This is a genomic window from Pseudomonas sp. GW821-FHT07G10, from assembly GCF_059418545.1.
In genome coordinates, this window is record NZ_JBWKQB010000002.1 from 56,717 (window position 1) to 283,916 (window position 227,200).

216 protein-coding genes and 8 pseudogenes (2 of these 224 cut by a window edge) are annotated in these 227,200 nt (G+C 58.7%); 120 read left to right on the forward strand and 104 right to left on the reverse strand.

Annotated features, from left to right (window positions below; all coding sequences use genetic code 11):
* The 3 genes in view from AC07O1_RS03455 to AC07O1_RS03465 are tightly spaced (at most 12 nt apart) and all read right to left on the reverse strand, a layout consistent with a single transcriptional unit that may run on beyond the window.
* Positions 1-537 carry the 5' portion of a c-type cytochrome gene (locus AC07O1_RS03455; RefSeq protein WP_495087922.1) on the reverse strand. It extends 771 nt beyond the left edge of the window, so 537 of the gene's 1,308 nt are visible here — the first part of the coding sequence; the start codon lies at positions 535-537; its stop codon lies off the left edge, out of view.
* 12 nt (positions 538-549) lie between these two features.
* Complete coding sequence (locus tag AC07O1_RS03460) at positions 550-2,334, reverse strand: GMC family oxidoreductase (protein WP_494991111.1); 1,785 nt, start codon at positions 2,332-2,334, stop codon at positions 550-552.
* 2 nt (positions 2,335-2,336) lie between these two features.
* Positions 2,337-3,077, reverse strand: coding sequence for a gluconate 2-dehydrogenase subunit 3 family protein (locus tag AC07O1_RS03465; RefSeq protein ID WP_494991110.1), 741 nt, complete (start codon positions 3,075-3,077; stop codon positions 2,337-2,339).
* Between the two features lie 306 nt (positions 3,078-3,383).
* On the opposite strand from AC07O1_RS03465, the gene AC07O1_RS03470 reads away from it, so the two are divergent.
* Entirely contained in the window at positions 3,384-4,028 is a 645-nt protein-coding gene (locus AC07O1_RS03470) for a dual specificity protein phosphatase family protein (protein ID WP_494991109.1), read from the forward strand.
* A gap of 57 nt (positions 4,029-4,085) precedes the next feature.
* Here the strand turns inward: AC07O1_RS03470 and AC07O1_RS03475 are convergent, their stop codons facing one another.
* Positions 4,086-4,361 (reverse strand): YheV family putative zinc ribbon protein, encoded by a 276-nt coding sequence (locus AC07O1_RS03475; protein ID WP_494991108.1) that lies wholly within the window; start codon positions 4,359-4,361, stop codon positions 4,086-4,088.
* A complete protein-coding gene (gene prlC / locus AC07O1_RS03480) occupies positions 4,358-6,409 on the reverse strand; it encodes an oligopeptidase A (RefSeq protein WP_495087923.1) in 2,052 nt (683 codons plus the stop codon). Before prlC ends, AC07O1_RS03475 begins: the two co-directional genes overlap by 4 nt.
* 103 nt (positions 6,410-6,512) lie before the next feature.
* On the opposite strand from prlC, the gene AC07O1_RS03485 reads away from it, so the two are divergent.
* Together AC07O1_RS03485 and AC07O1_RS03490 are read left to right on the forward strand one after the other, a co-directional pair.
* Positions 6,513-7,058 carry a gamma carbonic anhydrase family protein gene (locus AC07O1_RS03485; protein ID WP_494991106.1) on the forward strand — a complete coding sequence of 182 codons (546 nt, stop codon included), beginning with the start codon at positions 6,513-6,515 and terminating at the stop codon, positions 7,056-7,058.
* Positions 7,059-7,101: 43 nt separating this feature from the next.
* On the forward strand, positions 7,102-7,752 hold the full coding sequence (locus AC07O1_RS03490; RefSeq protein ID WP_495087924.1) for an HAD family hydrolase: 651 nt from the start codon (positions 7,102-7,104) through the stop codon (positions 7,750-7,752).
* A 39-nt stretch (positions 7,753-7,791) separates the two neighbouring features.
* Here the strand turns inward: AC07O1_RS03490 and AC07O1_RS03495 are convergent, their stop codons facing one another.
* Complete coding sequence (locus tag AC07O1_RS03495) at positions 7,792-8,937, reverse strand: aminopeptidase (RefSeq protein WP_495087925.1); 1,146 nt, start codon at positions 8,935-8,937, stop codon at positions 7,792-7,794.
* A gap of 76 nt (positions 8,938-9,013) precedes the next feature.
* On the opposite strand from AC07O1_RS03495, the gene AC07O1_RS03500 reads away from it, so the two are divergent.
* A complete protein-coding gene (locus AC07O1_RS03500; protein WP_495087926.1) occupies positions 9,014-9,427 on the forward strand; it encodes a PA0061/PA0062 family lipoprotein in 414 nt (137 codons plus the stop codon).
* A 43-nt stretch (positions 9,428-9,470) separates the two neighbouring features.
* Positions 9,471-9,890, forward strand: a complete 420-nt coding sequence (locus tag AC07O1_RS03505; RefSeq protein ID WP_495087927.1) for a PA0061/PA0062 family lipoprotein — start codon at positions 9,471-9,473, stop codon at positions 9,888-9,890.
* Positions 9,891-9,896: 6 nt separating this feature from the next.
* On the opposite strand, the gene AC07O1_RS03510 is transcribed toward AC07O1_RS03505, so the two are convergent.
* Positions 9,897-10,130 (reverse strand): DUF1161 domain-containing protein, encoded by a 234-nt coding sequence (locus AC07O1_RS03510; protein WP_495022598.1) that lies wholly within the window; start codon positions 10,128-10,130, stop codon positions 9,897-9,899.
* A gap of 193 nt (positions 10,131-10,323) precedes the next feature.
* Complete coding sequence (locus AC07O1_RS03515) at positions 10,324-10,755, reverse strand: OsmC family protein (RefSeq protein WP_495087928.1); 432 nt, start codon at positions 10,753-10,755, stop codon at positions 10,324-10,326.
* A gap of 241 nt (positions 10,756-10,996) precedes the next feature.
* On the opposite strand from AC07O1_RS03515, the gene AC07O1_RS03520 reads away from it, so the two are divergent.
* Positions 10,997-11,998, forward strand: a complete 1,002-nt coding sequence (locus tag AC07O1_RS03520) for an LLM class flavin-dependent oxidoreductase (RefSeq protein WP_495087929.1) — start codon at positions 10,997-10,999, stop codon at positions 11,996-11,998.
* A gap of 101 nt (positions 11,999-12,099) precedes the next feature.
* Here the strand turns inward: AC07O1_RS03520 and AC07O1_RS03525 are convergent, their stop codons facing one another.
* The 3 genes from AC07O1_RS03525 to AC07O1_RS03535 all read right to left on the reverse strand — a co-directional run bounded on the left by AC07O1_RS03525 (position 12,100) and on the right by AC07O1_RS03535 (position 13,776).
* Positions 12,100-12,321: a DUF1161 domain-containing protein gene (locus AC07O1_RS03525; RefSeq protein WP_494991097.1), complete on the reverse strand. Its 222-nt coding sequence runs from the start codon at positions 12,319-12,321 to the stop codon at positions 12,100-12,102.
* 127 nt (positions 12,322-12,448) lie between these two features.
* A complete protein-coding gene (locus AC07O1_RS03530; protein WP_495022599.1) occupies positions 12,449-12,664 on the reverse strand; it encodes a dodecin in 216 nt (71 codons plus the stop codon).
* 218 nt (positions 12,665-12,882) lie between these two features.
* Positions 12,883-13,776: a LysR family transcriptional regulator gene (locus AC07O1_RS03535; protein ID WP_494991095.1), complete on the reverse strand. Its 894-nt coding sequence runs from the start codon at positions 13,774-13,776 to the stop codon at positions 12,883-12,885.
* A 111-nt stretch (positions 13,777-13,887) separates the two neighbouring features.
* Here AC07O1_RS03535 and trpB point away from each other — a divergent pair, with 111 nt between their 5' ends.
* From trpB to AC07O1_RS03550, 3 genes are all read left to right on the forward strand, one after another.
* Entirely contained in the window at positions 13,888-15,120 is a 1,233-nt protein-coding gene (gene trpB, locus AC07O1_RS03540) for a tryptophan synthase subunit beta (RefSeq protein ID WP_494991094.1), read from the forward strand.
* A complete protein-coding gene (gene trpA / locus AC07O1_RS03545; RefSeq protein ID WP_495087930.1) occupies positions 15,120-15,932 on the forward strand; it encodes a tryptophan synthase subunit alpha in 813 nt (270 codons plus the stop codon). Before trpB ends, trpA begins: the two co-directional genes overlap by 1 nt.
* 120 nt (positions 15,933-16,052) lie before the next feature.
* Positions 16,053-16,493 carry an anti-virulence regulator CigR family protein gene (locus AC07O1_RS03550; RefSeq protein ID WP_494991092.1) on the forward strand — a complete coding sequence of 147 codons (441 nt, stop codon included), beginning with the start codon at positions 16,053-16,055 and terminating at the stop codon, positions 16,491-16,493.
* Between the two features lie 132 nt (positions 16,494-16,625).
* Here AC07O1_RS03550 and AC07O1_RS03555 read toward each other — a convergent pair whose 3' ends face one another.
* Both AC07O1_RS03555 and AC07O1_RS03560 read right to left on the reverse strand, forming a co-directional pair.
* Complete coding sequence (locus tag AC07O1_RS03555; RefSeq protein ID WP_495087931.1) at positions 16,626-16,991, reverse strand: DUF6124 family protein; 366 nt, start codon at positions 16,989-16,991, stop codon at positions 16,626-16,628.
* Positions 16,992-17,421: 430 nt separating this feature from the next.
* On the reverse strand, positions 17,422-17,748 hold the full coding sequence (locus AC07O1_RS03560) for a DOPA 4,5-dioxygenase family protein (protein WP_495010526.1): 327 nt from the start codon (positions 17,746-17,748) through the stop codon (positions 17,422-17,424).
* Between the two features lie 83 nt (positions 17,749-17,831).
* Between AC07O1_RS03560 and AC07O1_RS03565 the strand changes: the two genes are divergently transcribed.
* Positions 17,832-18,503 carry an NAD(P)-dependent oxidoreductase gene (locus tag AC07O1_RS03565; RefSeq protein ID WP_495087932.1) on the forward strand — a complete coding sequence of 224 codons (672 nt, stop codon included), beginning with the start codon at positions 17,832-17,834 and terminating at the stop codon, positions 18,501-18,503.
* Here the strand turns inward: AC07O1_RS03565 and AC07O1_RS03570 are convergent.
* Entirely contained in the window at positions 18,490-19,440 is a 951-nt protein-coding gene (locus tag AC07O1_RS03570) for a choline sulfate utilization transcriptional regulator (protein ID WP_495087933.1), read from the reverse strand. The genes AC07O1_RS03565 and AC07O1_RS03570 overlap by 14 nt on opposite strands.
* Positions 19,441-19,554: 114 nt before the next feature.
* On the opposite strand from AC07O1_RS03570, the gene betC reads away from it, so the two are divergent.
* From betC to AC07O1_RS03585, 3 genes are all read left to right on the forward strand, one after another.
* Entirely contained in the window at positions 19,555-21,069 is a 1,515-nt protein-coding gene (gene betC, locus AC07O1_RS03575) for a choline-sulfatase (RefSeq protein ID WP_495022603.1), read from the forward strand.
* Positions 21,070-21,084: 15 nt separating this feature from the next.
* Positions 21,085-22,017 (forward strand): choline ABC transporter substrate-binding protein, encoded by a 933-nt coding sequence (gene choX, locus AC07O1_RS03580; protein WP_495010523.1) that lies wholly within the window; start codon positions 21,085-21,087, stop codon positions 22,015-22,017.
* 195 nt (positions 22,018-22,212) lie between these two features.
* Entirely contained in the window at positions 22,213-23,781 is a 1,569-nt protein-coding gene (locus AC07O1_RS03585; RefSeq protein WP_495087934.1) for a SulP family inorganic anion transporter, read from the forward strand.
* A 22-nt stretch (positions 23,782-23,803) separates the two neighbouring features.
* On the opposite strand, the gene aroE is transcribed toward AC07O1_RS03585, so the two are convergent.
* Both aroE and hemF read right to left on the reverse strand, forming a co-directional pair.
* Positions 23,804-24,625 carry a shikimate dehydrogenase gene (gene aroE / locus AC07O1_RS03590; RefSeq protein ID WP_495087935.1) on the reverse strand — a complete coding sequence of 274 codons (822 nt, stop codon included), beginning with the start codon at positions 24,623-24,625 and terminating at the stop codon, positions 23,804-23,806.
* Between the two features lie 72 nt (positions 24,626-24,697).
* Positions 24,698-25,612 (reverse strand): oxygen-dependent coproporphyrinogen oxidase, encoded by a 915-nt coding sequence (hemF, locus tag AC07O1_RS03595; RefSeq protein WP_495087936.1) that lies wholly within the window; start codon positions 25,610-25,612, stop codon positions 24,698-24,700.
* Between the two features lie 167 nt (positions 25,613-25,779).
* Between hemF and AC07O1_RS03600 the strand changes: the two genes are divergently transcribed.
* A complete protein-coding gene (locus AC07O1_RS03600; RefSeq protein ID WP_495087937.1) occupies positions 25,780-26,757 on the forward strand; it encodes an NADPH:quinone reductase in 978 nt (325 codons plus the stop codon).
* Between the two features lie 154 nt (positions 26,758-26,911).
* On the opposite strand, the gene tsaC is transcribed toward AC07O1_RS03600, so the two are convergent.
* From tsaC to AC07O1_RS03615, 3 genes are all read right to left on the reverse strand, one after another.
* Entirely contained in the window at positions 26,912-27,469 is a 558-nt protein-coding gene (gene tsaC / locus AC07O1_RS03605) for an L-threonylcarbamoyladenylate synthase type 1 TsaC (protein WP_494991081.1), read from the reverse strand.
* Between the two features lie 54 nt (positions 27,470-27,523).
* Entirely contained in the window at positions 27,524-28,627 is a 1,104-nt protein-coding gene (gene dprA / locus AC07O1_RS03610) for a DNA-processing protein DprA (protein WP_495087938.1), read from the reverse strand.
* Positions 28,628-28,715: 88 nt separating this feature from the next.
* Positions 28,716-29,741 carry a LysM peptidoglycan-binding domain-containing protein gene (locus tag AC07O1_RS03615; protein ID WP_495087939.1) on the reverse strand — a complete coding sequence of 342 codons (1,026 nt, stop codon included), beginning with the start codon at positions 29,739-29,741 and terminating at the stop codon, positions 28,716-28,718.
* A 154-nt stretch (positions 29,742-29,895) separates the two neighbouring features.
* Here AC07O1_RS03615 and def point away from each other — a divergent pair, with 154 nt between their 5' ends.
* The 5 genes from def to AC07O1_RS03640 all read left to right on the forward strand — a co-directional run bounded on the left by def (position 29,896) and on the right by AC07O1_RS03640 (position 34,596).
* On the forward strand, positions 29,896-30,402 hold the full coding sequence (gene def / locus AC07O1_RS03620) for a peptide deformylase (RefSeq protein ID WP_495087940.1): 507 nt from the start codon (positions 29,896-29,898) through the stop codon (positions 30,400-30,402).
* 57 nt (positions 30,403-30,459) lie between these two features.
* Entirely contained in the window at positions 30,460-31,419 is a 960-nt protein-coding gene (fmt, locus tag AC07O1_RS03625) for a methionyl-tRNA formyltransferase (RefSeq protein WP_495087941.1), read from the forward strand.
* The gene (gene rsmB, locus AC07O1_RS03630) at positions 31,416-32,741 is read left to right on the forward strand and encodes a 16S rRNA (cytosine(967)-C(5))-methyltransferase RsmB (RefSeq protein ID WP_495087942.1); all 1,326 of its coding nucleotides are present in this window, start codon (positions 31,416-31,418) and stop codon (positions 32,739-32,741) included. The genes fmt and rsmB overlap by 4 nt, the downstream gene beginning before the upstream one ends.
* Before the next feature lie 22 nt (positions 32,742-32,763).
* Positions 32,764-34,137 (forward strand): Trk system potassium transporter TrkA, encoded by a 1,374-nt coding sequence (trkA, locus tag AC07O1_RS03635; protein ID WP_495087943.1) that lies wholly within the window; start codon positions 32,764-32,766, stop codon positions 34,135-34,137.
* Positions 34,138-34,281: 144 nt separating this feature from the next.
* Positions 34,282-34,596: a tetratricopeptide repeat protein gene (locus AC07O1_RS03640; protein WP_495087944.1), complete on the forward strand. Its 315-nt coding sequence runs from the start codon at positions 34,282-34,284 to the stop codon at positions 34,594-34,596.
* Positions 34,597-34,612: 16 nt separating this feature from the next.
* On the opposite strand, the gene AC07O1_RS03645 is transcribed toward AC07O1_RS03640, so the two are convergent.
* The 3 genes from AC07O1_RS03645 to AC07O1_RS03655 form a co-directional block, all read right to left on the reverse strand.
* The gene (locus AC07O1_RS03645; protein ID WP_495087945.1) at positions 34,613-34,852 is read right to left on the reverse strand and encodes a PilZ domain-containing protein; all 240 of its coding nucleotides are present in this window, start codon (positions 34,850-34,852) and stop codon (positions 34,613-34,615) included.
* A 102-nt stretch (positions 34,853-34,954) separates the two neighbouring features.
* Positions 34,955-35,842 carry a lysophospholipid acyltransferase gene (locus AC07O1_RS03650; RefSeq protein ID WP_495087946.1) on the reverse strand — a complete coding sequence of 296 codons (888 nt, stop codon included), beginning with the start codon at positions 35,840-35,842 and terminating at the stop codon, positions 34,955-34,957.
* Between the two features lie 51 nt (positions 35,843-35,893).
* A complete protein-coding gene (locus AC07O1_RS03655) occupies positions 35,894-36,457 on the reverse strand; it encodes a DNA-3-methyladenine glycosylase I (RefSeq protein WP_493062793.1) in 564 nt (187 codons plus the stop codon).
* An 81-nt stretch (positions 36,458-36,538) separates the two neighbouring features.
* On the opposite strand from AC07O1_RS03655, the gene glyQ reads away from it, so the two are divergent.
* From glyQ to AC07O1_RS03675, 4 genes are all read left to right on the forward strand, one after another.
* Entirely contained in the window at positions 36,539-37,492 is a 954-nt protein-coding gene (glyQ, locus tag AC07O1_RS03660; protein WP_495087947.1) for a glycine--tRNA ligase subunit alpha, read from the forward strand.
* A complete protein-coding gene (glyS, locus tag AC07O1_RS03665) occupies positions 37,489-39,543 on the forward strand; it encodes a glycine--tRNA ligase subunit beta (RefSeq protein WP_495022608.1) in 2,055 nt (684 codons plus the stop codon). Before glyQ ends, glyS begins: the two co-directional genes overlap by 4 nt.
* Before the next feature lie 18 nt (positions 39,544-39,561).
* The gene (gene gmhB, locus AC07O1_RS03670) at positions 39,562-40,095 is read left to right on the forward strand and encodes a D-glycero-beta-D-manno-heptose 1,7-bisphosphate 7-phosphatase (RefSeq protein WP_495087948.1); all 534 of its coding nucleotides are present in this window, start codon (positions 39,562-39,564) and stop codon (positions 40,093-40,095) included.
* 79 nt (positions 40,096-40,174) lie between these two features.
* Positions 40,175-40,945, forward strand: a complete 771-nt coding sequence (locus tag AC07O1_RS03675; protein ID WP_494991069.1) for a lysophospholipid acyltransferase family protein — start codon at positions 40,175-40,177, stop codon at positions 40,943-40,945.
* Between the two features lie 173 nt (positions 40,946-41,118).
* Here the strand turns inward: AC07O1_RS03675 and AC07O1_RS03680 are convergent, their stop codons facing one another.
* The 3 genes from AC07O1_RS03680 to AC07O1_RS03690 all read right to left on the reverse strand — a co-directional run bounded on the left by AC07O1_RS03680 (position 41,119) and on the right by AC07O1_RS03690 (position 45,205).
* Positions 41,119-43,425 (reverse strand): CHASE2 domain-containing protein, encoded by a 2,307-nt coding sequence (locus AC07O1_RS03680; RefSeq protein WP_495087949.1) that lies wholly within the window; start codon positions 43,423-43,425, stop codon positions 41,119-41,121.
* Between the two features lie 18 nt (positions 43,426-43,443).
* Positions 43,444-44,379, reverse strand: a complete 936-nt coding sequence (locus tag AC07O1_RS03685; protein WP_495088185.1) for a FecR family protein — start codon at positions 44,377-44,379, stop codon at positions 43,444-43,446.
* A gap of 493 nt (positions 44,380-44,872) precedes the next feature.
* On the reverse strand, positions 44,873-45,205 hold the full coding sequence (locus tag AC07O1_RS03690; protein ID WP_495087950.1) for a hypothetical protein: 333 nt from the start codon (positions 45,203-45,205) through the stop codon (positions 44,873-44,875).
* 168 nt (positions 45,206-45,373) lie between these two features.
* Between AC07O1_RS03690 and AC07O1_RS03695 the strand changes: the two genes are divergently transcribed.
* On the forward strand, positions 45,374-46,093 hold the full coding sequence (locus AC07O1_RS03695) for a response regulator transcription factor (protein ID WP_495087951.1): 720 nt from the start codon (positions 45,374-45,376) through the stop codon (positions 46,091-46,093).
* 87 nt (positions 46,094-46,180) lie between these two features.
* Here AC07O1_RS03695 and gyrB read toward each other — a convergent pair whose 3' ends face one another.
* From gyrB to dnaA, 4 genes are read right to left on the reverse strand one after another with little or no spacing between them, the layout of a single operon-like run.
* Positions 46,181-48,598, reverse strand: a complete 2,418-nt coding sequence (gyrB, locus tag AC07O1_RS03700) for a DNA topoisomerase (ATP-hydrolyzing) subunit B (RefSeq protein ID WP_495087952.1) — start codon at positions 48,596-48,598, stop codon at positions 46,181-46,183.
* 4 nt (positions 48,599-48,602) lie between these two features.
* The gene (recF, locus tag AC07O1_RS03705) at positions 48,603-49,706 is read right to left on the reverse strand and encodes a DNA replication/repair protein RecF (protein WP_494991051.1); all 1,104 of its coding nucleotides are present in this window, start codon (positions 49,704-49,706) and stop codon (positions 48,603-48,605) included.
* Positions 49,707-49,726: 20 nt separating this feature from the next.
* The gene (gene dnaN / locus AC07O1_RS03710; protein WP_495010509.1) at positions 49,727-50,830 is read right to left on the reverse strand and encodes a DNA polymerase III subunit beta; all 1,104 of its coding nucleotides are present in this window, start codon (positions 50,828-50,830) and stop codon (positions 49,727-49,729) included.
* 39 nt (positions 50,831-50,869) lie between these two features.
* Entirely contained in the window at positions 50,870-52,384 is a 1,515-nt protein-coding gene (dnaA, locus tag AC07O1_RS03715) for a chromosomal replication initiator protein DnaA (RefSeq protein ID WP_495087953.1), read from the reverse strand.
* Between the two features lie 565 nt (positions 52,385-52,949).
* On the opposite strand from dnaA, the gene rpmH reads away from it, so the two are divergent.
* The 21 genes from rpmH (at position 52,950) to glmS (ending at position 73,255) form a co-directional block, all read left to right on the forward strand.
* Positions 52,950-53,084, forward strand: a complete 135-nt coding sequence (gene rpmH, locus AC07O1_RS03720; RefSeq protein ID WP_003213577.1) for a 50S ribosomal protein L34 — start codon at positions 52,950-52,952, stop codon at positions 53,082-53,084.
* Between the two features lie 16 nt (positions 53,085-53,100).
* A complete protein-coding gene (gene rnpA / locus AC07O1_RS03725) occupies positions 53,101-53,502 on the forward strand; it encodes a ribonuclease P protein component (RefSeq protein ID WP_495088186.1) in 402 nt (133 codons plus the stop codon).
* On the forward strand, positions 53,495-53,740 hold the full coding sequence (yidD, locus tag AC07O1_RS03730; RefSeq protein WP_074872215.1) for a membrane protein insertion efficiency factor YidD: 246 nt from the start codon (positions 53,495-53,497) through the stop codon (positions 53,738-53,740). Before rnpA ends, yidD begins: the two co-directional genes overlap by 8 nt.
* A 2-nt stretch (positions 53,741-53,742) precedes the next feature.
* The gene (gene yidC / locus AC07O1_RS03735; protein ID WP_494991048.1) at positions 53,743-55,425 is read left to right on the forward strand and encodes a membrane protein insertase YidC; all 1,683 of its coding nucleotides are present in this window, start codon (positions 53,743-53,745) and stop codon (positions 55,423-55,425) included.
* Positions 55,426-55,504: 79 nt separating this feature from the next.
* Positions 55,505-56,875, forward strand: a complete 1,371-nt coding sequence (mnmE, locus tag AC07O1_RS03740; RefSeq protein WP_494991047.1) for a tRNA uridine-5-carboxymethylaminomethyl(34) synthesis GTPase MnmE — start codon at positions 55,505-55,507, stop codon at positions 56,873-56,875.
* Between the two features lie 577 nt (positions 56,876-57,452).
* A complete protein-coding gene (gene mnmG, locus AC07O1_RS03745) occupies positions 57,453-59,345 on the forward strand; it encodes a tRNA uridine-5-carboxymethylaminomethyl(34) synthesis enzyme MnmG (protein WP_495087954.1) in 1,893 nt (630 codons plus the stop codon).
* Complete coding sequence (rsmG, locus tag AC07O1_RS03750) at positions 59,342-59,986, forward strand: 16S rRNA (guanine(527)-N(7))-methyltransferase RsmG (RefSeq protein WP_494991045.1); 645 nt, start codon at positions 59,342-59,344, stop codon at positions 59,984-59,986. Before mnmG ends, rsmG begins: the two co-directional genes overlap by 4 nt.
* Before the next feature lie 18 nt (positions 59,987-60,004).
* Positions 60,005-60,802 (forward strand): ParA family protein, encoded by a 798-nt coding sequence (locus tag AC07O1_RS03755; RefSeq protein ID WP_494991044.1) that lies wholly within the window; start codon positions 60,005-60,007, stop codon positions 60,800-60,802.
* Positions 60,803-60,811: 9 nt separating this feature from the next.
* On the forward strand, positions 60,812-61,684 hold the full coding sequence (locus AC07O1_RS03760) for a ParB/RepB/Spo0J family partition protein (protein WP_495087955.1): 873 nt from the start codon (positions 60,812-60,814) through the stop codon (positions 61,682-61,684).
* 148 nt (positions 61,685-61,832) lie between these two features.
* The gene (locus AC07O1_RS03765; protein ID WP_494991042.1) at positions 61,833-62,240 is read left to right on the forward strand and encodes a F0F1 ATP synthase subunit I; all 408 of its coding nucleotides are present in this window, start codon (positions 61,833-61,835) and stop codon (positions 62,238-62,240) included.
* 16 nt (positions 62,241-62,256) lie between these two features.
* On the forward strand, positions 62,257-63,126 hold the full coding sequence (gene atpB / locus AC07O1_RS03770) for a F0F1 ATP synthase subunit A (RefSeq protein ID WP_494991041.1): 870 nt from the start codon (positions 62,257-62,259) through the stop codon (positions 63,124-63,126).
* A 135-nt stretch (positions 63,127-63,261) separates the two neighbouring features.
* Positions 63,262-63,519 carry a F0F1 ATP synthase subunit C gene (gene atpE, locus AC07O1_RS03775; RefSeq protein WP_019694395.1) on the forward strand — a complete coding sequence of 86 codons (258 nt, stop codon included), beginning with the start codon at positions 63,262-63,264 and terminating at the stop codon, positions 63,517-63,519.
* 58 nt (positions 63,520-63,577) lie between these two features.
* A complete protein-coding gene (locus AC07O1_RS03780) occupies positions 63,578-64,048 on the forward strand; it encodes a F0F1 ATP synthase subunit B (RefSeq protein ID WP_494991040.1) in 471 nt (156 codons plus the stop codon).
* Between the two features lie 12 nt (positions 64,049-64,060).
* Positions 64,061-64,597 (forward strand): F0F1 ATP synthase subunit delta, encoded by a 537-nt coding sequence (locus tag AC07O1_RS03785; protein ID WP_495010506.1) that lies wholly within the window; start codon positions 64,061-64,063, stop codon positions 64,595-64,597.
* A 21-nt stretch (positions 64,598-64,618) separates the two neighbouring features.
* The gene (gene atpA, locus AC07O1_RS03790) at positions 64,619-66,163 is read left to right on the forward strand and encodes a F0F1 ATP synthase subunit alpha (RefSeq protein WP_494991038.1); all 1,545 of its coding nucleotides are present in this window, start codon (positions 64,619-64,621) and stop codon (positions 66,161-66,163) included.
* A 50-nt stretch (positions 66,164-66,213) separates the two neighbouring features.
* Positions 66,214-67,074, forward strand: coding sequence for a F0F1 ATP synthase subunit gamma (atpG, locus tag AC07O1_RS03795; RefSeq protein ID WP_494991037.1), 861 nt, complete (start codon positions 66,214-66,216; stop codon positions 67,072-67,074).
* A 27-nt stretch (positions 67,075-67,101) separates the two neighbouring features.
* A complete protein-coding gene (gene atpD, locus AC07O1_RS03800) occupies positions 67,102-68,478 on the forward strand; it encodes a F0F1 ATP synthase subunit beta (RefSeq protein ID WP_494991036.1) in 1,377 nt (458 codons plus the stop codon).
* A gap of 44 nt (positions 68,479-68,522) precedes the next feature.
* Positions 68,523-68,948: a F0F1 ATP synthase subunit epsilon gene (locus tag AC07O1_RS03805; RefSeq protein WP_494991035.1), complete on the forward strand. Its 426-nt coding sequence runs from the start codon at positions 68,523-68,525 to the stop codon at positions 68,946-68,948.
* 114 nt (positions 68,949-69,062) lie between these two features.
* Complete coding sequence (gene glmU, locus AC07O1_RS03810; RefSeq protein WP_495087956.1) at positions 69,063-70,430, forward strand: bifunctional UDP-N-acetylglucosamine diphosphorylase/glucosamine-1-phosphate N-acetyltransferase GlmU; 1,368 nt, start codon at positions 69,063-69,065, stop codon at positions 70,428-70,430.
* Between the two features lie 214 nt (positions 70,431-70,644).
* Positions 70,645-71,421 (forward strand): DeoR/GlpR family DNA-binding transcription regulator, encoded by a 777-nt coding sequence (locus AC07O1_RS03815; RefSeq protein ID WP_495087957.1) that lies wholly within the window; start codon positions 70,645-70,647, stop codon positions 71,419-71,421.
* Position 71,422: 1 nt separating this feature from the next.
* Positions 71,423-73,255 carry a glutamine--fructose-6-phosphate transaminase (isomerizing) gene (gene glmS / locus AC07O1_RS03820; RefSeq protein WP_495087958.1) on the forward strand — a complete coding sequence of 611 codons (1,833 nt, stop codon included), beginning with the start codon at positions 71,423-71,425 and terminating at the stop codon, positions 73,253-73,255.
* Positions 73,256-73,556: 301 nt separating this feature from the next.
* Here glmS and AC07O1_RS03825 read toward each other — a convergent pair whose 3' ends face one another.
* The 11 genes and pseudogenes from AC07O1_RS03825 to AC07O1_RS03875 all read right to left on the reverse strand — a co-directional run bounded on the left by AC07O1_RS03825 (position 73,557) and on the right by AC07O1_RS03875 (position 82,743).
* On the reverse strand, positions 73,557-74,363 hold the full coding sequence (locus AC07O1_RS03825; protein ID WP_495087959.1) for a sulfite exporter TauE/SafE family protein: 807 nt from the start codon (positions 74,361-74,363) through the stop codon (positions 73,557-73,559).
* Between the two features lie 9 nt (positions 74,364-74,372).
* Positions 74,373-75,590, reverse strand: coding sequence for an NAD(P)/FAD-dependent oxidoreductase (locus tag AC07O1_RS03830; protein WP_495088187.1), 1,218 nt, complete (start codon positions 75,588-75,590; stop codon positions 74,373-74,375).
* Between the two features lie 42 nt (positions 75,591-75,632).
* Positions 75,633-75,989, reverse strand: a pseudogene (locus tag AC07O1_RS03835) (protein tyrosine phosphatase family protein); the annotation flags it as partial.
* A gap of 29 nt (positions 75,990-76,018) precedes the next feature.
* Complete coding sequence (locus tag AC07O1_RS03840) at positions 76,019-76,882, reverse strand: MBL fold metallo-hydrolase (RefSeq protein ID WP_495087960.1); 864 nt, start codon at positions 76,880-76,882, stop codon at positions 76,019-76,021.
* Between the two features lie 88 nt (positions 76,883-76,970).
* Positions 76,971-77,729 carry an amino acid ABC transporter ATP-binding protein gene (locus AC07O1_RS03845; RefSeq protein WP_494991028.1) on the reverse strand — a complete coding sequence of 253 codons (759 nt, stop codon included), beginning with the start codon at positions 77,727-77,729 and terminating at the stop codon, positions 76,971-76,973.
* A 4-nt stretch (positions 77,730-77,733) separates the two neighbouring features.
* On the reverse strand, positions 77,734-78,423 hold the full coding sequence (locus AC07O1_RS03850) for an amino acid ABC transporter permease (RefSeq protein ID WP_494991027.1): 690 nt from the start codon (positions 78,421-78,423) through the stop codon (positions 77,734-77,736).
* Positions 78,424-78,425: 2 nt separating this feature from the next.
* Positions 78,426-79,121 (reverse strand): amino acid ABC transporter permease, encoded by a 696-nt coding sequence (locus AC07O1_RS03855; RefSeq protein WP_489074761.1) that lies wholly within the window; start codon positions 79,119-79,121, stop codon positions 78,426-78,428.
* A 42-nt stretch (positions 79,122-79,163) separates the two neighbouring features.
* The gene (locus tag AC07O1_RS03860; RefSeq protein ID WP_494991025.1) at positions 79,164-80,009 is read right to left on the reverse strand and encodes an ABC transporter substrate-binding protein; all 846 of its coding nucleotides are present in this window, start codon (positions 80,007-80,009) and stop codon (positions 79,164-79,166) included.
* Positions 80,010-80,103: 94 nt separating this feature from the next.
* Complete coding sequence (locus AC07O1_RS03865; protein WP_495087961.1) at positions 80,104-81,282, reverse strand: trans-sulfuration enzyme family protein; 1,179 nt, start codon at positions 81,280-81,282, stop codon at positions 80,104-80,106.
* A gap of 22 nt (positions 81,283-81,304) precedes the next feature.
* On the reverse strand, positions 81,305-82,348 hold the full coding sequence (locus AC07O1_RS03870; RefSeq protein ID WP_494991023.1) for a PLP-dependent cysteine synthase family protein: 1,044 nt from the start codon (positions 82,346-82,348) through the stop codon (positions 81,305-81,307).
* Between the two features lie 14 nt (positions 82,349-82,362).
* On the reverse strand, positions 82,363-82,743 hold the full coding sequence (locus AC07O1_RS03875; RefSeq protein WP_495087962.1) for a Rid family detoxifying hydrolase: 381 nt from the start codon (positions 82,741-82,743) through the stop codon (positions 82,363-82,365).
* A gap of 162 nt (positions 82,744-82,905) precedes the next feature.
* On the opposite strand from AC07O1_RS03875, the gene AC07O1_RS03880 reads away from it, so the two are divergent.
* Entirely contained in the window at positions 82,906-82,965 is a 60-nt protein-coding gene (locus tag AC07O1_RS03880; protein WP_495010568.1) for a hypothetical protein, read from the forward strand.
* Positions 82,947-83,060, forward strand: a pseudogene (locus tag AC07O1_RS03885) (D-cysteine desulfhydrase); the annotation flags it as partial. The gene AC07O1_RS03880 and the pseudogene AC07O1_RS03885, both read left to right, overlap by 19 nt.
* Positions 83,061-83,121: 61 nt before the next feature.
* Here AC07O1_RS03885 and AC07O1_RS03890 read toward each other — a convergent pair.
* Positions 83,122-83,589, reverse strand: a complete 468-nt coding sequence (locus AC07O1_RS03890) for an Lrp/AsnC family transcriptional regulator (protein ID WP_494991021.1) — start codon at positions 83,587-83,589, stop codon at positions 83,122-83,124.
* A 167-nt stretch (positions 83,590-83,756) separates the two neighbouring features.
* On the opposite strand from AC07O1_RS03890, the gene metC reads away from it, so the two are divergent.
* From metC to AC07O1_RS03915, 5 genes and pseudogenes are all read left to right on the forward strand, one after another.
* Entirely contained in the window at positions 83,757-84,944 is a 1,188-nt protein-coding gene (gene metC, locus AC07O1_RS03895) for a cystathionine beta-lyase (RefSeq protein ID WP_495087963.1), read from the forward strand.
* Positions 84,945-85,063: 119 nt separating this feature from the next.
* Positions 85,064-85,408, forward strand: coding sequence for a DUF3088 domain-containing protein (locus AC07O1_RS03900; protein WP_495022617.1), 345 nt, complete (start codon positions 85,064-85,066; stop codon positions 85,406-85,408).
* A gap of 360 nt (positions 85,409-85,768) precedes the next feature.
* Positions 85,769-86,671: a LysR family transcriptional regulator gene (locus tag AC07O1_RS03905; protein WP_495087964.1), complete on the forward strand. Its 903-nt coding sequence runs from the start codon at positions 85,769-85,771 to the stop codon at positions 86,669-86,671.
* 130 nt (positions 86,672-86,801) lie between these two features.
* A complete protein-coding gene (locus AC07O1_RS03910; protein ID WP_495087965.1) occupies positions 86,802-87,431 on the forward strand; it encodes a glutathione S-transferase family protein in 630 nt (209 codons plus the stop codon).
* A gap of 68 nt (positions 87,432-87,499) precedes the next feature.
* Positions 87,500-88,450, forward strand: a pseudogene (locus AC07O1_RS03915) (FAD-binding oxidoreductase); the annotation flags it as partial.
* Between the two features lie 33 nt (positions 88,451-88,483).
* On the opposite strand, the gene AC07O1_RS03920 reads toward AC07O1_RS03915, so the two are convergent.
* The 8 genes from AC07O1_RS03920 to AC07O1_RS03955 are packed head-to-tail and all read right to left on the reverse strand — an operon-like array spanning position 88,484 to position 97,484.
* Entirely contained in the window at positions 88,484-89,614 is a 1,131-nt protein-coding gene (locus tag AC07O1_RS03920) for a glycosyltransferase family 4 protein (RefSeq protein WP_495087966.1), read from the reverse strand.
* Positions 89,615-90,745 (reverse strand): glycosyltransferase family 4 protein, encoded by a 1,131-nt coding sequence (locus AC07O1_RS03925; RefSeq protein ID WP_495087967.1) that lies wholly within the window; start codon positions 90,743-90,745, stop codon positions 89,615-89,617. It lies immediately after the preceding gene.
* A complete protein-coding gene (locus AC07O1_RS03930) occupies positions 90,729-92,096 on the reverse strand; it encodes a glycosyltransferase family 4 protein (protein ID WP_495087968.1) in 1,368 nt (455 codons plus the stop codon). Before AC07O1_RS03930 ends, AC07O1_RS03925 begins: the two co-directional genes overlap by 17 nt.
* Entirely contained in the window at positions 92,093-93,358 is a 1,266-nt protein-coding gene (locus AC07O1_RS03935) for an ABC transporter ATP-binding protein (protein WP_495087969.1), read from the reverse strand. Before AC07O1_RS03935 ends, AC07O1_RS03930 begins: the two co-directional genes overlap by 4 nt.
* On the reverse strand, positions 93,358-94,155 hold the full coding sequence (locus AC07O1_RS03940) for an ABC transporter permease (protein WP_494991012.1): 798 nt from the start codon (positions 94,153-94,155) through the stop codon (positions 93,358-93,360). The genes AC07O1_RS03935 and AC07O1_RS03940 overlap by 1 nt, the downstream gene beginning before the upstream one ends.
* Positions 94,156-95,598: a mannose-1-phosphate guanylyltransferase/mannose-6-phosphate isomerase gene (locus AC07O1_RS03945; RefSeq protein ID WP_495087970.1), complete on the reverse strand. Its 1,443-nt coding sequence runs from the start codon at positions 95,596-95,598 to the stop codon at positions 94,156-94,158.
* A 3-nt stretch (positions 95,599-95,601) separates the two neighbouring features.
* Positions 95,602-96,573 (reverse strand): GDP-mannose 4,6-dehydratase, encoded by a 972-nt coding sequence (gene gmd / locus AC07O1_RS03950; RefSeq protein ID WP_494991010.1) that lies wholly within the window; start codon positions 96,571-96,573, stop codon positions 95,602-95,604.
* Positions 96,570-97,484, reverse strand: a complete 915-nt coding sequence (locus tag AC07O1_RS03955; RefSeq protein ID WP_495087971.1) for a GDP-mannose 4,6-dehydratase — start codon at positions 97,482-97,484, stop codon at positions 96,570-96,572. The genes gmd and AC07O1_RS03955 overlap by 4 nt, the downstream gene beginning before the upstream one ends.
* 431 nt (positions 97,485-97,915) lie before the next feature.
* Here AC07O1_RS03955 and AC07O1_RS03960 point away from each other — a divergent pair, with 431 nt between their 5' ends.
* From AC07O1_RS03960 to AC07O1_RS03980, 5 genes are read left to right on the forward strand one after another with little or no spacing between them, the layout of a single operon-like run.
* Positions 97,916-99,499 (forward strand): glycosyltransferase, encoded by a 1,584-nt coding sequence (locus AC07O1_RS03960; protein ID WP_495087972.1) that lies wholly within the window; start codon positions 97,916-97,918, stop codon positions 99,497-99,499.
* On the forward strand, positions 99,493-100,797 hold the full coding sequence (locus AC07O1_RS03965) for a glycosyltransferase (protein ID WP_495087973.1): 1,305 nt from the start codon (positions 99,493-99,495) through the stop codon (positions 100,795-100,797). The genes AC07O1_RS03960 and AC07O1_RS03965 overlap by 7 nt, the downstream gene beginning before the upstream one ends.
* Positions 100,794-101,681, forward strand: a complete 888-nt coding sequence (locus tag AC07O1_RS03970) for a class I SAM-dependent methyltransferase (protein ID WP_495087974.1) — start codon at positions 100,794-100,796, stop codon at positions 101,679-101,681. Before AC07O1_RS03965 ends, AC07O1_RS03970 begins: the two co-directional genes overlap by 4 nt.
* Positions 101,681-102,835, forward strand: coding sequence for an acyltransferase family protein (locus AC07O1_RS03975; RefSeq protein ID WP_495087975.1), 1,155 nt, complete (start codon positions 101,681-101,683; stop codon positions 102,833-102,835). Before AC07O1_RS03970 ends, AC07O1_RS03975 begins: the two co-directional genes overlap by 1 nt.
* Positions 102,829-103,653: a class I SAM-dependent methyltransferase gene (locus AC07O1_RS03980; protein ID WP_495087976.1), complete on the forward strand. Its 825-nt coding sequence runs from the start codon at positions 102,829-102,831 to the stop codon at positions 103,651-103,653. The genes AC07O1_RS03975 and AC07O1_RS03980 overlap by 7 nt, the downstream gene beginning before the upstream one ends.
* A gap of 105 nt (positions 103,654-103,758) precedes the next feature.
* Here the strand turns inward: AC07O1_RS03980 and AC07O1_RS03985 are convergent, their stop codons facing one another.
* Positions 103,759-104,388, reverse strand: coding sequence for a LysE family translocator (locus AC07O1_RS03985; RefSeq protein ID WP_495087977.1), 630 nt, complete (start codon positions 104,386-104,388; stop codon positions 103,759-103,761).
* 144 nt (positions 104,389-104,532) lie between these two features.
* On the opposite strand from AC07O1_RS03985, the gene AC07O1_RS03990 reads away from it, so the two are divergent.
* Positions 104,533-105,006 (forward strand): Lrp/AsnC family transcriptional regulator, encoded by a 474-nt coding sequence (locus tag AC07O1_RS03990; protein WP_494991002.1) that lies wholly within the window; start codon positions 104,533-104,535, stop codon positions 105,004-105,006.
* A 147-nt stretch (positions 105,007-105,153) separates the two neighbouring features.
* Here the strand turns inward: AC07O1_RS03990 and AC07O1_RS03995 are convergent.
* A pseudogene (locus AC07O1_RS03995) lies at positions 105,154-105,225 on the reverse strand (hypothetical protein); the annotation flags it as partial.
* Positions 105,226-105,449: 224 nt separating this feature from the next.
* Here AC07O1_RS03995 and hflK (AC07O1_RS04000) point away from each other — a divergent pair.
* The 6 genes and pseudogenes from hflK (AC07O1_RS04000) (at position 105,450) to cfaB (ending at position 112,868) form a co-directional block, all read left to right on the forward strand.
* Positions 105,450-107,414, forward strand: a complete 1,965-nt coding sequence (hflK, locus tag AC07O1_RS04000) for a protease modulator HflK (protein ID WP_495087978.1) — start codon at positions 105,450-105,452, stop codon at positions 107,412-107,414.
* A complete protein-coding gene (hflC, locus tag AC07O1_RS04005; protein WP_495087979.1) occupies positions 107,411-108,448 on the forward strand; it encodes a protease modulator HflC in 1,038 nt (345 codons plus the stop codon). Before hflK (AC07O1_RS04000) ends, hflC begins: the two co-directional genes overlap by 4 nt.
* Positions 108,445-109,503, forward strand: a complete 1,059-nt coding sequence (hflK, locus tag AC07O1_RS04010) for a protease modulator HflK (RefSeq protein ID WP_495087980.1) — start codon at positions 108,445-108,447, stop codon at positions 109,501-109,503. Before hflC ends, hflK (AC07O1_RS04010) begins: the two co-directional genes overlap by 4 nt.
* Positions 109,500-111,419, forward strand: a complete 1,920-nt coding sequence (locus tag AC07O1_RS04015) for a cation-translocating P-type ATPase (protein ID WP_495087981.1) — start codon at positions 109,500-109,502, stop codon at positions 111,417-111,419. Before hflK (AC07O1_RS04010) ends, AC07O1_RS04015 begins: the two co-directional genes overlap by 4 nt.
* Before the next feature lie 40 nt (positions 111,420-111,459).
* Positions 111,460-111,609 (forward strand): annotated as a pseudogene (locus AC07O1_RS04020) (HvfC/BufC N-terminal domain-containing protein); the annotation flags it as partial.
* Between the two features lie 71 nt (positions 111,610-111,680).
* Positions 111,681-112,868: a C17 cyclopropane fatty acid synthase CfaB gene (gene cfaB, locus AC07O1_RS04025; RefSeq protein WP_495087982.1), complete on the forward strand. Its 1,188-nt coding sequence runs from the start codon at positions 111,681-111,683 to the stop codon at positions 112,866-112,868.
* Here cfaB and cls read toward each other — a convergent pair.
* Complete coding sequence (cls, locus tag AC07O1_RS04030) at positions 112,865-114,304, reverse strand: cardiolipin synthase (RefSeq protein ID WP_495087983.1); 1,440 nt, start codon at positions 114,302-114,304, stop codon at positions 112,865-112,867. The genes cfaB and cls overlap by 4 nt on opposite strands.
* Before the next feature lie 131 nt (positions 114,305-114,435).
* Here cls and AC07O1_RS04035 point away from each other — a divergent pair, with 131 nt between their 5' ends.
* On the forward strand, positions 114,436-114,957 hold the full coding sequence (locus AC07O1_RS04035) for a DUF3617 domain-containing protein (RefSeq protein WP_494990995.1): 522 nt from the start codon (positions 114,436-114,438) through the stop codon (positions 114,955-114,957).
* Positions 114,958-115,071: 114 nt separating this feature from the next.
* Here the strand turns inward: AC07O1_RS04035 and AC07O1_RS04040 are convergent, their stop codons facing one another.
* The 6 genes from AC07O1_RS04040 to folE2 are packed head-to-tail and all read right to left on the reverse strand — an operon-like array spanning position 115,072 to position 119,143.
* On the reverse strand, positions 115,072-115,260 hold the full coding sequence (locus AC07O1_RS04040; protein ID WP_495088195.1) for a hypothetical protein: 189 nt from the start codon (positions 115,258-115,260) through the stop codon (positions 115,072-115,074).
* 2 nt (positions 115,261-115,262) lie between these two features.
* Positions 115,263-115,823 carry a gamma carbonic anhydrase family protein gene (locus AC07O1_RS04045; RefSeq protein WP_495010486.1) on the reverse strand — a complete coding sequence of 187 codons (561 nt, stop codon included), beginning with the start codon at positions 115,821-115,823 and terminating at the stop codon, positions 115,263-115,265.
* Positions 115,820-116,704 (reverse strand): metal ABC transporter substrate-binding protein, encoded by an 885-nt coding sequence (locus AC07O1_RS04050; protein WP_495087984.1) that lies wholly within the window; start codon positions 116,702-116,704, stop codon positions 115,820-115,822. The genes AC07O1_RS04045 and AC07O1_RS04050 overlap by 4 nt, the downstream gene beginning before the upstream one ends.
* A gap of 11 nt (positions 116,705-116,715) precedes the next feature.
* The gene (locus AC07O1_RS04055; RefSeq protein ID WP_495087985.1) at positions 116,716-117,582 is read right to left on the reverse strand and encodes a metal ABC transporter permease; all 867 of its coding nucleotides are present in this window, start codon (positions 117,580-117,582) and stop codon (positions 116,716-116,718) included.
* Positions 117,582-118,250, reverse strand: a complete 669-nt coding sequence (locus tag AC07O1_RS04060) for a metal ABC transporter ATP-binding protein (protein WP_495087986.1) — start codon at positions 118,248-118,250, stop codon at positions 117,582-117,584. The genes AC07O1_RS04055 and AC07O1_RS04060 overlap by 1 nt, the downstream gene beginning before the upstream one ends.
* The gene (gene folE2 / locus AC07O1_RS04065) at positions 118,247-119,143 is read right to left on the reverse strand and encodes a GTP cyclohydrolase FolE2 (RefSeq protein ID WP_495087987.1); all 897 of its coding nucleotides are present in this window, start codon (positions 119,141-119,143) and stop codon (positions 118,247-118,249) included. Before folE2 ends, AC07O1_RS04060 begins: the two co-directional genes overlap by 4 nt.
* 122 nt (positions 119,144-119,265) lie before the next feature.
* On the opposite strand from folE2, the gene AC07O1_RS04070 reads away from it, so the two are divergent.
* Positions 119,266-120,480: an N-acetylmuramoyl-L-alanine amidase gene (locus tag AC07O1_RS04070; RefSeq protein WP_495087988.1), complete on the forward strand. Its 1,215-nt coding sequence runs from the start codon at positions 119,266-119,268 to the stop codon at positions 120,478-120,480.
* Here AC07O1_RS04070 and AC07O1_RS04075 read toward each other — a convergent pair.
* Positions 120,477-120,857 carry a glutamine synthetase gene (locus tag AC07O1_RS04075; protein WP_494990987.1) on the reverse strand — a complete coding sequence of 127 codons (381 nt, stop codon included), beginning with the start codon at positions 120,855-120,857 and terminating at the stop codon, positions 120,477-120,479. The genes AC07O1_RS04070 and AC07O1_RS04075 overlap by 4 nt on opposite strands.
* A 127-nt stretch (positions 120,858-120,984) precedes the next feature.
* Here AC07O1_RS04075 and zigA point away from each other — a divergent pair, with 127 nt between their 5' ends.
* Both zigA and AC07O1_RS04085 read left to right on the forward strand, forming a co-directional pair.
* The gene (gene zigA, locus AC07O1_RS04080; protein ID WP_495087989.1) at positions 120,985-122,193 is read left to right on the forward strand and encodes a zinc metallochaperone GTPase ZigA; all 1,209 of its coding nucleotides are present in this window, start codon (positions 120,985-120,987) and stop codon (positions 122,191-122,193) included.
* Complete coding sequence (locus AC07O1_RS04085) at positions 122,193-122,843, forward strand: DUF1826 domain-containing protein (RefSeq protein WP_495087990.1); 651 nt, start codon at positions 122,193-122,195, stop codon at positions 122,841-122,843. The genes zigA and AC07O1_RS04085 overlap by 1 nt, the downstream gene beginning before the upstream one ends.
* A 6-nt stretch (positions 122,844-122,849) precedes the next feature.
* Here the strand turns inward: AC07O1_RS04085 and AC07O1_RS04090 are convergent.
* Positions 122,850-123,154, reverse strand: a pseudogene (locus AC07O1_RS04090) (NADH:ubiquinone oxidoreductase).
* 62 nt (positions 123,155-123,216) lie between these two features.
* Between AC07O1_RS04090 and AC07O1_RS04095 the strand changes: the two are divergent.
* A complete protein-coding gene (locus tag AC07O1_RS04095; RefSeq protein ID WP_495087991.1) occupies positions 123,217-124,188 on the forward strand; it encodes a CobW family GTP-binding protein in 972 nt (323 codons plus the stop codon).
* Positions 124,189-124,242: 54 nt separating this feature from the next.
* Here the strand turns inward: AC07O1_RS04095 and AC07O1_RS04100 are convergent, their stop codons facing one another.
* Positions 124,243-124,635 carry a DUF3301 domain-containing protein gene (locus tag AC07O1_RS04100; protein WP_494990983.1) on the reverse strand — a complete coding sequence of 131 codons (393 nt, stop codon included), beginning with the start codon at positions 124,633-124,635 and terminating at the stop codon, positions 124,243-124,245.
* A 116-nt stretch (positions 124,636-124,751) separates the two neighbouring features.
* Between AC07O1_RS04100 and pdxY the strand changes: the two genes are divergently transcribed.
* Positions 124,752-125,624, forward strand: a complete 873-nt coding sequence (pdxY, locus tag AC07O1_RS04105) for a pyridoxal kinase PdxY (protein WP_495010479.1) — start codon at positions 124,752-124,754, stop codon at positions 125,622-125,624.
* Positions 125,625-125,727: 103 nt separating this feature from the next.
* On the opposite strand, the gene AC07O1_RS04110 is transcribed toward pdxY, so the two are convergent.
* Positions 125,728-126,210 (reverse strand): acyl-CoA thioesterase, encoded by a 483-nt coding sequence (locus AC07O1_RS04110; protein WP_494990981.1) that lies wholly within the window; start codon positions 126,208-126,210, stop codon positions 125,728-125,730.
* Positions 126,211-126,508: 298 nt separating this feature from the next.
* Between AC07O1_RS04110 and AC07O1_RS04115 the strand changes: the two genes are divergently transcribed.
* The gene (locus tag AC07O1_RS04115; RefSeq protein WP_495087992.1) at positions 126,509-128,272 is read left to right on the forward strand and encodes a cation:proton antiporter; all 1,764 of its coding nucleotides are present in this window, start codon (positions 126,509-126,511) and stop codon (positions 128,270-128,272) included.
* Between the two features lie 45 nt (positions 128,273-128,317).
* Here the strand turns inward: AC07O1_RS04115 and AC07O1_RS04120 are convergent, their stop codons facing one another.
* From AC07O1_RS04120 to uvrD, 4 genes are all read right to left on the reverse strand, one after another.
* Positions 128,318-128,725, reverse strand: a complete 408-nt coding sequence (locus AC07O1_RS04120) for an SMI1/KNR4 family protein (protein WP_494990979.1) — start codon at positions 128,723-128,725, stop codon at positions 128,318-128,320.
* 139 nt (positions 128,726-128,864) lie between these two features.
* Positions 128,865-129,740, reverse strand: a complete 876-nt coding sequence (locus AC07O1_RS04125) for a Tim44 domain-containing protein (RefSeq protein ID WP_495087993.1) — start codon at positions 129,738-129,740, stop codon at positions 128,865-128,867.
* A gap of 182 nt (positions 129,741-129,922) precedes the next feature.
* Positions 129,923-130,363 carry an EamA family transporter gene (locus AC07O1_RS04130; RefSeq protein ID WP_495087994.1) on the reverse strand — a complete coding sequence of 147 codons (441 nt, stop codon included), beginning with the start codon at positions 130,361-130,363 and terminating at the stop codon, positions 129,923-129,925.
* A gap of 21 nt (positions 130,364-130,384) precedes the next feature.
* The gene (uvrD, locus tag AC07O1_RS04135; protein ID WP_494990976.1) at positions 130,385-132,568 is read right to left on the reverse strand and encodes a DNA helicase II; all 2,184 of its coding nucleotides are present in this window, start codon (positions 132,566-132,568) and stop codon (positions 130,385-130,387) included.
* Positions 132,569-132,812: 244 nt separating this feature from the next.
* Here uvrD and AC07O1_RS04140 point away from each other — a divergent pair, with 244 nt between their 5' ends.
* The 3 genes from AC07O1_RS04140 to AC07O1_RS04150 all read left to right on the forward strand — a co-directional run bounded on the left by AC07O1_RS04140 (position 132,813) and on the right by AC07O1_RS04150 (position 137,216).
* Entirely contained in the window at positions 132,813-135,683 is a 2,871-nt protein-coding gene (locus AC07O1_RS04140) for a putative bifunctional diguanylate cyclase/phosphodiesterase (RefSeq protein ID WP_495087995.1), read from the forward strand.
* Positions 135,684-135,946: 263 nt separating this feature from the next.
* On the forward strand, positions 135,947-136,813 hold the full coding sequence (gene hexR / locus AC07O1_RS04145; protein ID WP_494990974.1) for a transcriptional regulator HexR: 867 nt from the start codon (positions 135,947-135,949) through the stop codon (positions 136,811-136,813).
* A 190-nt stretch (positions 136,814-137,003) separates the two neighbouring features.
* Positions 137,004-137,216: a PA3496 family putative envelope integrity protein gene (locus AC07O1_RS04150; protein WP_494990973.1), complete on the forward strand. Its 213-nt coding sequence runs from the start codon at positions 137,004-137,006 to the stop codon at positions 137,214-137,216.
* Here AC07O1_RS04150 and AC07O1_RS04155 read toward each other — a convergent pair.
* Positions 137,158-138,120 carry a LysR family transcriptional regulator gene (locus AC07O1_RS04155; protein WP_495022636.1) on the reverse strand — a complete coding sequence of 321 codons (963 nt, stop codon included), beginning with the start codon at positions 138,118-138,120 and terminating at the stop codon, positions 137,158-137,160. The two genes, AC07O1_RS04150 and AC07O1_RS04155, sit on opposite strands and share 59 nt — an antisense overlap.
* A 189-nt stretch (positions 138,121-138,309) precedes the next feature.
* Between AC07O1_RS04155 and AC07O1_RS04160 the strand changes: the two genes are divergently transcribed.
* The 3 genes from AC07O1_RS04160 (at position 138,310) to AC07O1_RS04170 (ending at position 142,674) form a co-directional block, all read left to right on the forward strand.
* Positions 138,310-139,725, forward strand: a complete 1,416-nt coding sequence (locus AC07O1_RS04160) for an acetyl-CoA carboxylase biotin carboxylase subunit (RefSeq protein WP_494990971.1) — start codon at positions 138,310-138,312, stop codon at positions 139,723-139,725.
* A 9-nt stretch (positions 139,726-139,734) separates the two neighbouring features.
* Positions 139,735-141,543 (forward strand): sodium-extruding oxaloacetate decarboxylase subunit alpha, encoded by a 1,809-nt coding sequence (gene oadA, locus AC07O1_RS04165; RefSeq protein ID WP_495087996.1) that lies wholly within the window; start codon positions 139,735-139,737, stop codon positions 141,541-141,543.
* 780 nt (positions 141,544-142,323) lie between these two features.
* Complete coding sequence (locus tag AC07O1_RS04170; RefSeq protein WP_495087997.1) at positions 142,324-142,674, forward strand: hypothetical protein; 351 nt, start codon at positions 142,324-142,326, stop codon at positions 142,672-142,674.
* On the opposite strand, the gene AC07O1_RS04175 is transcribed toward AC07O1_RS04170, so the two are convergent.
* Together AC07O1_RS04175 and AC07O1_RS04180 are read right to left on the reverse strand one after the other, a co-directional pair.
* Positions 142,574-143,422 carry an amino acid ABC transporter permease gene (locus tag AC07O1_RS04175; protein ID WP_495087998.1) on the reverse strand — a complete coding sequence of 283 codons (849 nt, stop codon included), beginning with the start codon at positions 143,420-143,422 and terminating at the stop codon, positions 142,574-142,576. The genes AC07O1_RS04170 and AC07O1_RS04175 overlap by 101 nt on opposite strands.
* Complete coding sequence (locus AC07O1_RS04180) at positions 143,419-144,240, reverse strand: ABC transporter substrate-binding protein (RefSeq protein WP_495010473.1); 822 nt, start codon at positions 144,238-144,240, stop codon at positions 143,419-143,421. Before AC07O1_RS04180 ends, AC07O1_RS04175 begins: the two co-directional genes overlap by 4 nt.
* A 113-nt stretch (positions 144,241-144,353) precedes the next feature.
* Between AC07O1_RS04180 and AC07O1_RS04185 the strand changes: the two genes are divergently transcribed.
* Complete coding sequence (locus AC07O1_RS04185; protein WP_495088188.1) at positions 144,354-145,253, forward strand: homocysteine S-methyltransferase family protein; 900 nt, start codon at positions 144,354-144,356, stop codon at positions 145,251-145,253.
* A 116-nt stretch (positions 145,254-145,369) separates the two neighbouring features.
* Here the strand turns inward: AC07O1_RS04185 and AC07O1_RS04190 are convergent, their stop codons facing one another.
* Genes AC07O1_RS04190 through AC07O1_RS04200 form a run of 3 tightly spaced genes read right to left on the reverse strand, consistent with a single transcriptional unit; the run spans position 145,370 to position 147,144 of the window.
* The gene (locus AC07O1_RS04190; protein ID WP_495087999.1) at positions 145,370-146,047 is read right to left on the reverse strand and encodes a GNAT family N-acetyltransferase; all 678 of its coding nucleotides are present in this window, start codon (positions 146,045-146,047) and stop codon (positions 145,370-145,372) included.
* Positions 146,048-146,064: 17 nt separating this feature from the next.
* Positions 146,065-146,511 (reverse strand): GNAT family N-acetyltransferase, encoded by a 447-nt coding sequence (locus AC07O1_RS04195; protein ID WP_494990962.1) that lies wholly within the window; start codon positions 146,509-146,511, stop codon positions 146,065-146,067.
* A gap of 9 nt (positions 146,512-146,520) precedes the next feature.
* Positions 146,521-147,144, reverse strand: a complete 624-nt coding sequence (locus AC07O1_RS04200) for an FMN-binding negative transcriptional regulator (protein ID WP_495088000.1) — start codon at positions 147,142-147,144, stop codon at positions 146,521-146,523.
* Between the two features lie 104 nt (positions 147,145-147,248).
* Here AC07O1_RS04200 and pdxR point away from each other — a divergent pair, with 104 nt between their 5' ends.
* Positions 147,249-148,796, forward strand: coding sequence for a MocR-like pyridoxine biosynthesis transcription factor PdxR (gene pdxR, locus AC07O1_RS04205; RefSeq protein WP_495088001.1), 1,548 nt, complete (start codon positions 147,249-147,251; stop codon positions 148,794-148,796).
* Between the two features lie 86 nt (positions 148,797-148,882).
* Here pdxR and AC07O1_RS04210 read toward each other — a convergent pair whose 3' ends face one another.
* The 6 genes from AC07O1_RS04210 to aspA form a co-directional block, all read right to left on the reverse strand.
* A complete protein-coding gene (locus AC07O1_RS04210; protein WP_494990959.1) occupies positions 148,883-149,980 on the reverse strand; it encodes a polyamine ABC transporter substrate-binding protein in 1,098 nt (365 codons plus the stop codon).
* Between the two features lie 12 nt (positions 149,981-149,992).
* Positions 149,993-151,024, reverse strand: a complete 1,032-nt coding sequence (locus tag AC07O1_RS04215; RefSeq protein ID WP_494990958.1) for a histone deacetylase family protein — start codon at positions 151,022-151,024, stop codon at positions 149,993-149,995.
* Positions 151,025-151,317: 293 nt separating this feature from the next.
* The gene (locus tag AC07O1_RS04220; protein ID WP_495088002.1) at positions 151,318-152,310 is read right to left on the reverse strand and encodes an AraC family transcriptional regulator; all 993 of its coding nucleotides are present in this window, start codon (positions 152,308-152,310) and stop codon (positions 151,318-151,320) included.
* Positions 152,311-152,492: 182 nt separating this feature from the next.
* Positions 152,493-153,497, reverse strand: coding sequence for an asparaginase (locus tag AC07O1_RS04225; RefSeq protein ID WP_495088003.1), 1,005 nt, complete (start codon positions 153,495-153,497; stop codon positions 152,493-152,495).
* 97 nt (positions 153,498-153,594) lie between these two features.
* Positions 153,595-155,046: an alanine/glycine:cation symporter family protein gene (locus tag AC07O1_RS04230; RefSeq protein ID WP_495088004.1), complete on the reverse strand. Its 1,452-nt coding sequence runs from the start codon at positions 155,044-155,046 to the stop codon at positions 153,595-153,597.
* Positions 155,047-155,547: 501 nt separating this feature from the next.
* The gene (aspA, locus tag AC07O1_RS04235; RefSeq protein ID WP_494990954.1) at positions 155,548-156,972 is read right to left on the reverse strand and encodes an aspartate ammonia-lyase; all 1,425 of its coding nucleotides are present in this window, start codon (positions 156,970-156,972) and stop codon (positions 155,548-155,550) included.
* A 180-nt stretch (positions 156,973-157,152) separates the two neighbouring features.
* Between aspA and AC07O1_RS04240 the strand changes: the two genes are divergently transcribed.
* From AC07O1_RS04240 to AC07O1_RS04260, 5 genes are all read left to right on the forward strand, one after another.
* The gene (locus tag AC07O1_RS04240; protein WP_494990953.1) at positions 157,153-158,070 is read left to right on the forward strand and encodes a LysR substrate-binding domain-containing protein; all 918 of its coding nucleotides are present in this window, start codon (positions 157,153-157,155) and stop codon (positions 158,068-158,070) included.
* 334 nt (positions 158,071-158,404) lie between these two features.
* Positions 158,405-158,896: a 5-(carboxyamino)imidazole ribonucleotide mutase gene (purE, locus tag AC07O1_RS04245; protein ID WP_494990952.1), complete on the forward strand. Its 492-nt coding sequence runs from the start codon at positions 158,405-158,407 to the stop codon at positions 158,894-158,896.
* Between the two features lie 11 nt (positions 158,897-158,907).
* Positions 158,908-159,990, forward strand: a complete 1,083-nt coding sequence (locus tag AC07O1_RS04250) for a 5-(carboxyamino)imidazole ribonucleotide synthase (RefSeq protein WP_495088005.1) — start codon at positions 158,908-158,910, stop codon at positions 159,988-159,990.
* A gap of 108 nt (positions 159,991-160,098) precedes the next feature.
* Positions 160,099-160,344 carry a GlsB/YeaQ/YmgE family stress response membrane protein gene (locus tag AC07O1_RS04255; protein WP_494990950.1) on the forward strand — a complete coding sequence of 82 codons (246 nt, stop codon included), beginning with the start codon at positions 160,099-160,101 and terminating at the stop codon, positions 160,342-160,344.
* Between the two features lie 222 nt (positions 160,345-160,566).
* Complete coding sequence (locus AC07O1_RS04260) at positions 160,567-161,103, forward strand: DUF3299 domain-containing protein (protein WP_494990949.1); 537 nt, start codon at positions 160,567-160,569, stop codon at positions 161,101-161,103.
* A gap of 73 nt (positions 161,104-161,176) precedes the next feature.
* Here the strand turns inward: AC07O1_RS04260 and AC07O1_RS04265 are convergent, their stop codons facing one another.
* Positions 161,177-162,076: a D-hexose-6-phosphate mutarotase gene (locus AC07O1_RS04265; protein WP_495088006.1), complete on the reverse strand. Its 900-nt coding sequence runs from the start codon at positions 162,074-162,076 to the stop codon at positions 161,177-161,179.
* Between the two features lie 57 nt (positions 162,077-162,133).
* On the reverse strand, positions 162,134-162,535 hold the full coding sequence (locus AC07O1_RS04270) for an acyl-CoA thioesterase (protein ID WP_150640794.1): 402 nt from the start codon (positions 162,533-162,535) through the stop codon (positions 162,134-162,136).
* A 372-nt stretch (positions 162,536-162,907) separates the two neighbouring features.
* Here AC07O1_RS04270 and AC07O1_RS04275 point away from each other — a divergent pair, with 372 nt between their 5' ends.
* The 8 genes from AC07O1_RS04275 (at position 162,908) to AC07O1_RS04310 (ending at position 173,373) form a co-directional block, all read left to right on the forward strand.
* A complete protein-coding gene (locus AC07O1_RS04275; protein ID WP_495010465.1) occupies positions 162,908-164,206 on the forward strand; it encodes an MFS transporter in 1,299 nt (432 codons plus the stop codon).
* Between the two features lie 164 nt (positions 164,207-164,370).
* A complete protein-coding gene (locus AC07O1_RS04280; protein WP_494990946.1) occupies positions 164,371-165,372 on the forward strand; it encodes a phosphate ABC transporter substrate-binding protein PstS in 1,002 nt (333 codons plus the stop codon).
* Between the two features lie 468 nt (positions 165,373-165,840).
* Positions 165,841-167,874 (forward strand): ABC transporter permease subunit, encoded by a 2,034-nt coding sequence (locus AC07O1_RS04285; protein WP_495088189.1) that lies wholly within the window; start codon positions 165,841-165,843, stop codon positions 167,872-167,874.
* A gap of 15 nt (positions 167,875-167,889) precedes the next feature.
* Entirely contained in the window at positions 167,890-169,560 is a 1,671-nt protein-coding gene (gene pstA / locus AC07O1_RS04290; protein ID WP_495088007.1) for a phosphate ABC transporter permease PstA, read from the forward strand.
* A 193-nt stretch (positions 169,561-169,753) separates the two neighbouring features.
* On the forward strand, positions 169,754-170,587 hold the full coding sequence (gene pstB, locus AC07O1_RS04295) for a phosphate ABC transporter ATP-binding protein PstB (RefSeq protein ID WP_494990944.1): 834 nt from the start codon (positions 169,754-169,756) through the stop codon (positions 170,585-170,587).
* A 72-nt stretch (positions 170,588-170,659) separates the two neighbouring features.
* Positions 170,660-171,421, forward strand: a complete 762-nt coding sequence (phoU, locus tag AC07O1_RS04300; protein WP_494990943.1) for a phosphate signaling complex protein PhoU — start codon at positions 170,660-170,662, stop codon at positions 171,419-171,421.
* A gap of 165 nt (positions 171,422-171,586) precedes the next feature.
* Positions 171,587-172,519 carry a response regulator gene (locus AC07O1_RS04305; protein ID WP_495088008.1) on the forward strand — a complete coding sequence of 311 codons (933 nt, stop codon included), beginning with the start codon at positions 171,587-171,589 and terminating at the stop codon, positions 172,517-172,519.
* A 200-nt stretch (positions 172,520-172,719) separates the two neighbouring features.
* Positions 172,720-173,373: a peptidoglycan DD-metalloendopeptidase family protein gene (locus AC07O1_RS04310; protein ID WP_495088009.1), complete on the forward strand. Its 654-nt coding sequence runs from the start codon at positions 172,720-172,722 to the stop codon at positions 173,371-173,373.
* A 43-nt stretch (positions 173,374-173,416) separates the two neighbouring features.
* On the opposite strand, the gene AC07O1_RS04315 is transcribed toward AC07O1_RS04310, so the two are convergent.
* The 3 genes from AC07O1_RS04315 to phoB form a co-directional block, all read right to left on the reverse strand.
* Positions 173,417-174,757, reverse strand: a complete 1,341-nt coding sequence (locus tag AC07O1_RS04315; protein WP_495010461.1) for a hemolysin family protein — start codon at positions 174,755-174,757, stop codon at positions 173,417-173,419.
* 123 nt (positions 174,758-174,880) lie between these two features.
* Positions 174,881-176,167 carry a phosphate regulon sensor histidine kinase PhoR gene (gene phoR, locus AC07O1_RS04320; RefSeq protein ID WP_495088010.1) on the reverse strand — a complete coding sequence of 429 codons (1,287 nt, stop codon included), beginning with the start codon at positions 176,165-176,167 and terminating at the stop codon, positions 174,881-174,883.
* A gap of 80 nt (positions 176,168-176,247) precedes the next feature.
* Positions 176,248-176,937: a phosphate regulon transcriptional regulator PhoB gene (phoB, locus tag AC07O1_RS04325; protein WP_003176964.1), complete on the reverse strand. Its 690-nt coding sequence runs from the start codon at positions 176,935-176,937 to the stop codon at positions 176,248-176,250.
* Positions 176,938-177,088: 151 nt separating this feature from the next.
* Here phoB and AC07O1_RS04330 point away from each other — a divergent pair, with 151 nt between their 5' ends.
* Both AC07O1_RS04330 and AC07O1_RS04335 read left to right on the forward strand, forming a co-directional pair.
* Positions 177,089-177,472 carry a COG4315 family predicted lipoprotein gene (locus AC07O1_RS04330; RefSeq protein WP_495088011.1) on the forward strand — a complete coding sequence of 128 codons (384 nt, stop codon included), beginning with the start codon at positions 177,089-177,091 and terminating at the stop codon, positions 177,470-177,472.
* Positions 177,473-177,899: 427 nt separating this feature from the next.
* Positions 177,900-178,277 (forward strand): COG4315 family predicted lipoprotein, encoded by a 378-nt coding sequence (locus AC07O1_RS04335; RefSeq protein WP_495088012.1) that lies wholly within the window; start codon positions 177,900-177,902, stop codon positions 178,275-178,277.
* Between the two features lie 91 nt (positions 178,278-178,368).
* Here the strand turns inward: AC07O1_RS04335 and ubiA are convergent, their stop codons facing one another.
* Both ubiA and AC07O1_RS04345 read right to left on the reverse strand, forming a co-directional pair.
* Positions 178,369-179,259, reverse strand: a complete 891-nt coding sequence (ubiA, locus tag AC07O1_RS04340; RefSeq protein WP_494990936.1) for a 4-hydroxybenzoate octaprenyltransferase — start codon at positions 179,257-179,259, stop codon at positions 178,369-178,371.
* Positions 179,259-179,822: a chorismate--pyruvate lyase family protein gene (locus AC07O1_RS04345; protein ID WP_495088013.1), complete on the reverse strand. Its 564-nt coding sequence runs from the start codon at positions 179,820-179,822 to the stop codon at positions 179,259-179,261. Before AC07O1_RS04345 ends, ubiA begins: the two co-directional genes overlap by 1 nt.
* Positions 179,823-180,022: 200 nt before the next feature.
* On the opposite strand from AC07O1_RS04345, the gene AC07O1_RS04350 reads away from it, so the two are divergent.
* From AC07O1_RS04350 to AC07O1_RS04445, 20 genes are all read left to right on the forward strand, one after another.
* Complete coding sequence (locus AC07O1_RS04350) at positions 180,023-180,190, forward strand: rubredoxin (protein ID WP_495088014.1); 168 nt, start codon at positions 180,023-180,025, stop codon at positions 180,188-180,190.
* A 41-nt stretch (positions 180,191-180,231) separates the two neighbouring features.
* Positions 180,232-181,380: an NAD(P)/FAD-dependent oxidoreductase gene (locus AC07O1_RS04355; protein WP_495088015.1), complete on the forward strand. Its 1,149-nt coding sequence runs from the start codon at positions 180,232-180,234 to the stop codon at positions 181,378-181,380.
* A 188-nt stretch (positions 181,381-181,568) separates the two neighbouring features.
* Positions 181,569-181,844, forward strand: a complete 276-nt coding sequence (locus AC07O1_RS04360; RefSeq protein WP_154860881.1) for an HU family DNA-binding protein — start codon at positions 181,569-181,571, stop codon at positions 181,842-181,844.
* Between the two features lie 610 nt (positions 181,845-182,454).
* Entirely contained in the window at positions 182,455-184,011 is a 1,557-nt protein-coding gene (gene tssA, locus AC07O1_RS04365) for a type VI secretion system protein TssA (protein WP_495088016.1), read from the forward strand.
* Positions 184,012-184,043: 32 nt separating this feature from the next.
* Positions 184,044-184,550: a type VI secretion system contractile sheath small subunit gene (gene tssB, locus AC07O1_RS04370; RefSeq protein WP_495088017.1), complete on the forward strand. Its 507-nt coding sequence runs from the start codon at positions 184,044-184,046 to the stop codon at positions 184,548-184,550.
* 28 nt (positions 184,551-184,578) lie between these two features.
* Positions 184,579-186,054: a type VI secretion system contractile sheath large subunit gene (tssC, locus tag AC07O1_RS04375; RefSeq protein WP_495088018.1), complete on the forward strand. Its 1,476-nt coding sequence runs from the start codon at positions 184,579-184,581 to the stop codon at positions 186,052-186,054.
* Between the two features lie 14 nt (positions 186,055-186,068).
* Entirely contained in the window at positions 186,069-186,476 is a 408-nt protein-coding gene (gene tssE / locus AC07O1_RS04380; protein WP_495022650.1) for a type VI secretion system baseplate subunit TssE, read from the forward strand.
* Positions 186,477-186,613: 137 nt separating this feature from the next.
* Positions 186,614-188,401, forward strand: a complete 1,788-nt coding sequence (gene tssF / locus AC07O1_RS04385; protein WP_495088019.1) for a type VI secretion system baseplate subunit TssF — start codon at positions 186,614-186,616, stop codon at positions 188,399-188,401.
* On the forward strand, positions 188,365-189,372 hold the full coding sequence (gene tssG, locus AC07O1_RS04390) for a type VI secretion system baseplate subunit TssG (protein ID WP_495088020.1): 1,008 nt from the start codon (positions 188,365-188,367) through the stop codon (positions 189,370-189,372). The genes tssF and tssG overlap by 37 nt, the downstream gene beginning before the upstream one ends.
* A gap of 6 nt (positions 189,373-189,378) precedes the next feature.
* Positions 189,379-191,982, forward strand: coding sequence for a type VI secretion system ATPase TssH (gene tssH / locus AC07O1_RS04395; protein WP_495088021.1), 2,604 nt, complete (start codon positions 189,379-189,381; stop codon positions 191,980-191,982).
* A 10-nt stretch (positions 191,983-191,992) separates the two neighbouring features.
* A complete protein-coding gene (locus AC07O1_RS04400; RefSeq protein ID WP_495088022.1) occupies positions 191,993-193,510 on the forward strand; it encodes a sigma-54 interaction domain-containing protein in 1,518 nt (505 codons plus the stop codon).
* Between the two features lie 93 nt (positions 193,511-193,603).
* The gene (locus AC07O1_RS04405; RefSeq protein ID WP_494990923.1) at positions 193,604-193,744 is read left to right on the forward strand and encodes a type VI secretion protein; all 141 of its coding nucleotides are present in this window, start codon (positions 193,604-193,606) and stop codon (positions 193,742-193,744) included.
* Between the two features lie 19 nt (positions 193,745-193,763).
* Complete coding sequence (tagH, locus tag AC07O1_RS04410) at positions 193,764-194,963, forward strand: type VI secretion system-associated FHA domain protein TagH (protein WP_495088023.1); 1,200 nt, start codon at positions 193,764-193,766, stop codon at positions 194,961-194,963.
* A 5-nt stretch (positions 194,964-194,968) separates the two neighbouring features.
* Positions 194,969-195,469: a type VI secretion system lipoprotein TssJ gene (gene tssJ / locus AC07O1_RS04415; RefSeq protein WP_495088024.1), complete on the forward strand. Its 501-nt coding sequence runs from the start codon at positions 194,969-194,971 to the stop codon at positions 195,467-195,469.
* A gap of 2 nt (positions 195,470-195,471) precedes the next feature.
* Positions 195,472-196,803, forward strand: a complete 1,332-nt coding sequence (tssK, locus tag AC07O1_RS04420; RefSeq protein WP_495088025.1) for a type VI secretion system baseplate subunit TssK — start codon at positions 195,472-195,474, stop codon at positions 196,801-196,803.
* Between the two features lie 5 nt (positions 196,804-196,808).
* Complete coding sequence (gene icmH / locus AC07O1_RS04425; RefSeq protein ID WP_495088026.1) at positions 196,809-197,675, forward strand: type IVB secretion system protein IcmH/DotU; 867 nt, start codon at positions 196,809-196,811, stop codon at positions 197,673-197,675.
* A gap of 14 nt (positions 197,676-197,689) precedes the next feature.
* Complete coding sequence (gene tssM / locus AC07O1_RS04430; protein ID WP_495088027.1) at positions 197,690-201,223, forward strand: type VI secretion system membrane subunit TssM; 3,534 nt, start codon at positions 197,690-197,692, stop codon at positions 201,221-201,223.
* A complete protein-coding gene (locus AC07O1_RS04435) occupies positions 201,223-201,951 on the forward strand; it encodes a PP2C family protein-serine/threonine phosphatase (protein WP_495088028.1) in 729 nt (242 codons plus the stop codon). The genes tssM and AC07O1_RS04435 overlap by 1 nt, the downstream gene beginning before the upstream one ends.
* Positions 201,948-202,958, forward strand: coding sequence for a serine/threonine-protein kinase (locus AC07O1_RS04440; RefSeq protein ID WP_495088029.1), 1,011 nt, complete (start codon positions 201,948-201,950; stop codon positions 202,956-202,958). Before AC07O1_RS04435 ends, AC07O1_RS04440 begins: the two co-directional genes overlap by 4 nt.
* 129 nt (positions 202,959-203,087) lie before the next feature.
* A complete protein-coding gene (locus AC07O1_RS04445) occupies positions 203,088-203,468 on the forward strand; it encodes a helicase (protein WP_495088030.1) in 381 nt (126 codons plus the stop codon).
* Between the two features lie 134 nt (positions 203,469-203,602).
* On the opposite strand, the pseudogene AC07O1_RS04450 reads toward AC07O1_RS04445, so the two are convergent.
* Both AC07O1_RS04450 and AC07O1_RS04455 read right to left on the reverse strand, forming a co-directional pair.
* Positions 203,603-203,808 (reverse strand): annotated as a pseudogene (locus tag AC07O1_RS04450) (DUF3859 domain-containing protein); the annotation flags it as partial.
* Between the two features lie 129 nt (positions 203,809-203,937).
* Entirely contained in the window at positions 203,938-204,432 is a 495-nt protein-coding gene (locus tag AC07O1_RS04455) for a hypothetical protein (RefSeq protein ID WP_495088031.1), read from the reverse strand.
* Positions 204,433-204,974: 542 nt separating this feature from the next.
* Here AC07O1_RS04455 and AC07O1_RS04460 point away from each other — a divergent pair.
* Positions 204,975-205,424, forward strand: a complete 450-nt coding sequence (locus tag AC07O1_RS04460) for a hypothetical protein (protein WP_494990913.1) — start codon at positions 204,975-204,977, stop codon at positions 205,422-205,424.
* Between the two features lie 157 nt (positions 205,425-205,581).
* Positions 205,582-206,394: a hypothetical protein gene (locus tag AC07O1_RS04465; RefSeq protein WP_495088032.1), complete on the forward strand. Its 813-nt coding sequence runs from the start codon at positions 205,582-205,584 to the stop codon at positions 206,392-206,394.
* Between the two features lie 135 nt (positions 206,395-206,529).
* On the opposite strand, the gene AC07O1_RS04470 is transcribed toward AC07O1_RS04465, so the two are convergent.
* The 6 genes from AC07O1_RS04470 to exbB all read right to left on the reverse strand — a co-directional run bounded on the left by AC07O1_RS04470 (position 206,530) and on the right by exbB (position 213,417).
* The gene (locus tag AC07O1_RS04470; protein ID WP_495088033.1) at positions 206,530-207,930 is read right to left on the reverse strand and encodes an aminoacyl-tRNA deacylase and HDOD domain-containing protein; all 1,401 of its coding nucleotides are present in this window, start codon (positions 207,928-207,930) and stop codon (positions 206,530-206,532) included.
* A gap of 78 nt (positions 207,931-208,008) precedes the next feature.
* Positions 208,009-210,084 (reverse strand): ATP-dependent DNA helicase RecG, encoded by a 2,076-nt coding sequence (gene recG / locus AC07O1_RS04475; protein ID WP_495088034.1) that lies wholly within the window; start codon positions 210,082-210,084, stop codon positions 208,009-208,011.
* Positions 210,085-210,093: 9 nt separating this feature from the next.
* The gene (locus AC07O1_RS04480) at positions 210,094-211,014 is read right to left on the reverse strand and encodes a hydrogen peroxide-inducible genes activator (RefSeq protein WP_495088035.1); all 921 of its coding nucleotides are present in this window, start codon (positions 211,012-211,014) and stop codon (positions 210,094-210,096) included.
* A 247-nt stretch (positions 211,015-211,261) separates the two neighbouring features.
* Entirely contained in the window at positions 211,262-212,008 is a 747-nt protein-coding gene (locus tag AC07O1_RS04485; protein ID WP_495010438.1) for an energy transducer TonB family protein, read from the reverse strand.
* Positions 212,005-212,433 carry a TonB system transport protein ExbD gene (exbD, locus tag AC07O1_RS04490; protein ID WP_494990907.1) on the reverse strand — a complete coding sequence of 143 codons (429 nt, stop codon included), beginning with the start codon at positions 212,431-212,433 and terminating at the stop codon, positions 212,005-212,007. Before exbD ends, AC07O1_RS04485 begins: the two co-directional genes overlap by 4 nt.
* 6 nt (positions 212,434-212,439) lie before the next feature.
* Positions 212,440-213,417, reverse strand: coding sequence for a tonB-system energizer ExbB (gene exbB, locus AC07O1_RS04495; RefSeq protein WP_495088036.1), 978 nt, complete (start codon positions 213,415-213,417; stop codon positions 212,440-212,442).
* 188 nt (positions 213,418-213,605) lie between these two features.
* Between exbB and AC07O1_RS04500 the strand changes: the two genes are divergently transcribed.
* Complete coding sequence (locus tag AC07O1_RS04500) at positions 213,606-214,463, forward strand: SDR family oxidoreductase (protein WP_495088037.1); 858 nt, start codon at positions 213,606-213,608, stop codon at positions 214,461-214,463.
* A gap of 52 nt (positions 214,464-214,515) precedes the next feature.
* Here the strand turns inward: AC07O1_RS04500 and AC07O1_RS04505 are convergent, their stop codons facing one another.
* The 6 genes from AC07O1_RS04505 to AC07O1_RS04530 form a co-directional block, all read right to left on the reverse strand.
* Positions 214,516-215,256, reverse strand: coding sequence for a putative periplasmic lipoprotein (locus AC07O1_RS04505; protein ID WP_495088038.1), 741 nt, complete (start codon positions 215,254-215,256; stop codon positions 214,516-214,518).
* Between the two features lie 64 nt (positions 215,257-215,320).
* Positions 215,321-215,701 (reverse strand): RidA family protein, encoded by a 381-nt coding sequence (locus AC07O1_RS04510; RefSeq protein ID WP_003229509.1) that lies wholly within the window; start codon positions 215,699-215,701, stop codon positions 215,321-215,323.
* A 38-nt stretch (positions 215,702-215,739) separates the two neighbouring features.
* Positions 215,740-217,845 (reverse strand): bifunctional GTP diphosphokinase/guanosine-3',5'-bis pyrophosphate 3'-pyrophosphohydrolase, encoded by a 2,106-nt coding sequence (gene spoT / locus AC07O1_RS04515; protein ID WP_495022661.1) that lies wholly within the window; start codon positions 217,843-217,845, stop codon positions 215,740-215,742.
* Between the two features lie 57 nt (positions 217,846-217,902).
* Positions 217,903-218,166, reverse strand: coding sequence for a DNA-directed RNA polymerase subunit omega (gene rpoZ, locus AC07O1_RS04520; RefSeq protein WP_150640823.1), 264 nt, complete (start codon positions 218,164-218,166; stop codon positions 217,903-217,905).
* 166 nt (positions 218,167-218,332) lie between these two features.
* Entirely contained in the window at positions 218,333-218,953 is a 621-nt protein-coding gene (gmk, locus tag AC07O1_RS04525) for a guanylate kinase (RefSeq protein WP_495088039.1), read from the reverse strand.
* A 12-nt stretch (positions 218,954-218,965) separates the two neighbouring features.
* Positions 218,966-219,829, reverse strand: coding sequence for a YicC/YloC family endoribonuclease (locus AC07O1_RS04530; RefSeq protein ID WP_494990901.1), 864 nt, complete (start codon positions 219,827-219,829; stop codon positions 218,966-218,968).
* 280 nt (positions 219,830-220,109) lie between these two features.
* Between AC07O1_RS04530 and rph the strand changes: the two genes are divergently transcribed.
* Together rph and AC07O1_RS04540 are read left to right on the forward strand one after the other, a co-directional pair.
* The gene (gene rph, locus AC07O1_RS04535) at positions 220,110-220,832 is read left to right on the forward strand and encodes a ribonuclease PH (RefSeq protein WP_494990900.1); all 723 of its coding nucleotides are present in this window, start codon (positions 220,110-220,112) and stop codon (positions 220,830-220,832) included.
* Between the two features lie 29 nt (positions 220,833-220,861).
* Positions 220,862-221,230: a DUF4870 domain-containing protein gene (locus AC07O1_RS04540; RefSeq protein ID WP_494990899.1), complete on the forward strand. Its 369-nt coding sequence runs from the start codon at positions 220,862-220,864 to the stop codon at positions 221,228-221,230.
* Positions 221,231-221,291: 61 nt separating this feature from the next.
* Here AC07O1_RS04540 and crc read toward each other — a convergent pair whose 3' ends face one another.
* Complete coding sequence (crc, locus tag AC07O1_RS04545) at positions 221,292-222,071, reverse strand: catabolite repression control protein Crc (RefSeq protein ID WP_003176915.1); 780 nt, start codon at positions 222,069-222,071, stop codon at positions 221,292-221,294.
* An 81-nt stretch (positions 222,072-222,152) separates the two neighbouring features.
* Between crc and pyrE the strand changes: the two genes are divergently transcribed.
* A complete protein-coding gene (gene pyrE / locus AC07O1_RS04550; RefSeq protein WP_494990898.1) occupies positions 222,153-222,794 on the forward strand; it encodes an orotate phosphoribosyltransferase in 642 nt (213 codons plus the stop codon).
* 74 nt (positions 222,795-222,868) lie between these two features.
* On the opposite strand, the gene argB is transcribed toward pyrE, so the two are convergent.
* The 4 genes and pseudogenes from argB to coaBC form a co-directional block, all read right to left on the reverse strand.
* Positions 222,869-223,774, reverse strand: a complete 906-nt coding sequence (argB, locus tag AC07O1_RS04555; RefSeq protein WP_494990897.1) for an acetylglutamate kinase — start codon at positions 223,772-223,774, stop codon at positions 222,869-222,871.
* A 29-nt stretch (positions 223,775-223,803) separates the two neighbouring features.
* Positions 223,804-225,284 (reverse strand): annotated as a pseudogene (locus tag AC07O1_RS04560) (phosphomannomutase/phosphoglucomutase); the annotation flags it as partial.
* Between the two features lie 311 nt (positions 225,285-225,595).
* Positions 225,596-226,051: a dUTP diphosphatase gene (gene dut, locus AC07O1_RS04565; RefSeq protein ID WP_494990896.1), complete on the reverse strand. Its 456-nt coding sequence runs from the start codon at positions 226,049-226,051 to the stop codon at positions 225,596-225,598.
* Positions 226,052-226,056: 5 nt separating this feature from the next.
* On the reverse strand, positions 226,057-227,200 hold the 3' portion of the coding sequence (gene coaBC / locus AC07O1_RS04570) for a bifunctional phosphopantothenoylcysteine decarboxylase/phosphopantothenate--cysteine ligase CoaBC (protein WP_495088040.1). Its footprint extends 65 nt past the window's final position; the window shows 1,144 of its 1,209 coding nt (coding positions 66-1,209); the start codon falls outside the window, past its right edge; the stop codon is at positions 226,057-226,059.

Below are 227,200 nucleotides of genomic sequence, written 5' to 3' on the forward strand. Positions count from 1 at the left end.
GTACGCACCACGGCTGACCACAGGGTCTTCACCTGCGACGGCCTGATAGTCCTTGACGCTCGGCGCGAACATCCCGCGCCACATCGCCAATGGCCAACGCATGCTCAACGGCCAGGGGATGTCGCTGTCTTTATTGTCCCGAACCACTGGTGCAACGCCCTTCATGAAGTAGGCATATAGCGCCTGCATATCCGCTTCGCTGACGCGCGCATAGGACGGGTATGGCATGGCCGGGTAAAGCGTACTACCGCTTTTCGCGACGCCGTGGCGCACGGCCTTGTCGAAGTCTTCGAAGCTGTATTCGCCAATGCCGGTTTTGTCCGGCGTGATGTTAGTGGAGTAAATGGTGCCGATCGGCGTTTCCATCGCCAGCCCGCCCGCAAAGGGTTTGCCACCCTTGGCGGTGTGGCAGGCCACACAGTCTCCGGCGCGAGCCAGGTATTGGCCCTGACTGATCAGCGCTTGTTGATCAACTTCAGCAGCCAATGCCGACAGGCTGCTCAACAGCGTAAAGGTCGCGATAACGAGTGCTTTCATGGTCATCGCTCCTTAAGCCTGAACCAGCGGGCCGGGGTTCTTCAGGTATTGCTCACGGATCGCTCGGGCCGACCAGTAAGTCAACGCAGCCACCAGACCGGTGGGGTTGTAACCCAAACCTTGCGGGAAAGCCGATGCGCCGGGAACAAAGACGTTATGCACGTCCCAGCTCTGGAGGTAGCGATTGAGCGCACTGGTTTTCGGATTGGTGCCCATGATCGCGCCACCATTGAGATGAGTGGTCTGGTAGGCCGCGGTGTTGAAGTGTTCGCCGACTTTCTTGCCAAGCAGGGCGATGGCCTTGGGATTCATCGCTTCGGCGATCTTGCTCATCTTCCCGACCATGAAGCGGTTCATCTTGATGTCGTTTTCTTGCCAGTCGAAGGTCATCCGCAGCAGCGGTAGGCCGTAGGCATCGCGGTACACCGGATCGAGATCGAGGTAGTTGCCACGGTAGGACTGATGCGCACCGTGGGCATCCATCGACACCTGATGGGTGTAGTAATCGGCTGTCGCGCGTTTCCAGGCACTGCCCCAGGCCGGAGTGCCCGGCGGGTTGGAGGTCCCGGCAATCGGCCGACTACCGGCCTGGTTGACCCACATCGGCGAACCGCCGACGAAACCGTGGGGGCCATGGTCGAAATTGTCGGCATTGAAATCATCCACCGCCACACCATTGCCGCCAGCGCCAATGAAGTTGTTGGTGTGCACATCCTTGTCGAAGTAGGCCTTGATGGTGGCCAGGTTCTGATACGCGAAATTCTTGCCCACCACGCCTTCGCCGCTGATCGGGTCATAAGGCTTGCCAATGCCGGAAAGCAGCATCAACCGTACGTTGTGGAGCTGGAACGCACCCAGGATTACCAGATCCGCTGGCTGCTCAATCTCCCGGCCCTGGGCGTCGATATAGGTGACGCCGGTAGCCTTGGTCCTGGTGCTGTCGAGATTGACCTTGAGCACGTGGGAGTTAGGCCGCAACTCGAAGTTCGGCAGCGGCTTGAGCGCTGGCAGGATGTTCACGTTCGGCGAGGCTTTGGAATACATGTAGCAGACGTAGCCGCTGCAAAAACCACAGAAGTTGCAGGGGCCCATCTGCGCACCGTAAGGGTTGGTGTATGGCCCCGAGGTATTGGCGGATGGCAAGTTGTAGGGTTTGTAACCCACGGCATTGGCGGCTTTCTGGAACAACTGCGCGGAGTAGGTGTTCTTCTGCGATTGCAGTGGGAAATGATTCGAACGATCTGGCGCGTAAGGGTTGCCGCCTTTGCCTTCGCCCACCACCTGACCGTTCACGGTCCAGGCCTGGCCCGAAGTGCCAAAGACTTTTTCGGCATAGTCGAAAAACGGCTCCAGTTCTTCGTAGCTGACACCGAAGTCCTGAATGGTCATGTCCTTGGGGATGAAGCTTTTGCCATAGCGCTCTTCGTAATGACTGCGCATGCGCAACTCGATCGGGTCGACCCGAAAGTGCACGCCGGACCAGTGCAAACCAGCGCCACCGACGCCATTACCCGGCAGAAAGGCGCCGAGTTGGCGATTCGGCAGGGCAACGTCATTCACGCTATGGCGAATGGTGACGGTCTCTTTCGATATGTCCTGAAAGAGTTTTTTACGCACGCTGTAGGTGAGTTCGTCGATGACCTGCGGATAGTTGCCGTCGGGGTAGGTGTCCTGCATCGGCCCGCGCTCCAGCGCCAGCACATTGAGGCCTGCTTCCGTCAGCTCCTTGGCCATGATCGCGCCGGTCCAGCCGAAACCAACGATCACCGCGTCGACCTTCTTCATTACAGTTGCCATGCTCAAGCCCTCTCGCCGCGAATCGACACTGCCGGGAAGGGGTATTGCTCGTTGCGTTCCACCCAATCCATGAAATCGGCGCGAGCGCCGGGGAAACCGATCATGGTCCAGCCGACCATGCCTTTATTGCCACCGTGGATCGGGTCGCAGAAGAACCCTTCCTTGGTGTTTTGCAGCAGGATGTTGAAGAAAATCTTCGACGGTACGCTGTCGAATTGCGCTTGGCCGGCCTCAAGTTGCTTGAGCAAATCGTCCTGGGTAGCGCTGTCTTGCGCAGCAAATAGCTTACCGTTGAGCGTTTTTGACCACGCATCCGTCGCTGCAATACCCAGGCGATAGATCTCTTTGGGCACCAACTTGCTCTGCCAGCCCATTTCCGGTGCCGCGTCGGCATTGAATGGCCCTTGCATGTACCACAAGGCTCCGGCGGCGTAAGGCGTGTTCATTTGCCGGTCGATGTATTCAGGCACACCCGCCTGGAGGGCTCCCGGGCCTTGTTCGTCGGCGGGAATCAGACGCGCGACCGCAGCCTGGATAAAGGCCCACTCTTGGGCGGTAAAAAAAACCGGCTCATAGGCAGCGCTGCTGACAGGCGTCTTGCCCGGGTTGGCAGGAGCCGCCTCAGGTGCCGCCAGCAGCACGGAGCTGCCCAGCGCAGTGCTGGCAACGGTGACCACAGGGATCAAGGTCAGGGATTTGCGTAAAAACTCACGCCGCGGGTTGTCTCGATCTTGATCGGACATGGGTGCACCTCATCAGGCATTCACGGATTTATCAGCCGCATCTAAAGAGCAGCTTGTCGTTTTTTTGGCAGCGATGTGGGTCGAGCTCAACCCGAAGGAAAAGAGCACATCAGCAAATTTTAGTTACAAATGGTAGCAGGCTAAGCATAAAGATGAATCGATTCAGCTTAAAATTGCAGAGTTTTCGATAATCCCGCCGTCCCAACAGACTTCACGATTCTTTGACAAGCCACTCACGGGCCTTTGACCCATTCGGCCCCACGCTAGATTCCACTCGCCCATTTCTCATTCACGGCCCCCTCACGCATGTCGAAAACCCGCGTCTTACCCGCACTGTGCTTTTCTTTCATGGCGCTCTTTGCGATAGCTCAGGTTCAGGCTGACGAAACCCAGTCGACCCGCCCCGCCGAATGGGCTCAGCCGGTCGACGCGCAGTACAACCTCTACCAGATGTCCCCGACGCTCTACCGCAGCACGCTACCCGATCGCGCAGCGGTGCCGTCGCTGGAAAAACTCAAGGTCGGGACGGTCATCAACTTCCTGCCGGAGTCCGACTCCAACTGGTTGTCGGCACCGGGCATCACCCAGGTACACCTGTCGTATAAAACCAACCATGTCGATGACGCCGAGGTACTGAGGGCCTTGCGGGCAATCAAGTCCGCTGAAAGCAAAGGTCCGGTACTGATTCACTGCAAACATGGCTCGGACCGCACCGGTCTGATGGCCGCGATGTACCGGGTGGTGGTGCAGGGCTGGAGCAAAGAGGACGCCTTGAACGAAATGACCCAAGGCGGCTTTGGCGACAGCACCCACTTCAAGGACGGGATTCGCTACATGATGAAGGCTGACATCGAAAAGCTGCGCGCTGCGCTGGTCAGCGGTGCGTGCAGTACCAGTGTGTTCGCCACCTGCTCGGTCAAAAGCTGGTTCAAAGCCGCCGACACGCAATAAGCACTCTGCGAGAAAACCTGCCAAGCCCCGTGGGAGACTGGCAGGTTGAGGGGATCGTCAGTCTTTTTTCAACTTCGGATTGGGGAAAAACTGCACGGTCTGCACCTTGGCATCCGGCACTTTCAACGCTGAAGTATTGACCCGCGTACCCAACTCCTTGGGTACCGACAGACCTTGCTCGTTGAGCGTGTCGCTATAACCGCAGGCCACGCATTCGCGGTGCGGCACGTCGTCTTCGCTCCACATCATCAATTTGTCCGGCTCGCTGCACGCCGGGCAGACTGCCCCGGCGATGAAGCGTTTTTTGGTTTTACTCACAGGCCTGTCACTCATGCTGCCGCGTCCTCACTCAGGCCGCTGTGGCGCAAGAGTGCGTCAATTGACGGCGCACGTCCGCGGAAATCGACGAACAGCACCATCGGCTCCTGAGAACCGCCGCGCGCCAGAATCGCTTCGCGGAACGCGCGACCGGTGTCGGCGTTGAACACACCTTCTTCCTCGAACCTCGAGAATGCATCAGCCGATAGCACTTCAGCCCATTTGTAGCTGTAGTAACCCGCCGCGTAACCGCCAGCGAAGATGTGCGCAAAGCTGTTAGGGAAGCGGTTATAGGCCGGCGGACGCATGACCGAAACTTCGTCGCGCACGCGTTCGAGCACTTGCAGCACGCTGCGGCCGTCGCCATGAGTGGAGTGGAGTTCGAAGTCGAACATCGAGAATTCCAACTGACGAACCATCATCAGCCCGGACTGGAAGTTTTTCGCTGCGAGCATTTTTTGCAGCAAGTCCTGCGGCAGCGGCTCGCCGGTTTCGTAATGACCGGAAATCAGCGCCAGGCCTTCCGGCTCCCAGCACCAGTTTTCCATGAACTGACTTGGCAACTCGACCGCATCCCACGCCACGCCGTTGATACCGGACACACCGGTGTATTCGACGCGGGTCAGCAGGTGATGCAGACCGTGACCGAATTCGTGGAACAGAGTGGTGACTTCATCGTGGGTCAGCAGCGCAGGCTTGCCGCCGACCGCCGGGGTGAAGTTGCAGACCAGATTCGCCACCGGGTTTTGCAGCACGCCTTCAGCAGTGCGGCGACGGTCGCGAGCGCCGTCCATCCAGGCACCGCCACGCTTATTGGCGCGGGCATACAGATCGAAGAAGAAGCGCCCGACGTGCTCGCCGTTTTCCTTGATTTCGAACAGGCGAACGTCCGGGTGCCACGTGTCGAACTCTTTCAACTCGGCGATTTCGATGCCATACAGACGCTGGACGATGGCAAACAGGCCGCTCAGTACTTTATCGATCGGGAAGTACGCACGCAGGGCTTCCTGGGCGACGCTGTAACGTTGTTCACGGAGTTTTTCGCCGTAGAAACCGCTGTCCCAGCTTTGTAGATCCGGGCAGCCCTGTTCAGCGGCGTAAGCCTTCAGTTGCTCCAGATCCCGCGCGGCGAACGGTTTGCTGCGCTTGGCCAGATCGCGCAGGAAGCTCAGCACCTGATCGCTGGACTCGGCCATTTTGGTCGCCAGGCTCAGCTCCGAGAAACTGGTGAACCCCAATAGTTTCGCAAGCTCCTGACGAAGGTCGAGGATCTCTTCCATCACCGGGCTGTTATCGTTCTGACCGGCGTTCGGGCCTTGGTCCGACGCACGGGTGCAGTAAGCGGCGTAGACTTCTTCGCGCAATGCGCGGTCATGCGCGTAGGTCATCACCGCGAAGTAGCTTGGGAATTCCAGGCTGATCAGCCAGCCTTCCAGGTCTTTGGCCTGGGCGGCGGCGGCCATTTGCGCCTTGGCCGAATCGGTCAGGCCGGCAAGGGCTGCTTCGTCAGTGATGTGTTTGGTCCAGGCTTGGGTGGCATCGAGCAATTGGTTAGAGAAACGGCTGGCCAGCTCGGACAGTTTGCTCTGGACCTCGGCGTAACGCTTTTGCTCAGGCGCAGGCAAATCGATACCCGACAGACGGAAGTCACGCAGCGCGTGTTCTAGAATGGTTTTTTGCGCGACGTCGAAACCGGCCGCTTCCGGGCTGTTTACCAGCGCTTCATAGGCCTCAAACAATTCGCGGTTCTGGCCCAATTCGGTGGCGTAGGCGCTCAGTGCTGGCAGGCAGGACTCGTAAGCCTCGCGCAGTTCAGCACTATTGCATACGGCATTCAGATGGCTGACCGGACTCCAGGCAGAGCCCAGGCGATCGTTGAGTTCATCCATGGCCAGCACCAGACCGGCCCAGGTAGGCTGTTTGCCCTGACTTACGAGGATGCCAGCGATAGCGGCGCGGTTGTCAGCGAGGATCTGTTCAATGGCCGGTTGCACATGCTCGGCGCGGATCGCCGAGAACGGCGGCAGGTCGTAGGGCTGCAGAAGAGGGTTGTTCACGCTCACGGTTTGGCACCTTGGCTGGAAGAAACATTGGGCCATCTTAATTACAATCGACGCTCACCGCAGCTATCAACCCCATTAATAAATGTCACAGAGGGAATGCAACTTGGCCATTCGCACCTACCAGAACCACACGCCTACACTGGGCGAGCGGGCTTTTGTCGACTGCTCGGCGGTGGTCATCGGCGACGTTGAAATCGGTGCTGACAGCTCGATCTGGCCGTTGACGGTGATCCGCGGCGACATGCACCGCATCCGCATCGGGGAGCGCACCAGCGTGCAGGACGGCTGCGTGCTGCACATCACTCACGCAGGTCCCTTCAATCCGGACGGTTTCCCTCTGCTGATCGGTGATGATGTGACCATCGCCCACAAAGTGATGCTCCACGGCTGCACTGTTGGCAGCCGAATCCTGATTGGCATGGGCAGCATTGTCATGGACGGCGCGGTGGTGGAAGACGACGTAATCATCGGTGCCGGCAGTCTGGTACCACCAGGCAAGTGCCTGGAGAGCGGTTTTCTCTATGTGGGCAGCCCGGTCAAACAGGTCCGGCCGCTGACTGACAAAGAGCGCGCCTTTTTCACCTACAGCGCGGCCAATTACGTGAAGCTCAAGGATCTCCATCTGGCCGAAGGCTACGACCAGGCTTGACCCTAGTGGCCTGTGTGGCTAGCGCTATTACTCAGGAATCACCATGCATTACCAAACTGTTTTGTTCGACCTCGATGGCACCCTGACCGACCCTCGCGAAGGCATTACACGTTCAATCCAGTTCGCGCTGAGCAAACTGGGCATTGATGAGCCGGACCTGACCAGGCTTGAACACTTTATCGGCCCGCCGCTACTGCAGGCTTTCATGCAGTTCTACGACTTCGACGAGGCCAGGGCCTGGGAGGCGGTGAATTTCTATCGTGAGCGCTTCAAGGTCACCGGGCTGTATGAAAACCGCGTGTTCGACGGTGTCACGCCACTGCTTGAAACCCTGAGCGGGCAAGGGCGGCAGCTGTATATTGCGACCTCGAAACCTTGGGTGTTTGCGCGGGAAATTGCCCGACACTTTGATTTCGCCAGGCACTTCAAAGTGATCTACGGCAGCGAACTGGACGGCACCCGTACCGATAAAGTCGAGCTGATCTGCCATCTGCTGGCCGAAGAAGGTCTGGACCCAAGCGACACACTGATGATCGGCGACCGCAAACACGACCTTATCGGCGCCAGGCGCAACGGGCTGGATGCGGCAGCAGTGGGCTACGGCTTTGGTAGCCGTGAAGAATTAAGCGCTGAGCAGCCGGCTTATCACTTCGAGACGCTGGCTGAGTTGCATCAGGCGTTTTTGCAGCGCTAATCAAATCGAATCGCGAGCAAGCTCGCTCCTACAGGATGTCTAACCGGCGCCGATTGCCCCCGAAGGAGCGAGCGGTGCGGCGATCCGACTTGCCCGCGATGATTTTTGTACTGCCAGTGGCATTTTGGAGCCGGCCAACGATTTCAGCGCCGCCCTGCGCTGCTCAACCGGCAAGGCCCCCAGCTTTTCTACCTCGCCATAGAACCTCACCCAATCCCCACCCGACTGCCTTAACAACACCGCAAACGCCGGCACCCACTGATCGTAGAGTCCGAAGGGCAGCAACCGAGCGTTATTCATTGGTGCGTTGATCCAGGCGTCGTAGCGATTCGCACCGGCCCATTGGCTGTCACGCAGTTGTCGATAGTCGCGGCGCAACCGCTCGAACTCCTCAGCTTTGCGCTGGCGCATCTGCGCGGTCGGCAGCGGTGATGCATACAGCCGCTCAAGCCGTGTGCGGGTGTCCAGAAGCAGCTGGATAAACTGATTCCGCTGCCGCACATCAGCCTCGCTGGCTGGCGGCAACCCGCGGGCCGCACGCCACTGGCGAGTGCCTTCCTGCTCGACGAAGTTGGCGAAAGACTCGTTGAACTCGGTGTCGTCCTTCACATAAAAACGCTGGTGCGCCAACTCATGAAAGATCAGCGTCGCCAGTCGCTCATCACCCCACCCCATCATCGAATTGATAATCGGATCATTGAACCAGCCCAGGGTCGAATAAGCCTCGACGCCGCTGATCGACACATCCATGCCTTGCTGGCGTTGCAACGCCGCCTCACCTCGCGCCGCGCCCTGGCTGTAATAACCGCGATAGGCGACACAACCGGCAATCGGGAAACAATGATGTTGCGGCGTCAGGGAAAACTCGGCCGTGACGAACACGTTCCACACCACATAAGGCCGGCCGATATCGGCGTACAGGCGATAACTTTTGTTATTGGGCAGGTGCAAGTGCTCACTGGCGAAGTCGCGGGCCTTCTGCGATTGGGCCAGATGCTCGCGCAGTTTCGGGTCACGAGCAGGGTCGGCAATCACCTTGGCCACAGGCTCGCGGGCCTGCAGTAGCTGCCACTGACCGCTGGCCAATTGGCTGTAATAACTGACGCTCGAACAACCGTTCAGCAGCAAAAGCAACAACCCTGGAAACAAAAGCCATAAAAGACGGTCGAGTACCCCATGGCTCATACGCTGCTGCCTATCCAAATCGAACCATCCCGTGAATGTCTGCTGCAAGACTATCTCGCCTTCCTGGAGCTTCGCTATGCGCGTGTTAATGCTGATGGGTGGCCTGCTGATGTTAGCTGGCTGTGCTGGTCTGCCCACCCCTGATCCGGCGCAAGCCTGGATCGATCTGAATGCTCATCAGGGCACGACGCTTCAAGCACTGAAAGTCGACGAAAAAACCTGGACCGACAAGCGCTATTTTGAAGTTCAGCCCGGTAGCCATGAGTTGACTGTTCGTTATCAATTCACGGTAGAGCCGACCAATATTGGCCCGGACACCGAACGGCTTTGGCGCGACTGTCAGTTGAGTGTGAAATTCAAGGACTTCAACGCCGGTCAACGTTATCAACTGCACGCCGGGAACATCGGCTTCCGGCCATGGGCCAAGCTCTATGACCAGCAGATGAGGGTAGTAGGTCAAGGACACCCCAGAGGCTGTCAGCGAAGCTGATCGGAGCTATGCTAAATGTATCTTGATCTCAATCGCCGACATCATGCGCCAGTCTTTGCTTTTACTCGCCCTGACCACCCTCAGTGCCTGCACCAGCCCTTTACCGAGTGTCGATCCGCAACAAGCCTGGATCGACCTCGCCACCCCGACCCCCGGCGCCAGGGTGATATTGGCCGAGCGTCTGGATCACCAGCGGTTGAGCGACGGGCGTTTTTTTCAGGTCACACCTGGCAGCCATGAACTGGTAGTGCGCTTCGATTTCGAAACATTTGCAGGTAAATTAGGCATGATAATAGAACCGCGGGTGCGCCTCTGTTACCTGACAGTGCGCTACGACCACTTCGAGGCGGGCCAGCGTTACCGACTGGAAGCCCGCTCGCTGTCCTTCGACGCCAGCGCCCGGCTGTATAACGCCAAAGGCGAGATCGTGGCAGAAGATCGGCAGGTCAATTGCGTACCTTAACGGGGCTTAACGGTCGTTCTTCTGATAGATGATTTTCCTGGTGCCGTTTTCGCAGGTGCCGACCACCATATTCTGATCATGCACCTCGTCATTACTCACGATCTCCAACGTGTAGGACGCCACGTTGTTGGCCTGAATCTTTGCTTCGATCTCGGCCTTGAGCTCTTCACAAGACTTCGTTGCCGCCAGGGCCGAGGTGGTCAGCGCGCAACAGATAATCGCCAAAGCAAAACGTTTCATGGTCAAAACTCCCTTGATGCGGCGCGCACTGTCATACGCAGAAGCCGCACGCACTCATTCGACCACAGTTTCGCAAACCGAGTTCTGATTTGGCTCAAATCCGGGGGACACCCAAAAAGATCGCAGCCTCAGGGCTGCACCTACAGGAGCGGCCCAGAGGCTGCGATCTTTTACGTCACACCAGACTTCTGAATCAGTCCAGCAATGTCCCATCAAGCGTGATCCTGGCATTCAACACCTTCGACACCGGGCAACCTTCTTTGGCTTTTTTGCTCAGCTCGGCGAATTGCTGCTGACTGGCGCCAGGGATTTTCGCCTTGAGCGTCAGATGCACGGCGGTAATTGCAAAGCCACCGTCCACCTGATCCAGCGTCACCTCGGCATTGGTATCAATGCTGGTGGCTTTGAGGTTGGCCTCGCCGAGAATCATCGAAAAGGCCATGGAGAAACAACCCGCATGAGCTGCACCGATCAGCTCTTCCGGGTTGGTGCCCGGACCACCTTCGAAGCGTGCCTTGAAGCCATAAGGTGCATTTCTCAGAGCCCCGGTTTCGGTCGAGATGGAGCCAAGCCCAGTCTTCAGATCACCGACCCAATGAGCCGATGCTTTCTTTTTGATACTCATCTGTGCCTCCTCAAGATCTGGCGCGAAGGATCGCGCCTTCATGGTTTTCCGTTACTAGGGTTCTGAGAATAGAAGGTCTGGCAGAGTTCACCTTGTCGGATCAAACCGCTTATCTGGCAGGCAAAATCAGCTCTGCTATTGAATCTCGGGTATATGCCCACATTGCATAGAACACGCTTATAGAAATCGGCAGGTTTTGGCTCGTGACAAAAGCCTGCACACCCAACGGAGAAGCAGGCTTATGAAACGACTGTCTGACATCAAGTTCTCGACCCTCGACCTGGTTCCGGTCCGCGCGGATGGCAGCCCGGCGCAATCGCTGCGCAACTCGCTGGACCTGGCGCAACACGTCGAGAAATTCGGCTACAACCGTTTCTGGGTCGCCGAACACCACAATATGGACGGCATCGCCAGCTCCGCGACTTCAGTGCTGCTCGGTTATCTGGCCGGCGGTACCTCGACCATTCGCGTGGGCTCCGGCGGTGTGATGCTGCCCAACCACGCCCCATTGGTCATCGCCGAGCAGTTCGGAACCCTGGAAAGCCTGTATCCGGGCCGGATCGACCTCGGCTTGGGCCGCGCACCCGGTTCTGACCAGATGACCGCCCGTGCCCTGCGCCGTGAACGTTCCGGCAGCGCCGACGACTTCCCCGAAGATGTGGCCGAACTGATGAGATACCTCGGCCCGCGCACACCTGATCAAAAAGTGATCGCCGTTCCGGGCACCGGCACCCACGTGCCGGTCTGGCTGCTGGGTTCAAGTCTGTTCAGTGCGCAACTGGCCGGGGAGCGCGGTTTGCCCTACGCCTTCGCCTCGCATTTCGCACCGCGCTATATGCACGAAGCCATTCGCGTCTACCGTAATCACTTCAAGCCTTCGGCAGTGCTCGACAAGCCTTACGTGATGCTCGGCGTGCCGCTGGTGGCCGCGGATACCGACGAGCAGGCCGATTACCTGGCGACCTCGGTCTATCAACGGATTCTGGCCCTGATGCGCGGCCAAAGTCTGGTGCAGCGCGCCCCCGTGAAAACCATGGACGGCCTGTGGTTGCCCCATGAGAAAGAAGCGGTGGCGAGCTTCCTTGGTCTGGCGATGGTCGGTAGCTCGGAGAAAATCCGCGCGAAACTGGAAGTGCTGATCGAACAGACAGGTGCCGATGAGCTGATTTTCACCTGTGATTTGTACGAGCATGCCGATCGACTGCATTCCTACGAATTGTTGGCGCAGGTCATGAAAGGCTGAACCGGATCAAATGGAGCGCCGAGAACAGGATTCGGGGCGAATCAATAAAAAAAGCCGACGCAACCGCGTCGGCTTTTCCATCTACAAGGGGGGGAACAATCCTACTTCTTGTAGACGATGACCTTGCTGCCGCTTTCGCACTTACCGACCACTTTCCCACCAGCCGCAGCACCTTTATCAACGATGTCCAGCGAATAGCCAGAAACGTGCCTGGCATCGAGTTTCGCCGCAATCTCGCCTTTCAGTGTTTCGCACGATTTGCCTGCAGCAAGGGCTGTCCCCGCAATGCTCAGCAGACCTATCGCCAAAATAAATTTCTTCATCGGTCACATTCCCTGGTCGGATCAAAAAGAGGCGTCAACGTTCGACGCTGACGCGCTCACGTCTGTGGCGCTTTGCCATTCACTATGGCAATCGGCCAGCGCACAGGCTCAGAAGCCTAGCTCAATCTCAGCTACTGGCAATCCGGAATCCGACTTTGAGAGTGACCTGGAAGTGTGCTGCCTTGCCGTCCTTGATATGCCCACGGGTTTCGATCACTTCGAACCATTCCATGAATTTGATGCTTTTACTGGCCTGAGCCAGAGCGTTGTTGATGGCGTCTTCAATGCTGTTGAGGGAAGAGCCAACCAGTTCGACTTTCTTGTAGGTGTGATGGTCACTCATGGCGTTCTCCTTAGGGTGTGAAATACAGCCTAGCAGTGATTTTTCTTATTTCTTCTGCAGGCCGTTCCCACGAGAACGTTCAGATTTACTGCTCTTCCCCCCCCTGAAGTCCCAAACAACACACGCCACTGATCATCAATGCAGGAGCGTCATCATGACCACCACCTTATTACGTAAAGCCTCATTGCACAGCATCGAAGCCGAGATCGAGAGCCTGCTCAAGTCGGTTGGCGCAGCTCATGCTTGAGCCATTGCGCCAACTGCCGAGCGCGCCCGTCCGCGGCGCGCTTGGGTAACCACAACGCCAGTTGTGCCTGGGTTTCACAAAAGCCCCACGGCGCAACCAGGCGACCGGCTCGTACGTCCTCGGCCACTAACGGTTCAGGGGCAATCGCCACCCCAAGGCCTGCCACCGCGGCTTCCAGCAAATAATACAAATGCTCGAACCCCTGACCGAACTTCAACGCTTTTACGTCAATGCCGCTTTGTCGTGCCCAATTGGGCCAGGCTTGCGGGCGGGAAGTGGTGTGCAGTAACGCCTCACGCTGCAACGCTTCGGCGGGTGCTTGACGTAACTGCTCATAACCGGCGAAAAGCGGGCTCATGACTGGGCCGATGCGTTCGCTCGCAAGCGTATACACCTGCATATCCGCCGGCCACGGCGGCTCGGCGAACACCAGCAAGGCGTCCAGCCCCGGCCGTCGTGGATCGAGATCGCCTTCACCGGCCGACAGATGCAAACGCAGGTCCGGCAAATCGGCATTCAATCGCCCCAGACGCGGAATGAACCAGCGCGCCAGCAAACTACCCGAACAACCAAGTACGAACGGCGCGTCAGCACCGCCTTGAGTCAACTCGGCACAAACCGTGCGCAGGCGCTCAAAGGCATCGCTGCTGGCGTCACGCAATCGCATACCGGCATCTGTGAGTTTCAGGCCGCGCCCATCCTTGATAAAAAGGCTCACGCCGAGATGCTCTTCGAGCACCTTCAATTGCCGGCTAACGGCGCCGTGGGTAACGTGCAGCTGGTCGGCAGCCTGACTAACGCTGTTCAATCGGGCAGTCGCTTCGAAGGCGCGCAGGGCGTTCAACGGGGGGAGGTCATGGCTCATGTGATCTGTGAGTTTTCCTGACAGGTTTCGGCGATCTTATCGGTTTTCAGCCCGGATCGTCAGGGGTAGAGTGAACGCCATTGTTCTTCCACCCATTCGATGGAGCGCCCCATGACCCAGACTACGACCCCATCCAATCTGCGCAGCGGCCCCGATGCCAACGGCCTGTTTGGCGCGTTCGGCGGCCGCTACGTGGCCGAAACCCTGATGCCGTTGATCCTCGACCTGGCCCGCGAATACGAAGCAGCCAAGGAAGATCCAGCATTTATCGAAGAACTGGCCTACTTCCAGCGCGATTACGTCGGCCGTCCAAGCCCACTGTATTACGCCGAGCGCCTGACCGAATTCTGCGGCGGCGCCAAGATCTACCTCAAGCGTGAAGAGCTCAACCACACCGGCGCGCACAAGATCAACAACTGCATCGGCCAGATCCTCCTGGCCCGGCGCATGGGCAAGAAACGCATCATTGCCGAAACCGGCGCCGGCATGCACGGCGTGGCCACTGCCACCGTGGCCGCACGCTTCGGCCTCGATTGCGTGATCTACATGGGCACCACCGACATCGAACGCCAGCAAGCCAACGTATTCCGCATGAAATTACTGGGTGCCGAAGTGATCCCGGTGGTCGCCGGCACCGGTACCCTCAAAGACGCGATGAACGAAGCTCTGCGTGACTGGGTGACTAACGTCGACAGTACGTTCTACCTGATCGGAACTGTGGCCGGTCCGCACCCATACCCAGCGATGGTTCGCGACTTCCAGGCCGTCATAGGCAAGGAAACCCGCGACCAGCTCCAGGCACAAGAAGGCCGTCTGCCCGATAGCCTGGTGGCCTGCATCGGCGGCGGTTCCAACGCCATGGGCCTGTTCCACCCGTTCCTCGATGACACCAGTGTGAAAATCATCGGTGTCGAAGCTGCCGGTCACGGCATCGAAACCGGCAAACACGCCGCCAGCCTGAACGGTGGTCTGCCGGGCGTGCTGCACGGCAACCGGACCTTCCTGCTGCAGGACGACGACGGCCAGATCATCGACGCCCACTCGATTTCCGCCGGCCTGGACTACCCTGGTATCGGCCCTGAACACGCCTGGTTACATGACATCGGCCGCGTCGAATACACCTCGATCACCGATCACGAAGCTCTCGACGCATTCCACAAATGCTGCCGTCTGGAAGGCATCATCCCGGCGCTGGAAAGCGCCCACGCCCTGGCTGAAGTGTTCAAACGCGCGCCAACCCTGCCCAAAGATCACCTGATGGTGGTCAACCTGTCCGGCCGTGGCGACAAAGACATGCAAACCGTGATGCACCACATGGAACAGTCCCAGCAGGAGAAACACTAATGAGCCGCCTGCAAACACGCTTTGCCGAACTCAAAGAACAGAACCGCGCCGCCCTGGTGACCTTCATCACCGCCGGCGATCCGGGCTATGGCACGTCCCTGGCGATCCTCAAAGGCTTGCCGGGCGCCGGCGCCGACGTGATCGAGCTGGGCATGCCCTTCACCGATCCAATGGCCGATGGCCCGGCGATTCAACTGGCCAACATCCGTGCGCTGGCGGCCCATCAGAACCTGGCCAAAACCCTGCAAATGGTCCGCGAGTTCCGCGCCGGCAACAGCGACACTCCGCTGGTGCTGATGGGTTACTTCAACCCGATCCACCACTACGGCGTGCCGCGCTTTATCGCTGAGGCGAAAGAGGCGGGTGTCGATGGCTTGATCGTCGTCGACCTGCCACCGGAACATAACGGCGAACTCTGCGACCCGGCCCAGGCCGCCGGTCTGGACTTTATCCGCCTGACCACGCCGACCACCGACGATGCGCGTCTGCCGACTGTTCTCAACGGCAGTTCCGGCTTCGTTTACTACGTTTCGGTGGCCGGTGTGACCGGTGCAGGATCCGCGACTCTGGAGCACGTCGAAGAAGCCGTTGCGCGGTTGCGCCGTCATACCGATCTGCCGATCAGCATCGGTTTCGGCATCCGCACGCCAGAACAGGCTGCAGCCATCGCTCGCTTGGCTGACGGTGTTGTGGTGGGTTCGGCGCTGATCGACCAGATCGCCAATGCCACAACTTCCGAGCAGGCCGTCAGCGGTGTCCTCAGCCTGTGTTCAGCACTGTCCGAAGGCGTGCGTAAAGCCCGCGTCAGCTGAAGGTAAAGTTCCTGATACAGAGGAATCAAAGCCTTAAGCCACAGACTAAATAGCAAGACCGAGGGGTTCAGAACCGGGTTCTGAACCCCTTTTTGCTGTTCGTGCTGTGAGGAAGACCTGATGAAAATGCCGAAACGTCTGATTGCCAGCCTGGGCGTGCTGATGCTGAGCGTCAGCCCGCTTGTGCATGTGATGGCCGACGAGCGCGACGATCATGACCACGGCGGCTGGCAACACGAACACCGAGACTATGATCATCGCGGCTACAACCGTGACGACGATCATCGCGCAGGTCCACCTCGGGACTTCGGCCCGGTCCGCCAGGTCATTCGTGAAAACCACGGGTGGTTTGTCCGCGGCGCACCACCGCCACACGGCATCTATCTGGTCCGGGGCCAGCCGTTGCCTCACGGCTACTACGGCGAACGCCTGGACGATCGCGCGCTGTCCCACCTGCCGTATTACCCCGGCTATGAATGGCGGCGCATGGGGGCCGATGTGGTGCTGATCGCCGTGGGTACCGGGATCGTTTATGAAATTCTGGAAGGGGTGTTGTATTGACTCAAGGATCGTACCCACGCTCCCGCATGGGGATGCCTCACTGGCCGCTCTGCGTCCGCTCTCGAATGTGACGCAGAGCGTCACGGGCTGCATTCCCACGCAGAGCGTGGGAACGATCACAAAACCCGCGCGTCAGTGCACCGGGTTTTCGAGGTCCAGCGCCCGGTTCACCAGCAGTTGGCCCAACTCGACCATCTGCTGGATGGCCAACGCCACATGTCGACGCGAGCCTTCGAGGTCAAAGGCCAGATCGCAGGCCATGGCGTTGACCGAGGCGAGTGTCTCGTAAGCGTTGGTCAACAGGGTTTCGGTGTTGGCTTCGGGTGACACCGTAAACAGTGTGCCGGGTCGGGTGCCGACGAAGCGCTGGGTGTCAGGTTTGGAGCCCAAGTGATGATCAAGAGCGCGCTCGGCGGCGTCGTTGAGTTTGGTCGAATCGAGGGATTCGTAGGGGGAGGTGCTTAGGGTTTCGGGGGGATTCGGTGTTGGTTTGAACATGATGTGATTCCGAGATTAAGGAGCCGACACCGTTTCGCTTGCTTCGAAAGAGGTGGCGGCTGTGTATAGGTGTGCAAGACCGGTCTCGGAACCCGGCAGACCCAAAGGCCTCCCACACACAGCCGCCATAACGATTCGCGAGCATAAAAAAATGCTCGATGAATAGCCATAACCGATTGTGAACCGAGCCGGACTTGCACGTCCGTGTCACCGATTTTGCGGTGACGGACGCAGATTAGTGCCCGATCCAAGGCTCCACAAGTTCATGCATGACGCTAGAAGTTGAAGGAAATCTCCGACGCCCCGCCCTCATGATCGTTCCCACGCTCCGCGTGGGAATGCAGCCCGTGACGCTCCGCGTCACAGCCGAAGCGGACGCGGAGCGTCCGTTGAAGCATTCCCACGCAGAGCGTGGGAACGATCGCACTGCTTAAAAAATAGACAGATCCAGCGGCCTTACCGCCCCCATCCAAATGGCATGCTCGGCATGGTCCGCCAGGTTATCCCCGGTATCAGGGTGCACAAACACCACCAGGCCTTTGCGATTAAGCGCCAGCCACGGCAGGACGTCGCCGAAATACTCGGGGGCGAAGGCCAACTGGCAGCTCCAGTCCGGGTGCGGGCCGACAGGCCGCTCATGCACACGCCCCATCTTCAGCGGAAATAACTGCGCAGCCTGCTCACACAGGGCTCGGGCCTGATCGATAGTGTTGGCGTCGAAATAGACATGGGCGTGGTAGCCCTTGATTCGTTGCATCTGAAACCCTCGCGACAATGTCGAACCCTTCCGGTTGCCCACAGGTCAGCACCTATACTTGTGGGAAAGAAGGAAGTTCAGCCATGAAAAACGCCGAAACCCCGGTGGTCAAACTGGTGCTCTATGGTGCCATGAGTAGCCTCGGCAGTGCGCTGATGGCTGAGATGCTGCGGCGCCAACATGAAGTCATCGCCATTCTCGATGACCTGACGGCTCTGGCACCGCGCCCGGGTTTGCGCACCAAAACCGGAAATCTGTTCGATGCCGAACGGGTCAAGCAAAGCGTCGCCGGCTGTTCGGCAGTGATCTGCCTGCTGGATGCACCGGGACTGCCGATGAGTCATGAACACGTCGAAAAAACCACGACGCCCGACCCGGTAGAGCAGGTCCGCGCCGTCGATGCGTTGATCGTCGGAATGCAGGCAATGGGCATCCATCGGTTGTTTCTAGTGGGGGGCTTTGCGGTGCTGGATGACCCGGAAGAGGGGGATCCCCTACAACGCCACGCCGCCGAAGAAATCCTCGAAGCCCTGCAGGCCAGCACCTTGCACTGGACGCTGGTGAACGCGCCGCGAGGCGTGGCCGGACTGACCATCGAGCATTTCAGCCGGATCAGCAGCCACCTTGAGCCGGGGCTGGCCCCAGTGCTTGAGCGGCTCAACCGCGTCGCAGTCGGAATCGCCGATGAGCTGCGCCTGAATCTGCACATTCGCGAGCACGTGTGTTTCGTAGCGACAGACACTAAACCGCAATAGACGGCAGGGCCACTCCCGTCAGCGAATCGGCACTACTGGCCTGCTCGGCCATCAACCAATCGACGAACGTCTGGATCAGCGGCCCGCGGCGTTTGCGCTGGGGCAAAACCACGTAATAGCCGAAACGTGAGATCGCCGTTTCGGCTATCGGCCGACAGAGCCAGCCCTGCTCCAACAAGTTATCCACAAGGTGGCGCCAACCGATGGCCACGCCTTGGCCGGCAATCGCGGCCTGGATCAACAGTGTGTAGTTGTCGAAGCGCAATGGTCCCGGGGCAGGCGCTGAAGCAATGCCCAACTCGCGAAACACGCCACTCCAGTCGAACCAATGGCTGCTGTTTTCACCGCGCAGATGCAGCAGTGGAAACTCCAGTAGCGAATGAGCAGGCAAGGGCGTCGAGCGACCCTCGAGCAACTGCGGGCTGCACACCGGAAACACTTCTTCGCTGAACAGCCAATGGCTTTCACCCTGTTTGAATCGCCCATCGCCAAACAAAACGGCGACATCGATATCCGTGCGCAGCATGTTGTGGCTGCGCTCGCTGGTGACCAGGCTGACGTCGACCTGCGGGTTGGCTTCATGGAAGCGCTGCAGGCGCGGCATCAGCCAGTAGGCGGCGAAGGCAAAGTCAGTCGCGACCTGTAACACCTCATGCTGATGCTGGGCGCTGATCGCGCTCAAGCCGGCGTCAATGCTTTGCAATCCGGCCTGCACCTGTTCGAACAGAATCGTTCCGGCCTCGGTCAGTTCAATGCCGCGATAGATCCGGTCGAACAAGCGCGTGCCCAGTTGCTCCTCGAGCCGCTTGATCTGCTGGCTCACGGCCGGCTGGGTCGTGCCGAGCTCCACCGCCGCTGCGGTAAAGCTGCGGTGGCGGGCCGCGGCTTCGAAGGCGCGAAACAGGTCCAGGGACAAATCGCCGAGAGCGTCATACATAAGCTGTACTTATCCTAGTCATTGCCGTGCATGGGCTTTACCGCCAAGTGCGTGGGCTCCATTCTCGATCACAGCACTTTCGCATAAATATTCACTATGGAATGCCGCGATCACATGAAGCGCAAGAACATTCTTTTCATCATGGCCGATCAAATGGCCGCGCCAATGTTGCCATTTTACGGCCCATCGCCCATCAAACTGCCCAATTTGAGCCGCCTCGCCGCGCAAGGCGTGGTGTTCGACGCCGCCTACTGCAACAGCCCGCTCTGTGCGCCTTCGCGCTTTACCCTGGTCAGCGGACAGTTACCGAGCAAGATCGGCGCCTACGACAACGCGGCCGATTTCCCCGCCGATGTGCCGACTTATGCCCACTACCTGCGTCGCCTCGGTTACCGCACGGCGCTGTCGGGCAAGATGCACTTTTGCGGCCCGGATCAACTGCACGGTTACGAAGAACGCCTGACCAGCGACATCTACCCAGCCGACTACGGCTGGTCGGTGAACTGGGACGAGCCGGATGTACGCCCGAGCTGGTATCACAACATGTCCTCGGTGCTGCAAGCCGGGCCATGTGTGCGCACCAATCAGCTGGATTTCGATGAAGAGGTGGTGTTCAAGGCTCAGCAGTACCTGTTCGACCATATCCGCGAGGATGGCGATCAGCCGTTCTGCCTGACCGTTTCGATGACTCACCCCCACGACCCGTACACCATTCCCAAAGCGTTTTGGGACCTGTACCGCGACGAAGACATTCCACTGCCGCAGACGCCGGAGCAGACCCGTCTCGATCCGCATTCCCAGCGTCTACTCAAGGTCTACGACCTGTGGGACAAGCCGCTGCCTGTGGATAAAATCCGCGACGCGCGCCGTGCCTATTTTGGCGCATGCAGCTATATCGACAGCAACGTCGGCAAACTCCTGCAAACGCTTGAGGAAACCGGGCTAATTGACGACACCATCATTGTGTTCTCCGGCGACCACGGCGACATGCTCGGCGAGCGCGGGCTCTGGTACAAAATGCACTGGTTCGAAATGGCTGCCCGCGTGCCGCTGCTGGTCAGTGCTCCGGGGCAATTCGGCGCAGGACGGGTCCGCGCTGCGGTGTCCACCGCCGATTTGCTCCCGACCCTGGTGGAGCTGGCCGGTGGTGAGCTGGAACCCGGTCTGCCATTGGACGGCCGCTCACTGGTCCCGCACTTGTTGGGCCAGGCCGGCCACGACGAAGTCTTTGGCGAGTACATGGCCGAAGGCACCATCAGCCCGCTGATGATGATTCGCCGCGGTGCCTGGAAATTCATCTACAGCGAAGACGACCCGTGCCTTCTCTTCGACGTACACAACGACCCGCGTGAACAGGAAGAACTCAGCCATTCGCCGCAACATCGGCAACTGTTCGACGACTTTCTCGCCGAAGCACGGGCGAAATGGGATATCCCGGCGATTCACCAACAGGTGCTCGCCAGCCAGCGACGCCGGCGCTTTGTCGCCCAGGCGCTAACCACCGGGAAGCTGAAGAGCTGGGATCACCAGCCGCTGGTCGACGCCAGTCAGCAATACATGCGCAACCACATCGACCTCGACGATCTGGAGCGCAAGGCTCGTTATCCACAACCCTGCCAAAACCAATAACGTAAGGGGAAGAGCATGCAACGGTTATCCACAGTACTGAGCGCGGGGCTATTGGCCCTGAGCAGTGTTTCGGCCTACGCCGAGCAGAGCTGCGACACGGTGAAAATGGCCGACCCGGGCTGGAGCGACATCGCCGCGACCAACGCCATCACCGGTTTTCTGTTAGATGGCATGGGCTACAAGGCCAAGGTCGACACGCTGGCGGTGCCGATTACCTTTGGTGGGCTCAAGGACGGCCAGGTAGATGTCTTCATGGGTAACTGGATGCCGGCGCAGCAGGGTTTCTACGACAAGTTCGTGGCCAATGGTGACGTCACCCAACTGGCGAAGAACCTGGACGGCACCGAATTCACGCTGGCAGTGCCGGATTACGTCTGGGACGCGGGTGTGCATAACTTTGCCGACCTGAATAAATATGCCGACCAATTCCCTGAAAAAGTCGACAAGAAGATCTACGGCATCGGCTCCGGCGCGCCAGCGAACATCTCGTTGCAGGACATCATCAAGAAAAACGACTTCGAGCTGGGTCAGTGGAAGCTGATCGAATCCAGCGAGCAAGCAATGCTGGCCGAAGTGTCCCGCGCAGTTAAGAAACAGAAATTCGTGACCTTCCTCGGCTGGACCCCACACCCGATGAACGTGCAATTGAAAATGCACTATCTGAAAGGCGGCGAGAAGTACTTCGGCGACACCGGCAGCGTCTACACCCTGACCCGCAAAGGTTATGCACAGGCCTGCCCGAACGTCGGCAAACTACTGACCAATCTGAGTTTCACCCAGGAAATGGAGAACAGCATCATGGCCGAGGTGGTGAACAAGAAAGTCAGCAACGCCGACGCCGCCAAAGCCTGGATCAAGGCCAACCCCGCAGTCCTGGACAAGTGGCTGGATGGGGTGAAGACCGTCGATGGGAAGGATGCGTTGGTGGCGGTAAAGGCGAAGCTTTGAGTGATGGCTAGGTGATCGTTCCCACGCTCTGCGTGGGAATGCATCCCGTGATGCTGCGCGTCACATCCAGAGCGGACGCGGAGCGTCCTTAGCGGCATTCCTTTGCTGCGCGTGGGAACGATCAAACCCAACCTTGCATCCAGCCCTTTGAAACTTCACCCTTACGCTTTTTGCATATCCCGACCGAGAGGACCCATGGCCTGGCTCAACCGCCATAAACTCTTCCCCTTCCTGAGCTGGATGCCACGGCAAACCCGCGCCAGCGTCGGCCGCGACGTGATTGTCGGCCTGAGCGGAGCGATTCTGGCGCTACCGCAATCCATCGCCTATGCGCTGATCGCCGGCCTGCCGCCCGAGTATGGCTTGTACGCGGCAATCATTCCGGTGCTGATCGCCTGCCTGTGGGGCTCGTCCTGGCATCTGATCTGCGGCCCGACGGCGGCGATTTCCATAGTGCTGTATGCCAGCGTCAGTCCATTGGCCGTACCCGGTTCGCAGGACTACATCACCCTGATCCTGTTGCTGACGCTCCTTGCCGGGGCTTTCCAGTGGCTGCTGGGCATGCTGCGCTTCGGCGCGCTGGTAAATTTCGTCTCCCACTCGGTGGTACTGGGCTTCACCCTTGGCGCCGCGGTGGTCATCGCCCTTGGGCAATTACCCAACCTGCTGGGGCTCGATCTTGCGAATCAGGCCACTGCTCTGAACGGTCTGATGTCGCTGATCAGCCATATTGGCGCTCTGGACCGACCGTCATTGGTTCTGGGCATTAGCACCTTAGTGTTGGGCATCGTTCTCAAACTCCTGCTTCCGCGCTGGCCGACATTGCTGATCACGTTGGCGTTGAGCGCCCTGGTGGTCTGGCTGTGGCCGGCGATGTTTGGTCATGTGAAGCTAGTGAGCTCGTTCCTCGGCAAACTACCGCCCTTCAGCCCGCTGCCACTGGATCTTGATCTGGTGCTGCGCCTGCTGCCCAGCGCCGTAGCGGTGGGGATGCTCGGCCTGGTCACCAGCCTGTCGATCGCCCGCTCGTTGTCCGCCCGTTCGCAGCAACTTCTCGACGCCAATCAGGAAGTTCGCGCTCAGGGCCTGTCCAATATCGTTGGAGGGTTCTTCTCGGGTTCTCTGTCGGCCGGCTCTTTCACCCGCTCGGGTCTGAGCTACGAAGCCGGCGCTTGCTCGCCGTTGGCCGGGGTATTTTCCGCGTTATGGGTGGCGTTGTTCGCTGTGACCGGCGCGTCGTTGATCGCGCATATCCCAATCCCGAGCATGGCCGGGAGCATTTTGCTGATCAGTTGGGGGTTGGTGGATCATCGCGGTATTCGGTCGTTGTTCCGGGTCAGCCGCTCCGAGTTCGCGGTCATGGCGCTGACCTGCGTCGCGACCCTGTTGCTGGAGTTACAGACCGCGATCTACGCCGGGGTACTGGTGTCGCTGTTCTTCTACCTCAAACGCACTTCGCAACCGCGAGTGCAGCAGTGGCGCGACGGCGATGAAGACATTCTGCGGGTCGGCGGCTCGATCTTCTTCGGCGCCAGCCACTACCTGCAAGTACGCCTGCAAAGTCTCCACGGCTCACGGGTGGTGATCGATGCGCAGCAGATCAACTTCATCGACTATTCCGGGGTGGAAATGCTCCATCAGGAAGCACGGCGGTTGCTGCGGCAGGACCGTAGCCTGACCCTGCGGCGAGCACGGCCGCAGGTGGTGGAAGAGCTGAGGAAGCTGGAAGGGGCGGAGAAATGCCCGATTCGGTTTGAAGACTGAACACAAAAGCCCGCGCCGCCAGTTACAACGCCAACTGCCTGCGCAATTCCGCCAGCACCGGTGCAGTATCCGGGCGCACACCACGCCATAGATAGAACGCTTCGGCTGCTTGTTCCGCCAACATCCCCAAGCCATCCATTGCTACCGCCGCGCCATGCTCACTGGCCCAACGGCAGAACGAGGTCGGTTCCTTGCTGTACATCATGTCGTAGCAAAAGGTCTTGCCCGGCTCGATCAGGCTGCTGGCAATCGGTGGTACATCGCCTGACAGACTGGCAGATGTAGCGTTGATGATCAGGTCCACCGGCTCTTGCAGCCAGTCAAAACCGCTGGCGGACACCGGGCCGAGATCGGCGAACAACTCAGCCAGCAATTCGGCTTTTTCCACCGTACGGTTGGCGATGATCACCGACGATGGCTGCTCGGCCAGTAACGGCTCCAGCGCACCGCGCACCGCGCCGCCAGCACCCAGCAGCAAAATGCGTTTGCCCCGCAGGCTGAATCCGGCATTGACCGTCAGATCCCGCACCAGCCCGGCACCGTCGGTGTTATCCCCCAGCAGGCTGCCGTCGGCGAGTTTGCTCAAGGTGTTGACCGCGCCGGCCCGCTGCGCCCGTGGCGTCAGGCTGTTGGCCAAGCGATAGGCGTCTTCCTTGAATGGCACTGTGACGTTGGCCCCCAGGCCCTCAAGGAAAAACGCCTGAGCGCAGCCGGAAAAGTCGTCGAGCGGCGCCAACAAGGTGCTGTAGTCCAGCCGCTGAGCGGTCTGCTCGGCAAACAGGCGGTGGATCAGCGGCGATTTGCTGTGGCCAATCGGGTTACCGAATACGACGTAACGGTCCATCAAGCACATTCCTCATTTGTAGGAGCTGCCGGAGGCTGCGATCTTGGCGTTGGTCCTGACGGTGTAAAACTGTCAGCCCTTGGCCAGCCAATCACGGTCCTGCAGAAAGTATTCGGTCAGACGCGCTTCTTCGCTGCCAGGCTCGGCTTTCCAATCGTAACCCCAGCGCACTTGCGGTGGCAGCGACATCAGGATCGACTCGGTACGCCCGCCCGATTGCAGGCCGAACAGCGTGCCACGGTCATACACCAGGTTGAACTCGACATAGCGACCCCGGCGATACTCCTGGAACTCCCGCTGTTTCTCGGTGTACGCCTCGGCCTTGCGGCGCTGGACGATCGGCAGGTACGCCTCGATGTAGGCGTCACCAATAGCGCGCATGAAGGCGAAGCTGGTGTCGAAGTCCCACTCGTTCAGGTCATCGAAAAACAGGCCGCCAATGCCCCGCGGCTCGTGGCGATGCTTGATGTAAAAATAGCTGTCGCACCAAGCCTTGTAACGCGAGTAAACGTCCGGCCCGAATGGCGCGCAAGCCTGCTCGGCGACCCGGTGCCAGTGCACGCAGTCTTCTTCGTTGCCGTAATACGGAGTCAGGTCGAAGCCGCCGCCGAACCACCAGACCGGCTCTTCGCCCTCTTTCTCGGCGATGAAAAATCGCACATTGGCGTGGGAAGTTGGAACATGAGGGTTGTGCGGGTGAATCACCAGCGATATACCAAGGGCTTCAAAACCGCGCCCGGCCAGTTCTGGCCGATGGGCACTGGCAGATGGCGGTAGTCCGCTGCCGAACACATGGGAAAAATTCACACCGCCTTTTTCGACGACCTGACCGTTCTCGATCACCCGGGTGCGACCACCACCACCGGCAGGCCGGGTCCAGGCGTCTTCGACGAAGCGAGTGCCAGCGTCTTCGGCTTCCAGAGCAGCGCAAATACGGTCTTGCAGGTCAAGCAGGTAAGCTTTTACGGCCTCGGTGCGAGTATTCATGGCATCACCTTGAATCGGGCAAAGCTACGCGGCGCTTCGAACGGAACGTGAAGCCGACGCAAATGGGCGCGTAGCATAACACCGCAACTTGCCCCACCGCAGTTGACGAAGGTCAAGCTTAGGAGTCCGATAGGGACCTTTCGCGAAAAGCCCCAAGGAGATTGCAGATGGCCAAACGTATCCAGTTCCGTGCCCATGGCGGCCCCGAAGTACTCGAGTATGTAGACTACCAACCGCCAGCACCGGGTCCGCAACAAGTTCGCGTCAGCAACAAGGCCATCGGCCTGAATTTCATCGACACCTACTTCCGCAGCGGCCTGTATGCACCGCCATCCTTGCCCTCGGGCCTGGGTGCCGAAGGCGCCGGCGTGGTCGAGGCGGTCGGCAGCGAAGTCACTCAATTCAAAGTCGGCGACCGCGTGGCCTATGGCAGCGGTCCACTGGGCGCTTACAGCGATGTGCATGTGCTGCCGGCGAGCAATCTGGTGCATTTGCCGGATGCCATCAGCTTCGAACAAGCTGCGGGCGTGATGCTCAAAGGCCTGACCGTGCAATACCTGCTGCGTCAAACCTATGACCTGAAAGGTGGCGAAATCATCTTGTTCCACGCCGCCGCTGGCGGTGTCGGCTCGCTCGCCTGCCAATGGGCCAAGGCGCTGGGCGTGAAGCTGATCGGTACGGTCAGCTCGCCTGAAAAAGCCGCCCTCGCCAAATCCCTCGGCGCCTGGGAGACCATCGACTACAGCAAGGAAGACGTCGCACAGCGTGTGCTGGAATTGACTGACGGCAAAAAATGCCCGGTGGTCTACGACGGCGTCGGCAAAGACACCTGGCTCACCTCGCTGGACAGCGTAGCGCCACGAGGCCTGGTGGTGAGCTTCGGCAACGCCTCGGGCGCGGTGGATGGCGTGAATCTGGGGATTCTGGCGGCAAAGGGCTCGTTGTACGTGACCCGGCCGACGCTGGCGACTTACGCCAACAACGCCGAGAACCTGCAAGCCATGGCCGATGAGCTGTTCGGGATGATCATCAGCGGCAAAATCAAGGTTGATATCAGCCAGCGTTATCCACTGGCAGAAGCGGCCAAGGCCCAGACCGAGTTGTCGGCACGGCGTACGACCGGGTCGACGATTCTGTTGCCGTAAGCTGACTGCTTGATCGTTGATCGTTCCCACGCTCCCGCGTGGGAATGCATCCCGTGACGCTCCGCGTCACATCTAGAGCGGACGCAGAGCGTCCATTGAGGCATTCCCACGCGGAGCGTAGGAACGATCAATTAACAGGGGTTCTACTGCGACTTCAACCCGGGCGAACGATCTTGCCGGTCGCCAGATCACGAATCAGGCTCGGATTCTTCCGCCCGCCGAGATTACCTCCCAGCACCATGTCGATTTGCCCGCGGAAGTATTGCTCCACGCGAATCCGAGTACGCGCCGCCGGCCGGCCCTGTGGGTTGGCCGAGGTCGATACCAGCGGCCCGACCAGTGCGCATAAGTCGCGAACTTGTGGGTGATCACTGACCCGCAAGGCCACCGTGTCGTGAACCCCGGTGATCCATTCCGGCAGCATGCCCTGATGCGGCACCAGCCAGGTATTGGGCCCCGGCCAGGTGCTGGCCATGCGATCCATCCAGGCTTGCGGGAAGTCTTCGAAAAGAAAATCGAACTGACGGATGTTGTCAGCGATCAGGATCAGACCTTTATCCACAGATCGCGACTTGATCGCCAACAGGCGATCCACCGCCTCTTCGTTCCACGGGTCGCAACCCAGGCCCCAGACGGCTTCGGTTGGATAGGCAATCACCGCCCCTGCGCGAATTTCTCGTGCGGCTTGTTGCACACGCCAACTGCTGACCATTGCTGACTCTCCGGAATAAGGCTGAGCGCAGTTTACCGATCTTCGTTACAAAACCTAGCTTACGCGCGCAAACCAGCGTCCGCTTTCGCAAACTGCCCGGCCGTCCATCTCCAGCTCGGTTAATGCCGCCAATACCTTCGGTAAAGCCCAACCACTGGCGCCAGCCAAGGCTTCGCTGGTGTGCGGCGCTGCATGTAGCAAGCGCAACAATGGGTGATCGGCCTTCACTGGCACCACCTCGGATGGTGCCAGGTTTTGCCAGCCACGCAGGGCTTCGAGAACATGTTCGATGGTTTCCACCAGTACCGCGCCATCGCGGATTAGCTGATGACAACCGCGGGCGCCGGGATGATGGATCGACCCAGGAATCGCATACACCTCGCGGCCCTGTTCGGCTGCCAGCCGTGCGGTAATCAACGAACCGCTGGCAACACTGGCCTCAATCACCAGCACGCCCAGGGACAAACCGCTGATGATTCGATTGCGCCGAGGGAAATTGCTGGCGTGCGGCCCGGCGTCCAGCGGGAACTCGGAAACCACCGCGCTGCCTTGGGCAATCATCGCTTCGGCGAGTTGACGGTTGCGCTGTGGATAAAAACTTTCCAGCCCTGTGCCCAGCACGCCGACGGTCAGCCCGCCCACGTCCAGAGCGGCCTGATGCGCGGCGCCGTCGATGCCCAGCGCCAAGCCGCTGGTGATGACAAAACCGGCACCGGCAAGGCTGCGGGAAAACGCCGCGGCAGTATCCATTCCAGGCCGCGAAGCACGACGACTTCCGACCATCGCCAGCTGTGGTTTTTCAAGAATGTCCGGATCGCCGGCAACGAATAACAGCGGCGGGGCGTCGCACAGCTCGGCCAGCAGAGCAGGGTAGCCCGGCTGGTCCCACATCAGTAAATGCTGGTCCGCACGTTCAAGCCAGGCCAATGCATGGCTGGCACCGTCACGGATATCGGCACTGCGTCGGGCCTCGGCGCACGCAGCAGGCAGGCCCAATGAGCGCCAGGCACCAGCGGGTGCGCTGATGGCTGCGCAGGCCGAACCAAAGGCGTCGAGCAGCTTATGAAAACGTCGGGGGCCGAGCTCCGGCAGACGGTGCAAACGCAAACGGGCTTCCAGCTCCGCAGGGGAAACCGGGGATATAGCAGACAGCGACATAGGATCATCCTTGATCGTTATAAGTCCTGCTCAGACAGGAACAAGCTGTGGATAAGTCTGTTGGTAACTTGTTGAGAGTTTCCGTTTTTTAAGGATTTTTGACCTTGTCCATCACCGCCAAAGAGCGCGATGCATTCAATACCAGGCCATAGCTGAGCTTTTCATAAGTGCGGAACACCATCAGCAATCCGGCGCGCTCATCGGGGATTTTCACCTCGCTGCCCATCACGCGATCACGAACGGTTTCCCCGGTTTTCATCACCGCCAGCACGTTGCCTTCGACCAATCCATCACGATAGCCCTTGTTCAGGGTCACCACGTCGAGCACGCCAATCTGCGTCACACCGCGTGGCACATCGATAATCACGCCGTTGATCTCGTTTTGTGGCGAGCTGGGCATAAAATTCGAATTGATCGCCCGTTCCTCGCCACTGAACAATCGGTCGCCGAGGCGAACCTCCTGGGTCGTGCGTTGCAGGGCCAGCGTGGCGACATCACCTTCAGTGGCAACGATTTCACCGGCGCCGATATCGTCAGCGTTGATCCCAAGGAACTCTTTACTCTGTGGGTCTATGTAGACCTTACCCTGACGGAAGATGCCATAGACCGATTGCGCCGGGCCGAACTTGCCGCGGGCATAGATTCGGTCGCCCATACCGCTGAGCACCCGCTCGGCATCGCCGGCGACGATGTATGGCGCCTTGTCGAACACCTCGACCGTGTCGACGATACGGTTATTCAGCAAGAAGCTGTTGATCGTCTGCAGAGGAACGCTCGCAACGGCATCGGCCACCGGCGTGCGGCGGATTTGCGGTGATAGTGTGATGGTGCCCCGTGAAGCCCCACGATTGAGGGTCAAGCGTGGCTGGCCGTTGACGTAGACCAGTGACAGCGAGTCGCCGGGGTAGAGGAGATTGGGGTTTTCAATGTGCGGATTGACCTGCCAGATCTGCGGCCACTTCCAGGGTTCCCGGAGAAATTTCCCGGAAATATCCCAGAGTGTGTCACCAGCCACTACGGTGTAATACTGTGGAAAACCGTCCTTGAGTTGCACTTGCGCCTGCGCGATACCGGCCAAGGCCAACAGCAGCAGGGCGAGTAGTGATTTCCTCATGCAGTGAATCCCTTTATTATGTACGTTCGCGTGAAACGCCAGAGCCCCCCGAGGCTTGCTCCCTTCCAGGAGAACGTTTTACAACGGCAGCCTGAGTCTACGGACCCACCAGGCACCGACTTTGACTTTACTCACACGTGCAGCAATTACGCCTATGGCCATTTTAGACATCCTCGAATTCCCTGACTCGCGCCTGCGCACTATCGCCAAACCTGTGGCTGTAGTGGACGACGAAGTGCGTCAGTTGGTCGATGACATGTTTGAAACAATGTATGAAGCACCCGGCATCGGCCTGGCTGCGACCCAGGTCAACGTGCACAAACGCGTGGTGGTCATGGACCTCTCCGAAGACCGCAGCGAGCCACGGGTGTTCATCAACCCCGAGTTTGAAGTCCTGACTGACGAGATGGGCCAGTATCAGGAAGGCTGCCTCTCGGTACCGGGCTTCTACGAAAACGTCGATCGCCCGCAGCGCGTGAAGATCAACGCACTGGACCGTGACGGCCAGCCTTATGAGCTCATCGCCGACGGCCTGCTGGCGGTGTGCATTCAGCACGAATGCGATCACCTCAATGGCAAGTTGTTCGTCGACTACCTGTCCACGCTCAAACGCGACCGGATCAAGAAGAAGCTGGAAAAACTACATCGCCAGCACGCTTGATTCCCTTCTTCCAAAGGCTTGCTGCGGCAAGCCTTTTTCTTTTGCGAGACTTCTCACATGACTGAGCCACTGCGCATCGTCTTTGCCGGCACCCCCGAATTTGCCGCCGAACACCTCAAGGCCCTGCTCGACAGCCCTTATGAGATCGTTGCGGTCTACACCCAGCCGGACCGTCCGGCGGGCCGTGGGCAAAAGCTGATGCCAAGCCCGGTCAAGCAACTCGCCGAGCAGCACAACATTGCCGTTTTGCAGCCACCGACCCTGCGCGACGCAGCGGCCCAGGCTGAACTCGCGGCTCTGAAGCCGGACTTGCTGGTGGTGGTGGCGTACGGCCTGATCCTGCCGCAAGTGGTGCTGGATATCCCGCGCCTGGGCTGCATCAACAGCCACGCTTCGTTGCTGCCACGCTGGCGCGGTGCGGCGCCGATTCAGCGCGCCGTCGAAGCCGGTGATACCCAAAGCGGTGTGACGGTGATGCGTATGGAAGCAGGCCTGGACACTGGGCCGATGCTGCTCAAGGTCACCACCCCGATCAGCGCCGACGACACCGGCGGCAGCCTGCATGACCGTCTCGCCGAGATGGGCCCGCCGGCCGTGGTTCAGGCCATCGCCGGTCTGGCCGCAGGCACTCTGGAAGGCGAAGTGCAAGACGACAGCCTCGCCACCTACGCTCACAAGCTGAACAAGGACGAAGCGCGCATCGGCTGGAACCGTCCGGCCGTCGAGCTGGAACGCCTGGTTCGCGCGTTCAATCCTTGGCCGATCTGCCACAGCACCCTCAATGGCGAAGCCCTGAAAGTCCTCTCTGCGAACCTCGCCGATGGCCAAGGCGCCCCGGGTGAGGTTCTCAGCGCCAGCAAGGACGGCCTGATCGTCGCTTGCGGCGAGCAGGCCTTGTGCCTGACCCGTCTGCAATTGCCCGGTGGCAAGGCGCTGAACTTCAGCGACTTGTTCAACAGCCGCCGCGAGAAATTCGCCGTCGGTACCGTGCTGGGTCAAGCGGTGGATACCCAATGAACCCGCGTCTGGCCGCCGCCAAAGCCCTGACGGCTGTACTTAACGGTAAAGCCTCACTCAACAGCTCCTTGCCGACGCAACTGGACAAGGTGGAAATACGTGATCGTGGTTTCACCCAGGATCTGGCCTTCGGCACCGCCCGCTGGCAACCGCGCTTATCGGCATTGGCGGCCAAGCTGCTGCAAAAGCCGTTCAAGGCTGCAGACGCCGATGTCGAGGCGTTGCTGTTGGTCGGTCTCTACCAATTGCTCTACACCCGCGTGCCGGCCCACGCCGCCATCGGCGAAACCGTCGGTTGCGCTGAAAAGTTGAAAAAACCCTGGGCCAAGGCCCTGCTCAACGCAGTGCTGCGCCGTGCTCAGCGCGAAAGCGAAGCGCTGCTGAGCGAGCTGGAACACGACCCGGTGGTGCGCACCGCCCATCCGCGCTGGCTGCAAAAATCCCTCAAGGCCTTCTGGCCTGAACAGTGGGAAGCCATCTGCGCGGCGAACAACGCCCATCCGCCGATGATTCTGCGGGTCAATCGCCGCCACCATTCTCGCGATGCTTATCTCAAGCTGCTGAGCGACGCCGGTGTGGTCGGCAAACCTTGCCTCTACAGCCAGGACGGCATTGTCCTCGAGGCGCCAGGTGATGTACGCAACCTGCCGGGCTTCGCCGAAGGCTGGATCAGCGTGCAGGACGAAGCCGCGCAACTGGCCGCCGACCTGCTGGACCTGGCGCCGGGCCAACGAGTGCTCGACGCCTGCTGCGCCCCGGGCGGCAAGACCTGCCACATCATGGAAATCGAACCGAAACTGGCCGGTGTGGTGGCGGTGGATCTGGAAGCCAAGCGCCTGGTGCGAGTGCAAGAGAACCTTGAGCGTCTTGGCCTCAGCGCCGAGCTGATTGCCGCCGATGGTCGCGACACCGCTGCCTGGTGGGACGGCAAGCCGTTCCAGCGGATTCTGCTGGACGCGCCATGCTCGGCCACCGGGGTGATCCGCCGTCACCCGGACATCAAACTGACCCGTCAACCTGACGACATCGCCGCGTTGGCCGTGCTGCAAGGCGAACTGCTCGACGCCCTGTGGCCGACCCTCGACGTCGGCGGCATCCTGCTGTATGCCACCTGCTCGACCTTGCCGACCGAGAACACCGAAGTCATCGAAGCCTTCCTCACCCGTACCCCGGGCGCTCGTGAGTTGGACATCGCCGGCCAGCTCGGGCAGCCTGCAGCAGGTCTGAAACAACCCCACGGCCGGCAGTTGCTGGCACAAGAGGGCGGCCATGACGGTTTTTACTACGCCAAGCTGATCAAGATCGCCGCTGCACGCGGTTAACCGGTTTCAAGGGAGTGAGTGGATGAAAATCATCATCCTCGGCGCAGGGCAGGTCGGCGGTACGCTGGCGGAACACCTGGCCAGCGAAGCCAACGACATCACCGTGGTCGACACGGACGGCGAACGCTTGCGCGATCTCGGTGATCGGCTCGATATCCGCACCGTGCAAGGCCGCGGCTCGTTCCCGACAGTGCTGCGTCAGGCTGGCGCCGACGATGCCGACATGCTGGTGGCGGTGACCAGCAGCGACGAAACCAACATGATCGCCTGTCAGGTCGCCCACACCCTGTTCCACACCCCGACCAAAATCGCTCGCGTGCGCGAAGCCGCCTACTTGACTCGCGCCGGCCTGTTCAACAACGACGCCATTCCGGTCGACGTGTTGATCAGTCCGGAACAGGTCGTCACTAATTACATCAAGCGCCTGATCGAACATCCCGGTGCCTTGCAAGTGATCGACTTCGCTGAAGGCAAGGCGCAACTGGTGGCGGTCAAGGCTTACTACGGCGGACCGCTGGTAGGTCAGCAACTGCGGCAGTTGCGCGAGCACATGCCCAATGTCGAAACCCGTGTTGCAGCCATCTTCCGCCGTGACCGACCGATCCTGCCCCAGGGCGATACGATAATTGAGGTCGACGATGAAGTATTTTTCATCGCCGCAAAAGCGAATATTCGTGCAGTAATGAGTGAAATGCGCCGCCTCGATGAAAGCTACAAACGCATCGTGATTGCTGGTGGCGGGCAGATTGGCGAGCGCTTGGCCGAAGCCATCGAAAGCCGTTATCAGGTGAAGATCATCGAGATGAACCCGGCGCGTTGCCGCCACCTCTCCGATACCCTCGACAGCACCGTGGTGTTGCAGGGCAGCGCATCAGACCGCGACTTGCTGCTGGAAGAGAACATCGCTGACGCCGATATCTTCCTGGCGCTGACTAACGATGACGAAGCCAACATCATGTCGTCGCTGCTGGCCAAACGCCTGGGCGCAAAAAAGGTGATGACCATCATCAACAACCCGGCCTATGTCGACCTGATCCAGGGTGGCGACATCGATATCGCCATCAGCCCGCAGTTGGCAACCATCGGCACCTTGCTGGCCCACGTGCGTCGCGGCGATATCGTCAGCGTTCACTCGTTGCGCCGTGGTGCAGCGGAAGCCATTGAAGCGATTGCCCATGGCGATGCCAAGTCGAGCAAAGTGATCGGCCGCGCCATCGAAAACATCGGTTTGCCTCCGGGAACCACCATTGGCGCGATTATTCGCGACGAAGAAGTCATCATCGCCCACGATGACACGGTGATCGAGACCGGCGACCATGTGATTCTGTTCCTTGTGGATAAAAAACATATCCGCGATGTGGAGAAGCTGTTCCACGTTGGCCTGAGCTTTTTTTGACCCACACAAATAGATCGTTCCCACGCTCTGCGTGGAAATGCCGCCATGGACGCTCTGCGTCCGCTCCGGATGTGACGCGCAGCGTCACGGGATACATCCCCATGCGCAGCGTGGAAACGATCATCAACTGAAGGACACTGCCCCATGATCGAATCCCTGGAAAAAATGCTCGCCAAGGGTGTGGATAACTCGCTGCTGCGCTTCGGTCTGGGCAAGGGCTATCTGGATTTGGGCGAGAACGCCAAAGCGGCCGAGCATCTGCAACGCTGTGTGGGTTTCGATCCGAAGTATTCCGCTGCCTGGAAGCTGCTGGGCAAGGCGCATTTGGCGTTGGCGGACTATCCGGCCGCCCGTAAGGCTTGGGAACAGGGTCTGGAAGCCGCGCGCGCTCATGGCGACAAACAGGCGGAAAAGGAAATGACGGTGTTTTTGAAGAAGCTTGATCGCCAGGCTAAATGATCAAAAAACAGTCAGCTCAGAGATAACGCAGTCCTATGCCTTCGGCGTCGACCTGTACCACTTCCATACGCACCCGCGGCGCAGCCACCGGCAAGTCTTGCACCTGCCCATAGACCACCGCGCCCTTGGTCAACGCCGAGAGTGCCGGATGTTTCACGTATACGCTGCTGGCCGAGAGATTGCGTGTCTGGCCCAGGCACTCGCCAAAGCTTTCGTGCTGGATTTTGATGCGAAAGGATTTGCGGTGATCGGACATCTGCTGCACCCTTGTTCAAACTGCTGTGGATAACATTGAATCCAAAATTATCCACAGATCATGCCAGTTAGCTGTAGGCGCGAGGCCTGCCCGCGATAAAACTCAGTACCAGCGCGACTCGCCCGCAGGACGTTTCTTGAAGCGCTTCATGCTCCACATGTATTGGCTCGGATAAGCCCGCACGTATTTCTCGACGACCTGGCTCATCGCCGCGCAGGAAGTCTCGGTATCGGTGCTGTACATGGCTTCTGGCGCGGCTTCGAGGATCACTTTGTAGCCAGAACCGTCGGGCAGGCGCAGGGCATGCAGGAACACACCGACCGCTTTGCCGCCCGCGAGCATGTTCGGCACGAATTTGCTGGTCAGCGCCTTGGTCGCGAAGAACGGCACGAAAATCCCGGCGGATTCGGCCGGTTCCGGGTCAGCCGGGATGCCCACCGCACCACCTTTGCGCACTTCCTTGATAACGCTGAGGATGCCTTCCTTGGTGGACGCCGCGACGCGGTTGCCCAATTGCACCCGCTGCTTGCGCAGCAACTCATCCACAGCCTTGAGTTTGGGTGGCCGATAGAAAATGATCGGTTTGCACTGACTGCAATAGAAGTGATTCAACACTTCCCAGTTGCCGAGGTGGCTGGTGATACCGACCACGCCCTTGCCTGAGGCCAACGCTTCTTTCAGTACATCCAGACCTTCGACTTCACGCACCAGGTCAATAGAGCGTTGGGCAGGCCAGATCCAGGCACAGGCGCTTTCGGTCAGCGACTTGCCAATATCCATCAGGCTTTGCCCGACCAGACGCTCACGCTCGGCGGCGTCCATCTCCGGGAAACATTTGGCGAGGTTGATGCGCACCACGTCGCGGGAACGGTTGGGGGTTTTCCACATGACCCAGCCAATTGCCGCGCCTACCGCTTGCACCGCCCGCCACGGGAGCAGGGCAAACAACCGCAGAGCGCCTACCAGCAAGGCGCCTTTAAACTTATCCACAGGTCACTCCTGATCTTCTGAACCGACGTAATGATCCGTATCGCGAGCCGGCTATTCTAACCGCCCACTGCGCAAGATGGCGTAGCGATCACAATCGGTGGTGTGATCCATGACCATCCCCGAGGCCTGCATCAGGGCATAGCAAATGGTCGGGCCGACAAACGTGAAGCCGGCTTTCTTCAAACCTTTGCTCATCGCTTCGGCCTCGGGCGTCACGGCCGGCACTTCGCTGCGATCCTTGAAATGATTGATCTTCGGGACGCCGCCGACAAACGACCAGAGCAGCGCCACCGGGTCTTCCAGCGCCATCCAGGCCTGGGCATTGCGCCGGGCGGCATTGAGTTTGAGACGGTTGCGAATGATCCCCGGATCGAGCATCAAATCGTCGATTTCGGCGTCGCTCATCTGCGCCACGCGCTGCACGTCAAAGCCGAACAGCGCCTCACGGTAGCGTTCGCGTTTCCTCAGCACGGTGATCCATGACAGACCGGCCTGGAACCCTTCGAGCAAAAGCAACTCGAACAAGCGCTGCGCATCGCGTAGCGGTACGCCCCACTCTTGATCGTGATAAGCCATGTACAGCGGATCTTCGGAACACCAAAAGCAGCGTGGCATAAGGCTCCAGGGGGCGTGCGGACGAACGAATCGGGTATACTCCCGCTCTTTAAATCGCAGCCCAAGAAACAGGTGAATTTCGTGAGCCAGCCTACGCCAGCCGTGCGTACCTTCCAAGACTTGATCCTCGCCCTCCAGCAATACTGGGCCGAGCAAGGTTGTGTGGTACTTCAGCCCTACGATATGGAAGTAGGCGCCGGCACTTTCCATACCGCCACGTTTCTGCGCGCCATCGGCCCGGAAACCTGGAACGCCGCTTATGTGCAGCCCAGTCGTCGCCCGACTGACGGCCGCTACGGCGAAAACCCGAACCGTCTGCAGCACTACTACCAGTTCCAGGTAGTCCTGAAGCCGAACCCGGACAATTTCCAGGAACTGTACCTGGGCTCGCTCAAGCACGTGGGCCTTGACCCATTGGTGCACGACATCCGTTTCGTCGAAGACAACTGGGAATCGCCGACCCTTGGCGCCTGGGGTCTGGGCTGGGAAGTCTGGCTCAACGGCATGGAAGTGACCCAGTTCACCTACTTCCAGGCAGCGGGCGGCATCGAGTGCTACCCGGTGACCGGCGAGATCACCTACGGTCTCGAGCGTCTGGCCATGTACCTGCAAGGCGTGGATTCGGTCTACGATCTGGTCTGGGCTGACGGTCCGTTCGGCAAAGTGACCTACGGCGATGTGTTCCACCAGAACGAAGTGGAGCAGTCGACCTACAACTTCGAACACGCCAACGTCGAGAAGCTGTTCGAACTGTTCGACTTCTATGAAAGCGAAGCCAAGCGCCTGATCGAGCTCGATCAACCGCTGCCGCTGCCAAGCTATGAAATGGTGCTGAAGGCCTCGCACACCTTCAACCTGCTGGATGCACGCCGGGCGATCTCGGTGACGGCGCGTCAGCAATACATTCTGCGTGTACGCACCCTGGCGCGTTTCGTTGCGCAAGCCTACTTGCTGGCTCGTGCCAAGCTGGGCTTCCCGATGGCGACCCCGGATTTGCGTGATGAAGTGTTGGCTAAGCTGGAGGCTGCACAATGAGTGCTCAAGATTTCCTGGTTGAACTGGGCACCGAAGAGCTGCCACCCAAGGCCCTGAACACCTTGGCCGATGCGTTCCTCGCCGGTATCGAGAAGGGCCTGCTGGCCGCTGGCCTGGGCTTTGAAGCCAAGCAGGTCTACGCCGCACCGCGTCGTCTGGCCGTGCTGATCACCAAACTGGCCACCCAACAGCCGGATCGCAGCATCAACCTCGACGGCCCGCCACGTCAGGCCGCCTTCGATGCCGAAGGCAACCCGACCCAGGCCGCCCTGGGCTTCGCCAAGAAGTGCGGCGTTGACCTGAGCGAAATCGATCAGAGCGGTGCGAAACTGCGCTACAGCCAACGTATCGAAGGCAAGCCGACCGCCAGTCTGCTACCGACTATCGTCGAGGACTCCCTGAACGACCTGCCGATTCCGAAGCGCATGCGCTGGGGCGCTCGCAAGGAAGAATTCGTTCGCCCGACGCAGTGGCTGGTGATGCTGCTCGGTGACCAGGTCATCGACTGCACCATCCTTGCTCAGAAGGCCGGTCGCGACTCCCGTGGTCACCGCTTCCATCACCCGCAAAGCGTGCGCATCACTTCGCCTGCCAACTACCTGAACGACCTGCGCGCCGCGTACGTATTGGCCGATGCCAATGAGCGCCGTGAGCTGATCAGCAAGCGCACCACCGAGCTGGCAACGATGCAGGAAGGCACCGCGATCGTGCCGCCGAGCCTGCTCGACGAAGTGACCGCGCTGGTGGAATGGCCAGTGCCGCTGGTGTGCTCGTTCGAGGAACGTTTCCTCGATGTGCCGCAAGAAGCCCTGATCACTACCATGCAGGACAACCAGAAGTACTTCTGCCTGCTGGATGCCGACGGCAAGTTGCTGCCACGTTTCATTACCGTGGCCAACATCGAGAGCAAAGACCCGCAGCAGATCATCGACGGTAACGAGAAAGTGGTTCGCCCACGCCTGACCGACGCCGAATTCTTCTTCAAGCAAGACAAGAAGCAGAAACTCGAAGACTTCAACCTGCGCCTGCAGAACGTGGTGTTCCAGGAAAAACTCGGCAGCGTCTACGACAAGGCCGAGCGCGTTTCCAAACTGGCCGCGTTCATCGCGCCACACATTGGCGGCAACGCTCAATGGGCGGCGCGGGCCGGCCTGCTGTCCAAGTGTGATCTGGCAACCGAGATGGTCGGTGAGTTCCCGGAGATGCAAGGTGTCGCCGGTTACTACTACGCCCTCAACGATGGCGAGCCGCAAGACGTCGCACTGGCGCTGAACGAGCAATACATGCCGCGCGGTGCCGGCGCTGAACTGCCGACCACCCTGACCGGTGCGGCCGTGGCGATCGCCGACAAGCTCGACACCCTGGTCGGCATCTTCGGCGTCGGCATGCTGCCAACCGGTAGCAAAGACCCGTATGCCCTGCGTCGTGCCGCTCTCGGCGTGTTGCGGATCCTGATCGACAAGAAGCTCGAGCTGGACCTGACCGACGCCGTGGCCTTCGCCGTCGCCGCGTTCGGCGCCAAGGTCAAGGCTGCCGGCCTGGCTGATTCGGTGCTGGAGTTCATCTTCGACCGTCTGCGTGCCCGTTACGAAGACGAAGGCGTGGATGTGGCTACCTATCTGTCGGTTCGTGCCCTGAAACCGGGTTCGGCACTGGACTTCGATCAACGCGTGCAAGCGGTGCAAGCGTTCCGCAAATTGCCGGAAGCGGCTGCATTGGCTGCCGTGAACAAGCGCGTATCGAACCTGCTGAGCAAGGCCGAAGGCTCGATCCCGAGCACCGTCGAAGCCAAGTACTTCGACAACGCCAATGAGTTCTCGCTGTACTCGGCGATCCAGCAGGCTGATCAGGCGGTCCAGCCAATGGCTGCGGCGCGTCAGTACAGTGAATCGCTGGCGCGTCTGGCAGCGTTGCGCGAGCCGGTCGATGCGTTCTTCGAAGCCGTGATGGTCAATGCTGAAGACGCCAAGGTGCGTGCCAACCGTTATGCGTTGCTGGCGCGTTTGCGTGGGTTGTTCCTCGGTGTTGCCGATATTTCGCTGCTGGGCTAATGGTTTAAGGAGCGGGGCTTGAAACTGCTGATTCTCGATCGGGACGGAGTGATCAATTACGACTCCGACGCTTATATCAAGTCGGTGGAGGAGTGGATTCCGCTCCCCGGCTCGATCGAAGCCATCGCGCAGTTGAGCAAGGCCGGCTGGACGGTAGCGGTTGCTACCAACCAGTCCGGTATCGCTCGCGGCTACTACGATGTCGCGACCCTGGACGCCATGCACGAGCGCTTGCGCTCGCTGGTGACGGAGCAGGGTGGCGAACTCGGGCTCGTCGTCTATTGTCCTCACGGACCCGATGAAGGCTGCGATTGCCGCAAGCCGAAACCCGGCATGCTCAAAACCATCGCCGCTCATTACGACGTGGCGCTGACCAGCCTATGGTTTGTCGGCGACAGTCTCGGTGACCTGGAAGCCGCAAAAGCCGTCGACTCTCAGCCAGTTTTGGTTAAAACCGGGAAAGGCGAAAAGACACTGGGCAAAAACCTACCGGTGGGCACCTTGATTTTTGACGATCTGGCGGCGGTTGCCGCAGAACTTGTGCGCAACTGAACTTATCCACAAATAGAGCGCTTCTGACATCCTGACCAAGGACAGTTCCGGAGTGCGCTTTTAATAGGCAAATGCCGCTATGTCGATCCTGCAGGCAATCAGAACTTTCTTCTTTTACCTGCTGCTGGGCACCACCTCGTTGCTCTGGTGCAGCCTCAGCTTTTTTATCGCGCCTTTTTTACCGTTCAAGGCACGTTATCGTTTTATCAACGTGTACTGGTGCCGTTGCGCGCTGTGGTTGAGCAAGGTATTTCTCGATATCCGCTTTGAAGTGAAGGGCGCCGAGAACGTGCCCGAACAGCCATGCGTGATTCTGTCTAACCATCAAAGTACCTGGGAGACGTTCTTCCTCTCGGCCTACTTTCAGCCCTTGAGCCAGGTGCTCAAGCGCGAGTTGCTCTATGTGCCGTTTTTCGGCTGGGCCATGGCCATGTTGCGTCCGATTGCCATCGACCGTGACAACCCAAAGGCAGCGCTCAAGCATGTGGCCAAGAAGGGCGACGAGCTGCTCAAGGATGGTGTCTGGGTGCTGATCTTCCCGGAAGGCACGCGTGTTCCATTCGGCACACTCGGCAAGTTTTCCCGGGGCGGTACAGCGTTAGCGGTCAACGCTGCACTACCGGTTCTGCCAATTGCGCACAACGCCGGCAAGTTCTGGCCGAAGACCGGCTGGGCTAAAAAGGCTGGCACTATCACAGTGGTCATCGGCGCACCGATGTATGCCGAAGGCGCCGGGCCGCGTGCTATTGCCGAACTCAATGACAGGGTTGCAGCCTGGAACGAGCAGGCTCAACGAGACATGGGCTCCCTGCCGCCCATCACCGCTGAACCGGAAAAAATGGCTGTCTGAGATTTTGTGGATAACCTGTGTACCGTTTTGTTGAAAACCGCCTGTTTTATCAAATAACTATATGATTTATATAGATATTTCTTAAGCTAATAAAACGACAAAAAACGTGCATAAGTTTTTATGGCAATAAAGAAAACCGGTCCTTGAGACCGGTTTTCTTTGCCTGCTGAATATCACTCTTCCAGCAGGGGAAGCTGAAGACTGAAGGTGGTGCCTTGCCCCACCATGCTTTCACAGAAAATCCTTCCGCCATGCCGATCGACGACTGCTTTGACCATTGAAAGTCCCAGCCCCAGACCATCACTGCCTTTGGCCGAAGCAAATCGTTGGTACTGGCTGAACAGCCGAGGCAGCTCATCGGCGGCGATACCTTTGCCCTGATCCGCGATCTCGCAGCTCAACCAGCCTTCAATGCAACTCATATGCACCGTGATACGCGAACCTGCCGGGCTGTATTTGATGGCGTTTTCCAGCAGATTGAACAGTGCACGGGTCAGCAGGGATTGGTCAGCCGAGACCATCCCTTCCGCCTCTTCATCCAGATCGTGAACAAGCTGAACATTCTTTAGCTGGGCGATGGTCATGGCCTGATCGAATGCATCCAGTATCAGCATCGCGAATATGCTTGGCTCGAATTGATAGGCCTCCGACTCGGCTTTCGCCAACTGCACAAACGCCTCGGTAAGGCTCAAGGCCCTGCGTACTTGCAGCTCGATCTGGTTGAACACCTGTGAATCGCCAGGCGCTTGGTGGCGTTGTATATCGAGTAAGGCCAGGATTGCCGAATGCGGTGCACGCAAGTCATGGGAAAGAAAGCGCAACAGCACCGCCCGTTGCTGCTCGGCATCGCGCTCGACGCTCAAGTCCGTGAGGCTGAGCAACCAGCCAATCGCCATCTCGCCTCCCACCGGTAACAGCGCAGCCAGGTCCAGGCGCAAGCTACGCTCCTGCGTGTCGCGGAACTCGACAGTCTCCAGCGCCGACAACGGCGGCCGTGCGCCATCGATCAAGCTTGGGTAGCCGAGACTGGCCAGTTGATCGAGCAGGTTTTCGCCAACCAGGCTATTGGAGAACAATGCGCGGGCATTGCGGTTTGCCAGCAGGATCTGCCCATGCGGATCGCTGATCAGCGTGGCTACCGGAAGATACTCCAGCCCGTCGGCGATAAAGCGACGCGTGTCACGGGTGCGGGTCATGGCCTGTTCCAGCGCGACAATCTGCCCCTGCAGCCGATCTCCAGCCGGGGCCTGAGTACGGCGGCGTTCCGGAAGCACCTTGGGCTCACTGTCGAGGCGCGCCAGTTCCCAGCCGAAGTAGGCAAGCACAACGCTCAAGCGACGCCAGTTCCAGATCAGATAACCCAGTAATAACCCCAGCAAGCTGGCGGCCGGTGACCACCACCAGCCCAGTCGCAACAACAGGCAGGACGCCAGCAGAGCACCTCCCATGCAACCTAGAGTCAGCCAAAGCGCATGCCGTGGACGTAACAACAGCAAGCCAAGTAGAAACGCAACGACGGACAACGACAGCGCAATCGCCAAGCCATCGCCCAAGGGGACGATGCAGCGCTTTTGCAACAAGCCATTAAGAATATTGGCCTGTATCTCGATGCCGGGTGTCGTTCCGAGACTCGCCGACTGCGGCGTGACATAACGGTCTCCCAGTCCCGGGGCGGTGGAGCCAATCAGGATCAAGCGATCACGCAGCAACTCGGGAGGGACTTCGCCCCGCAACACGCTGACGTAAGGGACGCTGGGGAAACCGGCGTTGGCACTGATGAAAGGAACAAGAATCCTATAGGCTCGCTCCCAACCCTGAGCCGTCAACGAGGAGGGCGAGCCCGGCATCTGCTTATCGATTGGCTGGGTCAACTCATAGAGAAGCCAGGCCAGTTGGGCCCTTGGATTGTGCGCAGGTCCTTCGCGCAAATACACACTGCGCACGATGCCATCGGCATCCGCCTCGGCGTTGATATGCCCGATACCCTTGGCGCAGCTGCGTAGCGGTGGTACCGGTTCGATTTCGCCAAGAGGTTGCCCGTAACGGGCGACACCTTCACGAAGCAACGGCACGAAGACATTCCCGGCTCGGCAGAGCGCCTGGGCCAGGCGTTGGTCGTTTTCCGGAACGCTGGCCGGCTCGCTGAAGATGACGTCGAACAACACACCCTTGGCATTCGCCGCACTGAGCCGATCCAGTAACTGTGCGTGCAGGTCGCGGGGCCATGGCCACTGGCCAAGCTGCTGCAGGCTGTAGTCGTCGATGGTAACGATGAGAATTTTCGGGTCGACGGGCAACGGGCTCAAGCGACGCAGGCTGTCATACAAAAGATTGTTCAGCGTCAGACCGTGGCTCAGGGACAAGACGGCCGTCAAGGGCAGCAGGATCAAACTGACCCACAACCATTCACGCACCAGGCCGCGAAACAGACGCTGGGCCTGAGTCGATTCACGGCTATCGGCCCCTTGCCAGCCCTTCATCGGCAGAATGCCGAGACGTTATTGGGCACGAGTCGTACGGGGGTAATAGAAAATGTCATACACCCCAGTATCTCCTTCCAGTCCATGCTCGTCGAACGCAGAGAGACGGACATGGTAGAAAAATGCCTTCAGGCCACTGAAGTTAACCTCGGGTGTGCTGGAAAACTGTTCCTGCTTAATGTTCAAGAAGTCGGTGTCGGTCGCGACCTGGGCTCGATAGCGCTTAGCCCCCTCCAGAGGTTTCATGATCAACTTCCAGACTGGCGTATCACCCTGTTGGCCGGCCTGCCCCATCAGCTGGGGGGCAGGTAACAAGTCGACCGGGGTCAGCTTGCCTTCTTTCTGAATTCGCAAACCTTGCCGTGCCATGACCTGAGCTTCGTCAGCGACAGGTGCTACCGTTTTTTTGGCGGGAGGCTTGGTCGAGCTTCCTTTTACAGCATCTATAGCGCTGCCATCCCGATTGACTGCGACCTGACCATTGAGCACTTCAATCAGTGACAGCCCATCGTCATTGCGCACACGGAAATGCGTGCCTCGCACCCCTAGCACGCCGACCGGGGTCACTATCTGGAAGCGGTCGTAGTCGCTCGCACGCTTGATCACATAGGACTCGACCTGACCTTGCTCAAGAATGACCTGTGGAATGGAGCGTTCTTCATTCAGGTGCAACGTAACCTGAGAACTGGAGGGCAGAACCACGCGAGATCCATCGCCCAGAGACAAGCTGACGAAAGCCGAAGGGGAGGTCTTCACGCCTTCCTGTTCGTCGATGTTCATGCCTTCTTCCAGAGGCACCTGATTCCCTTTGATATCGAGTTTCCAGGCCTCACCGGTCAGGTGCTCAACGGTGGCCGGCAGTGGCTGACCACGACACTGTTGGTTTTCATCGATATAAGGCAAACGTTTGACGGCGAAAAAGGCAGCCGATGCGGGCTGTACGAACAGACTCATCAACCCGCCAAGAAGCAACAGGCAGGAGCCCAGGCGTCGAAATTGCAAAGAGGTAATTTGTTTCATTGGATTTGCTTTCACGCTCTTCTGGAAGTCGGGCCAGGAAAACTGCTTCATCAGCCTTACACACCATACCTGACCGGGCTCAGTGGCAGATAGCCATAATCAGGCTAGCCCTTCACGTGAGGCTGCAGAAGTCGAGATAGGGGAGATGTGTCAGCCTCGCGATTGAGCGAGGGATGACACATCCCTGTGTCGCAGTCAGATCAATGGGTCGACCCGGCTTTCCAGCGTGAGCAAGCACTCCATTTTTCCCCCTCTACCGCAGATCCCAAGCAAGCTTGCGATCCGGTGCCCGCCAGATCGACGGAAACACTCCCTGTGTCGGAGCATTTCCTATGCCCCAGTGTGCCACCCAGCGATAAGGAATTTACCTACTGACAAAGCGCATAAAGTCGGTTTGCAATATTTGTTCAGAATTCTGAATCCGGGTTCAGAACACCCAACGCTGTTGTTCTTCACGCAGAATGGGCTGTGTGGTCTGGCTAAACTCAGCCTGTGGATAATTCACGGGAGCGAATCCTCGTGATTCATCGGGGCTGAAATACCATTCAGTTATTACTTCATTGACGTGAGGTACGGTCGTGGACTGCTTGGCTCCCAACCCGAGTCCCAGGTATGCAGCGAGAACCAGCGATGTCAGCCTGGTTAAATCCCTGCCATTTACAACCTTCGCGATCTGTTTTCGACCTATACGAAGCATGTTGTTCCCCATGTCCTTTTCCTTGAGGGTTTCGGTATCGTTCTGCGGAAAAAACACTGGCAATAACAGTGCTCCTGTCAGCTACCGGCTAATTGACATCAGCGTACCGAGCCGTAAGGATGCTCGAGCAAATTCCCATAATTGTTCAGATTCGAACTATCAGCCTAAACTCAGCGCCGTAGGACGTTTCAAAAAGCAATCGCACTCTCCGAGATGAAGGAACTACCCTGCATGCGTGTCGCAATATTGGATGACGAGCCCGCCGAGCTACGGCGGGTGGAACAGACACTGCGACAGATCCCGGCCACGAGAGAACAACCCTGGACGTTGCACAGCTTTGAACGAGGCGAAGATTTACTGCGTCAGTTACGACGAGAAACATTCGATCTGTTGATCCTCGACTGGCAACTGCCCGACCTCAGTGGTTTGTCACTGCTGCGCTGGACTCGCGAACACATGGAAGCGCCACCAGCTGCGATCATGCTCACTAGCCGCGACGCGGAGAGCGACATCGTTCAGGCACTGAATGCCGGAGCCGACGATTACGTCAGCAAGCCGTTCCGACCCAACGAGCTCAAGGCGCGGGTGTCGGCTGTATTGCGCCGGCATGGCCTGCAACGTTCAACGGCTAACGAAGTGCAGAGCTTCAATGATCTCGAATTCGACGATGCTGAATTGACCGTCACCCGTGCCGGTAAGCCCATCAGTTTTACCGAGCGCGAATACCGTCTGGCACGCTGCCTGTTTGCCAACCTGGGCCGCCCGTTATCCCGGGAATATCTCTACGAGCGTTTCTGGACCCATGAAGAAATGGTGTCTTCTCGTCCTCTGGATACGCATATCTATCGATTGCGAAACAAGCTAGGCCTGACCGCTGATCGAGGCTGGCAGCTGCTGACCATTTACGGTTACGGCTATCGACTTGAAAGCATCCCTCCCGCGAGCGAGTAGGGCGCAAGCTTCTTCAGTGACATCAACTAACGCATAAAAAAGCCAACGCTGAGCGTTGGCTTTTTTATTTCAGCAGATCACACCTGATCAGAAGTCCAGGTTGGACACCGCCAAGGCGTTGGTTTCGATGAAGTCACGACGTGGCTCAACCGCATCACCCATCAGGGTGTTGAAGATCTGGTCGGCACCGATGGCATCTTCAATCGTCACTTTCAGCATACGACGCACGCTTGGGTCCATGGTGGTTTCCCAAAGCTGGTCCGGGTTCATCTCACCGAGACCTTTGTAGCGCTGGATGGTGTGACGCTTGGTGCTTTCAGCCATCAACCAGTCCAAAGCTTCCTTGAACTCGGTGACGGCTTTCTTGCGCTCGCCGCGTTGAATATAAGCGCCTTCGTCCAGCAAGGTGCTCAATTGAGCGCCAAGGGTGACGACCGTCTTGTAGTCATTGCTGCCGAAGAAGTCGCGGTTGAAGGTGATGTAATTCGACAGGCCGTGGGAGATCAGTTCGACCTCTGGCAGCCAGACGTTACGCTCACGGTCTTCACGCAGGCTGGCTTTGTAGATCAGGCCGGATTTCTCCACAGTGCGCAGACGGACTTCGTACTGGGCCAGCCAATCCTGCATTGCTGCGTGATCGGACAGTTGATCCATGCTCACCGCTGGCAGGTAGATGAAGTGCTCGGTCAGTTCCTGTGGATACAGGCGCGACAAACGCTTGAGAGTCTTCATCACCATGCGGAAGTCATTCACCAGACGCTCAAGCGCTTCACCGGAAATACCCGGAGCTTCTTCGTTCAGGTGCAGGCTCGCGTCTTCAAGCGCCGACTGCGTCATGTACTCTTCCATGGCGTCGTCGTCTTTGATGTATTGCTCTTGCTTGCCTTTCTTCACTTTGTACAACGGTGGCTGAGCGATATAGATGTAGCCACGCTCGATCAGCTCAGGCAACTGACGGAAGAAGAAGGTCAGCAGCAATGTGCGGATGTGCGAACCGTCGACGTCAGCATCGGTCATGATGATGATGTTGTGGTAACGCAACTTTTCGATATTGTACTCGTCGCGACCGATGCCGCAGCCCAGCGCAGTGATCAAAGTGCCAACCTCTTGCGAGGAAATCATCTTGTCAAAGCGGGCTTTTTCAACGTTAAGGATCTTACCTTTCAGAGGCAGAATCGCTTGAGTCTTGCGGTTACGTCCCTGCTTGGCGGAACCGCCAGCAGAGTCACCTTCCACCAGGTACAGCTCGGAAAGGGCAGGGTCTTTCTCCTGGCAGTCAGCCAGTTTGCCCGGCAGACCGGCGATATCCAGCGCACCTTTACGACGGGTCATCTCACGGGCTTTACGCGCCGCTTCACGAGCACGTGCGGCGTCGATCATCTTGCCGACAACCAGCTTGGCTTCGTTAGGGTTTTCCAACAGGAAGTCGGAGAAGTACTTGCCCATTTCCTGTTCGACAGCGGTCTTCACTTCGGAAGAAACCAGCTTGTCTTTGGTCTGGGAGCTGAACTTTGGATCTGGCACCTTGACCGAAATAATCGCCGTCAAACCTTCACGGGCATCGTCACCGGTGGTCGCGACTTTATGTTTCTTCGCCAGACCTTCCGCTTCGATGTAGGTATTCAGGTTACGGGTCAGCGCCGAACGGAACCCCACCAGGTGAGTACCGCCATCGCGTTGCGGGATGTTGTTGGTGAAGCACAACAGGTTCTCGTTGAAGCTGTCGTTCCACTGCAGGGCAATTTCTACGCCGATGCCATCTTCACGCTGGACGTTGAAGTGGAACACCTGATTGACCGCAGTCCGGTTGGTATTCAGGTATTCAACGAACGCACGCAGACCGCCTTCGTACTTGAACAGTTCTTCCTTGCCGCTGCGTTCATCCTTGAGGACGATACCGACACCGGAGTTCAGGAAAGACAGTTCACGAATCCGCTTGGCCAGAATATCCCAGCTGAAGTGGATGTTCTTGAAGGTGTCAGCCGAAGGCTTGAAGTGGATCTGGGTACCTGTGGATTCGCTCTCACCGACGATTTTCATCGGCTCTTGAGGAACACCGTGAACGTAGGTTTGTTCCCAGATCTTGCCGCTGCGACGAACCGTCAGCACCAGCAACTCGGAAAGAGCGTTCACTACCGAGACACCTACACCGTGCAAACCGCCGGAGACTTTGTAGGAGTTGTCATCGAACTTACCGCCGGCGTGCAGTACGGTCATGATGACCTCGGCTGCCGAAACGCCTTCTTCTTTATGCACGTCTACCGGAATGCCGCGACCGTTGTCGCGTACAGTGATGGACTCGTCCGGGTGGATAATAATGCTGATGTCGTCGCAATGGCCGGCCAAAGCTTCGTCGATCGAGTTATCGACCACCTCGAACACCATGTGGTGCAGACCGCTGCCATCGTCGGTGTCACCAATGTACATACCGGGACGTTTGCGTACGGCATCCAGGCCTTTCAGCACTTTGATGCTGGTTGAGTCGTACGTATTTTCTTCGCTCATGCCTTCACTCCCGATGGTCGTGGGTCTGGGTGATACGGCCCTGTTCCACGTGGAACAGAGCAACTGGCGTTTCCGTCTGCCAGCCTTCCCTCAATAATTCGTGGTCTACACAGGTGATAAACACCTGGCAGCGTAAGTCTTCCAACAAGCGGCAAAGTGCGCGGCGGTGCTGCTCGTCCAGTTCGGACGGCAAGTCATCCACTAGATAAATACATTGGCCACGCCGGGCTTGGCTGACCAAATGCCCTTGGGCAATCCGCAACGCACAGACCACCAACTTCTGCTGACCGCGGGACAAGATATCCGCGGCGTTATGTGCGCCCAATCTAAGACGCAAATCAGCACGTTGTGGTCCGGCCTGGGTGTGTCCCATTTGCTGATCCCGATGAAGGGATGTGGCGAGCACTGCACTCAGCTCTCGCTCCTTATCCCAGCCTCGGTAATAGCTAAGCGTTAAGCCCTCGAGCTCAACCAGTTCGCTTAAGGTCTGTTCAAAGACTGGTTTCAAGGCTTTGATATAAGCGCGGCGGTATTCATCAATTTCAGCGCTGGCCTGGCACAGTTCCCTGTCCCAAACCGCTTGCGAAACGGCGTCAAGTGTACCATGCCGCAGCCATGAGTTTCGCTGCCGAAGGGCCTTCTGCAGCCGCTGCCAAGTGGACATGAAACGTGGTTCCACGTGGAACACACCCCAGTCCAGAAACTGTCGGCGGATTTTTGGAGCGCCTTCCAACAATCGGAAGCTGTCCGGATTGATCAATTGCAATGGCAGTATTTCAGCCAGCTGCGCCGCACTGCGAGCGTTCTGCCCGTCGATGCGGATTTGAAACTCCCCTTGGCGATCACGGGAAATCCCCAAGGCGCTGTGCCCACCCTCAGCCAATTCAACCTGACCAAACACGGTGCACGCCAATTGCTCATATTGAATAACCGGCAACAGACGGGCACTGCGGAACGAACGAGCGAGCCCTAGCAGATGGATGGCTTCCAGAACGCTGGTTTTGCCGCTGCCGTTGGCGCCGTAAAGAATGTTGATGCGAGGGGAAGGGGAGAAGGTCACCGGGTGCAAATTGCGCACCGCGGTGACCGAGACGCGACTGAGGGACATCTAGCTTCTGCTGAACATGATTACAGGCGCATCGGCATAACAACGTAAGCCGAGTCGTCGTTATCAGACTCTTGTACCAACGCACTGCTGTTGGAGTCGGACAGAATCAAACGTACTTGTTCAGTAGTCATCACGCCCAACACATCTAGCAGGTAGCTCACGTTGAAACCGATTTCCAGCGAGCCGCCGTTGTACTCCACACCGACTTCTTCTTCGGCTTCTTCCTGCTCAGGGTTATTCGCCTGGATCTTCAACTGGCCGTTGGCCAATTGCAGACGAATACCACGGTACTTCTCGTTGGAGAGGATCGCAGTACGGCTGAACGCTTCACGCAACGCCTGACGATCGCCCAGAACGAGTTTGTCACCGCCTTTAGGCAGAACGCGCTCGTAGTCCGGGAACTTGCCGTCGACCAGTTTTGAAGTGAAGGTGAATTCACCGGTGGTCGCACGGATGTGATGCTGACCCAGTACGATGCTTACCAGCCCCTCAGGCTCTGTCAGCAAGCGAGCCAGCTCCAGAATACCTTTGCGCGGCACAATCACCTGGTGGCGATCGGTCTGGCCAATATCGGCTTGCATCGAGCACATCGCCAGACGGTGACCGTCGGTAGCCACCGCGCGGATGATGCCGGCGGACACTTCGAGCAACATACCGTTGAGGTAGTAGCGAACGTCCTGCTGAGCCATGGCGAAGCTGGTGCGTTCGATCAAACGACGCAGTTTGCTTTGCGCAAGTGTGCAGGTCAGCGAACCTGGGCCTTCTTCGACAGTCGGGAAATCATTGGCTGGCAACGTGGACAAGGTGAAGCGGCTACGGCCGGCTTTCACCACAAGCTTCTGCTCGTCGACCTTGATATCGATCAAGGCGTCGTTTGGCAGGCTCTTGCAGATATCCATCAGCTTGCGTGCAGGAACGGTAATTTCTCCTGACTCGGCAGGCTCTTCGAGTTGCACGCGACCGACCAGCTCGACTTCCAGGTCAGTACCGGTCAGCGACAGTTGCTGGCCTTCGACAACCAACAGCACGTTGGAAAGCACCGGCAAGGTCTGTCGGCGCTCAACGACGCCTGCGACCAGTTGCAGGGGTTTCAACAGGGCTTCGCGTTGAATGGTGAAATGCATGGTCTAGTCCCTTGCCTTAATAAGCTGCGCTGGTCTTCATCAAGTGGTCAGTGTACGCAGCAGGTTCTTGTAGTCCTCGCGGATGTCCGCGTCGGATTCCTTGAGCTCGTTGATCTTGCGGCATGCGTGCAAGACCGTGGTGTGATCTCGGCCACCGAACACATCGCCGATTTCCGGCAGACTGTGGTTGGTCAGCTCTTTGGACAATGCCATCGCTACCTGGCGTGGACGTGCGACCGAGCGCGAACGACGCTTGGACAGCAGATCGGAAATCTTGATCTTGTAGTACTCGGCGACAGTGCGCTGAATATTATCCACAGATACAAGCTTATCTTGCAGTGCCAGCAGGTCTTTCAGGGATTCACGAATCAACTCGATGGTGATGTCGCGACCCATGAAGTGCGAGTGGGCGATAACACGTTTAAGTGCACCCTCCAGCTCACGTACGTTGGAGCGAATACGCTGGGCAATAAAGAACGCAGCGTCATGGGGCAGATCGACTTTGGCCTGATCGGCTTTCTTCATCAGAATCGCAACGCGGGTTTCCAGTTCCGGCGGCTCCACGGCAACCGTCAACCCCCAACCGAAGCGCGACTTCAAACGCTCTTCAAGCCCTTCAATCTCTTTAGGGTAACGGTCACTGGTAAGAATGACCTGCTGGCCACCTTCAAGCAGTGCGTTGAACGTGTGGAAGAACTCTTCCTGGGAACGTTCCTTGCGGGCGAAGAACTGGATGTCATCGATCAGCAGCGCATCGACCGAACGGTAGAAGCGCTTGAACTCATTGATTGCGTTGAGCTGCAACGCTTTGACCATGTCCGCGACGAAGCGCTCGGAATGCAGGTACACAACCTTGGCATTCGGGTTCTTCTTTAATAGATGGTTACCCACAGCATGCATCAAGTGGGTTTTACCCAGACCAACCCCACCATAAAGGAAGAGCGGGTTATACCCATGCTTGGGATTATCCGCGACCTGCCAGGCAGCAGCCCGGGCCAATTGGTTGGACTTACCTTCGACGAAATTCTCGAAGGTGAAGGTGCGGTTCAGGTAACTGGTGTGCTTTAGCGCGCCTTCAACCTGCACGGTGCGCTGCTCGGAGCGTACCGGGGCTTGTTGCGAGCTGGCGCCGGCCATTGGGTCGAAGCTGTCGCGAGAAGGCTCTTCACTGACCTGGGCAACCTTTTGCGTAGCGCGTTTGGCTGGCGCAGTCGGCACCGGGGCATTGACCACAGGTGTCGCCGCAGCCTGGGCTTGAGACGCCGCCGCAGCCAAAGGTGCATTAGGCGCAGCACGAGGTGCCGAGCTGCGTTTGCTACCTATTAATAAGGAAAGCGCAGGCGCCAGGCCATTGCCATGCTCATCAAGTAGCTCGAGCACGCGGCCCAGGTACTTTTCGTTGACCCAATCGAGAACAAAACGATTCGGTGCGTAGACACGCAACTCGTCGCCCTCGGCTTCGACCTGTAGTGGACGGATCCAGGTGTTGAATTGCTGGGCAGGCAGCTCATCGCGCAGAAGCTCCACGCACTGCTGCCAAAGTTCCACTGACACGGATATCCCCTAAGTTGAAAGCCGGTGAGGCAAAAACAGCCGCCATTGTAGCGGCCAGACGCACACTTATCCACATGTAGGTTGCTGACAGGTCATGAAGAATCAACGCCTTATCCATAAAAAACACGACCAATGGTATGTGTATAAGCTCTGTGGATAAGCCCGCCTGAGCTCGTTGTACAAGTGGGGGGCAAACCCGGTGGATAACCTGCCTGTGGATAACATGGCATTCCACACACAGCTTATCCGATAGCGCAGCACAGGCAGAACACCGTTTCTCACCATGGTTGTCATTCTCTGTACATCAAGTGATGCAAGGCCTGAAGGTACTTATCCACAGATGCCGGCTACCCTAGCTTTTATAAGCTTTACAGAAAAGCTTTAAATAATTCCCTTCTTTATTTCTATATCTGGTCACCCTCTGTCAGACGGCAAAAACCCACAGACATCTAATTTAAGGAAAAGCTGGTTGGAAATTGACCTAGAGGCTTGCTTTCTCTAGAATCGCCGGTCTCTTAAAACGGGGGCCATTCCGGCCCGTTGTGGACGAACCAGGTAACACGACATGAAACGTACTTTCCAACCAAGCACCATCAAACGCGCCCGTACTCACGGCTTCCGTGCTCGCATGGCTACCAAAAACGGCCGTGCAGTCCTGTCGCGTCGCCGCGCCAAAGGTCGTGCGCGTCTGGCAGTTTGATAATCCGGTACTGGTGGTGAGTCAGGACTTCAGTCGGGAAAAGCGTCTGCTTACACCCCGGCATTTCAAGGCAGTCTTTGACTCCCCCACCGGCAAGGTTCCGGGGAAAAATCTCCTGCTCCTTGCGCGTAACAACGATCTGGATCACCCCCGTCTGGGGTTAGTGATCGGCAAGAAGAGCGTAAAGCTCTCCGTTGAGCGCAATCGCCTCAAACGTCTGATGCGCGAATCGTTTCGCCTCCACCAGGATTATCTGGTCGGTTGGGACATCGTTATCGTCGCGCGCAAAGGTTTGGGTGACGTAGAAAACCCCGAATTGATTCAGCATTTCGGCAAACTCTGGAAACGTCTGGCACGCAGCAAGCCGGTACCAGCAGTCAAAACCGAAACTGTAGGGGTAGACAGTCCCGATGCGTAAACTGGCACTCGTTCCGATCCAGTTTTACCGCTATGCCATTAGTCCTCTGATGGCCAGTCACTGTCGTTTCTACCCCAGTTGTTCCTGCTACGCGTACGAAGCCATAGAAAATCATGGCCTTCTGCGCGGTGGCTGGCTGGCCTTTCGTCGTTTAGGTCGCTGTCATCCGTGGAATCCCGGTGGTTATGACCCGGTTCCATCTATCCCTACCTCCCGTTCTTCTTCGATGGCCGAGTAATCATGGATATTAAACGCACGATCCTGATCGTCGCCCTGGCAATCGTGTCCTACGTTATGGTTCTTAAATGGAACCAGGACTATGGTCAGGCTGCCCTGCCGACTCAGAATGTTGCCGCCAGTACTACCGCACCGGGCCTGCCGGAAACGGCGACTGGCAATAACGCCTCCGTTAGTGACGACATTCCACGCGCGGCAAGCGATACCAGTGCACCAGCCGAAGCTCCAGTGGCTGCAAGCAAAGACCTCATCCAGATCAAAACGGATGTGCTCGACCTGGCTATCGATCCACAAGGTGGTGATATCGCCCAGCTGAAGCTGCCGCTGTATCCACGTCGTCAGGATCACCCGGAAATTCCATTCCAGCTGTTCGATAACGGCGGTGAGCGGACCTATCTGGCGCAAAGCGGTCTGATCGGGACCAACGGTCCGGATGCCAGTTCATCGGGTCGCCCGGTATTCTCGTCCGAGAAGAAGACTTATCAACTGGCTGACGGTCAGGACCAACTGATCGTCGACCTGAAATACAGCGCCGGTGGCGTCAACTACATCAAGCGCTTCACCTTGAAGCGTGGTCTGTACGATGTAGGCGTTTCCTACCTGATCGACAACCAAAGCGCTCAGCCTTGGTCCGGTGCAATGTTCGCGCAATTGAAGCGTGACAACAGCGCCGATCCTTCTTCCAGCACTGCTACCGGCACCGCTACTTACCTGGGCGCTGCCCTGTGGACAAGTTCCGAGCCGTACAAGAAAGTGTCGATGAAGGACATGGACAAAGGCTCGCTGAAAGAAACCGTTCAAGGTGGTTGGGTTGCCTGGTTGCAGCACTACTTCGTGACTGCGTGGATTCCGGCGAAAGGCGAAAGCAACATCGTCCAGACCCGTAAAGACAGCAAAGGTAACTACATCATTGGTTACACCGGCCCGGCGTTGACCGTTGCGCCAGGCGCCAAGGCTGAAACGACCGCTACGCTTTATGCCGGTCCGAAAAGCCAGGCCGTACTGAAAGAGTTGTCCCCAGGCCTGGAATTGACTGTCGACTACGGCATTCTGTGGTTCATTGCCCAGCCGATCTTCTGGTTGCTGCAACATATCCACGCGCTGGTCGGTAACTGGGGCTGGTCGATCATCTTCCTGACCATGCTGATCAAAGGGCTCTTCTTCCCGCTGTCGGCAGCCAGTTACAAATCCATGGCACGCATGCGTGCAGTAGCGCCGAAATTGGCGGCTCTGAAAGAGCAACATGGTGATGACCGGCAGAAACTGTCGCAGTCGATGATGGAGTTGTACAAGAAAGAGAAGATCAACCCGCTGGGTGGATGCTTGCCGATTCTTGTGCAAATGCCGGTTTTCCTCTCGCTGTACTGGGTTCTCCTGGAAAGCGTGGAAATGCGCCAGGCACCCTTCATGCTGTGGATTACTGACCTGTCGATCAAGGATCCGTTCTTCATTCTGCCGATCATCATGGGCGCTACCATGTTCATCCAGCAGCAGTTGAACCCGACTCCTCCGGATCCGATGCAGGCCAAGGTGATGAAGCTGATGCCTATCATCTTCACCTTCTTCTTCCTGTGGTTCCCGGCTGGTCTGGTGCTGTACTGGGTGGTCAACAACTGCCTGTCGATCACACAACAGTGGTACATCACGCGTAAGATCGAAGCTGCTACCAAAAAAGCCGCTGCGTAACTTACTCTGTTGATAACCACTGAAAACGCCCCCTAGTGGGGCGTTTTGCTATCTGTCACTTTTGTCTGGATATTGGGTTATGAGCGTCCCTCGTGAAACCATCGCTGCCGTCGCTACCGCTCAAGGTCGTGGCGGTGTGGGCATCGTCCGAATCTCCGGGCCGCTCGCAAGCATCGCCGCGAAAGCCTTCAGCGGCCGTGAACTGAAACCGCGTTTTGCGCACTACGGCCCGTTCCTCAGCGAGCAGGACGAAGTTCTGGATGAAGGCATTGCCCTATATTTCCCGGGGCCGAATTCATTTACCGGCGAAGACGTGCTCGAGCTCCAGGGCCACGGTGGTCCGATCGTGCTCGATATGCTGCTTCAGCGCTGTCTGCAATTGGGCTGCCGTCTGGCCCGTCCGGGGGAATTCAGCGAACGAGCGTTTCTTAACGACAAACTCGACCTGGCTCAGGCTGAAGCCATCGCCGACCTGATTGAAGCCAGTTCTACACAGGCCGCACGAAATGCGTTGCGTTCGTTGCAAGGCGCGTTTTCGCAGCGTGTGCATAACCTCACGGAACAGCTGATCAGCCTGCGTATCTATGTCGAAGCGGCGATTGATTTCCCGGAGGAGGAAATCGACTTCCTTGCCGATGGCCATGTGTTGAAGATGCTCGATACTGTGCGTGACGAGTTATCAACAGTACTGCGTGAAGCCGGGCAAGGGGCATTGCTGCGTGATGGCATGACCGTAGTGATCGCCGGTCGGCCAAATGCCGGCAAATCCAGCCTGCTCAATGCGCTGGCCGGGCGCGAAGCGGCGATCGTCACGGAAATTGCCGGAACCACTCGGGATATCCTCCGCGAACATATCCACATTGATGGCATGCCGCTGCATGTGGTCGATACTGCAGGGTTACGCGACACCGATGACCAGGTCGAAAAAATTGGCGTCGAGCGAGCTCTAAAGGCTATTGGTGAAGCTGATCGGATCTTGTTGGTGGTCGATGCCACCGCCCCCGAAGCCCTTGATCCGTTTTCGCTGTGGCCTGAGTTCCTGGAGCAGCGGCCGGATCCGGCAAAAGTAACCTTGATTCGCAATAAGGCCGACCTGACGGGGGAAGCGATCGCGCTGGAAGTCAGTGAGGATGGCCACGTGACTATCAGCCTGAGCGCCAGGTCTGCCGGCGAAGGCCTGGAGTTGCTTCGCGATCACCTCAAAGCTTGCATGGGCTATGAGCAGACCTCGGAAAGCAGTTTCAGTGCTCGCAGGCGACATCTGGAAGCTTTGCGCCATGCCAGTACCTCACTCGAGCATGGTCGTGCGCAATTGACCCTTGCTGGTGCTGGTGAGCTTCTGGCGGAAGATTTGCGTCAGGCCCAGCAGGCTTTGGGTGAGATTACCGGTGCATTCAGTTCCGATGATCTGCTTGGCCGTATCTTTTCCAGCTTCTGCATCGGCAAATAACCTCACCACTCCCTCTGCAGGAGCCAAGCTTGCTCGCGAAGCGGCCTATCTGACAAACCGCATCGCATCGATCGCTGGCAAGCCAGGCTCCCACCTCTGCACATTTCTCCAAATTATTTAAACCGCAGGCGGCATCGACTGCTTCGGTGGTTTCGCCGTGGGTGGAATTTGTTCCATTCAGCGCTTTTCTGTGGATTAAGCCCTGTGAATAACCGCCCTTAGGCTCAGTTGATAACAGGGCCAGAAAACTGAGGAAAACCCCGCCTGTGGACAACCATCACTTTTACCCACAGGCTTAAACCGGTTATCCAAGGGCCTCATTGCCACCTGACCACAGACTTATAAATCTCTGTACACATTGAAAACAAAGGCCTGTATAGATCTATCCACAGAAAACAGGCTCAGTAGAAATAAACATAAAAACAAAGATTTAATAAATCTCTCTCTTTTAATTTCTATTATCTGTGATTCATCCACAGCTGGTTAAATTTTGTGCAAAGGGTTCTTTAAGAAGGTCGAAGTCCCTATACTTGCCGGTCTATCCGAATAACCCATAGAAGCAGGCACGAGGTGCGTGGTGGATTTCCCTTCCCGTTTTGAAGTGATCGTCATCGGCGGCGGTCATGCCGGTACCGAGGCTGCACTTGCGTCAGCACGCATGGGGGTAAAAACCCTGCTGCTTACGCATAACGTGGAAACCCTCGGAGCAATGAGCTGCAATCCCGCGATTGGCGGGATCGGCAAGAGCCATCTGGTCAAGGAAATCGATGCCCTTGGTGGCGCGATGGCCATGGCTACCGATAAAGGTGGTATTCAGTTTCGTGTGTTGAACAGCCGCAAAGGCCCAGCCGTGCGCGCTACTCGCGCCCAGGCCGACCGCGTTCTGTACAAGGCCGCTGTACGCGAGACTCTCGAGAACCAGCCGAACCTGTGGATATTTCAACAGGCTGCCGATGACCTGATCGTTGAACAGGAACAAGTGCGTGGTGTTGTCACCCAAATGGGCCTGCGTTTCTTCGCAGACTCCGTGGTGTTGACCACTGGCACCTTCCTCGGCGGACTTATCCACATCGGGATGCAGAATTATTCCGGCGGTCGTGCCGGCGATCCACCGTCGATCGCCCTGGCACATCGTCTGCGTGAACTGCCTTTGCGCGTGGGTCGCCTGAAAACCGGTACGCCACCGCGTATCGATGGCCGCTCTGTGGATTTCTCGGTAATGACCGAGCAACCCGGCGATACGCCGATTCCGGTGATGTCGTTCCTGGGGTCCAAAGAACAGCATCCAGCGCAGGTCAGTTGCTGGATTACCCACACCAATGCCCGTACACACGAGATCATCGCCTCGAACCTCGATCGTTCGCCGATGTATTCCGGGGTAATCGAAGGTATCGGTCCGCGTTACTGCCCGTCGATCGAAGACAAGATCCACCGCTTTGCCGACAAGGAAAGCCACCAGGTCTTCATCGAACCGGAAGGATTGACCACTCACGAGCTGTACCCGAACGGGATATCCACATCCTTGCCGTTTGATGTGCAGCTGCAGATCGTGCAATCGATCCGTGGCATGGAAAACGCTCACATTGTTCGCCCGGGCTACGCCATCGAGTACGACTACTTCGATCCGCGAGACCTGAAGTACAGCCTGGAAACCAAAGTCATCGGCGGTCTGTTCTTCGCCGGGCAGATCAACGGCACCACCGGTTACGAAGAAGCCGGTGCCCAGGGTTTGCTGGCCGGCACCAACGCGGCACTGCGTGCCCAGGGCAAAGACAGCTGGTGCCCGCGTCGCGACGAGGCATACATCGGCGTATTGGTCGACGACCTGATTACCCTGGGTACTCAGGAACCGTACCGGATGTTCACCTCCCGCGCCGAATACCGCTTGATCCTGCGCGAAGACAACGCGGACCTGCGTTTGACCGAAAAAGGTCGCGAATTGGGTCTGGTGGATGACGTGCGTTGGGCGGCTTTCTGCAAGAAACGCGAAAGCATCGAGCTGGAAGAACAGCGTCTGAAAAGTACCTGGGTTCGCCCTGGCACCGAACAAGGCGATGCAATCTCTGAAAAATTCGGCACGCCGCTGACTCACGAATACAACTTGCTGAACCTGCTGACCCGTCCGGAAATCGACTACGCTGGTCTGATCTCGGTGACTGGCGCGGGCACGGAAGATCCGCAAGTTGCCGAGCAGGTTGAAATCAAGACCAAATACGCCGGCTACATTGATCGCCAGCAAGATGAAATCGCTCGCCTGCGGGCCAGCGAAGACACCAGGTTGCCTGTGGATATCGATTACACGAACATCTCGGGGCTTTCCAAAGAGATTCAAAGCAAGCTCGGCGCGACCCGCCCGGAGACCCTGGGCCAGGCTTCGCGGATTCCGGGCGTTACCCCGGCAGCGATTTCGCTGTTGATGATTCATTTGAAAAAACGCGGCGCGGGCCGTCAGTTGGAGCAAAGCGCTTGAGTTCGTTGGTCACCTCGCAACACGCCGAAGAGTTATCCACAGGCGCTCGCCAGCTGGGTGTCAGCCTGACAGACGCCCAACATGCGCAGCTGCTGGACTACCTGGCCCTGTTGATAAAATGGAACAAGGCTTACAACCTCACGGCAGTACGTGATCCGGACGAAATGGTTTCACGGCATTTGCTCGACAGCCTGAGCGTGATGTCCTTCATCGAAAACGGTCGCTGGCTGGATGTCGGTAGCGGCGGCGGGATGCCTGGCATCCCGTTGGCAATCCTGTTTCCCGAGTCACAAGTGACCTGCCTGGACAGCAACGGCAAGAAAACCCGTTTTCTGACCCAGGTCAAACTCGAACTAAAACTGGATAACCTGCAAGTTATCCACAGTCGCGTCGAAGCCTTCCAGCCTGAACTGCCATTCAACGGGATCATTTCCCGGGCGTTCAGCAGTATGGAGAACTTCAGCAACTGGACTCGCCACTTAGGCGATAGCGACACACGTTGGCTGGCAATGAAGGGCGTTCATCCTGCGGATGAGCTGGTAGCATTGCCGGCAGACTTCCACCTCGATAGCGAACACGCCCTGGCCGTACCTGGTTGCCAAGGCCAACGCCATCTGCTGATACTGCGCCGCACGGCATGATTGGGAACACAAGCAAGAATGGCTAAGGTATTCGCGATAGCGAACCAAAAGGGTGGTGTGGGCAAGACCACCACCTGCATCAACCTCGCAGCATCCCTGGTCGCGACCAAGCGTCGGGTGCTGTTGATCGATCTCGATCCACAGGGCAACGCCACCATGGGTAGCGGTGTGGATAAACACGGCCTGGAAAATTCGGTCTATGACCTGCTGATCGGTGAATGCGATCTGGCCCAGGCCATGCATTTTTCCGAGCATGGCGGTTATCAACTGCTACCGGCCAACCGCGATCTGACTGCGGCAGAAGTCGTTCTGCTGGAAATGCAGATGAAAGAAAGCCGTCTGCGCAGCGCCCTGGCGCCGATCCGTGAGAATTACGATTACATTCTGATCGACTGCCCGCCATCGCTGTCGATGCTCACGCTCAACGCTCTGGTGGCTTCCGATGGCGTGATTATCCCCATGCAGTGCGAGTATTTCGCACTGGAAGGTCTGAGCGACCTTGTGGATAACATCAAGCGTATCGCTGAGCTGTTGAACCCGAACCTGAAAATCGAAGGCTTGCTGCGGACCATGTATGACCCGCGTCTGAGCCTGATGAACGACGTTTCAGCCCAGCTCAAGGAACACTTCGGTGAGCAGCTGTACGACACTGTGATTCCGCGCAACATTCGTCTGGCCGAAGCACCGAGTTATGGCATGCCGGCTCTGGCGTACGACAAACAATCCCGTGGCGCGCTGGCCTATCTGGCCCTGGCGGGCGAGATGGTTCGTCGCCAACGCAAAAACTCACGCACTGCCGCTGCTCAGGCAACTTAAGGAATCCCCATGGCCGTCAAGAAACGAGGTCTCGGACGTGGACTGGATGCACTGCTGAGTGGTCCGACTGTCAGCTTGCTGGAAGAGCAGGCGGTGCAGGCAGATCAGCGTGAGCTGCAGCACTTGCCGTTGGACCTGATTCAACGTGGCAAATACCAGCCACGTCGGGACATGGATCCACAAGCGCTGGAAGAACTGGCTCAGTCGATCAAGGCACAGGGTGTGATGCAGCCGATTGTGGTTCGCCCGATCGGTGGTGGTCGCTTTGAAATCATTGCTGGCGAACGCCGCTGGCGTGCCAGTCAACAAGCCGGTCAGGAAACCATCCCGGCGATGGTGCGCGATGTGCCGGATGAGACCGCGATCGCCATGGCGCTGATTGAGAACATCCAGCGCGAAGACCTCAACCCTATCGAGGAAGCGGTCGCCCTGCAGCGCTTGCAGCAGGAATTCCAGCTGACTCAGCAGCAAGTCGCCGAGGCGGTGGGTAAATCCCGCGTGACCGTGGCCAACTTGCTGCGCTTGATCACATTGCCTGAAGTAATCAAGACGATGCTGTCCCATGGTGACCTGGAAATGGGTCATGCACGTGCATTGCTGGGTTTGCCGGAAAATCAACAGATTGAAGGGGCGCGACACGTTGTCGCACGTGGCCTGACTGTTCGCCAGACTGAAGCCCTGGTTCGCCAGTGGTTGAGTGGTAAACAGGAGCCTGCCGAACCCACCAAACCTGACCCTGATATTGCCCGTCTCGAGCAGCGTCTGGCTGAGCGCCTGGGCTCTGCGGTGCAGATCCGCCACGGAAAGAAGGGCAAAGGACAGTTGGTCATCGGCTATAACTCACTCGATGAGTTGCAAGGCGTTCTCGCACACATCCGCTGAAACAGATCCATATGTAGCGCGCAGACGGAAATCACTACCTGGCAGTTGAATAGGGGCAGAACCGCCCCTATACTCTGCGCGCATTTTGTCGGCACAAATTATGCCAAGTTATTGAATTTTGGTAGCCGGCCCTTGGGGGGCAATAGTGATGGAAAGCCGCACGCCAAACCGCTTGCCGTTCCATCGCTTGGCGGTATTTCCGGTGTTATTGGCTCAATTTGTCGTTTTGCTGCTCGCCGCTTTGGCGCTCTGGCGATGGCATGGAGTCGTAGCCGGATACTCGGGACTCTGCGGAGGACTGATAGCCTTGCTGCCCAATGTGTATTTCGCTCACAGGGCATTTCGGTTTTCCGGCGCCCGAGCAGCTCAAGCCATCGTCCGGTCTTTTTATGCTGGCGAGGCGGGCAAACTGATTTTGACGGCTGTGCTGTTTGCACTGACGTTTGCAGGTGTGAAGCCATTGGCGCCATTAGCTGTATTTGGCGTCTTCGTGCTGACCCAACTGGTCAGCTGGTTCGCTCCCCTGCTAATGAAAACAAGACTTTCGAGACCTTAGGGCGTTTGAGGCAACCATGGCAGCAGAAACCGCTTCGGGCTATATCCAGCACCACTTGCAGAACCTGACCTTCGGTCATCTACCTAACGGTGGCTGGGGTTTTGCCCACACCGCAGCAGAAGCCAAAGAAATGGGCTTCTGGGCATTCCACGTCGATACCCTCGGCTGGTCTGTTGCGTTGGGTCTGATTTTCGTCCTTCTTTTCCGCATGGCGGCAAAGAAGGCGACTTCCGGTCAACCAGGTGCTTTGCAAAACTTTGTTGAAGTTCTGATCGAGTTCGTCGACGGCAGCGTGAAAGACACCTTTCACGGCCGTAACCCGTTGATCGCGCCATTGGCCCTGACGATTTTTGTCTGGGTATTCCTGATGAACGCTATCGACCTGGTACCGGTCGACTGGATTCCTAAACTGGCCGCAATGATTTCCGGGGACCAACATCTGGTCTTCCGCGCCGTTGCGACCACTGACCCGAACGCGACTCTGGGCATGTCCCTGTCGGTGTTCGCGTTGATCATTTGCTATAGCATCAAGGTCAAGGGCATCGGCGGTTTCATCGGCGAACTGACCCTTCACCCGTTCGGCAGCAAGAACATTTTCGTTCAGGCTCTGCTGATTCCGGTGAACTTCCTGCTTGAATTCGTGACGCTGGTTGCCAAACCGATCTCTCTGGCACTGCGTCTGTTCGGCAACATGTACGCTGGCGAGCTGGTGTTCATCCTGATCGCTGTCATGTTCGGCAGCGGCCTGCTCTGGCTCAGCGGCCTGGGCGTGGTGCTGCAATGGGCGTGGGCTGTATTCCACATCCTGATCATCACCCTGCAAGCGTTTATCTTCATGATGCTCAGCATCGTCTATCTGTCGATGGCGCACGAAGAGAACCATTAAGACCCGCCTGGCGAGTCTGATGACCCTCTCGTTTTGGCGCGAGGGTGCCCATTGGGGCTGATGTATCAAACGATTTTGTTTTACCGCTTTAATCTAAAAAACCTAAACCATACGACGTAAAAGTCGGGAGGAAAGATGGAAACTGTAGTTGGTCTAACCGCTATCGCTGTTGCACTGTTGATCGGCCTGGGCGCACTGGGTACCGCAATTGGTTTCGGCCTGTTGGGCGGCAAGTTCCTGGAAGGCGCAGCGCGTCAGCCAGAAATGGTTCCAATGCTGCAAGTTAAAATGTTCATCGTTGCCGGTCTGCTCGACGCCGTAACCATGATCGGCGTTGGTATCGCTCTGTTCTTCACCTTCGCGAACCCTTTCGTTGGTCAACTCGCTCACTAATTACTCGGTTCTTCGAGTTGAGCAAGTGTGATGGACAACGAACGAGCGAGGTGTTGGCGTGAACATTAATGCAACCCTGATTGGCCAGTCCGTTGCGTTCTTCATTTTTGTACTGTTTTGCATGAAGTTCGTGTGGCCTCCGGTCATCGCGGCTTTGCACGAACGTCAGAAGAAGATCGCGGATGGACTGGACGCTGCCGCCCGAGCAGCTCGCGACCTGGAATTGGCCCAAGATAAAGTGGGTCAACAACTGCGCGAAGCAAAAGCTCAGGCAGCCGAAATCATTGAGCAAGCCAAGAAACGCGGTAATCAGATCGTCGATGAGGCTGTTGATAAAGCCCGTGTCGATGCTGAACGTGTGAAGGTTCAGGCTCAGGCCGAGATCGAGCAGGAACTGAATGGTGTCAAAGACGCGCTGCGTGCCCAACTGGGTGCTCTGGCCGTTGGCGGTGCCGAGAAGATCCTGGGTGCCACAATCGATCAAAACGCGCACGCGGAGCTGGTTAACAAACTGGCTGCTGAAATTTAAGCGAGGGCGATCATGGCAGAACTGACCACGTTGGCCCGACCTTACGCTAAGGCAGCCTTCGAGCACGCCCAGGCCCACCAGCAGCTGGCCTCTTGGTCAGCCATGCTCGGCCTGGCTGCAGCAGTGTCGCAAGACGACACCATGCAGCGCGTGCTCAAGGCCCCGCGACTGACGAGCGCAGACAAGGCCACCACGTTTATTGACGTGTGTGGCGAGAAGTTTGATGTGAAGGTACAGAACTTCATTCACGTTGCAGCCGAGAACGACCGTCTTCAGCTTTTGCCGGAGATCGCCGCTCTGTTTGACCTGTACAAGGCCGAACAAGAGAAATCGGTAGACGTGGAAGTCACCAGTGCTTTTGCATTGAACCAAGAACAGCAAGACAAACTCGCCAAGGTTCTCAGTGCACGACTCGACCGGGAAGTGCGCCTGCAAGTTGCGGAGGATGCCACCCTTATCGGTGGTGTCATCATTCGCGCCGGCGACCTGGTTATCGATGGCTCGATTCGCGGCAAACTCGCGAACCTTGCCGAAGCATTGAAATCTTGAGTTTGAAGGGGCAGCAGAGCAATGCAGCAACTCAATCCTTCCGAAATAAGTGAAATTATCAAGGGCCGCATCGACAAGCTCGATGTGACCTCCCAAGCCCGTAACGAAGGCACTGTCGTCAGCGTATCTGACGGTATCGTGCGGATTCACGGTCTGGCCGACGTCATGTACGGCGAGATGATCGAGTTTCCGGGCGGCGTCTTCGGTATGGCCCTCAACCTGGAGCAAGACTCTGTAGGCGCTGTTGTATTGGGCTCTTACCAGTCTCTGGCTGAAGGCATGAGCGCCAAGTGCACTGGCCGCATCCTCGAAGTTCCAGTTGGTAAGGAACTGCTGGGTCGCGTAGTCGACGCACTGGGTAACCCAGTTGACGGCAAAGGTCCGCTGAACAACACCGAGACCGATGCGGTCGAGAAAGTTGCACCAGGCGTGATTTGGCGTAAGTCGGTAGACCAGCCTGTACAGACTGGCTACAAGGCTGTCGATGCCATGATCCCTGTCGGCCGTGGCCAGCGTGAGCTGATCATCGGTGACCGTCAGATCGGTAAAACCGCTCTGGCGATCGACGCGATCATCAACCAGAAAAACAGCGGCATCTTTTGCGTCTACGTAGCAATCGGTCAGAAACAATCGACCATCGCTAACGTGGTTCGCAAGCTGGAAGAAAACGGCGCCCTGGCAAACACCATCATCGTGGCTGCCAGTGCTTCCGAATCTCCTGCGCTGCAATTCCTGGCACCGTACTCCGGTTGCACCATGGGCGAATACTTCCGCGACCGCGGTGAAGACGCGCTGATCGTTTATGACGATCTCTCCAAGCAAGCAGTGGCCTACCGCCAGATTTCCCTGCTGCTGCGCCGTCCACCAGGCCGTGAAGCTTACCCAGGCGACGTGTTCTATCTCCACTCCCGTCTGCTGGAGCGTGCATCCCGCGTTTCGGAAGAGTACGTAGAGAAGTTCACCAACGGTGCCGTGACTGGCAAGACCGGTTCTTTGACCGCTCTGCCAATCATTGAAACCCAGGCTGGCGACGTTTCCGCGTTCGTTCCGACCAACGTGATTTCCATCACCGACGGTCAGATCTTCCTGGAATCGGCCATGTTCAACTCCGGGATCCGTCCGGCTGTGAACGCCGGTGTTTCGGTATCCCGTGTGGGTGGTGCCGCTCAGACCAAGATCATCAAGAAGCTTTCCGGTGGTATCCGTACCGCTCTGGCTCAGTACCGTGAACTGGCTGCATTCGCCCAGTTCGCTTCTGACCTGGACGAAGCCACTCGCAAGCAGCTTGAGCATGGTCAGCGCGTTACCGAGCTGATGAAGCAGAAGCAATATGCGCCGATGTCCATCGCCGACATGTCGTTGTCCCTGTATGCCGCTGAACGTGGCTTCCTGGTTGACGTCGAGATTCAAAAAATCGGTAGCTTCGAGCAGGCCATGATTGCTTACTTCAACCGCGATCACGCCGATTTGATGGCGAAGATCAACGTGAAGGGTGACTTCAATGACGAAATCGACGCTGGCCTCAAAGCCGGTATCGAAAAGTTCAAGGCCACCCAAACCTGGTAAGCCGCAGCGGGGGCCGAGAGGCTCCCGCTTGCTAACCTGATAGGTGTTACATGGCAGGCGCAAAAGAGATTCGCAGTAAGATTGCGAGCATCAAAAGCACGCAAAAGATCACCAGCGCCATGGAAAAAGTGGCGGTCAGCAAAATGCGCAAGGCACAAATGCGCATGGCTGCTAGCCGTCCTTACGCGGAGCGCATCCGCCAGGTTATTGGTCATCTGGCCAACGCCAACCCGGAATATCGCCACCCGTTCATGATCGACCGCGAAACCAAGCGCGTCGGTTATGTTGTAGTGAGCAGTGACCGTGGTTTGTGCGGTGGTTTGAATACCAACCTGTTCAAGGCTTTGATCAAGGACATGGCGGTAAACCGCGAACGCGGCGTAGAGATCGATCTGTGCGTGGTCGGCAGCAAAGGTGCGGCATTTTTCCGCAACTTCGGCGGTAACGTAGTCGCTGCTATCAGCCACCTGGGTGAAGAGCCGTCGATCAATGATCTGATCGGCAGCGTCAAGGTGATGCTCGATGCCTACCTGGACGGCCGTATTGACCGCCTGTCCGTGGTATCCAACAAGTTCATCAACACCATGACGCAACAGCCTACCGTGGAGCAGTTGATTCCATTGGTGGCGACCCCGGAAAAAGAACTCAAGCATCACTGGGACTACCTCTACGAACCAGACGCCAAAGAGCTGCTTGACGGCTTGATGGTGCGCTACGTGGAGTCGCAGGTGTACCAGGCGGTGGTCGAGAACAACGCAGCTGAACAAGCAGCGCGGATGATCGCGATGAAGAACGCTACTGACAACGCCGGTGATTTGATCAGCGATTTGCAGCTGATCTACAACAAGGCGCGTCAGGCTGCGATCACCCAAGAGATCTCGGAAATCGTCGGCGGCGCTGCCGCGGTTTAACGGTTCAAATATTCAGAGGATCCAGCTATGAGTAGCGGACGTATCGTTCAAATCATCGGCGCCGTTATCGACGTGGAATTTCCACGCGACAGCGTACCGAGCATCTACAACGCGCTGAAAGTACAAGGCGCGGAAACTACCCTGGAAGTTCAGCAACAGCTGGGCGACGGCGTAGTTCGTACCATTGCGATGGGTTCCACCGAAGGCTTGAAGCGCGGTCTGGGCGTTATCGACTCCGGCGCAGCCATCTCCGTACCGGTCGGTAAAGCGACTCTGGGCCGGATCATGGACGTTCTGGGCAACCCGATCGACGAAGCAGGCCCGATTGACACCGAAGAGCGCTGGGGCATTCACCGCCCTGCGCCATCCTTCGCTGAACAAGCTGGCGGCAACGACCTGCTGGAAACCGGTATCAAGGTTATCGACCTGGTTTGCCCGTTCGCCAAGGGTGGTAAAGTCGGTCTGTTCGGTGGTGCCGGTGTAGGCAAAACCGTAAACATGATGGAACTGATCCGTAACATCGCCATCGAGCACAGCGGTTATTCCGTGTTCGCCGGTGTGGGTGAGCGTACCCGTGAGGGTAACGACTTCTACCACGAGATGAAGGATTCCAACGTTCTGGACAAAGTTGCACTGGTTTACGGTCAGATGAACGAGCCGCCGGGTAACCGTCTGCGCGTAGCACTGACTGGCCTGACCATGGCCGAGAAGTTCCGTGACGAAGGTAACGACGTACTGTTGTTCGTCGACAACATCTATCGTTACACCCTGGCCGGTACTGAAGTATCCGCACTGCTGGGCCGTATGCCTTCGGCAGTAGGTTACCAGCCGACCCTGGCTGAAGAGATGGGCGTTCTGCAAGAACGTATCACTTCGACCAAGGAAGGTTCGATCACTTCGATCCAGGCGGTATACGTACCGGCGGATGACTTGACCGACCCGTCGCCAGCGACCACCTTCGCCCACTTGGACGCCACCGTCGTACTGTCCCGTGACATCGCTTCCCTGGGTATCTACCCAGCGGTCGATCCACTGGACTCGACTTCGCGCCAGCTGGACCCGATGGTTATCGGCCAGGAACACTACGACACCGCTCGCGGCGTGCAGTATGTGTTGCAGCGCTACAAAGAGCTGAAGGACATCATTGCGATCCTGGGTATGGACGAGCTGTCGGAAGCCGACAAACAGTTGGTAAACCGTGCTCGTAAGATCCAGCGCTTCTTGTCGCAGCCGTTCTTCGTGGCTGAAGTCTTCACCGGTGCTTCGGGTAAATACGTTTCCCTGAAAGACACCATTGCTGGCTTCAAAGGCATCCTCAACGGTGACTACGACCACCTGCCAGAACAAGCGTTCTACATGGTCGGCAGCATCGAAGAAGCGATCGAGAAAGCCAAAAAACTGTAATCCCGGCGCCCGGCAACGGGCGCTAATCAGGTTGAGGCAAGCAGATGGCTATGACAGTCCATTGCGATATCGTCAGCGCGGAAGGAGAAATCTTTTCCGGTCTGGTCGAGATGGTGATCGCGCACGGCAGCCTGGGTGATCTTGGTATCGCTCTAGGTCACGCTCCGCTGATCACTGAACTGAAGCCGGGTCCGATCCGCCTGATCAAACAGGGTGGGGAAGCCGAGGTGTTTTACATCTCCGGTGGTTACCTCGAGGTTCAGCCGAACATGGTCAAGGTTCTTGCCGACACTGTGCAACGTGCTGCCGACCTGGACGAAGCCTCCGCTCAGGAAGCCGTAAAGGCTGCCGAGAAGGCCCTGCATGAAAGAGGCGCGGAGTTCGATTACGGTTCTGCTGCCGCTCGTCTGGCCGAGGCTGCAGCTCAGCTGCGCACCGTCCAGCAGATCCGCAAGAAGTTCGGCGGCTAAGCCATCAGCTTTTTGTGTGATTGATTAAAAAGGGTAGCCTCGGCTACCCTTTTTCTTTTTGTGCAATTCACTTTCTGGTCACAGCCGCTGACCACCCAGGATTGGTAGCCAGTCATGTCTCTCGAAATCGTTATTCTCGCTGCCGGTCAAGGCACTCGCATGCGTTCGGCACTGCCGAAAGTTCTCCACCCGGTCGCGGGCAATTCCATGCTTGGTCATGTTATCCACAGCGCCCGGCAACTTGATCCACAGCGCATCCACGTAGTCATCGGCCATGGTGCCGATGTGGTGCGCGAACGTTTCGCCGCAGACGATCTGAATTTCGTCTTGCAGGACAAGCAGCTCGGCACGGGTCACGCCGTCGCTCAGGCTTTGCCGTTTCTGACAGCTGAAAATGTGCTGATCCTTTACGGTGATGTGCCACTGATTGAAGTTGAGACGCTCCAGCGTCTGCTGAAGAAAGCCAGCCCTGAACAACTCGGACTGTTGACCGTAACCCTGGCAGACCCGACCGGTTACGGCCGGATCGTCCGCGATGCCGAGGGTAACGTCACTGCCATTGTCGAACACAAGGATGCCTCTGACGCCGAGAAGGCCATTTGCGAAGGCAACACCGGGATTCTCGCGGTGCCTGGCGCGCGTTTGGCTGATTGGCTGGGCCGCTTGTCGAACAACAACGTCCAGGGCGAGTACTACCTGACCGATGTGATCGAAATGGCGGTCAACGACGGTCTGGTCGTCGCCACCGAGCAACCCCATGACGCCATGGAAGTGCAGGGCGCCAACGATCGCAAGCAACTCGCTGAGCTGGAACGCCATTACCAATTGCGCGAAGGTCGTCGCTTGATGGCGCTGGGCGTGACGTTGCGTGATCCGGCGCGCCTTGATGTGCGTGGCGAAGTCAGTGTCGGTCGTGATGTGCTGATCGACATCAACGTGATTCTCGAAGGTCGGGTGGTCATCGAAGATGACGTGGTCATCGGTCCGAACTGCGTGATCAAAGACAGCACCCTGCGCAAAGGTGCGGTAATCAAGGCCAATAGTCATATCGAAGGTGCAGTCATGGGCGAGGGCAGTGATGCCGGCCCGTTTGCTCGACTGCGTCCGGGGACTGTGCTGGAAGCCCGCGCCCATGTGGGTAACTTTGTAGAGTTGAAGAATGCCCACCTGGGCGAAGGCGCGAAGGCTGGTCATTTGACCTATCTGGGCGACGCAGAGGTTGGCGCGCGCACCAATATTGGCGCTGGCACCATCACGTGCAACTATGACGGTGCTAACAAGTTCAAGACGATACTGGGCGAAGACGTATTCATCGGCTCCAACAACTCGTTGGTGGCGCCTGTGGATATCTCATCTGGAGCGACCACGGCGGCGGGTTCGACCATTACTTCTGACGTGGGTGTCGAACAGTTGGCAGTCGGCCGCGCTCGTCAGCGCAATATCGATGGCTGGAAACGGCCGGTGAAAATCAAGAAGAGCTGAGTTATCCACAGAGCGTTTAGGATTCGGCGTCTGTGGCGCTCATGAGATAGCTATCGCGGGCAAGCCTCGCTCCTAGAGACGTTATCATCTGTAGGAGCGAGACTTGCCCGCGATGTTTTTATCCACAGATCTTTTTCATTCCGCCCGCTTGACGATTTTCTTCAGATAGGTTTTGATTGCCTTCGCTATCTTTCGAAACGAAACTTATAAGCCCATGTCGAAACGAAATACACCACAACGTCGTCACAACATTCTCGCTTTGCTCAATGAGCAGGGCGAAGTCAGTGTGGATGAGTTGGCCAAATGTTTCGAAACCTCTGAAGTCACGATTCGCAAGGATCTGGCTGCCCTGGAGAGCAATGGTCTGTTGTTGCGCCGCTATGGTGGCGCGATCACCATGCCGCAAGAGTTGGTCAGCGAGATCGGCCAGCCCGTCTCGAAGTTCAAGCAATCCATCGCACGCGCCGCCGTTACGCGGATTCGCGAACACGCGCGGATCATCATCGACAGCGGCAGCACTACCGCCGCGATGATCCCGGAACTCGGCCAACAGCCAGGTCTGGTGGTCATGACCAACTCCCTGCATGTTGCCAATGCCTTGAGCGAGTTGGAGCACGAACCCGTGCTGTTGATGACCGGCGGAACCTGGGACCCGCATTCAGAGTCTTTCCAGGGGCAGGTCGCCGAGCAGGTACTACGCTCTTATGATTTCGACCAGCTGTTCATCGGTGCCGATGGCATTGATCTGATTCGTGGCACCACCACTTTCAACGAACTGCTTGGCCTCAGCCGGGTGATGGCGGAAGTGGCCCGTGAAGTGATCGTAATGGTCGAGGCCGACAAGATCGGCCGCAAAATCCCCAACCTGGAGCTGCCATGGAGCAGCGTCCATACCCTTATTACTGATGATCGTTTGCCACTCGAGGCACGCGAACAGATTCAGGCTCGCGGCATTAACTTGATTTGCGCGGCAGTCAGCCAGGAGAAATAGCATGTGTGGAATTGTTGGCGCGGTCGCTGAACGGAATATCACCGCCATTTTGCTCGAAGGCCTCAAGCGCCTGGAATACCGCGGTTATGACAGCGCGGGCGTGGCGGTTTTCAGTAATGCCGGCAAGCTTGAGCGCGTTCGCCGCCCGGGCAAGGTCAGCGAGCTGGAACAAGCCCTGGCCGGTGAGCCGCTAGCGGGTCGACTCGGTATCGCTCACACCCGCTGGGCGACTCACGGCGCACCGTGCGAGCGCAATGCCCACCCGCATTTCTCCGGTGATCTGGCGGTGGTGCACAACGGCATCATCGAGAACCATGAAGCTCTGCGCGAGCAACTGAAAGCGCTGGATTATGTGTTCACTTCGGAGACCGATACCGAAGTCATCGCCCACCTGCTGGACCACAAACTCAAACACCATAGTGACCTCACCGTGGCACTCAAAGCCACTGTCAAAGAACTGCACGGCGCTTATGGCCTGGCGGTTGTCAGCGCCCGCCAACCTGATCGCCTGGTAGCGGCACGTAGTGGCAGCCCGTTGGTGATCGGCCTGGGGCTGGGCGAAAACTTCCTGGCTTCCGATCAATTGGCGTTGCGGCAGGTCACCGACCGTTTCATGTACCTGGAAGAGGGCGACATCGCTGAGATCCATCGCGATAGCGTGCAGATCTGGGACGTCAACGGTCAGTCGGTCGAACGCGAAGCCGTGCAATATCGCGATGGCGCCGAAGCGGCCGAAAAGGGCGCGTTCCGCCACTTCATGCTCAAGGAAATCCACGAACAGCCGTCTGTGGTGCAACGTACGCTGGAAGGTCGTCTCAGCCAGAATCAGGTAATGGTCCAGGCATTCGGTCAGCAGGCTGCAGAGCTGTTTGCGAAGGTCCGTAACGTGCAGATCGTCGCCTGCGGTACCAGCTATCACGCCGGTATGGTTGCCCGTTACTGGCTGGAAGAGCTGGCCGGGATTCCGTGCCAGGTCGAAGTCGCCAGCGAGTTCCGCTACCGAAAAGTAGTGGTGCAACCGGACACCCTGTTCGTGACCATCTCGCAGTCCGGCGAAACTGCCGACACCCTGGCGGCGCTGCGCAATGCCAAGGAACTGGGGTTCCTCGCCAGCCTGGCGATCTGCAACGTTGGGATCAGTTCACTGGTGCGTGAGTCCGATCTGACCCTGCTGACCCAGGCTGGTCGCGAAATCGGCGTGGCCTCGACCAAAGCCTTCACCACTCAGCTGGTCGGGCTGTTGCTGCTGACCCTGTCCCTGGGCCAGGTACGTGGCACGTTGGCAGATGGTATGGAAGCCAAGCTGGTTGAAGAGCTGCGTCGCTTACCGACTCGCCTGGGTGAAGCCCTGGCGATGGACAGCACGGTCGAGAAAATTGCCGAGCTGTTCGCCGACAAGCACCACACCCTGTTCCTCGGCCGTGGCGCGCAATACCCTGTGGCGATGGAGGGTGCGCTCAAGCTCAAGGAAATCTCTTACATTCACGCTGAAGCTTATCCGGCCGGTGAGCTGAAGCACGGCCCATTGGCGCTGGTCGACAACGACATGCCGGTGGTCACCGTGGCGCCGAACAACGAACTGTTGGAGAAACTCAAATCCAACCTGCAGGAAGTTCGCGCCCGTGGCGGCGAGTTGATCGTCTTTGCTGACGAACAGGCCGGCATGACCAATGGCGAAGGTACTCACGTTATCAACATGCCACACATCCACGACATTCTGTCGCCGATCCTCTACACCATCCCGCTGCAACTGCTGTCGTACTACGTCGCGGTGCTCAAAGGCACGGACGTTGACCAGCCACGCAACCTGGCGAAATCTGTAACGGTGGAGTGAGTTATCCACAGCCAGCGGTCTGTCTGACACAAGACAACATAGTTAGACACAATGCCTAAACCCCCCGATTTTCGGGGGGTTCTGCTTGTTTAGAGAGCCGTTTGTCCGTTTTCCTCATCCCGCTTTCGTCTGGTTGCCGTGTGCAGACTTTGGTTCTCCCAACCAGGCGTAGTAGTCGCTGGGGGGCATTCAATGTCAGGCAATGCCGCCGGATGGAATACCCGCAGCCATCTGGCAGATGAAGACGTAATTCAGCCGCACTCCCTGGAAAAGTAAGCAGCGGCCATCCTGATTATGTTTTCTACATCCAGGTTTTGAGCATCAGGTAGCCAGCAACCACAACGCACACCGCAGAAAAACCGAGTTGTATGGCTTTGACGGGAATCCTGGGAGAGATGATTCTTCCCAACAGCATCCCGCCGACACTGGTGGCTATAAAAACCCCACCTGTAGCCGTTATGTGGGCACCTGCGTGAATAGCACCCGTCACCGCAGTGGCTGAGATCAGGGCAATGGTCATGAGCGAGGTAGCCACGATGCCATGCATTCTGATGTCTGAAAATTGTTGAAATGCAGGCACGATCAGGAACCCTCCACCCACACCGAGCATCCCCGTTAACAGCCCTGAGAGCGAGCCGACGAGGGCTAAGGTAGTTGAGCATTTCAGTGTCCAGCGTAGGCGGCCGGTCTCAGGGTTGAGCATGCAGTTTTTGTGTTGCCAGCGCTGCTCAGTGTCTGCGGTTTCAGCCTTACTGCCGCGCACCTGTCGAATCATGCGTATCGCCACAATGACCATCACCATGCTAAACAGGGAGATCAGTACAGTGTTGGGCAGCGAATGGGCAATGTGTACGCCCAAGGGCGAGAACACGGCGCCCAACAGCGCCATCACCAGGGCTGCGCGATAACGTACCAGCCCTTTCCTGAGTCCATCCATGGCCCCTAACGTCGCCGCAGCGCTGACGGCAAACAGCGCCACGGGGGCTGCCGCCGTCATGGACCAGCCCAAGCCGATCACCAGCGCGGGTACGGCCAGAATGCCGCCACCGGCACCGGTAAGGCCAAGAATGATGCCAATGACTATCCCGAACATTCCACTAAGTAGCATGCTGGACCCTCACTCAGCCTTGGAGAGACTGGTCAGCCACTCACGCCCCTTGAGCATGCCGTTCCAGTAAAACCAGGGCAGGAATCTGGCTTTCAGGAACCATGCGCACTGCCGGGCTACAGTCGGGTCCAGGGGGAACGATGGCAGCAATTTCCCGCCGTAGCCGAACTCTGCGAGCACCACCTTGCCTTTTTCGACCGTGAGCGGGCACGACCCGTAGCCGTCGTAGCGCAGCAACATGGGTTGATGGCGGCGCAACGCCAGGAGGTTCTTGGCCACTACGACGATTTGCTTGCGGGCTGCGGCAGCGGTTTTGGCGTTGCTGGTGGAGCAGATATCGCCAAGCGCAAATACGTCCGGATAGCGGCTGTGTTGCAGCGTCGCCGGATCTACCTCGCACCAGCCTGCTGAGTCCGCCAAGGGGCTGCTGCGAATGAAGTCGGGGGCCACCTGTGGCGGGACCACATGGAGCATGTCGAATTTTTTGGCGCACTGAGTGGGCTTGCCGAGCTCGTCCAGGCTTTCGAACCAGGCTGTTTTGGCCGGGCCGTCGACTTTGACCAGATTCGAGCCGAATTTCAGCTGCGCTTTATACTTCTCGATGTACTTCATCAGCGGCGGGACAAAGGCCGCCACGCCGAACAGCGTTGCGCCAGCGAGATTGAACTCGACATCAATGTCCTGCAGCACGCCTGATTTTTGCCAATGATCGCAGGAAAGGTACAGGGCCTTTTGCGGGGCGCCGGCACATTTGATCGGCATGGCTGGCTGGGAAAAGAGGGCTGTACCGCGGCGTAATCCCTGCACCATCTGCCAGGTGTAGGCGCATAGGTCATAGCGGTAGTTGGACGTCACCCCATTCTTGCCCAGGGTTTCTTCCAGCCCTTCGATTTTTTCCCAGGCAAGCCTCAACCCCGGGCAGACGATGAGGTTTTGATAAGCAACGCTTTTACCATCGCTCAGCGACAGGCGCTTGCTGTCTGGCTGGACCTCGACCACAGCAGCCTTGATCCAGGTTGCGCCACGCGCAATGACCTGCGACATGGGTCTGACGGTCTTGCGCACGTCATACGCCCCCCCGCCAACCAGCGTCCAGGCCGGTTGGTAGTAGTGCTTGTCATTGGGCTCAATGAGCGTGATCTGCAGATCGGGAGCACGCTTGAGCAGGCTTGCCACGACACCGATGCCCGCCGATCCTCCACCAATGACCACGATGTCGGCGCTGATATTGGCGCGACCTGTGGCGACTTCGCTGCGAGCGGCGCTCGCCGACGCTTGTTGGTAGAGCTGGGTTGAGCGATTACCGGTACGACAAAACGCCAAAACGGGTGCAGGTAAAGTACCCAACAGTTGGCCGAATTGCTGGATATCACGGTCGCTGATGTTATTGGGCTGGACCGGGAGATAGGCAAAGTCCAGGCCCAGCCGTTTGGCTTCGGCTTGAATGGCTGCGCTGGCAGGTTGATCCGCGCCACCTTCATGATCCGGTCGGTTACAGATGATTGAGCTAAATCCTAGCCTGGCCGCTTCGTTGAGATCTTCCGGGGCTATTTGACCGGTTGTTGCAAAATCTTTGCTATGAGTGGTGACTTGCATGCCATTTAGACTCTTAAAGAGGTTATCCATGTCGCGCTGCCTGAATTCAATAAAAGGATTCAGAACACATTGAGCGGAATCTTCAGGTAGCTGATGCCATTGGCCTTCGCCACGGGGCTCTCCCCGGCCCGCATGTTGATCTGCACTGACGGCAGCAGCAGCCTGGGCTGATTCAGGGTTTTGTCGCGCGCAGTGCGCAAGGCAACGAATTCAACTTCGCCGATGCCCTGGCCGACATGGATGTTGTGCGCGCGCTCCTCGTCCACCGTGGTCTGGTGACGGTAGACGTCGCGGCCGGGGGATTTGTAGTCGTGGCACATGAACAGGCGGGTGCTACCTGGCAGCTCGAACAGCCGGCCAATCGAACGGTACAACTGATGTGCGTCGCCACCGGGAAAGTCGCAGCGGGCCGTGCCGCAGTCGGGCATGAACAGGGTGTCGCCGACGAAAGCCGCATCTTCGATCAGATAGGTCACGCAAGCCGGAGTATGGCCGGGGGTGTGCAGTACACGGACGGCCAGCTCACCGATGTGGAATGTTTCGCTGTCGGCGAACAGGCGGTCGAACTGACTGCCGTCTGCCTTGAATCCATCTTCGGCGTCGAACAGCCTGGCGAAGGTGCTCTGCACCAGGGGAATACGATCGCCAACGCCGATCTGTCCGCCCAGTTGCCCCTGCAGATAGCGGGCAGCCGAAAGGTGGTCGGCATGCACGTGGGTTTCCAGAATCCACTCAAGCACAAGCCCGTTGGTGCGCACCTGTTCGATCAGGTGGTCGGCACTGGCGTACGAGATGCGCGCGGCGGCGGCATCGTAGTCGAGCACCGGGTCGATGATCGCGCAGCAGCGGGTCTTCGGGTCGCTGATCAGGTAGCTGTAGGTGCAGCTATCCGGGTCGAAGACAGGTTTAACGTCAAACTGCATAGTCACTTTTCCACGCTCGGATCGTCTGGGTCAGTACTGCCGGTAACGTACAGCAGCGCGGCGGTTGAGCCGCACTGCTGCACTCCATTCAAGACGCCAGCGACATACCGCCGCCGGCCAATGGCGAGCGAATATCGGACAGGAAGCGCTGCGCGCGCGGGTGCTCGGGATGCTGGAAGAATGTCTCGGGCGTCGCTCGTTCGAGCACCTTGCCCTGATCCATGAAAATCACTCGATCGGCCACTTCACGCGCGAAACCCATCTCGTGAGTGACGCAGACCATGGTCATACCTTCCTTAGCCAAACCTTTCATCGCTTGCAGCACCTCGCCGACCATTTCCGGATCCAGCGCGGAGGTGGGCTCATCGAACAGCATCACCGGCGGGTTCATCGCCAGTGCCCTGGCGATGGCCACGCGCTGTTGCTGACCGCCCGAGAGCTCACCGGGATAGGCGCCGGCCTTGTGGGCCAGGCCGACGCGCTCCAGCAGGCTCATGGCCAGGTCGTCCGCTTCCTTGGCGGGCAGCTTGCGCAAGCGGCGCGGTGCCAAGGTGCAGTTTTGCAACACGGTGAGGTGTGGAAACAGATTGAACTGCTGGAACACGAAGCCGATCCGGCTACGCAGTGCATTGACACTGACGGAGCGCTCATAGATGTCCACGCCGTCGATGAAAATGTTGCCACTCTGGATGGCTTCCAGCCGGTTGAGGGTGCGAATCATCGTCGACTTGCCTGAACCAGACGGGCCACAGACCACGACCACTTCACCTTTGGCCACGGTTTCGTTGATGTCAGCCAGAGCATGGTAGCTGCCGTACCACTTGTTGACGTTTTCTAGTTTGATCATGGGATTAGACCTTTGCAGAACGGACGGCAAGATGCTTTTCCAGCCAGAAAGCGAAGCGCGACAGGCTGAAGCACATGACGAAGTAAGTGAGGCCGAGTAGTGCATAGATCTCGACCGGTTTGGTCGGCAGCTGAGCGCTGATCTGCGATGCGACGAACGACACTTCGGAGAGGCTGATGATGTAGCCCAGCGAGGTCTCCTTGATGGTGGAGACGAACTGATTCACCAGGGAGGGCAGCATGTTGCGAAAGGCCTGGGGCAGTATCACCAACAGCATCGAGGCCAGGTACGAGAAGCCCAGTGAGCGAGCGCTTTCCATTTGCCCGCGCGGCAATCCAAGAATCCCGGCGCGGATGATTTCGGCGAGGTATACCCCATCGAAAATCACCAAGGCTGCGAGCATGGTGCCGAATTGATCGGTGCGTTGACCGGTAATAGTCGGCAGGAGGAAATAGGCCCAGAAGATCACCATCAACAACGGGGTGCCACGTAGTACATGCACCAACCCAGTGACCGGCACGCGTAAAAACGCGAACGGACTGATGCGACAAAGTGCAAGCAGTACCCCGACTGGAAAGGCCAGTACCAGCGCCAATGCCGCCAGAATCAGGGTCATCAACAAGCCACCCAGAGGGCCGTTCGGATACTGGCCGATCAGGTAGTACAGCCCATAGGTTTGGATGATATCGAGCATCGTCAGGCACTCCGTACGGGATAGCGTTGCTGGTACCAGCTGGACAGCAGGGTGATGGCGATCGAGACGCTGACATAACCGGCGGTGGTTACGGCGAACGACTCAAACCCCCGGAAGGTGGCGCTTTCCACCTGCTGGGCCTGATACATCATTTCAGCGACGCCGATCACCATGGCGATGCTGGTGTTCTTCCACAGGTTCAGCGTCTGGCTGATCAGCGGTGGCACCGTCATCCGCAACGACTGCGGGAGGATCACCAGGCGCATGGTGCTGATAAAGCCAAAACCGAGGGTGCGGCCCGCCTCCATTTGCTCCTTGGGAATGGAACGCAAGCCGCTGCGGATGTCCTCGGCCATATAGGCCGCGGTATAGAGCACCAAGGCGATGACCGCACTGACCGCCTCAATGTTGTGCTGGTAAATCCAGGACTTGATGGGGGCCGGCAGCAGCTCCGGTGCGCCGAAATACCAGAACAGCATGTGCGCCAGCAGCGGCACGTTGCGGATCGCTTCCACGTAGGTGATCGCGATGCCTCGTAACGGGGCGTAGGGGGCGAGCCGCAAGACGGCCAGGACGATCGCCAGCGGCAGTGCGATAACCAAGGTGATCAGGGCGAGTTGGATGGACAGCAGGAAGCCACTGACCAGCCATTCCTGATACTGCCCGGAAAGCACGATCGACAAATCAAACGTATTCATAAATGGGCCCGTGGCCCGGCCGAAGGCCGGGCCTCCAACAAGTCAGTTGATGTTGTCGGTTTCGATCTTGAACGACCGGCTGGCGAACTTCATGTTGGAGTCCGGACCAAACCATTTTATGAACAGCTTGTCGGCTGCGCCGGAAGACTCCAGATCACGCAGAGTCTTGTTCACCTGCTCCTGGAAGGCGGGCTCGCCTTTCTTCAGTCCCAACGCCAAGTGCTCGGTCGACAAGCTCTGCGGGAGGATCCGATAGTCTTTTGCCGCATCACCGAGCTTGGCGAAATTACCGGCCAATGAAGTCTCGTCGTTGGCGTAAGCCACACCCTTGCCCTGTTGCAGAGCGAGCAAGGCCTGAGGATTGGTGTCGAACGAAACGATCTGGGCGGTGGGGATCTTCGATCTGACGCTCTGCTCCATCGTGGTGCCTTTGATCGTCAGTATCTTCTTGCCTGCCAGCTGGTCAAGTTGATCAATGCCACTGTCAGCCTTGACCATCACCTTCTGACCGGTGATGAAGGTCGAGAGCGAGAAGTTGATCAATGCCTCACGCTCCTTGCTATGGGTCAAGGAGGCGGTCAGGAGGTCGACACGGCCCTGCTGCAGCTCGGGTATGCGTGCTGTGTTCGCCAATTGCTTCACCACCGGCTTGACACCGATGCTCGCGGCGATGGCAGTGCAAAGATCCACGTCGTAACCCACGATTTCGCGAGTTGCCGGGTTCTTCATGAAGCTGAACGGCTCGTCGGTGCCGAGCACGCCACAGACCAACTCCCCCTTTGCCTTGATATCGCTGAGTTGGTCGGCTGACGCCGAGACACTTGTTGCAAGCGCCAGGGCCAGTACTGCAGTTTTCCAGTGGGCTTTGACTACGCGGTTCGTTTGCATTTTCTTGACCTTATTATTGTGAAAAAGCATTCCAGTTTTAGTCAGCATTGGGTGGAGCGAACGTCAAGGTGCCTCTTGTCGATAGTGGTATTAGTTATTCGGCCGAAGCAGTACGCAGCCGCTCGAAGCCCGCACTCAAGTCGGCGATCAGGTCGTCGACGTGCTCCAGTCCGATGGACAGCCGGATCAGGTTCTCGGTGATGCCGAGGCTGATCTTCTGTTCATGGCTCAAGGAGTTGTGCGACATGCTGTAGGAGTGGTTGATCATGCTTTCCACCCCGCCCAGGGAGTCGGCCAGCACAAAAATCGACAACTGCTCGATGAAGGGGGTCAGCGCTTTACGGTCGGCCTTCAACTTCAGCGAGACCACCGCGCCGCCGGAGCGCATTTGGTGTTTGCACAGCGCGTGTTGCGGATGGCTTTCCAGCCCCGGGTAAAATACTTCCTCGACCTGCGGGTGAGTGCTCAGGAAGTGGGCAATCTTCGCCGCATTGCTGCACTGGCGCTCCATGCGCACGTCAAGGGTCTTCAGCCCGCGCAGGGCGAGATAGCAGTCGAACGGCCCCTGGACCGCGCCGATGGCCATGCTGATGGAGCGCAGGCGAGCGAATAGTGACTCGTCAGCCGCGACCACCACGCCACCGATCAGGTCGGAGTGCCCCCCGATGTATTTACTCGCCGAGTGCATCACCAGGTCGACGCCGTACTCGATCGGGCGCTGGTTCCAGGGCGAGCAGAAGGTGTTGTCGACGCAGGTCAGGATGCCGTGAGCGCGGGCGAATTCTGTCACGCGCTGGATGTCGACCAGTTGCAGCAGGGGGTTGGTCGGCGTTTCGATCCAGATCATCCGGGTGTTATCGCGGCGGCTGGCCGCCAGGGCCTCAAGGTCATTGAGGTCGATGTAGCTGGCGCTTAGCCCGGAAGTCTTGCTGCGGTAGTCTTCCATCAGGCGAAAGGTTCCGCCGTAGACACCGGCCATCACGATCACATGGGAGTCCTTCGGCAGGAGCTCGAGCACGGTGGCGGTGGCAGCCATGCCCGAAGCGCAGGCCACAGCACCACGGCCGCTCTCCAACTGTGCAATGCAGCTCTCGTAGGCATGGCGGGTGGGGTTGCCGACGCGCCCGTAGGCATAGTCTGGACTGTCGTCAAGGCTGCGCTTGATGAACGAACTGGAGGTAACTATCGACGGGAAGATCGTGTTGTCCGCGTAGGTCGACTGTTCGCCGGCGTGGATCACTTGGGTGGAAAAGTTGCTCTTGTTCTGGCTCATAGTCGGTAATACCTTGCGAAGACTAAAGATAGCGATCGAGTTGTTTCGAATAGGGTGTGATGTCACCGATAGTACGAGCGACCCAGTCATGGTCGTAGTAGGTGTCCAGATAGCGTTCGCCGCTATCGCACATCAGGGTCACGATAGAGCCCTTCAGACCTTGCTCCTGCATCCGCAACGCAACACTCAGCGCGCCCCACATATTGGTACCGGTGGAGCCACCGGCCTTCTTGCCGAGCAACTTTTCCAGCCAGTAGAGGGTGGCGATGCTGGCAGCGTCGGGAATCTTCAGCATGTCGTCGATCACGTCCGGCAGGAAGGACGGCTCCACCTGGGGACGACCGATGCCTTCGATGCGGCTGCTATGGGTGCTGGTGAGACTTGAGTCGCCTGTTCGGTAGCTTTCATAGAACACCGAGTTCTCCGGGTCCACCACTATCAATCGGGTATCGTGCCCCTTGTAGCGGATGTAGCGGCCGATGGTCGAAGAGGTGCCGCCGGTGCCTGCACTCATGACAATCGCGTGGGGAATGGGGTGCGGCTCGCCGGTCATCTGCTGGAAGATGCTGTCGGCTATATTGTTGTTGCCACGCCAATCCGTCGCCCGCTCGGCGTAGGTGAACTGGTCCATGTAGTGGCCATCGCTTTCGCGCGCCAGGCGCTGCGCCTCGGAATAGACCTGGGACGATTGATCGACGAAGTGGCAACGTCCGCCGAGCTGCTCAACCTGTACGATCTTTTTGCTCGCGGTGTTGCGCGGCATGACCGCGGTGAAAGGCAGGCCAAGCAGTTTGGCGAAATAGGCTTCGGACACGGCCGTGCTACCCGAGGAAGCCTCGACCACATGGGTGCCCTCACGGATCTTGCCGCTGCAAATGGCGTGCAAGAACAGCGAGCGTGCCAGCCGGTGCTTGAGGCTGCCGGTTGGATGTGTGCTCTCGTCCTTGAGGTAGATGTCGACGCCCTTCAACCCCGGAATGTCCAGCTTGTGGATATGGGTGTCGGCGGAGCGTAACAGGTCGCAGGAGATACTCCTGGTCGCAGACCGGATCCATTCATTCATCATGGTTTTCCCCCGGCTCAGCATGCGGCCACAGCGATCGCGTCAATTTCCACCAATGCTGCCCGCGGCAAGCTACTCACGCCGATCGCCGCTCGTGCGGGATAGGGTTTGGCGAACAGCTCTTCCATCACCGAATTGATCAAGGCGAAATGGCTCAAGTCAGTCAGGTAGATGGTCAGCTTGACCACATCGGCGAAGCCCATTGAGGCCTCTTCGAGAATCGCACCCAGGTTGGCAAAGGCTTGCCGGACCTGTGCTTCGATGCCTTCGACCATTTGCATGCTCTGTGGGTCCAGGGCGATCTGACCGGAAACATAAAGGGTGGATGCGCATTTTACGGCCTGCGAGTAAGGGCCAATCGCCTCAGGAGCGGCGCGGGTGGTGATGATCTTCTTCATATTCGGGGCTCTCCGGGCACGTTTCATGGGATAAATTTTACCGTCGCCCTGCAGAAAAAGAGTTTTAAACTTCCTGCTCTTTACGCTGGTTTTTAGAAAAAATTTCTACAATTTGCCGTCATTAGAGGAATTGATATTTTCGATCGCCACATCCTCTCCCTCTTGCAACGCGATACCACCATCCTCCTCAAAGAACTGGCCGAGGCCGTCGCCCATACGTGATCCCGATTGGCAGCTCGAATGCGCTCGGCTACGTTCGCGCGGGCCTCGAGCTCGAGCAGCAGATCTCTGCGGCGGGGCTCGACTTCGCGGCCGTCTCCTCGCCGCAATAACGCAGAACGCGCCGCTCGTCGACGGTCGTGGGCGGCGCTGTTCGCATCATTCCGTCACGATGTAATCGGTCGGCAGCGCGGTCGTGCGCTTGATCACCTCCATCGCGAATGCCGAGCTCACGTCCATCAGCTCGACGCTCTTGATCAGCCGTTTGTAGACTCTGTCGTATCCGGCAATATTCGGCACGACGACCTTGAGCAGGTAATCGACGTCGCCGCTCATCCGGTAGATCTCGATGATCTCCGGAATCGCACAAACAGCCTCGACGAAATGCGATGTCCACGCATCGCCGTGCTGGTTCGAGCGCACCGTCACGAATGCAGTGAGCCCCAGGTTCAGCTTGGCCGGATCGCACAGCACAACCTGCCGGCAGATCACGCCGTCGTCCCGCAGCTTCTGCAGCCTTCGCCAGCATGGCGTCGGCGACAGATTCACCGCCTTCGCCAGGTTGTTCAGACCGATCGTCGCATCCGCCTGAAGCATCGTGAGCATCTGTGCATCGCGTTTGTCCATATCGCCTCCTAGGTAGAAATTTTTTCTAATCTTATCTGGATCTACGCCATTCTTTGGAAACTATTTTCGTCTTCACGCAATTAACATGTCCTCAAGCACAGCGACTGCCGCGACGATGCGGCACCGCTTGATTCGCCTCGATTGAACCGACGAAAAAGGATCACGCCTTGAACACCACGTATTCGACCGACACCGTTCTGGTCCACGAAGGCCGCACGCACAGCCAGCTCGGCGCGCCGGTGAACCCGCCGGTCTACCGGCAATCGACGTTGCTCTTTCACAGCATCGAGGCGCTGAAAACGGCGAGCGGCACGCCGAACGCATACGGCCGCGGCGGCAGTCCGACCACCCGCGCGCTCGAAAACGCGCTCGCCCGCCTTGAAGGCGCGCATCGAGCGATGCTCACGCCGAGCGGGCTCAGCGCGATCACGACATCGCTGCTCGCGGTGCTCGGTCCCGGCGATCATTTACTGATGACAGACTCGGTCTACGATCCGACTCGCGCGTTCTGCGCCGAGACGCTCGCGCGCCTGGGCATCGAAACGACGTACTACAATCCGTCGATCGGCGCGGACATCGCAGCGCTGATGCGTCCGAGCACGCGCGCAGTGTTCGTCGAGTCGCCCGGCTCGCTGACGTTCGAGGTGCAGGACATTCCGGCGATCAGCCGGATCGCGCATCGGCACGGCGCAATCGTACTGATGGACAACACCTGGGCCACGCCGCTGCATTTCCGTTCATTCGAGCATGGTGTCGACGTATCGATTCACGCGGCGACGAAATACATCTCCGGGCACTCCGACGTGCTAATGGGCGCGATCCTCACGACCGAGGCGCTCTTTGCGAAGATCAACCGCTTCTATCGGCAGCTCGGCATGACCGTGAGCGGCGACGACGCGTATCTCGCACTGCGCGGCTTGCGCACGCTGTCGATGCGGCTCGAGCGGCACCAGCGCAACGCACATGCTCTGACGGAATGGCTCGCGCAGCAGCCGGAAGTCGTTCAGATCCTGTATCCGGCGCGGCAGGATTCACCTGGGCACGCGCTGTGGAAGCGCGATTTCACGGGTGCGAGCGGCCTGTTCGGCGTGGTGCTGAATCCGCAATCGGACGAAGCGATGCGCGCGATGCTCGACGGCATGACCTGCTTCGGCATGGGCTATAGCTGGGGCGGTTTCGAGAGCCTGATTCTCCGGTCGAACCCGGCGAGCTCCCGCACGGCGACGCAATGGCCGTGGGAAGGCCCGCTGTTACGAATTCACGCGGGCCTCGAGCACCCGGACGACCTGATCGCCGATCTCGAAGCCGCATTCTCACGGCTGCGCGCCGCTGGGCTGACACGAATGGAAGTCTGACCCACCGCGCGCAGATCGAAGATTCGCGTCGTATCGATGCTTCGGTTCGCGACGCGACGATCACGCGCATCGCCGCCACATCACCTCAACTTTCTACACCCACCCACAGAGAGACAACCATGAAAGACAAACTGCTCATTCTTCGTCCGGGCTTCTTCAGCGGCGCCGAAGGCCCGTTCTACTGCGGCGATTCGGTATCCGTCGAAGGCTTGCTGAGCTTCTTCCCACAGCTTCGGGACGTGGTCGAGGTCGCTTACATCGACGCGCCTCGTCCGCGCAACGCGATCGTCGCGCTGATTGGCGAAGACAACCAGTCTGCGCCAGTGATCGTGCTCGGCAACGGGCAAGTACCGAAGGACACGTCCATCGCGGTTCAGGAGCACAACGGCACGCGCTTCATCAACGCGCCCGACGATATCCGGCGCTACCTGTCGTCACAGTACAGCGTCGCGCAGGCGTCGTGATCGGTAGCGCTCAGGCGCACGCATCGAAAACGGCCCGCCGCACCTCGTGACGGCAGGCCGCGGGCCGACGGTTCGCTTGTGAGCCGCCGGCCCGTTCCTTTGGCGCGACCAGAACTGAACGACACAGCCGTTTGGAATGCACTTTTGCCAGTAGGTCTTGGGGAGGGAGGTCATGCTGATTCCTCCGATACTTGTTCTTTTTATAGGGACTCTGTTGGATCGGTAGGTTGATGCCATTATTTGGAATTGGCGCAATGAGCCACACCGCTGTGCACTCTAAAGTGCTGACATCTCGGCAGCTGTCTGGTTTGGTCTTGCGTTGTCATTATATTTTGTTCGGCACCAATAGAGGTTTGCGCCATGGACAGGTTTCAGGAAATGCAGGTGTTCCTCACCGTGGCGCAAGAACAGAGTTTTTCTGCTGCCGCGCGGCGCTTGAGCATGTCGGCTGCGAGCGTCACACGGGCGGTCGCGGCGCTGGAAAAGCGCATAGGCACCCAGCTGCTGGCGCGCACTACCCGCAGTATTCACCTGAGCGAGGCCGGTCAGCGTTATCTGGAAGACTGCCGGCGCATTCTGGCTGAGCTCCAGGAGGCGGAAGCCTCGGCGGCAGGCAGCCACGCCCAGCCCCGGGGGCAGCTGACCATCACGGCGCCGGTGTTGTTCGGTGAGCTATTCGTGACGCCAGTGATGGTCGGTTACCTGGATCAGTTCCCCGAGGTCAGTATCAATGCCGTACTCGTCGACCGTGTGGTGAACATGGTCGAGGAGGGGATTGATGTCGCGGTGCGTATCGCACAATTGCCGGACAGCAATCTGCACGCGATCCAGGTGGGTGAAGTACGACGTGTGATCTGCGCGTCTCCCGGTTACCTCGCAAGCCACGGTCGACCTCGGCATCCTGATGACCTGTGCCAGGCACGGATTGTCGCTACCTCTTCCATTGGGCAGGTCAGGAGCTGGCAGTTTGTGGAGCAAGGAACAGCCCTGAGCATTCGCCCGGAGCCGCGTTTGGTGGTCACTGCGAATCAGGCGGCGATTACTGCGGCTTGTCTGGGTTGGGGGTTGACCCGGGTACTGTCTTATCAGGTCGCCAGCAAGGTGGCCGCAGGCGAGCTGGAAATCGTTCTTCAAGACTTTGAGCTGCCGCCGCTGCCGATCCATGTGGTGTATCAGGGGGGGCGCAAGGCACCAGCGCGGGTGCGCAGCTTTGTGGATTTTGCCGTGAAGGTGCTTCGCGAACATCCGGCGTTGCAGGCCTGACGCTTTATTGCACCTGCTGAAATAATGGATTGTGTTTTTTGGTTATTCTGTTGTTTTAATTGAAAGTGGAAAGTAGCTCCCATCGGCGCGGATCTCTCCTGAACTGCGCGATCGCCCCGCGGAGTTCACCATGTCCAAGCCCACCATCAAACTCTATAACTTCCCGCGCTCCGGTCATGCTCACCGTGTCGAGCTGATGCTGTCCTTACTCGAACTGCCGACTGAACTGGTGTTCGTCGATCTCGTCAGCGGTGCTCACAAACAGGCGGATTTCCTCGCGCTGAATTCTTTTGGCCAGGTTCCGGTCATCGATGACCAAGGCGTGGTGCTGGCTGACTCCAACGCGATTCTGGTGTACCTGGCGCAGAAATATGGCAAAGGCCGCTGGTTGCCGGCGGACCCGGTCGGTGCGGCCAAGGTTCAGCGCTGGTTGTCGGTCGCGGCCGGGCAGATTGCCTCAGGACCGGCCACGGCTCGACTGATCACTGTGTTTGGCGCGCCTTACAACGCTGAAGAGGTGATCGCCCGTTCCCACAGCCTGCTCAAGGTGATTGATCAGGAACTGGCTCACACTGCCTATCTGGCGGGTGATGAACCGACCATTGCTGATGTCGCCGGCTACAGCTATATCGCCCATGCGCCCGAAGGCAATGTGTCTCTGGCTGACTATGCCAATGTGCGGGCCTGGCTGGCACGCATCGAAGCGTTGCCCGGTTTTGTGGCGATGCCGCGCACGGTGGCCGGCTTGCAGACTGCCTGATATGAGTGACTGCGGCCCAGCCTGGCTGTGCCCTTCAGACTGTGCCCTCGGCGCAGGGGAGAAACGCGATGAACCTTCAATCACCCTGGCATGCCGGCGAAAAGCAGCTACAGGCGCACGTCGGTGTCGCTGAGCGTATGGAAGCGTTCGGACCCAAGGTCATCCGTAATTACTTGCCTGATCAACATCGTCAGTTCTATCAGCAATTGCCCTTCATTCTATTTGGCGCGGTGGATGTAGACGGTAATCCTTGGGCCAGTATTCTCGAGGGGCAACCAGGTTTTGCCTGTTCTCCCGAGCCTGCCCTGTTGCAGCTGGACAGTCTGCCAGGGCAGAACGACCCCGCTCAATTACACACTGGCGCGGCTATCGGCCTGCTGGGTATCGAGTTGCACACGCGGCGGCGGAACCGAATCAATGGCCAGGTCAGCGATATGGCCGATAACGGCTTTACCGTGACGGTCCAACAGGCTTTCGGCAATTGCCCTAAGTACATCCAGCTGCGCGAATTTGAATCGGTACCTGTCGCAGATCGGTCGATGCGTGTGGTGCAGCGTCTGAGTCAACTGGATGACGAGGCGAGCGCAATGATTCGTGGCGCCGACACCTTCTTTGTCGCCAGTTACGTTGACGTTGAAAACCAACGCTCGGTGGACGTCTCTCATCGGGGAGGGCAGAGCGGTTTCGTCCAGGTAGATGGCAATTGCCTGACCATTCCCGACTTCGCCGGCAACTTGCACTTCAATACGTTGGGCAACCTGTTGCTCAATCCGCGCGCCGGCTTGCTGTTCATCGATTTCACTTCGGGGGATTTGCTGCAAATCAGCGGACGCACCGAAATTATCCTCGACGGGCCGCAAATCAGCGCCTTTCAGGGCGCCGAGCGGCTCTGGAAGCTGTATGTGGAGCACATGGTGCGCCGACCGGCAGCGCTGGGTTTGCGCTGGCGGTTCGAGGGTTTCTCGCCCAATAGCCGAATGACTGGAACTTGGGAGCAGGCCACGACACGTTTGCAGGATTAGGCGTTGGGCAGCAGTTGGCGCCAACCAACGTCATGCGTAGGAAAGTGCCTTTTCCTCCAACAGCTCTTGGTACAACTCTGTCCATTTACGGCCCATTTCATCGGCGGTGAACAGTTGGCGATAGCGGGCTTCGGCTCGCTGTCCCATTTCTGCCGCACGCTGCGGGTTTTCCCACAAGGTACGCATTGCTTCACGAAAGGCCTGTGGATTACTCGGGGGAACGACCAAACCGGTCTCGTCGTGGATATTGATGTAACTGGTCCCGGTACCGATCTCACTGGAGATCATCGGTTTTCCATACATCGCGCCTTCAAGCAATGAGATACCGAACGCTTCGGAACGCAGATGCGATGGGAACACGATCGCGTAGCTCAGTTGTAGCAGCGCCACTTTGTCCTCTTCACCCAGGCGACCTAGAAAGTGCAGATTGCGCAAGCCCAGAGCGGCTGCCTGGGCATGTAATTCCGACTCAAGCGGGCCTGCGCCGACGATCACGACCGGGTAATCCACCTCTTTAAGCGCATCGAGCAGGATATGCAGTCCTTTGTAGTAACGCATCACACCGACGAACAGGAAGAAGCGTTCACCCAGACGTTGCCGCCAATGGGCCAGGCGCTCAGGCTCGGGTTGTGGATAACCTGACTTGTTCAAGCCATAAGCAATGACCCGGGTCTTTTCCCGGTGGTTCTGCAAGACATCGCTGGTATGGAAGTAGTTGGGCGAGGCGGCGACAATCCGGTCGGCGCTATTGAGGAATCGATTCATCAGTGGGCGGTACATTTTGAGTAAATGTTGCTGACGAACGATGTCCGAATGGTAGGTCACCACGCACGGTTTGTTCGTGGCGCTGATGAAATGCACCAGGTCCATGAATGGCCAAGGAAAGTGGTAGTTGACCACGTCCGCCTCCGCGGCCATTTCCCGAAACTGTTTGAAGACACTGTAGGAAAAACCGGTGGAAGCGAACTGCACATCCAGTTTGGCCCGATGCACCTCATGCTGACCGATCTTGACGACCGCAGGCGTGGGCTCGGCGCTCAATGTCAGAACCTGGCTCTCAATGCCGTGCCGGGCTCCACTTTCGCATAACTGAAAGATGACCTGTTCGATACCGCCGACCGAGTCAGGCAGGTATGTCTTGAAGAAATGTAGAACGCGCATTCAACCTCCCATAGCCTGACGGTATGCGCCTGCTGTTACCTTCGCGCAGCGCCCCCAGGAAAAAAGCTTCGCTTGCTGCAATCCAGCCTCTCGGCATTCCAGCCAATGCGTTTGATCGTCGATCAATCGGCTCATCGCGTCGCGCAAGCCGTCTACATCGTCAGGTTCAATATAATTGCCCGCGTCACCTGCGACCTCCGGCATTGCCGAACGTCGGGTCAGGATCACTGGAGTACCACTGGCCATGGCTTCCAGAACCGGAAGGCCAAAGCCCTCGTAGAGAGACGGAAACACCAGTGCTCTGGCACCGGCCACGAGCTGTGCGACCTGTTCATCCGGCAGATAACCCATCAGGCGGACATAGCCGGAGGCCAAGGCCTTTTGCAGCTCATCACTGAACTGCCCACGTTCCCAACCGGCCATTCCGACAATCAGCAAAGGAAAACGCTGACGCATCAGCTCTGGCAATCGCGCGTGAGCGTGCAAGGCCAGTGACAGGTTTTTGCGCGGTTCCAGCGTTCCTACACAGAGGAAATACGCCTGCGGTTGCACTCCATGGGGTGTGAGTGCCTCCTGCAACGCCTCGATCGAGCGTGGATGGAAGCGCGCGGCTACCCCAAGCGGTGCAACGACAAAGCGTTCATGGGGAAGGCCAAAATAGCGCTGGGCTTCATCGGCCACGTACTGCGAGTCGGTCAAAATCAATCGTGCCTGCTGCACGCCGTGACCAAGTCGGCGCTCTATCTCTTTCAACCGGGCCGATGGCTGGGTCGAGGGATAGTGCAGGTGGGTCAGGTCGTGCAGGGTGATGATGGTCGGACCCTTGAACGCCAAGGGCCACAGGCTCGGCTCGTGATAGAGATCGATGGCTTGGGACTGTCCTTGGTCGAAGCGCCGCTGCTCCAGCCAACGACGGGCCTGGTAGGCCCCCGGTACTCGTCGCAACCAAGGTGTCATTCGGGAATAGCCGGGCATGGCGGCGGCCGGCAGGGCAGCACTCCAGCCCCAGCCATGGAACAGCGAGAGCTCCAGGTCCGGCTCTGCCACAAGGGCCGTCGCCAGTTCGGCCAGGTAATGACCTATGCCGGTGCGTGGTGCCTGGAGAATCCGTGCGTTAAGGGCAATCCGCATGCTGCCTCTCTACCGGCGCAGGCACCTTCTTCAAATTGCGCTGGATGCGTTCGACAAACTGAGCACTGGCCTCGCGCCAGCCCAGCCAGCGCCACTCGCTGACATTGCGCACTGCCGGAAACTCACCAGTGCTTTCCATGCGCGCAACCAGATTGGCAAGGCTTTGTGGATCGGCCAGATCGAAATAGGCCATGAACTCGCCACCAATCTCACGAAAGACCGGAATATCGCTGCCCATCGCCGGCAGCCCGCGCTGCATGGCTTCGACCAGCGGCAAGCCAAAGCCTTCGACCCAGGACGGGAATACCAGCGCCGTTGCCTGTGCATAGGCATGCTCAAGGCTTTTGTCGGTGAGTGTGTTGAACATGAACAGTCGCTTGTTCAGCTCCGGGTGCTGGCGAACGCGGTCGACCAGCGCATCGCACTTCCAGCCAATACGCCCGGCAATGCACAGCCGGGCGTTTGAGCCCGCGGCCCAGGCGCGTTCGAAGGCGTCGAGCAAGTAGTCATGGTTCTTGCGCGGTTCAATGGTACTGACCATGAGGAAAACCGGATCTTGCCCTTCGAACAGCCGCACAAGACGCGGCTCCACAACTTCCCCATCGTTGCTCAGGTCCAGTTCGGAGCCGAGGTGGAAATAATCGAACCAGAGCGTTTTGACCTGCTGCGGTCCAAGCCTGCGCAGAAGCTCTTCGCGGACCTGGTCACACACGGTTGCCGAAATGGCGACATATCCGTCTGCAGTTCTGGCGATCCAGTCGAACCACTCGTTGAAAATCTGCACCAGCCGGGTGTCGTAGAACTGTGGATGGGTCAGCGGGATCAGGTCGTAGATTACCGAGACGATGTCCACCCCTTCACGCTTGAGCAGTTCGGCCATGGGAAAAAAGTCGGCGTGCCAGGACGAATCCAGCAGCACCAGTTGATCACCCGGCTGATGCTGCAAAGGTGTGCAACGTTTTGGCAGTTGTTTCTGGTTTACCAGCCCGATCAGACGTAACGGCACACTGAAACAGGCCAGCGCTGTGAGCCGATACATCACGTACAGCGCGCGCCGGGCGAAGCGTGACTGACTGCGTTGTTCCAGGTTTTGGTGAAGTTGCCAGAATCTGTGGGCGACCCGCTCCAGGCGCGTACCGAAACCCATCAGCGCATTGAAAAAAGGCGTATCCAGCGGTGCCAGACTCAGCACCCGGTAGAGCTTGCCCTTGAGTATCACCACCGGAAGGCATTCCACACCCTCCACGGCCTCGGGCAACTGCTTGATGACATTGCGCACCACCCGTTGAATACCCGAGTTGACCTTGGGATGCTCGAACACATGGGTACATTCGACCAACAGGCGCGTCATGGCGTGGCCTGCAAGGCGACTGACCCGGTAGGGGCAACGGTCGAACGGGTGATCGTGGTTTGGGCTTCGAGCCAGGAGCAGCCGACGAAGTCTTCATGACGGTTGTTGAGGACATGGAAGACCAGGCCGTAGTCTCGCCATTCGAAATTGCGGTCCAGGTGCGAGTCCAGGCGCGACAGGCTCAGGGCTACGGAATAATTACCCTTGCCCAGGCGCATGGTGAAGGCAAATCGGAACGTGACCCGTTCACCGGCACTCAAGTTCGTCAGTGCTTGTCCCTGCCGATGGGTGTTGATGCCATACATGGACTGTCCAAGGCGATCCTTGATCATGAAGCCCAGCACCAGCCGCTCGATGTCCTGGCGTACCTCGACCTGCACTTGCAGCACCATCGGCTGGCCCACCTCGGCGACCTCCACCGATCGCTCGTGTGCATCCAGCAGGCGCACACTCAAGATGCCTGCTTCACCGGTACCGGAGATGGTCTGGACCTGGCCGGTGGCGAGCATTTCCTGACGCACCTTCTGGCCCTCGCGCTCGGCCATCAGGGCGTTGTAGTAGTCCAGGACCTCTTCGGGTTTACCGTGCATGGCCATGCGACCGTTTTCCAGAAGGATCGCAGAATCGCAGATCGACTGGATCGCTGAACGATCATGGGAAACGATCAATAAGGTCGTTCCTGCTCGACGAAAACTGCGGATACGTTCGAAGCTCTTGTGCTGGAAGTAGGCGTCGCCTACCGACAGCGCTTCATCGACAATCAAAATATCCGGCCGACGCGCAGTCGCGACACTGAAGGCCAAACGCATTTGCATGCCGCTCGAATAGGTGCGCACCGGGTGATCAATGGCTTCGCCAATCTCCGCGAAACCCTCGATTTCCGGCATCAGCGCCTCGATTTCCTCTACCTGCATGCCCAGCAGCTGGCCAGCCATGAAGGCATTCTGGCGACCAGTGAAATCCGGGTGGAAGCCCATGCCCAGTTCCAGTAGCGCGGCCACCCGTCCTTGCACCTGAAGTTGTCCACAAGTGGCTTGGGTGGTACCGGTGATGATCTTCAGCAAGGTGCTCTTGCCGGCACCGTTGACCCCGACGATCCCTACGGCTTCACCGGGGGCGACTTCAAAGTCGATGTCACGCAGGATCCAGTGCTCGCGATGACGCGCCGCAGAGAAGGGGATGATCCATTCGAGCAGGCGGCTCCAGCGTGTCGGATATTGCTTGTAGGCCTTGCTCAGGCCGCTAACGCGTATGTGTCCCATCAGAGCTCATCCACCATTTCACCCACTCGTCGGCGGAATAGCCGCAGCCCTAGGACACAGAACAGCACGCCGATGATCAGGACCGGCAACAGCGAACTCCAGACCGGCCATTGACCATACAGAAACAGGTTCTGGTAACTCACCATCAAGGCAGTCATCGGGTTGAGCCAGAGCAGCCGCTGGATCGGCTCCGGGAGAATCGACATCGGATAGACGATGGGCGTAAACCAGAACCAGAATTGCAGGCAAATCCCGAAGAACTGCCCGACGTCGCGGAAGAACACATTCAACACGCCGAGAATCATCCCCAGACCGGCCGAGAAAATAACCTGTAACGCCAGCAACGGCACCAATGCCAACAAGGCCATACCGGGAAGGCGCCCGGTGATCAGCAGAAAGCCCAGGAACAACGACACAATAATTGCGAAGTTGATCCCGGCATTGAGCAGCACGATCACCGGCAGGCAGATGCGCGGGAAACTGATCTTCTTCAGCAGATTGGCATTTTCCAGAAACATGTTCTGGCTGCGCAGGGTGATCTCGGAGAACAGTCCCCAGGTCAGCAAACCGGCGCAGAGGTAAATGCTGTAGGCCATCCCGTCATCCACGCCGGGAAGACGCGCACGCATCACGTGGGAAAAAATCACCGTGTAGACGACGATCATCGACAGCGGGTTAAGGACGGTCCAAAGGGCACCGAACAGCGAGTTGCGATAGCGGGCTTGGAACTCTCGCTTGACGCTACCGAGGATGAAACCCCGATAGCCCCACAGCGAGCGGTACAGATTGAGCAGCATTCAGACCGTCCTTCCGTATTTATCTTCGAAGCGAACGATATCGTCCTCTCCCAGGTACTCGCCGCTCTGAACTTCAATGATGACCAGGTCGATCACCCCCGGGTTTTCCAGACGATGCTTGTGCCCGGCGGCAATGAAGGTGGATTCGTTTTTGGCGACAAAGTGCGAGCCGTCGCCGTTGTTGGTGACCTTGGCCATGCCTTCGACGACGACCCAGTGTTCATTGCGATGGTGGTGCATCTGCAGGGAGAGGGAGGCTCCAGGCTTCACCACAATGCGCTTGATCTTGAAGCGCGGACCTTCCTCCAGCACGGTGTAAGTGCCCCAGGGGCGACTGACCGTACGGTGCAGGCGATAGGTTTCGTGCTTTTTATCCTTGAGTTGCTTCACCACCTTGCGCACATCCTGCGCGCGATCGGCATGGGCGACGAGAACCGCATCGGCGGTATCGACGATGATCAGATTGTCGACGCCGACCGTGGCTACCAGACGTCCTTCGCTCTGGACAAAATTGTTGTGGCTGTCGATGAACAGCGCGTCGCCACTGGCCCGGTTGTTCTGGGCATCAGCCTTGATCAAGTCGCTGACCGCACCCCAGGAGCCGATATCGCTCCAGTCGAAACCCGCAGGCACCACCACAACCTTGTCGGACAGCTCCATCAAGGCATAGTCGATGGAGATATCCGGCATGTCGGCGAAGTGCGCCGCTGACAATTCCTGCTGAATGCCCCCGCTTGTCTCGACCGGGGCGCTGGCCGCCAGGCAGGCTTTGCCTAGCTCCAGGAGCGTTGGTGCATGGATCTGCAACTCAGCCAGCAAGGTCGCGGCCGAGAAGCAGAACAGGCCCGAGTTCCATAGGAAATTGCCGCTTTCCAGGTAGTGGGTCGCGGTCTGCAGGTCGGGCTTCTCGACGAAGCGCTGAACCCTGGCCGCGCCTTGCTCATCCAGTTGTTCGCCGGTTTCGATGTAACCGAAACCCGTTTCCGGCGCGGTCGGGGTGATGCCGAACGTGACCAGATGCCCAGCCTTCGCCAGCTGTACGGCATGTTCGACAGAGCGCCCGAAAGCGTCTTCGTTCTGAATCAGATGGTCAGCCGGCATCACCACCAGAATCACATCGTCGCCGTGCAAGGCTTGCAAGGACAGTGCAGCGGCAGCAATCGCCGGTGCCGTGTTGCGTCCCACAGGCTCCAGGAGAAAGTGCCCGCGGTGGCGTTCCAGTCTGGCCGCCTGGTAGTGATCCTTGCTTTGAAAGTAGTAGTCACGGTTGGTCACCGTGACGATATTGCCGCCCGCAGCCAGGAGCCCGGCCGCGCGTCGGTAGGTCTTGCCCAGCAAGGTCTGGCCATCGGGCAAGGTCATGAACGGTTTGGGATGACCTTCGCGCGAAACCGGCCACAAACGAGTCCCGGCGCCACCGGAAAGAATCACAGGAATCAGCATGCCTTACTCCTTGGCGACGCGTTTCATGTCCGCATCCATCATCATGCGGATCAGATTCTCGAGATTGGTTTTGGGCTTCCAGCCCAGGACGCGTTGCGCTTTGGCCGGGTTGCCGAGCAACACGTCAACTTCGGCCGGACGGAAGAATGCCTGATCGATTTTCACAAAGTCCCGGTAGTCCAGGCCGACGTGATCGAACGCAATACGGCACATCTCACGGACAGTGGTGGTGACACCGGTCGCCACCACATAGTCGTCGGCCTTTTCCTGCTGCAGCATTAGCCACATGGCCTCGACGTAATCGCCGGCAAAGCCCCAGTCGCGTTTGCTGTCGATATTCCCCAGGCGCAGCTCCTGCTGTTTGCCCTGCTTGATACGCGCGGCGGCATCGGTCACTTTGCGCGTCACGAATTCAATCCCGCGCAGGGGCGATTCGTGGTTGAACAGAATCCCGCTGCTGGCGTGCAAATTGAAGCTTTCGCGGTAGTTCACCGTGATCCAGTGACCGTAGAGCTTGGCCACACCATAGGGGCTGCGTGGATAGAACGGAGTGTTCTCGTCCTGTTGCTCAGCCTGGATCAGGCCGAACATTTCGCTGGTGGAGGCCTGGTAGAAACGCGTGTGCGGGCTGAACTGACGGATCGCCTCGAGCAGGTGGGTCACACCCAGCCCATCGACGATTCCGGTGGTCACCGGTTGGTCCCAGGAGGCTGCGACAAAGCTCTGTGCCGCCAGGTTGTAGATTTCATCGGGAGCGGCCTTGATCACCGCGCGCTGCACTGAACAGGCGTCGGCCATGTCGCCATCCAGATAGCGAATCTCGCCCTCGATACCCATCTCACGCAAGCGCCAGCGCGAATCGCTGCTGCGACGCGCCACCAGACCGTGGACCTGATAACCCTTGTCGAGCAGCAGCTTGGCCAGATAGGCGCCGTCTTGTCCGGTGATCCCAGTGATCAGTGCACTTTTTGTCATTCTTGGCGTACTCGTGACTCCCAGTCGGACAGGATCGCCCGCAAGGATTGTTGTGTAGTTATCTCAGGTGTCCACCCAGTGGCGTGTTGCAGCCTGGCATGGCTACCACAGACGCGACGCTGCTCTGCGCGGCGAAGACGCGCAGGGTCCTGAATCAATTCGATGTCGACCTGTGCGATGTCCGCCAGCTGTGCGATCAAGCTGCGGATGCTTTGCTCTTTGCCTGAGCAGACGTTATAGGTCTGACCGGGTGAGCCGCGCTGCAGCATGGCCAGATAGGCAGACACCACGTCGCTCACATCGAGAAAGTCGCGGGTCACGTCGATATCGCCCACTTCCAGTTGTGGTTCTTGCAGACCCTGTTTGATCCTGGCGATCTGGCGTGCGGCGCTGGCGATGACGAAACTGTCCTTTTGTCCGGTACCGATGTGGTTGAAGGGGCGCGCGACGATCACCGGCCAGCCCTCGGTCATACCCCATTGCAGGCATAGAAATTCCGCCGAGAGCTTGCTGACAGCATATGGGTTACGCGGGCAGGGCGACTGGTTTTCATCGATGGGCAGCGCGGATTCGCTCACTTGGCCATAAACGTCGCCAGAGCTGACATACAGGAAGGTGCCGTTGAAGCCGCGAGCTTTGAGCGCCTGCAGCAAATTCAGCGTCCCGAGCAAGTTGACGTGCAGAGTCTTGGCCGGATCACGGAACGCTTCGGGGACGAAGGTCTGGCCAGCCAGGTGGATGACGGCGTCGGGCATTTCGGGCCACAGGTCTTCCAGGCTGTGTGGCTGGGAAAGGTCATAGCCGGACGCTACAGGCAGGAGATCCCAAACCGAATCGGGAGCACTCAGACGGGATTGGATGTGACGTCCTACGAATCCAGTCAGACCCGTAACGAACAGACGCTTCTTCAAACAGCAGCCCCCTCAATTATCAAACTTCGGCAAATCACCCCAGTCGTTGCTGAGAAAATCCGGCAATTTCTAGTAGTTGTTCCAGATTCAGTGGCGTGCGAAGTTATTGTTGTAGTTGTTTTGAGACAATCTGTGCCAATTGCCCAGCAATTTCAATAAGTCCAATTGTGACCAGTCAGTTCTCGTCAGCGTAGCGCAAAAATTGTCGCCCGCCGGTTCACGAACCCTCAACGGATGTGTTTAGAATGCCCCTCGTCGCGACCGCCCAGCGATCAGCATGGCTGCTTTTGGCCAGGGAAAGCTGACCAATAAAACAAGAACGTAGACGGGCATGAGGATGATCGGCGAAGCCACTGGAAATACAGGACTTCGTCAATGGATCTGCCGTCATAGAGTGAAGTTGCCCAACGGCGGCTTCATCGTGGGATGCCATGAATTTTATTCTTTACTCGGACGTAAACGACAGTTCGATCAGCCAGAGCCTCGGCCGTCCGGAATACAGTTACTACTTCGTGCTCAAGGCCTACCGTCCGGTACTTGAAAGCCTTGGGCGGGTTCACGTGGTGCAGTCGACCGCTGAAGTCGATCCGCTCTATCGGCAACTCCTGCGTGAAGGCCAGGAGAGTCTCTTCCTTTCGTTCACGCCACCCCAGAAAACCCCGACCGACCTGAGCTGCCCGACCATTTGTGTGGTGGCCTGGGAGTTCGATTCGATCCCCGACGAACACTGGGATAACGACCCGCATCAGGACTGGAGCCGTACACTTGCTCGTCATGGCCGGGTCATTACGTTATCGAGCCACACCGCACGGGCCGTCCGTCGGGCGCTGGGTGAGGACTTTCCGGTCCTGGTACTGCCCACGCCGCTCTGGGAAAATTTCGCCACCATTCGCGATCAGTATTCCAGCACGCCGATCAATCCGGGGACTACCCTGGGCATCAAGGGCTGCATTCTCGACACAAGGTTGCTCGGTCTGTCTCCGGATGCGCTGCTTGCACCGCGGCTGACCCCCGAGGAGCAGGAACTGCTGGATGCCTTGCGGCCGCCGCCATTGACCTGGCAGCGACGCTTTGTCATCGCCAAGCATTACCTGCGCCTGTGGTGCCTGGAAGCGGTTCGCGGCCAGTCGCAGTCTGGGCCTGCCAGCCGCACGTTGTATTTGAGTCAGTGGTATTGGGAAGGTATTCGCGACCTGCTATCGGACAAGCAGCATTCACACTTGGCCAGGTACCTGCCGGGTGTGGCCGGTCCTCAGTCCGTGCCGCAACCGGAGCAACCTGCGTTGGACCTGCCGGACACCAGTCAGCGCGTCGAAACCCTGGTGGAAGGCGTCGTGTATGTCAGCGTGTTCAACCCAAAGGATGGCCGCAAGAACTGGCATCAATTGATCACCGCCTTCTGCTGGGCCTTTCGTGAGATCGACGATGCCACGCTGGTGTTGAAGATCACCCATAACGATCTGTCTTGCTACTACACCGAGCTGATGACTCTGCTGGCGCAGCTTTCGCCGTTCGCCTGCCGGGTGGTCGTCATGCATGGCTATCTCGATGACCCGCAATATGCCCGTCTGTATGGGGCCGCCAGTTTCTATGTGAACGCCTCACGCTGTGAGGGGCTTTGCCTGCCACTGATGGAATTCATGGCCAGCGGCAAACCGGTGATCGCACCGAACCATACCGCCATGGAAGACTACATCGATGAGACAGTGGCTTTTGTCGTCAAGTCCAGCGAGGAGCTGACGATCTGGCCGCAGGACACACGCATTATCTATCGCACCCTGCGTCATCGACCGGACTGGGGCTCGCTGAAAACCGCCTATCAGGACAGCTATCGAATGGCCAAGGAACAGCCGGACGTCTACCAGAACATGTCCCGTGCGGCGATTGAGCGCATGCGTGACTATTGCGCCTTCAGCCCCGTACAAAAGCGTCTCTGGGCGTTCTTCGAGCTTCCCCTGACAGGTGCGCTCGGGACTGCACCGACAGTCGCTGTGGCGGACAACGCATCATGCTGATCCTCATTCATTCGGAAACCAACAAGAGCACCATCACGCAGAATCTGGGCCGCTCTGAATACAGCTATTACTTCGTGCTCAAGGAATACCGCCCGGTGCTTGAGCGGCTGGGCACGGTGGTGGAGATCACCGACCCCGACGAGCAGGTGGATCGCTTGTACCGTGAGTGTCTGGGCCGTGGCGAAGAGTGCGTGTTTCTGTCGTTTTCGCCGCCTCATCGCACGCCGATCCACTATGCCTGCCCGACCATTCCGGTGTTTGCCTGGGAGTTCAGCACGATTCCCAACGAGAGCTGGGACGGCGAACCCCGAAACGATTGGCGCAACGTCCTTGGCGCGGCGGGCGCGGCGATTACCCATTCCAGCTACACGGTAAGAGCCGTGTGCGACGCCATGGGCGCGGACTACCCCATCAGCGCCATCCCGGCCCCGGTTTGGGATCGTTTTGCAGCGCGGGGCCAACAACTTGAGCGTCAGCCACAGGCTCATCAGGTCAAGCTCAATCTGAAGGGGCTGCTGGTCGACAGCCGCCAGCTCGATCTGTGCGCCTTTGGGCCCGCGCACTTGCGCAATGGCACTGCAATCGATTTCGATGCTCCGGTTCAGGATCGTGAGCTGGTACTCGATGGCGTGGTCTACACCTCGGTATTCAACCCAAGTGATGGTCGCAAGAACTGGGAAGACATGCTCAGCGCTTTCTGTGTCTCGTTCCGCGAGGTGGAGGATGCAACGCTGGTGTTGAAGCTGACCCATCACGATGCCGAGCAAGCGCTGAGCGATATCCTTCACCACCTCTACAAGAATCAATCCTACCGTTGCCGGATCGTCTTGATTTACGGCTATCTGGCTGACCCCGACTATGAACGCCTGGTGCAAGCCACCAGCTACGTGGTGAATACCTCCTACGGCGAAGGACAATGCCTGCCGCTGATGGAGTTCATGTCCTGTGGCAAACCTGCGGTGGCGCCTTGCACCACGGCGATGATTGATTACATGGACGCGGACAACAGCTTCATCATCGACTCCACTGAAGAGCTGACCGCCTGGCCCCATGATCCGCGCAAGGCGTTTCGCACCCTGCGCTACATCACCAACTGGGCGTCATTGTGTTCAGCTTATCGGGCCAGCTATGAGGTGGCCAAACTGGATGGCGAGCGCTACGCACACATGTCCGCGCATGCCGTACGCAGCCTGGAACAATTCTGTAGCCAGGCCAATGCGCAGGAGCGTTTGCAGGCCTTTTTCGTGCAACTGTTCGATAGTCGCAAGACGCTCGCAGTGGAAACCCCGGAAGCATGATCCGTGCACTGTTCAGACGTCTGTGTGGTGTACAGGCTGAGCCGCTGCTTGCGCCCGCGCCCGCAGTGTCGCCGCGTGATATTGGTCTGCACGACGCCATGCACGACGGCTGGTTTCTGGCGGACAGCGGCGAACTGCTCAAAGGTTTCGCCATCAGTGCAAGCGATACGCTGCTCGACGTAGGCTGCGGCGAGGGCGTTGCGACGCTGTTTGCGGTCCGTCAGGGCGCTTCGGTTATTTTCACCGACAGCGAATTCGACAAGGTTCGAGACCTTGCCCGCCAGGTTTGCGCTCAGACACAGGCTCCGTCGCTGGGCCTGGTCAGCAACAGCCTGCCGCTGCCCTTGGCCGACGGTTGTGCGAGCAAGATTGTGTGCATGGAAGTGCTGGAGCACGTCGACCAGCCCGAGCAGTTCATGGCTGAACTGGTGAGAATGGGCCGCCCCGGTGCTCAGTATTTGATCAGCGTTCCGGACGCCGTGGGCGAGCATCTGCAACAGGGCATCGCGCCGCGGGGCTATTACCAGTCCCCCAACCACATTCAGATTTTCTCCCGTGAGCACTTCGCCGCGTTGATCGAGGACGCCGGCCTGGTCATCGAGCATCGTCAGGCCAGCGGCTTCTTCTGGGTCATGGGCATGATTTTCTTCTGGGCCAGCGAACGGGCCGCCGGGCGTGATCTTGGTGGGGCTGTACGCGACCGGATTCAGGCGCCGTATCCGCCACTGATGGAAAGTTGGGCGAGAACCTGGCAAGACCTGCTGGCGCAGCCCGATGGGCTGGCCATCAAACGCATGCTGGATCAGTTCATGCCAAAAAGTCAGGTGATTATTGCGCGCAAACCGGGCATTGCTCAATCCGCTCCAGAAGCAGGACGCACGTGATGAACAACAAGCGAATCATGGACATTGAGCTGCTGCGGGCGATTGCCGTGCTCGGCGTACTATTTCACCACTTGCAGGGCAGCATGTTCCCCACGTCTGTCCCGCTGCTGGAGGCCATCAATGCGCACGTTCAGTCGTGGTGGGGCGTTGACCTGTTTTTCGTTATCTCTGGATACGTCATCGCCCGCAGTCTGATCCCGGTGTTGCAAGGCTGCACCTCGGGCCAGCAGTTTTGGCAGCAGACCCGCAATTTCTGGATTCGCCGGGCCTTCCGGTTGTTGCCTTCAGCCTGGTTGTGGCTGGTGCTGATTCTGTTGGCGTGCGTGTTCCTCAATCAGTCCGGGGCTTTCGGCAGCCTGTCCGCCAACCTTCAAGCGACCCTGGCGGGTTTTCTGCAGTTTGCCAATTTCCGTTTCGCCGACAGTTTCTTCCGCTATGAATACGGGGCCAGCTTTGTCTATTGGAGCCTGTCGCTGGAAGAGCAGTTTTATGTGCTGCTGCCGGTGTTCATTCTGGTGTTCCGCAAACGTCTGGTCTGGGCGCTGCTGGCGCTGGTTGCCATGCAATTGCTTACCCTGCGCACGCCTTTACTGATGGTGATCAGGACCGATGCCCTGGCCCTCGGGGTATTGCTGGCGATCTGGGGCGCGCACGCCAGCCACGCTCGCTGGGAACCCACGGTGTTGCGGCGTCCGTGGCTCGGTGTGCCGTTGCTGATTGGCATCGGGCTGATGCTGAGCGTGTTGGGTACTGAACCCTACACGTTCGCCAGCTACCGCATTGGCGCAATGGCTGTCCTCTGCGCCGTACTGGTCTGGGTCGCCTCTTACAACCGCGAATACCTGTTCCCGCGTGGCCCGCTGAAAAACCTGCTTACTTGGGTCGGCAGTCGCTCCTATGGGATCTATCTGATCCATGTACCGGCCTATTTGCTGGTCCGCGAGCTCTGTTTCCGGCTGCAGTCGGCGGGGCTGCCGAGCCCGGCCGGTCATCCCATATTGACCATCCTCCTCGCTATGGCCCTGATCATCCTGTTGAGCGAGCTCAATTATCGATTCATCGAGCTGCCCATGCGCAACCGGGGCACACGCCTGGTTGAGCGCTTGAACGCCAGCCGAACCGCCGTCCAACCCTCTGGAGCTACCTCATGCTGAGCCTTTTGAAGAAACTCACGGCGGGCAAAGTACCCGAACCAGTGCAGTCCCAGACCTCGACCGACAAGGTCGACCCGTACATGTTGGGGCTGCACGATGCGATGCTCAGCGGCTGGTTCAATCAGCAAACCGGCGAGCTGTTCACTGGCTTCCCGGTGTCGGCCGAGGACACACTAGTCGACGTTGGCTGTGGTGACGGCGGCAACGTGCATTTCTGCGGCATGCGCGGGGCCAGGATCATCATTGCCGACATCGACGCGGCCAAGGTCGAGGCGACCCGCCAGCGCTTGAGCGATACCCCGGCGCGTGGCGTCGAGTGCCATGTCACGGACTGCAACCCACTACCCATCGCGGATGCGACGGCGACGCGGGTGGTGTCTACCGAAGTCATCGAACACGTCGACGACCCGGCGCAGTTTTTGTCCGAGTTGGTGCGAGTCGGCAAACCGGGTGCTTTGTACCTGTTGAGCGTTCCGCATCCGAGCTCCGAAGACCTGCAAAAAGACATCGCTGCACCCGAATACTTCCAGAAACCCAACCACATCCGGATCATCAGCGAAGACCAGTTCAAGCAAATGGTCACCGATGCCGGACTGGAAGTGATCAGTCATAGCCAGTACGGTTTCTACTGGTCGATGTGGATGCTGTTGTTCTGGGAAGCCAAGGTCGACTTCAGCAACGCCGATCATCCGTTGCTCAATCACTGGGCCGACACCTGGCAGGCGATTCTGTCCTCACCGCGTGGCGCGCAGATCAAGCAGGCGCTGGACGCGGTCGTGGCGAAAAGTCAGGTCATCATTGCCCGCAAGCCTGGCTGAGCAGGGTACTTGCCAGTGACGCAAAGGGCCTTGAAAGGCCCTTGTTTCATCCCGAAGTCATCGCATAGATCCTGCAAGTACCGGCAGATTGCCAAGCGCAGGGCTTTACGCCTGCTGAACGAAAGTCAGGCGCAGGGCAAAACCGATCAACAAGCTGCCGAACAGCCATTGCTGCACCCGCTGCGCCGAGGGGCTGCGTTCGAGCCAGCGGCCGAGCCTGGCCCCGACCAGTGCGTAACAGCTGTCAAACAACAGCCCAACGATGACCAGCACCACGCCAAGCCTGGCGAACTGCACCACCACCGGGCCGGCTTGAGGGTCAATGAACTGCGGTAGCAGCACCGAGCAAAACAGCAACGCCTTGGGGTTAAGCAGGTTGGTCAGCAACCCACGCTGGATCGCTTCACGCCACAGCAAGGTCCGGGTGGACGCACCTGCTGAGTTCAGGCTCAGCAACATGTTGGAGCGCAGACACTGAACCCCCAGCCATAGCAGGTAGGTGGCACCTGCCAGGCGCACCGCCTCAAAGGTCCAGGGCGCGGCCTTGAACAAGGTCGCCAGGCCCAACGCCGCCAAGGCCACATGGCAACCACGGGCAATCGCCAGCCCCACTGCAGTCGCCAGCGCCGTGGCTGTGCCCTGACGCGCGCCAGTTTGCAGCAGCAGAATCATGTCCGGGCCCGGCAGCAGATACACCACCGCCAGAGCCAAAAAAAACATCCAGAGTTCTGCCACCTTGCCACCCCATTCGTTATCGATTCGGTGATCAAAGTCTATGCCCGAAGGGCAGGGTAGGTGCTTGCGTAGTCAGCCAGCAAAGTGGTTAGACTTGGCATAATCTGCCAAGTGATGAACAAGAACAGTCAGGATATGCCAATCATGAAACTGGACGCCTACGACCGCCGAATCCTGGCGGCCCTGCAACGAGACGGACGCCTGAGCAACGTACAACTGGCCGACGAGATCGGTCTTTCGGCCTCGCCCTGCTTGCGTCGGGTTCGATTGCTGGAAGAGGCAGGGGTAATTCGTGGCTACCAGGCCAACCTCGATCGCGACGAGGTGGGCCTGGGTTTGACGGTGTTTGTCGGGGTCAAGGTCGAGCGGCATAACGATGCTCAAGCCGAAGCTTTTCGCCAGGCGGTGACGGCGTTGCCTGAGGTTATTTCAGCGTTTCTGGTGTCGGGCGAGTCGGACTTTTTGCTGCAAGTCGTGGTGCCGGACTTGCGTGGCTATGAACGCTTTCTCACCGGCAGTTTGCTCAAACTGCCGGGCGTCAGCGACATTCGCAGCAACTTCGCGATCCACACAGTGAAAACCCCCGGGCCATTGCCGTTGGGGCATTTGCCGGATTGAGTCGATCGCGGGCAAGCCTCGCTCCTACAGATCTGCGTGAGGCATACATTTTGTGTTCGCCGAATAACTGATGTGGGAGCGAGGCTTGCCCGCGAAGACGGTTGAACAACCAACATAAACTCCCACCGTATAAAACTGGATCAGCGTCGCCATCCCCTCCACATTCATCGCCGCCTGACGCAACGCTTCAGAGCGTGTCGGGTGCGGGTTGCAGGTCAGGAAGTTAGATCGCACAAAAATTATGCTCGTAATATGTTTCGGTTGTACGCTTTTGGTCAAGCCCCATGGAAAGGGCTTATCCACAGGCACTGCCGTGCAGACAAAAGGATAGGTGCGAAGAGAAAATTTCATTACCATCGTTATATCGTAACGAAATGTGATATTTGCAGCGGCCTGGGACTTATCCACAGGCCTGGGTTTTCGCAACAACAGGCTGGGGTGGTATGCAAGTCGATCTGGATGCGGATGGGGCGGATGTAGAAGGGCTGCCGCGTTTTCAACAAGCGGCATTTCACGCGCGGCGGTTGAAGCGGGTCGGCATCGGTTTGGCGGGGGGCTCGGTAGTCGGCTTGGTGCTGGCGTTTTTTGTCGGACTTTTCGCCCCGCAATCGCCATGGTCTGCGTTGTTGGTCAATCAGACCGCCTCCCTGCTGGTCGTGATTGCCGGGCTGCAATCAGCCTGGTGGGTGACACAGTGGCGCGGGCGAGCGCTGGGGTCACAGGCCGCACCATCCGCTGAGCAAATCGTGGACAGGCCGGTTGAAGCGCTTGGCTGGTACGAGCGGCTGCTGGAGCGTATTGGCGACAGCTGGATGCGCCTGCTGGCGCAAATTGGCGCACCGACTCTCTGGCTGTGTGGCTGGGCACTGTTGGCGCTGCTGAGCATCGAGCAGGTCTGGGATCTGTCGTTGCCCGGCGCCGCATTGGGGCTGCCGGCCAGTGTGGGGGCGGCGCTTTCGTTATTACTGGCCTTCGGCTTGCTGGTGTTCGAACGTCAGCTGGCCCAGGAAAACCCTGCTGAATGGCCCGAGGCCGGGCAGCTTGGGCAATTGGTCCGGGTGGCGATCATCTGCCTGGTGTTGAGCGCGTTATGCCTGTTGTTCAGCAGTGAAACGTCAGTTTGGCCTGTACGCCTGTCGGTGTTGATCGGTTTGCTGCCGGGTTTGGTGGCGATCGAATTGCTGTTGCGCGCGCTGTTGTCGCTGTTCAGCCCTCGTCGCGAACAGCTTGAACCACGGCTGTTGGCGCAAAGTTTTGTCGCCGGCATGCTGCGCTGGCCTCCGCAGCCGTTGCTGGCGTTACAGCACGAGCTGCACAACCGCTTCGGTATCGACCTTAGGCAGATCTGGGCTTTCACCTACATGCGCCGGGCGTTTTTTCCAGTACTGATGGTGGTGCTGGCGGTTGGTTGGCTGCTCACCGGGATTCACGAAATTCCCCTGCAAGCGCGGGGAATTTACGAGCGCTTCGGTAAGCCGGTCGAGGTCTTCGGGCCGGGACTGCATGCCGGCTTGCCTTGGCCTTTAGGTCGCGTGCTGAGCGTCGAGAACGGTGTGGTGCATGAGTTGGCCACCAGCACCGGTGAAGCGACTGTCGCAACACTGCCAGATTCGGCGGAAGGCCCCGCACCGTTGATCGCCAATCGGCTGTGGGATGCCAGCCATGTGAACGACAAATCACAGGTCATCGCCAGCAGCAGTGCCGACAAACAGAGCTTTCAGATCGTCAACATGGACGTGCGTTTTGTCTATCGCATCGGCCTGACCGATCAGGCGGCGCTGGCGGCGACTTATAACACTGCAGATGTTCCGACGCTGATTCGCAGCACCGCCAGCCGGATTCTTGTTCACGATTTCGCTTCGCGTACCCTCGATGGGTTGCTGGGTGAGGATCGTGTAGGGCTTGCCGATGACATCGGTCGCGCGGTGCAGGCGGACTTGCAGAAACTCGACAGCGGCGTGGAATTCCTTGCCACGGTGGTTGAAGCGATTCATCCACCGGCCGGTGCTGCCAACGCTTATCACGGTGTGCAAGCCGCGCAGATCGGCGCCCAGGCGTTGATCGCCCGTGAGCGGGGGGCTGCCAGTGAGCAGACCAATCAGGCGCAATTGCAAGCCAGTGTTACCCGCGATCAGGCGCAGGCCAGCGCCCATGAAGTCAAAGCCACCGCCCAGTCCGCCGACCTGCGTTTTGCGGCTGAACAAAAGGCTTATGCCTCGGCCGGGAAGGCCTTTGTGCTGGAGCAATACTTCAGTCAGCTAACCTTGGGCCTGGCGAAAACCAAGCTGCTTATTCTCGATCATCGTTTGGGCGGCAACAGTGCGCCGACAATCGATCTACGTACGTTCACGCTACCGGTTGACCCTGCGGCGCCGCGTAAAGCCGTTCAATCAGGAGCCGCCCAATGAGCCAGCCTCATTCCCACGACCATCAAGACCACGTCGGCCACGACCACGGCCATGGCGGGCACCATCATGGCCACCATCATCACCATGGCGATCCACAAGAGGCCGGACCTTTTCCTTGGCGGCGCATGGCCTGGGCGGTGTTGCTGGTGTTGTTTGCTATTGCGGCGGCGAGCCTGGTGCAAGTGCGCTCAGGTGAAGCCACGGTAATCACCCGTTTTGGTAACCCGTCGCGGGTGCTGCTGGAGCCTGGTCTTGGCTGGCGTTGGCCAGCGCCGTTCGAGGCGGCGATTCCGGTGGATTTGCGGTTGCGCACCACCTCCAGCGGTTTACAGGACGTCGGTACGCGTGATGGTTTGCGGATCATTATTCAAGCTTACGTGGCGTGGCAGGTGCAGGGCGATCCGGACAACGTGCAGCGCTTTATGCGGGCGGTACAAAACCAGCCAGACGAGGCAGCGCGGCAGATTCGTACGTTTGTCGGCTCGGCGCTGGAAACCACGGCCAGCAGTTTTGACCTGGCCAGTCTGGTGAACACCGACGCCAACCAGGTCCACATCGCTGACTTCGAAGTGCAACTGCGTAAGCAGATCGATCAGCAGTTGCTGACCACCTATGGCGTGCGTGTGCTGCAAGTCGGTATCGAGCGGCTGACTCTGCCGTCGGTGACCCTGACCGCTACCGTCGACCGAATGCGCGCTGAGCGTGAAACCATTGCCACTGAGCGCACCGCAATCGGCAAACGCGAGGCGGCGCAAATTCGATCGGCCGCCGAGCGTGATGCGCGAATTGTGCAAGCCGATGCCACGGTGAAAGCCGCAGATATCGAAGCTCAATCGCGAGTCGAGGCCGCGCAGATTTACGGCCGCGCTTATGCGGGTTCACCGCAGCTGTATAACTTGCTGCGCTCATTGGACACTCTGGGCACGGTAGTCACTCCGGGTACCAAGCTGATATTGCGCACCGACGCGGCGCCATTTCGGGTGTTGGTGGACGGGCCGCCGAGCCTGGGTAGCAAGGCCGAGTCGCAGCCATGAGTAACGTTCCACGTGGAACAAATGAAGTCAGTAGCCCGTGGATTCAAGCCGGCCGCTTGACCTTCCTAGCGTTGTACGCGGTGACAGTGTTGGCTGCGGTGGTTTGGGCGTTCTCCAACGTGCGGCAGATCGATCCACAGAATCGGGCGGTGGTACTGCACTTTGGGGCTCTGGATCGTATTCAGAATGCTGGTTTGTTGTTGGCGTGGCCGCGACCGTTTGAACAGGTTGTGTTGTTGCCGGCGGCGGATCGGGTGATCGAGCGCCGGGTGGAAAACCTGTTGCGTTCCGATGCTGCGCTACAAGGCGATCGAGTTGCCAGTTTCGCCACGCCGTTGAGTGACGCCTTGGCCGGCTCCGGTTTCTTGCTGACCGGTGATGCCGGTGTGGTGCAACTGGATGTACGGGTCTTCTACAAGGTCAACGAGCCGTATGCGTTCGTACTGCAAGGCGAGCATGTGCTGCCGGCACTGGATCGCCTGGTGACCCGCAGCGCGGTGGCGCTGACGGCTGCGCGAGACCTGGACACAATTCTGGTGGCGCGCCCTGAGTTGATCGGCGCGGATAACCAGGCCGCCGAGCGTCGCGAACGTCTGCGCGGGGATCTGGTGCAGGGCATCAATCAACGCTTGGCCGAATTGACCGCGACGGGGCAGGGATTGGGGATTGAGGTGGCACGAGTCGACGTGCAATCGAGTTTGCCGGAGCGTGCGGTGAACGCGTTCAACGCGGTGTTGACCGCCAGCCAACAGGCTGACAAGGCCGTGGCGAACGCACGAACCGATGCTGAAAAATTGACCCAGACCGCCACCCAGCAAGCCGACCGTGTCCTGCAAGTAGCTCATGCACAAGCCAGTGAGCGCTTGGCCAAAGCATCGACCGACACGGCAACAGTACAGAGCCTGGCCCAGGCGCAGCAGAAGGGCACCGACCCTGAAATGCTGCTGCGAATTTATCGTGAGCGTCTGCCGAAGATCCTCGGCCAGGCCGGCTCGGTGACCACGGTCGATCCTAAAGACGATACCCGTCTGATCATTCAGGGAGCCGAACAATGACTGCCCATTCTGCTGCCGCCCAACCTGCGGCGAGCATGCTGACCTCTGCCGAACAACGCGGCGCCGCGCGACAACTGACCCTGGCGATGCTCGCCCTCGGCCTGCTCGGGCTGGGTCTGGTCTGGCGCTGGTTGGTGCCGGAGCAAAATGGTGTCAGCCAGTTGCTGCTGGGTTTTGCCTCGTTGCTGGTGGCCGTACCGGTGATGCGTTCGGCCTGGTACAGCCTGCGTTATCCAAGCCTGCACGGCATCACCGATCAGTTGATCGCACTGGCGATGATGGGCGCGTGGGCCACTGGCGATCTGCTGACTGCAGCTTTGCTGCCGATCATCATGATCTTCGGCCATGTGCTGGAAGAGCGCAGCGTGATCGGCTCCCAGGAAGCTATTCATGCCTTGGGTAAGTTGACGCGCAGCCATGCACGGCGAGTGCAGGGTGACGGCACGATTATCGAAGTGGACAACACCACGCTCAAGACCGGCGACCTGGTGGAAGTGCGCGCCGGTGACCGGGTGCCGGCCGATGGCCTGGTGCTTTCCGGGCAGGCCAGTCTCGACACCGCGCCGATCACTGGCGAGTCGGTGCCGCTAGAGGCGAGTGTCGGCATGCAGGTGTTCGGCGGGGCGATCAACCTCGATGGCCTGTTGCGCATTGAAGTTACCCGCACCGGTAATGAGTCGACCCTGGGCAAAGTCATTGCACTGATGCAAAGCGCCGAGCGCTCGAAGCCGCCGATCACTCGTTTGCTCGAGCGTTATGCCGGCAGCTACATGGTGCTGGTCTTGCTGCTGGCGGCCGTCACCTGGTTCATCAGCAACGATGCGCAGGCGATGTTGGCGGTGTTGGTGGCAGCCTGTCCTTGTGCTTTGGTGTTGTCGGCGCCGGCAACGGCAATTGCCGGGATCGCCGTAGCGGCGCGCCACGGGATTTTGATTCGCAGCTCGGCGTTTCTCGAAGAGCTGGCGGACCTGACCTCGCTGGTAGTGGACAAGACCGGCACCCTGACGTTTGGCACCCTGCGTTTGCAATCGATCGACAGCCCGGTCGGAGATCGCAGCGCCTTGCTGAAACTGGCAGCCAGCCTGGGTTCGGCCAGTAGCCATCCGGTTAGCCGTGCGTTGGCCGGGCTGGTGACGCAGGAACATTTTCTGGTGCTGTCGGATATCCGTGAACGCCAGGGTTTGGGTGTCGTGGCGCAAACGGAGCAGGGCGAGGCGGCACTCGGTCGTCCGGAGCTGTTTACCCAGTTGGGCATTGCGACGTCCGCCGTGCCCGAGCATGACGGCCCCATTGCCGGGCTGGCGCTGGACGGGCAATTTCTCGGTTGGCTGTTGTTGGCGGACAGCATCAAACCCGAGGCTCGCCACGCACTGAGCGAGCTGCGAGAACTGGGACTGGGGCGGCAACTGCTACTCACCGGGGATCGGCATAGCGTGGCCCACAGCCTGGCCCATGAAGTCGGGATCAGCGATGTCGAAGCCCAGGCCTTGCCTGAAGACAAACTCAACCGCGTTCTGCAGGAAATCGGCAGCGGTTTTCGGCCGATGGTGGTGGGCGACGGGATCAACGATTCGCTGGCACTCAAAGCCGGGGTGGTCGGTGTCGCCATGGGCGCGGGCGGGGCGGATATCGCTTTGGCCTCGGCGGACATCGTTCTGATTGGCAGCGACCTGCGACGCCTGGGCACTTGCGTACGCTTGAGTCGCCAGTGTCGTCAGACGCTGCAAGTCAATGTGATCATCGGTCTGGGCTGGACGCTTGCGATCGTCACGTTTGCCGCGTTCGGCTGGCTTGGGGCGGCGGGGGCGATGATTGCCGCGGTGCTGCACAATCTCAGCACCTTGCTTGTGCTCGGCAATGCAGGCCGTTTGCTGCGTTTTCAGGAGCCGTTGCTCAAGCTCAAAGAGGATGTCTGATCAGGGGCGGATCTCTCTCTAGTGCTATGTCGGGACTACCGTGGTGAACGACGGTTTGAGCTTTTCCGAACTGTGTAGCGAGTTCACAGTCACTTGTGTAGAGGGTGCGCCACTACAGGCCGTAACCTGGCTGAAACAGTGGGTTCACGACGGTTCGATCACCGTCGCGGGTCATAGAGAGAGGCTATGAGTTCGATAGCCTGCTAATTTTCATGGATGGTCTACCCTCAAATCAGACGTCTGAAACAAGGGGGACTATCCATGCTCGCGCAACTTCCACCGGCCTTACAGAATCTGCAATTACCGCTATGTCTCAGACTCTGGAATGGCCATGAGTTTAATCTGGGCCCGTCGCCCAGCGTCACCATTGTGGTCAAGGACCCGCAATTGGTTGCCCAATTCACTCATCCGACCCTTGATTTGCTAGGGGCCGCGTTCGTCGAAGGCAAGCTGGAACTCGAAGGCTCTATCAATGAGGTCATTCGGGTCTGCGATGAGTGGAGCCAGGCTCTGCTGGCTGAGGACGAAGGCAATCAACCGGTTCGCTCCGTCCATGACAAAGCTACCGACGCGGCAGCCATTTCCTATCATTACGACCTGTCCAATGCGTTCTATCAGCTTTGGCTCGATAGCGACATGGCCTATTCCTGCGCCTATTTCGAGACCGGTAGCGAGAGCCTCGAACAGGCCCAACAAGCCAAGTTTCGGCATCTGTGCCGTAAGCTGCGCCTGCAGCCCGGCGAGTACTTGCTGGATGTCGGTTGCGGTTGGGGAGGGCTGGCGCGCTTTGCCGCCCGGGAATTCGGAGCGAAAGTATTCGGGATTACCCTGAGCAAAGAGCAGTTGGCGCTGGCTCGTGAGCGGGTGATTGAGGAAGGTCTGGAGGATATGGTCGAACTGCAATTGCTCGACTATCGCGACCTGCCTCAGGACGGCCGTTTCGACAAGGTGGTGAGCGTTGGCATGTTTGAGCATGTGGGCCATGCGAACCTGGCGCAGTATTGTCAGACCCTGTTCGGCGCTGTGCGCGAAGGCGGCCTGGTGATGAACCACGGTATTACCGCCAAGCACATCGACGGTCGGCCGGTTGGGCGGGGTGCTGGCGAATTCATCGAGCGTTATGTGTTCCCCAATGGCGAGCTACCGCATCTGTCGATGATCTCGGCCGAAATCAGCGAGGCGGGGCTGGAAATCGTCGACGTCGAAAGCCTGCGCCTGCATTACGCACGCACCCTGGACCACTGGAGCGAGCGCCTGGAAGATAACCTTGAAGCCGCCGCAAAACAGGTGCCAGAGCAGGTTCTACGTATCTGGCGGCTCTACCTGGCCGGTTGCGCTTATGCATTCGCCAGAGGCTGGATCAATTTGCACCAGATCCTCGCGGTCAAGGCTCATGCCGACGGTAGCCATGAACTGCCGTGGACTCGCGACGATATCTACAACCCTTAAAGGATCGGCGATATAAGCCGGGCGACCCGCATGCCAAGTTGTTGCAGGCGGTGGGTCTCCCGGCTTTCTCCTTTCGCGATCTCGTGGGCCTGGTCGAAATCCTCGCAGAGCATGTGTTCCACCTCGGCGGCAAATTGTCTGTCGACGGTCAGCAGCATCACTTCGAAGTTGAGCCGGAACGATCGATTGTCCAGATTCGCGCTGCCGATGGCGCTGATTTCGCTGTCGATCAGCACTACTTTCTGATGCAGAAAACCGGGCTCATAACGGAACACTCGTACCCCGGCCCGCACGGCTTCGAAGGCGAAGAGACTGGACGCGGCGTAGACGACGCGGTGATCCGGCCGCGACGGCAGGAGAATCCGCACATCCACATTGCGCAACACTGCCAGTCGCAGCGCAGCGAAAACCGCTTCGTCGGGAATGAAATACGGGCTGGTGATCCACACCCGCTCAGTCGCGGCATGGATAGCTTCAACGAAAAACAGCGAGCAGGTTTCGTGGGGATCTGCCGGGCCGCTGGCCAGCAGTTGGCAGAGTACGCCGTCATCCGGATAGGTGTCCGGCAGGATCAGCGGCGGCAGCTGGCGTGAAGCCCAGAACCAGTCTTCAGCGAACGACTCCTGCATGCAGGCCACCACCGGACCGCTGACTTGGACGTGGGTGTCGCGCCAAGGCGCCAACGGCGGTTTCTTACCCATGTATTCGTCGCCGACGTTGTGCCCGCCGACGAATCCGGACAAACCATCGACCACGACAATTTTGCGGTGATTGCGAAAGTTGATCTGGAAGCGATTGAGCCAGCCGCTGCGTGTGGCAAAGGCTTTGATCTGTACGCCGGCCTCGCGCATTGGCTGAACGTAGCTGTGAGGCAGGGAGTGGCTGCCGATACGGTCGTAGAGCACGTAAATGGCTACGCCTTCGGCAGCTTTCTCCATCAGCAGGGCCTGCAAGCGGCGACCGAGGTGGTCGTCGTGGATGATAAAAAACTGGATCAGTACGGTTTGGCGGGCGTTACGGATGGCATCGAAAATCGCCGCAAAAGTGGCTTCGCCATTGATCAGCAGGCGCACCTGGTTATTGGCAAGGCAGGGCATTTGTCCCAGTTTCGGCATGGCACGCAGCGAGGCGTAGGCATTTGAGGCGCGAGCGGTCAGCGCTTCTTCGATCCAGGGGCGCCAGTTCAGATCGGCGATGGCTTTGCGCATTTCCTCGTTGGCCTGGCGCCTTGCCTTGATATAGGCATCGAACGTGCTGCGGCCGAAGACCAGGTAGGGGATGAGGGTCAGATAAGGAATGAACAACAGTGACAAGGCCCACGCGATTGCGCCTTGGGCAGTCCTGACAGTGAATACGGCATGGATGGCGGCGATCATACCCAGCGAATGAATAGTGGCGATCAGATAACCGAAAAAATGCGGGCCAAAATAATCCATGGGGCAGCCTTTCTCCTGAAGGTTCAATGCTTAACAGACCATGTTCTACGGTGAATGTCGCTATTTAATTCGCCATGCAACTGAAGTAGGTTGCTGACGTCTAACGGCCACTATTCTCTAGGAGTTACTCGATGAACGTTCGTCTGCTGGGTTTGGCCATGGTTGTTGGCTTGTCACTTCCTGTCGCTGCTCAGGCGCAAATGTTGCAGCCTGGGTTGTGGGAATTGACGTCGAGCAATATGAAGGTCGATGACCAGAACCTGCCTGATCTGCAATTGATCCTTGGCCAGTTACAGAGCCAGATGACCCCGGAACAACGGGCAGCGCTAGAGCAGCAGGGCATCACCATGGGCGGCAAAGGTATTCGAGCTTGTCTGACTCAGGCCCAAGTGCAGTCCGACAACATTCCGCTGACGGATCCGCAATCGGGCTGCAAGCAGGAAATCACCGACCGCGCCGGCAATCAGTGGAAATTTCGCTTCAGCTGCCCGAAAGCGCAGGGCACCGGTGTCGCCACTTTCCTCAGTGATCGAGAGTTCACGACCAAGGTCAACGGCACCTTCAATGCCACCGGCATCCAGCAGAAGGGCAGCCTGGACACCCGAGCGGTGTGGATGGGGCAAGACTGCGGTACGGTCAAGCCACGAGCGTGATGATGGTTCCCACGCTCTGCTTGGGAATGCAGCCCGTGACACGCTGCGTCACAAAGCGGACGCGGAGCGTCCATTGAGGCGTTCCCACGCAGGAGCGTGGGAACGATCTAGTCACTAATTAGCGTTGGTTTCCAACCCCAATCGCCCACACACCCGATGAACACTCATCTGCCCCAAACCCTCCCCATTGCGGCTACGCAAACTTACATACTTCACGATGCGACCGTGGTCCAGCAGTAGATCGGCGTCGAACTCATGACCTTCGTTGACCAACCGGGCGTTGCGAATCAGCACACTGCTCATGTTCAAAACTCGTTCTGCAGGGCTTTGTAGCCGCGCACCAGATCGACGTTGGTCCGCGCCACGTCCTCGGAAAACTCCGAAGCACTGACGCTGACTGGCGGGAACTGCGACAGGTCGGTCTTGGGTCCGATGCGGGTGGTCGACGGTACGTAGAAGTCTTCAGGCAGATCCCTGCCATCGACCACCGAGTTGTGCCGCACCACACAGCCGTCGCCGACCGCACAGTTGAACAACACGCTGTTGAAGCCGATGAACACCCGATTGCCGACGGAGCATGGCCCGTGAACGATGGAGCGGTGGGCGATCGAACTGAACTCGCCGATCGTCACCGCCGCGCCGGATTTTGAATGGATCACCACGCCGTCCTGGATGTTCGAATTGGCGCCGATGCTGATTGGCTCCATCTGACCTGAGTCGTCCACTTCGTCGGCACGAATCACCGCATAGGGGCCGACGAAGACGTTCTCGCCGATTACCACCTTGCCGCAGATGATCGCGGTTTTATCCACATAAGCGGACTCGGCGATCAGCGGCAGATCGCCTGACGGGTTCTTTCGAATCATGGCTTGCTCAAGGCGTCGTACAGCGTGTTGAGGTTGTATTCGAAGAGCCCGGCGAAGGTACTGGCCGGACCTGTGGCGGCGAGGGCGTCGGAGTACAAAGTGCCGCCGATATGCGCGCCGCTTTCTTCGGCGATTTGCTTGAGCAAGCGCGCGTCTTTGATGTTTTCCATGAACACCGCTTTGACCTTGGCCTGACGGATCTGGGTGATCAGCGCAGCGACTTCGGCGGCGGAGGGTTCGCGCTCGGTGGACAAACCTTGAGGCGCCATGAAGTTGATGCCGTAAGCCTGGCCAAGATAGCCAAAGGCATCATGGGAGGTGACGATCTTGCGGTTTCCCGGTGGCAGGGAACCGAGCTTGGCTTTGGCGTCGGCCAGCAGACGGTAGATCTGTTTCAGGTAGGCCTGGCTGTTACGTTCGTAGTCGGCTTTGTTCGCCGGATCCGCTGCGATCAGCGCCTTGGTGATGTTGTTCACATAGAGTTCGGTGTTCGCCAGGTTGTGCCAGGCATGCGGGTCGGGAATGGTCTCGCCGTCTTCATCCATGGTTCGCGGGATGACGCCACGGCTGGCGGTGATCACCGGGGTTTTGGTCTCGGTGCTGGTGACCAGGCGATCCAGCCATGGTTCGAAACCCAAGCCATTCTTGATGATCAGCCTGGCCTTGAGCAGCGCTTTGGCATCGTCCGGGGTGGGTTCGTAGGTATGGGCGTCTGCGTCCGGACCGACCATGTTGGTGATCTGAATATGCTCACCACCGACTTGATGGGTCATGTCGGCGAGAATGCTGAAGCTGGTGACGACCTGAAGTTTTTCTGCCGCGGATGCTGTCGAGAGCGACAACGGCAGCAGCAGACTGAACAGCACGAGTAGAGCGCGCATCGGGAAACACCTCATTGGGATGTAAGCAAAGGTGGGCGGCGCAGCAAACCGTGCACCGGACCGAACACCACGGACAGCAGGTAAAAACCGCCAGCCACCAGCACGATGGCCGGACCGCTGGGCAGCGAGTAGTAGAACGACAGCAACAGACCAAGCCACACCGAGAGGCAACCGAGCACCGCGGCGATGACCATCAACACTGGCAAGCGTCGACTCCAAAAACGCGAAGCGGCGGCGGGCAACATCATCAAACCGACCACCATCAGTGCGCCGATGGCCTGGAAGCCGATGACAAGATTCAGCACCACCAGGGTCAAAAACAGCCCGTGTGCCAACGGTCCGAGACGGCTGACGGTTTGCAGAAACAGCGGGTCGAGGGTGTCGAGCAACAAGGGGCGATAGATCAGCGCCATGGCAGTCAGACTGAAACCCGAGACCCAAAGCATGCCGGCCAACGTCAGTCCGTCGACGGCAAGCGCGGAGCCAAATAGCAGGTGGAGCAGGTCCAGACGTTTGCCGGCGATCCCGAGAATCAGCACACCGCAAGCCAGGGAAATCGGGTAGATCGCCGCGAGACTGGCGTCCTCTCGCAGGCCGGTACGGCGGGTGATCCATGCTGCGAGCCCGGCCATGCCCAGGCCGGCACCGAGGCCGCCAACGGTCAGCGCCGTCAGGCTCAAACCGGCGTACCAGAACCCCAAGGCGGCGCCGGGCAAGATCCCGTGAGCCACCGCGTCGCCGATCAGACTCATGCGCCGCAGGATCAAAAACACCCCGAGTGGGGCAGTGCTACAGGCCAATACCAAACCGCCAAGAAGCGCCCGGCGCATGAAGACGAATTCGTGGAACGGTTGCCAAAGCGCAGCAGCGGCGACCATTACGCCACCTGCGTCTGAGGTAGTTGGGTGATCAGTTCGGCACTTGGCGCAAGTATGCAGCCGCTGCTTTTGATCAGCAGCGTTTGAGGAATGTGTTGGCGCACTGCAGCCAGGTCATGGCAGACGACGACCAACGTCCGACCTTCGGCATGCCAGGCGTGGATGTGTTTCCAGAGCAATGTCTGGCCGAGCTCGTCGAGCGCGGCGTGGGGCTCGTCGAGTAACAACACCGGCGCATCGCCCAGACTCAAACGGGCTAGTAGGGCTCGCTGCAATTCACCGCCCGACAACGCCATCAATGGGCGATGTTCCAGGCCACTCAAGCACCAGTCTTCCAGTACGGTTTGCAGGCGTTGGTTGCGCATCTGTGGGGTTTGCTTGCTGCCCCAGAATCCAGCGGCGACCAGCTCTTGCAGACTGATGGGGAACTGTCGGTCCAGATGCTGTTGTTGCGCAAGGAAAGACAGGCTGCCGCGTCGTGGAACATCCAGCTCGACTTTGCCAGCCAGCGGCCTCTGTAACCCAGCGATAACTTTCAGCAGGCTGCTTTTGCCCGAGCCGTTAGCGCCGATTACCGCGGTCAGGCTGCCGTTCGCCAGTTCGAAATCAACGGGGGGAGTCAGCGGTTGACCGGGAGCGCCCCAGCGTAATGCTTGGCAACGGATCATGCGGCCTCCCAGTTCCAGCAACTTTCGGCCACAGCGTCGTGGGCGTGCAGGCTTTCGGCGTGGATAACGCGCAGGAGGAAGGCGTTGATACCCGGGGATCTTTTCAAGGCCAGATTCAAGCGTCGAGCGGCGTCTTCGCAGAACATCAGGTTTTGACCATTGGCCAAGGCGAAGGCTTGTTCGTCGGCGCGTTTCACCGCGGTTTGAACGGCGGTGCCGAGGGCTGCTTCAGCGTCATTGATCACCGTGATCAATGGCAAGCTTTCGAGACAGTCGTCCAACCGCAGCTGCAACTGCGCGCTGCTGCGCTGGCTATGAGGTGTCGCAACGATGCCTTTTGAGGAGCCGAGCCAGGCCAGAACGTCGGCGTGCTGCAACGCTTTGTTGGCGAAGTCCTCGACGAATTGCTGCTGAATTAGCTGTCTCGACAGTGCGGCTGAGCACGGGCAAGTTGAGGAATAACTAACCTCAATTTTTAGTTCCACGTGGAACATTGCGTTTTTCAGCCGCGCTTCGATGCTCACCGGGTAGGTTTTCCAACCCGACAGCGGACTGACCAACGCTGGCCGCTTAAACAGTAGATCGGTGTGAATACGCAGATAGGCGCTGTTGGATAACCCATCATGGCTATCGAGAAAACGTTGAAGAACCTGACGTAAAAGTAGCGGTGTGAGGTTTTCCTGTTCGAGCATTTCCAGCGCCAGATACAGACGTGACATATGAATGCCACGCGCCTCGCCATCATCGAGACTCACGCCTGCATCCGCTTTTGCGCTCATTCGCTGGCCATCGAACAACATGGGTAGAGCAATGCCGCACATGCCCACCCACTCGAGTGGCAAGGCTTGGCGTGAGGCCTGCGCGGCGATATCCGGCAGAGTCAGCGCGTTCATAAGCAGGTCCATCGTCGGAGATAAAATCGTATGTTATGTTATAACACTAAAATTGACGATGCCTTTTTCAATCTCCCTTAGTCATGTCGAGTACGGATGCTCTTCTATCAACGGTATATGTCATGCACAGACGGCAATTGCTCAACCTGCTCCTGGCCAGTGCGGTGCTGGGTTTACCTTGGGGCGTATCCGCCTCCCAAATCCGCAATGCCCGGCTCTGGCGTTCGGATGATAAGCTGCGGCTGGTGCTCGATCTGAGCGGACCGGTGCAGTACAAGACCTTCTCGCTGACCGCGCCGCAGCGGCTGATCATCGATGTGAGCGGCGCGCGCCTGAGTGGCGACTTCAGTCAGTTGGCGCTGACCGACACGGTGATTCGTTCGATCCGCTCAGGGCATTTTGGGCAAGGCGATACACGGATCGTGCTCGACCTCACCGGGCCGGTACAGCTCAACAGCTTTCAGTTGCCGCCGCAGGACGGGCAGGGCCATCGGCTGGTGTTCGATCTGACCAGCTCTGCCCACGCGCCTATACAGATTGCCGCTGCGCCTTTGATTCAGCGTGAAACACCTGTGGATAAAGCCCACCCCAAGCGCGACATCATGGTGGTGATCGACCCCGGCCATGGCGGTAAGGATCCAGGCGCGGTTGGCGCCAAGGGTGAGCGCGAAAAAGATGTGGTGCTGTCCATTGCGCAACTGTTGGCCAAGCGACTGAAGCGAGAAAAGGGGTTTGACGTGAAGCTGGTGCGCAACGATGACTTCTTCGTGCCGCTGCGAAAACGCGTGGAGATCGCCCGCAAGCACAACGCCGACATGTTCATTTCGGTGCATGCAGACGCTGCGCCAAGGCTTACGGCGTCCGGTGCTTCGGTGTATGCCTTGTCCGAGGGCGGCGCGACATCCGCCACGGCGCGGTTCATGGCGCAACGGGAAAACGGCGCCGACCTGCTGGGCGCCACCAACCTGCTCAATCTGAAGGACAAAGACCCGATGCTCGCCGGGGTGATTCTCGACATGTCGATGAGCGCGACCATCGCTGCCAGTTTGCAGTTGGGCAGCACGGTGCTCGGTAGCCTCGCCGGGATCACCACGTTGCATCAGAAGCGCGTGGAACAGGCCGGGTTCGCGGTGCTTAAGTCGCCGGACGTGCCTTCAATCCTGGTGGAAACCGGCTTCATCTCCAACAGCCGCGACAGTCAGCGGCTGGTCGCCCCACGGCACCAGCAGGCGGTGGCCGACGGCTTGTTCGAAGGGTTGCAGCGCTACTTCCAGAAGAATCCACCGGTGAATAGCTACATGGCCTGGTTGCAGGATCAGAAAAAAGCCCAGGTCTAACAGCCGCTGATACGGCTGCAAGTGAACTTGGCACTGGCGCCACCGGAGCTGGAGAAGCGATTGATAGTGGTCCAGCCAACACGGCGGCTGTAGCCGACCCAGGCTTCGCCGTCAGAGGCGATGCCTGTGAAGAACGTCAATTGCCCGTAGCGGCTGTTGGTCTGCGCCCAGTAGCGTTTGCCGATTACTTCGAAACCCCGAAGATACGTGGTGCTGCCGGCCGTGGCGACGCTATAGGCATTGCCATCGGCATCCACGCACGCCAGCAGGTTGGCGCTGCGGGTGCAGTTGGCAAGCGTTCTCGGCAGTTGCGCGAAGGCGTTGCTCGCGGCAAACAGCGTAAGGCCCAACAGCGTGTATTTCAGTGCGTTGCGCATGGGGTTTCTCGTGAGGCGGGTTGGCGCAAGCATTGCGCCCTTCGTCGCAGGGAACAAGAGGGGATTGGCTTAATTGAGTTGTTATATTATAACATTAAAATAAGTCCCGCTCTGATGAGACACCCTGATGCCCAATCGTCTTCCCGTTACCGTGCTCTCCGGCTTTCTCGGCGCCGGTAAAAGCACGCTGCTCAACTACGTTCTGCGCAACCGCGACAACCTTCGAGTGGCGGTGATCGTCAACGACATGAGTGAGATCAATATCGACGGCAGCGAGGTTCAGCGCGATGTCAGCCTGAACCGCGCCGAAGAGAAACTCGTCGAAATGAGCAACGGTTGCATTTGCTGCACCCTGCGTGAGGATTTGCTGGAAGAGGTCAGCAAATTGGCCAGGGACGGTCGTTTCGACTACCTGCTGATCGAGTCCACGGGTATTTCCGAGCCCTTGCCAGTGGCGGAAACCTTCACCTTCCGTGATGACGCGGGTCAGAGCCTGGCCGACATCGCCCGGCTCGACACCATGGTCACGGTGGTCGACGGTATGAACTTCCTGCTCGACTATCAAGCGGCCGAAAGCCTCGCCTCCCGTGGTGAAACCCTGGGCGAGGAGGACGAGCGTTCGATCACGGATCTGTTGATCGAGCAGATCGAATTCGCCGACGTGATTCTGATCAGCAAAATCGATCTGATCAGCCGCAGCGACCGCCAGGAGCTGATCGCCATTCTCGAACGGCTCAACTCCCAGGCAGAAATAATCCCCATGGTGATGGGTGAAGTACCGCTGAAGAAGATCCTCAACACCGGGCGTTTTGACTTCGAACGTGCCGCTCAGGCGCCGGGCTGGTTGCAGGAGTTACGCGGTGAGCACGTCCCGGAAACCGAGGAATACGGCATCGCCTCGACGGCTTATCGGGCGCGACGCCCCTTCCATCCGCAGCGCTTTTTCAGCTTCATCGACCGCCCGTGGGTGAACGGCAAACTGCTGCGTTCCAAGGGTTTTTTCTGGCTGGCCAGCAAGCATCAGGACGCTGGAAGCTGGTCCCAGGCTGGCGGTTTGATGCGTCATGGCTTTGCCGGACGCTGGTGGCGATTCGTGCCGAAACCGCAGTGGCCACAGGATCAGGAAAGCACCTCGGCGATCATGGAAAACTGGGCCGCCGCCACCGGTGATTGCCGTCAGGAACTGGTGTTCATCGGTCAGAACATCGACTTCGCCCTGCTCACTGCCGAGCTTGATAGCTGCCTGCTGACCGACGACGAAATGGCCGTGGGTGTGGAAGGCTGGCGACTGATGGTCGACCCTTTCGGCCCTTGGCATGAAGAGGAGGCGGCTTGATGCTCGCGCCCAGTCTGAAGCTGCGTCCGATAATTCGTCAGGTCCGGGGTGATACACCAGAAGCGCTCACTCAAATTCTGGACGACGGAGTGAATCTGGCTGTCTGGCAACGCCACCTGCCAGTGCATGTCGCCGATTTCGGCACGTTGCTGCTGTCCTTGGGTGAGCCGCTGGCAGAGTCGTTATCGCTGGAGTTGGCCAATGATGATTCAGAACCGAATCTGCAAGGTCTGGCCTCAGGCTTCAGCGACCTGGAGGGCTACGAAGGATTTATCGCCGACATCTCCTGGCTGGTCAGCGCCTTCGCCTGCTTGCTGGGCGCCAAGCGCATCGGCCTGCGTCTGCGGGTGCTGGACAAGGCCATGTGCCCGCGCTTCCACGTCGATCATGTGCCGGTGCGTCTGATCACCACTTACGCCGGCATCGGCAGCCAATGGCTACAAGAGGGGGCGATGGATCGTCGGCAACTGGGCAAGGTCGACGCCGAGCCGCAAGACTTCTCAAAGATTCAGCAAGTCGCCTGCGGTGAAGTGGCTTTGCTCAAAGGCGAGAAATGGCATGGCAACGAAGGCTTCGGCCTGATCCATCGCTCGCCGCAACCGGCACCGGGTGAACGCCGACTGATTCTGACCCTCGACTGGCTGAGCTAGGCGCACTCAAGGTTTCAGCCATTTGCCCTGGCTCTGGCTTTCGCAGAACGGCTGCGAATACGTTGCATCAGTGGCCACGCCGTAATAGTGAATATCCTGCCGGTAAGGCATATTGGCCACTTGGGCGTTGCTGCAAACGCCGAAGGCTCCGGCGGGGCACTGCTTGGTGAACGCTACGTCGACTTTCTGGCCGGCCAGTCTGGGTTGGCAGAAGCCGTCGTTGAACAGTTTTTCGGGACGTCGCGGTTCTGCTGACAGACCTTGACGTCGAGCCGTTGTGCCTGGCTGTGGACCACACAGGCCTGGGCCAACGCCTCACAGCAATGGCAGCCATATCACCCGCATCATTCACCTCTTTAGAAAACTGTCGAACATGCTGCAGAACATTCCCACCCACGTCATTGCCGGGCCGCTTGGCGCCGGCAAGACCAGCCTGATCAAGCACCTGCTGGCGCAGCGGCCGGCCCATGAGCGCTGGGCGGTGCTGATCAATGAGTTTGGTCAAATCGGCCTGGATGCTGCGTTGCTGACTCAGGACGCCGATGGTATTGCGCTGGGTGAGGTGGCAGGCGGTTGCTTGTGTTGCGTGAATGGAGCGCCGTTTCAGATTGGGCTTGGGCGTTTGTTGCGTAAGGCGCGGCCAAACCGGTTGTTTATCGAACCTTCCGGATTGGGCCATCCGGCGCAGTTACTCAAACAATTACAGGATGCGCCGTGGCAGGGCGTTTTGGCCGTTCAGCCGTGTGTGCTGGTACTGGATGCCCAAGCGCTGGCCGCCGGGAAACCACTGCCGCAAGCGCAGCAGGAAGCGCTTTCCAATGCGGGTCTGTTGGTACTGAACAAGGACGAGCGGCTCAGCGATGCGGATCGCCAGCGGATCATCAAACAATTGCCCGATTGTCCGATGTGCTGGACGCAGCAAGCCGCTTTGCCATTGTCCGAATTACCCGGTGTGCAGAACCAGGCAAACGCGGGTGTGGATAACTTCACCGCGCCTAAAGGCCAGGCAAAGATGCCCTCGATCTGGACTGATCCGGCGCAGCCGATTTGTCTGAGCCAGCAACAGGAAGGCGACTGGAGTATTGGTTGGCGTTGGCATCCGAGTCAGCGATTCGATGCGACGCGGGTTCTGCAATGGCTTCAAAGCCTTGAGTGGCGGCGGGCCAAGCTGGTTATCCACAGCGCCGACGGCTGGGTGTCAGCCAACGCAGTGGATAACTCGAGTCTGCACTGGCAGCCCAGTGAATGGCGGCGTGATTCACGTATCGAATTGATTTTCAGCGAGCCGCAGGACGTGGCAGCGCTGCAAAACATCTTGGCCGGGTGCCGCGTAGTGCAGGCTTGACCCACGCGTACCCCTTGCAGGAGCTGGCGCAGCCTGCGATCTTTTGCCTTTGCGTCAACTACTGCGCTTGTTATGTTCTTGGCGCCACTGGTTCAGTTCGATTATTTCAGCACTCGGGAGTGGGGTTTTGACCTCGAACGGGTAGGGCGCCAGCTCGATTTGTGAGCTGTGGGCGCCAAACTGGGTGATGGTGCCTGAATGGCGTGTCTCGCCGGTTACGGTGAACTCGAAGTTATAGATGCGGGCCAGGCGTCGTCTACCGTTGGCATCCTTGACGAAGCCAATACGCTTCAACGCGACGTTGCCGTCCAGCAGTTCGATATCGAGCTTGGCGCAATGCTGCTTGACCCTCTCCAGTGCCCGCTCGCGCAAGCCGTGGTTGTGCCACAGCCAGGCGGCGCCGGTCGCCAGCAGCATCAGCACGAAGATATTTCCCAGGGTCAGCATGAACGAACGCTCCAACAAAGTAGTGTCAGCTTAACTGTGTCTCCGGTCTGTCGTACAGGCTGCGTTTAGTCGCATACTGCGCGGCTCGAATTTCAATCGGTTTACGGAAATCTCGCATGAAACGTACACCCCATTTGCTCGCCATCCAGTCTCACGTGGTCTTCGGTCATGCTGGCAACAGTGCTGCGGTTTTCCCCATGCAGCGGGTCGGGGTGAATGTATGGCCACTCAATACCGTGCAGTTCTCCAACCATACTCAGTATGGACAGTGGGCGGGAGAGGTGTTGGCACCGCAACAGATTCCGGCGCTGGTGGAAGGGATAGCGGCGATTGGCGAATTGGGTAACTGCGACGCGGTGCTGTCCGGATACCTTGGCAGCGCGGCCCAGGGGCGGGCAATTCTTACCGGGGTGGAGCGGATCAAGGCGATCAATCCCAAAGCCTTGTACCTTTGCGACCCGGTGATGGGCCATCCTGAAAAGGGCTGCAGTGTGCCGGCCGAAGTCAGCGACTTCCTGCTGGACGAAGCTGCGGCGATGGCTGACTTCATGTGCCCGAATCAACTCGAGCTGGACAGCTTCTCCGGGCGCAAGCCACAGTCGCTGTTCGATTGCCTGGCCATGGCGCGAGCGCTGCTGGCACGCGGTCCGAAGGCGGTGCTGGTCAAACACCTGGATTATCCCGGCAAGTTGCCGGACGGCTTTGAGATGTTACTGGTGACCGCCGAGGGCAGTTGGCACCTGCGTCGGCCGTTACTGGCTTTTCCGCGCCAACCGGTGGGTGTCGGTGACCTGACGTCCGGTCTGTTTCTGGCTCGGGTGCTGCTGGGGGACAGCCTGCTGGCGGCCTTCGAGTTCACCGCCGCGGCGGTACATGAAGTGCTGCTGGAAACCCAGGCCTGCGCCAGCTACGAGCTGGAGTTGGTGCGAGCCCAGGACCGGATTGCCCATCCAAGGGTGCGGTTTGAGGCGACGGCGATCAGCCTCTGAGCTGAGTCAGGCAAGTCCCAAGGCTGGCATAACCTTGTGGCGAGGGGGCTTGCCCCTTCGCCACAGGTCAGGCGCTCGCCTGATCGTCCTTGAATGACGGCCCTCAGGCGTCCGACTTGATTTCCTGATAACGCTTTTCCAGCTCCTGACGAATCTGGCGGCGTTGCTTGGCCTGCATAAAACGGCGTTTGTCTTCGCTGTTTTGCGGTTGCAGCTGAGGCACGACGGCAGGTTTGCGCTGGTCGTCGACCGCTACCATGGTGAAAAAGCAGCTATTGGTATGGCGCACCGAGCGCTCACGAATGTTCTCCGTCACCACCTTGATTCCCACCTCCATCGAGGTGTTGCCGGTGTAGTTGACCGAAGCAAGAAAGGTTACCAATTCACCAACATGGATCGGCTCACGGAAGATCACCTGATCCACCGACAGGGTGACCACGTAGCGTCCGGCATAGCGGCTGGCGCAGGCGTAGGCGACTTCGTCGAGATACTTGAGCAGGGTTCCGCCGTGGACATTGCCAGAGAAATTGGCCATGTCGGGGGTCATCAATACCGTCATCGACAGCTGGGCGTTTCCGGGTTCCATAGCTCACTACTCACGATTCTAGGCAGGGATTTTGGGAGCACCTCTGCGGGCGCCTGGTCAGTTTTTCAAAACCATCTTTAACGGGACGCCGAACCGGTGAAGGCCGTCACGCCCGGATCGATCTGTTTCCATATATTGCACCGCCTTTCTGCCGGAAGTCGCGGTGTTACCCTTCAAAAGCCTGTCCCGAGGGCATTTTCTACCTGAGATTCAGATTTGTAGTTCACTCAATCACGCCATTGTTGGCGTTCCGGTGATCGAACGACTGTGTCAGCACCTGACCCAAGGAGCCCGCGCCATGCACGCCATCAGTTTCATTCAGGACCTGGCAGTGATCATGTTGGTCGCGGGGGTGGTGACCATTCTTTTTCATCGGCTCAAACAGCCGGTGGTGCTCGGCTATATCGTCGCCGGCTTCATCATCGGGCCGCACACGCCACCTTTCGGTCTGATCCATGACGAGCAGACCATCAAGACCCTGGCAGAGCTCGGGGTGATTTTTCTGATGTTCTGTCTTGGGCTGGAGTTCAGCCTGCGTAAATTGTTCAGGGTAGGGGCTACGGCGTTTATCGCGGCATTCCTCGAAATCGTGCTGATGATCTGGATCGGTTACGAAATCGGCCGCTGGTTCGACTGGAACACCATGGACTCGTTGTTCCTCGGCGCCATCCTGGCGATTTCCTCGACAACCATCATCGTCAAGGCCCTCAACGACCTGAAGATGAAAAACCAGCGCTTTGCGCAGCTGATCTTCGGTGTGTTGATCGTTGAAGACATTCTCGGGATTGGCATCATCGCGCTGCTTTCGAGTATTGCGGTCAGCGGCACCGTCAGCTCCGGAGAAGTGTTTTCCACGGTCGGCAAGCTCTCATTGTTCATGATTGTCGCCCTGGTGATCGGCATTTTACTGGTGCCACGGCTGCTGGCCTATGTGGCCACATTTGAAAGCGACGAGGTGTTGCTGATCACCGTGTTGGGTCTGTGCTTTGGCTTCTGTCTGCTGGTGGTCAAGCTGGAGTACAGCATGGTGCTGGGGGCATTTCTGATTGGCGCGATTATGGCCGAGTCGCGCCAATTACTGAAAATAGAGCGATTGATCGAGCCGGTTCGCGACATGTTCAGCGCCATCTTCTTTGTCGCCATCGGCTTGATGATCGACCCACAGATTCTGCTGCAATACGCTTGGCCGATTGCAGTGATCACTGTCGCTGTGGTGCTGGGCAAAATGTTGTCCTGTGGGCTGGGCGCCTTTATCGCGGGCAATGACGGACGCATCTCACTGCGGGTTGGCATGGGGCTTTCGCAGATCGGCGAATTTTCTTTCATCATTGCGGCCTTGGGTATGACCTTGCAGGTCACCAGCGATTTTCTCTATCCGGTGGCTGTGGCCGTGTCGGCTATCACCACTTTACTGACTCCCTACCTGATTCGTGCGGCCGACCCGTTGTCGCTAAAGCTGACAGCGGTGATGCCGCAGCGTCTGGCTCGTGTACTTGGGATGTACGGTGAATGGCTGCGAAGCATCCAGCCCCAAGGGCAGGGCGCGCTGTTGGCCAAAATGATTCGGCGGATCCTGTTACAGGTGGGGGTCAATCTGGCGCTGGTGATGGCGATCTTTTTCTCTGGCGGTTTTTTCGCCGGGCGTATTGGCGGTTATCTTCAAGGCTGGATCAGCGATCCAGGATGGCAGAAGGCGCTGATCTGGGGAGGGGCATTGCTGTTGTCGTTGCCGTTTTTGATCGCCGCTTATCGCAAACTCAAAGCGCTGTCGATGTTGCTGGCGGAGATGGGCATGAAGGCTGACATGGCCGGTCGTCATACCCAGCGGGTGCGGCGGGTGATAGCCGAGGTGATACCGATTCTGTCGTTGCTGGTGATCTTCCTGCTGCTGGCGGCATTGTCGTCGAGCATTCTGCCGACCACCGAGCTGTTGATCCTGATTGCCGTCGTTGCGGCGGCTGTCGCAGCACTTCTGTGGCGCTGGTTTATCCGCGTGCATACGCGGATGCAGGTTGCCCTGTTGGAAACCCTGGATAACCACAACGATTCTGCCGAACATTGAGGCCCGCTCCAGTCTGGCGCTGGAAGCGGGCTCAAGCGGTCGGGATCAGCTTTCCAGCCAGACGTCCCGCGCCCAATGCCATACAGATTCCCAGGTCTCTTCGGTAACCAGTTCTTCTTCGGCGGACCACAGCACCACAGTGCCGTCTTCCTCGACGCAGTAATAGTCATCACCGTCCTGGCAGATCGGGATCAACTCCCGGGGAACACCGGCGTCCCAGGCGTTGGCCGCAACATCAGGCAGATAGGTATGGGATTGTGGATCCGTGACGGTTACCGGCTCCAGGCTGCCATAGACAACATCGCTGACGGTCAACAGGAATTCCTTGAAGACAAAGGGAATGTCGATGAACAGCTGTTCTTCGATCTCCACCAGTAGATCTTCATCTGGCAGTTCCAACGGGACCGGCACAGGTTCATTTTTTTCACGCAGTTCTTCAATGACTTCTTCCACGACCTCAATCCTCTTGCTCAATGGCGCGGTTTATATGGGGGCGGTTTATACAGTAGCTCGCTATAAGTGCAACTGCGAAATAGAAAACCCCAGCCGAGGCTGGGGTTTTGTTTCAACATACTCGACGCAGAGTATCGGATCAGCCGTTTTGGCGGATACCGGCCACCAGCCAAGGCTGGTTCTCGCCCTGCGGGCGTTCCATGTTCCAGCTTTCGCTGAACACTTCGCCCTGGTCGAAACGAGAGGTTTTCGACACGCCGCTGAAGGTCAGGGTGGCGACAGTCTTGTCGGCGCGATCATCCACGCCGTCCAGCTGAACATTGAGGTTGTCGATGTAGGTGGACTGGAAACCGTTGCCCAGATCAGCACGTTCGCGCTTGAGGAACTCCAGCAGTTGCGGGGTCACGAACTCGGCGATCTTGTCCATTTCGTTGGCGTCCCAGTGCTGCTGCAGGGACTGGAAGTGGTTGCGCGCGGCTTCAACGAAACGCTGTTCATTGAACCAGGCTGGTGCGTTGATCACCGGACGAGCGGCAGCAGGTGCTGCCGAACCACCGAAGATCGGCCCTTGAGCCGGTTTTTGCTCGAATACTTCACGCTGCATCGGTGCGTGGCCAGCTGGAGTCATGTGCTCTTGCTGCTTGCGGCGACGAGCGGCAATGAAGCGGAAGATCAGGAAGGCAATGACCGCCATGATCAGGATGTCGAAGATCTGCATGCCATGGAAGCCGCCGCCCATGAACATGGAGGCCAGCAGGCCACCGGCAGCGATGCCGGCCAGAGGGCCGAGCCAGCGCGAAGCTCCGCCGGCTTTGGCGGCAGCGCCTGCGGCACCGGCAGCCCCTGCAGTAGCAGCGGCAGAGCCAGCGCCCGAAGAGGACGGGGCCATCTGGCTGGTCTGGTGGGTCGGCGCAGCGCCGACGCTTTTGCCGCCACCAAAACGCTTGGCGTTGGCGTCGAGGCTCATCGTCAGGCCGATGCACAACGCCATGGCGATGCTAAGAAAACGTTTCATAAAGGGAATTCCCATTTGTGGATGGCACGCGTGCCATGTTGCACAGGTGAAGTGTCACTGGCTAGCGGCAGAGTGTTTCGGGCTTTTGCCTGGTCGTCTGCCATGAAGCGCAGTCAGTGGCGTAGGGCCGGTAATGTTTGGGCTGTAGGCCTGATGGATAAGTTCTGTAGGAATGTCTTTTTTTAGCGCCGTAAGGCCAACATTACTACACCGGAGGTGATCAGGCCGATTCCGCCCCATTGGCGCAGGTCGAGCTTTTCACCCAGCAGGATCACCCCGAGCACCGCCACCAGCACCACGCTGAGCTTGTCCACTGGCGCCACCAGCGACGCAGGCCCCAGCTTCAGTGCGCGGAAGTAGCAAATCCATGAGGCGCCCGTTGCAAGTCCGGACAGCAACAGAAACAGGTAGCTCTTCGCCGAGATCGATCCTAATGACTGATATTGGCCCGTGGCGTACAAAATCAAGGCCAGACTGACCAATACCACTATGGTGCGCAACAGGGTGGCAAAGTCGGAGTTGACGTTTTCAATGCCAATTTTGGCGAAGATCGCCGTCATGGCCGCGAACGCCGCCGAAAGCAGGGCCCAGAATGTCCAGGAAGAGAAAAAACCCGAGCCCATGTACTTCTACCTTCAATAAAGTCAGATTGCTTCCAGCTTGGCGTAACCCAGCATCAACCATTTGCTGCCTTCGCTGAAATTCACTTGCACCCGTGCCTGGGCGCCAGCGCCTTCGAAGTTGAGGATCACTCCTTCGCCGAACACCGAGTGTTGTACGTGCTGGCCGAGACTGAACGCGGTTTCCGGGATCTCGGTGCCGCTGAACATGCTGCTCGAACTTTGTTTCTGGCCGCTGCCGAACGGTCGGCTGACGCTATTGGACAGCCGCACTTCCTGAATCAGGCCTTTCGGTACCTCGCGTACGAAGCGTGAAACCTTGTTGTAAGTCTCGCTGCCATACAGGCGTCGGGTTTCGGCGTAGGTCATCACCAGATTCTGCATCGCCCGGGTGACGCCCACGTAGGCCAGGCGGCGTTCCTCTTCCAGGCGGCCAGGCTCTTCCAGGCTCATCTTGTGCGGGAACAGACCTTCTTCCATGCCCACCAGGAACACATAAGGGAATTCCAGGCCCTTGGCGCTGTGAAGTGTCATCAACTGAATGCTGTCTTCGTGCTCGTCGGCCTGGGTATCGCCGGCTTCCAGCGACGCATGGCCAAGGAAGGCGGCCAGTGGCGACAGGTCGGCGTCTTCTTCGGCATTCTCGAAGTTGCGCGCGGCACTGACCAGTTCCTCAAGGTTTTCTACCCGAGCCTGGCCTTTCTCGCCCTTTTCCGCCTCGTGGTAGGCGATCAAACCGGACTGCTCGATGACCGTCTGGGTCATCAGGTGCAGTGGCATGTCCACGGTTTTGGCCGCAAGGTTCTCGATCAGCTCGACGAATACCCCAAGGGCACTGGCTGCACGACCGGTCAGGCCTTTATTGGCGACCAACAGGCGCATGGCTTCCCACATCGACACATCGCTGTGGCGTGCGTGCTCGCGAATCGCTTCGACGGTTTTCTCGCCGATGCCGCGGGCCGGAACGTTGATCACCCGTTCCAGCGCTGCATCGTTGCCACGACCTTCGAGCAAGCGCAGGTAGGCCATGGCGTTCTTGATTTCGGCGCGTTCGAAGAAGCGTTGGCCGCCGTAGATCCGGTAAGGGATGCGTTCGCGCAGCAGCGCTTCTTCGAGTACCCGGGATTGGGCGTTGGAGCGATACAAAATGGCGATATCGCTGCGGGCCAGGCCAGTTTTCAGGGCGCTTTCGATGGTTTCCACGACGTAGCGCGCTTCATCGTGCTCGTTGAAGGCCGCGTACAGATTGATCGCTTCGCCTTCGCCGCCGTCGGTCCACAGCTCTTTGCCCAAACGGCCGGTGTTGTTGGCGATCAAGGCGTTGGCAGCCTTGAGGATCCCGGCGGTGGAGCGGTAGTTCTGTTCCAGACGAATGGTTTCAGCGTCCGGGAAGTCTTCGGAATACTGGTAGATGTTCTCGATCTTCGCGCCGCGCCAGCCATAGATCGATTGGTCGTCATCGCCAACTACCATCAAGCTGTCGCCGCCCTTGGCCAGCAGCCGCAACCAGGCGTACTGCACGGCGTTGGTGTCCTGGAATTCGTCCACCAGTATATGGCGGAAGCGCTTTTGATAATGCGCGAGCAAGCCTGGGTGATCGCGCCACAGATCGAGGGCGCGCAGCAGCAGCTCGGAAAAGTCGATCACCCCGGCGCGCAGGCAGGCGGCCTCGTAGGCTTCATAGATGCTGCGCATGGTGGCCAGGAACAGATCGCCGCTGGCTTGTATATGTTGCGGGCGCAGACCTTCGTCCTTCTGCCCGTTGATGAACCACTGTGCCTGACGGGCCGGCCAGCGTTGTTCGTCCAGCCCCAGCTCGCGGATTACCCGCTTGACCAGGCGTTGCTGGTCATCGCTGTCGAGGATCTGGAAGGTCTGGCTCAAACCGGCTTCCTGCCAGTGCGCCCGCAACAGGCGGTGCGCCAGGCCGTGGAAGGTGCCGACCCACATACCGGCCGGGCTGATGCCCATCAACTGCTCGATGCGATGACGCATCTCGGCAGCGGCCTTGTTGGTGAAGGTCACCGACAGGATTGAGTGCGAGGAGGCCTGCTCGACCTGGATCAACCAGGCGATGCGGTGTACCAGCACACGGGTTTTACCGGAACCAGCACCGGCCAGGACCAACTGACGACCCACGGAGGCAGCTACAGCCTGGCGTTGGGCATCGTTGAGAGAGTTCAGCAGAAAGGAGAGATCATCGCGCATCGGAGCATTCTAGGGTGCTGGGCCACACCGGGCAAACCGAGCTTTGGTTTAACCGATAAAAAGAGACGGGGGACGACCGGTCAGTCATTCGCTGCAGGCGTTGGCAGGGCTCGCTTGAGCGGTCCGGGGAGGGAATCAGACGCAAATTGTTTGTCGATTTTATGATCTGGAGCAGTTTGGTCCGGGCGGTTGCTTGTGTATGCTCCTGCGACGTTTCGGGCTCACCATTATAAGAACATTGCCTATGACACTCAGCCCTGGCCTGCCGGGCCCCTCTGTGGAACCGCGGGTTATACGCAAGCACTACGCCATGGAGATGGCGGTCGAACGCACGCGTTTGCTTTATCAAGGCTCGCTGCTGCCCACGTTGTTCATGTTGCTCAATGGTCTGGTCTGCGTCTGGTTGCTCTGGAGCCCGCAGCGCTATTTGCTGGTCAGCATTTGGCTGGTCTGGCTGCTGACATTGGTGGCGCTACGGGTCATTCAGGTAGCGGCCTTCGACTCCGCAATGCCGAGCCGCCAGGCGCAGCCGATCTGGCGGCGGATGTTCCTGCTTGGCTCCGGCATGAGCGGTTTGACCCTGGCTTGTGCCGGCATCGCCCTGGTGCCGACCGACAGTTTCCTGCAACAGGCCTGGGTCTTTGGCCTGATCGGTGCGGCGACGCTTTCGGCCAGCGTCGCCTATGCAGTCAGTCTGCCGGCATTCCTGTCCTTTACCTTGCCGTGTCTGTTGCCGGCGATTGGCTATTTATTCTGGGGTGGTGACGAACAGCAGCAAGGCTGGGGCTGGCTGGGGGTGATTCTGCTGGCCTCCTTGAGTGTCGTCGCCTGGCAGGTTAATCGGTTGATTCATCATGGTTTGCAGCGGCGCTTCCAGAACCAGGCGCTGATCGAGCATTTACAGCAAGCGCAAAGTCGCAGCGAACAGCTGAACCAGGAACTGGCCCGGGAAATCGACCAGCGTCGCAGTGCCGAAGAGCAACTGCGTGAGGCTCAGACCAGTCTGCAAAGCCGGGTTTCGCAACGCAGCCTGGAACTGGACGCGGCGAATCAGGCCTTGAGCAAAAGCGAAGCGCGTCTGGGGTTGGCCTTAAAGGCCAGTGAATTGGGGTTGTGGGACTGGAATCTGCAAACCGACGAGGTGCATCACACGCAGCTTAAAGAGCTGTTTGGCCTGGAGCCGGAGTACGTGACTGCGATGCTCAGCCATCTCAAGCCGCGTTTGCATCCACAGGATCTGCTGCCGCTCAAGCGCGCACTGGTCGAGCATTTGAAGGGCCGCACCGAGGATTATTCGATTGAGTACCGCGTGCGCCATGGCGACGGGCATTGGGTGTGGATCGAGGACCGCGGGCGGGCAGTGGAGCGAGGGGAAAACGGTCGAGTGATCCGTATGGTCGGTACCCGACGCGACATCAGCACCAGCAAAGAGCTGGAAGAGCAGCGTCGGTTGGCGGCCACGGTGTTCGAAGCGGCCAGCGAAGGTATCGTGATTCTCGATCCGAATTACGCGTTAATCGCGGTCAATCAGGCGTTCAGCCGGGTGACCGGTTACCAGATCGAAGACATGCTCGGGCGTAACGTTGTCGAGTTGCCTGGCAGTCGTGACGCGCGCCGGTACTACCCGGTGATCCATCAGGCTCTGGAGCAACACGGCAGTTGGCAGGGGGAGTTGGTCGAGGCACGCAAGAACGGCGAGCTGTATCCGCAATGGCTCCAGCTCAACGTCGTGCGCGATATTCGAGGAAATGTCAGCCATATCGTCGGCTTTTTCACCGATCTCTCCGCCCGACGCGAATCCGAAGAGCGCATGCGCTATTTGACCCATTACGACGAACTGACCGGTTTGGCCAATCGCTCACTGTTCCGCGAGCGGCTGCACGACGCCCATCAGCGGGTGCGCCAGGGCGGCCGAAGCCTGGCGTTGCTGCATATCAATCTTGATCGCTTCAAATTGCTCAATGACAGCCTAGGCCATGAAATCGCCGACCAGTTGTTGCAGAAAATGGCACGCCGACTGGTCAATGCGCTACCGGAGGCCGACACCATCGCGCGTTTATCCGGCGATGAATTTGCGGTGCTGTTCGACGCTTATGGCAACTTGTCCAGCCTGGCCCGGGTAGCGACCCGGCTAGCGACCAAACTGCGGTTGCCGCTGACGGTGGAAGGGCATGAGCTGGTGGTCAGTGCCTCGATGGGTATCAGCATGTTGCCGGACAATGCACGGGACATTTCGACGTTGGTCAGTCAGTCGAATATGGCCATGCAACATGCCAAACATTTGGGCGGCAACAATTTCCAGTTCTACACCGAAAGTCTGCAAGCCAGCACTCTGGAACGCCTGCAACTGGAAAACCAGCTGCGCAAGGCAATCGAAGAGCAGCAGTTGATGGTGTTCTACCAACCGAAGCTGTGTCTGGCGACGGGCCGCTTGAATGCCGCTGAAGCCCTTGTTCGCTGGGATCACCCGACCATGGGGCGGGTGCCGCCAGGCGACTTTATCGGGCTTGCCGAAGAAACCGGGCTGATCGGTCCGATCGGCGAGTTCGTGTTGCGTCAGGCCTGCTGGCAAGCCTGCGAATGGCAACGTCAGGGGCTGGAGCCGATCCGGGTCTCGGTCAATCTGTCGGTGCATCAATTGCGTCAGGGCAAGCTGGTCAGCCTGGTTCGCCAGGTGCTTGAGGAAACCGGTCTGGCGCCGCACTACCTGGAACTCGAACTGACCGAAAGCCAGCTGCTGGACAGCGTCGAGCACATCATCGCAACCTTCCAGCAACTACGTGATCTGGGAGTGAAACTGGCGATTGACGACTTCGGTACCGGGTATTCGTCGTTGAGTTACCTCAAGCGCATTCCGGTGGACTACGTGAAGATCGATCAAGCGTTTATTCGCGGTTTGGCCGAGGGTAGTGGAGACGCGGCGATCACCCGGGCAATCATCGCCATGGCCCATGGGCTGTCACTCAGAGTGGTGGCTGAAGGGGTCGAGCGTCCGGAGCAGCTTGAGTTTCTCAAGGCTGAGGGCTGTGATGAAGTGCAGGGGTATCTGATTAGCCGGCCGGTGGAAGCCGCAGGGTTGGCGGATTTATTGCGCGCGGATGAGCGCTTTTTGTAGCCGCTGCCGAAGGCTGCGTTCGGCTGCGAAGCGGCCGTAGATTGGATGAATGCAGCTTTCAGGAAAATTGCGGTCGTAAATTTTACGACCGCTTCGCGGCCGAACGCAGGCTGCGCCAGCTGCTACATAGCGCGCGGCCGGCCAAAATAGGGGGCGGCAAGGCGATTCAGTTACGCATTGAGCGGGCAAAAAGCGCATTCATGTAGTATAACTACAAAATGGCTACATCCCTGGCGTCTGCCAATAACAACGAGTCCAGCCCTTTGAATCTGTTGCAACACATCGCCCAGTCACGCCACCTGTTACGCAAGTCGGAGCTCAAGGTCGCCGATCATGTGCTGCTTGACCCCGCGGCTGTGATGCACAGTTCCATGGCCGATCTTGCCCACAGCGTTGGCATCAGCGAGCCGACCATCGTGCGCTTCTGCCGTGCCATCGGCTGTTCGGGCTTCCAGGACTTGAAGCTGAAACTGGCGCAAAGCCTGGCGGCAGGTGCGAGCTTCGGGCAGTTCGCGATCCATGAAGACGACTCGGTTGCCGACTACAGTCTGAAGATTTTCGACACCACCCTGCATACGCTGATGGAAGTGCGCGAGAAGCTCGACCCGGCGGCCTTGCAGCGTGCGGTCACCGCCATGTCCCAGGCCCAGCGCGTCGAGTTCTACGGCTTTGGTGCGTCTGGCGCGGTGGCGGCGGATGCTCAGCACAAATTCTTCCGCTTGCTGCTGACCGCCGCAGCCTATTCCGACCCGCACATGCAGGCGATGTCGGCGGTGACGCTGAAACCTACCGACGTGGCGATCTGTATTTCCCAGTCCGGGCGCTCCAAAGACCTGTTGATCACCGCCAACCTGGTCCGCGAAAGCGGCGCGACGCTGATCACCTTGTGCCCGAGCCAGACGCCGTTGGCCGAGCTGTCGACTGTCAACCTGGCGATCGACGTGCACGAAGACACCGAAATCTACACGCCGCTGACTTCGCGTATTGCTCACCTTGTGGTGATCGACGTGTTGGCGATGGGCGTAGCCATGGCCCGTGGCCCGAGCCTGGTCAACCACCTCAAAAGCGTCAAACGCAGCCTGCGCAGCTTGCGTCTGTCGCCCAAGTCGGTCAAAGCGCTGGACGATTGATAGCTGGAAGGTCGTTCCGACCTTATCGCGGGCAAGCCTCGCTCCTACAAGAGCGCCACAAATCCGTGTAGGGGTGAGGCTTGCACTATCGCCACCCGGTAACTTTCACATCCTTGTAATCCACGCGCAGCCAAATCGTCATCCCTGACGTCCATCGTGTAACTCCCGTACTCGTCTTGGGAGACTCGAAATGGCCCAGCACTACGAAGAACGCAACAGCGCCGTCAAAACCCGCCGTCAGCAGGAAGATCAGCGCCGCATGGCATTCCGTCGCGCGATTGAGCACCGTTGTGAGCAGCGTCAGTTGCTCGCCGAGATTGGTGACTTTCCCGACTCGGCGGAGCTCAATTACTGGCAGGCAGCGCCAGCAACTTCCCGTCGAAACGCTCAACCAGCCCGCTGATCTGTACCCGTTCGCTGCGGATAAACCCCAGGAACGCATGCGCCACCGGTGACAGGCGCTTGGCTTTGGCCTGTACCACGCACCAACTGCGGTACAGCGGTAACTCCTCCACCGGCAACTCTTTGAGCGTGCCGGTTGCCAACTCAAGGTTCAGGGCGTGGCGCGTCAACAGCGCTACGCCCAAACCTGCCACTACACACTCGCGCTGAGCTTCCGCCGAAGCGACCTCCAGGGTTTGTGTGAAGTGCACACGCTTCTCCTTGAAATACTCCTCACACGCCAGTCGTGTGCCCGAGCCTTGCTCGCGCAGCAGCAGCGTATAGGGTTCGAGATCCTGCAAACGCAGCGGCCCCATGTGGCATAGCGGATGGTCCGGCGGTGCCACGGCGATGATCGGGTTGTTGAGGAACGGCAGGAACTCCAGGCCCATGTCCTGCGGGACCATGGACATGATCACCAGGTCGTCGCGGTTATCCGAGAGGCGCCGAATGGCCTGCGCGCGGTTGATCACGGTCAGCTGCAGGTTGACCTCCGGGTGCTGGCGCTTGAAGGCGGCGAACAGGTGCGGCACGAAGTACTTGGCGCTGGATTCCACAGCCAGTTTCAGTTGCCCCTGCAGTGAGCCCTGCATGTCCGAGAGCTGCATGTCGAGGTTTTCCAGGCGCCCGAAAATATCCCGGCTGGCCCGTTGCAGGGCCTCAGCGGCCTCGGTCATGTAGAGTTTCTTGCCTACATAATCGAACAATGGCTGACCAATCAGCTCTTCCAGCTGACGAATTTGCAGGCTGACGGCCGGCTGTGTGAGAGACATTTCCTCAGCTGCACGGCTGTAGGACCGCAGATCGCAGACTTCATTGAAAATCTGAAGCTGGCGCAATGTCATACGCATCAAGGACTTACGCATTTTTAGAAACTCTGGCCGCAGGCTTGTCCGTCAACTATAAGTCTTTGCTTATGAGCGACCCAATTATTATTGATTTTTGTTAATTCCTTGAGCGGGATAGTGTGGCTATGCGACTGAACTGAAACATTTAGTCACGCGCCGACCTGGTTTAGCAGGTCGTCAGTGCCATCGGCTCAAGGGAACCTCCAAGTGATAAAAAAAATCCTGATCGCCAACCGTGGGGAAATTGCCGTACGAATCGTGCGTGCGTGCGCCGAGATGGGCATTCGCTCGGTCGCGATCTATTCTGACGCCGATCGCCATGCATTGCATGTGAAGCGCGCGGATGAAGCCCACAGCGTTGGTGCCGAACCCCTGGCCGGTTACCTGAATCCGCGCAAGCTGGTGAACCTGGCAGTGGAAACCGGTTGCGATGCATTGCACCCAGGTTACGGTTTCCTGTCGGAAAATGCTGAACTGGCAGAAATCTGCGCCGAGCGCGGTATCAAATTCATTGGTCCGTCGGCAGAAGTGATTCGCCGCATGGGCGACAAGACTGAAGCGCGCCGCAGCATGATCAAGGCCGGCGTGCCAGTGACCCCGGGCACCGAAGGCAACGTCGCGGACATCGCCGAAGCGCTGGTCGAAGGCGACCGCATCGGTTACCCGGTGATGCTCAAGGCCACCTCCGGTGGCGGCGGCCGCGGTATTCGTCGCTGCAACAGCCGCGAAGAGCTGGAGCAAGCTTTCCCGCGGGTGATTTCCGAAGCGACCAAGGCGTTTGGTTCGGCGGAAGTCTTCCTGGAAAAATGCATCGTCAATCCAAAGCACATCGAAGCGCAGATCCTCGGCGACAGCTTTGGCAACGTGGTTCACCTGTTCGAACGTGATTGCTCGATCCAGCGCCGCAACCAGAAGCTGATCGAGATCGCCCCAAGCCCGCAACTGACCCCTGAACAGCGCGCCTACATCGGCGACCTGTCGGTGCGCGCAGCCAAGGCTGTGGGCTACGAGAACGCCGGTACCGTGGAGTTCCTGCTCGCCGAGGGCGAGGTGTACTTCATGGAGATGAACACCCGGGTCCAGGTAGAGCACACCATCACCGAAGAAATCACCGGCATCGACATTGTTCGCGAACAGATTCGCATCGCTTCCGGTCTGCCGCTTTCGGTGAAACAGGAAGACATCCAGCACCGCGGTTTTGCGCTGCAGTTCCGGATCAACGCCGAAGACCCGAAAAACAACTTCCTGCCGAGTTTCGGCAAGATCACCCGTTACTACGCCCCCGGCGGTCCCGGCGTGCGCACGGATACGGCGATCTACACCGGTTACACCATCCCGCCGTTCTACGATTCCATGTGCCTGAAACTGGTGGTGTGGGCGTTGACCTGGGAAGAGGCGATGGACCGTGGTTTGCGCGCCCTCGACGACATGCGTCTGCAAGGGGTCAAGACCACCGCCGCCTACTACCAGGAAATCCTGCGTAACCCGGAATTCCGTAGCGGTCAGTTCAACACCAGCTTCGTTGAAAGCCACCCTGAGCTGACCAACTACTCGATCAAGCGCAAACCCGAAGAGCTGGCCCTGGCCATCGCCGCCGCCATCGCCGCCCACGCAGGCCTGTGAGGAATAATCATGACCAAGAAAATTCACGTTACCGACACGATCCTGCGCGACGCCCACCAATCGCTGCTGGCGACCCGCATGCGCACCGAAGACATGCTGCCGATCTGCGACAAGCTCGACAAAGTCGGCTACTGGTCGCTGGAAGTCTGGGGCGGCGCGACTTTCGACGCCTGCGTGCGCTTCCTGAAAGAAGACCCGTGGGAGCGCCTGCGCAAACTGCGTGCGGCTTTGCCTAACACCCGTCTGCAAATGCTTCTGCGTGGTCAGAACCTGCTGGGCTACCGCCACTACAGCGACGACGTGGTCAAAGCCTTCGTCGCCAAGGCCGCGGTCAATGGCATCGACGTGTTCCGCATCTTCGACGCCATGAACGACGTGCGTAACCTGCGCGTTGCCATCGAAGCGGTGAAAGCTGCCGGCAAACACGCCCAGGGCACCATCGCCTACACTACCAGCCCGGTGCACACCATCGAGGCCTTCGTGGCGCAAGCCAAGCAAATGGAAGCCATGGGTTGCGACTCTGTTGCGATCAAGGACATGGCCGGCCTGCTGACCCCGTACGCCACTGGCGAACTGGTCAAGGCGCTGAAAGCCGAGCAATCGCTGCCTGTGTTCGTCCACTCCCATGACACCGCCGGCTTGGCTGCGATGTGCCAATTCAAGGCCATCGAAAACGGTGCCGACCATATCGACACCGCGATCTCCAGTTTCGCCTGGGGCACCAGCCATCCGGGTACCGAGTCGATGGTCGCCGCCCTTAAAGGCAGCGAGTTCGACACCGGCCTGAGCCTGGAGCTGTTGCAGGAAATCGGTCTGTATTTCTACGCCGTGCGTAAGAAATATCACCAGTTCGAAAGCGAATTCACCGCCGTCGACACCCGCGTGCAAATCAACCAGGTACCGGGCGGGATGATTTCCAACCTGGCCAACCAGTTGAAAGAGCAGGGTGCGCTGAACCGCATGAGCGAAGTGCTGGCGGAGATCCCGCGGGTTCGTGAGGACCTCGGCTTCCCGCCGCTGGTAACCCCGACCTCGCAGATTGTCGGCACTCAGGCGTTCTTCAACGTGCTGGCTGGCGAGCGTTATAAAACCATTACCAACGAAGTGAAGCTCTACCTGCAAGGCGGCTACGGCAAGGCGCCGGGTACCGTGAACGAGAAACTGCGTCGTCAGGCCATCGGCAGCGAAGAGGTGATCGACGTGCGTCCGGCCGATTTGCTCAAGCCGGAAATGACCAAGCTACGTGGCGACATCGGCGCGTTGGCCAAGTCCGAAGAAGACGTGCTGACCTACGCCATGTTCCCGGACATCGGCCGTAAGTTCCTCGAAGAGCGTGAAGCCGGCACCCTGACGCCAGAAGTGCTGCTGCCGATCCCGGAAGCCGGCGGTGTGAGGTCGGCCGGTGGCGAAGGCGTACCGACCGAGTTCGTCATCGACGTCCACGGCGAAACCTACCGCGTCGACATCACCGGTGTGGGCGTCAAGGCTGAAGGCAAGCGTCACTTCTACCTGTCCATCGACGGCATGCCGGAAGAAGTGGTGTTCGAACCGCTCAATGAATTCGTCAGCGGCGGTAGCAGCAAGCGCAAGCAGGCCTCCGCGCCGGGCCACGTCAGCACCACCATGCCCGGCAACATCGTCGATGTGCTGGTCAAGGAGGGCGACACCGTGAAAGCCGGCCAGGCGGTGCTGATCACCGAAGCGATGAAGATGGAAACCGAAGTTCAATCGGCCATCGCCGGCAAAGTCACCGCTATCCATGTGGCCAAGGGCGACCGGGTCAACCCTGGCGAAATCCTGATCGAGATCGAGGGCTGATTGACAGCCTTTGACTGAAACGCTTTAAACCTCGGGGGGGCATGTGCTCCCCTTTTTTTTCGTCTGTCCGAAACACCGTCCTGGCGGGTTGCCCAGATGCCCTGTAGGAGCCGAGCTTGCTCGCGATGACGGCCTGACAGCCGGCCGATCTCCTGCGGATGTACTCAGAGATAAATTGTAGGAGCTGAGCTTGCTCGCGATGGCGGCCTGACAGCCGACCAATCTCTTGCAGGTGTACATATCCATTTCTGCGGTAACGGCAACTTAGGGTTCCGCTCTTACAGCGGGTCCCTTTTGGCAAACGCCCCAAAAGGAACCAAAAAGTCTTCGCCCCGAGCGTTCGGCCCCTCGCTGGGGCTCGGTGTTCCCTCGCTACGGTGTCCATCAGGGGGCATCGCCCTCCGGTCTGCTTCGCTACGACCTCCATGCGATGTCCTCGGCTTCGCCGAGGGGCGCTGCGCGCCAGTCCCCTGATGAACACCTTCACTCGGCCTTCCGAAGGGGCGGGTGGATCAAGATCTAAAGCCAAAGCCAGAGCCAGAGCGAACAGGCGAAAGGGGTCTGTACTCGGCGCTTCTTCCTTCGATTGAATGTAGGAACGGTCTGAGATGTAGGGACCGGCTTTTACATCCTGCAGAGGCTTGCCTGTAGTTCGTCCGTCATCGCCAAAATGGTGACCGATCTTAGCCGGTCGAAAAACAGAGTGGACGTTAAAGCGCCGCCCTAGTTTTGCTTATCTGCAAACGGTGGTAGCTCCGAAAAATAATTATGGAGTTACATATGCCCAACTACACCCCCCTCCAAAGCAATCTCAGCGTCGAACCGACCCTATTCCTCAACATCAATGCCGACCCCTGCGATCTCTTCGAGACCGCGATCCACCGTATCAAGACCGCACGTAATTTGCTCAACAGCGTCACCTGCCTGAGCGTGAAGGATGCCGAGGGCTACGACCTGGAACACTTCGCCAACGCCGCGCATTTGCTGATTCAGGATGGCTGCGATGCCCTGGATGCACTGGGCTGGAAGCTCAATCGGTCATCTGGCTACGCTGCTGATACGCCTTCCCGTAATGGCGCTCCATCCGTGCCTGAATCAACTCCAGACCAATCGACATCAACCAGTAAATGATCGCCGCCGTGCTCAGCATTTCGATGTAGCGGTAGCTGGAGCGGCCGTAGGACTGAGCCAGGAACATCACTTCCCAGACGCCCATCACCGAGATCAGTGACGAGTCTTTGAGCATCGAGATGAATTGGTTGGTGGTGGGTGGGATGATGGTGCGCATGGCTTGCGGCAGGGTGACCAGCCAGAAGATCACTGTCTCGCGCATGCCCAGTGCCAGCGAGGCTTCGCGCTGACCGTGGGGTACGCCGAGGATGCCGGCGCGAAAAATTTCGCTCAAGTACGCGCCGTAGTTCAGCGACAAGGCGATGATCCCGGCCGCAATGGCGCCGGGGACAATGCCCAGTTGCGGCAGGCCGAGGTAGATCAGCAGGATCTGAATCAACAGCGGTGTGCCGCGAAAAAACGACGCGTAAAAACTCGCGACGCCGAACGCTACCGCGCTCTTCGACAGCCGCGCCAAGGCAGTGATGAAGCCCAGCAGAGACGAGGCGACGATCGAGCACAGACACAAAAACAGTGTCAGCGCTGCGCCTTGCAAGAAGCCATTGGGCGCCAGATGCAGGCCGATCAGGTTCGGCAGTTTGTCGAGGATGATCGAGAACTTCAGGTCGAAGCTCAGGAAAAAACTCGCGAACAAGCCGAGCATCGCCGCCCAGGTCAGGTACAGGCGCGTGCGAAAGCCAAAGACACGTTTGAGCAACGACTCAGCCACCGGTTGTGGCGGCTGAGGCGGTTGGGGGAAAGAAGTCATTTGCTGATGTCGGCGCCGATCCATTTTTGCGACAGCCTGGTCAGGGTGCCGTCCTGTTTCAGCTGGGCGAAGACTTCACGCACTTTGCTGTCCCACTGCGCGTCGCCTTTTTCGATGGCCACCGAGTTAGGTTCCGAATACAGCGGCTCACCGGCAAGCTTGAAGCGTTTGTCTTCGGTAAGTCGCGGTTGCGCGGTTACCAGGTTGGTAAGGATTGCGTCCAGCCGAACCCCGGCACCCAGGCCCAGGTCCTGGAAGGCGACGTTGTCGGTGTCATACGGGGCGATCTGCACGTCCTCGAACGGGTACTGCAACCGGGTGTCCTCGGCTCCTTCGATCACCAGGTTTTTGTTCAGGTAGCTTTCGTAGCTGGAGGCGCTGGTGAGGCCGACTTTTTTGCCGCTCAGGTCTTTGGCGTTATGGATGCGGTCATCCTTGGCATTGACCACGATCACTGCCGGTGAGGCGTAGTACTCCACCGGGAAATCGAAGACCTCGGCGCGTGCCTTGCTCGGGGTCATGGAGCAGATGCAGATGTCATAGCGACCACTCCAGCGCCCGGCGGCGATCACATCCCAGGACGGGGTCTCGAGGCGCAGTTTGACGCCGAGTTTGTCTGCTACGGCTTTGGCCACGTCAACGTCGAAACCATCGAGTTGGTTCTGATCGTTGAGGAACGAGAAGGGTGGATAACTTTCCATCAGCACACCCACCAGCTCTTTCTTTTGTTCGACGCGATCCAGCGTGGCACCGGCAAATACCTGGGTGGAGGCAGCGAGAATCGTCAGGCCCAAGGCCAGCAGCGGTTGAAGTTTCACGGGTGGTTCCTGACTAAAAAAGAGGTTGTTATTAACTGAATGGTGCGTATTTAATAGTTATAAGAACGACTCCGGTAGTGAGTTATTTTCATAAGCATATGAGTAAAAAGCATATGGGCGCAGGCAGCACGGTAATTCTGGATGGCGGCATGGGTCGTGAACTGCAGCGCCGAGGCGCTCCGTTCAGGCAGCCTGAATGGTCAGCACTGGCCTTGAGCGAAGCCCCGCAAGCGGTTGAAGCGGTTCACACCGCTTATATCGAAAGCGGTGCCAACGTTATTACCAGCAACAGCTATGCGGTAGTGCCGTTTCATATTGGGGAAGAGCGTTTTGCAGCTGAAGGTCAGGCGCTCGCCGCATTGGCGGGTGAACTGGCGCGTCGTGCGGCCGACGCCGCCAGGCAGCCGGTGCGTGTGGCGGGCTCATTGCCACCGCTGTTCGGTTCTTATCGTCCGGACCTGTTCGATGCGTCGCGGGTGTCCGAGTTACTGACGCCGTTGGTGGCCGGTCTGGCCCCGCACGTGGACCTGTGGCTGGCGGAAACCCAGAGTTCTATCGTCGAAGCCCGGGCGATTCACGCGGGCCTGCCGAAGGATGGCAAGCCGTTCTGGTTGTCATTCACCTTGAAGGATGAAGACACCGACGAAGTACCGCGTTTGCGCTCCGGCGAGCCGGTTAGCGAGGCCGCAGCTGTCGCCGCGCAACTGGGCGTTGAAACCTTGTTGTTCAATTGCAGCCAGCCGGAAGTGATCGGTGCCGCGATCGACGCAGCCCGGGAAACGTTTGAGCGGTTGGGGGTGAAAATCAACATCGGCGCTTACGCCAACGCGTTCCCGCCGCAGCCCAAAGAAGCCACGGCCAACGATGGTCTGGACCCGTTGCGTGAAGACCTCGATCCGCCGGGATACCTGCAATGGGCGGCCGATTGGCAGAAACGTGGTGCGAGCCATCTGGGCGGTTGCTGCGGGATAGGGCCGGAGCATATTGCGGTGTTGGCGCAGAAACTGGTGTAAAGATCGTTCCCACGCTCCGCGTGGGAATGCCTCACTGGACGCTCTGCGTCCGCTCCTGAATGTGACGCGCAGCGTCACGGGCTGCATTCCCACGCAGAGCGTGGGAACGATCATCGTCAGGAATTCTGACGACACTCCACCAACGTTTTGACCTGCCCAGACCCCGCCTGATTTTCCTCGCTTAACCACTTCTCAAACCCTGCCCCAATCGCCGGCCATTCCGAATCCAGGATCGAGTACCACGCCGTGTCACGGTTTTGACCTTTGACCACCATGTGCTGGCGGAACACTCCTTCAAAACTGAAGCCCAGGCGCTCAGCTGCGTACTTGGAGCGGGCGTTGCCGTTGTTGCATTTCCATTCCAGACGACGGTATCCCAGCGCAAAAGATTCCTTGGCCAGTAGATAAACCGCTTCGGTACTTTTCGGCGAACGCTGCATCGATGCGCCGAAGGTGACGTGGCCGATTTCGATCCGGCCTTGGGCCGGGACGATCGACATCAGGCTGAGAATGCCCTGAACGTCGCCGCTGGCGCGGTCGATCACGGTAAAAAAATACGGGTCGCTATTGGCCGCGTGGTTATTTAGCCAGTCATCGAATGCATCGCGCTCGGCGAAGGGGCCATAAGGCAGATAGTCCCAGAGTTTCGGATCGGCATTGGGCCCTTCAAGGGCTTGCCACAGGCCATCGCCGTGGAGTGCCGGGTCGAGTTTTTCCAGACGGATGAAATGCCCTTCGATGAGTTTGACCGAGGGCGCCGGGACGCCTTTCCAGTCGGCGAGTGAAGTCGACATGTTGTTCTCCCTAAACCTTAAAGGCCTTTGCGAAACTGGATGAAGCCGGGGCGCTCGGCGATGCGCTCGTAGAGCCGAATAGCCGTGGCATTGGTCTCGTGGGTCAGCCAATGGACCTTGGCGCAACCGTCAGCGCGTGCGGTGTCATAGACGAATTCAATCAGCTGCCGACCGACGCCGGTGCCGCGTGTTTCCGGGACGACCAGCAGGTCCTGCAGGTAGCAGGCGTTTTCGATGCTCCAGTTGGAGCGGTGGTAAATGAAGTGCACCAGACCCACCGCCTTGCCATCGAGCCAGGCAAGGGCGGCGTGGGTCGGTTCGTTCGGATCGAGTAAGCGTTGCCAGGTGCTCTGATAAACAGTGCCGGGCAACTCAGTGTCGTAGAAGCGCAGGTAGGCTTGCCACAACGGTTGCCAGGCGGCGTGGTCGTTGGCGGTGACGGGGCGGATCTCGATCTGACTCATGGTTATTCCTTAACGCATCAAGTGGGCGAGGGCTTGGTCGTGCAGGTCGGGACTGGCGGCCAGCCCTTCACGCACGCCGGCGATGTCTGTGGTACTGCGGTTCTGGCTGAGCTTGCGTTTGCCTTCCAGACGCTGGATCGGCAAAGCGAAACCGACGATGGCCTTGAGCATGCCGTCGATGTAGTGGGCCGGCGCATCGTCGACCTTCCACGGTTTGGCGCGACCGGCTTCATGGCGATCGGTCAGGGCGCTGACCAGGTTGCGCAAGCGGTGCGCGTCGCTGAACACTTCGGCCTTGCCGTAGGCATGCACGGCGACGTAGTTCCAGGTCGGCACGACTTTGCCGTGGTCGGCTTTGCTCGGGTAAAACGAGGGGCTGACATAAGCGTCGGCCCCGGCGAAGATCACCAGTGCTTCAGCGCCGGCCTCCAGTTCCTGCCATTGCCGATTGGCTCTGGCCAAATGCCCGTAGAGGGTGCCATTGGGCCCTTGCTCAGGGCTCAGCAACAGCGGCAAATGGCTGGCTTGCAAGCCTTGTGCGCCGTGGGTGATCAGCATCGCGAGCCGGGTGCTGAGGATTTGTTGGTGCAGTTGCAACACGTCTTCTTCGGCAAATGCGCTGGGTGTGTACATGGAAATATTCCTTGGCGAATGCCTGCATCCTAGGCAGGCTATTGGTCTGTTGTAAGAGCCATTAATGACCAATTTAATAGGTCCATTTTTTGAGGTCCCAGCCCATGTCCCTTGCGCCGCTGTCCTTGTCGTTCAACCCGGCGGGTATCGAACTGGATCGTCGTCAGGGCTTGAGTCGACAGCTCTATCAGGCTTTGCGCTTGCGGGTACTGGACGGACGCCTGGCCAGCGGCACGCGTTTGCCTGCTACCCGGGACCTGGCCGCAGCCTTGTCGATTTCCCGCAATAGCGTAGTTCGCGCCTACGATCAGCTGTACGCCGAAGGCTTTATCGAAGGGCGCGTGGGTGACGGCACCTATGTGGCTCTGTTACCGGAGACAGCCCTCCCGGTGAAAAAACTATCCACAAAAGTATCCACAGGGTTTTCAACAGGCTTACCCACAGGGTTATCCACAAAATCGTCTGTTTTACCTGGGATTACATCCAGTAAAGTTATCCACAGCAGTGCCCTTGAGCGTGTCGAGCAGCACCATTTGACCAGGCCGCCGGGTGGTCCGCCGCGTGCTTTTCGGGTGGGTGTTCCGGCTTTTGATCTGTTCCCGTTCGAGGTCTGGGCCAAGCTGAATGCGGCTTTCTGGCGAAAACCGGATTTGCAGCAGTTGTGTTATGGCGCGCCGGAGGGCGACGCACGCTTGCGCGGGCTGATCGCTGCATATTTGCGCAGCTCACGTGGCATGCAGTGCAGCGCTGAACAAATTGTGATCACCAGTGGCGCGCAGCAGGGAATTAGCCTTTGTGCACAGTTGCTGGTGGAGCCCGGCGATGGGGTGGCTGTGGAAAACCCGGGCTATCGCGCGGCCGGCCATGCCTTTGCCGTGGCAGGGGCGCAGTTGCGTGGTGTGGCGGTGGACAGCGAGGGCATGGACTGCACGCAATTGGCGACCTTGAACGATTGCCGGCTGGCCTATGTCACCCCCTCTCATCAGTACCCGACCGGGGTGGTCATGAGTCTGGCGCGGCGTCTGGAGTTGCTGGCATGGGCCGAGCGCACCCAAGGCTGGATCGTCGAGGACGACTATGACGGCGAGTACCGTTACAGCGGCGCACCACTGGCGCCCTTGGCCGCGCTGGATCGCCAGGGCCGTGTGTTGTATGTCGGGACTTTCGGCAAAGTCGCGTTTCCGGCGTTGCGCCTGGGCTATCTGGTGCTGCCGATGGGGCTGGTGGAGGCCTTCGCCCAACGTCGGGCAGTGGATGTGCGGCACTCGGAGGTCAGCACCCAAGCGGTGATGGCCGAGTTCATGGCGGCCGGGCATTTTCAGCGGCATATCCGCCGGATGCGCCGCGCGGCATTGAGTCGACGCAATGCATTGTTGGCCGGTTGGCCTGTGGATATCCCGGGTGTTGGCAGTTTGCCCAGTGTGGCGGCGGGTTTGCATCTGACCGTACGGGTGGACAGTCCGGCCCGCGAACGTGAGCTGATCGAACAAGCCGCGAGTGTCGATGTGGAGATCAGTGGCTTGAGCCGCTACTGGTTACCGGATTCGAGTACGCCAGTAGAGGAGCGGGCAGGGTTGGTGCTCGGGTTTGCGGCGGTGCCGGAAGTGGCCATTGAGGCGGCACTGACGCGGTTACGGGGCGTCTGGAGTTGATGAGATCTGATCGGGATTGAAAGACCCGCGCAGTGGCGGGTCTTCGGTTTCGCTCTACGGACATCAATGCCCGGCAATCATTCGGTTCAGGTCCCGGACTTGATCTTGGTCCAGGCTCGGGTACGTGCGCGCTCCGCATCACGCGGCAAGGGTTGCAGGGTATAGAGCGTGCTCATCGCCGCTTCGGTCGGGTACAGGTTGGGGTTGGTGCGGATCGCCGGGTCGACTAGATCGGTGGCGTCCTTGTTCGGGTTCGGGTAGCCGACGAAGTCGCTGATTGGCGCGATCACTTTCGGTTGCAGCAGGTAGTTGATGAAGGTGTAAGCGTCCTCCGGATCTTTGGCGCCTTTAGGGATCGACAGCATGTCGAACCAGATCGGCGCGCCTTCTTTGGGCAGGCGCATATCGACGACGACACCGTTCTTGGCTTCCTTGGCGCGGTTGGCGGCCTGGGAGAAGCTGCCGGAATAACCGACCGCGACGCAGATGTCGCCGTTGGCGATATCGGCCATGTACTTGGAGGAGTGGAAGTAGGTGATGTACGGACGAATCTTCAGCAGCAGCGCTTCAGCTTTGGCGTAGTCCGCAGGCTTGGTGCTGTTGGGCGGCAGGCCGAGGTGTTGCAGGGCCAGCGGCAGGATCTCCGACGGCGAGTCGAGCAGAGCGACGCCGCACTGCTTGAGTTTGCTGATGTTCTCCTCCTTGAAGATCAGGTCCCAGCTGTCCACCGGCGCGTTGTCGCCCAGCGCGGCCTTGATCTTGTCCGGGTTGAAACCGATCAGGATGGTGCCGTACATGTAGGGCACGGCGTATTTGTTGCCGGGGTCGTTGGCTTCGATCAGCTTCATCAGCTTGGGATCGAGGTGGTTCCAGTTCGGCAGCTTGCTGCGGTCCAGTGGCTGGAACACCCCGGCTTCGATCTGCTTGGCCAGGAACACGTTGGACGGCACCACCACGTCATAACCGGAGTTGCCGGTGAGCAGCTTGGCTTCCAGCGCTTCGTTGGTGTCGAAGATGTCGTAGATCAGTTTGACCTTGGTCTCGGCCTTGAAGTCTTCGAGGGTTTTGGGGGTGATGTAATCGAACCAGTTGTAGACCCGCAAGGTGCGGTCTTCAGCATGTACGGCGCCGCTGAGCACTGTGGCGCAGAGGGCTGGAGCGATAAAACGCTTGAGTCTGTTCATTGTTCTAATTCCTCATTGGGCGCTTTGGAAACCTTCGAGAACGTTCACGGCGTTGATGCCGATTTCTTCTACCGCGTAACCGCCTTCCATCACGAACAGCGTCGGCTTGCCGAGACGCGCGATACGTTCGCCCATGCGCAAGTAGTCCGGGCTGTCGAGCTTGAACTGGGAGATCGGGTCGTCCTTGAAGGTGTCGACGCCCAGAGAAACCACCACGACATCGGCGCCGTAGCTTTCGATCTCTTTGCAGGCCAGTTCCAGCGCAGCGCTCCAGCTGTCCCAGCCGCTGCCGGCGGCCAGCGGGTAGTTGAAGTTGAAACCTTCGCCAGCACCTTCTCCGTGCTCGTCTTCGTAACCGAGGAAGAACGGAAACTCGGCTTGCGGGTGGCCATGGATCGAGGCAAACAGCACGTCGCTGCGCTCATAGAAAATCGATTGGGTGCCGTTGCCGTGGTGGTAGTCGACGTCGAGGATGGCAACCTTTTTATGGCCTTGATCGAGGAACGCCTGAGCGGCGATGGCCGCGTTGTTCAGGTAGCAGTAACCGCCCATCAAGTCGCTGGCAGCGTGGTGTCCCGGTGGTCGGCACAGGGCGAAAGCACTGCGAGCGCCGCGTTGGATCTCCGCCTGGGCTGTGAGCGCGACTTGCGCTGCGCTGTACGCGGCTTGCCAGGTGCCGGCGGTGATCGGCGCGCCGCCGTCGAAGCTGTAATAGCCGAGTTGGCCATGCAGACTTTTCGGGATCACCCTGCGCAAGGTGCGGGCCGGCCAGGTGTAGGGCAGCAAGTCACCCTCGCGACCGAACTCGGTCCAGCGCTGCCAGGCGCCTTTGAAGAAGTCCAGATATTCGCTGGAGTGAATCCGCTGGATCGGCCCCAAACCGAAATCCTGCGGTGCTTGCACCGGGCCCAGGCTGCGGTACTGGACCCGCTGCAGAACGTGATCGGCGCGCGAGGGCATTTCGAAGCAGGGCATCAGTTGCCCGTCCATCAATTCACAACGGCCGTGGTGCAGGTGGTGATCATCCGAGTAGATCGTCAGCATTTCTTATTCTCCGCAGGCTGATTCGGTTGCTCACAGTCTTGCGGCGCATGGAGTTTGAGAGAACGGCAGGAGCGGCCAAAAGGGGATCGATATGGCCAAATTGTTTGTCCGAAATTCGCCCCTGAATGGCGCGGGAGACATGATCGCTCCCACGCTCTGCGTGGGAATGTCTCATTGGACGCTCTGCGTCTGCGTCTGCTTCGGCTGCGACGCGGAGCGTTACGGGCTGCATTCCCACGCGGGAGCGTGGGAACGATCGTCGCCCGTAGCTGCCGCAGGCTGCGATCTTCGGTTCAGGGCCGGAACTGACTCGGCGCAACGCCGCTCCAGCGGACGAAGGCATGGCGGAAACTGGCGGTTTCGCTGAAACCCAGGGTTTCGGCGATCTGGTAAATCGGCAACTGATCTTCGCGGAGCATTTGCTTGGCCCGCTCAAAGCGCAGCTCGTCGAGCAGCTCCTGATAGCTGCACCCCAGATCCTTGAGATGCCTGCGCAGAGTGCGCGCCGAACAGTTCATTTGCTCGGCCAAGCCCTCAAGCCCCGGTGCAGCGTTGAGTTGCGTGGCGAGCAGTTGGCGGATTCGCCCCAGCCAGGCCTGACGTCCGGTGAATTCGGTGTTCTGTTTGCGGCAGCGCTCGGCCATGGCCTGGTGGGTAATGGTGTCGGCCAGTGGCAACGGTTGGTCGAGCCACCGCTTGTCGAAGGCAAAGCCATTGGCCGTGGCATCAAACTGCAAGGAGCAGTCGAAGCGCTCGGTGTAGCGGGTCTGGTAGTCCGGTGCGGGATATTCGAAGCGGGCACCGAGCAATGGCAGCGGGTGGCCGAGCAGGTCGTCGCAGATGACCTTCATCGAGACCAGGCAGAACTCGGTGTTGAACGCCGTTAGCGCCGGGTTTTCCCGATAGTCGCCGGCCGTGAGCCAGATGCGCTCGCCATCGTCCTCGAGGCTCAACTCGAAAAGTGTTCCCAATAGCGCCGGATAATGCAGCGCCAGACGCAAAGCGTCACCGAAGGTGGCACTGGTAAGCAGGGCATAACCCAGCATGCCGTAGGAAGAGACATGCATGCGCCGGCCCAGCTCCAGGCCGATCTCGCGCTTGAGCGCGACGGCATTGGCGCAAACCTGCATTTCTTGATTAGTGGTGATTCGCGTGTCGGCACGGCTCAGATCTGTCGCACTGATGCCGCTGCCGGCCAACAGCGCTTCGCTGGACAGACCTTCGGCCTTGAAGGTGCTGAGCACCAGTGAGACCGCGTTGAGGGTCGTGAGATGGGAGTGCAGCATGCTCGGTTCCGGCTGGGGATGCTGGAACCGAGCAAGTTGTGTGCCGCAGTTGGCGGATAATTGATCGTTCCCACGCTCCCGCGTGGGAATGCCTCACTGGACGCTCTGCGTCCGCTTCGGCAGTGACGCGCAGCGTCACGGGCTGCATTCCCACGCAGAGCGTGGGAACGATCAGTGGACGGTCAGCTCAATTCGCCGCACAGATCCAGCTCAACCAAACGCCGAACCTCGGCCGTCTCAAGCCCTGCACCCAACAGCGCATGCAATTTGCCAAACGCCGCCTCACGAGTCATGCCGCCACCCGACAACACGCCAGCATCGCGCAGCCGGCTGCCAGCTTCGTAGACGTCCAGCTTAACCCCGCCTTCATGGCACTGAGTGATCGCCACCACTACGATGCCCTTGTCCTGCGCTCGTCGCAGGCTGGCAAGGAACTCTGGGTTGTCGCTTGGCCCGGTGCCGCTGCCGAAGCACTCGAGCAGCAGTCCTTGAATGCCGCTATTGAGCAGGCCATCAAGTTGTTCAGCACCAATGCCGGGGAACAACGGCAGCACGCCAACCCTGGCCAGTTGCTTGCTCTGATCGTATTGCAGCTGAGCGGGAACTGACGGCGCCTTGGCCACGCCACCGTTACGTTGCAGCGCAGCAAACGGATGACGACCAAAGCTGCGAACTTTCGCGCAACGGGTCGGCGCCAGCAGCTCGCCGTGGAAGTACAAATGCACTCCCGGCGCCAGGCCTTGGCCCAGTGCAACCAACGCTCCGCCGAGGTTTTCCCAGGCATCGCTGTCGGTCACGCCGGCCGGCAGCATGGAGCCGGTGAACACGACTCGCGCATGCAGACCGAGCAACTGGAAGCTCATGGCCGCGGCGCTGTAAGCGAGGGTGTCAGTACCGTGCAGGATCAGCACGCTGTCGCAGCCCTGTACGTCGACTGCATCGATGACCGCTTCACGCAAACGCAGCCAATAGGCAGGTGTCATGTTGGCACTGTCGATCAGCGGGGCCATTTCGCGGAAGCGCCAGTTCGGCACTACCAGCTCTGGCTGGCTGTGGAGGTAGTCGCGCATCCGTGCTTCAAAACCGGAAGCTGGGGCCAGGCCGTGAGCGCTGGCTTGCATGCCGATAGTGCCACCGGTGTAGAGCACCATGACGTGCTGCGCTGCGGGGTAAGTTGCGGGGTTCATGTGGGAATCTCCTGGACGAGTACACCGTACGGTCGAGCATGACGCTGACCGTGCGGTGTGTCACGTCGGACGCAATGGATTGCGCCCGGTTTGGCGATCAGCGTTGCGCTGCGCTCGCGACTGCAGGTGTTGCCTGGGCTTGAGTGGCCGGTGCTGGCGGATTGGCTGGCCAGGCTTTCAGGTCCAGATCCAGGTCCGCAAACTTGCTGGAGTCGAACACTGGCGTCTTGATGCCTGCGGCGCGTTGGTCGTCGTAGTCACGCAGGATGCGCATGCCGACCTTGAACAGCAGGAACAACGCGATCAGGTTAACGAAGGCCAGCAACGTCATGGTGATGTCGGCGAAGGCGAACACCGTGCCGAGGTTCTCGATCGCACCCCAGAAGATCAATACCAATACCAATGCGCGATAGCCGATCAGCACCTTGCGATTGTCGCCGATCAAGAAGCGCAGGTTGCTCTCGCCCAGGTAGTAGTTGTAGAGGATCGAGGTGAACACGAACAACGCCAGCGCGACGCTGATGAACATCCGGCCCCAGTCACCGACTACCGCCGCCAGGGAGTTCTGGGTCAGGGCAATGCCGTCACCTTCGAAACCAGGGGTGTAGAAGCCTGACAGCAGAATCAGCAACGCGGTGCAGGTGCAGATCACGAAGGTATCCAGGAACACGCTGAACGCTTGTACCACGCCTTGTGCGACCGGGTGCTCGACCTGCGCGACAGCGGCAACGTTAGGCGCACTGCCCAGACCGGCTTCGTTAGCGAATACGCCGCGCTTCACGCCCATGATGATCGCGCTACCGATCAGGCCACCGAAGGCTTGATCCAGACCGAAGGCGCTTTTGACGATGGTCATCAGCATGGCCGGCACGTGGTCGAATTGCAGCACGATCACATAGATGGTCACGCCGATGTACACCAGGGTCTTCACCGGAACCAGCAGGTCAGCGACCTTGGCGATACGCTTGATGCCACCGATGAATACCAGACCCAGCAGCACTGCCAGGCCCAGCCCGGTGTAGGTGGTGTTCAGGCCGAAGGCGTTATTGAGCGAGTGGGTCACGGCATGGGATTGCAGGCCGTTGAAGGCGAAACCGAAGGTCACCAGCAGCAGGAAGGCCATGATCATGCCCAACCAGCGTTTCTGCAGGCCATGCTGGATGTAATAGGACGGGCCGCCACGGTACTGGCCTTCGGAGTCGCAGCGCTTGTAGAGCTGGCCGAGGGAGCATTCGAAGAAGCTGCTGGACATGCCGACCAGCGCGGTCACCCACATCCAGAACACCGCACCCGGGCCACCCAGGGTCACGGCGATGCCGACACCGGCAATGTTGCCCGCGCCGACTCGGCCGGCGAGGCTGAGCATCAGGGCCTGGAAGGAGCTGAGTTGACCGGCGCTGCTGCGCAGGCTGTCACGGAACACCGCGAACATGTGGAAGAAGTGACGCAACTGGACGAAACGCGAGCGGATCGTGAAGTAGCTACCGAGCCCGACAATGAGCACGATCAGTACTTTCCCTGAGAGGAAGTCGTTGATGACTTCGAGCATGGAGTTTTCCTCGCTGTTTTTTTGTGTAGGCAAATGCTGGTCGGTCCGACACATCGCATTACACCCGATTGCGCACGGCACAATAGGTGAGGCGAAGGTTGGTCCTGTTCCATTTCGCAGGTTGTTATTAGTTCGGGTTTCGCATGGGTTTTGGCCTCGTTACTGACGACCGCTCACGCGAAGAGGGGCGGCACTATACCTATCAGTGCGGCGTCCGTCTGCACAGTTGTGGTGCAAGCGCCGAAACGAAGCCTTGAAACACCCGACTTTATGGCGTCGGGCTCTTGTGGGAGCGAGCTTGCTCGCGATGCCGGCACCGCGGTTTTTCAGGAAAGCCGCGTCATCGTTCATCGCGAGCAAGCTCGCTCCCACAGGTTCTGCGTTGTTGCAAACAAGTTAAAAAAAAAGGGCCTGGAGAGTAATCTCCAAGCCCTCAAAAGGTGAGAGGTGTCTAGTCCCTCATCCTGGTGAGCAGTGCTATGCCTTGAGAGCCGGCGTTGGTCAGGCCTTCAGAGGCACCAAACGCGGAGCAATCATGTTTTCCGGGCGCAGGATGTCGTCGAGCATGGCTTCGTCGAGCAAGCCTTCTTCGCGCACCAGTTCCAGCACGCCGCGGCCGCTTTCCAGCGCGATGCGAGCGATGCGGGTGGCGTTCTCATAGCCGATGTACGGGTTCAGAGCGGTGACCAGACCGATCGAGTGTTCGACCAGTTCGCGGCAGCGGGCTTCGTTGGCAGTGATGCCGACGATGCAATGCTCGCGCAGCATGTCCATGGCGCGTTGCAGCAGGCGGATCGAGTCGAAGATCTTGAAGGCGATCAGCGGCTCCATTACGTTCAGCTGCAGCTGGCCGCCTTCGGCCGCGATGGTCAGCGCCAGGTCGTTACCGATGATCTGGAACGCCACCTGGTTGACCGCTTCAGGAATAACCGGGTTGACCTTGCCAGGCATGATCGAGCTGCCTGGCTGACGCGCTGGCAGGTTGATTTCGTTGATGCCGGTACGTGGACCGCTGGACAGCAGGCGCAGGTCGTTGCAGATCTTCGACAGCTTGACCGCGGTGCGCTTGAGCATGCCGGAGAACAGCACGAAGGCGCCCATGTCGGAGGTGGCTTCGATCAGGTCGGCAGCCGGTACCAGCGGTTGACCGCTGATCAGGGCCAGGCGCTGAACAGCCAGGTGCTGGTAACGCGGGTCGGCGTTGATGCCGGTGCCGATCGCGGTGCCGCCCAGGTTCACTTCAGTCAGCAGCTCAGGCGCCAGTGTTTTCAGGCGCGCCAGGTCTTCGCTCAGGGTCGTGGCGAAGGCGCGGAATTCCTGGCCCAGGGTCATCGGCACGGCGTCTTGCAGTTGGGTACGACCCATCTTCAGGACGTGGCTGAATTCTTCACCTTTGGCGGCGAACGACTGGATCAGACTGTCGAGGCTGGCCAGCAGCGCGTCGTGACCCAACAGCAGACCCAGGCGGATGGCCGTCGGGTAGGCGTCGTTGGTCGACTGCGCCATGTTCACGTCGTTGTTCGGGTGCAGGTACTGGTATTCGCCCTTCTGGTGACCCATGGCCTCCAGCGCGATGTTGGCGATGACTTCGTTGGCATTCATGTTGGTCGAAGTGCCAGCGCCGCCTTGAATCATGTCCACCACGAACTCTTCGTGGAAATCGCCGCGGATCAGACGGGCACAGGCTTCGCTGATGGCAGCGTGCTTGGCTTCGCTGAGGTGACCCAGCTCACGGTTGGCGTCGGCAGCGGCCTGTTTGACCATGGCCAGGCCCACAACCAGCTTCGGGTAATGCGAAATCGGAACGCCGGAGAGACGGAAATTGTTCACCGCTCGCAGGGTCTGGATGCCGTAATACGCTTGAGCCGGTACGTCGAGTACGCCAAGCAGGTCTTTTTCGGTGCGGAAAGATGCAGCGGAGGACATGATAGAAATCATCTCGATATGGACCCGGTCTGTGCCGGAACGCTGCCAATGCTAGGCTTGGGGGCAATTTACGGCCAATGCTGTTAAGCACTAGCCTATGCATAAACGGCATAATGTCGATGTGACGCCGCTTGGGCGTCGAACGTGTGACCTAAAATGGTGCGTGTCCGGGAGGGCGTGATGAATCTGGAAAGCAAATGGCTTGAGGACTTTAGTGCTCTGGCCGCCACCCGCAGTTTCTCCCAGGCTGCCGAGCGACGTTTCGTCACCCAGCCAGCGTTCAGTCGGCGGATCCGCAGTCTTGAGGCGGCACTGGGGCTGACGCTGGTCAACCGCTCGCGCACGCCAATCGAACTGACGGCGGCGGGACAGTTGTTTCTGGTGACCGCGCGTACCGTGGTCGAGCAGCTCGGCGAAGTGTTGCGCCATTTACATCATCTGGAAGGCGGGCAGGGCGAAGTGATACAGGTCGCCGCCGCGCATTCCCTGGCGCTGGGCTTCTTCCCGCGCTGGATCGCGCAACTGCGCAACGAAGGCTTGAACATCGCCACGCGGCTGGTTGCGACCAACGTCGGCGACGCCGTGCATGCCCTGCGCGAAGGTGGTTGTGACCTGATGCTGGCGTTCTATGATCCCGATGCGGCCATGCAAATGGATCCGGAAATCTTTCCCTCGCTGCACCTGGGTCACACTGAAATGCTCCCGGTCTGCGCCGCCGATGCCGACGGCAAACCGCTGTTTGACCTGGAAGGCGAAGCCAGCGTGCCGTTGCTGGCTTACAGCGCCGGTGCCTTCCTCGGTCGTTCGGTGAACATGCTCCTGCGTCAGCGCGCCCTGCGTTTCACCACCATCTATGAAACTGCCATGGCCGACAGCCTCAAAAGCATGGCGCTGGAAGGCCTGGGCATCGCTTGGGTACCGCAGCTCAGCGCGCGCGCCGAACTGGCGCGAGGTGAGCTGGTGGTCTGCGGTGGCCCGCAATGGCATGTGCCGCTGGAGATCCGCCTGTATCGTTGCGCCCTGGTGCGCAAGGCCAACGTCCGTTTATTGTGGCGCAAGCTGGAAGGTGGTGCGGCGCAAGGCACAACAGGATCCTGAAGCCAACGAAGATCCAATGTGGGAGCGGGCTTGCTCGCGAAGACGGCGGCACATCCAGCATTAATGTGACTGACAGTCCGCTTTCGCGAGCAAGCCCGCTCCCAAACTGGATTTGTGGTGTATTGCCCTGACCTTCGAGTCAATAAAATCACCACTTTGCGCCATATGACAGATGGTCGAACCGGGGTCTGTTTATCTGTCTCTTTACGGTATACTGCGCGGCCTTCGGCCGGTTTAACCGGCCTTGATTCGTATAACAAGCCACGCCGGTTTTCCCGCGTGGCTTGTTGTTTTTTGACGCGCCTGCGGGCGCCCAGAGAGAAGAGGCACGACGATGAGTGCACTGGTTGGCGTGATCATGGGCTCCAAGTCCGATTGGTCCACCCTTAGCCACACCGCCGATATGCTGGAAAAGCTCGGCATCCCTTACGAGGTGAAAGTGGTCTCTGCCCACCGTACCCCGGACCTGCTGTTCCAGTACGCCGAAGAGGCCGAAGCGCGTGGCATCGAGGTGATCATCGCCGGCGCCGGTGGCGCTGCCCACTTGCCGGGTATGTGTGCGGCCAAGACGCACCTGCCGGTATTGGGCGTGCCGGTGCAGTCGTCGATGCTCTCGGGCGTCGACTCGCTGCTGTCCATCGTGCAGATGCCGGCGGGCATTCCGGTCGCCACGCTGGCCATCGGCAAGGCCGGGGCGATCAATGCCGCGCTGTTGTCAGCGAGCATCCTTGGTGCCAAGCACCCGCAATTTCACACTGTGCTGAAAAAATTCCGCGCTGAGCAGACAGACAGCGTTCTGGAAAATCCAGACCCACGCGTCGCCTGAGGTTTTTGACGATGAAGATCGGTGTAATCGGTGGCGGCCAGTTGGGTCGCATGCTGGCTCTGGCGGGTACACCGCTGGGGATGAACTTCGCTTTCCTTGATCCGGCACCGGATGCTTGCGCAGCGGCGCTGGGTGAACACCTGCGGGCCGATTACGGCGATCAGGATCACTTGCGCCAGCTGGCCGATGAAGTGGATCTGGTGACTTTCGAATTCGAGAGCGTCCCGGCTGAAACCGTGGCCTTCCTGTCGCAGTTCGTGCCGGTCTACCCGAGCGCCGAAGCCCTGCGCATCGCCCGGGATCGCTGGTTCGAAAAGAGCATGTTCAAGGACCTCGAGATTCCGACTCCGGCGTTCGCCGACATCCATTCGCAAGCCGATCTGGACGCAGCCGTGGCCAGCATTGGTCTGCCGGCAGTCCTGAAGACCCGTACTCTAGGTTATGACGGCAAGGGTCAGAAGGTTCTGCGCAGCGCCGCCGACGTGGCGGGCACTTTCGCCGAGTTGGGCAGTGTCGCCTGCCTGCTGGAAGGTTTCGTAGCGTTCACTGGCGAAGTCTCGCTGATCGCCGTGCGTGCCCGCGATGGCGAAACGAAGTTTTACCCGTTGGTACACAACACCCACGACAACGGCATTCTGCGTCTGTCCGTGGTCAGCACCGACCATCCGCTGCAGGCCCTGGCCGAAGACTACTCGAGCCGCGTGCTCAAGCAGCTGGATTACGTTGGCGTGATGGCGTTCGAGTTCTTTGAAGTCGACGGCGGCCTCAAGGCCAACGAAATCGCCCCGCGGGTCCACAACTCCGGGCACTGGACCACCGAAGGCGCCGAGTGCAGCCAGTTCGAAAACCACCTGCGGGCGGTGGCCGGTCTGCCGCTGGGGTCGACCGCCAAGGTCGGCGAAAGCGCAATGCTCAACTTTATCGGTGAAGTACCGGCCGTGGAGAAGATCATCGCCATTGCCGATTGCCATTTGCACCATTATGGCAAGGCGTTCAAGGTCGGCCGCAAGGTCGGTCACGCCACCTTGCGCTGCGCAGACAAGGCCACCCTTGAGCGGCAGATTCTCAAGGTCGAAGCGCTGATCGCCGAGTAAGAAATCCCTTGGGTTGGCGGGAACCTTCGGTCACCGCCGTTCTCTGATGGCAGGATGCCAAAGCGCTGACTAGGCTTCGGCATAACCACTTCATACAGAGGAAATGCCATGCATATTATTGGAACCATCTTTGTCGGCTTGATCGTTGGTCTGCTGGCACGCTTCCTGAAGCCGGGCGATGACAGCATGGGCTGGATCATGACCATCCTGCTCGGTATCGGCGGTTCGCTGGCGGCGACCTATGGTGGCCAGGCATTAGGCATCTATCATGCGGGTCAGGGGGCGGGCTTCATCGGCGCACTGATTGGCGCAATCGTCCTTCTGGTGATCTACGGCCTGGTCAAAAAGAGCTGATTAAAGCGACAAAACCCTCTCTGCGCGGAACGCGGAGAGTGGTGCCCGTCTCGAAATGACTGTTCACCTTTGACCGCATCCAGCTCTTCGCCATAGCAGACTATGACTCGTCGCCGCGCCTTGCCTGAAAACGCTATTCACTTGTCAAAAGTTGAACGCAGTTACGCAATAGGGCACTAGAATGCTCGGCGTTCCACTGTTCTTCCTTTTCCGAGCAAACCCATGCGCCGTCTTCTGTTGACTCTTCTTCTGCTGGGCAGTGGCCTGGCCCATGCCGGCGAACTGCCGGAAACCGACTGGCTCGAACTGATGCCAAAGTCGGACCAGAAAGCCCTCGAACAAATGCCGGAAATTGACCATAACTCGCCCGAAGCCAATGGGACATTCACTGACAAGGGTGGCTTGAAACAGAGTAAAGGCCTGCCTGCGGTGATGTATTCGACCAAAACCGTGGCGGCGATGAACGACAAGGACATCCGTATCGGTGGTTACCCGGTGCCGCTGGAAACGGATGCCAAAGGTCGCAGCACGCTGTTCTTCCTGGTGCCATACCCAGGCGCCTGCATCCACGTACCGCCGCCGCCTCCCAATCAACTGGTGCTGGTGCGTTATCCGAAGGGTTTGAAGCTCGATGATATCTATACGCCGCTGTGGGTAACCGGCACGCTGAAAGTCGAGAAGGTCAACAATGACCTGGCTGATGCGGCGTATGCGCTGGATGCGGCGAAGGTTAGGGTGGTGAAAGAGTCGGATCTATAACCGCGCCAGACATTTGGGCACCGATTTAATGTGGGAAGGGTCGGACGACGCTTCCCACATTGGTTTCGTGGTGTTAAAGGGGCTTGCTGGCAACACTCACGCCCAGCGTATGACTCGCCCCCGGCGCCAGGGTTATCACATCATCCATCACATTCGCCGTTTCGATGCACAGCATGCGCTGCCAGCCATCGTCGGCCATGTCGCTGAATTGTTTGGCGCGTTCGATCCACGGATTCCAGATCACCGCCGAGCGCGAGCCGCGGCTGGTCAGTTGAATGCGCCGTTCCCAACTCGGGTCAACAATGTTCAGCTGTTCAGGCGTATCCAGGTAGATGCGGTCAGTTTCACCGGCAAAGCGCAAATCACCGGCCTGAATACAGGTTTTCCAGTCGTCCAGGGTTTCGATATAGCTCACCCCGTCCAGTCCTTCGATGTGCACGTTGCGCACATCGCTGACTGCAAAGTAGCTGTGCAGCGCCTGGCTGATACTCACGCTTTCAGTACCCTGGTTGTGGCTGGTGAGGCTGATGTGCAGTTGCTCATCCAGACGAATGCTCAGCTTCAAATCAACCTTGTGCGGCCAGCCAGGCAAGCCGCCTTCGGGCTGAGGCAGAACGAATTCAACCTTCAGGTTTTCACCTTCAGCTTCAATCCCGTCCAACTCCCAGTCCATCGCCCTTACCAAACCGTGGGCGGTGGCGGGTTCAGTGCTCTGGCGCATGTCCTGAACGCCTTGCGGGTTGCGCGCCAGATTACCGAACCACGGCCAGCACACCGGAACGCCGGCACGAATGCTCTTGCCGGTTTTGAACGCGGCCTCATCGTTGAGCCAGATCAGCGGTGGTTGCCCCGCCAACTGATAGCTGAGGATGTGCGCACCTTGTTGGGCCACCAGCAATTCGGCCTGACCGTGGCGGATGCGCCAGCAGTTCAGTTCATCCAGTTTCACAGCTTCAACGTTGGGCGTAGGCATGCTGCAGATCTCACTTGGAAACAATGACTGCAATGGACCCGCAACGGGTCCATGAGTTTAACGCCGTGGAGGCACCGAACGGGTCCGGCCGCTGCCATCGATGGCGACGAAGACAAACACCGCTTCGGTCACTTTACGCCATTCGCTGGACAGTGGATCGTCGCTCCAGACCTCGACCATCATCTGGATCGAGCTGCGGCCGATTTCCAGCGCCTGGGTATAGAAGGACAGTTGCGCTCCGACCGCGACCGGCACCAGAAACGCCATGCGATCAATCGCTACCGTTGCCACGCGTCCGCCAGCGACTTTGCTGGCCATCGCCGTGCCGGCCAGGTCCATTTGCGCGACCAGCCAACCACCGAAAATATCGCCAAAACCGTTGGTTTCGCGAGGAAGCGCGGTGATTTGCAGGGCCAGATCGCCTTGCGGAATAGGATCTTCTTGTTCGAGCTCTATCATGCCGGGGGTGCCTCTGACCCGTGACTCTACAGTGTGCTGCGGGTGAATAGCCGTCTCGGGAAAAACGATTCAGCCCGAACATACTACGTTCGTCACGTTTTTCGTAAGGCGTACTAAAGGGAAACTCTGCGAAACCGGCTGGTTGGTGCCCAACGGCGCTTTCGCACAGCAACCCTCTGCGTGCGGGTGTTTACCCGTAGATTGCGAGTATATCGATCGGTAGACCTCGCGACGACCGTCCGGTTCTCATTTTGACCGTCAATTGCGCTCATCTATGTGCTTTTTCGAACAATTTGCTATCGTGCCAAACCTGCCAGGCCCCAACCAGCGCTGTTGCGGCTTCCAGACCTGACTATAAGAGAAGCCCTTGCCATGACCAGTGTGCCCTCGAGCATTGCGCAGCCAGCACAAGCCGCACGTCCGTTGACCCGCAACGATTACAAGACTTTGTCGCTCTCTGCCTTGGGTGGGGCACTGGAGTTTTACGACTTCATTATCTTCGTGTTCTTCGCCACGGTGGTCGGCAAGCTGTTCTTCCCGGCGGACATGCCGGAGTGGCTACGCCTGATGCAGACCTTCGGGATTTTCGCGGCTGGTTATCTGGCCCGGCCGTTGGGCGGCATCGTCATGGCACACTTCGGTGACCTGCTGGGGCGCAAGAAGATGTTCACCTTGAGCATCTTCATGATGGCCGTGCCGACGCTGATCATGGGCATGTTGCCGACTTACGCGCAGATCGGTATGTGGGCGCCGATTCTCTTGCTGCTGATGCGAGTTATCCAGGGCGCGGCCATCGGCGGTGAAGTGCCAGGCGCCTGGGTGTTTGTGTCCGAGCACGTACCGCAGCGGCACATCGGTTACGCCTGCGGGACGCTGACTTGTGGCCTGACCGCCGGGATCCTGCTCGGCTCATTGGTCGCCACGGCGATCAACAGCATTTACAGCCCAACCGAAGTCTCCGATTACGCCTGGCGTATCCCGTTCCTGCTGGGTGGGGTGTTCGGGCTGTTTTCGGTGTACCTGCGTCGCTGGCTACACGAAACCCCGGTGTTCGCTGAACTGCAACTGCGCAAAGCCCTGGCCGAAGAAGTGCCGTTGCGCGCCGTGCTGCGCGATCATCGCGGGGCGATTGTGATTTCGATGCTGCTGACCTGGTTGCTCTCTGCGGGGGTCATTGTGGTCATTCTGATGACTCCGACCGTACTGCAGACGGTCTACCACTTCTCGGCGACCACCGCGTTGCAGGCCAACAGCCTGGCAATCGTGTTTCTGAGCCTGGGTTGTGTCGCTTCCGGCGCACTGGCTGACCGTTTCGGCGCGGGCAGGGTGTTCGTGTTTGGAAGCGCGGCGCTGTTGCTGACGTCGTGGACCTTCTATCACAGCCTGTTCAACCACCCTGACTGGCTGTTCCCGCTGTACTCGCTGACCGGTTTGTTCGTCGGCACCATCGGCGCGGTGCCATTCGTGATGGTCAACGCGTTTCCGGCCGTAGTGCGCTTCAGCGGTTTGTCATTCTCCTACAACCTGGCCTACGCGATTTTCGGCGGTCTGACCCCGATGATCGTCACCCTGCTACTCAAGGAAAGCCCGATGGGTCCTGCCTATTATGTTGCAGTAATTTGCAGCATGGGGCTGTTGGTGGGCCTGTATCTGTGGCGTAAAGCTCGCTAAAACCCGCATCAACTCTGCGTTTGCTTTACCTTCTCCCTCAAGGTCCAGCCTTCTGATCGAATGCCGGACCTTCATCTAATTGTCATATTCCAGTCATAGAGTGTTCACACGGCCTACAGATACTTGGCCCCGATCCAATTCACCCTATCTGCTAGGAGTAAGGCATGAAACTGAAGCGTTTGATGGCGGCAATGACTTTTGTCGCTGCTGGCGTTGCGACTGCTAATGCGGTTGCCGCTGTTGACCCTGCTATCCCGAGCTACACCAAGACCACTGGTGTGTCGGGCAACCTGTCCAGCGTCGGTTCCGATACCCTGGCGAACCTGATGACCCTGTGGGCCGAGAACTACAAAAAAGAATACCCGAACGTAAACATCCAGATTCAGGCCGCTGGCTCCGCCACTGCGCCACCTGCGCTGACTGAAGGCACCTCGAACCTGGGCCCGATGAGCCGCAAGATGAAAGACACCGAACTGGCTGCCTTCGAGCAGAAGTACGGTTACAAGCCGACCGCAATCCCGGTCGCTGTGGATGCCCTGGCCGTATTCGTGCACAAGGACAACCCGATCAAGCACCTGACCATGGAACAAGTCGACGCGATCTTCTCCTCGACTCGTCTGTGCGGCGCCAAAACCGAAGTGAAAACCTGGGGTGACCTGGGCGTGACCGGCGACCTGGCCAACAAGCCAGTCCAGCTGTTCGGTCGTAACTCGGTATCCGGCACCTATGGCTACTTCAAAGAAGAAGCCCTGTGCAAAGGCGACTACAAGCCAAACGTCAACGAACAACCAGGTTCGGCTTCGGTCGTACAATCGATCAGCAGCTCGCTGAACGGTATCGGTTACTCGGGCATCGGCTACAAAACCGCTAGCGTGAAGACCGTGGCTCTGGCCAAAAAAGGCAGCACTGACTTCATCGAAGACAGCGAAGAAAACGCCCTGAACGGCAAATACCCGCTGTCGCGTTTCCTCTACGTTTACGTCAACAAAGCCCCGAACAAGCCTCTGGCCCCGCTGGAAGCCGAGTTCGTGAAGCTGGTTCTGTCCAAGCAGGGGCAGGAAGTGGTTGTGAAAGACGGCTACATCCCTCTGCCAGCCAAGGTTGCTGCAAAAGCACTGGCTGACCTGGGCCTGCAAGAAGGCGGCGGTGAAGTCGTAAAAAAGTAACACCTTAGGTCCGGGGGCTTAACCCGGGCCTGTAGGAGCGATGCTGGCTCGCGCTGGCATCACCGCGGTGATCCAGTCAGATCGAGTCGACTGAATCGCGGGCAAGCCTCGCTCCTACGCCCCCCATTTTCCGGTCCGCTGCCAGCTCTGCTACGCGGCGGATTTGTCGCGTCACTGCATTGTCATCTTTTTGTCATACAGGACCGCTAGGGTGTGCGCATGAATGATCTGGCCAATTCCACCATGACTACCAATCCCCCCAAGCGAATTGACTTCAATACGCCTGAGCTGCAACGCAAGCGCCGTATCCGCGCGCTCAAAGACCGTCTGACCCAATGGTATGTGCTGATAGGCGGTCTGGCCGTCCTCGGCGCAATCACCTTGATCTTCTTCTTCCTCGGTTACGTCGTGATGCCGCTGTTCCAGGGCGCTGACTTGACCGCCAAGGACGCCATCACCCCTGCCTGGATACAAGACGCCGGCAAGCCGTTGATGATCTCTCTTGAAGAGCAGAACCAGGTCGCCATGCGGGTTTCCGACAAAGGTCAGGCGTTGTTCTTCGACATTGACAGTGGTGCCGAATTGAGCCGCGTGAACCTGCCGATTCCGGCCGGCGTCAGCGTGACGTCCATTGGTGAAGACCAGCCGGGGCATCCGTTGGTGGTGGTTGGCTTGTCGAACGGCCAGGCCCTGGTGTTCCGCCACACTTACAAAGTCAGCTACCCGGATGGCAAGAAGACCATTTCGCCGGCCATCGAATACCCGTACGGTGAAACGCCGATCGCGCTGAACGAGCAGGGCGGCGCCCTTGAGCACGTCAGCCTCAACGCCACCGAATCGGCGCTGGTGGTTGCCGGCTCTACCGGTCCGCAGCTGCATGTGCTGTCGCTGACCCGCGAAGAAAACATGATGACCGGTGAAGTCACCAGTAATCAGACCCGCATCGAACTGCCGCAAATGACCGAGACGGTCAAAGCGATCTACATCGATCCGCGCCAGCAATGGCTGTACGTGGTCAATGGTCGTGCCCAGGCCGACGTGTACAGCCTGCGCGACAAGAGCCTCAACGGTCGCTACAAGCTGCTCGAAGACGGCAATGCCGAAGTGACTGCCAGTACCCAGCTGGTGGGCGGTATCTCGTTGATCATCGGTGACTCCAAAGGCGGCCTGGCCCAGTGGTTCATGGCCCGTGACACGGATGGCGAGCTGCGTCTGAAGCAGATTCGGACCTTCCAGATGAGCACCACGCCGATCGTTGAAATCACCGCTGAAGAACGTCGCAAAGGTTTCATCGCCCTGGACGCCTCGGGCAAGCTCGGTGTGTTCCATAGCACCGCCCACCGCACCTTGCTGGTTGAACCAGTGGTCGACGGCGCCGGTATTTTCGGTCTGTCGCCACGAGCCAACCGCGTTATCGTCGAGGCGGGAGGCAAGCTGCAACCGCTGCTGCTCGACAACCCGCACCCGGAGGTTTCCTGGAGCGCGCTGTGGGGCAAGGTCTGGTACGAAAACTACGACGAGCCTAAGTATGTCTGGCAGTCGACCGCCGCAAACACCGACTTCGAACCCAAGCTGAGCCTCTCGCCGCTGACCTTCGGTACGCTGAAAGCTGCGTTCTACGCCATGCTGCTGGCCGCACCGCTGGCCGTCGCGGCCGCGATCTATACCGCGTACTTCATGGCTCCGGGCATGCGCCGCAAGGTCAAACCGGTGATCGAGCTGATGGAAGCGATGCCGACGGTGATCCTCGGTTTCTTCGCCGGTCTGTTCCTGGCACCGTATGTCGAAGGTCATTTGCCGGGCATCTTCAGCCTGCTGATGCTGCTGCCGATTGGCATCCTGGTGGCCGGGTTCGCCTGGAGCCGCCTGCCTGAGTCGCTGCGCCTGCGGGTTCCGGACGGCTGGGAAAGCGCAATCCTGATTCCGGTGATTCTGTTCGTAGGCTGGCTGTCGCTGTACATGAGCCCGTACATGGAAACCTGGTTCTTCGGCGGCGACATGCGCATGTGGATCTCCCACGACCTGGGCATTACCTACGACCAGCGCAACGCCCTGGTAGTCGGTCTGGCCATGGGTTTCGCCGTCATTCCGAACATCTACTCGATTGCCGAAGACGCTGTGTTCAGTGTGCCGCGTGGCCTGACGCTGGGTTCGCTGGCACTGGGTGCTACTCCATGGCAGACCATGACACGGGTGGTGATCCTCACCGCCAGCCCGGGCATCTTCTCGGCGTTGATGATTGGCATGGGCCGTGCGGTGGGTGAAACCATGATCGTGCTGATGGCCACCGGCAACACCCCGGTCATGGAATTGAACCTGTTCGAAGGGCTGCGTACCCTGGCCGCCAACGTCGCGGTGGAAATGCCCGAATCGGAAGTCGGCGGCAGCCACTACCGCGTGCTGTTCCTCTCGGCGCTGGTGCTGCTGTTGTTCACCTTCATCATGAACACCCTCGCCGAGCTGATCCGTCAGCGTCTGCGCAAGAAATACTCGTCGCTTTAAGAAAGGTAGAAGTCTGTGAAACAGAACTCCCTAAAAGGCTGGTTCAAGAGCGGCGCCCCCGGCGTCTGGATCAGCGGTGGTGCGGTGTCCATCGCGGTCATCATGACCCTCGGTCTGCTGACAGTGATTGCCGTGCGCGGTCTGGGCCATTTCTGGCCGGCGGACCTGATGCACGCCAGTTACAACGTGCCGAACCAGGCCAATCACATCGTCATCGGCGAAGTGGTGCAGAAAGAAGAAGTGCCTCGTGAGCGCCTGAAAAGTGCTGGCCTGCCAGTACCTGATCAAGGCCCGGAGTTCATGACCCGCGAGCTGATCAAGGTCGGCAACCGTGACCTCAATGGCAACGATTTCACCTGGATCGTTGGCGAGTGGCTGACCAACCAGAGCACGCCTGCTGAACTGATGACCATCGAGCGTCGTGAGTGGGGCAACTTCTACGGCTACCTGGTCAACGTCAAGCAGGACGGCAAGGTCATCGCTGAAGGCGAGGCCGCATGGCCGGAACTGCAAGCCCGTGTCGAGCGCGTCAACAAGCTCGCCGTGCAACTCAAAGCCCTCGAAAAGTCTGATATTGGTGCCATCAACGCCGGCCTCGAACGTTTGCGTCTGCATGCTCGCAAGCTGGAACTGGCCGGCAAGCTCGATGCCGCCGCTCAGGCGGATATGGACGGGGAGCGCGCCGAGCTGAACAACCGCTATCAGGCGGTCGAAGCGCAGCTCAGTGACCTGCACACGCAGTTCAATCGCGACAGCCTCACGGCCCGCGATGCCAACGGTAAAGAAGTGGAAATCGGCATCGGCAAAGTGGTTCACGCCTATCAGCCGAACGCCATGAGTACGCTGACCAAAGTCGGTTTCTACTTCAACAAGGCCTGGGAATTCCTCAGCGACGACCCGCGTGAAGCCAACACCGAAGGCGGGATCTTCCCGGCGATTTTCGGCACCGTGATGATGACCCTGATCATGGCCATGATCGTTACCCCGTTCGGCGTGCTGGCTGCGGTTTACCTGCGTGAATATGCACGTCAGGGCCCGATGACCCGACTGATCCGCATCGCCGTGAACAACCTCGCAGGTGTTCCGGCCATTGTGTACGGCGTGTTCGGTCTGGGCTTCTTTGTCTACGTATTGGGTGGCTCGGTCGACCGTTTGTTCTTCCCTGAAGCGCTACCGGCACCGACCTTCGGTACGCCGGGCCTGCTCTGGGCGTCCCTGACCCTGGCATTGCTGGCGGTGCCGGTAGTCATCGTCGCCACGGAAGAAGGTCTGGCGCGGATTCCTCGCACAGTGCGTGAAGGTTCGTTGGCGCTCGGTGCGACCAAGGCGGAAACGCTGTGGAAGATCGTTCTGCCGATGGCCAGCCCCGCGATGATGACCGGCATGATCCTCGCCGTGGCCCGCGCCGCTGGTGAAGTGGCGCCGCTGATGCTGGTGGGCGTGGTGAAACTGGCCCCGTCGCTGCCGATGGATGGTAACTACCCGTACCTGCACCTGGACCAGAAGATCATGCACCTGGGCTTCCATATTTATGACGTCGGCTTCCAAAGCCCGAACGTCGAAGCCGCACGGCCGCTGGTGTACGCCACGGCGCTGTTGCTGGTGCTGGTGATCGCCACGCTTAACCTGTCGGCAGTGTGGATTCGTAACCACCTGCGCGAAAAATACAAAGCTTTGGATAGTTAATCGCCGCCGCCCCTGTAGGAGCGAAGCTTGCTCGCGATGGCATCACCGCGGTGAGCCGGTTAAAACTCACCGGCGGCATCGCGGGCAAGTCGGATCGCCGCACCGCTCGCTCCTACAGAACGGCATTACCGCTGGCCCGCCTCGTGAGGCCAGCGGCCAACTGAATCGAATTTGTTAGCGTAGGGAGCATCCCATGCAGCACGAAGCACATAGCCACGGCATCAACATGTCCGCCCTGGGGCGCGACAAGCAAAGCTTGAGTCTGGCGCAAGAAACCGTCGCCATCGAAGTGCCGAGCCTGAGCCTGTATTACGGCGACAAACAAGCACTGTTCGACGTCAGCATGAACATTCCCAAGCAGCGCGTGACCGCCTTCATCGGCCCGTCCGGCTGCGGCAAGTCGACCCTGCTGCGTACCTTCAACCGGATGAACGATCTGGTCGACGGCTGCCGCGTGGAAGGTGAAATCAATCTGTACGGCAACAACATCTACCGCAAGGGTGAAGACGTCGCCGAGCTGCGTCGCCGGGTCGGGATGGTGTTCCAGAAGCCTAACCCGTTCCCGAAAACCATCTATGAAAACGTGGTTTACGGCCTGCGCATTCAAGGCATCAACAAAAAGCGTGTGCTCGACGAAGCGGTCGAATGGGCGCTTAAGGGCGCGGCGCTGTGGGAGGAGGTCAAGGACCGCCTGCACGAGTCGGCACTTGGCCTGTCCGGTGGTCAGCAGCAACGTCTGGTGATTGCCCGTACTATCGCCGTGGAGCCGGAAGTTCTGTTGCTCGACGAACCGTGCTCGGCTCTGGACCCTATCTCGACGCTGAAAGTGGAAGAGCTGATCTACGAGCTGAAATCCAAATTCACCATCGTTATCGTTACCCACAACATGCAACAGGCCGCCCGGGTTTCTGACTACACGGCGTTCATGTACATGGGCAAACTGGTGGAGTTCGGCGACACCGACACCCTGTTCACCAATCCGGCGAAGAAGCAGACTGAAGACTACATCACCGGTCGTTACGGCTAGGAAGCAGCAGTCGTTCACTGAACCAACGCTGCGGTCGACCGCATCTTACCGGACGCTCCAAGGACGCCAACCATGATTAGTAAAGATAGCCTCACGCATCACATCTCCCAGCAGTTCAATGCCGAACTCGAGGAGGTGCGCAGCCACCTCCTGGCGATGGGTGGTTTGGTGGAGAAACAGGTCAACGACGCCGTGACCGCGCTGATCGAAGCCGACTCGGGTCTTGCTCAGCAAGTGCGCGAGATCGACGATCAGATCAATCAGATGGAGCGCAACATCGACGAAGAATGCCTGCGCATTCTGGCTCGTCGTCAACCGGCGGCGTCCGACCTGCGTTTGATCATCAGCATCTCCAAATCGGTGATTGACCTGGAGCGCATCGGCGATGAAGCGACCAAGATTGCCCGTCGCGCCATCCAGTTGTGCGAAGAAGGCGAAGCGCCGCGCGGTTACGTCGAAGTCCGGCATATCGGTGACCAGGTGCGCAACATGGTCCGCGATGCACTGGACGCCTTCGCGCGCTTCGACGCCGATCTGGCGCTGTCGGTGGCACAGTACGACAAGGTCATCGACCGCGAATACAAGACCGCGCTGCGTGAGCTGGCGACTTTCATGATGGAAGACCCGCGCTCTATCTCAAGGGTCTTGAGCATCATTTGGGTCCTGCGTTCGCTGGAGCGGATCGGTGACCATGCGCGCAACATTTCGGAACTGGTGATCTACCTGGTGCGCGGCACCGACGTGCGTCACCTGGGCCTCAAACGCATGAAAGAAGAAGTTGAAGGCACAAGCGCTGAAAGCGCTAATGTTCCGGGCAAACCTGACGATAAGTAAGATTGCCCAAGAAAAGCGCCCGGCCTTTTGGTCGGGCGTTTTTGTTTGTGGTTTTCGAATTCATAGCACCCGCGAACGAAAAAAGTACCGGCGTGGCTGAAGAGTTTTGGCAAATTGCCATCAGATGAGCGTTATGCTTGCCGGGATTTTTTAAAGAGGTGGTCGATGAGTAAGGTAAGTGTGTTGGTGGTGGATGATGCTTCGTTCATTCGTGATCTGATGAAGAAGTGCCTGCGCAACTACTTCCCCGGCATCAGGATTGAGGATGCCGTCAACGGCAGGAAAGCCCAGGCCTTACTCGCCCGTGAAGCGTTCGACCTGGTCCTGTGCGACTGGGAGATGCCGGAAATGTCCGGCCTCGAACTGCTGACCTGGTGCCGCGAACAGGACAACCTCAAAGCCATGCCGTTCGTCATGGTCACCAGCCGTGGCGACAAAGAGAACGTGGTTCAGGCGATCCAGGCCGGCGTTTCCGGCTACGTCAGCAAACCCTTCACCAACGAGCAGTTGCTGACCAAGGTCAAACAGGCCCTGAACAAGGTCGGTAAACTCGACACCTTGCTTTCCAGCGCCCCCACCAAAATGAACTCGGCGTTCGGCAACGACTCCCTCAGTGCGCTGACCGGCGGTAAGGCTGCAGTGGTTCCGTCGGCTGCTGCCCCGGTCAGCCCGTTCGCCAAACCTGCAGCCGAGGCGCCGGCTCGAGGCCTGCTCAACAGCCCACCGGTCAAGGCGCCAGTAGCTTCCGCCGCCTCGGCTGGCGGTCGTGGTCAAGGCCAATTGCGTCTGCCCAGCGGTACCCAACAGTGTGTGATCAAGGCGCTGAGCATCAAAGAAGCGCTGCTGGTAGTAAAACGCACCGACACCCTGCCGCAAGTCCTCGACAGCGCCGTGCTCGACCTTGAGCAGGGCGACAACGCCGAAGTGGCGCGTCTGAACGGCTACCTGCACGCGGTCGTCGCCCACGAGCCGAAACCGGACAGCGACTGGCTGCAACTGACCTTCCGCTTTGTCGACCAGGACGCGCAGAAACTCGACTACATTTCCCGACTGATCGCTCGCGGTACGGCGCAGAAGCATTTTGTGCCGGGTGCATAAGCGTTTTTGGGTCTGATCGATCTCTATTCCGACGCTCAGACCGTCTATCGCGGGCAAGTCGGATTGCCCGCGATATGGCGGCCTTGAATTCAACACAATCCTCCCTGAATCAACGCACAGTTCTGGAACATCTGACGACTTCGCTGGTGCATCACAGCTGATAGGCTGCTTTGCACGCCTTAGTCGACAGATCCTTGCCCATGCTCGCGCGATTGTTGTTTTTCTGTAGTCTTTTCATGGCCACCACATCGGCTGTGGCCATGACGATCTACAAGTCCACCGACGCCAGCGGCGTGGTCTCGTACAGCGACCGGCCGACGCAGGGCGACAAGCCGTTGGTCTACACCCCAAGGTTCCGTTATTCGCTGGGTGACCCTTCAGGGGCGGTGCAGGCCTATCGTTATCCACTGCCTTGGCGAGGCGGGCCGTTTCGGCTGACTCAGGGCGCCAACGGTCAATACAGTCACTTCGCAGTCAAGAGTCGCTATGCCATGGACATTGCCATGCCCGAAGGCACGCCCATCATCGCGGCCCGTGGCGGGATAGTGGTGAAGACTGAAAATACCCAGACCGGGCGTGGCACCGACCCTTCCGGCAACTTTGTCCGGGTGCTGCACGACGACGGCACCATGGGCGTCTATCTGCACCTCAAGCAAGGCTCGGTGAATGTTCGTGAGGGGCAGCGAGTGGCGGTGGGGAGCGCGTTGGCGTTGTCAGGCAACACCGGCAACAGCAGCGGGCCGCACCTGCATTTTGTGGTGCAGCGCAATACCGGACTGGGGCTGGTGTCGATCCCGTTTCAGTTCAATCAACCGGTAGGGGCGCTGCCCAACTTTGCGTTGGGCAGGCAATGACTGTTTAAAAGCAAAAGATCCCAGGCGCTCGCCCGCCTTGCGCTTAATCGAGCATCAACACCTTGGCCAATATGATTTTCGGGCCTTTCATCTTTTTGATGATGATCCGCAAACCTTCGACTTCCAGTACTTCTTCCTCTTCCGGCACCCGTTTCAGGGTTTCGTAGACCAGCCCGGCGAGGGTTTCGGCTTCGATGTGGTCCAGGTCGATGCCCAGCAGGCGTTCGACCTTGAACAGCGGCGTATCGCCACGCACCAGCAGTTTACCCGGCTGGTAGGCGAGGATGCCGCGTTCGGCCTTGCGGTGTTCGTCCTGGATGTCGCCGACCAGCACTTCCAGCACGTCTTCCATGGTCAGGTAGCCAATGATGTTGCGATCGGCTTCTTCCACCAGCACGAAGTGCGAGCCGCCCTTGCGGAACTGCTCCAGCAAGTGCGACAGCGGCATGTGTCGGGACACGCGCTCCAGCGGGCGGGTCAGTTCGGCGAGGTTGAACGACTCGGGAATGTGGTCCAGCGCGGCCAGTTCCAGCAGCAGATCCTTGATGTGCAGCAGACCGACGAACTCATTGCGCTCGGTGTCGTAGACCGGGTAGCGGCTGAACTTGTGGCGACGGAACTGCGCGAGGATTTCCTTGAGCGGAGCGTTGAACTCGATCGATACCAGATCCTCACGGGAGTTGGCCCAGTCGACCACCTCCAGCTCGCCCATTTCCACGGCCGAGGCCAGTACTCGCATGCCTTGGTCGCTCGGATCCTGGCCACGGCTGGAGTGCAGGATCAGTTTCAGTTCCTCACGGGTGTAATGGTGGTCGTGATGCGGGCCGGGTTCGCCCTGGCCGGCGATCCGCAGGATGGTATTGGCGCTGGCGTTGAGCAGGTAAATGGCCGGGTACATCACCCAATAGAACAGGTACAGCGGCACCGCGGTCCACAGCGACAGCAACTCGGGCTTGCGAATCGCCCAGGATTTTGGGGCCAGCTCGCCGACCACAATGTGCAGGTAGGAAATGATGAAGAAGGCGGTAAAGAACGACACGCCTTTGACCACTTCAGCGGAATGTACGCCGACGGCGTCGAGTAGTGGTTCGAGAATGTGCGCGAACGCCGGCTCACCGACCCAACCCAGGCCCAGGGAAGCGAGGGTAATACCCAGCTGGCAGGCAGACAGGTAGGCGTCGAGCTGGCTGTGTACGGTGCGCAGGATCTGCCCGCGCCAGCCATTGGTGTGAGCGATGGACTCAACCCGGGTCGAGCGCAGTTTGACCATGGCGAACTCGGCCGCAACGAAGAAGCCGTTGAGCAAAACCAGGATCAGTGCAAAAAGGATCATGCCGAAATCGGCGAAGAGTGAGGCGAGGGTGAAACTAGGGGAAGGGTCCATGGTGGAGTTTTGCGGGTTCCGTATATTCGAAAAGAAAGAGGATTGCCGAGCCTGAAAGGCAGGCCCAAGTCAGCCAATGTAGCGGCTGACAGGGTGATTGCCTAGTGGTCAGTCATTGTAGAGCTAGTCGGTCAGGCTGCCGGCCCTGGATTTCGTGACTTGGGCGGGTACGAAATGGCAGGTGAAGGTGCTGCCATGGCCCAGCACGCTGCTGATCTCCAGCCGCGCGCGGTGGCGCAGCAACACGTGTTTGACGATGGCCAGCCCCAGCCCGGTGCCACCGGTATTGGAGTTGCGGCTGGAGTCGACGCGGTAGAAGCGTTCGGTCAGGCGCGGCAGGTGTTTGCTGTCGATGCCAATGCCGGAGTCCTGCACGCTGAGGTGCGCGCCTTGTTCGTCGCCCCACCAACGAATGCGGATGTTGCCTTCGGCCGGGGTGTATTTCACCGCGTTGAACACCAGATTGGAGAACGCACTGCGCAGCTCGGCTTCGCTGCCCTTGAGCAAAATCGAAGAATCGGCTTCCAGCGTGATGCGTTGATTGCGTTGCCCGGACAATGCCAGAGCATCGTTCTTGATCGATAGCAGCAGGTTGTCCACCGACACTGGCTGATTATCCGACGGGTAGTCGGTGGCTTCCAGCTTGGCCAGCAGCAACAAGTCATTGAGCAAGGTCTGCATGCGTCCACCTTGCTGCTGCATTTGCTGCAAGGCGCGGGTCCAGCGCGGGTTCACTTCTTCGATGTTGTCGAGCAAGGTTTCCAGGTAACCGCAAATCACCGTCAGCGGCGTACGCAGCTCATGGGACACGTTGGCGATGAAGTCTTTGCGCATCTGTTCGAGTTGATGAATGCGGGTGACATCACGCACCAGCATCAAGTGCTCGTTGTTGCCGTAGCGGGTGATGTACAGCTGGATACGCAGGCGATCATTGGTCGGCGAGGGGATTTCCAGCGGTTCGGCGTAGTTTTCCTGCTCGAAATATTCCTTGAAGCGCGGGTGGCGTACCAGGTTGGTCACCGGTTGGCCGCTGTCCTGGGGGGTTTTAAGGCCGAGCAGGGTTTCCGCGGCGCGGTTCCACCATTCCAGGTTGCCGTCGCTGTCGAGCATGATCACCGCGTCTTTCAGCGCGGCCGTGGATTCCTGAACCCGGTCGATCACCGCTTGCAGCCGCCCGCGCACCCGCTGGTCGCGGCGTTGCAGGTGATAGATGTTGTCGAACACTTCGCCCCACAGGCCATAGCCGTCGGGCGGGGCGTCGTCGGGTTTGTGCAGGCGCAGCCATTCGTGCAAACGCAACAGCTGCTTGAGCGTCCAACCCAGATAGGCCCCCAGGCCAATGGCCAGGCTCCAGCCGTAATAACCGCTGATCAAACCGATCAGCAAACAGCCGGTGATCAGAAGCAGCATGTGGCGTATCAGGGTGCCATGCCAGTTTTGGTTCAATTAAACATGCGTCCTTGTCAGCTTGTCCGGCGGGTAAGTGCGGCTCAGCCTTTGGTGGAAAAGCGATAGCCGGTGCCACGTACGGTTTGTACCAGATTCTCATAGGCATCGCCGAGGGCTTTGCGCAGACGACGGATATGCACGTCAACAGTGCGCTCCTCGACATACACATTGCCGCCCCAGACCTGATCGAGCAGTTGCCCGCGGGTATAAGCACGCTCCTGGTGGGTCATGAAGAACTGCAGCAAGCGGTATTCGGTGGGGCCCATCTCGGCGGGTTTGCCGTCGATGGTCACGCGATGGCTGATCGGGTCGAGCAGCAGGCCACCGACTTCGATCGGCGCTTCGCCATCGGTCGGGCCGGCGCGGCGCAGTACGGCCTTCAGACGGGCGACCAGCTCACGAGGGGAAAAGGGTTTGGTGATGTAGTCGTCGGCGCCGACTTCCAGGCCCTGGATCTTGTTGTCCTCTTCGCCCTTGGCGGTGAGCATGATGATCGGGATATCCCCGGTCAGCTCATCGCGCTTGAGGCGCCGGGCCAACTCGATGCCTGAAGTGCCGGGGAGCATCCAGTCGAGCAGAATCAGGTCGGGCTTGCGGTCGACAATGATGGCATGGGCCTGCTGGGAGTTTTCCGCTTCCAGGCAGTCGTAGCCGGCCATTTCCAACGCAACGGCGATCATCTCGCGAATAGGCGCTTCGTCGTCAACAATCAGAATGCTCCTGCCAACCATGCTGAATCCTCTTGTCATTTAACTGTCTTGCGCCGCATTAGATAACGGAATTATTGCAGTCGTGTGACAGTATTTTAGTGCAAGAGCAATCGGCGTGTTCCTGAACTAAGCTCTAACTCCCACACCTGACAACCACAAAAGGAAGGTTTCTATGTCTCACTGCACTGTTTCCTGGAAAGCCCTCTTGGTGATTGCTGCACTAGTCCTGCCGGGGCTGGCTTTCGCTGCCGATCCGGCGATGACAAAGGGCGGAATACTCGTTGATCACAAGGGCATGACCTTGTACACCTTTGCCAAAGACACTGCTGACAAGTCCATGTGCAATGACACATGCGCCGCCAACTGGCCGCCGCTGATGGCCACCAGTGCCGACAAGTCCAAGGGCGACTGGACGGTGATCAAACGCGCTGATGGCAAGATGCAATGGGCCTACTACGGCAAGCCGCTGTACACCTTCGTCATGGACAAGAAGGCTGGTGACAAGACGGGTGAAGGGAAAATGGACGGCGCCTGGCACGTTGCCAAACCTGAATAGTTCGGGTTAGTCCTGAGGTCGATCCCCTGCAAGCCCGCTCCTGCAGGAATAACACAATTCTTGTAGGAGCGAGGCTGTTGCCCGCGAAGCGTCAGCCCAAACACCGCAAATTCTCTGGTCGAGCTCTTTCCATGTGGCGAGAGCTCCCGCCGGCCGGTCCGTGCTCGGGCGCAGCAGTCGCAAAACCTATAGATGCAGTGTGCTGACGAAATGCGATCGCAGGCTTCAGGGCCGCTGCGCTTCGTCGTCAACAATCAGAATGCTCCTGCCAACCATGCTGAATCCTCTTGTCATTTAACTGTCTTGCGCCGCACCGGATAGCGGAATTATTGCAGTCGTGTGGCGGTATTTCAGTGCTACGGCGATTAGCGCAATCCTGAACTAAGCTCTAAGTCCGACTCCTGACAACCACAAAAGGAAGGTTTCTATGTCTCACAGCACTGTTTCCTGGAAAGCCCTGTTGGTGACTGCTGCACTAGTCCTGCCGGGGCTGGCACTTGCCGCAGAACCGGGGATGATGAAAAACGGCATGATGGTCGATCAAAAGGGCATGACCTTGTACACGTTCGACAAGGACACAGGCGGCAAGTCGATGTGTAACGCTGATTGTGCCAAGAATTGGCCGCCGATGATGGCCCCGGCGGGTGCCAAGGCCGAAGGCAAGTGGACGATCATCAAGCGTGACGACGGCATGATGCAATGGGCTCATGACGGCAAACCGATGTACACCTATAAAATGGACACAAAACCGGGAGACGCAATGGGTGACGGCAAAGGTGGTGTCTGGCACATGACCCAGAAGTAGTTGATCTGCGCCACCTGCAAGCCTTGCTCTTACCCGTAGGAGCGAGGCTGCCCGCGAAGGCGTCAGCCCTGACGCCTGTCAGGACTCACATTCAACGTAGCCCGTAATCCGCCACGATCCCGACAAATATCGCCAACCCAGCCCAATGGTTATGCAGGAAGGCCTGGAAACATTTCAGTCGGTCCTTGTCTCGGGTGTACCAGAATTCCCAGGCAAAACACGCCGCCGCCGCCGCAAGCCCGAGGTGGAACCAGCCGCCCAGCTCGAAGCGTGCGCCTGCCAGCAGCAAGCAACCCAGCGCGAGCCCTTGCAGGGTGAGGATGATCGCCCGATCCGCATCGCCAAACAGGATCGCCGTGGATTTCACGCCGATCTTCAGGTCGTCGTCACGGTCGGTCATGGCGTAATAAGTGTCGTAACCCACGGTCCACAGCAGGTTGGCGATATACAGCAGCCAGGCGGCGGCCGGCAGGTTGCCGGTTTCGGCGGTGAACGCCATCGGCATTCCCCAGGAAAACGCCGCGCCCAACACCACTTGCGGGTAATAGGTGTAGCGCTTCATGAAGGGGTAACTGGCCGCCAGCGCCAGCCCGCCGAATGACAACCAGATAGTCGTCGAATTGGTGCACAGCACCAGCAAAAAGCTCACGCTCATCAGCACCGCAAAGAACACCAGTGCCTCTTTGGAGCTGATCTTGCCGCTGACCAGCGGCCGCTGCTCGGTGCGCTTCACATGGCCATCGACTTTGCGGTCGGCCCAGTCATTGATGACGCAACCGCCAGCGCGGGTCAGCACCACACCAAGAACGAAGATCACGATGTTGCTCAGCGATGGCGAGCCCTTGCCGGCAATCCACAGTGCCCAGAGGGTCGGCCACAGCAACAGGTAAATGCCTATCGGCTTGTCCATGCGGGTCAGCTGAATGAAGTCCCAGGCGCGCGGGTTCAGGCGATTCAGCGATTTGAGCAGGCTCAGGTACATCAGCAGTTCTCCGGATGGGCGCTCGCGGCGAGCCAAAGGGTCGGGAGGAATATTTCCGCGACCAACACGCTCAATGCACCCCGATCAAAACGTGAACGACGCCCCCAAAGCCCGGGAGCCCGGGACTCGACGGGCAGCCACTGGAGTGGGTAGTGGCAGACCTCGATGGCGCGGCGCTGGAACGCCTGATCGCAGAACAACAGCTCGCCCAACGAACGGCTGCCCAGTTCGTCCATATTCAGCCCGCCACCCTGCAAGGCACTGCGCGCCGCCACGCTGCGGGCAAAGACCCACGGCTGGCCATGACCGCGCAAATACACCTCGCGGGTCCAGCCCTGACTCTCCGGGGGGAGGTTCAGCGCGGTGCATTCGTCGGCGCGCAGCGTTTGCCAGCCCTCGAACAGTGGCGTGACACTGAAGCCGTTATCCGACAGCCGGGTCAGGCGGCGGGTCAGCGAGCCTTCATCGAACAACCAGTCGAGGGTTTGCGCGTCGGGGAGGGGCGTCAGATGGCTTTGGGGCAGCCAGACAGGGGCAGGGGTGAGGGGCGTAGAGTGCGGCACAGTGAGTCATTATTGGCAGCAAATGAGGCGGCGAGCTTACCATGTTGATAAGCGATTGAGCCTGATCGGGTCTGGCCCGCGCGTCGAACGTGCTTGCATCTATTGATCCCGATCAGTACAAAACGCCCTGAGCCACACGGCGAGGCGTTACCTATAGACTGTGCGTGCCAGAAAAAGCCTGGAATCTGAGGAAACAAGTAATGAAGAAGTGGCAATGTGTGGTCTGCGGCCTGATCTACAACGAGGCTGACGGCTGGCCAGACGACGGCATCGCGGCCGGTACCCAGTGGCAAGACGTGCCCGAAGACTGGCTGTGCCCGGACTGCGGCGTCGGCAAAATGGATTTCGAGATGATCGAAATCGGTTGATCGCAGCTTTTAAATCCATGGAACACAAAAAGGAGAAAGGGATGAACGCACCTGTCGTGATCGTCGGCACCGGGCTGGCTGGCTACAACCTGGCCCGGGAGTTTCGCAAACTCGATGGCGAAACTCCGCTGCTGCTGATTACCGCAGATGATGGTCGCTCCTACTCCAAGCCGATGCTCTCCACCGGCTTTGGCAAAAACAAGGACGCCGACGGCCTGAGCATGGCCGAACCCGGTGCCATGGCCGAGCAACTCAAGGCCGAGATACGCACCCATACCCGCATCAGCGGCATTGATCCGGGCCACAAGCGCCTGTGGATCGGCGAAGAGGCGCTGGTCTATCGCGACCTGATCCTGGCCTGGGGCGCGGAAACCGTGCGGGTGCCCGTGGAAGGCGATGCCCCTGAGGCGATTTTCCCGATCAACGACCTCGAAGATTACGCACGCTTTCGCGCCGCGGCGGCCGGCAAGCGCCGGGTATTGCTGCTCGGCGCCGGCCTGATCGGCTGCGAGTTCGCCAACGACCTGATCCTTGGTGGCTACGAGGTGCAACTGGTGGCGCCGTGCGAACAAGTGATGCCGACTTTGCTGCATCCAGCCGCCGCTGCCGCGGTACAAGCCGGGCTGGAAAGCCTGGGTGCGCGTTTCCACCTGGGGCCGGTGCTCAACCGCCTGCAGCGCACGGTAGGCGGGCTTGAGGCGCACCTCAGCGACGGTGAGGTCATCCCCTGCGATGTCGTTGTTTCAGCCATTGGCCTGCGCCCGCGCATCGATCTGGCGGCGGCCGCTGGCCTGGCCGTCAATCGCGGCATCGTGGTCGACCGTCATCTCAAAACGTCCCACGCCAATATCTACGCCCTGGGCGACTGCGCCGAAGTCGACGGGCTGAACCTGCTGTACGTCATGCCGCTGATGAGTTGCGCCCGTGCGCTGGCCCAGACCCTGGCCGGCAACCCGACCGTGGTCAGCTATGGCCCCATGCCGATTACCGTGAAAACACCGGTCTGCCCGTTGGTCGTCTCGCCACCGCCACGGGGCTCGGAAGGTGTCTGGACGGTTGAAGGTGAGGGCGTCAATATCAAGGCGCTGTGCCGTGACGCCAGCGGCAAACTGCTGGGCTATGCACTGACCGGCAGCGCCGTGATGGAAAAACTCGCTCTAAACCGGGAGCTTCCAGCGCTGCTGGCATAAATATCGGTCGTTCTGTCGGATTCAACACACTTTTGCCACTACAAAGGTCGCGCGCAGGCTGGCGCCGCCCTTGCCCGCATGCCATTCTCACTGCTGTCTGCCGCAGAGTAGAGCCTGCGGCGCCTTGGGCGCTGTTCCGGAAGAACAGCACGGACATAACAACAAAAAACCGTCAAAGAGGCTTCACTATGCGTAAACCAGATCTCGCAGCCGCCATTGCTGAAAAAGCTGATCTCACCAAAGAACAAGCCAGTCGCGTGCTCAACGCCGTTCTTGAAGAAATCACAGGCGCTCTGCACCGTAAAGACAGCGTCACCCTGGTGGGCTTCGGCACCTTCCTGCAACGCCACCGTGGCGCCCGCACCGGTAAAAACCCGCAAACCGGTGAGCCTGTGAAAATCAAGGCAAGCAACACCGTTGCCTTCAAACCAGGCAAATCGCTGAAAGACAGCGTCAATCCATAACGGATGCGTACTCCCAAAGTAGCGGGAGAGCGGTATTTAAGATGGGCACGCCAATCAGGTTGGGTGCCCATTTTTTGTGGGTGAAGGTTTACTGGATATTACGGGTATGGCGGTTGAGTGTGCAGGTATTGAAAATGCCTGCGTATCGTTATCTGATTTGGTTGGTTACGTATTCGACTATTGGCCGATCATATACGAAGTGCCTTTGTTTCAGGGTTTTTCTTATGGGGTTCCGTGAAATATCTTGTGCGCACAAAGTGTTTATTTCTAGGATAAATCCTACATACCTCAGTGTTTGTCCTCTTTACTCTGCGCAACTACTTTACCTCGTGATCAATTCTACAAAAAGTTGCTGCGTCATTGGATTGGCGGTGGGGTGGGGCGATACCTGAGTGGTTGGGTGTTAGAAGAGCTTGTTGCTTGATGCAGGGTGTTTTCTACAAGTAATAAGATATTTCTGCTTGTTAAATGCGTTGCTCGTCAACTGTCATCGTTGTGAATGCGATATTTGTCTGTTGAAAGAGCAAAAGACTCAAATTGATCTTCGATATTGTCCCTTTCTCGGCAATTTCGAATTCTGTATTAATTGTAATCCTGATAAAGGCCATGGATGTCCTACTCAAGCAAACTGTCCGCCCATTACCTTGAACTTGCCAAGTGCTCTGTTTCCACAAAAAGCCTGGCGGGCGAGGACATTCGTTTTTCAAACGAATATGAGGCGTTGGAGAGTGAGCTGGGCAAAGCGCAATCCATGCACGGAAGCGGGCAAATCGACTGGCTGAAAATTCTCGAAAACAGCGAAGCTCTGTTACGTACTCAATCCAAGGATCTGCGGATCGCCGCATGGCTGACCTGGGCGTTGTATCAACGTGAGTCCTTTCAGGGCCTGTTAGCCGGCCTCGGTCTGCTGCACCACTTGTGCGACCAGCATTGGGAGCAGATTTACCCGATCAAGCTGCGTACCCGGGCTGCCGCCATCGGTTGGCTGGTACCGCGTCTTGAGCAAATACTGAGCGAAAACGTGCCAATTAAGGAGCAGCTTCCGCTGTTTCGCCGCTTGGTCGAGTACCTGGAGGGGCTGGACGTTGCGCTGACGCAACACCTGGGCGATGGCGCACCGTTGTTGCTGCCGATTTGCCGACGACTGGCGACCATGGTCCAGCGCGCCGCCGATAATCAACCAGAACCCGGCGCGGTCGGTGCGGCGGTGGCCCAAGTCAAGCAGGCCGCGACCCAGCTGTTTACCCCCGGTTCGCCCATCGATAACGAAAAAGAAGCCCATAAAGCCCTGCGCGCGCAGCAGGAAAGTGCTCGTCCATTGTGTGCCTGGTGGTTGCGTCAGAAGGCCACCGACCTGCGTGCTCTGCGCCTCAGCCGCACGCTGCTTTGGCTGCCTATCGACAGCGTCCCCGAGCGCAATGCCGAGCAGATCACCGCCTTGCGCGGGTTGCCCGCGGACAAGTTGAAAACCTACCAGGAAAGCTACGCGCAAGGACAGTACGCCGACCTGCTGGTGGAGCTCGAAGCCAGTTTGGCCCGAGCGCCGTTCTGGTTCGACGGCCAGCGCATGGCTTGGGAGTGTTTGCAGGGATTGAACGCTGACTTCGCCATGCGTGAAGTGGAAATTCAACTCTCGCTGTTGCTGCAGCGGTTGCCGGGAGTTGTCGAGCTGCGTTTTCACGACGGCGCGCCCTTCGCCGACCCGGCTACCCGCAGCTGGATCAGCGCCAACGTCATGCCCCATCTGCAAACCACCAGTGCGCCGCGCAAGGTCGAAACCAACACCGGCCAACTCGCCTGGGAAGAGGCGCTGGAAGAGGTCATGCCGATTCTGCACAAGGACGGCCTCAAGGCCGCGGTACAGATTCTCAAGCAAGGACTGCAACGCGCCCATGGTGGCCGCGTAAGGTTTTTCTGGCAGTTCAGTTTGGCCCGGTTGTGTTTCATGGCCAAGAAATACGAGCTGGCCAAGACCCAACTGGAATCCCTCGATCAAGAATTGCAGAACTCAGGTGTGCACGCCTGGGAACCTGATCTTGCGCTTGAAGTGCTGCACCTCCTGCATAGCTGTTGTGAGTTGTTACCGCAGAACCACGCAGTGCGAGAACGCAAGGAAGAGATTTATCGCAGGCTGTGCCACCTCGACCTTGAAGTGGTACTCGAATAGGCCCCCGGGCCACAACCGCAAGGAGAAAAGCCATGGCCAAAGAAGGCTCGGTAGCCCCTAAGGAACGCATCAACGTCACCTTCAAACCCGCCACCGGCGGAGCTCAGGAAGAGATTGAACTGCCGTTGAAGCTGCTGGCAATCGGTGACTACACCCACCGCGCGGACGAACGCAAGGTTGAGGATCGGAAACCGATCAGTATCGACAAAATGACCTTCGACGATGTGCTGTCCAAGCAGGCGCTGAGTTTGACGTTGAGTGTGCCAAACCGCCTTCAGGAAGACAGCGACACCGAAGAACTGGCAATCAAGCTGCGGATTAATTCGATGAAGGACTTCAACCCGGCCAGCCTGGTTGAGCAAGTGCCTGAGCTGAAAAAACTGATGGAACTGCGTGACGCGCTGATGGCCCTCAAAGGCCCGCTGGGCAATGCACCGGCATTTCGCAAAGCCATCGAAGGCGTACTTGCCGACGACGCATCGCGCGGTCGCGTATTGGGTGAACTAGGTCTGCAAGCTGCCGTAGTCCAAGACGCTTGAGTCCCCATCAGCCAAGGAAGCCAACATTATGAGCACACGTGCCGCACAGCAAAAAAACCATGAGAGCGTAGAACACAGCATTCTCGACAGCATCATTGCCGAGACCAGACTGGCCAGGAACGAGGATGCCTACAACATCGCCAAGCGTGGAGTGTCAGCCTTCATCGAAGAGCTGCTCAAGCCACAGAACAAAGGTGAACCGGTCAAAAAGGCCATGGTTGACCGCATGATTGCCGAGATCGATGCCAAGCTCAGCCGCCAGATGGACGAGATCCTTCACCACGAAGTGTTCCAGTCGCTGGAATCCGCGTGGCGTGGCCTGCAGTTGCTGGTCGAGCGCACCAATTTCCGCGAAAACATCAAGATCGAAATTCTCAATGTCTCCAAGGACGACTTGCTGGACGACTTCGAAGATTCCCCGGAAGTGATGCAGGCAGGCCTCTATAAACACGTTTACACCGCTGAATACGGCCAGTTCGGTGGTGAGCCGGTGGCCGCGATCATCGCCAACTACTTCATGTCACCGAGCTCACCAGACGTCAAATTGATGCAGTACGTCGCAAATGTTGCCTGCATGTCCCATGCGCCGTTCATCACCGCGGCCGGTCCGAAATTCTTCGGCCTGGAAAGCTTCGCCGGGCTGCCGGACCTCAAGGATCTGAAAGATCATTTCGATGGCCCGCAATTCGCCAAATGGCAGAGCTTCCGTCAGTCCGAAGACTCGCGTTACGTCGGCCTGACCGTGCCGCGTTTTCTGCTACGCAACCCGTACGATCCGGAAGAAAATCCGGTGAAATCCTTCGTCTACAAGGAATCGGTTGCCAACAGTCACGAGCATTACCTATGGGGCAATACCGCCTATGCGTTCGGTACCAAACTGACCGACAGCTTCGCCAAATTTCGCTGGTGCCCGAACATCATTGGCCCGCAGAGCGGTGGCGCGGTTGAAGACCTGCCGTTGCACCACTTCGAAAGCATGGGCGAGATCGAAACCAAGATTCCGACTGAAGTGCTGGTCTCCGACCGTCGTGAATATGAGCTGGCGGAGGAAGGCTTCATCTCCCTGACCATGCGTAAAGGCAGCGACAACGCCGCGTTTTTCTCTGCCAACTCAGTACAAAAGACCAAGAGCTTCGGTATCAGCGCCGAAGGCAAGACGGCCGAGCTGAACTACAAGCTCAGCACCCAACTGCCGTACATGATGATCGTCAACCGCCTGGCTCACTACTTGAAAGTGTTGCAGCGCGAGCAACTCGGTTCATGGAAAGAACGTACGGACCTTGAGCTGGAGCTCAACAAGTGGATCCGTCAGTACGTGGCCGACCAGGAAAACCCGAGCGCCGAAGTCCGTGGCCGTCGCCCGCTACGTGCTGCCCAGATCATCGTCAGTGATGTTGACGGCGAGCCTGGCTGGTACCGCGTCAGCCTGAACGTGCGCCCGCACTTCAAATACATGGGAGCTGATTTCACTCTGTCGCTGGTTGGCAAACTGGACAAAGAGTAACCAGGAGCTGAGCTATGGCCGGATATGGCAGCCTTTTCGAACGCCTTGGTGGTGAAACCGACAAACGGGTCGGCTGGAGCCGCGAGGCTTGCGCCATGGCCTCGGTGGCTGCCCATTTGGCGAAAATGCTCAGCACCCGTGCGGGTAGCGTACAGACTCTGGCCGATTACGGACTACCCGATCTCAACGACATGCGCCTGAGCCTGCACGACTCCCTGAGCCAGGCCCGCCTGGCCATCGAACGCTTCATCGAAGCTTATGAGCCGCGCTTGTTCAATGCGCATGTCGTACCCCTGCCGCGCAATAACGATCAACTTCAGCTGTCGTTCAGTATCGAAGGCCAGCTGGAGGTTGATGGTTTAAAGCGTCAGGTCAGTTTCACCGCGCGGCTGGATGGCTGCGGTCAAGTCAGGGTGAGCTAAGGAGACTCCTATGTCCGGAAAAACACCGCTGCACGAGTCACCGACCCAGTCGCTTCCCCGCGTCCTGGTCATGGCACCGGGCCGATTGCGATTTACAGCACCCAGCCACGCAAAAACAGCATGCAAAGGTGACCCCCGTGTCTTTTAACCACTACTACCAAAGCGAACTCACCGCGCTTCGCCAGTTGGGTCGCCGTTTCGCTGAGCGTAGTCCGGCATTGGCACCGTTTTTGGGACAGTCCGGGCGTGATCCGGATGTGGAGCGGTTGCTTGAGGGGTTTGCGTTTCTGACCGGTCGCTTGCGCCAGAAGCTCGATGACGAATTGCCGGAGCTGAGTCATTCGCTGATGCACCTGCTGTGGCCGAACTACATGCGGCCGCTGCCGGCGTTCAGTATTTTGCAATTCGATGCGCTGAAGCGTTCCGGGCCGGCATTGCTGGTCGAGCGCGATACGCCAGTGGAGAGCGTGCCGATCGATGACGTGCGCTGCCGCTTTCGCACCTGCTATCCGACGGAAGTGTTACCGCTGGATTTGACCACTCTGAAGTACTCGGTGAAGGGCGATGGTTCGCTGTTGAGCTTGCAGCTGGAGATGAGTTGCGATGGGCATATCGGTGAACTGAACCTGAGTCGCTTGCGGCTGCATCTAGCCGGCGAGCGCTATATCAGCCAGATGCTTTATCTGAGCCTGCTGCGCAACCTTGAAGGTATCCAGTTGATCCCTCTGGATGCGGCCAACAAGCCGATTAATGGCGTCAGCGGCGCGCCAATGTTGTTCAGCCTGCCGAGCGATCGGGTGCAGCCGGTCGGCTTTGCCGAAGAGGAAGCCTTGATTCCGTATCCGTTAAATACCTTCCGCGGATATCGCTATTTGCAGGAATATTTCGCCTTTCAGGACAAGTTTCTGTTCGTCGATTTGAACGGCCTCAATCTGCTCAAATCCCTGCCCGAAAATACCCTTAAGCAGATACGCGGCCTGGAGCTTCGCTTTGATATTCGCAAGAGCGGCATTCAGCGACTGCGTCCGACCCTGGACAACGTAAAGCTGTACTGCACGCCTATCGTCAATCTGTTCAAGCACGATGCCTTGCCGATCCGCCTCGATGGCAAGCAGGACGAATACCTGTTGCTGCCGGCCGAGTATGACCTTGGAAACTGCGGGGTATTCTCGATCGAAAGTGTTACTGGCTGGCGTCCGGGCGGTACAGGATCTCAGGAGTACGTACCGTTCGAATCCTTCGAGCACGACCCAAGCTTTGATGTGCTGCAGAGCCGTGCGCACTACAGCATTCGTCAACGTTCCTCGTTGTTGCATGACGGTCTCGACACCTACCTCAGTTTCGGTATTCGCCGCACCGATGCCCAGGAAACCTTATCCATCGAGCTGACCTGCACCAACCAGAACCTGCCGCGCCGACTAAAGCTCGGCGACATCTGCCAGGCCTGCGAAGAGACACCGCAGTTCCTCAGTTTCCGCGACATCACCCCTGCCACGTCGAGCTTCGCGCCGCCGTTGAATTGTGACTTCCTCTGGAAGTTGATCAGCAACATGTCACTCAACTACCTATCGCTGGCCAACGTCGACGCGCTCAAGGTGATCCTCGAGACCTACGACCTGCCACGCTACTACGACCGGCATGCAGAAAAGGTCAGCAAACGCTTGCTGGACGGTCTCAAATTGATCCGTCATCAACACGTTGACAGATTGTACCGTGGGTTGCCGCTGCGCGGATTGCGCACAGAGCTGACTATCGACCCGCAAGGGTACATCGGCGAAGGAGATCTGTTCGTTTTCGCTTCGATTCTTAACGAGTTTTTCGCTCTCTACGCCAGTCTCAATTCGTACCACGAACTGCGGGTAAAAAGCACAGAGGGAGAGGTGTACCAATGGGCGCCACGTATGGGCCTGCAGCCCCTGCTTTAAGCGAGCTGACCCGGGTAATACGCGAGTACTCGCTGTTTCAGGCCGTGCTGCTGGTGGTTGACCGGCTGCGCGTGGCCCACCCGCACTTGAGTGACGAGGAGGTTTACGACCAACTGGAATTCCAGGCTAACCCGAGCCTGGGGTTCCCCGGCAGCGATGTTGATAGCGTGGAGTTTTTCGAGGAGCACGGTGAACTGCGCGCGCGCCTGTGTTTCAACCTGATAGGCCTGGTTGGTTCCGGTTCGCCGCTACCGGCGTTCTACGGCGAACAGGCCTTGGGCAACAACCAGGACGACAACCCGACGCGCACTTTCCTTGATTTGTTTCACCACCGTCTGCAACGGCTGATGCTGCCGATCTGGCGTAAGTACCGCTATCGAGCGAGTTTTCGGAGCGGTGCAATCGACCCGTTTTCCGAGCAGCTGTTCGCGCTGATCGGTCTGGGTGGTGAAGACATCCGCACAGCCAGGGAGCTGAACTGGAAGCGTCTGCTGCCGTACCTCGGCTTACTCAGTTTACGCGCCCACTCGGCAGCGCTGATTGAGGCGGTACTGCGCTACTACTTCAAGCATGCGGAGCTTGTCATCGAGCAGTGCATCGAGCGCCGTGTGGAAATCCTGGAGGAGCAGCGCAATCGCTTGGGGCGCGCCAACAGCAGGCTCGGCGAAGATCTGGTGCTCGGCGAGTGTGTGCGCGATCGCAGTGGCAAGTTCCGCATTCATATCCGTCAGCTCGACTGGCAACGTTTCCACGAATTCCTGCCGATTGGTTTCGGCTACCAGCCGCTGTGCGCATTGGTGCGATTCACCCTGCGTGACCCCTTGGACTACGACATTCGCCTGGTCCTGCGTCAGGACGAAATCCGCGAGTTGCGTATCGGGGAGCAGAACACCTGTCGCCTCGGGTGGACCAGTTGGCTGGGCGGTGAACACGCAGACGGCGTGGTGATCCTGGGCAGTAAAACTCATTAAGGACGGATGACCATGATCAATGTAGACCTGCAACAACTTATCCAGGTGCTGGACGCCGAAACCCGTCGAGACCTGGAAGGTTCTGCCGAACGCTGTGTGGTTCGCGGCGGCAGCAAAATCCTCGTTGAAGACCTGTTGCTGGGATTGTTGGAGCGTCCGCAAGGTTTGCTGGCTCGGGCCCTGCAAGACGCTGATGTGAATGCTGGCGAGCTGATCGGGGCCCTGCAACCGCGCCTCGAACACAGTGCTTCGCGTAACCCGGTGTTTGCTCCTGAACTGGTGCAGTGGTTACAAGATGCGCTGGTAGTGGCCAACCTCGAGTTGGGTCAAAGCCACGTCGAGCAAGCGGCGCTGATTCTCTCGCTGCTGCGCAACCCGATGCGTTATGCCGGTAGCCGTTATCAGCCATTACTGGCCAGGCTCAATATTGAACGTCTGAAGGATTTTGCCCTGTCTGAAAAGGCCTATCCGGCTGGCAAACCCACCATTGCGGGCGAATCGCTCTTGCAACGTTTTACTCACAACCTGACCCAGCAAGCCCGTGACGGCAAGCTTGATCCGGTGTTGTGTCGCGACGGCTCGATCCGCCAGATGATCGACATCCTCGCACGCCGCCGCAAAAACAACCCGATCGTGGTCGGTGAAGCCGGCGTCGGTAAAACCGCAATCGTCGAAGGCCTGGCATCGCGGATCGCTGCCGATGAAGTCCCGCAGGTGCTCAAGGGCGTCGAGCTACTGTCGCTGGACATGGGCCTGTTGCAAGCCGGAGCCAGCATCAAAGGTGAGTTCGAACGGCGCCTCAAAGGCGTGATCGAAGAAGTCAAAGCGTCGCCCAAACCGATCATTCTGTTTATTGATGAAGCCCACACATTGATTGGTGCTGGCGGCCAAGCCGGTGGTTTGGATGCGGCTAACCTGCTGAAACCAGCGCTTGCTCGTGGTGAGTTGCGTACCATCGCCGCGACGACGTGGGCAGAGTACAAGAAGTACTTTGAGAAAGATCAGGCTTTGGCTCGGCGCTTTCAGCCGGTGCAATTGCACGAGCCCACCGTCTGCGAAGCCGTGACTATTCTTCGTGGCTTGGCCCAGGTCTATGAGAAGAGCCATGGCATCTACTTGCGTGATGATGCGGTGGTTGCCGCCGCTGAATTGTCAGCCCGTTACCTCGCTGGCCGGCAACTGCCGGATAAGGCCGTTGATGTCCTCGACACCGCGTGCGCCCGGGTGCGGATCAGCCTGGCTGCCGCGCCGGAAAGTCTGGAACGCATGCGCGGAGAACTGGCTGAAGGCGGTCGTCAGCGTCAGGCCCTGCGCCGCGATGCCGAGGCCGGTTTGCCGATCGATCAGCAAGAGCTGGACGCTCTGGAAGCTCGCTTGGCCGATGCCGAAGTCGAGCAGCAAGCGTTGGAAAAACGCTGGGGTAAACAGCGCAAGTTGGCTGAGCGTCTGCTGGAACTGCGTCAGCAATTGGTCAAGGCCCGAGAGGTCGAAACCCTCAAGACTCCAGTCGATCAGACGCAAAGCGTCGAAGCCCTGGAAGCCGCACTCAACGAAACCCACCGTACCCTGAGCGACGCCCAGACAAGTGAGCGTCTGGTGCGTTTCGAGGTTTGCCCGCATCTGGTGGCGGAAGTGATCTGCGCCTGGACCGGTGTGCCGCTGGCGCAATTGGCCCGTGAGCACAATGCGAAGGTCGCAAGCTTCGCTAAGGACTTGCGCACGCGTATTCGTGGTCAGGAGCAAGCGGTCCACGCGCTGGACCGTTCGATGCGCGCCAACGCTGCTGGCTTGAACAAACCGGATGCACCGGCGGGCGTATTCCTGCTGGTCGGTCCTAGTGGAGTCGGCAAGACCGAAACCGCGCTGGCATTGGCAGACCTGCTGTATGGCGGTGACCGTTTCATCACCACCCTCAACATGTCCGAGTTCCAGGAGAAGCACACTGTCTCTCGGTTGATCGGAGCGCCGCCGGGCTACGTCGGCTATGGCGAAGGCGGGATGCTCACTGAAGCGGTGCGACAGAAGCCGTACTCGGTGGTACTGCTCGACGAAGTCGAGAAGGCCGACCCAGATGTACTGAACCTGTTCTATCAGATCTTCGACAAAGGCGTGGCCAACGACGGTGAAGGGCGTGAGATCGACTTTCGCAACACGTTGATACTGATGACCTCGAACCTTGCCAGCGACCGCATCAGCGAGCTCTGCGAGAACGGTACGCGGCCGACGGCCGAAGCCCTCGAAGAAGCCATCCGCCCTTTCCTCAGCAAGCATTTCAAACCAGCGTTGCTGGCACGCATGCGGGTGGTCCCTTACTACCCGGTCAGTGGCCCGATCCTGCGTGAGCTGATCGAAATCAAACTGCGACGTTTGGGTGATCGTTTGCAACGGCGCCAATTGAGCTTCAGTCACTGCCAGACGCTTGTCGAGCATCTGGTTGAGCGCTGCACTCAAAGCGACAGCGGCGCGCGGTTGATCGATCACATGCTGGATCTGCACCTGTTGCCGTTGGTGGCTGACCGGCTCCTTGACGCCATGGCCAATGGCGAAAGCCTTAAGCGCGTACATGCGACGTTCGACGCCAGCGCCGGCGTGACCTGCGAGTTCTCCTGAGGTGGGTGTGATGTTTACTCGAGTAGGGCAGCCGCTGGTCTATGCCGAAGCTTTGGTGGCGCAATTTACCAGCCTTTCCAGTGTGTCCGACTGCGCTACGTTGCTGGGTGACTTTGTGCGGGCAGCAGCCGAACTCAGTGCCTGTGAGTTGAGTCAGCTGTACTTGCTCGATGTGACTCACACCCACCTGTGGCTGAACGCCGAGTGCTTGCAGGGCACTCTGAAGCTACGGGAGGCCGCGAGCCTGCCGGTAGATTACAACGGCGAGCAGTTGCTGCAGTTCGCGTTGTGCCAGAACCGGGTAGTGAGCTTCAGCAACTTGAACGCAAGCCTCTACGAAACCAGTTTCTTGCCGGTGCAGGACGTACCGTGGCAGTCGCTGTTGTGCGTGCCCTTGGTCAACCAGCAGAAGGCTGTTCAAGGGCTGCTGCTCTGTGTCAGCCGCGAGCATGTCGATTTACAAGGTTTTGCTGATTCACTTGGGCAATTGGGCTCGTTCGTTCTGGCGCAGTTGCACCTGCTGCAAGGTTTGCGTCGACCAGCGGGCTATGTATCGTCGACGCCCAACGTTATCACGAATGCCAGTGGTTACGGGTTGATCGGCAGGAGCCCTGCCATGCACCAGACTTTACAGCTGATCAGCAAGGTTTTGCACAACCCCTACACCGTATTGCTACATGGCGAGACCGGGACTGGTAAAGAAGTAGTTGCTCGCGCCATTCACGATTGTGGACCGCGGCGTTCCCGGGCGTTCATTGTGCAGAACTGCGCGGCGTTTCCGGAAAACCTGTTGGAAAGTGAATTGTTCGGTTACCGCAAAGGAGCCTTTACCGGCGCCGATCGTGACCGCGCCGGGCTGTTCGATGCGGCTAATGGCGGAACCTTGCTGCTGGATGAAATCGGCGACATGCCGATTTCGCTGCAAGCCAAGTTGTTGCGAGTGTTGCAGGAAGGCGAGATTCGTCCGCTGGGCTCCAACGACACCCATAAGTCCGACGTGCGCATTCTCGCTGCGACCCACCGTGATCTGTCGGTGTTGGTGGGCGAGGGTAAGTTTCGAGAGGACCTGTATTACCGCCTGGCGCAGTTTCCCATCGAATTGCCGGCATTGCGTCAGCGCGAGGGTGACATCCCCGATCTGGCCAGGCATTTCGCCGACAAGGCCTGCGCTTTTCTGCAGCGCGACCTGGTGCGCTGGTCCGACGCAGCGCTGGATCGCCTGTGCGCTTATGACTTTCCAGGCAACGTGCGCGAGCTCAAAGGGTTGGTGGAGCGTGCGGTGTTGCTCTGCGAGGACGGGGAATTGCTGGCCGAGCACTTTTCGTTGCGCACCGACGTTGTGCCGCAAGCATTCAGCCTGAATCTGCGTGAACGTCTGGTACAGGTCGAGCGCAGTCTGTTGCTCGATTGCCTGCGCAAGAACGGAGGTAACCAGACCCTGGCGGCCCGTGAACTGGGCTTGCCGCGCCGCACTCTGCTGTATCGCCTCGGGCGCCTGAATCTAAACCTTGGCAATTTTGAGGGTTAGCAACGCGTGCTGATTTCAACCCGATTTTTCGCTCTTCGCAGAGTCGCCAACCAGGTCGACGCTGTCAGCATTGTCTTTCCATGGAGCCACCTGATGTCTGTTCGCCACTGGCAAACCGTCCTGCTGATCCTCGTCGTTCTAAGCAGCCTCGGCGGCTGTAACGGCAACTACAAATTCAACGACAACACCTATCGCCCATTGGGTGATCCGCAGACGGTCAATCGCGGTCAGTGAGCGCAAGGAGCATGATCATATGGAACTGGTTTTTAAAATGCTGAACACCCAGCAGTTTGTGCCCACGCAGGCGAGTAGCAAAACCTTCACGCAGGCCGGCGGCGTGATAGGGCGTGGCGAGGATTGCGACTGGATCATTCCAGACCGCAAACGTCACTTGTCCAACCATCACGCGTTGATCAGCTATCGCGACGGCGCTTTCTTCCTGACCGATACCAGCAGCAACGGTATTCAGGCCCGTGAAACCGGTGAGCGCCTGCGCAAGGACGAAGCCCGACGTATCGAGCATGGCAGCGTCTACATGCTGGGGGATTTCGAAATCCGCGCGCGGCTGGTCCGCACTCCAGCTATCTACGCGGCTGAAGTTGGCTGCCCGCAGGCTGCGGGGAACACCATTCCTGACGATGCCTTCCTCGACCTCGACCCGGTGAGTGCGCTCGACCAGCAGGAGCGGGTGTACTTGGAGCTCGATGAGTTCACCGAGCTCAATGCGCCGCGCCAAGAGTCGAAGCAGTGCGCCGACTATGCGCGCATCGACATGGAAAGCTTGATCGTGCCCGAGCTGATCTCGGCGCCGGAAGAGGCAGCGCCTGCGTCAGCATCTAAGACGGTGGAACTGCAGAGCGAAGGTTTCTGGCAACATTTTGGCGCCGCGCTGGGGGTCGATCTTGACTTTCTTGACCACGAGCGCCGCGAAGCCCTGGCGATTAATGCTGCGTGTTTGCTCAAGCAAAGCATTGGTGGTTTGCAGCAGAGTCTGCACACCCGTAGCGAGCTGAAGAATGAACTGCGTCTGGCGTTGACCACCGCTCAGGGCACCAGCAAAAACCCGCTGAAATTTGCCGCGGATGCCAGCGAAGCGCTGGGCGTTCTGCTGCAGCCCAACAAGCCGGGCCAGTTTCCGGCCGAGCAAGCCATCGCCCGGGCCTTCCGCGACCTGCAGGCGCATCAGGTGGCTTTGCTTGCCGCCAGTCGTGCGGCGATACGCGGCGCCCTCGAACACTTCTCGCCGCAACAGCTGACCCTGCGTTTCGAGCGCGACGGCCACCAGCCGCTACTCGCCACTTCGGGCAACCGCTGGAGAGCCTATGGTCGTTACCACCAGGCGTTGTGTCAGGACCATGACTGGTGCGAGCGCCTGTTGGCTCGGGATTTCGCTCAAGCCTACGAAGAACAGATCCGCCTGATCTCCACCCTCCACCCTGAACACCAAGGATGATGCGAATGTCTCGCTTCTCGACCGTTTTACTCAAAACACTGACTGCGCTCGCCGCTCTGGTGCTACTGGCCGGTTGCTCGTCGCTTTCGCCGTATTCCAGCATGACCAAGCTGGACCTGAAGCTGACCGCCAGCGACCAGGTCAACCCGGACCTTAACGGCCGACCTTCGCCGATCGTGGTACGACTGATGGAGCTCAAGCACCCGGTGGCTTTTGAGAACGCCGACTTCTTCAGTCTCTACGAACGCGCCAGGGAATCCTTGGCACCGGACCTGGGGGCCAGCGAAGAGCTTGAGTTGCGCCCCGGGGAAAGTGTCGAGCTCAAGCTCAGCCTCGAGAGTGGTAGCCGTTACGTTGGGGTGTTGGCGGCCTACCGTGACCTGCCTGAAACCAAGTGGCGCTATGTGGTTCAGGTCACTCCGGTGAAATTGACGGAGGCCGAGTTGACTCTCGATCAGGCCGGTATCCACAACAACAATAAAACGTTCGCCAAGGCGGATGACTGATTATGAGTGTGCATAAAGTCATTTGGCAGGAAGGCATGCTGTTGCGCCCACAGCATTTCCAGCACAACGATCGTTACTACGATAACCAGATGAAAACCCGTACCCAATTACTGGGTAGTTACATTTGGGGTTTTCTCGGGCTTGAGATCGACCTGCAGTTCCTCAACATGGGCAAACTGGTGATCAGCCACGCCTGTGGAGTCTTGCCCGACGGAAGCCTGTTCGAGTTGGGTGGCAACACCGAGCCACTAGCTCTGGATGTACCGCCGAATACAGGCAATACGCCGATCTATCTGGCCTTGCCACTGGTGACCGGCAACCACATCGAATCCCGTCACCCGGAGCAATCCGACGTGCTGGCGCGCTATACCGCCTATGAGGCACAAGTGGCCGACTCCAACGCGGGTGATGACTTCAGCTGCCAGGTCAGCTGTGCACGTCCGGATTTTCGCCTGCTACTCGGCGAGCAGCAGAGTGATCAGGCCTACGTGAAGCTGAAAATCTGCGAAGTCCTCAACACTACCCCAGACGGCGTGATCACTCTCGACCCGGACTTCGTTCCGACTTTCATTCACGCCCATGCTTGCGGTTACCTGCTGTCGTGTCTCAAAGAAGTCATCAGCATGCTTGGTCACCGGGGCGACGCCATTGCTGAGCGGATTCGCGCCAACGGTAAGGTCGGCGGTGCGGAAGTCGGCGACTTCATGATGCTGCAATTGATCAACCGGACCGAACTGGTGCTGCGCCACTACCTCAGCCTGGAACACGTACATCCGGAGGAGTTGTATCGCACGCTGCTGTCGATGCTGGGTGATCTAGCGACGTTCGCCAGCGACAGCAAACGCCCGAATCTGGACAGTCGTTACCTGCATAGCGACCAGGGCGCGAGCTTCCGCAAACTAATGGAGGCGATCCGTCAGGTGCTGTCGATGGTGCTTGAACAGCACGCCACCGAACTGGCGCTGCAAGCCCGTCAATACGGGATTCTGGTGTCGCCGCTGCACGACCACAAACTGCTGGGTTCGGCGTCGTTCGTGCTGGCGGCCAGTGCCAACTGCGATGGTGACGAGTTGCGCCATCGTTTGCCGGCACACCTCAAAGTTGGCCCGGTAGAGCGCATTCGCCAATTGGTTAACCTGCACCTGCCAGGCATCAAGGTCAAACCCTTGCCCGTGGCTCCGCGACAGATTCCGTTTCACTCGAACAAAACCTATTTCATCCTCGAACTCAATTCCGAAGACTTAGTGCAACTGGAAGGCTCCGGTGGCTTCGCCTTTCACGTGTCTGGTGAATTTGCCGAACTTGAATTGAAATTCTGGGCCATCAGGAACTGAACGATATGATCAAGGAAAACGATCACCAGCTCGATGACAAGACAGTCCTTCTCGATCGTCAAGGTCACGACCCTGCTTTAAGCCCTCTCACCGACTTTGCTGTGCCGCCGCGTATCGAACAGCTGGAAGAGCGGATGATTTATGCCGCGCGTCTTCGCCCGGCGGAGGTGTTCAACGTCAGCCTCAACTCGTTGGTCGCGGCGGCTTCCGAACTGCTGTCGGAAGTAGTGCGGCTCAAGCACAGCAAGTCTGGCGAAGACATGCGAAGACTTCATGAGCGACTGACCAACAGTCTGAAACAGTTTGAAGTTCTGGCGCTGCACAGCGGTGCTGAGAGTAGCCAGGTAATGGCCGCCCGTTACGTCCTCTGCACTGTGGCCGATGAAGCGGTGGTCACGACATCCTGGGGCAACGAAAGCGAGTGGGCGCAGATGAGCCTGCTCAGTAGCTTCCACAACGAAACTTTCGGCGGTGAAAAATTCTTCCAAATGCTCGATCGGCTGTCGAAGAGCCCGGTCAAGCATTTGCCGATACTTGAACTGATGTACCTGTGTCTGTCGCTGGGCTTCGAAGGCAAATACCGGGTGATGACCCGCGGAGTGCTGGAGCTCGAGGGTATTCGCGACGCCTTGTATCGACAGATTCGCCAGCTGCGCGGTGACGTTTCCCGTGAGCTGTCACCCCATTGGGAAGGTATCAGTGATCAGCGCCGCAGGCTGGTGCGCATCGTGCCGTGGTGGATGGTGGTGCTGTTCACGGTAGGTTGCCTGGCAATGATGTATTCGGGTTTCTCCTGGGTCCTCGGCGAGCAGCGTGAGACCGTTCTGCAACCCTATCTGCAGCTTGATCCGGCCGTGGTTCAACCTCGTTAATACAGGGAAGCGTGATGAGATTTTTCTTCAAAAAAGTCGGCGCGTTTGTGCGCAGGACCTGGGTCTGGACGTTGCTGCTGGTGCTGTTCGTAGCGATGTTGGTCTGGTTCATCGGACCGCTGCTCGCGGTCAATGACTACAAGTTCTGGGAAGGTTCGACCTCCCGTTTACTGACTATCAGTGTGTTATTCCTGATCTGGGGGCTCACTATGGTCTTCGCCGGCTGGCATACCGGTGTGCGCAAGAAACAGGTCGAAGAAAGCGAGGGCGGCCAGGATCGCCTCCGCCGTGAAGAGCTGATCGACGAAGAGCATAAAGAACTGCGCAGTCGCTTCAAGGATGCCTTGCGCACCTTGAAGAGTTCGAGTTTGTATCGCGGTCGCAGTGAACGCTGGCGCGACGATTTACCCTGGTACCTGCTGATCGGACCGCAGGGCAGCGGCAAGACCAGCCTGCTGGACTTTTCGGGGTTGGAGTTTCCGATCAACAAGATCGAACGCAAACTGACCCGCGATACCTCCGGGACTATGCATTGCGACTGGTACTTCGCCGATCACGGCGTATTAATCGACACCGCCGGTCGCTACCTGACCCAGCCCGACGCCGACGTTGACGGCGGTGCCTGGACAACCTTGCTGAGTCTGCTACGCACTCGTCGCCGCAACCGTCCGCTCAATGGCGTGCTGGTGACTATTCCCGTCGGGATGCTACTGGCCAGCAGTGAACAGGACCTTGATATCCTCGCGCGCCAGGTCCGTGCGCGTCTGCAAGATGTTCACCAGAAGCTGCATGTCGATTTACCGATCTATCTGGTCCTGAGCAAAGCCGATGAGTTGTTGGGCTTCGATGAGTTCTTCGATCAGCTGAGTCGTGAAGAAAGTGATCAGGTATTCGGTACCAGTTTCCGCAAAGAGCAGAGCGGGACTGACGTGGCGGTGCTGCGTCAGGAGTTCGAAGAACTGCTGCGGCGCCTCAACAGCCAAGTGATCATGCGTATGCACCAGGAGCGCGACACTCAGCGTCGGGGACGGATACTCGACTTTCCGCATCAGCTAGGGCAGATCGGCGAGCGTCTGTGTCTGTTTGTCGACATGGCGTTTACTGGCAACCGCTATCAACGTGTCAGCCAATTGCGTGGTTTTTACCTGACCAGCGCCCCATACCTGACTGAAAAGCTTGACCGGGACACTGCGAGTATTGGCGCCAACCTGAGCATGAGCAGTGGTGTGCTGCCAACCTTGCGCAGCGGTCGTGCGCGTTTTATACACCACTTGTTGAGCCGAGTGATTTTTCCTGAGGCCGATCTGGTTGGGCTAGAAAAACGTGAGCACAGCCGAATCCATTGGGGGCAGCGTGCGTTATACGTCAGTGCACTGGTTGCGCTAGGCTTATTCGGTTCTCTCTGGGCTGGAGGTTATTCGGCCAACCATGAGCGTCTTGAGCGAATTCGTGATCTGGCACAAGAGTGGACTCAACAGCGTTCGTCGTTGAGTGCACGCGATGATGCGATGGCGGTCCTCAAGCCGCTGGATACGGCCTTTGAGGCGACCAAGGTCTTTGCCTCCAGAGGTGATGTTTCGCTACATGAGCATGTTGGTCTGTATCAGGGTGGACTGGCCGGTCCGGTGCTCAAGAGCTCCTATGAACGAGAGCTGGAAAAACAGCTGCTTCCAAGGGTCGCACAGCTGCTGGAAGGGCAGATCCGCGACAACATGAACGACCGCGATCGCCTGCTCAATAACTTGCGCGCGTACCTGATGCTGAGCATGACGGAACGTCGTGACCCATCGTGGCTGCAGGAGAGAGTTGCGTCCAATTGGTCGCTGCGTTACCCCGGTAACCCCGCGGTTCAGAGCGGACTGAATGCGCACTTCGAACGTCTGCTCAAACAGCCGTTTATCTATCCGCTCAACGATGCACTGGTCGCCCAGTCGCGTCAGATATTGCGTAGCGAATCCTTGGCCAACGTGGTCTATCGGGTTCTACGCGAGCAAGCCCGCAATCTACCGGAATACCGTCTTAGCCAGCATCTTGGCTCACAAGGTAGCTTGTTTGTCGGCACCGATTACCTGATCCCGGGCTTCTACACTCAGCAGGGTTATCAGCAGTATTTCACCATCCAGGGCGCGAGCCTGGTGACCGATATCCTGCGTGACAACTGGGTGCTGGGCGAGGGCGGCAGCATCAGCGGCATGGATTTGCGGCGCTTGATGGTCGAGCTTGAGCAGCTGTACTTCCGCGACTACGCCAACGCCTGGGGCGAGGCCGTCAGCCAGGTTGGTTTGCAGCCGTTCAGCGATGCTGGCGAAGGCGCTGATCAGCTTGCCGCTCTGACGTCGGCCAATTCGCCGCTGCTGTTACTGTTGGTCGCGGTGCGTGAAAACACACGCTTTGCGACCATCGTCGACAGCGTCGATGACGTGGCCGAAGTCGCTGATAAGTTCGGTGTGAAGGTTAGTATTCTGGGCAAGGTTGCAGCTGGCGCTGCGGCTGTGGGCAGTGCTCGGAGTGCACTGACCAAGAACCTGCCAGACACTGCGAAGCAATCCCTGCAACGTCGTTTCGAGCCGCTGCATCGGTTGCTGGACGACAACAACGGCCCAGCGGCTGACCTGACCCCAACCCTGCAAGCGCTCAACGACCTGCAATTGCAGCTGGCCAGTCTCGGTCGTGCGAGCCAGCCTGAGCAGGCCGCCTTCGAAATGGCCAAGACCCGCATGAGCGGCCAGCGCGATGCACTGAGTAACCTGCGGAACGCCTCGATGCGCTTACCGCGCCCGGTGAGTGTCTGGTTCAACCTGCTGGCCGAGGACACTTGGCGTCTGGTGCTCAACGATTCCTACCAGCACCTCAACCAGCGCTATCAGAGTGAGCTCTATAGCTTTTACGACAAGGCAATCAACAAGCGTTATCCGTTCAACGCCCATAGCACCAGCGATGTTGCCATCAACGACTTTCGCGAATTTTTCAAGGCGCAAGGTGTGGTGGATGGCTTCTTCGAAACCTACATGAGGCCTTTCATCAACGGCAATCCAGGCAACTATCGTTTGCGCAGCATCGATGGCCACAGCCTGCCGATGTCCAGGGGCTACCTCGACCAGATGGCCGCAGCGCAGGTGATCCGCCAGAGTTTCTTCGCACAAAATCCAGCCGAGCCGCAGGTGCAGTTCAAGCTTGAACCGTACACCCTCGACCCGGGCGTGAGCCGCGCTGAATTCCGCTTCGGCAGTCAGTTGATGGAATACCGCCATGGCCCGATTGTGTCGACGTCTTTCAATTGGCCGAGCGATGCAGAAGACGGTCGTGCCAGTCTGGTCCTGGAAAAAATGGCCGGCCGACCGATTGGTATCGAGAAAAACATCGGGCCTTGGTCGTTGTTCCGTCTTTTCGACCTGATGCAGACCGAGTACCTGACCGGCCGCGACGTGATGGTGCTCAAGGCCGATCTGGGTGGCCTGCGCGCCAACTATCTGCTGCTGAGCCAACGCACGCCGAACCCGTTCGACATGGGCGTGTTGCGCACCTTTCGTATGCCGGCGCAGCTCTGATGGGGGGTGTCAGTACCTGGCGCAGCGCGGCGCGTACCGATCCGGGCAAGGTTCGGGCGCGCAACGAAGATGCCTTCCTGGCCTGTCCGGAGCAGGGGCTTTGGGTGGTCGCCGACGGTATGGGCGGCCATCAGGGAGGTGATATTGCCAGTCAGCTGATTGTCGCCAGTCTCGCCGAACTACCTTCGCAAGACGGCTTCGATGAACGGCTCAAGGGTGTGCGCCAGTGCCTGCACTGGCTTAACCGCCGCCTGGGACAGGAACTGACCGTCACCGCCGAGCGGCGCGACTGCATTATGGGTAGCACCGTGGTCGTACTGTTGCTTGAGGGCAATCGTGCAGTCTGCACCTGGGCCGGTGACAGTCGCTGCTACCTGTGGCGCGGGCAGCGGCTCTATCAGCTGTCCAGGGATCACTCACTGCTACAGCAATTGATCGACGAAAAACAGATGAGTGTCGAGCAAGCCAAAGTCCACCCGTCCGCCAATGCGCTTACCCGAGCGGTCGGCGCCAGCGAGCAGTTGACCCTGGATGTGCTCGAGCTCGAGGTCTATCCAGGCGATGCGTTTTTGCTGTGCAGCGATGGCTTGTACCAAGGACTGTCCAGCGAAGTGCTGGGCAACGCCTTGAGCCTGCTTTCGCCGCAAGTGGCATTGGAGCGCTTGTTCGACAGCGCGTTGCGAGGCTCGGCTCGGGATAACCTGACCGCTGTGGTAATTCGCCAATGAGTGACCTCCTACCGCCGATGGACCACTTGCTGGCGACCGAAGAGGAACCAGGCAATCTGACTTGTTTCGCCTTCGCCATACCCTGTGAAATGCCGCGTGTCATGGTCCCGACCAAGACCCGCGCAGGCGAGTTGCCGGAGGTGCTCGGGGGGCGTTATCGCATCGAGCGCCTGCTTGGTGCCGGGGGCATGGGCGCAGTCTATCGAGCACGGGATCTGCTGCACGAACAGTATGGCGATCCCGACCCGTACATTGCGCTGAAAATACTCAGCGAAGAATTTGTCGAGTCTCCGGATGCAAGCGCCTTGCTCTATAGCGAGTTCGCCCTGACCCGACGGCTACACCATCCTAATGTACTGCGCCCACACAGCTTCGAAGTGGACGCCGATTTCCAGCGCGCCTTCTTCACCATGGAGCTGATGCGCGGGTTGACCCTGGATAGGTTGCTCTGCGAGCGGCCGACCGGTTTGCCGTGGAGCGAGCTGCGGGATGTCGCCGTACCGCTAATGAACGCCTTGGCCTATGCCCATGACCGCGGTGTACTGCATGGCGACTTGAAACCGAGCAATGTCATGCTCAGTGAAGAAGGGGTACGGCTGTTCGATTTTGGCCTCGGCCAGGCCGAGGAGGGTGTGTTGCCCGGCTTGCCGCGGCTGAGCCGTAGCCGATTCAACGCCTGGACGCCAAGTTACGCTGCCCCCGAACTGCTTGAAGGTGCACCGTTGTCGGCCAGTGCCGATCTATACGCGGTGGCCTGTGTAATCTTTGAACTGGCGGGCGGTAAGCACCCGTTCTGCCGTTTGCCATCTACCCGCGCCCGTGACTTGCACCTGGAGCGGCAACTGAAAGCGCCCAAACATCTTCCTGAACACTGTTGGCCAGCCCTGCGAACAGCGCTGGCCTTCGATGTGGCAGATCGAAAAATTACGACTCGTGAATTGCACGATGCCCTGTGTGTGCCCAAGTCTTGGCGGCAGTTACTACAGAGAGTGGGCTGGCCAGGATAATTCTGTGACTTGGTAGTCATCAACCGCAAAAACCGCATCATCTTCTTCTAACGCTGCACAACGGTGGCGTTCTTCAATGAAGCCGCTACACTGCGCCGGCCGTTCATTTTTTCCTTTGAGGCTGTGAGCATGAAATTTCGTTTTCTTCTCTGGATGCTGGGCCTGTTGATGGGCAAGGCCAGTCGTAACAACCCGGCGTTTCAGCAGCAGTTGGGTGATAAAGAACTGGTGTTCCAGTTGCAGACGATTGACGGCAGGGTTGCCCGTCACTTCTTCGTCAAAGACCAGCGTATTACCAGTCGCGCGGGTGTTTACCCAACGCCGGCATTCGCCATTGCCTTTAAAGACGCCGCGTATGGCTTTGCCACGATGCAGGCGAAAAACAAGCAACTGGCGTTCATGACGGGGATTCAGGACAAGTCGATCCAGATCAAGGGCAACCCGGCGCTGGTGATTTGGTTCCAGGGGCTGACCAAGTATTTGAAGCCGAAGAAAAAGCCGCAGGCGTGAGGTGGGTCAGTCAGAGCACCTCTACTTCTTCGCGAGCAAGTGCAGCGGCGCCCGGTGCGCTCCTACATGAGTTCGAGTGTGAGAGCAGCCGGCATTCAGTCTGATGAGCTGTCCCACGCCTGAGGACTGACGATTCAGCGTACGGTAAACCGCTGCTGCGCCAGCAGCCGGTCACCCTGGAACACCAAAAACGCCACTCTCCCGGCACCACCTCATGGCTTTCGGTGAACTCGTAGGCCATTACATCCTGCGAGGCACCCGGAAACAGTTTCTGGGGCACTTCTAACGTGTCGTGGCGCAGGCCATCCGGCGTGCGGCTGCCTGAGGTGAGGTAGAACAATGGGAAAAGAGGATGGATTTATTTGCGGTAAATAGGTCCGTCCCTTCCTTTGTGTTTTTTTCGTGGGGGTAGTATTTATTTTTATGCTGCAGGTGGTTTGCGCCTCGATAAGTACTACGCGCTCATTATTTAACTAATCTGAGGGGGTTGGGTTGGTTTTTTAAATACTTGTATTTGGAAAGCAAGAAGTGCAAGTGTTGTGATGGTGTAGAAAATCCCTATTATCATGTGATTGGGTGTATGCCAGTAACTGGCACTGCCTACAAGGCTGGCCAAGGAAACTCCGGATGCCAGAAGTGATAGCATCTTTAGAAAAATTCCTGTGGGCTGTCCTTTTTTGCTTTTTATATAGTTGGGTAGCTGCAGTAAAAGCATGGTTAGAAGTATCAGGCATATTGCAATAATTGAGATAATAGGTAGGCCTATTGAATCTTGCTCGACGCTGTAGATTCCTGAGCGCTGATTTTTTATTATTGTGAGGACGCCTGTGGTGGATGTCGCGAGAATAAGTAACACATATATGTGAGGTGTGTATTTTTTAAGAGTGTTCATTTTTTTCAATGGCTTGATTGGGTGTGTTGTTTGTAGTGTTTGGACTGAAAAACCATTTCCGATTAACTTCATGTTGTGTTTCTTGTTTAAATTTTTGGTCAATTGTAAAGCCGCCAGAGGCTCCCAAGGTGCCTGTAGTAATAATTGTGGGTAAAGTCATGTCTTATGGTGTCTGCTACTCCGTTGATATCGTTTGGCTGTGTTTAGTATGTATCTGTTTGATACTGATTTCATGGTAAGCGATGGGTATTAAATGTGCGTCCGAAACCTCTGTAGGATATTTCGCCTAGTAACGAAGTGGCCTTCGTTACAAGCAGAAATACCCTACAAGAGTCTCGGATGCACGATTGGAATTCATCGCTTACCATTAAATCAGTTCTGGCAGATACACACTGGGCACAGTGCAAGGCAAACGATCAATCCAATGACTGATTTCCCGGTAGCGCACTTGATCCAGTAGGTTTTAGTTAAATGAACCCTGTCCAGGGAATGGATATGTCTCAGCACGCTGGACTGACTGACCCAGTCACTGACTTGAATATAAAGCGCACAAAAGATCTTCGGCGTTCAATTCGGTAAGGGAATACCAACTTAAAATTCAGGGAGCGCTAAGCATGAAAGTATCAACATCACTTTTTGTAGCAATGACAATTATCGCAATCTCCGCTGCAGGTTCGGCGCTGGCCGGACCCGCAGTTACGGTGACATTCAAGAACGTTGGGGACACCGACGCGATTTACAGGATTGGAACAAGCAACGAAGCTTCTACCCATAATAATGCAACTCCAAAACCTGTTGCTTTAGTCAGGAGTGGGGAGACTGACACTTATGTTGTGCAAAGCAATGTTTCTCCAGATGGCAATTACGCTAACTTGCGCTACATGATGGGCGGTAAAACTTGTACTTTTATCGCGACTTTTGTCGCTATGTCAGGACCACAGGGCTCGAAAATTCCTAAGTGGAACAATAGAGCCACCGCTGGTGGTGGAGCAACCTGCACGGCGAAGTCTACTTCGATGAACGCAACAACTTACGCGTGGTCAGTTGAATTTACGATGAAGTGATACTTGATCGGGCCGTGCGGAGAGTTTTCTGCACGGCCCTACCTTGATAGAAGGACTTCAATCATGTTGTGCGCCAAAAAATGCAGCTTTTAAGCTGCCAATAATAAGTCTGCCAAAGATATTTCCATAAACACTTCATGTTAAGGAGAACCTCATAATGGTGACTTCAGTAAGCTCGACTCTGCTCACTAATAACCAGACGGCCAGTATCTCTACCCCCTCAACTCAATCTGTCGCAACAGCGAGTGCCAGTGCCGCAACTCGTGTCACAGAAAATTCTGGAGGCACTAGCAGGCTTTCATTGCTTGCTCAGCAGTTAAGCGAAAGTGCAACACGTGCCGAAGCTCGCGATGCAAGTCTGAGCAGGAGGGCGCTCGGCGCGAAGGCTACCGAGTTGCTCAGCCAGGTTGCGGGGGACAGCTACTTTGCCAACAAGGCCAATAATGACGCTGAGGTTCCGAATACAGATAACCCTGAGCTTCTGGCTCGCGCCAAGAAAGCCACACAGTTCGAAAACGGGAGTGGATCAAATCCTTTTGCTGGCCTGTCACGAGATCAGCTTGCGCTGATTACCTATGATGAGAGTGGAACGTTCACGGTCAATGAAAGAAGAGCGGCGTGGAGTGAAGCGTTTCACCAAGAGTCAGCGTGGCGTCAAATGGTCGTAGCCATGGCGACGGCTGAATACAATGGCACAGGAAAACTCACCCACTTTTTCACTGCGGTACTGGATCACTATAAAACGTTGCCCGGCATCGAGCAGGCGCAGTACCCAGAGAGTTACGCAACTCAACTGCAAGGATGGATAGACCGCGACTTCAACTATTGGACACACACGGTTGAAGGCCACGGTAGCCCACAGAAAATACTCGATCTAATTTTTGATAAAAGTGCCTTTAGTGAGAGTGAATCAGTTATCCCAGCCCCAAAATTGACTGATTCACCCTCCGGCCTCTCTATGCCTTCGTGAACAAGCGCAGCGTAGCCCGGCTGCTCCCCCACATAAGATCGAGTGTGGGAGCAGCCGGAATTGAGTCTGATGAGCCGTTCGACGCTCGCGTAACCCGCAGGAGCAGGGGGCCGCCCAGTTCTTGCCTGCGGTGCTTTAGCCCTGGCTGAACTGCGAGGCCAGTTCGCGTAGCAGGGCTTCGGCTTCCAGGACTTTGCTGACGACGTCATCGGCTTTGGTGCGGGTTAGGCCCAGGCGGTCGAGCAGGGCGTCGGGGATTTCTTCATCGGGGCCGGAGCCGATCCCGCGACTGCGCAGCAAGCGTATGGCCAGGCAGACCAGGTTCGGGTACTCAGCGTAGTCGCCGTCGTAGCCTGGGTCGTGCTGGAAGCGCAGGGCGGTGGACAGTTCTTCCGGCATGTCCCAATGGCGCATCAGCCAGGCGCCGATCTGTTCACGGCTGATGCCCAGCAGGTGCTGCTCGACATAGCTGTGGCACAGGTGCGGGTTGACCTCCAGATGGCGGCAGATCAGCGAGAAGTGCGGCGGGAAGACGTGGGCCAGCAGCAGATAGCCAAAGTTGTGCAGCAAGCCTGCGAGGTAGGTTAGGCCAGCCTCCGGGCGCATGGCGCGGGGCATGGCGCGGGTCAGGCCTTCGATGACTGCCGCGGTGTAGATCGACTGCTGCCAGTACGGCGTGGTGTGTTGCGGATGGTCTTTGGGCAGGCTCAGGGTTTTGCCCAGCGCCAGGCCCAGCGCCAGGTTGATCACCAGATCGAAACCGAGCACGCGGACGATCGCGTCTTCCACGGAGCGAATCTTGCCCGGCGAAGCGTAGTACGGCGACGCCGCCCAGCTCACCACTTGCGCGGCCAGGGCCGGATCGGTTTCCACCACCCCAGTGATGTCGTCGATGGTGGCGTTGGGGTCGACCCGCAGTTTGATGATTTTCTGCGCGGTCTCGGCCAGTGGTGGAATCTCGATGGTCTCTTCCAGGCGTTGCTGAATACGCCGGGCAGTGAAGGCTTGCACCGCCTGGGTGATTTCCTCGCGGTCATCGTGGGGGCGGTCGAGGTTCGGACGGATCGTGTTCAGGGCTTCGCCGAAGTTCGCGGCGCTGGCCTTGTTGAGCATGCTTTTGAAGGCTTCGCTGGAGACTTCCAGCAGCAGGCCCGGCTCGCCCGAGTTGATCAGCAGGCTCGGTTCGCGCAGCAGGCTTTCTTCATAGAGGCAGGGGGAGCTGGTGAGCGCTGGCAGACCGGGCAGCAGGCTCAGGTTGTGTTTGCCGAGCATGCGCTCCAGGCGATCCAGAGGCACCGCGGTCAGGCGTCGGCCGGTCAGTTCGGCGAGGCGGTTGAGGTCCAGAAGTTGACTCTGCGCGAACAGCACCATGAGTGTGCCGACGGCGTCGTCCAGCAGAACTGCCTGAACCTTGCGCGCGGCGCGAAGGCCGGGGTGGTCAAGCACTTCGTTATAGCTGATAGCCAGCTTGCCGAGCAGCAGCCGAATAACGGACGGCGCGTGCGGAGCTTCGGTAGCAAGGGCAACTTCGGTCATGGCCTGTATCCGTTTTTTTACAATTTCGCCAGTATAACCAGCTTGGTTCGGGTGATCGCCCATTAACTCAAACACTGCTCACACTTGGCCGTATTGCTGCCCATGACGCAGCCAGCGCTCCAGCAGCGGGCTCACGTGTTGCGGCCAGCGCTCAAGCAAGGCTTGGGCGGCATCGCGCACGGCGGGCAGAAGATCGGCGTCGCGCATCAGGTCGGCGACCTTGAATTGCAGCAGGCCGGTTTGCCGGGTGCCGAGCATCTCGCCGGGGCCGCGCAGTTCGAGGTCTTTTTCGGCGATGATGAAGCCGTCGTTGGTCTCGCGCATGATACCCAGGCGCTGACGGCCGATCTGTGACAATGGCGGATGGTAGAGCAGCACACAGTGACTGGCGGCGCTGCCCCGGCCAACCCGGCCGCGCAATTGGTGCAGTTGCGCAAGACCCAGACGTTCGGGGTTTTCGATGATCATCAAGCTGGCATTGGGCACGTCGACGCCGACTTCGATCACCGTGGTCGCCACCAGCAGTTGCAGGGCACCGGCCTTGAACTCGGCCATGACCGCAGCCTTCTCGGCAGGCTTCATTCGCCCGTGAATCAGTCCGACCCGCAGTTCGCCCAAGGCGCTGGTCAGGTCTTCGTAGGTGGTTTCGGCGGCCTGGCACGTGAGCTCTTCGGACTCTTCGATCAGCGTACATACCCAATAGGCCTGGCGACCTTCAGCGCAGGCGGCGCGCACGCGTTCGATGACTTCGATGCGCCGCGTATCCGTGATCAGCACGGTGTTCACCGGGGTCCGGCCGGGCGGCAGTTCGTCGAGGATCGAGGTGTCGAGATCCGCGTAGGCACTCATGGCCAGCGTGCGCGGAATCGGCGTGGCGGTCATGATCAGCTGGTGTGGACACATCCGCCCGCCCACGCCTTTCTGACGCAGGGCCAGACGCTGCTGCACACCAAAGCGGTGCTGTTCGTCGATGATCACCAGTGCGAGGTTCTTGAACTGTACTTCGTCCTGGAACAGCGCATGGGTACCAACCACCATCGGCGCGCCATTGGCGATCTGTTCCAGCGCCGCTACGCGGTTTTTGCCTTTGAGCTTGCCGGCCAGCCAGGCGGTTTCGATTCCCAGGGGGTCGAGCCAGCGCTTGAAGTTGATGAAATGTTGTTCGGCAAGAATCTCGGTGGGTGCCATCAATGCAACCTGATAGCCCGCCTCCAGTGCCTGCAAGGCGGCGAGGGCGGCGACCACGGTCTTGCCGGCGCCAACATCACCTTGAATCAGCCGCAGCATCGGCTCGCGCTGACTGAGGTCGTAGGCGATTTCATTGCCGACCCGTTGCTGCGCGCCCGTGGGCGAGAAGCCCAGGTTGGCCAGGTATTTCGCCGGCAACTCTTTGGCTTTCGGCAAGGCTGGCGCACGCTGGGAGCGCAGGCTCTCGCGCAGGCGTTGCTGAGACAGTTGATGGGTCAGCAGCTCTTCGAACGCCAGCCGGTGTTGCGCCCAGTGATGACCTAGGGCGAGTTCGTCGACGTCGGCGTCCGCCGGTGGGTGGTGCAGGTAGCGAATCGCGTCGTCCAGCGGGGCCAGCTGATAGTCCCGCGCCAGATCTTCCGGCAGCCAGTCGGGCAGGCTGCTCGGGCCGAGCAGGGCCAGGCTTTGCTGGCACAGTTGACGCAAACGTTGCTGGGTCAGGCCTTCGGTGAGCGGGTAGATCGGCGTCAGGGTTTGATCCACCGGCGGTGGTTCGTCGCCGTTGATGGCGCGATATTCCGGGTGATAGATCTCCAGCCCCGACGCGCCGGGCCGGGCCTCGCCATAACAGCGCACGCGGGTGCCGCGTTTGAGGCCTTCTTTTTGCGCGTTGCTGAAATGGTAGAAGCGCAAGCTCAGCCCGCCGGTGCCATCCTGCAGGCGCACCAGCAAGCTGCGGCGCTTGCCCATGACCACGTCGGCACCGCTGACGGTACCTTCGATCACGGCATCCTGCCCAGGTCGCAGTTGGCCGATCGGTACTACGCGGGTGCGGTCCTGATAACGCAGCGGCAGGTGAAACAGGACGTCCTGGAGATTCTCCAGGCCGACCTTGGCCAGTTTCTCGGCCATTGCTTCACCGACGCCCTTGAGCGCCGTGACCGGCACCTTCGACAGCTCAGTCATCGCGGTGTCTTAGCTCGCCGCTGGCGGCTTGGCCACCGAGCACAGGCGGATCGAGTCAGCGAGGATTTCAATCGCTTTTGGCCGTGGGAAGCTGGCGCGCCAGGCAATCGCCACCGTGCGGAACGGCACGGGTGGCGTCATCGGACGGACTTCGATCACGCCAGGGGCGTAGTGATGGCTGTTCACCGCCGAGAGCGGCAGGATCGAGATACCCAGGCCGGAAGCGACCATGTGCCGAATGGTTTCCAGGGAGCTGGATTCAACCGTGGTGTGCTTGGTGCCGTCGGTGCCCTTGGCCAAAGTCGGGCAGGCCTCGAGTACCTGATCGCGGAAGCAGTGCCCTTCGCCGAGCAGCAGCAGGCTCTTGTCGTTGAGCATGTTGGCGTCGATGGTTTTCTTTTGGGTCCATGGGTGCTCGCTGGGCATCAGTACGTAGAACGGCTCATCGTAGAGCTGCAGGGTCAGTACGTCAGCCTCGTTGAACGGCAGGGCGATGATGATCGCGTCCAGCTCGCCGTTGCGCAGTTTGTCGCGCAGTACATGGGTGAAGTTTTCTTCGATGTACAACGGCATCTGCGGGGCGACCCGGTGCAGTTGTGGAATCAGGTGCGGGAACAGGTACGGACCGACCGTGTAGATCGCGCCGACTTTCAGCGGAGCGGTCAGCTGGTTTTTACCGGCCTGGGCCAGCTCACGAATACCTTGGGCTTGCTCAAGAACCTTCTGGGCCTGGGCGACGATGCCCTCGCCGACAGGCGTCAGGCGCACCGCGCTTTTGCTGCGCTCGAAAATCAGCACACCGAGTTCGTCTTCAAGCTTCTTCACGCCTACCGACAAGGTCGGCTGACTGACATGGCAGCGCTCCGCCGCGTGGCCGAAGTGCTGCTCTTGGGCGAGGGTAACGATGTAGCGTAATTCTGTGAGAGTCATAGCGGGCGTCCATGAGGTTGCGAGCCAAGCATACCGGCTGCAATCGATAGACGCACGTTATCAGACTGAGGGCGCAGAGCGACACTGGGCAATGCATGTTTGGCGGTGTCGGAAATGCAAAAGGCACCTTTCGGTGTCTTTTGGGGGAGTGCCAGCCAGCGAAGGACATTGGCGAACGTCGCACCTGTGGCGAGGGGGCTTGCCCCCTCGCCACAGGTTTTGTGTTCGGCATTCGCGCCAACCGAAGTCAGCGGCGACGTTTTTCGATGTTGTAAACGAATGGCGCAACGATTTCGATCGAGCCGTTGGTCAGCATTTCGGCTGGCGGTTTAGGCAGCGGCTGGGCGCGGCGAATCATTTCCAGTGTCGCCCGATCGAGATCGGCGTTGCCGGAGAGACCGGCCAGTTCGAACGACAGCACATTACCTTCGGCGTCGACCACGAAGCGCAAACGGTTCATCCCTTCCTTGCCGCGCGCTTGAGCTGCGGGCGGGTACTTCTTGTACTTTTGCAAGTGCGCCAACAGCGTGTTTTGCCAGCTGGCTTTGGCGGCATTCTGCGCCGCAGTAGGGCCGGGTGCCGGCTGCGCGGACTTGTCCGTCTGCGCAGGCGTGGGCGGCGTGTCGCCAGGTTTTTCCTCGGGAGGCTTTTCCTTTGGCGGCTCCGGTGTCTTCTCAGGCTTGGGCGGTTGCGGCTTTGGCTTGGGTTTGACCTGCTTGGGCACGGAGATGGTCGGCTTCGGCGCCTCCGCGAGTTTTGGCAACGGGAGTTCTTCCACCGGTGCAGGTGGTTGCGGCGGCGTCACGACTTTGGGCGGTGCCGGTGGAGGCGGTGCCGGAACCGGCGCCAGCTCGACCATCATTGCCATCGGCGGCAGTTCGACCGGCTGTGCCGACGACCAGTTGAGCGCGAGGAGAATCGCGACCGCGTGGACGCCCAGCACCACTGCCAGGCTACCGCTGTAACGCGTCAGCTTTTGGCGCGTCGTGATCATTTCTTGGCTGCCGTCTCAAGTCCGACCAGGCCGACTTTCAGGTAACCGGCTGCCCGCAAGGCATCCATCACACTCATCAAGTCGCCGTAGTCCACGCCTTTATCGGCCTGGAAGAAGATCGTCGTGTCCTTCTTGCCGTGAGTCTTGGCATCAAGGGTCGCGCCAAGGCTTTCAGCCTTCACTTGGTCTTCACCGAGGAACAGCCGTTGATCGGCCTTGACGCTGAGGAACACCGGCTTCTCTGGCCGCGGCGCCGGTTTGGCGGTCGAGGCGGGCAGGTCGACTTTAATGTCTACAGTCGCCAGCGGTGCTGCGACCATGAAGATGATCAGCAGCACCAGCATCACGTCGATAAACGGCGTGACGTTGATTTCGTGGTTCTCGGCGAGATCGTCGTCAGCGCCTTCTTTTAAATGCAGGCCCATGGCTGATTACCCCACTTTCACCATGTGCGGTTGCGAGACGCGCTCGGGCGGCAGGTGGTCGAGGTCGCGGCTGACCAACAGCAGGACTTCTGCCGAGGCATCGGAAACCTGCGCCTTGTAACCGGCGATGGAGCGGGCGAAGACGTTGTAGATCACCACCGCCGGAATCGCCGCAACCAGACCCAGCGCAGTCGCCAGCAAGGCTTCGGCAATGCCGGGAGCCACGACAGCGAGGTTGGTGGTCTGGGTCTTGGCGATGCCGATGAAGCTGTTCATGATGCCCCACACGGTACCGAACAGGCCGACGAAGGGCGCGGTGGAACCGATGGTTGCCAGTACGCCGGTGCCGCTGCTCATGTTGCGGCCGCATGCGGCAACCAGACGCTCGAGACGGAAGCTGACGCGTTCCTTGATGCCTTCTTTTTCACGGCTGTTGGCCGACAGGCGCATTTCTTCCAGAGCATCGTGGACCAGCAGGTTGGCGAGGGTACCTTCCTTGGTGGCAGTCGAGCTGGCTTCTTTAAGGGTGGTGGCTTTTTTCAGGCCGGCGATTTCACCGCGCAGACGACGCTTGGCGCCGAGCAGCTCAAAGCCCTTGGCGATCCAGATGGTCCAGGTGATGATCGAGGCGATGGCCAGACCGATCATCACGATTTTCACGATAATGTCGGCGTTCTGGTACATGCCCCAAGGCGACAGGTCGTGGGCCATGCCCAGGGTGTTATCGGCCTCGAGTACTTCAGGCTGATTTTGGAGAGGTGCGCCTTGAGCAGCCAGAGCCGGGTCGCTGACGACCGGGGTCGCGACTGCAGCGGCATGGTCAGCGCTGCCGTGAGCGGCAGGTCCGGTGGCAGGCACAGGCTCATCGGCGAACGCGGCGGTTGGTGCCAGCAGCAGGCTGAACAGCAGCGCTGCTACCATGCGCCAGGCGCGCGATGGGCTAGGAAGCGTGGTTGGCGAAGCGGGGAGTTGATTGCTTGTCATGCTGGCCGGACCTAAGAGGGAAAAAGAGTAAATGTCCTTCCAGGCCTCGCAGGGCCGAGAACAAATGGGCGGCCATTATCGCAATTAATTCTCGTTAACAAAAGTAATAGAGTATCTTTTTTTCTTGGATTACCAGCCGCTCGTCCATTGCCGACGCTAGGCTGGATCTTTCCGATAGGAGTTTTGTGATGTCCACCCCTTCTGTTTTGATCGCCGGCTGCGGTGATGTCGGCAGCCGTTTGGCCACTCAGCTACTGGCCGGGAACTGGTTGGTTCATGGGCTGCGACGGAACATTTCGCGCCTGCCAAGCGGTGTCGTGGGAGTGGCGGGTGATCTGTTCAGTGAGCAGTGTCCGGCCGCCTGGCCGACTGAAAAACTGGATTACCTGGTGTATTGCGCCGCAGCCACCGAACACGATGAAGCCGGCTATCGCGCGGCCTATGTCGAAGGTTTGCAGCATGTATTGAGCTGGTTGAAGCAGCATGGTCAGCAGCCAAAGCGCCTGCTGTTTGTCTCCAGCAGCAGCGTGTATGGCCAGCAGGCGGGCGAATGGGTCGACGAAAGTTCGCCGACCGAGGCCGGTGGTTACTCCGGACGTTTGATGCTGGAAGCCGAGCAGGTGGCTTTGCACAGTGGCATACCGGCAAGCCTGGTGCGTCTGACGGGTATCTATGGTCCGGGCCGTGAGCGGCTGTTGACTCAAGTACGCCAGGGTTATCGTGTAGTCATCGATCCGCCGCTGTATGGCAACCGGATTCATGTCGACGATGCTGCCGGTCTGCTGGCGTTCCTGCTACAGGCGGATCGTCGAGGTGAGGCGCTGCAGGACTGCTACATCGGTGTCGACGATGCACCTGCGCCGCTCGCGGAAGTGGTCGACTGGTTACATGAGTATCTGGGTGTCACCGAATGGGCGGCCGACGCCAGTGTCCGTCGGGCCGGCAGCAAGCGGTGTAGCAACGCGCGGGCGCGGGCGCTGGGTTGGGTGCCGCGTTATCCAAGCTTTCGTGAAGGGTATGCGGCGATTCTCGAGGGCAGTCGTTGACTCAACCTTCAAGGCAAAGAAAAAGGAGCCCATGGGCTCCTTTATTGCGGGGTCACTGTTTTTCCAGTAACCACTGCCGGGTACCAGGAGAGAATGATGGTACTTCATCGGCTTGAGACGCATTGACCACCTGGAAGATCTCCAGTTGTTTGCCTTTGCGAGTAAAGATCCATGGGTTGCCCTGGCCGCCTTGCTGCAGCCAGATGTTGTCATGGCCGCCGCTCATGGATGCACAATCACCGGCCAGGCACAGTGCGTAACGATCAGTGCCTGGCAGGCCTTCAACCCGGCCATCGGCCTGGAACTGAACGGTGCTGCCTTCGCCCGGGCCGCTGACGACTTTCCAGCTGCCGCCCATATAAGCGGAGTACAGGGCTCGCTCGAAGCTGGCGCCAATTGGTGCGCCTTCGGGAACCGTGTCTTGCGCTCGATTGAAAACCTGTTCCGGTTCTGAGTCGTTTGCCACTTGCTGCAGCTGTTTGCCGTCGCGACTGAGTTCGCTGGAGGAGCCGCCATAGAAATCGATCTTCCAGGCGCCGGATTTCTCACCCAGCAGCTTGCCTTCGACATTCTCGAAACCGTTGGTAAATCTCGCCTGACCGGCTTTGGTATTGATGTCCCATTCCAGGTTTGGACCGTTGGCCTGGAGGGCTTCACGCAAGGGGCCGCCTTTGGCAGCAGCATCGATTGCTACCTGGTTGATCCAGGTGCCACTGATGTCGCGGTCGGCGGGATTGCTGGCACAGCCGCCGAGGAATATGGCGAGCAGCGAGAGGGCAAGCGCTTTGCGCATGACGGAATCCTTTCAAAACGGAATTGGCGCAGCGTGGCGGCTGCGCCAGGATGTGTGCTGGCAGTTATTCGATGACCAGAATGGCATCCATCTCGACCTGCGAGCCTTTTGGCAGTGCGGCGACACCGATGGCGGCGCGGGCAGGGTAAGGTTGGTCGAAGTATTTGCCCATGATCTCGTTGACCTTGGCGAAGTGGCTCAGGTCGGTGAGGAAGATGTTCAGTTTGACGATGTCCTTGAACGAACCACCGGCGGCTTCAGCCACGGCCTTGAGGTTCTCGAAAACCTGAACGGTCTGGGCTTCGAAGCCTTCGACCAGCTCCATGGTTTTCGGGTCCAGAGGAATTTGACCGGACATGTAGACGGTGTTGCCAGCCTTGATTGCCTGGGAATAAGTACCGATGGCTGCAGGTGCCTTGTCGCTGGTGATAACAGTCTTGGTCATGTATGACTCCTTGTAATGGGCTGGGCTATTTGGACGAGCTATGCACGCATACGGGTGATGCGGGTGACCCCGGTCAGGGCGCGCAGTTTCTTGATCACGCGGGCCAGATGCACACGGTCGTGCACGCTGACCACCAGTTGGACCACGCTGATGCGACCATCGCGTTCGTCCATGCTGATTTTTTCGATATTGCCGTCGGCCGCGTTGACGCTGCTGGCCAGCAGGGCAATCAGGCCGCGCTGGTGTTCCAGCTCGACGCGCAGTTCGACGTTGAATTCGCCGGTGACATCCTTGGCCCAGGAGAGCTGGATGCATTTTTCCGGGTTATGGCGGATCTCGCTGATATTGCGGCAGTTGTCCAGGTGCACCACCATCCCTTTGCCTGCGGACAGATGGCCGACAATCGGGTCGCCAGGGATCGGTGTGCAGCACTTGGCGTAGCTGAGGACCAGGCCTTCGGTGCCGCGAATCGCCAGCGGGCCTTCCGGGCTCGGCAGTTGTTCGCCTTCGCCGAGCAGGCGGCGGGCGACGACGTAGGCCATGCGATTGCCCAGGCCGATGTCTTCCAGCAGGTCTTCGATCACTTCAAGGCGGTATTCGTTGAGCATCACCTGGATGCGCTCGGCCGGAATTTTTTCCAGCGAGCTGTCGAAACCGTTGAGCACCTTGTTCAGCAGGCGTTCGCCGAGGCTGATGGACTCGGAGCGGCGTTGCAGTTTCAGGGCGTGACGAATGTGTGTGCGGGCTTTGCCGGTGACCACGAAGTTGAGCCAGGCCGGGTTTGGCCGGGCGCCCGGTGCGCTGACGATTTCCACGGTCGAGCCGCTTTGCAGTGGTTCGGACAGTGGCGCCAGGCGACGGTTGATCCGACAGGCAATGCAGCTGTTGCCAACGTCGGTGTGTACCGCGTAGGCGAAGTCGACTGCCGTGGAGCCTTTGGGCAGCTCCATGATCCGGCCTTTGGGCGTGAAGACATAGACCTCGTCCGGGAACAGGTCGATCTTCACGCTTTCGATGAATTCGAGAGAGTTGCCGGCGCGCTGCTGCATTTCCAGAACGCCCTTGACCCATTGGCGAGCACGGGCGTGAGTACCTTTCGGTTGCTCCTCGCCGCTGGATTTATACAGCCAATGGGCAGCAATGCCGTTATTGGCCATCTCTTCCATTTCGCGGGTGCGGATCTGGATCTCGATCGGTACGCCATGCATGCCGAACAGGGTGGTATGCAACGACTGATAGCCGTTGGCTTTGGGGATCGCGATGTAATCCTTGAAACGCCCCGGCAGCGGCTTGTACAAATTATGTACAGCGCCGAGCACTCTATAACAGGTATCGACCTTGTCGACGATGATGCGGAACGCATAGACGTCCATGATCTCGTTGAAGGCCCGACGCTTGCCGCGCATCTTCGTGTAGATGCCGTAGAGGTGTTTCTGCCGACCGCTGACCTCGCCCTGAATGCCGTCGATGGCCAGGCAGTGACTGAGGGACTCTTCGATCTTGTTGACGATTTCCTTGCGGTTGCCCCGGGCGCGTTTGACTGCCTGGTAGATCCGCGCGGAACGCATCGGGTGCATGGCCTTGAAGCCAAGGTCTTCGAACTCTATGCGGATACTGTGCATGCCCAGGCGGTTGGCGATGGGCGCATAGATTTCCAGGGTTTCCTTGGCGATCCGTCGGCGTTTTTCGCCGGACAGCACTTCCAGGGTTCGCATGTTGTGCAGGCGGTCGGCCAGCTTGACCAGGATCACGCGAATATCGCGGGCCATGGCCATGGCCATTTTCTGGAAGTTTTCGGCCTGGGCTTCGGCTTTGGTCTCGAAGTTCATCTGGGTCAGTTTGCTGACCCCGTCGACCAGTTCGGCCACGGTTTCACCGAACTGCGCCGAGAGCGCTTCCTTGGCAATACCGGTGTCTTCGATCACGTCATGCAGCATGGCCGCCATCAGGCTTTGATGGTCCATATGCATGTCGGCAAGAATATTCGCGACCGCTAACGGGTGCGTGACGTAGGCTTCGCCACTGCGCCGGCGTTGGCCGTCGTGGGCTTGTTCGGCGTAAAAGTACGCTCGGCGAACCAGGTTGACCTGGTCCGTGCCGAGATAGGTCGATAAGCGATCGGCGAGGGCGTCTATGCTCGGCATGATGACTCCTGCCGATGGCTGTGACCCCGCGCCGTGCTACGTCGACCAGGCATAGGCTTAGACGGCCTCGTTGGACTCGTCCTCGAACGCTGCGAACAGCGGTTCGTCTTCAACGATTTCAGCTTCAGCGATGACTTCATAGCTCATCAAACCTGCTGCGATTTCACGCAACGCCATTACGGTAGGTTTGTCGTTTTCCCAGGCCAGCTTTGGCTCTTTGCCACCGGTCGCCAATTGACGAGCACGTTTGGTAGAGAGCATGACCAGCTCAAAGCGGTTAGCCACGTGATCTAGGCAGTCTTCAACGGTTACGCGGGCCATGGTATTCCTCGTAGCAAATGCAATATGCGCGCTGCCCGGATGGGCGAGCGGACTCAACAGTTTAAAAAATCACCAGCGTTTAGGGAAGCGCTGATTTTCCGCCCAGCTCTCCAACGCGCTACAAGTGCCAATGTAAAGCCCTTGCAGCGTTTTTGGGAAGAGGTCTTTAGCCCAACAGTTCAGCGAGTAATTTACCGAAACGCTGTTGTTGAGGCTTTTGGCGCAGCTGATTGGCGCGGAAGATCGCTTTCAGATCGTCCAGCGCAGTGGCGAAGTCATCGTTAATGATCAGGAAGTCGTAATCGAGGTAATGGCTCATCTCGCTGACGGCTTCGCGCATCCGGCCTTCGATAATTTCGTCGCTGTCCTGGCCGCGATTGGTCAGGCGTTGGCGCAAGGCCTGCTGGGACGGCGGCAGAATGAAGATCGAGCGAGCCTGGGGCATCAACTTGCGCACTTGCTCGGCACCTTGCCAGTCGATTTCCAGAATCAGGTCGTGACCTTGATCCAGGGTCTGCTGCAAATGGCTCTGCGAAGTGCCGTAGAGGTTGCCGAACACTTCGGCGCGCTCCAGGAAATCACCATGCTCGATCATTCGCACGAACTCGGCCCGGTCGACAAAGTTGTAGTTCACGCCGTCAACTTCACCGGGGCGCATGGCGCGGGTGGTGTGGGAAACCGAAACGCGAACTTGCGGCTGCGCGTCGATCAGGGCCTTGACCAGGCTGGTCTTGCCCGCGCCAGACGGGGCGGAAATGATGTAGAGGGTGCCGGTGCTGTGGGTCATGTCGGGGTAGCCTTACTCAATATTTTGCACTTGTTCGCGCATCTGCTCGATCAACACTTTGAGGTTGACCGCCGCTTGGGTGCTGCGCGGGTCGAAGGCTTTGGAGCCCAGTGTATTGGCTTCGCGGTTGAGCTCTTGCATCAGGAAGTCCAGGCGCCGACCGGCGGCACCACCGGATTTGAGCACGCGGCGAACTTCAATGATGTGGGTGCTCAGCCGGTCCAGTTCTTCGGCCACGTCGCTCTTTTGTGCGAGCATGACCATCTCCTGTTCCAGGCGCTGCGGATCCAGCTCGGCCTTCATGTCGGCGAAACGGTCCAGGACTCTCTGGCGCTGGGTCGCGAGCATTTGCGGGACCAGCTCACGCAGGGTCACAACGTCTTCTTCTATGGAGCTCAAGCGATCGTTGATCAGGCGGGCCAGCTCCGCGCCTTCGCGCTCGCGGCCGCTCTTGAGCTCTTTCAAGCCCTGGTTGAACAGCGTCAGGGCTTGCGCGTTCAGCGCTTGCGGGTCGGTCGCGTCGGCCACCAGTACGCCCGGCCAGGCCAGGACTTCCAGCGGGTTCAAGGCCGCGGGGTGTTTGATCAGGCTGGCCACGGTCTCGGCTGCAGCCACCAATTGTGCGGCGCGCTCACGATCAACCTGTAAAGGCTTGCCGGTGGTTTCTTCGGTGAAGCGCAGGGTGCATTCGAGTTTGCCGCGGGACAAGCCCTGGCGCAGCGCTTCGCGCACAGCACCTTCGAGGTCGCGAAAAGACTCCGGCAGGCGCAGGTGCGGCTCCAGGTAGCGGCTGTTGACCGAGCGCAACTCCCAGCTCAGCGTGCCCTGAATGCCGGCTTTTTCGACGCGGGCGAAGGCGGTCATGCTATGCACCATGGAGGTACCTCGCGATTCGGGCCTGCTACAAACCCCGATGGGTTCAGCGGACCTGATTGATAAATTAAAGCCGACAGGCTGCAAAGGCGCAGGATTGTAACGCAGTGCAGCGAATGCTCCCAAATTGCGCGTGTGACAAAGGGCTGCAAGCCGTCGCCGTTCGGCGCCAGGCCCTTGTTCAGAGCCTTCGGTCGCGGCGCAGGTTTTTTAGAAGTGCCCACTCGGCGCTCCGGGCTCTATAATGCTCGGCAGATTTCCGTCCCCGTACAGGTATTTCCCTATGAAACGTCCAAGTGGTCGCGCTGCCGATCAGCTCCGCTCGATCCGCATCACCCGCAACTACACCAAACACGCCGAGGGATCTGTACTGGTCGAGTTCGGTGATACCAAAGTGATTTGTACGGTCAGCGTCGAAAATGGCGTGCCACGCTTCCTTAAGGGCCAGGGTCAGGGTTGGTTGACTGCTGAATACGGCATGCTGCCGCGTGCCACGGGTGAGCGTAACCAGCGTGAGGCAAGCCGTGGCAAACAAGGTGGTCGTACGCTCGAGATCCAGCGTTTGATCGGCCGTTCCCTGCGCGCCGCTCTGGACATGTCCAAGCTGGGCGATGTCACCTTGTTCGTCGATTGCGATGTGATCCAGGCCGATGGCGGCACTCGCACCGCGTCGATTACCGGCGCCATGGTTGCACTGATCGATGCCTTGAAAGTGATCAAGAAGCGTGGCGGCCTGAAAGGTGGCGACCCGCTCAAGCAAATGATCGCTGCAGTTTCGGTGGGTATGTACCAAGGCGAGCCTGTGCTCGATCTGGACTATCTGGAAGACTCGGCTGCCGAGACGGATCTCAACGTCGTGATGACCAGCACCGGTGGTTTCATTGAAGTTCAGGGAACTGCCGAAGGTGCGCCGTTCCAGCCTGAAGAGCTGAACGCGATGCTGGCTTTGGCGAGCAAAGGCATGAACGACATTTTTGAACTGCAAAAGGCTGCACTGGCTGACTGATTGCCCTGGCATCCAGCAAGGAGAGCGACATGAGTGAAGAGCAGCTTCCACTGCCTACGCCGAGCCGGGAGGTTCGCCAATGGGCGATGTTTTGTCACTTTTCCGCCTTGCTGGGGATCTGGATTCCTTTCGGTACGCTGATCGGGCCACTGATTCTCTGGCAGTTGAAGCGCGAGATGGACCCCTTCATCGATGCGCAGGGCAAGGAGGCGCTGAACTTTCAGATCACCGTCGCCATCGCATCGGCCATCTGCTTCTTGTTGATGGCGGTGATAATCGGGTTTTTCCTGTTCGGGCTGGTAGCGATTGGTGCCTTGGTGCTGGCGATCATCGGCGGCATCAAGGCCAATGACGGGGTGCCGTATCGCTATCCCTTCACCTGGCGCCTGATCAAGTAAAATTGACGCCCACAAAAAAGCCGACATTGCTGTCGGCTTTTTTGTACCTGCGAAAAGACGCTTAGATGGTCAGCGTCCAGTCGTAATCCACAATCAGCGGCGCATGCTGCGAGAAGCGCGGCTGGCGTGGCAGGCGTGCGCTACGTACGAAGCGACGCAGGCCAGGAGTCAGCAGTTGGTAGTCGAAACGCCAACCCAGGTTGAGCATCTCGGCCTGTTCGTTGTCCGGCCACCAGCTGTACTGATCGCCTTCGCGGCTGACTTCACGCAGGGCATCGACATAACCCATGTTGCCGACAATCTCGTCCATCCAGGCCCGCTCAGGCGCCAGGAATCCAGGAGATTGCTGGCTGTCGCGCCAGTTTTTGATATCCAGCTTCTGTTGCGCCACGTAGAGCGAGCCACAATAAATGTACTCGCGACGTTTGCGTCGCTGTTTATCCAGGTAACGAGCGAAGTCGTCCATAAGCTTGAACTTCTGGTTCAAGTCTTCATCGCCATTCTGCCCTGATGGAAGCAGCAAGGTCGCGATGCTGACCTTGTCGAAATCGGCTTGCAGGTAGCGCCCGTAGCGGTCTGCCGTCTCGAAACCAAGACCGCTGATGACAGCCTTCGGTTGCAGCCGCGAATACAAAGCCACGCCACCTTGGGCGGGGACTTCGGCATCGCAGGCATAAAGGAAGTAGCCATCCAGTTGGAAGGCTGGGTCGTCCAGTTCAAAGGCGGAGGCGCGGGTGTCCTGCAGGCAGATGACGTCGGCATTCTGTGCTTGCAGCCAACTGAGCAAACCACGCTCGACTGCAGCCTGAATACCATTGACGTTCACACTGATGATCCGCATAAATGGCCCCAAAAATCACGTGCGTGTATGATACCCGAGGTCTACCTAATTAGCTAAATCCGTGATATTGGGGCTTTTTTCATGCAGGCGTATCAGCGCGATTTCATTCGTTTTGCCATCGATCGCGGCGTTTTGCGCTTCGGTGAGTTCACCCTGAAGTCCGGGCGTACCAGTCCTTACTTCTTCAATGCAGGCCTGTTCAACAGCGGTTCGGCGCTGGCGCAGCTTGGCCGTTTCTATGCGGCGGCCATTGTCGAAAGCGGTATTTCCTTCGACGTGCTGTTCGGTCCGGCCTACAAAGGCATTCCTTTGGCGGCCACGACGGCTGTGGCATTGGCTGAGCACCACCAGCTCGATCTGCCCTGGTGTTTCAACCGCAAGGAAGCCAAAGCTCACGGCGAAGGCGGTAGCCTGGTCGGCGCGCCGTTGGCTGGCGATGTATTGATCATCGACGACGTGATCACTGCAGGCACGGCCATCCGTGAAGTCATGCAAATCATCCAGGCCCAGGGCGCCAAGGCTGCCGGCGTATTGATTGCCCTGAACCGCCAGGAGCGTGGCAACGGTGAGTTGTCGGCGATTCAGGAAGTCGAACGTGACTTTGGCATTCCGGTGGTCAGCATTGTGTCCTTGACCCAGGTTCTGCAGTTCCTGGCTGATGATCCGCAGCTCAAGCAGCACCTGCCGGCGGTGGAAGCCTACCGCGCGCAGTTCGGGATCTGAACTTCGCCAGGGTTTGAACCGCAATAAAAAAGGCCCCGCTCAGCATGCTGAGCGGGGCCTTTTGTTTGCATCGCTTAGTGGCGCTTGCGATTGCTGATCAATGTGCCCACACCGGTGTCGGTGAAGATTTCCAGCAACACTGCGTTAGGTACGCGACCGTCGATGATGTGCGAGGTCGTGACGCCGCCTTGCACCGCCTCCAGTGCGCAACGGATCTTCGGCAGCATGCCGCCGTAGATGGTCCCGTCAGCGATCAATTCATTGACCTGCTCGGTGGTCAGGCCCGTCAGGACCTTGCCTTGCTTGTCCATCAAGCCGGCAATGTTGGTCAGCAGCATCAGCTTTTCGGCTTTGAGGGCTTCAGCCACTTTGCCAGCCACCAGGTCGGCGTTGATGTTGTATGACTCGCCATTGGCACCGACACCGATAGGTGCGATGACCGGGATGAAATCACCTTTGACCAACAGGTTCAGCAGGTCGGTGTTGATTCCGACCACTTCGCCAACGTGGCCGATGTCGATGATTTCCGGCGTGGTCATTTCAGGCGTTTGACGGGTGACGGTGAGCTTTTTCGCGCGAATCAGCTCCGCGTCCTTGCCGGTCAAGCCGATGGCACTGCCGCCGTGACGGTTGATCAGGTTGACGATGTCTTTGTTCACCTGGCCGCCGAGGACCATTTCCACGACGTCCATGGTCTGCGCATCCGTGACGCGCATACCATCGATGAAGTGGCTCTCGATCGACAGGCGATTGAGCAGATCGCCGATTTGCGGACCGCCACCGTGCACGACCACCGGGTTGATCCCTACGGCCTTCATCAGCACGATGTCGCGGGCGAAGCCGGTTTTCAGCTCTTCGCTTTCCATGGCATTGCCGCCGTATTTGATCACCAGCGTCTTGCCGATGTAGCGGCGAATGTAAGGCAGCGCTTCGGATAGAACCTTGGCGGTATTGGCGGCGGCATCGCGTTCGAGGGTCATTCAGGTCTCCGGTGAAACTATCTAGTCGATCAGAACGGTAGTTGAAGATCAGGGGCAACACGTTTCAATTGGGCGTGGAACACGTCCTTGATGCGCTGCAACTCGGCCTCGGTATCAGCCTCGAAACGCAGCACCAGCACCGGTGTGGTGTTGGAGGCGCGAACCAGGCCCCAGCCTTTGGCGTAGTCGACTCGCACACCATCGATGGTGGTCAGTTCGGCGCCTTCGCCCCAACGGGCATCGTGCAGTGCATCAATGATGCTGAATTTGCTCTCTTCGGTCACATGGATATTGATTTCCGGCGTAGAAATATCGTTCGGGAAGGTCGCGAACAGCTCATCGCAGCTGGATTTTTCCTTGCTGAGGATCTCCAGCAGGCGCGCGGCGCTGTAAATACCGTCGTCGAAACCGAACCAGCGTTCCTTGAAAAAGATGTGCCCGCTCATTTCGCCTGCAAGCAGGGCGCCAGTTTGTTTCATTTTCTTTTTGATCAATGAGTGCCCGGTCTTCCACATTAGCGGGCGACCGCCGTATTCCTTGATCAGTGGAGTCAGGCGGCGGGTGCATTTGACGTCGAAAATGATTTCCGCGTCAGGATTGCGTGAAACCACGTCCTTGGCGAAGAGCATCAGCAGGCGGTCGGGGAAGACGATGCTGCCGGTATTGGTGACGATACCGACGCGATCGCCATCGCCGTCGAAGGCCAGACCCAGGTCGGCGTTCACTTCCTTGACCTTGGCGATCAGGTCCACCAGGTTCTCAAGCTTGCCCGGATCCGGATGGTGGTTCGGGAAGTTGCCGTCGACCTCGCAGAACAACGGGATCACCTCGCAGCCCAGGGCTTCGATCAGCTGCGGGGCGATCACGCCGGCGGCGCCGTTGCCACAATCGACCACCACTTTCAGGCGGCGAGCCAGTTTGATGTCCTGGACGATTTCGGTGTTGTAGCGATCAAGGATATCGACCTTGGTGATGCTGCCCTTGCCGCTGCTCAGGTTGTTGGTCTTGAGGCGTTCGTGCAGGGCCTGGATCTGTTCGTTGGCCAGGGTATCGCCGGCAATGACGATCTTGAAACCGTTGTAATCCGACGGGTTGTGGCTGCCGGTGAGCATGACGCCAGACTTGCCGGCCAAAACGTTGGCGGCGTAATACAGCGCTGGGGTCGGCACCAGGCCGACATCGCTGACATGGCAGCCACTGTCGTGCAGGCCCTGAATCAATTGTTCGACCAGCTCTGGGCCGGACAGGCGACCATCACGGCCGACCGAGACATTCGGTTCGTCCTGGGCCAGGCTTTCGGAGCCGATGGCGCGGCCGATCCAATAAGCGGTCTCGGCGGTCAGGGTTTTCGGGACAACGCCACGAATGTCGTATGCGCGAAAAATGCTGTCAGGGAATTTGGGTGCAATTTGGGCGGTGCTGCTCATCACTGGGGGTGCTCCAATCTCAGGAAGTCCTGGTTTTCGTTGAGGGGGTCGATATCGAGAGTGTCGGTATCCTGGAACAGCGGTCAGGTCCGCTCGACACCCGGGGTGCCGGGTTGGCGCGGCGCTGCGGCACTGCGGGTCGTAAGGTCTGGGCGAATGCGGAATTTGCCGGGACATCAGGTACCGGCAGGCTCAAGCTGAAGGGTTGGACGGCATTTGCGTCATAGAGTTCGTGAGGTAAACGCCTCGTCTGACGAGCGTCACGCAACGTGGGCCCATCCAGGGCCTTCGTGCCGGGCTTGATGCCTTTCAAATAACGCCTCCGCTGAATTCATCCTGAAATGCAACGCGTATTGCGCAGGTCGGGTTGAGAGTCCGACCTGCCTTGAAGTAATCAGTGGCTGCCGGAGTGGCCGAAACCGCCTGCGCCGCGCTGGCTTTCGTCGAACTCTTCGACCAGCTCGAAATGCGCCTGAACCACCGGCACCAGAACAAGCTGTGCGAGGCGCTCGCCAACGGCGATGTTGAACGCGGTCTGGCCGCGGTTCCAGCAAGAAACCATCAGTTCGCCCTGATAGTCGGAGTCGATCAGGCCGACCAGGTTACCCAGCACGATACCGTGCTTATGACCCAGGCCCGAGCGCGGCAGAATCAGCGCGGCAAGACCCGGATCGCCGATGTATATGGACAGGCCGGTGGGGATCAGCAAGGTCTGGCCAGGCTCAAGAAGGGTGTCTTCTTTGAGCATTGCCCGCAGGTCGAGCCCGGCAGAGCCAGGCGTGGCGTAGTGCGGCAGCGGGAATTCGTTACCAATGCGTGGGTCGAGGATCTTGGCTTGTAAAGCGTGCATGCGAGTTAAACCTGGTTCAGACGTTCGGCGATAAAAGTGATCAGCTGGCGGGCAATCTTGCTCTTGCTGGTCTGGGCAAAGAGAGTTGCATGCAACTCCCGGTCAATCACGCTGCAGGCATTTTCCTCACTGTTGAAGCCAATGCTCGGGTTGGCTACGTCGTTGGCGACGATCAGATCGAGGTTTTTGTCTTTCAACTTGCGTGCAGCGTAGTCGAGCAGATGTTCGGTTTCGGCAGCGAAGCCGACACTGAACGGACGGTCGGGGCGGGTGGCGATGGTGGCCAGAATGTCTGGGTTGCGTACCATCTGCAGCAGCAAGCCGTCGCCGTTCGTAGGATCTTTCTTGAGTTTCTGTGGGGCGACGACTTCGGGGCGGTAATCGGCGACCGCCGCGGAGGCGATGAACAGGTCGCAGGGGATCGCGGCTTCGCAGGCGGCGAGCATGTCCCGGGCGCTGACTACGTCGATTCGCGTCACGCGGTCCGGGGTCGGCAAATGCACGGGACCGGTGATCAAGGTCACACGGGCACCGGCTTCAACAGCTGCTTCCGCCAGCGCGAAGCCCATTTTTCCGGAGCTGTGGTTGGTGATGTAGCGCACCGGATCGATGTTTTCCTGAGTCGGGCCGGCGGTGATCAGCACGTGCTTGCCGGTCAGCGACTGGCGCTGGAAACATTCGGCGGCACAAAGCGCGAGATCGTTGGCTTCGAGCATGCGGCCCATGCCGACATCGCCGCAGGCCTGGCTACCAGAGGCCGGGCCGAACACCCGAAGGCCACGGCTTTCGAGCAATTGGGTGTTGGCTTGGGTGGCCGGATCGCGCCACATGGCCTGGTTCATGGCCGGTGCAATGGCGACGGTGGCGTCGGTGGCCAGTACCAGGGTGGTCAACAGGTCATCGGCAATGCCTTGCGCCAGGCGGGCGATAAGGTCCGCAGTGGCAGGGGCGATCAGCACCAGGTCGGCCCACTTCGCCAGCTCGATATGGCCCATTGCAGCTTCGGCTGCAGGGTCGAGCAAGTCCATATGGACCGGGTGCCCCGACAGGGCCTGCATGGTCAGCGGGGTGATGAACTCGCTGCCACCACGGGTCATGACCACGCGCACTTCTGCGCCCTGGTCGAGGAGTCGGCGAACCAGCTCGGCG

Coding starts and splice junctions, on each gene's coding strand:
- AC07O1_RS03460 (WP_494991111.1), bottom strand. CDS start 2,334: ATGGCAACTGTAATGAAGAAGGTCGACGCGGTGATCGTTGGTTTCGGC.
- AC07O1_RS03465 (WP_494991110.1), bottom strand. CDS start 3,077: ATGTCCGATCAAGATCGAGACAACCCGCGGCGTGAGTTTTTACGCAAA.
- AC07O1_RS03470 (WP_494991109.1), top strand. CDS start 3,384: ATGTCGAAAACCCGCGTCTTACCCGCACTGTGCTTTTCTTTCATGGCG.
- AC07O1_RS03475 (WP_494991108.1), bottom strand. CDS start 4,361: ATGAGTGACAGGCCTGTGAGTAAAACCAAAAAACGCTTCATCGCCGGG.
- AC07O1_RS03490 (WP_495087924.1), top strand. CDS start 7,102: ATGCATTACCAAACTGTTTTGTTCGACCTCGATGGCACCCTGACCGAC.
- AC07O1_RS03495 (WP_495087925.1), bottom strand. CDS start 8,937: ATGAGCCATGGGGTACTCGACCGTCTTTTATGGCTTTTGTTTCCAGGG.
- AC07O1_RS03500 (WP_495087926.1), top strand. CDS start 9,014: ATGCGCGTGTTAATGCTGATGGGTGGCCTGCTGATGTTAGCTGGCTGT.
- AC07O1_RS03505 (WP_495087927.1), top strand. CDS start 9,471: ATGCGCCAGTCTTTGCTTTTACTCGCCCTGACCACCCTCAGTGCCTGC.
- AC07O1_RS03510 (WP_495022598.1), bottom strand. CDS start 10,130: ATGAAACGTTTTGCTTTGGCGATTATCTGTTGCGCGCTGACCACCTCG.
- AC07O1_RS03515 (WP_495087928.1), bottom strand. CDS start 10,755: ATGAGTATCAAAAAGAAAGCATCGGCTCATTGGGTCGGTGATCTGAAG.
- AC07O1_RS03520 (WP_495087929.1), top strand. CDS start 10,997: ATGAAACGACTGTCTGACATCAAGTTCTCGACCCTCGACCTGGTTCCG.
- AC07O1_RS03525 (WP_494991097.1), bottom strand. CDS start 12,321: ATGAAGAAATTTATTTTGGCGATAGGTCTGCTGAGCATTGCGGGGACA.
- AC07O1_RS03530 (WP_495022599.1), bottom strand. CDS start 12,664: ATGAGTGACCATCACACCTACAAGAAAGTCGAACTGGTTGGCTCTTCC.
- AC07O1_RS03535 (WP_494991095.1), bottom strand. CDS start 13,776: ATGAGCCATGACCTCCCCCCGTTGAACGCCCTGCGCGCCTTCGAAGCG.
- trpB (WP_494991094.1), top strand. CDS start 13,888: ATGACCCAGACTACGACCCCATCCAATCTGCGCAGCGGCCCCGATGCC.
- trpA (WP_495087930.1), top strand. CDS start 15,120: ATGAGCCGCCTGCAAACACGCTTTGCCGAACTCAAAGAACAGAACCGC.
- AC07O1_RS03550 (WP_494991092.1), top strand. CDS start 16,053: ATGAAAATGCCGAAACGTCTGATTGCCAGCCTGGGCGTGCTGATGCTG.
- AC07O1_RS03555 (WP_495087931.1), bottom strand. CDS start 16,991: ATGTTCAAACCAACACCGAATCCCCCCGAAACCCTAAGCACCTCCCCC.
- AC07O1_RS03560 (WP_495010526.1), bottom strand. CDS start 17,748: ATGCAACGAATCAAGGGCTACCACGCCCATGTCTATTTCGACGCCAAC.
- AC07O1_RS03565 (WP_495087932.1), top strand. CDS start 17,832: ATGAAAAACGCCGAAACCCCGGTGGTCAAACTGGTGCTCTATGGTGCC.
- AC07O1_RS03570 (WP_495087933.1), bottom strand. CDS start 19,440: ATGTATGACGCTCTCGGCGATTTGTCCCTGGACCTGTTTCGCGCCTTC.
- betC (WP_495022603.1), top strand. CDS start 19,555: ATGAAGCGCAAGAACATTCTTTTCATCATGGCCGATCAAATGGCCGCG.
- choX (WP_495010523.1), top strand. CDS start 21,085: ATGCAACGGTTATCCACAGTACTGAGCGCGGGGCTATTGGCCCTGAGC.
- AC07O1_RS03585 (WP_495087934.1), top strand. CDS start 22,213: ATGGCCTGGCTCAACCGCCATAAACTCTTCCCCTTCCTGAGCTGGATG.
- aroE (WP_495087935.1), bottom strand. CDS start 24,625: ATGGACCGTTACGTCGTATTCGGTAACCCGATTGGCCACAGCAAATCG.
- hemF (WP_495087936.1), bottom strand. CDS start 25,612: ATGAATACTCGCACCGAGGCCGTAAAAGCTTACCTGCTTGACCTGCAA.
- AC07O1_RS03600 (WP_495087937.1), top strand. CDS start 25,780: ATGGCCAAACGTATCCAGTTCCGTGCCCATGGCGGCCCCGAAGTACTC.
- tsaC (WP_494991081.1), bottom strand. CDS start 27,469: ATGGTCAGCAGTTGGCGTGTGCAACAAGCCGCACGAGAAATTCGCGCA.
- dprA (WP_495087938.1), bottom strand. CDS start 28,627: ATGTCGCTGTCTGCTATATCCCCGGTTTCCCCTGCGGAGCTGGAAGCC.
- AC07O1_RS03615 (WP_495087939.1), bottom strand. CDS start 29,741: ATGAGGAAATCACTACTCGCCCTGCTGCTGTTGGCCTTGGCCGGTATC.
- def (WP_495087940.1), top strand. CDS start 29,896: ATGGCCATTTTAGACATCCTCGAATTCCCTGACTCGCGCCTGCGCACT.
- fmt (WP_495087941.1), top strand. CDS start 30,460: ATGACTGAGCCACTGCGCATCGTCTTTGCCGGCACCCCCGAATTTGCC.
- rsmB (WP_495087942.1), top strand. CDS start 31,416: ATGAACCCGCGTCTGGCCGCCGCCAAAGCCCTGACGGCTGTACTTAAC.
- trkA (WP_495087943.1), top strand. CDS start 32,764: ATGAAAATCATCATCCTCGGCGCAGGGCAGGTCGGCGGTACGCTGGCG.
- AC07O1_RS03640 (WP_495087944.1), top strand. CDS start 34,282: ATGATCGAATCCCTGGAAAAAATGCTCGCCAAGGGTGTGGATAACTCG.
- AC07O1_RS03645 (WP_495087945.1), bottom strand. CDS start 34,852: ATGTCCGATCACCGCAAATCCTTTCGCATCAAAATCCAGCACGAAAGC.
- AC07O1_RS03655 (WP_493062793.1), bottom strand. CDS start 36,457: ATGCCACGCTGCTTTTGGTGTTCCGAAGATCCGCTGTACATGGCTTAT.
- glyS (WP_495022608.1), top strand. CDS start 37,489: ATGAGTGCTCAAGATTTCCTGGTTGAACTGGGCACCGAAGAGCTGCCA.
- AC07O1_RS03675 (WP_494991069.1), top strand. CDS start 40,175: ATGTCGATCCTGCAGGCAATCAGAACTTTCTTCTTTTACCTGCTGCTG.
- AC07O1_RS03680 (WP_495087949.1), bottom strand. CDS start 43,425: ATGAAGGGCTGGCAAGGGGCCGATAGCCGTGAATCGACTCAGGCCCAG.
- AC07O1_RS03685 (WP_495088185.1), bottom strand. CDS start 44,379: ATGAGTCTGTTCGTACAGCCCGCATCGGCTGCCTTTTTCGCCGTCAAA.
- AC07O1_RS03695 (WP_495087951.1), top strand. CDS start 45,374: ATGCGTGTCGCAATATTGGATGACGAGCCCGCCGAGCTACGGCGGGTG.
- gyrB (WP_495087952.1), bottom strand. CDS start 48,598: ATGAGCGAAGAAAATACGTACGACTCAACCAGCATCAAAGTGCTGAAA.
- recF (WP_494991051.1), bottom strand. CDS start 49,706: ATGTCCCTCAGTCGCGTCTCGGTCACCGCGGTGCGCAATTTGCACCCG.
- dnaN (WP_495010509.1), bottom strand. CDS start 50,830: ATGCATTTCACCATTCAACGCGAAGCCCTGTTGAAACCCCTGCAACTG.
- rpmH (WP_003213577.1), top strand. CDS start 52,950: ATGAAACGTACTTTCCAACCAAGCACCATCAAACGCGCCCGTACTCAC.
- yidD (WP_074872215.1), top strand. CDS start 53,495: ATGCGTAAACTGGCACTCGTTCCGATCCAGTTTTACCGCTATGCCATT.
- yidC (WP_494991048.1), top strand. CDS start 53,743: ATGGATATTAAACGCACGATCCTGATCGTCGCCCTGGCAATCGTGTCC.
- mnmE (WP_494991047.1), top strand. CDS start 55,505: ATGAGCGTCCCTCGTGAAACCATCGCTGCCGTCGCTACCGCTCAAGGT.
- AC07O1_RS03755 (WP_494991044.1), top strand. CDS start 60,005: ATGGCTAAGGTATTCGCGATAGCGAACCAAAAGGGTGGTGTGGGCAAG.
- AC07O1_RS03760 (WP_495087955.1), top strand. CDS start 60,812: ATGGCCGTCAAGAAACGAGGTCTCGGACGTGGACTGGATGCACTGCTG.
- AC07O1_RS03765 (WP_494991042.1), top strand. CDS start 61,833: ATGGAAAGCCGCACGCCAAACCGCTTGCCGTTCCATCGCTTGGCGGTA.
- atpB (WP_494991041.1), top strand. CDS start 62,257: ATGGCAGCAGAAACCGCTTCGGGCTATATCCAGCACCACTTGCAGAAC.
- atpE (WP_019694395.1), top strand. CDS start 63,262: ATGGAAACTGTAGTTGGTCTAACCGCTATCGCTGTTGCACTGTTGATC.
- AC07O1_RS03785 (WP_495010506.1), top strand. CDS start 64,061: ATGGCAGAACTGACCACGTTGGCCCGACCTTACGCTAAGGCAGCCTTC.
- atpA (WP_494991038.1), top strand. CDS start 64,619: ATGCAGCAACTCAATCCTTCCGAAATAAGTGAAATTATCAAGGGCCGC.
- atpG (WP_494991037.1), top strand. CDS start 66,214: ATGGCAGGCGCAAAAGAGATTCGCAGTAAGATTGCGAGCATCAAAAGC.
- atpD (WP_494991036.1), top strand. CDS start 67,102: ATGAGTAGCGGACGTATCGTTCAAATCATCGGCGCCGTTATCGACGTG.
- AC07O1_RS03805 (WP_494991035.1), top strand. CDS start 68,523: ATGGCTATGACAGTCCATTGCGATATCGTCAGCGCGGAAGGAGAAATC.
- glmU (WP_495087956.1), top strand. CDS start 69,063: ATGTCTCTCGAAATCGTTATTCTCGCTGCCGGTCAAGGCACTCGCATG.
- AC07O1_RS03815 (WP_495087957.1), top strand. CDS start 70,645: ATGTCGAAACGAAATACACCACAACGTCGTCACAACATTCTCGCTTTG.
- glmS (WP_495087958.1), top strand. CDS start 71,423: ATGTGTGGAATTGTTGGCGCGGTCGCTGAACGGAATATCACCGCCATT.
- AC07O1_RS03825 (WP_495087959.1), bottom strand. CDS start 74,363: ATGCTACTTAGTGGAATGTTCGGGATAGTCATTGGCATCATTCTTGGC.
- AC07O1_RS03840 (WP_495087960.1), bottom strand. CDS start 76,882: ATGCAGTTTGACGTTAAACCTGTCTTCGACCCGGATAGCTGCACCTAC.
- AC07O1_RS03845 (WP_494991028.1), bottom strand. CDS start 77,729: ATGATCAAACTAGAAAACGTCAACAAGTGGTACGGCAGCTACCATGCT.
- AC07O1_RS03850 (WP_494991027.1), bottom strand. CDS start 78,423: ATGCTCGATATCATCCAAACCTATGGGCTGTACTACCTGATCGGCCAG.
- AC07O1_RS03855 (WP_489074761.1), bottom strand. CDS start 79,121: ATGAATACGTTTGATTTGTCGATCGTGCTTTCCGGGCAGTATCAGGAA.
- AC07O1_RS03860 (WP_494991025.1), bottom strand. CDS start 80,009: ATGCAAACGAACCGCGTAGTCAAAGCCCACTGGAAAACTGCAGTACTG.
- AC07O1_RS03865 (WP_495087961.1), bottom strand. CDS start 81,282: ATGAGCCAGAACAAGAGCAACTTTTCCACCCAAGTGATCCACGCCGGC.
- AC07O1_RS03870 (WP_494991023.1), bottom strand. CDS start 82,348: ATGATGAATGAATGGATCCGGTCTGCGACCAGGAGTATCTCCTGCGAC.
- AC07O1_RS03875 (WP_495087962.1), bottom strand. CDS start 82,743: ATGAAGAAGATCATCACCACCCGCGCCGCTCCTGAGGCGATTGGCCCT.
- AC07O1_RS03890 (WP_494991021.1), bottom strand. CDS start 83,589: ATGGACAAACGCGATGCACAGATGCTCACGATGCTTCAGGCGGATGCG.
- AC07O1_RS03900 (WP_495022617.1), top strand. CDS start 85,064: ATGAAAGACAAACTGCTCATTCTTCGTCCGGGCTTCTTCAGCGGCGCC.
- AC07O1_RS03905 (WP_495087964.1), top strand. CDS start 85,769: ATGGACAGGTTTCAGGAAATGCAGGTGTTCCTCACCGTGGCGCAAGAA.
- AC07O1_RS03910 (WP_495087965.1), top strand. CDS start 86,802: ATGTCCAAGCCCACCATCAAACTCTATAACTTCCCGCGCTCCGGTCAT.
- AC07O1_RS03920 (WP_495087966.1), bottom strand. CDS start 89,614: ATGCGCGTTCTACATTTCTTCAAGACATACCTGCCTGACTCGGTCGGC.
- AC07O1_RS03925 (WP_495087967.1), bottom strand. CDS start 90,745: ATGCGGATTGCCCTTAACGCACGGATTCTCCAGGCACCACGCACCGGC.
- AC07O1_RS03930 (WP_495087968.1), bottom strand. CDS start 92,096: ATGACGCGCCTGTTGGTCGAATGTACCCATGTGTTCGAGCATCCCAAG.
- AC07O1_RS03935 (WP_495087969.1), bottom strand. CDS start 93,358: ATGGGACACATACGCGTTAGCGGCCTGAGCAAGGCCTACAAGCAATAT.
- AC07O1_RS03940 (WP_494991012.1), bottom strand. CDS start 94,155: ATGCTGCTCAATCTGTACCGCTCGCTGTGGGGCTATCGGGGTTTCATC.
- AC07O1_RS03945 (WP_495087970.1), bottom strand. CDS start 95,598: ATGCTGATTCCTGTGATTCTTTCCGGTGGCGCCGGGACTCGTTTGTGG.
- gmd (WP_494991010.1), bottom strand. CDS start 96,573: ATGACAAAAAGTGCACTGATCACTGGGATCACCGGACAAGACGGCGCC.
- AC07O1_RS03960 (WP_495087972.1), top strand. CDS start 97,916: ATGAATTTTATTCTTTACTCGGACGTAAACGACAGTTCGATCAGCCAG.
- AC07O1_RS03965 (WP_495087973.1), top strand. CDS start 99,493: ATGCTGATCCTCATTCATTCGGAAACCAACAAGAGCACCATCACGCAG.
- AC07O1_RS03970 (WP_495087974.1), top strand. CDS start 100,794: ATGATCCGTGCACTGTTCAGACGTCTGTGTGGTGTACAGGCTGAGCCG.
- AC07O1_RS03975 (WP_495087975.1), top strand. CDS start 101,681: ATGAACAACAAGCGAATCATGGACATTGAGCTGCTGCGGGCGATTGCC.
- AC07O1_RS03980 (WP_495087976.1), top strand. CDS start 102,829: ATGCTGAGCCTTTTGAAGAAACTCACGGCGGGCAAAGTACCCGAACCA.
- AC07O1_RS03990 (WP_494991002.1), top strand. CDS start 104,533: ATGAAACTGGACGCCTACGACCGCCGAATCCTGGCGGCCCTGCAACGA.
- hflK (WP_495087978.1), top strand. CDS start 105,450: ATGCAAGTCGATCTGGATGCGGATGGGGCGGATGTAGAAGGGCTGCCG.
- hflC (WP_495087979.1), top strand. CDS start 107,411: ATGAGCCAGCCTCATTCCCACGACCATCAAGACCACGTCGGCCACGAC.
- hflK (WP_495087980.1), top strand. CDS start 108,445: ATGAGTAACGTTCCACGTGGAACAAATGAAGTCAGTAGCCCGTGGATT.
- AC07O1_RS04015 (WP_495087981.1), top strand. CDS start 109,500: ATGACTGCCCATTCTGCTGCCGCCCAACCTGCGGCGAGCATGCTGACC.
- cfaB (WP_495087982.1), top strand. CDS start 111,681: ATGCTCGCGCAACTTCCACCGGCCTTACAGAATCTGCAATTACCGCTA.
- cls (WP_495087983.1), bottom strand. CDS start 114,304: ATGGATTATTTTGGCCCGCATTTTTTCGGTTATCTGATCGCCACTATT.
- AC07O1_RS04035 (WP_494990995.1), top strand. CDS start 114,436: ATGAACGTTCGTCTGCTGGGTTTGGCCATGGTTGTTGGCTTGTCACTT.
- AC07O1_RS04040 (WP_495088195.1), bottom strand. CDS start 115,260: ATGAGCAGTGTGCTGATTCGCAACGCCCGGTTGGTCAACGAAGGTCAT.
- AC07O1_RS04045 (WP_495010486.1), bottom strand. CDS start 115,823: ATGATTCGAAAGAACCCGTCAGGCGATCTGCCGCTGATCGCCGAGTCC.
- AC07O1_RS04050 (WP_495087984.1), bottom strand. CDS start 116,704: ATGCGCGCTCTACTCGTGCTGTTCAGTCTGCTGCTGCCGTTGTCGCTC.
- AC07O1_RS04055 (WP_495087985.1), bottom strand. CDS start 117,582: ATGGTCGCCGCTGCTGCGCTTTGGCAACCGTTCCACGAATTCGTCTTC.
- AC07O1_RS04060 (WP_495087986.1), bottom strand. CDS start 118,250: ATGATCCGTTGCCAAGCATTACGCTGGGGCGCTCCCGGTCAACCGCTG.
- folE2 (WP_495087987.1), bottom strand. CDS start 119,143: ATGAACGCGCTGACTCTGCCGGATATCGCCGCGCAGGCCTCACGCCAA.
- AC07O1_RS04070 (WP_495087988.1), top strand. CDS start 119,266: ATGCACAGACGGCAATTGCTCAACCTGCTCCTGGCCAGTGCGGTGCTG.
- AC07O1_RS04075 (WP_494990987.1), bottom strand. CDS start 120,857: ATGCGCAACGCACTGAAATACACGCTGTTGGGCCTTACGCTGTTTGCC.
- zigA (WP_495087989.1), top strand. CDS start 120,985: ATGCCCAATCGTCTTCCCGTTACCGTGCTCTCCGGCTTTCTCGGCGCC.
- AC07O1_RS04085 (WP_495087990.1), top strand. CDS start 122,193: ATGCTCGCGCCCAGTCTGAAGCTGCGTCCGATAATTCGTCAGGTCCGG.
- AC07O1_RS04095 (WP_495087991.1), top strand. CDS start 123,217: ATGCTGCAGAACATTCCCACCCACGTCATTGCCGGGCCGCTTGGCGCC.
- AC07O1_RS04100 (WP_494990983.1), bottom strand. CDS start 124,635: ATGCTGACCCTGGGAAATATCTTCGTGCTGATGCTGCTGGCGACCGGC.
- pdxY (WP_495010479.1), top strand. CDS start 124,752: ATGAAACGTACACCCCATTTGCTCGCCATCCAGTCTCACGTGGTCTTC.
- AC07O1_RS04110 (WP_494990981.1), bottom strand. CDS start 126,210: ATGGAACCCGGAAACGCCCAGCTGTCGATGACGGTATTGATGACCCCC.
- AC07O1_RS04115 (WP_495087992.1), top strand. CDS start 126,509: ATGCACGCCATCAGTTTCATTCAGGACCTGGCAGTGATCATGTTGGTC.
- AC07O1_RS04125 (WP_495087993.1), bottom strand. CDS start 129,740: ATGAAACGTTTTCTTAGCATCGCCATGGCGTTGTGCATCGGCCTGACG.
- AC07O1_RS04130 (WP_495087994.1), bottom strand. CDS start 130,363: ATGGGCTCGGGTTTTTTCTCTTCCTGGACATTCTGGGCCCTGCTTTCG.
- uvrD (WP_494990976.1), bottom strand. CDS start 132,568: ATGCGCGATGATCTCTCCTTTCTGCTGAACTCTCTCAACGATGCCCAA.
- AC07O1_RS04140 (WP_495087995.1), top strand. CDS start 132,813: ATGACACTCAGCCCTGGCCTGCCGGGCCCCTCTGTGGAACCGCGGGTT.
- AC07O1_RS04150 (WP_494990973.1), top strand. CDS start 137,004: ATGGCCCAGCACTACGAAGAACGCAACAGCGCCGTCAAAACCCGCCGT.
- AC07O1_RS04155 (WP_495022636.1), bottom strand. CDS start 138,120: ATGCGTAAGTCCTTGATGCGTATGACATTGCGCCAGCTTCAGATTTTC.
- oadA (WP_495087996.1), top strand. CDS start 139,735: ATGACCAAGAAAATTCACGTTACCGACACGATCCTGCGCGACGCCCAC.
- AC07O1_RS04170 (WP_495087997.1), top strand. CDS start 142,324: ATGCCCAACTACACCCCCCTCCAAAGCAATCTCAGCGTCGAACCGACC.
- AC07O1_RS04175 (WP_495087998.1), bottom strand. CDS start 143,422: ATGACTTCTTTCCCCCAACCGCCTCAGCCGCCACAACCGGTGGCTGAG.
- AC07O1_RS04185 (WP_495088188.1), top strand. CDS start 144,354: ATGGGCGCAGGCAGCACGGTAATTCTGGATGGCGGCATGGGTCGTGAA.
- AC07O1_RS04190 (WP_495087999.1), bottom strand. CDS start 146,047: ATGTCGACTTCACTCGCCGACTGGAAAGGCGTCCCGGCGCCCTCGGTC.
- AC07O1_RS04195 (WP_494990962.1), bottom strand. CDS start 146,511: ATGAGTCAGATCGAGATCCGCCCCGTCACCGCCAACGACCACGCCGCC.
- AC07O1_RS04200 (WP_495088000.1), bottom strand. CDS start 147,144: ATGTACACACCCAGCGCATTTGCCGAAGAAGACGTGTTGCAACTGCAC.
- pdxR (WP_495088001.1), top strand. CDS start 147,249: ATGTCCCTTGCGCCGCTGTCCTTGTCGTTCAACCCGGCGGGTATCGAA.
- AC07O1_RS04210 (WP_494990959.1), bottom strand. CDS start 149,980: ATGAACAGACTCAAGCGTTTTATCGCTCCAGCCCTCTGCGCCACAGTG.
- AC07O1_RS04215 (WP_494990958.1), bottom strand. CDS start 151,024: ATGCTGACGATCTACTCGGATGATCACCACCTGCACCACGGCCGTTGT.
- AC07O1_RS04220 (WP_495088002.1), bottom strand. CDS start 152,310: ATGCTGCACTCCCATCTCACGACCCTCAACGCGGTCTCACTGGTGCTC.
- AC07O1_RS04225 (WP_495088003.1), bottom strand. CDS start 153,497: ATGAACCCCGCAACTTACCCCGCAGCGCAGCACGTCATGGTGCTCTAC.
- AC07O1_RS04230 (WP_495088004.1), bottom strand. CDS start 155,046: ATGCTCGAAGTCATCAACGACTTCCTCTCAGGGAAAGTACTGATCGTG.
- aspA (WP_494990954.1), bottom strand. CDS start 156,972: ATGTCCTCCGCTGCATCTTTCCGCACCGAAAAAGACCTGCTTGGCGTA.
- AC07O1_RS04240 (WP_494990953.1), top strand. CDS start 157,153: ATGAATCTGGAAAGCAAATGGCTTGAGGACTTTAGTGCTCTGGCCGCC.
- purE (WP_494990952.1), top strand. CDS start 158,405: ATGAGTGCACTGGTTGGCGTGATCATGGGCTCCAAGTCCGATTGGTCC.
- AC07O1_RS04250 (WP_495088005.1), top strand. CDS start 158,908: ATGAAGATCGGTGTAATCGGTGGCGGCCAGTTGGGTCGCATGCTGGCT.
- AC07O1_RS04255 (WP_494990950.1), top strand. CDS start 160,099: ATGCATATTATTGGAACCATCTTTGTCGGCTTGATCGTTGGTCTGCTG.
- AC07O1_RS04260 (WP_494990949.1), top strand. CDS start 160,567: ATGCGCCGTCTTCTGTTGACTCTTCTTCTGCTGGGCAGTGGCCTGGCC.
- AC07O1_RS04265 (WP_495088006.1), bottom strand. CDS start 162,076: ATGCCTACGCCCAACGTTGAAGCTGTGAAACTGGATGAACTGAACTGC.
- AC07O1_RS04270 (WP_150640794.1), bottom strand. CDS start 162,535: ATGATAGAGCTCGAACAAGAAGATCCTATTCCGCAAGGCGATCTGGCC.
- AC07O1_RS04275 (WP_495010465.1), top strand. CDS start 162,908: ATGACCAGTGTGCCCTCGAGCATTGCGCAGCCAGCACAAGCCGCACGT.
- AC07O1_RS04280 (WP_494990946.1), top strand. CDS start 164,371: ATGAAACTGAAGCGTTTGATGGCGGCAATGACTTTTGTCGCTGCTGGC.
- pstB (WP_494990944.1), top strand. CDS start 169,754: ATGCAGCACGAAGCACATAGCCACGGCATCAACATGTCCGCCCTGGGG.
- phoU (WP_494990943.1), top strand. CDS start 170,660: ATGATTAGTAAAGATAGCCTCACGCATCACATCTCCCAGCAGTTCAAT.
- AC07O1_RS04305 (WP_495088008.1), top strand. CDS start 171,587: ATGAGTAAGGTAAGTGTGTTGGTGGTGGATGATGCTTCGTTCATTCGT.
- AC07O1_RS04310 (WP_495088009.1), top strand. CDS start 172,720: ATGCTCGCGCGATTGTTGTTTTTCTGTAGTCTTTTCATGGCCACCACA.
- AC07O1_RS04315 (WP_495010461.1), bottom strand. CDS start 174,757: ATGGACCCTTCCCCTAGTTTCACCCTCGCCTCACTCTTCGCCGATTTC.
- phoR (WP_495088010.1), bottom strand. CDS start 176,167: ATGCTGCTTCTGATCACCGGCTGTTTGCTGATCGGTTTGATCAGCGGT.
- phoB (WP_003176964.1), bottom strand. CDS start 176,937: ATGGTTGGCAGGAGCATTCTGATTGTTGACGACGAAGCGCCTATTCGC.
- AC07O1_RS04330 (WP_495088011.1), top strand. CDS start 177,089: ATGTCTCACTGCACTGTTTCCTGGAAAGCCCTCTTGGTGATTGCTGCA.
- AC07O1_RS04335 (WP_495088012.1), top strand. CDS start 177,900: ATGTCTCACAGCACTGTTTCCTGGAAAGCCCTGTTGGTGACTGCTGCA.
- ubiA (WP_494990936.1), bottom strand. CDS start 179,259: ATGTACCTGAGCCTGCTCAAATCGCTGAATCGCCTGAACCCGCGCGCC.
- AC07O1_RS04350 (WP_495088014.1), top strand. CDS start 180,023: ATGAAGAAGTGGCAATGTGTGGTCTGCGGCCTGATCTACAACGAGGCT.
- AC07O1_RS04355 (WP_495088015.1), top strand. CDS start 180,232: ATGAACGCACCTGTCGTGATCGTCGGCACCGGGCTGGCTGGCTACAAC.
- AC07O1_RS04360 (WP_154860881.1), top strand. CDS start 181,569: ATGCGTAAACCAGATCTCGCAGCCGCCATTGCTGAAAAAGCTGATCTC.
- tssA (WP_495088016.1), top strand. CDS start 182,455: ATGTCCTACTCAAGCAAACTGTCCGCCCATTACCTTGAACTTGCCAAG.
- tssB (WP_495088017.1), top strand. CDS start 184,044: ATGGCCAAAGAAGGCTCGGTAGCCCCTAAGGAACGCATCAACGTCACC.
- tssC (WP_495088018.1), top strand. CDS start 184,579: ATGAGCACACGTGCCGCACAGCAAAAAAACCATGAGAGCGTAGAACAC.
- tssE (WP_495022650.1), top strand. CDS start 186,069: ATGGCCGGATATGGCAGCCTTTTCGAACGCCTTGGTGGTGAAACCGAC.
- tssG (WP_495088020.1), top strand. CDS start 188,365: ATGGGCGCCACGTATGGGCCTGCAGCCCCTGCTTTAAGCGAGCTGACC.
- tssH (WP_495088021.1), top strand. CDS start 189,379: ATGACCATGATCAATGTAGACCTGCAACAACTTATCCAGGTGCTGGAC.
- AC07O1_RS04400 (WP_495088022.1), top strand. CDS start 191,993: ATGTTTACTCGAGTAGGGCAGCCGCTGGTCTATGCCGAAGCTTTGGTG.
- AC07O1_RS04405 (WP_494990923.1), top strand. CDS start 193,604: ATGTCTGTTCGCCACTGGCAAACCGTCCTGCTGATCCTCGTCGTTCTA.
- tagH (WP_495088023.1), top strand. CDS start 193,764: ATGGAACTGGTTTTTAAAATGCTGAACACCCAGCAGTTTGTGCCCACG.
- tssJ (WP_495088024.1), top strand. CDS start 194,969: ATGTCTCGCTTCTCGACCGTTTTACTCAAAACACTGACTGCGCTCGCC.
- tssK (WP_495088025.1), top strand. CDS start 195,472: ATGAGTGTGCATAAAGTCATTTGGCAGGAAGGCATGCTGTTGCGCCCA.
- icmH (WP_495088026.1), top strand. CDS start 196,809: ATGATCAAGGAAAACGATCACCAGCTCGATGACAAGACAGTCCTTCTC.
- tssM (WP_495088027.1), top strand. CDS start 197,690: ATGAGATTTTTCTTCAAAAAAGTCGGCGCGTTTGTGCGCAGGACCTGG.
- AC07O1_RS04435 (WP_495088028.1), top strand. CDS start 201,223: ATGGGGGGTGTCAGTACCTGGCGCAGCGCGGCGCGTACCGATCCGGGC.
- AC07O1_RS04440 (WP_495088029.1), top strand. CDS start 201,948: ATGAGTGACCTCCTACCGCCGATGGACCACTTGCTGGCGACCGAAGAG.
- AC07O1_RS04445 (WP_495088030.1), top strand. CDS start 203,088: ATGAAATTTCGTTTTCTTCTCTGGATGCTGGGCCTGTTGATGGGCAAG.
- AC07O1_RS04455 (WP_495088031.1), bottom strand. CDS start 204,432: ATGAAGTTAATCGGAAATGGTTTTTCAGTCCAAACACTACAAACAACA.
- AC07O1_RS04460 (WP_494990913.1), top strand. CDS start 204,975: ATGAAAGTATCAACATCACTTTTTGTAGCAATGACAATTATCGCAATC.
- AC07O1_RS04465 (WP_495088032.1), top strand. CDS start 205,582: ATGGTGACTTCAGTAAGCTCGACTCTGCTCACTAATAACCAGACGGCC.
- AC07O1_RS04470 (WP_495088033.1), bottom strand. CDS start 207,930: ATGACCGAAGTTGCCCTTGCTACCGAAGCTCCGCACGCGCCGTCCGTT.
- recG (WP_495088034.1), bottom strand. CDS start 210,084: ATGACTGAGCTGTCGAAGGTGCCGGTCACGGCGCTCAAGGGCGTCGGT.
- AC07O1_RS04480 (WP_495088035.1), bottom strand. CDS start 211,014: ATGACTCTCACAGAATTACGCTACATCGTTACCCTCGCCCAAGAGCAG.
- AC07O1_RS04485 (WP_495010438.1), bottom strand. CDS start 212,008: ATGATCACGACGCGCCAAAAGCTGACGCGTTACAGCGGTAGCCTGGCA.
- exbD (WP_494990907.1), bottom strand. CDS start 212,433: ATGGGCCTGCATTTAAAAGAAGGCGCTGACGACGATCTCGCCGAGAAC.
- exbB (WP_495088036.1), bottom strand. CDS start 213,417: ATGACAAGCAATCAACTCCCCGCTTCGCCAACCACGCTTCCTAGCCCA.
- AC07O1_RS04500 (WP_495088037.1), top strand. CDS start 213,606: ATGTCCACCCCTTCTGTTTTGATCGCCGGCTGCGGTGATGTCGGCAGC.
- AC07O1_RS04505 (WP_495088038.1), bottom strand. CDS start 215,256: ATGCGCAAAGCGCTTGCCCTCTCGCTGCTCGCCATATTCCTCGGCGGC.
- AC07O1_RS04510 (WP_003229509.1), bottom strand. CDS start 215,701: ATGACCAAGACTGTTATCACCAGCGACAAGGCACCTGCAGCCATCGGT.
- spoT (WP_495022661.1), bottom strand. CDS start 217,845: ATGCCGAGCATAGACGCCCTCGCCGATCGCTTATCGACCTATCTCGGC.
- rpoZ (WP_150640823.1), bottom strand. CDS start 218,166: ATGGCCCGCGTAACCGTTGAAGACTGCCTAGATCACGTGGCTAACCGC.
- gmk (WP_495088039.1), bottom strand. CDS start 218,953: ATGACCCACAGCACCGGCACCCTCTACATCATTTCCGCCCCGTCTGGC.
- AC07O1_RS04530 (WP_494990901.1), bottom strand. CDS start 219,829: ATGGTGCATAGCATGACCGCCTTCGCCCGCGTCGAAAAAGCCGGCATT.
- rph (WP_494990900.1), top strand. CDS start 220,110: ATGAAACGTCCAAGTGGTCGCGCTGCCGATCAGCTCCGCTCGATCCGC.
- AC07O1_RS04540 (WP_494990899.1), top strand. CDS start 220,862: ATGAGTGAAGAGCAGCTTCCACTGCCTACGCCGAGCCGGGAGGTTCGC.
- crc (WP_003176915.1), bottom strand. CDS start 222,071: ATGCGGATCATCAGTGTGAACGTCAATGGTATTCAGGCTGCAGTCGAG.
- pyrE (WP_494990898.1), top strand. CDS start 222,153: ATGCAGGCGTATCAGCGCGATTTCATTCGTTTTGCCATCGATCGCGGC.
- argB (WP_494990897.1), bottom strand. CDS start 223,774: ATGACCCTCGAACGCGATGCCGCCGCCAATACCGCCAAGGTTCTATCC.
- dut (WP_494990896.1), bottom strand. CDS start 226,051: ATGCACGCTTTACAAGCCAAGATCCTCGACCCACGCATTGGTAACGAA.